The sequence below is a fragment of the Hungatella hominis genome (assembly GCF_014288005.1).
GTDB classification, from domain to species: domain Bacteria; phylum Bacillota; class Clostridia; order Lachnospirales; family Lachnospiraceae; genus Hungatella; species Hungatella effluvii.
The window spans coordinates 1-230,686 of sequence record NZ_JACOPB010000001.1; the positions used below are offsets into that span (position 1 = coordinate 1).

At 47.1% G+C, this 230,686-nt stretch carries 216 protein-coding genes, 2 tRNA genes, 5 pseudogenes, 1 riboswitch and 1 other annotated feature (1 of these 225 cut by a window edge); of the genes and pseudogenes, 190 read left to right on the forward strand and 33 right to left on the reverse strand.

Features of this window, described 5'->3' with window-relative positions; genetic code table 11:
- A pseudogene (locus H8S75_RS33530) lies at window positions 1–115 on the reverse strand (transposase zinc-binding domain-containing protein); the annotation flags it as partial.
- A 119-nt stretch (window positions 116–234) separates the two neighbouring features.
- On the opposite strand from H8S75_RS33530, the gene H8S75_RS00010 reads away from it, so the two are divergent.
- From H8S75_RS00010 to H8S75_RS00065, 12 genes are all read left to right on the forward strand, one after another.
- A complete protein-coding gene (locus H8S75_RS00010) occupies window positions 235–738 on the forward strand; it encodes a dihydrofolate reductase (protein WP_187018320.1) in 504 nt (167 codons plus the stop codon).
- 27 nt (window positions 739–765) lie between these two features.
- Window positions 766–1,398 (forward strand): hypothetical protein, encoded by a 633-nt coding sequence (locus H8S75_RS00015; protein ID WP_187018322.1) that lies wholly within the window; start codon window positions 766–768, stop codon window positions 1,396–1,398.
- A gap of 35 nt (window positions 1,399–1,433) precedes the next feature.
- Window positions 1,434–1,922, forward strand: coding sequence for a dihydrofolate reductase (locus H8S75_RS00020; protein WP_187018324.1), 489 nt, complete (start codon window positions 1,434–1,436; stop codon window positions 1,920–1,922).
- Between the two features lie 175 nt (window positions 1,923–2,097).
- On the forward strand, window positions 2,098–2,988 hold the full coding sequence (locus tag H8S75_RS00025; RefSeq protein WP_187018326.1) for a sulfide/dihydroorotate dehydrogenase-like FAD/NAD-binding protein: 891 nt from the start codon (window positions 2,098–2,100) through the stop codon (window positions 2,986–2,988).
- Window positions 2,988–4,382: an NADPH-dependent glutamate synthase gene (gltA, locus tag H8S75_RS00030; protein ID WP_187018328.1), complete on the forward strand. Its 1,395-nt coding sequence runs from the start codon at window positions 2,988–2,990 to the stop codon at window positions 4,380–4,382. The genes H8S75_RS00025 and gltA overlap by 1 nt, the downstream gene beginning before the upstream one ends.
- A 108-nt stretch (window positions 4,383–4,490) precedes the next feature.
- Window positions 4,491–5,855 carry an MATE family efflux transporter gene (locus tag H8S75_RS00035; RefSeq protein ID WP_187018330.1) on the forward strand — a complete coding sequence of 455 codons (1,365 nt, stop codon included), beginning with the start codon at window positions 4,491–4,493 and terminating at the stop codon, window positions 5,853–5,855.
- Between the two features lie 22 nt (window positions 5,856–5,877).
- Window positions 5,878–7,260, forward strand: coding sequence for an MATE family efflux transporter (locus H8S75_RS00040; RefSeq protein ID WP_187018332.1), 1,383 nt, complete (start codon window positions 5,878–5,880; stop codon window positions 7,258–7,260).
- A gap of 104 nt (window positions 7,261–7,364) precedes the next feature.
- Window positions 7,365–8,615: a C40 family peptidase gene (locus H8S75_RS00045; RefSeq protein ID WP_002602839.1), complete on the forward strand. Its 1,251-nt coding sequence runs from the start codon at window positions 7,365–7,367 to the stop codon at window positions 8,613–8,615.
- 18 nt (window positions 8,616–8,633) lie between these two features.
- Window positions 8,634–9,839, forward strand: a complete 1,206-nt coding sequence (locus H8S75_RS00050) for a helix-turn-helix transcriptional regulator (protein ID WP_187018334.1) — start codon at window positions 8,634–8,636, stop codon at window positions 9,837–9,839.
- Between the two features lie 89 nt (window positions 9,840–9,928).
- Window positions 9,929–11,860 carry a bile acid Fe-S flavoenzyme BaiCD gene (baiCD, locus tag H8S75_RS00055; protein ID WP_187018336.1) on the forward strand — a complete coding sequence of 644 codons (1,932 nt, stop codon included), beginning with the start codon at window positions 9,929–9,931 and terminating at the stop codon, window positions 11,858–11,860.
- 21 nt (window positions 11,861–11,881) lie between these two features.
- Window positions 11,882–13,822 carry an FAD-dependent oxidoreductase gene (locus H8S75_RS00060; protein WP_187018339.1) on the forward strand — a complete coding sequence of 647 codons (1,941 nt, stop codon included), beginning with the start codon at window positions 11,882–11,884 and terminating at the stop codon, window positions 13,820–13,822.
- A gap of 79 nt (window positions 13,823–13,901) precedes the next feature.
- Window positions 13,902–14,138, forward strand: coding sequence for a hypothetical protein (locus tag H8S75_RS00065; RefSeq protein WP_187018341.1), 237 nt, complete (start codon window positions 13,902–13,904; stop codon window positions 14,136–14,138).
- 161 nt (window positions 14,139–14,299) lie between these two features.
- On the opposite strand, the gene H8S75_RS00070 is transcribed toward H8S75_RS00065, so the two are convergent.
- Complete coding sequence (locus H8S75_RS00070) at window positions 14,300–14,767, reverse strand: TspO/MBR family protein (protein ID WP_187018343.1); 468 nt, start codon at window positions 14,765–14,767, stop codon at window positions 14,300–14,302.
- Between the two features lie 213 nt (window positions 14,768–14,980).
- Between H8S75_RS00070 and H8S75_RS00075 the strand changes: the two genes are divergently transcribed.
- The 13 genes from H8S75_RS00075 to H8S75_RS00135 all read left to right on the forward strand — a co-directional run bounded on the left by H8S75_RS00075 (window position 14,981) and on the right by H8S75_RS00135 (window position 27,923).
- On the forward strand, window positions 14,981–15,673 hold the full coding sequence (locus H8S75_RS00075; protein ID WP_002602846.1) for an iron-sulfur cluster assembly scaffold protein: 693 nt from the start codon (window positions 14,981–14,983) through the stop codon (window positions 15,671–15,673).
- 85 nt (window positions 15,674–15,758) lie between these two features.
- Window positions 15,759–16,769, forward strand: a complete 1,011-nt coding sequence (locus tag H8S75_RS00080) for a GGGtGRT protein (protein WP_110322364.1) — start codon at window positions 15,759–15,761, stop codon at window positions 16,767–16,769.
- Window positions 16,770–17,241: 472 nt separating this feature from the next.
- On the forward strand, window positions 17,242–18,105 hold the full coding sequence (locus H8S75_RS00085; RefSeq protein WP_187018345.1) for a MurR/RpiR family transcriptional regulator: 864 nt from the start codon (window positions 17,242–17,244) through the stop codon (window positions 18,103–18,105).
- 26 nt (window positions 18,106–18,131) lie between these two features.
- Window positions 18,132–19,994, forward strand: a complete 1,863-nt coding sequence (locus H8S75_RS00090; RefSeq protein ID WP_187018347.1) for a class I mannose-6-phosphate isomerase — start codon at window positions 18,132–18,134, stop codon at window positions 19,992–19,994.
- Window positions 19,995–19,996: 2 nt separating this feature from the next.
- Window positions 19,997–20,569: a glucose-6-phosphate isomerase family protein gene (locus tag H8S75_RS00095; protein ID WP_187018349.1), complete on the forward strand. Its 573-nt coding sequence runs from the start codon at window positions 19,997–19,999 to the stop codon at window positions 20,567–20,569.
- Window positions 20,551–21,474, forward strand: coding sequence for a class I mannose-6-phosphate isomerase (locus tag H8S75_RS00100; protein WP_187018352.1), 924 nt, complete (start codon window positions 20,551–20,553; stop codon window positions 21,472–21,474). The genes H8S75_RS00095 and H8S75_RS00100 overlap by 19 nt, the downstream gene beginning before the upstream one ends.
- 41 nt (window positions 21,475–21,515) lie before the next feature.
- Window positions 21,516–22,613 (forward strand): MupG family TIM beta-alpha barrel fold protein, encoded by a 1,098-nt coding sequence (locus H8S75_RS00105; RefSeq protein WP_187018354.1) that lies wholly within the window; start codon window positions 21,516–21,518, stop codon window positions 22,611–22,613.
- A gap of 22 nt (window positions 22,614–22,635) precedes the next feature.
- The gene (murQ, locus tag H8S75_RS00110; RefSeq protein ID WP_187018356.1) at window positions 22,636–23,535 is read left to right on the forward strand and encodes an N-acetylmuramic acid 6-phosphate etherase; all 900 of its coding nucleotides are present in this window, start codon (window positions 22,636–22,638) and stop codon (window positions 23,533–23,535) included.
- An 18-nt stretch (window positions 23,536–23,553) separates the two neighbouring features.
- Window positions 23,554–23,967, forward strand: coding sequence for a PTS sugar transporter subunit IIA (locus H8S75_RS00115; protein ID WP_187018358.1), 414 nt, complete (start codon window positions 23,554–23,556; stop codon window positions 23,965–23,967).
- Between the two features lie 14 nt (window positions 23,968–23,981).
- Entirely contained in the window at window positions 23,982–25,031 is a 1,050-nt protein-coding gene (locus H8S75_RS00120; protein WP_187018363.1) for a serine hydrolase domain-containing protein, read from the forward strand.
- Between the two features lie 29 nt (window positions 25,032–25,060).
- A complete protein-coding gene (locus tag H8S75_RS00125; RefSeq protein ID WP_187018365.1) occupies window positions 25,061–25,537 on the forward strand; it encodes a PTS sugar transporter subunit IIB in 477 nt (158 codons plus the stop codon).
- A gap of 73 nt (window positions 25,538–25,610) precedes the next feature.
- Window positions 25,611–27,191, forward strand: coding sequence for a PTS system mannose/fructose/sorbose family transporter subunit IID (locus tag H8S75_RS00130; RefSeq protein ID WP_187018367.1), 1,581 nt, complete (start codon window positions 25,611–25,613; stop codon window positions 27,189–27,191).
- 18 nt (window positions 27,192–27,209) lie between these two features.
- Window positions 27,210–27,923, forward strand: coding sequence for an N-acetylmannosamine-6-phosphate 2-epimerase (locus tag H8S75_RS00135; protein ID WP_187018369.1), 714 nt, complete (start codon window positions 27,210–27,212; stop codon window positions 27,921–27,923).
- A gap of 50 nt (window positions 27,924–27,973) precedes the next feature.
- Here the strand turns inward: H8S75_RS00135 and H8S75_RS00140 are convergent, their stop codons facing one another.
- Both H8S75_RS00140 and H8S75_RS00145 read right to left on the reverse strand, forming a co-directional pair.
- A complete protein-coding gene (locus tag H8S75_RS00140) occupies window positions 27,974–28,909 on the reverse strand; it encodes a GNAT family N-acetyltransferase (RefSeq protein WP_187018371.1) in 936 nt (311 codons plus the stop codon).
- Between the two features lie 330 nt (window positions 28,910–29,239).
- Window positions 29,240–29,311, reverse strand: a tRNA-Glu gene (locus tag H8S75_RS00145).
- A gap of 515 nt (window positions 29,312–29,826) precedes the next feature.
- On the opposite strand from H8S75_RS00145, the gene H8S75_RS00150 reads away from it, so the two are divergent.
- The 4 genes from H8S75_RS00150 to guaA all read left to right on the forward strand — a co-directional run bounded on the left by H8S75_RS00150 (window position 29,827) and on the right by guaA (window position 34,729).
- Window positions 29,827–30,693, forward strand: coding sequence for a MerR family transcriptional regulator (locus H8S75_RS00150; RefSeq protein WP_187018373.1), 867 nt, complete (start codon window positions 29,827–29,829; stop codon window positions 30,691–30,693).
- A gap of 198 nt (window positions 30,694–30,891) precedes the next feature.
- Window positions 30,892–31,602 carry a TFIIB-type zinc ribbon-containing protein gene (locus tag H8S75_RS00155; RefSeq protein ID WP_187018375.1) on the forward strand — a complete coding sequence of 237 codons (711 nt, stop codon included), beginning with the start codon at window positions 30,892–30,894 and terminating at the stop codon, window positions 31,600–31,602.
- A gap of 70 nt (window positions 31,603–31,672) precedes the next feature.
- Window positions 31,673–32,821, forward strand: a complete 1,149-nt coding sequence (locus H8S75_RS00160) for a M42 family metallopeptidase (RefSeq protein WP_187018377.1) — start codon at window positions 31,673–31,675, stop codon at window positions 32,819–32,821.
- A gap of 366 nt (window positions 32,822–33,187) precedes the next feature.
- A complete protein-coding gene (gene guaA, locus H8S75_RS00165) occupies window positions 33,188–34,729 on the forward strand; it encodes a glutamine-hydrolyzing GMP synthase (RefSeq protein ID WP_349768838.1) in 1,542 nt (513 codons plus the stop codon).
- Window positions 34,730–35,206: 477 nt separating this feature from the next.
- On the opposite strand, the gene H8S75_RS00170 is transcribed toward guaA, so the two are convergent.
- Together H8S75_RS00170 and H8S75_RS00175 are read right to left on the reverse strand one after the other, a co-directional pair.
- On the reverse strand, window positions 35,207–35,995 hold the full coding sequence (locus H8S75_RS00170) for a nucleoside phosphorylase (RefSeq protein ID WP_187018379.1): 789 nt from the start codon (window positions 35,993–35,995) through the stop codon (window positions 35,207–35,209).
- Entirely contained in the window at window positions 35,976–36,590 is a 615-nt protein-coding gene (locus H8S75_RS00175) for a TetR/AcrR family transcriptional regulator (protein ID WP_187018381.1), read from the reverse strand. The genes H8S75_RS00170 and H8S75_RS00175 overlap by 20 nt, the downstream gene beginning before the upstream one ends.
- A gap of 258 nt (window positions 36,591–36,848) precedes the next feature.
- Window positions 36,849–37,101: a binding site (T-box leader), on the forward strand.
- Window positions 37,102–37,290: 189 nt separating this feature from the next.
- Here H8S75_RS00175 and H8S75_RS00180 point away from each other — a divergent pair.
- From H8S75_RS00180 to H8S75_RS33225, 3 genes are all read left to right on the forward strand, one after another.
- A complete protein-coding gene (locus H8S75_RS00180) occupies window positions 37,291–38,997 on the forward strand; it encodes a proline--tRNA ligase (protein ID WP_187018383.1) in 1,707 nt (568 codons plus the stop codon).
- Window positions 38,998–39,111: 114 nt separating this feature from the next.
- Window positions 39,112–39,639, forward strand: coding sequence for a GNAT family N-acetyltransferase (locus H8S75_RS00185; RefSeq protein WP_002602870.1), 528 nt, complete (start codon window positions 39,112–39,114; stop codon window positions 39,637–39,639).
- Between the two features lie 203 nt (window positions 39,640–39,842).
- Entirely contained in the window at window positions 39,843–40,325 is a 483-nt protein-coding gene (locus H8S75_RS33225) for an RNA polymerase sigma factor (protein ID WP_349768839.1), read from the forward strand.
- 75 nt (window positions 40,326–40,400) lie between these two features.
- Here the strand turns inward: H8S75_RS33225 and H8S75_RS00195 are convergent, their stop codons facing one another.
- The 3 genes from H8S75_RS00195 to H8S75_RS00205 all read right to left on the reverse strand — a co-directional run bounded on the left by H8S75_RS00195 (window position 40,401) and on the right by H8S75_RS00205 (window position 45,898).
- Window positions 40,401–42,398 (reverse strand): FUSC family protein, encoded by a 1,998-nt coding sequence (locus tag H8S75_RS00195; RefSeq protein ID WP_187018387.1) that lies wholly within the window; start codon window positions 42,396–42,398, stop codon window positions 40,401–40,403.
- A gap of 166 nt (window positions 42,399–42,564) precedes the next feature.
- Entirely contained in the window at window positions 42,565–44,154 is a 1,590-nt protein-coding gene (locus H8S75_RS00200) for a helix-turn-helix domain-containing protein (RefSeq protein ID WP_187018389.1), read from the reverse strand.
- Window positions 44,129–45,898, reverse strand: coding sequence for a sensor histidine kinase (locus H8S75_RS00205; protein WP_187018391.1), 1,770 nt, complete (start codon window positions 45,896–45,898; stop codon window positions 44,129–44,131). Before H8S75_RS00205 ends, H8S75_RS00200 begins: the two co-directional genes overlap by 26 nt.
- Before the next feature lie 171 nt (window positions 45,899–46,069).
- Here H8S75_RS00205 and H8S75_RS00210 point away from each other — a divergent pair, with 171 nt between their 5' ends.
- The 9 genes from H8S75_RS00210 (at window position 46,070) to H8S75_RS00250 (ending at window position 56,513) form a co-directional block, all read left to right on the forward strand.
- Entirely contained in the window at window positions 46,070–47,005 is a 936-nt protein-coding gene (locus tag H8S75_RS00210; protein WP_243007924.1) for an ABC transporter permease, read from the forward strand.
- A 17-nt stretch (window positions 47,006–47,022) separates the two neighbouring features.
- The gene (locus H8S75_RS00215; protein ID WP_187018393.1) at window positions 47,023–47,901 is read left to right on the forward strand and encodes a carbohydrate ABC transporter permease; all 879 of its coding nucleotides are present in this window, start codon (window positions 47,023–47,025) and stop codon (window positions 47,899–47,901) included.
- A 23-nt stretch (window positions 47,902–47,924) separates the two neighbouring features.
- Window positions 47,925–49,547 carry an extracellular solute-binding protein gene (locus H8S75_RS00220; protein ID WP_187018395.1) on the forward strand — a complete coding sequence of 541 codons (1,623 nt, stop codon included), beginning with the start codon at window positions 47,925–47,927 and terminating at the stop codon, window positions 49,545–49,547.
- A 2-nt stretch (window positions 49,548–49,549) separates the two neighbouring features.
- A complete protein-coding gene (locus H8S75_RS00225; RefSeq protein ID WP_187018397.1) occupies window positions 49,550–51,079 on the forward strand; it encodes a sulfatase family protein in 1,530 nt (509 codons plus the stop codon).
- Between the two features lie 315 nt (window positions 51,080–51,394).
- Window positions 51,395–52,141, forward strand: coding sequence for a polyphosphate polymerase domain-containing protein (locus H8S75_RS00230; RefSeq protein WP_187018399.1), 747 nt, complete (start codon window positions 51,395–51,397; stop codon window positions 52,139–52,141).
- The gene (locus H8S75_RS00235; RefSeq protein WP_187018401.1) at window positions 52,134–52,811 is read left to right on the forward strand and encodes a DUF4956 domain-containing protein; all 678 of its coding nucleotides are present in this window, start codon (window positions 52,134–52,136) and stop codon (window positions 52,809–52,811) included. Before H8S75_RS00230 ends, H8S75_RS00235 begins: the two co-directional genes overlap by 8 nt.
- Window positions 52,812–52,882: 71 nt before the next feature.
- Window positions 52,883–54,676, forward strand: coding sequence for a carbohydrate-binding domain-containing protein (locus H8S75_RS00240; protein WP_243270137.1), 1,794 nt, complete (start codon window positions 52,883–52,885; stop codon window positions 54,674–54,676).
- An 86-nt stretch (window positions 54,677–54,762) separates the two neighbouring features.
- Entirely contained in the window at window positions 54,763–55,284 is a 522-nt protein-coding gene (locus H8S75_RS00245; protein ID WP_187018404.1) for a GNAT family N-acetyltransferase, read from the forward strand.
- Window positions 55,281–56,513, forward strand: a complete 1,233-nt coding sequence (locus tag H8S75_RS00250; protein WP_187018406.1) for a DUF4272 domain-containing protein — start codon at window positions 55,281–55,283, stop codon at window positions 56,511–56,513. Before H8S75_RS00245 ends, H8S75_RS00250 begins: the two co-directional genes overlap by 4 nt.
- 267 nt (window positions 56,514–56,780) lie before the next feature.
- Here the strand turns inward: H8S75_RS00250 and H8S75_RS00255 are convergent, their stop codons facing one another.
- On the reverse strand, window positions 56,781–57,584 hold the full coding sequence (locus tag H8S75_RS00255) for a helix-turn-helix transcriptional regulator (RefSeq protein ID WP_187018408.1): 804 nt from the start codon (window positions 57,582–57,584) through the stop codon (window positions 56,781–56,783).
- Window positions 57,585–57,927: 343 nt separating this feature from the next.
- Between H8S75_RS00255 and H8S75_RS00260 the strand changes: the two genes are divergently transcribed.
- From H8S75_RS00260 to H8S75_RS00320, 13 genes are all read left to right on the forward strand, one after another.
- Window positions 57,928–59,286 carry an ABC transporter substrate-binding protein gene (locus H8S75_RS00260; protein ID WP_187018411.1) on the forward strand — a complete coding sequence of 453 codons (1,359 nt, stop codon included), beginning with the start codon at window positions 57,928–57,930 and terminating at the stop codon, window positions 59,284–59,286.
- 134 nt (window positions 59,287–59,420) lie between these two features.
- A complete protein-coding gene (locus tag H8S75_RS00265) occupies window positions 59,421–60,326 on the forward strand; it encodes a carbohydrate ABC transporter permease (protein ID WP_187018413.1) in 906 nt (301 codons plus the stop codon).
- 2 nt (window positions 60,327–60,328) lie between these two features.
- Entirely contained in the window at window positions 60,329–61,186 is an 858-nt protein-coding gene (locus tag H8S75_RS00270) for a carbohydrate ABC transporter permease (protein WP_187018415.1), read from the forward strand.
- Window positions 61,187–61,251: 65 nt separating this feature from the next.
- The gene (locus H8S75_RS00275) at window positions 61,252–62,916 is read left to right on the forward strand and encodes a hypothetical protein (protein ID WP_187018417.1); all 1,665 of its coding nucleotides are present in this window, start codon (window positions 61,252–61,254) and stop codon (window positions 62,914–62,916) included.
- Between the two features lie 15 nt (window positions 62,917–62,931).
- Entirely contained in the window at window positions 62,932–64,869 is a 1,938-nt protein-coding gene (locus tag H8S75_RS00280; RefSeq protein ID WP_187018420.1) for a glycoside hydrolase family 127 protein, read from the forward strand.
- Between the two features lie 371 nt (window positions 64,870–65,240).
- A complete protein-coding gene (mobB, locus tag H8S75_RS00285; RefSeq protein WP_187018422.1) occupies window positions 65,241–66,443 on the forward strand; it encodes a molybdopterin-guanine dinucleotide biosynthesis protein B in 1,203 nt (400 codons plus the stop codon).
- Window positions 66,440–67,126 (forward strand): Crp/Fnr family transcriptional regulator, encoded by a 687-nt coding sequence (locus H8S75_RS00290; RefSeq protein WP_187018424.1) that lies wholly within the window; start codon window positions 66,440–66,442, stop codon window positions 67,124–67,126. The genes mobB and H8S75_RS00290 overlap by 4 nt, the downstream gene beginning before the upstream one ends.
- 77 nt (window positions 67,127–67,203) lie before the next feature.
- Window positions 67,204–69,309: a molybdopterin oxidoreductase family protein gene (locus H8S75_RS00295; RefSeq protein ID WP_187018426.1), complete on the forward strand. Its 2,106-nt coding sequence runs from the start codon at window positions 67,204–67,206 to the stop codon at window positions 69,307–69,309.
- A complete protein-coding gene (locus H8S75_RS00300; protein WP_002602898.1) occupies window positions 69,290–69,712 on the forward strand; it encodes a 4Fe-4S dicluster domain-containing protein in 423 nt (140 codons plus the stop codon). The genes H8S75_RS00295 and H8S75_RS00300 overlap by 20 nt, the downstream gene beginning before the upstream one ends.
- Window positions 69,709–70,941, forward strand: a complete 1,233-nt coding sequence (locus H8S75_RS00305; RefSeq protein ID WP_187018427.1) for an NAD(P)/FAD-dependent oxidoreductase — start codon at window positions 69,709–69,711, stop codon at window positions 70,939–70,941. The genes H8S75_RS00300 and H8S75_RS00305 overlap by 4 nt, the downstream gene beginning before the upstream one ends.
- A 3-nt stretch (window positions 70,942–70,944) precedes the next feature.
- On the forward strand, window positions 70,945–71,883 hold the full coding sequence (locus H8S75_RS00310; RefSeq protein ID WP_187018428.1) for a TDT family transporter: 939 nt from the start codon (window positions 70,945–70,947) through the stop codon (window positions 71,881–71,883).
- A gap of 88 nt (window positions 71,884–71,971) precedes the next feature.
- Complete coding sequence (locus H8S75_RS00315; RefSeq protein ID WP_187018430.1) at window positions 71,972–73,222, forward strand: molybdopterin molybdotransferase MoeA; 1,251 nt, start codon at window positions 71,972–71,974, stop codon at window positions 73,220–73,222.
- 150 nt (window positions 73,223–73,372) lie between these two features.
- Window positions 73,373–74,890, forward strand: coding sequence for a Na+/H+ antiporter NhaC family protein (locus H8S75_RS00320; protein WP_187018432.1), 1,518 nt, complete (start codon window positions 73,373–73,375; stop codon window positions 74,888–74,890).
- A gap of 96 nt (window positions 74,891–74,986) precedes the next feature.
- On the opposite strand, the gene H8S75_RS00325 is transcribed toward H8S75_RS00320, so the two are convergent.
- Window positions 74,987–75,496, reverse strand: a complete 510-nt coding sequence (locus H8S75_RS00325) for a P-loop NTPase family protein (RefSeq protein WP_187018433.1) — start codon at window positions 75,494–75,496, stop codon at window positions 74,987–74,989.
- Window positions 75,497–75,601: 105 nt separating this feature from the next.
- Window positions 75,602–76,126: a DUF4865 family protein gene (locus tag H8S75_RS00330; protein WP_002602904.1), complete on the reverse strand. Its 525-nt coding sequence runs from the start codon at window positions 76,124–76,126 to the stop codon at window positions 75,602–75,604.
- 138 nt (window positions 76,127–76,264) lie between these two features.
- Between H8S75_RS00330 and H8S75_RS00335 the strand changes: the two genes are divergently transcribed.
- From H8S75_RS00335 to H8S75_RS00420, 18 genes are all read left to right on the forward strand, one after another.
- Window positions 76,265–77,101, forward strand: coding sequence for a LysR family transcriptional regulator (locus H8S75_RS00335; protein ID WP_187018435.1), 837 nt, complete (start codon window positions 76,265–76,267; stop codon window positions 77,099–77,101).
- Between the two features lie 266 nt (window positions 77,102–77,367).
- Entirely contained in the window at window positions 77,368–77,766 is a 399-nt protein-coding gene (locus tag H8S75_RS00340; protein ID WP_187018437.1) for an SRPBCC family protein, read from the forward strand.
- A gap of 45 nt (window positions 77,767–77,811) precedes the next feature.
- Window positions 77,812–78,717 (forward strand): helix-turn-helix transcriptional regulator, encoded by a 906-nt coding sequence (locus H8S75_RS00345; protein WP_187018438.1) that lies wholly within the window; start codon window positions 77,812–77,814, stop codon window positions 78,715–78,717.
- An 87-nt stretch (window positions 78,718–78,804) separates the two neighbouring features.
- Window positions 78,805–79,266 (forward strand): GyrI-like domain-containing protein, encoded by a 462-nt coding sequence (locus H8S75_RS00350; protein WP_187018440.1) that lies wholly within the window; start codon window positions 78,805–78,807, stop codon window positions 79,264–79,266.
- 24 nt (window positions 79,267–79,290) lie between these two features.
- Complete coding sequence (locus tag H8S75_RS00355) at window positions 79,291–80,043, forward strand: GNAT family N-acetyltransferase (RefSeq protein ID WP_187019581.1); 753 nt, start codon at window positions 79,291–79,293, stop codon at window positions 80,041–80,043.
- 69 nt (window positions 80,044–80,112) lie between these two features.
- Entirely contained in the window at window positions 80,113–80,361 is a 249-nt protein-coding gene (locus H8S75_RS00360) for a hypothetical protein (protein WP_187018442.1), read from the forward strand.
- A 151-nt stretch (window positions 80,362–80,512) separates the two neighbouring features.
- Window positions 80,513–81,052 (forward strand): DUF6323 family protein, encoded by a 540-nt coding sequence (locus H8S75_RS00365; protein WP_187018444.1) that lies wholly within the window; start codon window positions 80,513–80,515, stop codon window positions 81,050–81,052.
- A 9-nt stretch (window positions 81,053–81,061) separates the two neighbouring features.
- The gene (locus tag H8S75_RS00370) at window positions 81,062–81,910 is read left to right on the forward strand and encodes a DUF6179 domain-containing protein (protein WP_187018446.1); all 849 of its coding nucleotides are present in this window, start codon (window positions 81,062–81,064) and stop codon (window positions 81,908–81,910) included.
- An 86-nt stretch (window positions 81,911–81,996) separates the two neighbouring features.
- Complete coding sequence (locus H8S75_RS00375; RefSeq protein ID WP_187018447.1) at window positions 81,997–82,410, forward strand: DUF3795 domain-containing protein; 414 nt, start codon at window positions 81,997–81,999, stop codon at window positions 82,408–82,410.
- A 129-nt stretch (window positions 82,411–82,539) separates the two neighbouring features.
- A riboswitch (purine riboswitch) is annotated at window positions 82,540–82,636 on the forward strand.
- A 117-nt stretch (window positions 82,637–82,753) separates the two neighbouring features.
- Window positions 82,754–84,184, forward strand: coding sequence for an NCS2 family permease (locus H8S75_RS00380; protein WP_349768840.1), 1,431 nt, complete (start codon window positions 82,754–82,756; stop codon window positions 84,182–84,184).
- A 256-nt stretch (window positions 84,185–84,440) separates the two neighbouring features.
- On the forward strand, window positions 84,441–84,956 hold the full coding sequence (locus H8S75_RS00385) for a MarR family winged helix-turn-helix transcriptional regulator (protein WP_243270138.1): 516 nt from the start codon (window positions 84,441–84,443) through the stop codon (window positions 84,954–84,956).
- A gap of 42 nt (window positions 84,957–84,998) precedes the next feature.
- Entirely contained in the window at window positions 84,999–86,288 is a 1,290-nt protein-coding gene (locus tag H8S75_RS00390) for a patatin-like phospholipase family protein (RefSeq protein ID WP_187018451.1), read from the forward strand.
- Window positions 86,289–86,693: 405 nt separating this feature from the next.
- Window positions 86,694–87,110 (forward strand): YjdF family protein, encoded by a 417-nt coding sequence (locus H8S75_RS00395; RefSeq protein WP_187018453.1) that lies wholly within the window; start codon window positions 86,694–86,696, stop codon window positions 87,108–87,110.
- A gap of 167 nt (window positions 87,111–87,277) precedes the next feature.
- Complete coding sequence (locus H8S75_RS00400) at window positions 87,278–87,760, forward strand: amidase domain-containing protein (protein ID WP_187018454.1); 483 nt, start codon at window positions 87,278–87,280, stop codon at window positions 87,758–87,760.
- Between the two features lie 101 nt (window positions 87,761–87,861).
- Window positions 87,862–88,344, forward strand: a complete 483-nt coding sequence (locus tag H8S75_RS00405; protein ID WP_187018456.1) for a GNAT family N-acetyltransferase — start codon at window positions 87,862–87,864, stop codon at window positions 88,342–88,344.
- A gap of 241 nt (window positions 88,345–88,585) precedes the next feature.
- A complete protein-coding gene (locus tag H8S75_RS00410) occupies window positions 88,586–89,008 on the forward strand; it encodes a hypothetical protein (RefSeq protein ID WP_187018457.1) in 423 nt (140 codons plus the stop codon).
- Between the two features lie 202 nt (window positions 89,009–89,210).
- Window positions 89,211–90,257 carry an acyltransferase gene (locus H8S75_RS00415; RefSeq protein WP_187018459.1) on the forward strand — a complete coding sequence of 349 codons (1,047 nt, stop codon included), beginning with the start codon at window positions 89,211–89,213 and terminating at the stop codon, window positions 90,255–90,257.
- 59 nt (window positions 90,258–90,316) lie between these two features.
- A complete protein-coding gene (locus H8S75_RS00420; protein WP_187018461.1) occupies window positions 90,317–90,496 on the forward strand; it encodes a DUF6472 family protein in 180 nt (59 codons plus the stop codon).
- 365 nt (window positions 90,497–90,861) lie between these two features.
- Here H8S75_RS00420 and H8S75_RS00425 read toward each other — a convergent pair whose 3' ends face one another.
- Window positions 90,862–91,581, reverse strand: a complete 720-nt coding sequence (locus H8S75_RS00425; RefSeq protein WP_002602927.1) for a type I phosphoribosyltransferase — start codon at window positions 91,579–91,581, stop codon at window positions 90,862–90,864.
- An 82-nt stretch (window positions 91,582–91,663) separates the two neighbouring features.
- On the reverse strand, window positions 91,664–93,124 hold the full coding sequence (locus H8S75_RS00430) for a nicotinate phosphoribosyltransferase (RefSeq protein WP_187018462.1): 1,461 nt from the start codon (window positions 93,122–93,124) through the stop codon (window positions 91,664–91,666).
- A 1,005-nt stretch (window positions 93,125–94,129) separates the two neighbouring features.
- On the opposite strand from H8S75_RS00430, the gene H8S75_RS00435 reads away from it, so the two are divergent.
- From H8S75_RS00435 to H8S75_RS00495, 13 genes are all read left to right on the forward strand, one after another.
- Window positions 94,130–94,603 (forward strand): rhodanese-like domain-containing protein, encoded by a 474-nt coding sequence (locus H8S75_RS00435; protein WP_187018464.1) that lies wholly within the window; start codon window positions 94,130–94,132, stop codon window positions 94,601–94,603.
- Between the two features lie 29 nt (window positions 94,604–94,632).
- On the forward strand, window positions 94,633–96,009 hold the full coding sequence (locus tag H8S75_RS00440; protein ID WP_187018466.1) for an FAD-dependent oxidoreductase: 1,377 nt from the start codon (window positions 94,633–94,635) through the stop codon (window positions 96,007–96,009).
- Between the two features lie 189 nt (window positions 96,010–96,198).
- Window positions 96,199–97,050, forward strand: a complete 852-nt coding sequence (gene licT / locus H8S75_RS00445; RefSeq protein WP_187018468.1) for a BglG family transcription antiterminator LicT — start codon at window positions 96,199–96,201, stop codon at window positions 97,048–97,050.
- Between the two features lie 126 nt (window positions 97,051–97,176).
- Window positions 97,177–99,129, forward strand: a complete 1,953-nt coding sequence (locus H8S75_RS00450) for a beta-glucoside-specific PTS transporter subunit IIABC (RefSeq protein ID WP_187018470.1) — start codon at window positions 97,177–97,179, stop codon at window positions 99,127–99,129.
- 19 nt (window positions 99,130–99,148) lie between these two features.
- Window positions 99,149–100,585, forward strand: coding sequence for a 6-phospho-beta-glucosidase (locus H8S75_RS00455; protein ID WP_187018471.1), 1,437 nt, complete (start codon window positions 99,149–99,151; stop codon window positions 100,583–100,585).
- Between the two features lie 138 nt (window positions 100,586–100,723).
- Window positions 100,724–100,879, forward strand: a complete 156-nt coding sequence (locus H8S75_RS00460; RefSeq protein ID WP_187018473.1) for a hypothetical protein — start codon at window positions 100,724–100,726, stop codon at window positions 100,877–100,879.
- Window positions 100,880–100,965: 86 nt separating this feature from the next.
- The gene (ileS, locus tag H8S75_RS00465; protein WP_187018474.1) at window positions 100,966–104,079 is read left to right on the forward strand and encodes an isoleucine--tRNA ligase; all 3,114 of its coding nucleotides are present in this window, start codon (window positions 100,966–100,968) and stop codon (window positions 104,077–104,079) included.
- Between the two features lie 53 nt (window positions 104,080–104,132).
- Window positions 104,133–106,598 (forward strand): glycogen/starch/alpha-glucan phosphorylase, encoded by a 2,466-nt coding sequence (locus H8S75_RS00470; RefSeq protein WP_187018476.1) that lies wholly within the window; start codon window positions 104,133–104,135, stop codon window positions 106,596–106,598.
- Between the two features lie 4 nt (window positions 106,599–106,602).
- Window positions 106,603–107,034 (forward strand): rod shape-determining protein, encoded by a 432-nt coding sequence (locus tag H8S75_RS32525; protein ID WP_187018478.1) that lies wholly within the window; start codon window positions 106,603–106,605, stop codon window positions 107,032–107,034.
- 31 nt (window positions 107,035–107,065) lie between these two features.
- Window positions 107,066–107,986 carry a SpoIID/LytB domain-containing protein gene (locus H8S75_RS00480; RefSeq protein ID WP_002602937.1) on the forward strand — a complete coding sequence of 307 codons (921 nt, stop codon included), beginning with the start codon at window positions 107,066–107,068 and terminating at the stop codon, window positions 107,984–107,986.
- 40 nt (window positions 107,987–108,026) lie between these two features.
- On the forward strand, window positions 108,027–108,794 hold the full coding sequence (locus tag H8S75_RS00485) for a peptidoglycan DD-metalloendopeptidase family protein (RefSeq protein WP_187018479.1): 768 nt from the start codon (window positions 108,027–108,029) through the stop codon (window positions 108,792–108,794).
- A 172-nt stretch (window positions 108,795–108,966) separates the two neighbouring features.
- Window positions 108,967–109,563, forward strand: coding sequence for a lactate utilization protein (locus H8S75_RS00490; protein WP_187018481.1), 597 nt, complete (start codon window positions 108,967–108,969; stop codon window positions 109,561–109,563).
- Window positions 109,564–109,707: 144 nt separating this feature from the next.
- Window positions 109,708–110,172: a CBS domain-containing protein gene (locus tag H8S75_RS00495; RefSeq protein ID WP_187018483.1), complete on the forward strand. Its 465-nt coding sequence runs from the start codon at window positions 109,708–109,710 to the stop codon at window positions 110,170–110,172.
- Window positions 110,173–110,287: 115 nt separating this feature from the next.
- Here H8S75_RS00495 and H8S75_RS00500 read toward each other — a convergent pair whose 3' ends face one another.
- The 3 genes from H8S75_RS00500 to H8S75_RS00510 all read right to left on the reverse strand — a co-directional run bounded on the left by H8S75_RS00500 (window position 110,288) and on the right by H8S75_RS00510 (window position 113,070).
- Entirely contained in the window at window positions 110,288–111,664 is a 1,377-nt protein-coding gene (locus tag H8S75_RS00500) for a bifunctional diguanylate cyclase/phosphodiesterase (RefSeq protein WP_187018484.1), read from the reverse strand.
- Window positions 111,665–111,752: 88 nt separating this feature from the next.
- Window positions 111,753–112,514 carry a sulfite exporter TauE/SafE family protein gene (locus H8S75_RS00505; protein ID WP_187018486.1) on the reverse strand — a complete coding sequence of 254 codons (762 nt, stop codon included), beginning with the start codon at window positions 112,512–112,514 and terminating at the stop codon, window positions 111,753–111,755.
- A gap of 130 nt (window positions 112,515–112,644) precedes the next feature.
- Entirely contained in the window at window positions 112,645–113,070 is a 426-nt protein-coding gene (locus tag H8S75_RS00510; protein ID WP_187018488.1) for a MarR family winged helix-turn-helix transcriptional regulator, read from the reverse strand.
- A gap of 338 nt (window positions 113,071–113,408) precedes the next feature.
- On the opposite strand from H8S75_RS00510, the gene H8S75_RS00515 reads away from it, so the two are divergent.
- The 14 genes from H8S75_RS00515 (at window position 113,409) to H8S75_RS00575 (ending at window position 127,836) form a co-directional block, all read left to right on the forward strand.
- Window positions 113,409–114,743, forward strand: a complete 1,335-nt coding sequence (locus H8S75_RS00515; RefSeq protein ID WP_187018489.1) for an FAD-dependent oxidoreductase — start codon at window positions 113,409–113,411, stop codon at window positions 114,741–114,743.
- 39 nt (window positions 114,744–114,782) lie between these two features.
- Window positions 114,783–115,802, forward strand: a complete 1,020-nt coding sequence (locus tag H8S75_RS32530) for a spore coat associated protein CotJA (RefSeq protein WP_243270139.1) — start codon at window positions 114,783–114,785, stop codon at window positions 115,800–115,802.
- Window positions 115,802–116,068: a spore coat protein CotJB gene (locus H8S75_RS00525; protein WP_187018491.1), complete on the forward strand. Its 267-nt coding sequence runs from the start codon at window positions 115,802–115,804 to the stop codon at window positions 116,066–116,068. Before H8S75_RS32530 ends, H8S75_RS00525 begins: the two co-directional genes overlap by 1 nt.
- Entirely contained in the window at window positions 116,068–116,676 is a 609-nt protein-coding gene (locus H8S75_RS00530; protein ID WP_187018493.1) for a manganese catalase family protein, read from the forward strand. Before H8S75_RS00525 ends, H8S75_RS00530 begins: the two co-directional genes overlap by 1 nt.
- Before the next feature lie 305 nt (window positions 116,677–116,981).
- Entirely contained in the window at window positions 116,982–119,048 is a 2,067-nt protein-coding gene (locus H8S75_RS00535; RefSeq protein WP_187018495.1) for a ribonucleoside triphosphate reductase, read from the forward strand.
- Between the two features lie 531 nt (window positions 119,049–119,579).
- Window positions 119,580–119,894 (forward strand): DUF6783 domain-containing protein, encoded by a 315-nt coding sequence (locus tag H8S75_RS33230; RefSeq protein ID WP_349768841.1) that lies wholly within the window; start codon window positions 119,580–119,582, stop codon window positions 119,892–119,894.
- A gap of 129 nt (window positions 119,895–120,023) precedes the next feature.
- Window positions 120,024–120,830: a gluconate 5-dehydrogenase gene (locus H8S75_RS00540; RefSeq protein ID WP_055658310.1), complete on the forward strand. Its 807-nt coding sequence runs from the start codon at window positions 120,024–120,026 to the stop codon at window positions 120,828–120,830.
- 192 nt (window positions 120,831–121,022) lie between these two features.
- Window positions 121,023–121,715 (forward strand): GntR family transcriptional regulator, encoded by a 693-nt coding sequence (locus tag H8S75_RS00545; protein ID WP_187018497.1) that lies wholly within the window; start codon window positions 121,023–121,025, stop codon window positions 121,713–121,715.
- A 3-nt stretch (window positions 121,716–121,718) separates the two neighbouring features.
- Window positions 121,719–122,504 carry a carbohydrate-binding protein gene (locus tag H8S75_RS00550; RefSeq protein WP_187018498.1) on the forward strand — a complete coding sequence of 262 codons (786 nt, stop codon included), beginning with the start codon at window positions 121,719–121,721 and terminating at the stop codon, window positions 122,502–122,504.
- A 23-nt stretch (window positions 122,505–122,527) separates the two neighbouring features.
- On the forward strand, window positions 122,528–122,725 hold the full coding sequence (locus tag H8S75_RS00555; protein ID WP_187018500.1) for a hypothetical protein: 198 nt from the start codon (window positions 122,528–122,530) through the stop codon (window positions 122,723–122,725).
- A gap of 135 nt (window positions 122,726–122,860) precedes the next feature.
- Window positions 122,861–123,805, forward strand: coding sequence for a mannose-6-phosphate isomerase, class I (gene manA, locus H8S75_RS00560; protein ID WP_002603018.1), 945 nt, complete (start codon window positions 122,861–122,863; stop codon window positions 123,803–123,805).
- Between the two features lie 59 nt (window positions 123,806–123,864).
- Entirely contained in the window at window positions 123,865–124,743 is an 879-nt protein-coding gene (locus tag H8S75_RS00565) for an ROK family protein (RefSeq protein WP_187018502.1), read from the forward strand.
- Window positions 124,744–124,850: 107 nt separating this feature from the next.
- Window positions 124,851–125,285 carry a surface protein gene (locus H8S75_RS00570; protein ID WP_187018504.1) on the forward strand — a complete coding sequence of 145 codons (435 nt, stop codon included), beginning with the start codon at window positions 124,851–124,853 and terminating at the stop codon, window positions 125,283–125,285.
- A 379-nt stretch (window positions 125,286–125,664) separates the two neighbouring features.
- On the forward strand, window positions 125,665–127,836 hold the full coding sequence (locus H8S75_RS00575) for a YhgE/Pip domain-containing protein (protein ID WP_187018505.1): 2,172 nt from the start codon (window positions 125,665–125,667) through the stop codon (window positions 127,834–127,836).
- Between the two features lie 2 nt (window positions 127,837–127,838).
- Here H8S75_RS00575 and H8S75_RS00580 read toward each other — a convergent pair whose 3' ends face one another.
- The 4 genes from H8S75_RS00580 to H8S75_RS00595 all read right to left on the reverse strand — a co-directional run bounded on the left by H8S75_RS00580 (window position 127,839) and on the right by H8S75_RS00595 (window position 130,530).
- Window positions 127,839–129,068 (reverse strand): MFS transporter, encoded by a 1,230-nt coding sequence (locus H8S75_RS00580; protein ID WP_187018507.1) that lies wholly within the window; start codon window positions 129,066–129,068, stop codon window positions 127,839–127,841.
- Window positions 129,065–129,649: a winged helix-turn-helix domain-containing protein gene (locus H8S75_RS00585; RefSeq protein WP_187018509.1), complete on the reverse strand. Its 585-nt coding sequence runs from the start codon at window positions 129,647–129,649 to the stop codon at window positions 129,065–129,067. The genes H8S75_RS00580 and H8S75_RS00585 overlap by 4 nt, the downstream gene beginning before the upstream one ends.
- 293 nt (window positions 129,650–129,942) lie before the next feature.
- The gene (locus tag H8S75_RS00590; protein WP_022031632.1) at window positions 129,943–130,089 is read right to left on the reverse strand and encodes a hypothetical protein; all 147 of its coding nucleotides are present in this window, start codon (window positions 130,087–130,089) and stop codon (window positions 129,943–129,945) included.
- A gap of 186 nt (window positions 130,090–130,275) precedes the next feature.
- The gene (locus tag H8S75_RS00595) at window positions 130,276–130,530 is read right to left on the reverse strand and encodes a hypothetical protein (RefSeq protein ID WP_002603026.1); all 255 of its coding nucleotides are present in this window, start codon (window positions 130,528–130,530) and stop codon (window positions 130,276–130,278) included.
- A 241-nt stretch (window positions 130,531–130,771) separates the two neighbouring features.
- Here H8S75_RS00595 and H8S75_RS00600 point away from each other — a divergent pair, with 241 nt between their 5' ends.
- The 4 genes from H8S75_RS00600 (at window position 130,772) to H8S75_RS00615 (ending at window position 133,860) form a co-directional block, all read left to right on the forward strand.
- Complete coding sequence (locus H8S75_RS00600) at window positions 130,772–131,548, forward strand: hypothetical protein (protein ID WP_002603027.1); 777 nt, start codon at window positions 130,772–130,774, stop codon at window positions 131,546–131,548.
- Window positions 131,549–131,816: 268 nt separating this feature from the next.
- Entirely contained in the window at window positions 131,817–132,608 is a 792-nt protein-coding gene (locus tag H8S75_RS00605) for a TatD family hydrolase (protein ID WP_187018511.1), read from the forward strand.
- A 51-nt stretch (window positions 132,609–132,659) separates the two neighbouring features.
- Window positions 132,660–133,076: a hypothetical protein gene (locus tag H8S75_RS00610; RefSeq protein ID WP_187018512.1), complete on the forward strand. Its 417-nt coding sequence runs from the start codon at window positions 132,660–132,662 to the stop codon at window positions 133,074–133,076.
- 118 nt (window positions 133,077–133,194) lie between these two features.
- Entirely contained in the window at window positions 133,195–133,860 is a 666-nt protein-coding gene (locus H8S75_RS00615) for a hypothetical protein (RefSeq protein WP_187018514.1), read from the forward strand.
- 570 nt (window positions 133,861–134,430) lie between these two features.
- Here the strand turns inward: H8S75_RS00615 and H8S75_RS00620 are convergent.
- Window positions 134,431–134,504: transfer RNA gene (locus H8S75_RS00620), tRNA-Pro, on the reverse strand.
- A 103-nt stretch (window positions 134,505–134,607) separates the two neighbouring features.
- Between H8S75_RS00620 and H8S75_RS00625 the strand changes: the two genes are divergently transcribed.
- Genes H8S75_RS00625 through H8S75_RS00635 form a run of 3 tightly spaced genes read left to right on the forward strand, consistent with a single transcriptional unit; the run spans window position 134,608 to window position 138,689 of the window.
- Window positions 134,608–135,423, forward strand: a complete 816-nt coding sequence (locus tag H8S75_RS00625; protein ID WP_187018516.1) for a Cof-type HAD-IIB family hydrolase — start codon at window positions 134,608–134,610, stop codon at window positions 135,421–135,423.
- Window positions 135,424–135,474: 51 nt separating this feature from the next.
- A complete protein-coding gene (gene lpdA, locus H8S75_RS00630) occupies window positions 135,475–136,905 on the forward strand; it encodes a dihydrolipoyl dehydrogenase (RefSeq protein WP_187018518.1) in 1,431 nt (476 codons plus the stop codon).
- On the forward strand, window positions 136,902–138,689 hold the full coding sequence (locus tag H8S75_RS00635) for an aminopeptidase P family protein (protein WP_187018520.1): 1,788 nt from the start codon (window positions 136,902–136,904) through the stop codon (window positions 138,687–138,689). The genes lpdA and H8S75_RS00635 overlap by 4 nt, the downstream gene beginning before the upstream one ends.
- Before the next feature lie 116 nt (window positions 138,690–138,805).
- Here H8S75_RS00635 and H8S75_RS00640 read toward each other — a convergent pair whose 3' ends face one another.
- Window positions 138,806–139,141, reverse strand: a complete 336-nt coding sequence (locus tag H8S75_RS00640) for a helix-turn-helix transcriptional regulator (protein ID WP_025531950.1) — start codon at window positions 139,139–139,141, stop codon at window positions 138,806–138,808.
- A gap of 178 nt (window positions 139,142–139,319) precedes the next feature.
- On the opposite strand from H8S75_RS00640, the gene H8S75_RS00645 reads away from it, so the two are divergent.
- Complete coding sequence (locus tag H8S75_RS00645) at window positions 139,320–140,387, forward strand: GGDEF domain-containing protein (RefSeq protein ID WP_187018522.1); 1,068 nt, start codon at window positions 139,320–139,322, stop codon at window positions 140,385–140,387.
- A 121-nt stretch (window positions 140,388–140,508) separates the two neighbouring features.
- Here the strand turns inward: H8S75_RS00645 and H8S75_RS00650 are convergent, their stop codons facing one another.
- Window positions 140,509–141,114: a prolyl-tRNA synthetase associated domain-containing protein gene (locus H8S75_RS00650; protein ID WP_187018523.1), complete on the reverse strand. Its 606-nt coding sequence runs from the start codon at window positions 141,112–141,114 to the stop codon at window positions 140,509–140,511.
- Between the two features lie 352 nt (window positions 141,115–141,466).
- On the opposite strand from H8S75_RS00650, the gene rlmD reads away from it, so the two are divergent.
- The 11 genes from rlmD to H8S75_RS00705 all read left to right on the forward strand — a co-directional run bounded on the left by rlmD (window position 141,467) and on the right by H8S75_RS00705 (window position 162,843).
- Window positions 141,467–143,002 (forward strand): 23S rRNA (uracil(1939)-C(5))-methyltransferase RlmD, encoded by a 1,536-nt coding sequence (gene rlmD / locus H8S75_RS00655; RefSeq protein ID WP_243270140.1) that lies wholly within the window; start codon window positions 141,467–141,469, stop codon window positions 143,000–143,002.
- A gap of 595 nt (window positions 143,003–143,597) precedes the next feature.
- A complete protein-coding gene (locus tag H8S75_RS00660) occupies window positions 143,598–146,846 on the forward strand; it encodes a DNA-directed RNA polymerase subunit alpha C-terminal domain-containing protein (protein ID WP_187018525.1) in 3,249 nt (1,082 codons plus the stop codon).
- Between the two features lie 2 nt (window positions 146,847–146,848).
- Window positions 146,849–147,556 carry a hypothetical protein gene (locus H8S75_RS00665; protein WP_187018527.1) on the forward strand — a complete coding sequence of 236 codons (708 nt, stop codon included), beginning with the start codon at window positions 146,849–146,851 and terminating at the stop codon, window positions 147,554–147,556.
- Window positions 147,557–147,562: 6 nt separating this feature from the next.
- Window positions 147,563–149,899 (forward strand): phosphoadenosine phosphosulfate reductase domain-containing protein, encoded by a 2,337-nt coding sequence (locus H8S75_RS00670; RefSeq protein ID WP_187018528.1) that lies wholly within the window; start codon window positions 147,563–147,565, stop codon window positions 149,897–149,899.
- A 12-nt stretch (window positions 149,900–149,911) separates the two neighbouring features.
- Window positions 149,912–154,120, forward strand: a complete 4,209-nt coding sequence (locus H8S75_RS00675; protein WP_187018530.1) for a hypothetical protein — start codon at window positions 149,912–149,914, stop codon at window positions 154,118–154,120.
- Between the two features lie 20 nt (window positions 154,121–154,140).
- Window positions 154,141–156,462: a BREX-4 system phosphatase PglZ gene (gene pglZ, locus H8S75_RS00680; RefSeq protein ID WP_187018531.1), complete on the forward strand. Its 2,322-nt coding sequence runs from the start codon at window positions 154,141–154,143 to the stop codon at window positions 156,460–156,462.
- A gap of 16 nt (window positions 156,463–156,478) precedes the next feature.
- Complete coding sequence (gene brxL / locus H8S75_RS00685) at window positions 156,479–158,002, forward strand: BREX system Lon protease-like protein BrxL (RefSeq protein WP_187018533.1); 1,524 nt, start codon at window positions 156,479–156,481, stop codon at window positions 158,000–158,002.
- Window positions 158,003–158,191: 189 nt separating this feature from the next.
- Window positions 158,192–159,319: a cysteine desulfurase family protein gene (locus tag H8S75_RS00690; RefSeq protein WP_207729040.1), complete on the forward strand. Its 1,128-nt coding sequence runs from the start codon at window positions 158,192–158,194 to the stop codon at window positions 159,317–159,319.
- A 9-nt stretch (window positions 159,320–159,328) separates the two neighbouring features.
- Window positions 159,329–160,306, forward strand: coding sequence for a helix-turn-helix transcriptional regulator (locus tag H8S75_RS00695; protein WP_187018535.1), 978 nt, complete (start codon window positions 159,329–159,331; stop codon window positions 160,304–160,306).
- Between the two features lie 535 nt (window positions 160,307–160,841).
- Window positions 160,842–161,402, forward strand: a complete 561-nt coding sequence (locus tag H8S75_RS00700; protein WP_187018537.1) for a hypothetical protein — start codon at window positions 160,842–160,844, stop codon at window positions 161,400–161,402.
- A 316-nt stretch (window positions 161,403–161,718) separates the two neighbouring features.
- Window positions 161,719–162,843, forward strand: a complete 1,125-nt coding sequence (locus tag H8S75_RS00705; protein ID WP_187018539.1) for a Fic family protein — start codon at window positions 161,719–161,721, stop codon at window positions 162,841–162,843.
- 301 nt (window positions 162,844–163,144) lie between these two features.
- On the opposite strand, the pseudogene H8S75_RS00710 reads toward H8S75_RS00705, so the two are convergent.
- The 6 genes and pseudogenes from H8S75_RS00710 to H8S75_RS32535 form a co-directional block, all read right to left on the reverse strand.
- Window positions 163,145–164,626, reverse strand: a pseudogene (locus H8S75_RS00710) (recombinase family protein).
- Between the two features lie 89 nt (window positions 164,627–164,715).
- Entirely contained in the window at window positions 164,716–164,895 is a 180-nt protein-coding gene (locus tag H8S75_RS00715) for a hypothetical protein (RefSeq protein ID WP_187018540.1), read from the reverse strand.
- Window positions 164,896–165,262: 367 nt separating this feature from the next.
- Entirely contained in the window at window positions 165,263–165,652 is a 390-nt protein-coding gene (locus H8S75_RS00720) for a response regulator (RefSeq protein ID WP_187018542.1), read from the reverse strand.
- A gap of 218 nt (window positions 165,653–165,870) precedes the next feature.
- On the reverse strand, window positions 165,871–166,905 hold the full coding sequence (locus H8S75_RS00725) for a GNAT family N-acetyltransferase (protein WP_207729042.1): 1,035 nt from the start codon (window positions 166,903–166,905) through the stop codon (window positions 165,871–165,873).
- On the reverse strand, window positions 166,902–167,468 hold the full coding sequence (locus tag H8S75_RS00730; RefSeq protein ID WP_187018544.1) for a PadR family transcriptional regulator: 567 nt from the start codon (window positions 167,466–167,468) through the stop codon (window positions 166,902–166,904). Before H8S75_RS00730 ends, H8S75_RS00725 begins: the two co-directional genes overlap by 4 nt.
- Before the next feature lie 1,299 nt (window positions 167,469–168,767).
- Window positions 168,768–169,568 carry a hypothetical protein gene (locus H8S75_RS32535; protein WP_349768842.1) on the reverse strand — a complete coding sequence of 267 codons (801 nt, stop codon included), beginning with the start codon at window positions 169,566–169,568 and terminating at the stop codon, window positions 168,768–168,770.
- 490 nt (window positions 169,569–170,058) lie between these two features.
- Here H8S75_RS32535 and H8S75_RS00745 point away from each other — a divergent pair, with 490 nt between their 5' ends.
- From H8S75_RS00745 to H8S75_RS00755, 3 genes are read left to right on the forward strand one after another with little or no spacing between them, the layout of a single operon-like run.
- Complete coding sequence (locus H8S75_RS00745) at window positions 170,059–170,442, forward strand: GntR family transcriptional regulator (RefSeq protein WP_187018545.1); 384 nt, start codon at window positions 170,059–170,061, stop codon at window positions 170,440–170,442.
- Window positions 170,435–171,301, forward strand: a complete 867-nt coding sequence (locus H8S75_RS00750) for an ABC transporter ATP-binding protein (protein ID WP_187018547.1) — start codon at window positions 170,435–170,437, stop codon at window positions 171,299–171,301. The genes H8S75_RS00745 and H8S75_RS00750 overlap by 8 nt, the downstream gene beginning before the upstream one ends.
- Window positions 171,298–171,948, forward strand: a complete 651-nt coding sequence (locus H8S75_RS00755; protein ID WP_187018549.1) for an ABC-2 transporter permease — start codon at window positions 171,298–171,300, stop codon at window positions 171,946–171,948. Before H8S75_RS00750 ends, H8S75_RS00755 begins: the two co-directional genes overlap by 4 nt.
- Window positions 171,949–172,102: 154 nt before the next feature.
- On the opposite strand, the gene H8S75_RS00760 is transcribed toward H8S75_RS00755, so the two are convergent.
- A complete protein-coding gene (locus H8S75_RS00760) occupies window positions 172,103–172,414 on the reverse strand; it encodes a hypothetical protein (RefSeq protein WP_243270141.1) in 312 nt (103 codons plus the stop codon).
- Between the two features lie 114 nt (window positions 172,415–172,528).
- A complete protein-coding gene (locus H8S75_RS00765; RefSeq protein ID WP_187018550.1) occupies window positions 172,529–173,005 on the reverse strand; it encodes a pyridoxamine 5'-phosphate oxidase family protein in 477 nt (158 codons plus the stop codon).
- 348 nt (window positions 173,006–173,353) lie between these two features.
- Between H8S75_RS00765 and H8S75_RS00770 the strand changes: the two genes are divergently transcribed.
- The 37 genes and pseudogenes from H8S75_RS00770 (at window position 173,354) to H8S75_RS00955 (ending at window position 201,560) form a co-directional block, all read left to right on the forward strand.
- Window positions 173,354–174,037: a response regulator transcription factor gene (locus tag H8S75_RS00770; protein WP_187018552.1), complete on the forward strand. Its 684-nt coding sequence runs from the start codon at window positions 173,354–173,356 to the stop codon at window positions 174,035–174,037.
- The gene (locus tag H8S75_RS00775) at window positions 174,034–175,065 is read left to right on the forward strand and encodes a sensor histidine kinase (protein ID WP_187018553.1); all 1,032 of its coding nucleotides are present in this window, start codon (window positions 174,034–174,036) and stop codon (window positions 175,063–175,065) included. Before H8S75_RS00770 ends, H8S75_RS00775 begins: the two co-directional genes overlap by 4 nt.
- 117 nt (window positions 175,066–175,182) lie before the next feature.
- Window positions 175,183–175,848 carry an ABC transporter ATP-binding protein gene (locus H8S75_RS00780; protein ID WP_187018555.1) on the forward strand — a complete coding sequence of 222 codons (666 nt, stop codon included), beginning with the start codon at window positions 175,183–175,185 and terminating at the stop codon, window positions 175,846–175,848.
- Between the two features lie 12 nt (window positions 175,849–175,860).
- Window positions 175,861–178,431: an FtsX-like permease family protein gene (locus H8S75_RS00785; RefSeq protein ID WP_187018556.1), complete on the forward strand. Its 2,571-nt coding sequence runs from the start codon at window positions 175,861–175,863 to the stop codon at window positions 178,429–178,431.
- A gap of 398 nt (window positions 178,432–178,829) precedes the next feature.
- On the forward strand, window positions 178,830–178,979 hold the full coding sequence (locus tag H8S75_RS00790; RefSeq protein WP_187018558.1) for a hypothetical protein: 150 nt from the start codon (window positions 178,830–178,832) through the stop codon (window positions 178,977–178,979).
- Between the two features lie 4 nt (window positions 178,980–178,983).
- Window positions 178,984–179,304, forward strand: coding sequence for a TfoX/Sxy family protein (locus H8S75_RS00795; protein WP_187018559.1), 321 nt, complete (start codon window positions 178,984–178,986; stop codon window positions 179,302–179,304).
- A gap of 74 nt (window positions 179,305–179,378) precedes the next feature.
- Complete coding sequence (locus H8S75_RS00800) at window positions 179,379–180,101, forward strand: DUF5131 family protein (RefSeq protein WP_187018561.1); 723 nt, start codon at window positions 179,379–179,381, stop codon at window positions 180,099–180,101.
- Window positions 180,102–180,122: 21 nt separating this feature from the next.
- The gene (locus tag H8S75_RS00805; RefSeq protein WP_187018563.1) at window positions 180,123–180,680 is read left to right on the forward strand and encodes a GNAT family N-acetyltransferase; all 558 of its coding nucleotides are present in this window, start codon (window positions 180,123–180,125) and stop codon (window positions 180,678–180,680) included.
- Between the two features lie 131 nt (window positions 180,681–180,811).
- On the forward strand, window positions 180,812–181,255 hold the full coding sequence (locus H8S75_RS00810; RefSeq protein ID WP_187018564.1) for a hypothetical protein: 444 nt from the start codon (window positions 180,812–180,814) through the stop codon (window positions 181,253–181,255).
- Between the two features lie 82 nt (window positions 181,256–181,337).
- Window positions 181,338–182,069 (forward strand): hypothetical protein, encoded by a 732-nt coding sequence (locus H8S75_RS00815; RefSeq protein WP_187018566.1) that lies wholly within the window; start codon window positions 181,338–181,340, stop codon window positions 182,067–182,069.
- A 12-nt stretch (window positions 182,070–182,081) separates the two neighbouring features.
- The gene (locus H8S75_RS00820) at window positions 182,082–182,699 is read left to right on the forward strand and encodes a transglutaminase-like domain-containing protein (RefSeq protein ID WP_187018568.1); all 618 of its coding nucleotides are present in this window, start codon (window positions 182,082–182,084) and stop codon (window positions 182,697–182,699) included.
- Between the two features lie 305 nt (window positions 182,700–183,004).
- Window positions 183,005–183,874 (forward strand): CPBP family intramembrane glutamic endopeptidase, encoded by an 870-nt coding sequence (locus tag H8S75_RS00825; protein ID WP_187018570.1) that lies wholly within the window; start codon window positions 183,005–183,007, stop codon window positions 183,872–183,874.
- A gap of 335 nt (window positions 183,875–184,209) precedes the next feature.
- A complete protein-coding gene (locus tag H8S75_RS00830; RefSeq protein ID WP_187018572.1) occupies window positions 184,210–185,031 on the forward strand; it encodes a hypothetical protein in 822 nt (273 codons plus the stop codon).
- Between the two features lie 35 nt (window positions 185,032–185,066).
- Window positions 185,067–185,264, forward strand: a complete 198-nt coding sequence (locus tag H8S75_RS00835; RefSeq protein WP_187018574.1) for a hypothetical protein — start codon at window positions 185,067–185,069, stop codon at window positions 185,262–185,264.
- Between the two features lie 103 nt (window positions 185,265–185,367).
- Window positions 185,368–186,192 carry a bifunctional hydroxymethylpyrimidine kinase/phosphomethylpyrimidine kinase gene (gene thiD, locus H8S75_RS00840; RefSeq protein ID WP_187018575.1) on the forward strand — a complete coding sequence of 275 codons (825 nt, stop codon included), beginning with the start codon at window positions 185,368–185,370 and terminating at the stop codon, window positions 186,190–186,192.
- A complete protein-coding gene (thiE, locus tag H8S75_RS00845) occupies window positions 186,189–186,671 on the forward strand; it encodes a thiamine phosphate synthase (protein WP_432764167.1) in 483 nt (160 codons plus the stop codon). Before thiD ends, thiE begins: the two co-directional genes overlap by 4 nt.
- Window positions 186,672–186,815: 144 nt before the next feature.
- Window positions 186,816–187,889 carry an HAD-IA family hydrolase gene (locus tag H8S75_RS32540; protein ID WP_243270142.1) on the forward strand — a complete coding sequence of 358 codons (1,074 nt, stop codon included), beginning with the start codon at window positions 186,816–186,818 and terminating at the stop codon, window positions 187,887–187,889.
- Window positions 187,890–188,068: 179 nt separating this feature from the next.
- Window positions 188,069–188,479, forward strand: a complete 411-nt coding sequence (locus tag H8S75_RS00860; RefSeq protein ID WP_187018577.1) for a GNAT family N-acetyltransferase — start codon at window positions 188,069–188,071, stop codon at window positions 188,477–188,479.
- A gap of 59 nt (window positions 188,480–188,538) precedes the next feature.
- Window positions 188,539–188,952 (forward strand): hypothetical protein, encoded by a 414-nt coding sequence (locus H8S75_RS00865; RefSeq protein WP_243270143.1) that lies wholly within the window; start codon window positions 188,539–188,541, stop codon window positions 188,950–188,952.
- 114 nt (window positions 188,953–189,066) lie between these two features.
- Window positions 189,067–189,945: a helix-turn-helix domain-containing protein gene (locus H8S75_RS00870; protein ID WP_187018579.1), complete on the forward strand. Its 879-nt coding sequence runs from the start codon at window positions 189,067–189,069 to the stop codon at window positions 189,943–189,945.
- Complete coding sequence (locus tag H8S75_RS00875) at window positions 189,942–190,409, forward strand: DUF3788 domain-containing protein (RefSeq protein ID WP_187018580.1); 468 nt, start codon at window positions 189,942–189,944, stop codon at window positions 190,407–190,409. Before H8S75_RS00870 ends, H8S75_RS00875 begins: the two co-directional genes overlap by 4 nt.
- Entirely contained in the window at window positions 190,393–190,857 is a 465-nt protein-coding gene (locus tag H8S75_RS00880) for a GyrI-like domain-containing protein (RefSeq protein WP_187018582.1), read from the forward strand. The genes H8S75_RS00875 and H8S75_RS00880 overlap by 17 nt, the downstream gene beginning before the upstream one ends.
- A gap of 44 nt (window positions 190,858–190,901) precedes the next feature.
- Entirely contained in the window at window positions 190,902–191,216 is a 315-nt protein-coding gene (locus H8S75_RS00885; protein ID WP_187018584.1) for an Imm41 family immunity protein, read from the forward strand.
- A gap of 47 nt (window positions 191,217–191,263) precedes the next feature.
- Entirely contained in the window at window positions 191,264–191,824 is a 561-nt protein-coding gene (locus H8S75_RS00890; protein WP_187018586.1) for a YdeI/OmpD-associated family protein, read from the forward strand.
- Window positions 191,825–191,896: 72 nt separating this feature from the next.
- Entirely contained in the window at window positions 191,897–192,358 is a 462-nt protein-coding gene (locus H8S75_RS00895; protein ID WP_187018588.1) for an Imm51 family immunity protein, read from the forward strand.
- 97 nt (window positions 192,359–192,455) lie between these two features.
- On the forward strand, window positions 192,456–193,217 hold the full coding sequence (locus H8S75_RS00900) for an EFR1 family ferrodoxin (protein WP_187018590.1): 762 nt from the start codon (window positions 192,456–192,458) through the stop codon (window positions 193,215–193,217).
- Window positions 193,218–193,279: 62 nt separating this feature from the next.
- Window positions 193,280–193,735 carry a hypothetical protein gene (locus H8S75_RS00905; RefSeq protein ID WP_187018591.1) on the forward strand — a complete coding sequence of 152 codons (456 nt, stop codon included), beginning with the start codon at window positions 193,280–193,282 and terminating at the stop codon, window positions 193,733–193,735.
- A gap of 145 nt (window positions 193,736–193,880) precedes the next feature.
- A complete protein-coding gene (locus tag H8S75_RS00910) occupies window positions 193,881–194,255 on the forward strand; it encodes a DUF7668 domain-containing protein (protein WP_187018593.1) in 375 nt (124 codons plus the stop codon).
- Window positions 194,256–194,343: 88 nt separating this feature from the next.
- On the forward strand, window positions 194,344–194,838 hold the full coding sequence (locus tag H8S75_RS00915) for a hypothetical protein (protein ID WP_187018595.1): 495 nt from the start codon (window positions 194,344–194,346) through the stop codon (window positions 194,836–194,838).
- A 135-nt stretch (window positions 194,839–194,973) separates the two neighbouring features.
- Entirely contained in the window at window positions 194,974–195,669 is a 696-nt protein-coding gene (locus tag H8S75_RS00920; RefSeq protein ID WP_187018597.1) for a response regulator transcription factor, read from the forward strand.
- Window positions 195,666–196,703: a sensor histidine kinase gene (locus H8S75_RS00925; RefSeq protein WP_187018599.1), complete on the forward strand. Its 1,038-nt coding sequence runs from the start codon at window positions 195,666–195,668 to the stop codon at window positions 196,701–196,703. Before H8S75_RS00920 ends, H8S75_RS00925 begins: the two co-directional genes overlap by 4 nt.
- A 63-nt stretch (window positions 196,704–196,766) precedes the next feature.
- Window positions 196,767–197,345 carry a hypothetical protein gene (locus H8S75_RS00930; RefSeq protein ID WP_187018601.1) on the forward strand — a complete coding sequence of 193 codons (579 nt, stop codon included), beginning with the start codon at window positions 196,767–196,769 and terminating at the stop codon, window positions 197,343–197,345.
- Entirely contained in the window at window positions 197,342–198,025 is a 684-nt protein-coding gene (locus H8S75_RS00935) for an ABC transporter ATP-binding protein (RefSeq protein WP_187018603.1), read from the forward strand. Before H8S75_RS00930 ends, H8S75_RS00935 begins: the two co-directional genes overlap by 4 nt.
- Entirely contained in the window at window positions 198,022–200,331 is a 2,310-nt protein-coding gene (locus H8S75_RS00940; RefSeq protein WP_187018604.1) for an ABC transporter permease, read from the forward strand. Before H8S75_RS00935 ends, H8S75_RS00940 begins: the two co-directional genes overlap by 4 nt.
- Before the next feature lie 168 nt (window positions 200,332–200,499).
- Window positions 200,500–200,712 (forward strand): annotated as a pseudogene (locus H8S75_RS32545) (GNAT family N-acetyltransferase); the annotation flags it as partial.
- A gap of 118 nt (window positions 200,713–200,830) precedes the next feature.
- Window positions 200,831–201,190, forward strand: a complete 360-nt coding sequence (locus tag H8S75_RS00950) for a hypothetical protein (RefSeq protein WP_187018606.1) — start codon at window positions 200,831–200,833, stop codon at window positions 201,188–201,190.
- Between the two features lie 31 nt (window positions 201,191–201,221).
- Window positions 201,222–201,560: a hypothetical protein gene (locus tag H8S75_RS00955; RefSeq protein WP_187018608.1), complete on the forward strand. Its 339-nt coding sequence runs from the start codon at window positions 201,222–201,224 to the stop codon at window positions 201,558–201,560.
- A 67-nt stretch (window positions 201,561–201,627) separates the two neighbouring features.
- Here the strand turns inward: H8S75_RS00955 and H8S75_RS00960 are convergent, their stop codons facing one another.
- Complete coding sequence (locus H8S75_RS00960; protein WP_187018610.1) at window positions 201,628–201,771, reverse strand: hypothetical protein; 144 nt, start codon at window positions 201,769–201,771, stop codon at window positions 201,628–201,630.
- Between the two features lie 336 nt (window positions 201,772–202,107).
- On the opposite strand from H8S75_RS00960, the gene H8S75_RS00965 reads away from it, so the two are divergent.
- The 32 genes and pseudogenes from H8S75_RS00965 to H8S75_RS01115 all read left to right on the forward strand — a co-directional run.
- Window positions 202,108–202,578 (forward strand): GNAT family N-acetyltransferase, encoded by a 471-nt coding sequence (locus H8S75_RS00965; protein WP_187018612.1) that lies wholly within the window; start codon window positions 202,108–202,110, stop codon window positions 202,576–202,578.
- Window positions 202,579–202,628: 50 nt separating this feature from the next.
- On the forward strand, window positions 202,629–203,093 hold the full coding sequence (locus H8S75_RS00970; RefSeq protein ID WP_187018613.1) for a VOC family protein: 465 nt from the start codon (window positions 202,629–202,631) through the stop codon (window positions 203,091–203,093).
- Between the two features lie 65 nt (window positions 203,094–203,158).
- Window positions 203,159–203,897, forward strand: a pseudogene (locus tag H8S75_RS00975) (EFR1 family ferrodoxin).
- 65 nt (window positions 203,898–203,962) lie between these two features.
- Window positions 203,963–204,421, forward strand: coding sequence for a hypothetical protein (locus H8S75_RS00980; RefSeq protein ID WP_187018615.1), 459 nt, complete (start codon window positions 203,963–203,965; stop codon window positions 204,419–204,421).
- 63 nt (window positions 204,422–204,484) lie between these two features.
- Window positions 204,485–205,267 (forward strand): class I SAM-dependent methyltransferase, encoded by a 783-nt coding sequence (locus H8S75_RS00985; RefSeq protein WP_187018616.1) that lies wholly within the window; start codon window positions 204,485–204,487, stop codon window positions 205,265–205,267.
- Window positions 205,268–205,324: 57 nt separating this feature from the next.
- Complete coding sequence (locus H8S75_RS00990) at window positions 205,325–205,645, forward strand: DUF3784 domain-containing protein (RefSeq protein WP_187018618.1); 321 nt, start codon at window positions 205,325–205,327, stop codon at window positions 205,643–205,645.
- Window positions 205,642–206,385, forward strand: a complete 744-nt coding sequence (locus H8S75_RS00995; protein ID WP_187018620.1) for a class I SAM-dependent methyltransferase — start codon at window positions 205,642–205,644, stop codon at window positions 206,383–206,385. The genes H8S75_RS00990 and H8S75_RS00995 overlap by 4 nt, the downstream gene beginning before the upstream one ends.
- A 58-nt stretch (window positions 206,386–206,443) precedes the next feature.
- Window positions 206,444–206,899, forward strand: a complete 456-nt coding sequence (locus H8S75_RS33535; protein ID WP_432764171.1) for a DUF3795 domain-containing protein — start codon at window positions 206,444–206,446, stop codon at window positions 206,897–206,899.
- A gap of 52 nt (window positions 206,900–206,951) precedes the next feature.
- Window positions 206,952–207,239: a hypothetical protein gene (locus H8S75_RS01005; protein WP_243270144.1), complete on the forward strand. Its 288-nt coding sequence runs from the start codon at window positions 206,952–206,954 to the stop codon at window positions 207,237–207,239.
- 105 nt (window positions 207,240–207,344) lie between these two features.
- Window positions 207,345–208,019 (forward strand): response regulator transcription factor, encoded by a 675-nt coding sequence (locus tag H8S75_RS01010; RefSeq protein WP_187018623.1) that lies wholly within the window; start codon window positions 207,345–207,347, stop codon window positions 208,017–208,019.
- Window positions 208,007–209,290: a HAMP domain-containing sensor histidine kinase gene (locus H8S75_RS32550; RefSeq protein ID WP_187018625.1), complete on the forward strand. Its 1,284-nt coding sequence runs from the start codon at window positions 208,007–208,009 to the stop codon at window positions 209,288–209,290. The genes H8S75_RS01010 and H8S75_RS32550 overlap by 13 nt, the downstream gene beginning before the upstream one ends.
- A gap of 81 nt (window positions 209,291–209,371) precedes the next feature.
- Complete coding sequence (locus H8S75_RS01020) at window positions 209,372–210,439, forward strand: hypothetical protein (protein ID WP_187018627.1); 1,068 nt, start codon at window positions 209,372–209,374, stop codon at window positions 210,437–210,439.
- On the forward strand, window positions 210,436–211,668 hold the full coding sequence (locus tag H8S75_RS01025) for an SMP-30/gluconolactonase/LRE family protein (RefSeq protein WP_187018629.1): 1,233 nt from the start codon (window positions 210,436–210,438) through the stop codon (window positions 211,666–211,668). Before H8S75_RS01020 ends, H8S75_RS01025 begins: the two co-directional genes overlap by 4 nt.
- Before the next feature lie 39 nt (window positions 211,669–211,707).
- Window positions 211,708–212,574 (forward strand): ABC transporter ATP-binding protein, encoded by an 867-nt coding sequence (locus H8S75_RS01030; protein ID WP_349768858.1) that lies wholly within the window; start codon window positions 211,708–211,710, stop codon window positions 212,572–212,574.
- Window positions 212,568–213,836 carry an ABC transporter permease gene (locus H8S75_RS01035; protein ID WP_187018632.1) on the forward strand — a complete coding sequence of 423 codons (1,269 nt, stop codon included), beginning with the start codon at window positions 212,568–212,570 and terminating at the stop codon, window positions 213,834–213,836. Before H8S75_RS01030 ends, H8S75_RS01035 begins: the two co-directional genes overlap by 7 nt.
- Window positions 213,812–215,878 (forward strand): TolB family protein, encoded by a 2,067-nt coding sequence (locus H8S75_RS01040; protein ID WP_187018634.1) that lies wholly within the window; start codon window positions 213,812–213,814, stop codon window positions 215,876–215,878. The genes H8S75_RS01035 and H8S75_RS01040 overlap by 25 nt, the downstream gene beginning before the upstream one ends.
- A 41-nt stretch (window positions 215,879–215,919) precedes the next feature.
- Window positions 215,920–216,303 carry a hypothetical protein gene (locus H8S75_RS01045; RefSeq protein ID WP_243270145.1) on the forward strand — a complete coding sequence of 128 codons (384 nt, stop codon included), beginning with the start codon at window positions 215,920–215,922 and terminating at the stop codon, window positions 216,301–216,303.
- Window positions 216,304–216,319: 16 nt separating this feature from the next.
- Window positions 216,320–216,469: a hypothetical protein gene (locus H8S75_RS01050; protein WP_243270146.1), complete on the forward strand. Its 150-nt coding sequence runs from the start codon at window positions 216,320–216,322 to the stop codon at window positions 216,467–216,469.
- A gap of 42 nt (window positions 216,470–216,511) precedes the next feature.
- Complete coding sequence (gene mtnN / locus H8S75_RS01055; protein ID WP_243270165.1) at window positions 216,512–217,246, forward strand: 5'-methylthioadenosine/S-adenosylhomocysteine nucleosidase; 735 nt, start codon at window positions 216,512–216,514, stop codon at window positions 217,244–217,246.
- 67 nt (window positions 217,247–217,313) lie between these two features.
- Entirely contained in the window at window positions 217,314–217,949 is a 636-nt protein-coding gene (locus H8S75_RS01060) for a CatA-like O-acetyltransferase (RefSeq protein ID WP_187018646.1), read from the forward strand.
- Window positions 217,950–218,031: 82 nt separating this feature from the next.
- Window positions 218,032–218,775: a DUF5131 family protein gene (locus tag H8S75_RS01065; protein ID WP_187018648.1), complete on the forward strand. Its 744-nt coding sequence runs from the start codon at window positions 218,032–218,034 to the stop codon at window positions 218,773–218,775.
- 31 nt (window positions 218,776–218,806) lie between these two features.
- Window positions 218,807–219,615: pseudogene (locus H8S75_RS33540) on the forward strand (phosphoadenosine phosphosulfate reductase domain-containing protein).
- Window positions 219,616–220,454: 839 nt separating this feature from the next.
- On the forward strand, window positions 220,455–220,883 hold the full coding sequence (gene tnpA, locus H8S75_RS01070) for an IS200/IS605 family transposase (RefSeq protein WP_187018650.1): 429 nt from the start codon (window positions 220,455–220,457) through the stop codon (window positions 220,881–220,883).
- Between the two features lie 13 nt (window positions 220,884–220,896).
- On the forward strand, window positions 220,897–222,012 hold the full coding sequence (locus H8S75_RS01075; protein WP_118090909.1) for an RNA-guided endonuclease TnpB family protein: 1,116 nt from the start codon (window positions 220,897–220,899) through the stop codon (window positions 222,010–222,012).
- A gap of 214 nt (window positions 222,013–222,226) precedes the next feature.
- Window positions 222,227–222,955 carry a hypothetical protein gene (locus tag H8S75_RS01080; protein ID WP_187018652.1) on the forward strand — a complete coding sequence of 243 codons (729 nt, stop codon included), beginning with the start codon at window positions 222,227–222,229 and terminating at the stop codon, window positions 222,953–222,955.
- A gap of 124 nt (window positions 222,956–223,079) precedes the next feature.
- A complete protein-coding gene (locus tag H8S75_RS01085) occupies window positions 223,080–223,388 on the forward strand; it encodes a DUF1905 domain-containing protein (protein ID WP_187018654.1) in 309 nt (102 codons plus the stop codon).
- 34 nt (window positions 223,389–223,422) lie between these two features.
- Complete coding sequence (locus tag H8S75_RS01090) at window positions 223,423–223,926, forward strand: GNAT family N-acetyltransferase (protein ID WP_187018656.1); 504 nt, start codon at window positions 223,423–223,425, stop codon at window positions 223,924–223,926.
- Window positions 223,927–224,653: 727 nt separating this feature from the next.
- Entirely contained in the window at window positions 224,654–225,535 is an 882-nt protein-coding gene (locus tag H8S75_RS01095; RefSeq protein ID WP_187018658.1) for a tyrosine-type recombinase/integrase, read from the forward strand.
- A 258-nt stretch (window positions 225,536–225,793) separates the two neighbouring features.
- Window positions 225,794–226,582: a transglutaminase domain-containing protein gene (locus tag H8S75_RS01100; RefSeq protein ID WP_187018659.1), complete on the forward strand. Its 789-nt coding sequence runs from the start codon at window positions 225,794–225,796 to the stop codon at window positions 226,580–226,582.
- 50 nt (window positions 226,583–226,632) lie between these two features.
- Window positions 226,633–227,190, forward strand: a complete 558-nt coding sequence (locus H8S75_RS01105) for a 3D domain-containing protein (RefSeq protein ID WP_187018661.1) — start codon at window positions 226,633–226,635, stop codon at window positions 227,188–227,190.
- A gap of 52 nt (window positions 227,191–227,242) precedes the next feature.
- Window positions 227,243–228,883 (forward strand): PspC-like choline-binding domain-containing protein, encoded by a 1,641-nt coding sequence (locus tag H8S75_RS01110; RefSeq protein ID WP_187018663.1) that lies wholly within the window; start codon window positions 227,243–227,245, stop codon window positions 228,881–228,883.
- Between the two features lie 16 nt (window positions 228,884–228,899).
- Window positions 228,900–230,686: the beginning of an InlB B-repeat-containing protein gene (locus H8S75_RS01115; RefSeq protein ID WP_187018664.1), read on the forward strand. The gene runs 4,516 nt beyond the window's last position; the window shows 1,787 of its 6,303 coding nt (coding positions 1–1,787); its start codon is at window positions 228,900–228,902; the stop codon falls past the right edge of the window.

Sequence of the window (230,686 nt, forward strand, 5' to 3'; positions counted from 1 at the left end):
ACATACGAAAAGCCCGTTTCTGATTATACATGTTACCACAAGATGGACAGAAACGGCTTTTGCAGGAAAAAGGTACAGATTTAAGTTTACCACAATGGGGACAGCCGTAGACAGCTTGTTCTGGCTTAGACGGACGCCAATTGGAAAATGAGATTTACGAACCATCGAAAATAATTTGCAAAAAAGAAATATTTGTATATAATGATGTTTAGAAACAGGACAGGAGGATACTACATGAAAGCGATTGTTGCGGTAGACGAAGCGTGGGGGATCGGGAAAGACGGAAAATTATTGACCCATCTCCCCGAAGATATGAAATTTTTCAGAACGGTTACAAAAGGGAAAGTGGTCGTTATGGGCAGAAAAACGCTGCAGAGCTTTCCGGATGCGAAGCCATTGAAAAACAGGATTAACATCGTTTTGACATCGGACGATACCATGAACGGCGAGGGACTCATTGTCTGCCGCAGTGTGGCTGACGCCTTAAATCAGCTGAAGGAGTATGACAGCGACGATGTCTATATTATTGGAGGTCAGAGCGTCTATGAGCAGTTTCTTCCATATTGTGATACCGCGTATGTGACCAGGATGAAACGGGATTTCGGTGCTGACACCTGGTTTGTGAATCTAGACAGTCAGGAAGGCTGGGAAGAGACGGAAACAGGGGAAGAGAAAGAGTACGAGGGGCTGCATTTTGCTTTCTGTACTTACAAAAACAGGAATTGCCCGAATCGATAAAATCAGACCAGGACGGAGAACAAAAGAATGTTAAACTGCGAGAGAACAAGCGTAATGAATTTTGAAAATGCCATCCGGGGCGCGAGAAATCCCATGAACAGCTGGGGGCGTATGGACAGTGGCTACGACGAAGACGGTAATTTTGTGCTGGGACCCAATGATATGAGCCTGGCCAGACGGTTAAGAAATGCAGGCAGTGACCACCGCAAATACATCCGGCAGATTTTCGTATCCGTGGATATCACTGCACCGCTGTACTGGTGGAAGGAGTACGATACCTATAAAGTTTCCACCGTGGCAAACTCTACCAGCACGATGCACAAGATTCACAGCAAACCATTTTCCATAGATGATTTCAGCCACGACCACATGACTCCGGAGACCCTGGAATTCATGAATCAGATGGTGGAGTATTTAGAGAAGGTGCGGAACCGCTATCTGGAGACGAAGAGCAAGGACGACTGGTACGATATGATCCAGCTGCTCCCGTCCAGCTACAACCAGATGAGGACGTGTACCATGAATTATGAATCCTTAATTAATATGTACTTTGCGAGAAGAAACCACAAGCTTGCCGAGTGGCACACCTTCTGCGACTGGGTCATGACGCTTCCTTATGCAAAGGAGCTGATAGCGGCGGAAGAAGACGAAGAAGCATGATCCGCTTCGCGGAAAAAACAGGAAAAGAGGTTATCATGAACATATTAGTAACCGTTGACAAAAACTGGGCGATCGGAAACCAGGACCAACTCCTGGTCTCCATCCCGGAGGGCCAGCGCCTTTTGCGGGAGGAGACTCAGGGGGGAATCATCGTGATGGGACGGAAAACCTTTGAGACCCTTCCGGGAAAGCAGCCGCTGTACGGCCGAATCAACGTGATTCTGTCAAAAGACCGGAATTACCAGGTAAAAGGCGCGGTCGTCTGCCACTCTCTGGAAGAGACTTTTGAATTTTTGAAGCAGTACCCCAAGGCCTCCGTATTCATCATCGGAGGCAGCAGTATCTATGAACAATTCCTGCCTTACTGTGACACCGTCCACGCAACCTTTATCGACTACGAATACAGTGCCGATACCCATTTTCCCGACTTAGACAAGTCCGGGGAGTGGAGCCTTACCGCTGAGAGTGATGAGCATACCTACTTTAATTTGTGTTACAGTTTCCGGATGTATCAGAAGAAATGAGCCAAACCAGGCCGCAGGAACAGCAGTAAGTTTATCCTTTATTTTTAAGAATTCATATTGTCAGGTTGGAAATTAGATGGTAAGATGATAAGAGTACCATTTCTCCTGATTGTTGGGGAAGGCTATCAGGAAAGGCGTACAGGTATAATTCACCAAAAGAATTAGGAGGATGAAGATGTATAAGATTTTAAAAGCAGAGAAATTAGCTGACAAGATCTATCTGATGGACGTAGAAGCGTCCAGGATTGCTAAAGCCTGCCAGCCGGGAGAATTTGTAATTGTCAGGATGGACGAGAGGGGAGAGCGTATTCCTCTCACAATCTGTGACTATGATAGAGAAAAGGGAACCGTTACCATCGTGTTCCAGATCGTCGGAGCCAGCACAGAGAGAATGGCTGGTTTAAAGACGGGAGATTCCTTCATCGATGTCGTGGGACCTCTGGGTAATCCGTCGGAGTTCGTTCATGACAACTTGGAAGAAGTGAAAAACAGAAAGTATTTATTCGTAGCCGGCGGCGTTGGAACTGCTCCGGTATATCCACAGGTAAAATGGTTAAAAGAACACGGCGTTTCCGTTGATGTCATTATGGGTTCCAAAACAAAGGATTTACTGATTCTGGAAGACGAGATGCGGACGGTAGCCGGCAATTTGTACGTCACCACAGACGATGGTTCCTATGAGAGAAAAGGCATGGTTACAGAAGTGATCAAGGATCTGGTTGTAAACCAGGGCAAGAAGTACGATGTCTGCGTAGCCATCGGACCGATGATCATGATGAAATTCACCTGCCTGATGACAAAGGAACTGGGTATTCCGACAATCGTAAGCTTAAATCCGGTCATGGTGGATGGAACAGGCATGTGCGGTGCCTGCCGTGTATCCGTGGGCGGAGAAGTGAAGTTCGCCTGCGTAGATGGACCTGAATTTGACGGCCATCTCGTGAATTTCGACGAGGCGATGAAGAGACAGCAGATGTATAAGACGGAAGAAGGCCGTGCGCTGTTAAGACTTCATGAGGGTGCAACCCATCATGGCGGATGCGGCCATTGTGGAGGTGACGAGTAATGGATATGATGAAGAAAGTGCCTGTCAGAGAGCAGGATCCGAAGGTCAGAGCGACAAATTTCGAAGAGGTTTGTCTTGGATATAATGAAGAAGAGGCGAGAGCGGAAGCCAGCCGCTGTTTAAAGTGCAAGAATCCGAAGTGCGTGGGCGGATGTCCCGTTTCCATCGACATTCCGGGCTTTATCAAAGAGGTTCAGGAAGGCAACTACGAGGAAGCCGCAAAGGTAATAGCAAAATCCTCCGCACTTCCGGCGGTCTGCGGCCGTGTGTGCCCGCAGGAGAGCCAGTGTGAAGGCCAGTGTATCCGCGGAATCAAGGGCGAGCCGATCTCCATCGGTAAGCTGGAGCGTTTCGTTGCAGACTGGTCCAGAGAGAATGGCTTCGTTCCGGCGGCTCCGGAAAAGACCAACGGCAGGAAGGTAGCCGTGATCGGTTCCGGCCCCTCCGGCGTGACATGTGCAGGCGATTTGGCGAAGATGGGATATGAGGTGACGATTTTTGAAGCCCTCCACGAGCCGGGCGGCGTACTGACATACGGTATTCCGGAATTCCGTCTCCCGAAGGAAGGCGTCGTACAGCCGGAGATCGATAACGTGAGAAAGTTAGGCGTTAAGATCGAGACAGACGTCATCATCGGCAAATCGGTGACCATCGACGAGCTTCTGGATGAAGAAGGCTTCGAGGCCGTATTCATCGGTTCCGGCGCCGGACTTCCGATGTTCATGGGAATCCCTGGTGAGAACGCCAACGGCGTATTCTCAGCTAATGAGTATTTAACGAGAAGCAATTTAATGAAAGCGTTCCGTGATGATTACGATACGCCGATCGTTGCAGGTAAGAAGGTAGCGGTTGTCGGCGGCGGAAACGTGGCGATGGATGCTGCGAGAACGGCTCTTCGTCTCGGCGCAGATGTACATATTGTATACAGAAGAAGCGAGGCAGAACTTCCGGCCAGAGCGGAGGAAGTACACCACGCGAAGGAAGAGGGAATCATCTTTAATCTCCTGACAAATCCGATTGAGATTCTCACCGATGACAACGGATGGGTGAATGGTATGAAGTGTATCAAGATGGAACTGGGGGAACCGGATGCTTCCGGCAGAAGAAGACCGGTTGCCATTGAAGGTTCCGAATTTGTCATCGAAGTGGACACGGTCATCATGTCTCTCGGAACTTCACCGAACCCGCTGATCTCCGCCACTACCAAGGGTCTCGAAACTAACCGCAGAAAATGTATCGTAGCGGAAGAGTCAAACGGTAAGACTACAAAGGAAGGCGTATACGCAGGCGGCGACGCCGTTACGGGCGCTGCCACAGTAATTCTCGCCATGGAGGCGGGACGCGCCGGAGCGAGAGGAATCCACGAATACTTATCCGGACAGGAAGAAGCATAAGAAGTATTATAACAGACAGTATTATTCAGATAGTATCATAACAGGATGCAGAGGGGCTGCCAGCAAGGCAGCCCTTCCTGATGATATATCGTTTTGTTTGAGGTGTATATGAGTAAGAAGATAGATTTGCTGCATGGCCATATTTTTACGTCTCTGACGGGACTGGCCCTGCCGATTATGGCGACGGCGCTGGTCCAGACGGCATACAGCCTGACGGATATGGCGTGGATCGGCCTGGTGGGGTCTCCCGCAGTGGCGGCAGTGGGCGCGGCCAGCATGTATACATGGCTTTCCCAGGGAGTTGTGGCGCTGGCCAAGATGGGAGGCCAGGTGAAGGTGGCCCATTCTCTCGGCAGCGGGAGACCGGAGGAGGCCGCCAAGTATGCGGCGGGAGCGATCCAGATGGGCGTTCTGTTTGCCCTGGTATTTGCCGCTGTTACGGTGTTTGGAGCCCGTCCGCTCATCGGATTTTTCGGCTTGAGTGACGGCGCCATTATTCACAATGCCCAGGTGTATTTGAAGATTACCTGCGGCCTGATCTTGTTTTCCTTTTTAAATGCGATAATTACCGGAATACTGACGGCGATGGGGGACAGCAAAACACCGTTTATCGCCAATGTTATCGGGCTTATCATGAATATGATACTCGATCCGGTTTTAATATTCGGTGTCGGACCGTTTCCCGTAATGGGTGTCGCCGGTGCGGCGGTGGCCACGGTCACGGCCCAGATGATTGTAACGATTGTATTTCTCGTGGTAGTGAAAAAGGACAGACTGGTGTTCGATAAGGTCCGTTTCCTGGAACGGATCCCCAGGGATTATTTCCGGGTGATGGTCCGCATCGGCCTTCCGGCTGCGGTCCAGAATCTGATCTATACCAGCATTTCCATGGTTCTGACCAGATTTGTGGCAGGCTTCGGCGACGCGGCCGTGGCGGTGCAGAGAGTGGGAAGCCAGATCGAATCCATCTCCTGGATGACGGCGGATGGGTTTGCGGCGGCCATCAATTCTTTTATCGGCCAGAACTACGGAGGACGCCAGTACCGACGGGTGAAGAAAGGCTATATGACGGCTATCGGCGTCATGTTCGTATGGGGGCTTTTCTGTTCGGGCGTGCTGATCGGATTTCCGAGGCAGATCTTCGGACTGTTTATCCATGAGGCAGATATTATTCCCCTGGGCATCAGCTATCTCGTCGTCCTCGGTTTCTCACAAATGTTCATGTGTGTGGAGCTGACGACGGTCGGCGCGCTGTCCGGTCTCGGAAAGACACTGCTCTGTTCCGTTATAAGCGTTGTGTTTACCTCGGCAAGAATACCGCTCGCCATGATTTTAAGCAGCACGCCGCTGGCGCTTGACGGTATCTGGTGGGCATATACGATATCCAGCGTGATCAAGGGAATCCTGTTCTTTATCTGTTTTCTGTATGTATCCGGGAAGCTTCCGGAGGATGGCGCGCAGGCGTCATGGTAAGTTTAGAAGGGGGAGTTTGCAAATGAAGAAACCGATGACACAGGAAGAACGTTTTGTACAGATGATCGAAACGCCGGTTTCCACACTGATTCCGCGGCTGGCGGTTCCAACGATTATCAGCATGCTGGTGACCGCTATCTATAATATGGCGGATACCTTTTTCGTCAGCCAGATCGGAACCAGCGCATCCGGCGCGGTGGGCGTCATGTTCTCCGCCATGGCCATGATACAGGCTATCGGCTTTACGCTGGGAATGGGGAGCGGGAATTACATCTCACGTTCGCTGGGAGACAGAAACGGCGGGGAAGCGGAAAAATCGGCAGCGACCGCCTTTTTTACGGCCCTGATCATCGGTGCCCTGATCTCGGTTTTCGGGCTCATCTGCCTGCGGCCGCTCGTATTTCTTTTAGGGGCTACGGAAACCATCGCTCCATACGCCATGGACTATGGCAAATATATTCTGATCGCAGCCCCCTTCATGATGTCTTCCTTTGTCATGAACAATATTCTGCGCGCCCAGGGAAATGCCATGTATTCCATGATCGGTATTACCACGGGCGGTGTCCTGAATATGATTCTCGATCCTATTCTTATCTTCGGTTTTGATATGGGGATTGCAGGAGCGGCCATTGCGACGATGATGAGTCAGATGATCAGCTTCGTAATCCTGTTTTACCAGTGTAATTTCAGAGAAGGAAGCATTCGGATGAGGCTATCCAAATTTACGCCTACCGGGAAAATGTACGGAGAGATTCTGCACGCAGGGCTTCCCTCCTTCTGCCGCCAGGGACTGGCCAGCGTGGCGACGGTGATCCTGAACTTTGCGGCCGGACCATTCGGCGATTCCGCTATTGCGGCCATGTCGATTGTCTCCAGGTTTATGATGTTTATTAACTCGGCGCTGATCGGCTTCGGCCAGGGCTTCCAGCCGGTATGCGGTTTTAATTTCGGGGCAAAGCGGTACGACCGTGTGCTGGAGGCGTTCTGGTTCTGCGTAAAGGTGGCGATTACGATGCTGACCTGTTTCGGCATCATCGCATTTGTGATCAGCCGTCCGATCATTACCGCATTCCGCCGGGAAGATTTAGAGGTGATCCGGATCGGTACGCTGGCGCTGCGGCTGCAGATCCTGACGCTGCCGCTTCAGGCGTGGGTGATCATGGTCAACATGCTGACCCAGTCCATCGGATACGGGTTCCGCGCTTCGCTGGTAGCCATGGGACGCCAGGGCCTGTTCCTCATTCCCTCGCTCCTCATTCTGCCGAACATCTGCGGCATTCTGGGCGTACAGCTGGCCCAGCCGGTGGCCGATGTCTTTACCTTTGCGCTGGCGACCTTTATTGTGGTGAGAGTGCTGGAGGAATTGAAAACCATGCGGGAGGGGCAGAAAATAAAAAAATCATAAAAAATATAAAAAAGGGTTGAATTTTACCTATGGTTTCGGTTAACATAAGAGATAGAGTATTTCTACATAAAAATTCCAGATGAAAATAGGGCGAAGGACCAGCGATGAATATAAAAATACAGTTAAGAAGCAATCATTTTCGGAAGTGGCTGAGGAGACTCGGCTGCAGCCTGTTAATCGGAAGTATGCTATGTACACAGACAGTTCCCGCGTGGGCCACATCCAAGGCGGAAAAAGAGAAGAAAGAGGCTCAGCAGAAGCTGGATGACGCCAAGAAGAAGGCGGAAGCGGCAGAAGCCAACAAGAACGCCGCCAACGCCCAGGTGTCAAAGCTGACCTCGGATTTAACGGCGCTTCTTACCGATATTCAGTTCCTCGAGACGGATATCACCAACAAGGAAGCCGACATCAAGCAGGCGGAAATCGATTACGAGGCTGCTAAAAAAGAAGAAGAAAAGCAGTATGCTGCTATGAAAAAGCGAATTCAGTATATGTATGAGAAGGGCGATACGGAGTACCTTGATATCTTTCTTCAGGTAAAGAGTATGGCGGACCTGTTAAACAAAGCGGAGTATGTGGAGAGTATCTATTCCTATGACCGGAAGATGCTGGATACGTATCAAGAGACAAAGCAGCAGGTGGCTGACAACAAGGCGCAGCTGGAGAATGACAAGGCCGAGATGGAGGTAATGGAGCTGGAGCTTCAGGGCCAGAAATCCCAGTTGGAGACGACGATTGCCAAAAAGAAGAAGGAAGTCAGCAATTTTGACTCCCAGTTAGCCCAGGCAAAGAATGACGCGGCGGCCTATGCCAAGACCGTAGAGAAGAAGAACCAGGAGATTCAGAAGGCAAAAGAGGAAGAGGCCAGAAAGAAGAGGGAGGCCGAGGAAGCAAGAAAGAAAGCGGAAGCGGAAGCAGCAAAGAAAAAGAGTTCGGCTACGACTACTTCGAAGAAGACATCGGCCAACGACAAATACACCGGCCCGGCTGCGGTAAAGAGCAGCGGCGGATCGGCACAGGGCCGCGCGGTGGCGGATTATGGTCTTCAGTTTGTGGGTAATCCCTACGTTTACGGAGGGACAAGCTTAACGAACGGAGCCGACTGTTCCGGTTTTGTGCAGCAGGTATACAAGCATTTCGGCTACTCACTGCCGAGAAGCTCTTCGGAGCAGCGTTCCGCGGGACGTGAGGTCTCTTATTCGGAGGCACAGCCCGGTGATTTAATCTGCTACGCCGGCCATGTCGCGATCTATATCGGAAACGGACAGATTGTTCACGCCAGTACGCCTACGACTGGTATCAAGGTAGGTACGGCTACATACAGGACGATTTTATCGGTCAGAAGAATCGTATAAGGTGAGATTATAAAAATTATGAAGCAGCAGAACGACTGGTACACGGGGATCAACCATTACGACAACTATGTGGAGAAGGAGATCGGGATCGAGCGCAGAATCATCGACGGGCCCACCGATCCGTATCTCCACGAGCGTGTGGAGATATTGTATGTGTTGTCCGGAAAGGGCGCCATATCGGTAAACGGATATGCCTACGACGCGGTGCCGGGCAGTCTGTTCTGCATGTATTCCCACCACTTCCACCATGTGGAAGCGGTGGAGGAAAAGCTCGATGTGGCGGTGATCCGGTTCCACATCGGGCTTTTTATGTATATGAGCTGGGAGAAGCACCCGAAGCACGCCAATGCCAGGCTGGTGTACGATACGAAGCCCATGGTGAGACTTTCCGGGGAAGAGAAGGAAGAGGTGGAGGCGCTGGTGCGCAGCCTTCTTCGTGAGGCAAAGGAAGCGCGATTTGAGCGGCTTAACATGATCGAGTACAAGACGCTCGAGCTGCACGCATATTACTGCCGGTATGCCTATGAGGAAATCGGTAAGGCGTCCCGAAAGGAACGGACGGTATGGAGCATCATCGAGAAAGTGATTCTGGCAACGGGAGAGGATATCACGCTGGAGGACATGACTGAGGAGGGGATAAGCCCTGAGACGATGAACCGGAGGATCAAGGAAGCCTGCGGATTCACATTTTTCCAGCTCAAGCAGTTTGGAAAGGTGATCAATGCCTGCGCGCTGCTGCATTTTCCGGAATTGTCCATGGAGTATATCGGCGATCAGCTGAATTTCTCTTCTGCCGCGGCATTTTACAAGGTGTTCAAACAGTACTGCGGGGTGACTCCGCGGGAGTATCAGACGGAGTATATCGGAACCATGGTTCCGGGAAGCGGCGCCGGTTCGGCAATGCAGTTTCTTCAGTATATCCATATCCATTTTTCCGAGGATATACGGCTGGAGGATTTATGTGAGAAGTTCTGTATGAAGCCGTATACGGTGAAGCAGATCTTTAAGCAGGTCTTTGGAAATCCCTTTGAAGAGCTGCTGGCCCAGGTCCGCATCTCCTATGCCTGCTCATTTCTGCGGACAGGGGACAGGACGGTTCTGGAAATTGCCTCTCTGTGCGGCTTTAACTCACAGTCTACCTTTCAGCGGCATTTTAAACGGTGGATGAACCAGACGCCGGAGGAGTACCGGGAAGTGATGAGAGAAAAGCCTGACAAAAAATGATAATAAAACTTCATAATGTGAATATAAGGAGAAGCCCTTCTTTGCTATAATGAAAGTATCATGTTCAATATGCGAAGGAGGTTTTTTCTATGTATGACAGATTATTTTCTCCGATTCAAATCAGGGGTCTGGAGCTGAAAAACAGGGTGGTCCTGCCTGCAATGGGAACCCGTATGGCGGGGGAAAAGGGGGAGATCACTCCGAGGCTTGTGGCCTATCACGCGGCCAGAGCGGCCGGCGGCTGCGGCTTAAACATCGTGGAGGTGGCCGCGGTACATACGCCCAGCGCTCCCGCACACTTTGTATCCATCAGTGACGACAGCCTGATCGGGGGGCATAAGAAGCTGACGGATGCCATCCACCAGAACGGCGGAAAGGCGGCGATTCAGCTGTGGCAGGGCTCTATCGCCACGACGTTTGACCCCAGGGTAGAAATGCTGGTGGTTAATGATATGGAGTTTGCGGGTAAGAAGCTTAAGGCTATTACAACAGACAGGATACAGGAGATTGTGGAGTGTTACGGAAAGGCCGCGGCGCGCTGTGTCGAGGCTGGATACGACTGTCTGGAATTCCACTGCGCGCACAATTATCTGCCACATTCCTTCTTAAGCGGAGGATTAAATCACAGGACGGATGAGTACGGAGGAAGCTTTGAGAACCGGTCGAGATTCCCGCTTGAATGTATCCGGGCGATTCGGAATGCCATACCGGAGGAAATGCCGCTGTTCATGCGTATTGATGCTCACGATGATTATCTGCCGGGCGGGCTTACTATCGAAGAAATCATCGAATTCTGCCGCATAGCCGGGGAAAATGGAGTAGATGTACTGGATGTATCCAGGGGAAATATCATCACGGCCGGATCCGTTTATGAGGTTCCGCCCATCGATATTCCGAGAGGCTTTAATGTGGAGAACGCCGCACGGATCAGAAGAGAGACGAAGATGGCGACGATCGCCGTGGGAAGAATCAACACCGCGGAGCAGGCGGAAGCCATCCTCGAAGAGGATAAGGCCGATATGGTCGTCATGGGAAGAGCCCAGCTGGCTGATCCGGAGTTCTGCAATAAGGCGAGGGAGGGCAGGACAGAGGACATCATCCACTGTGTCGGCTGCAACCAGGGCTGCTACGACGGATTCTGTGATTTAAGGAACAGACCGTTTATCACATGTCTGAGAAATCCGTGTCTGGGTCACGAGGAGGAGTGGAAGCTTACAAAGGCGGAGACTCCGAAACAGGTCTATATCGCAGGCGGCGGAATGGCCGGCCTGGAGGCGGCCAGGGTGCTGCTCATGAGGGGCCATCATCCGGTGATCTTTGAGGCGGGAGACCGTCTGGGCGGCCAGTTTATCACGGCGGGCCAGGCTCCGGGCAAGGAAGAGATGAAACAGGCAGCCATTTCCTTTGGACGGCTGGTGGAGCGGTCGGGTGCGGAGGTGCGCTTCCATACGCCGCTTACACCGGAGATTATCACGGAGGAGAAACCGGACGCGGTGATCGCGGCCGTAGGCTCCGCGCCGATCGAGCTGAAGCTTCCGGGAAGCGGGAAGAAAATGGTCTGTCAGGCCCACGCCGTGCTGGAGCATGAAGTGGAGCCGGAGGGCAGCGTCTGTGTGATCGGAGGCGGGCTGGTCGGTCTCGAGGCCGCGGATGCGCTGGCGGCGGCCGGGCATCCGGTGAAGGTGCTGGAAATGAAGGATACGGCGGGAGAAGATCTGGGAATGCTACGGAAAATCGCCGTGATGCAGAAGCTGGTTGGTGAGTCGGTCGGGATCATCACAAGTGCCCGATGTCTCGAAATCAATGAGACCGGTGTGGTGGTTGAGACACCGGAAGGGAAGGAGACCGTGGCCTGTGACAGCGTGGTTCTGGCTGTGGGGTCTGCTTCGAGAGACAGCAGTGCGCTGAAAGAAGCCAGTGAGAAGGCTGGGGCGGATTTCTTTGTTATCGGAGATGCGAAGCGGGCAAGGCGTGCGATTGATGCGATTGCGGAAGGATTTGATACTGCAAGGCTGGTATAGGGGAAGGAGGAGGAATTATTAATGAAATCCAGATTATTAGAAGCGTTAAAGATCGGTTCCATGACCGTAAAAAACGGCGTTTTCATGGCGCCCATGTCCCTGGGATATGAGAGCCCGGACGGAACGGTCAATGAGACCATGCAGGAATACTGGCTGGCAAGGGCGAGAGGCGGCGTGGGCTGTATCATCACCGATGCGCTCTCGGTAGATCCCGATGTGCCGTATCTGGGCAACACGCTGTGTTTCAGAAATGAAGAGAGTATTGCGTCCTACCGCCGTTTCACGGACAAAATCCACGAGTGCGGCGCCAGGGTGATCCCGCAGATCACCCACCCGGGACCGGAGAGTGTCAGCGCGTTCCGCGGCATTCCGCCCATGGCCAGCAGCGTGTACTTAAATTCTATGGCTCAGAAGACCAGGGCTGTCACTCTGGAGGAAATTCCAGGGATCATACAGAAATACGCAAAAGGCGCATACGATGCCAAGCGCGCCGGCTTTGACGGAATCGAGCTGCACTGTGCCCACGCGTATATGCTGCTGGGATCATTTTTATCACCTATGAGGAACAAACGGACGGACCGTTACGGCGGCAGTCTCGACAATCGGGCACGCCTGCTGTGTGAAGTCCTGGATGCGATTCGGGAGTCCTGCGGCCCCGATTTCCCGATTATTCTTCGCATGTCGGGAAGTGAACGGGACGAACAGGGCAATACGCTGGAAGATATGAAGTACCTCGTTCCGATCCTGGAACGTCACGGCGTGGATGCATTTGAAATCAGCGGCGGTACCCAGTATGAGCGATGCAATAAGATTATTCCGTGCCACGGGGAGGTGCAGGGCGTCAACGTTCCGGAGGCGGAAGCGCTGAAGCAGGCGGCGGCAGTGCCGGTACTTGTGGTCGGGAAAATAGGCGAGCCGCGATATGCGGAATATCTGGTCGATTCGGGCAAGGTGGATGGCGTCGTGCTGGGCCGCGTCCTGATTGCGGATCCCGACTTCGTAAAGAAGATGGAAGCCGGAGATTACGACGGAATCGCACCGTGCGCGGCCTGCGCCATTGGATGTGTGGGAGAACAGACGAAACGTCATCCGGCCTCCTGCGTGATCAATCCGGCGGCAGGCAGGGAGAAAGAGCTGGAGCTTACGAAAACGGAAAGGCCGGAACGTGTGGTGATCGTGGGCGGCGGAATCGGCGGCATGGCCTGTGCCAGGGCCTGTGCGGTGCGCGGCCACAAAGTCGTTCTCCTGGAGCGGGAAAATGAACTGGGAGGCCAGATGCGGCTTGCCTGTATTCCGCCCCATAAGCAGGAACTGAGCAAATGGATTGTCTATCTGGAGCATGAACTGGAACGGCTGTCTGTAGACGTACGGCGGAACACGGCCGCGGACAGGGACGTTATTGACCGTCTTTCTCCTGATACGCTGGTTATCGCTACCGGAGCGGGAGAGATGCTCCCGCCAGTACCGGGAATCGATCCGGAGCAGGCGATAACCGCATGGAAGGTATTGAGAGGAGAGACAGCCATCCCAGGCGGAAATGTCCTGGTAGTCGGCGGCGGTATGGTTGGCTGTGAGGTCTGTGAGTACCTGATGCATCAGAAGCGCGGATTCTGTCATATTACCATGATCGAGATGGCAGATGAGATCGGCGCGGGAATGGTGGTGAACAACAGAGTGCCGGCCATGATACGGCTGAACCGGCCGGAGATTACCATGATGACAGGCACAAAGCTGGTATCCGTAAACGGCGGAGAGGTGACAGTGGAAAGGCGCGGCACACAGGAAGTTTTAAGCGGCTTTACCCATATCATCTATGCCTGCGGGGCACGCCCGGTCAGAGGTCTTTATGAGGAACTGAAAGAGGCTTATCCGGAGGCGGTTCTGATCGGAGACGCGCAGCAGCCCGCACAGGCGCTGGAAGCGGTAAGGCAGGCGGTGGAGACTGCGGTGCGGATCGGTTAATCCAGGAAAAAACATTGGATTATGGCTGTTCCTGATGATATAATGGAAATATAAGAAATACATGAAGGAGGACACGCTGATGAAACAATGGCTGGATACTGCGGACGAATATATAAAGTCCTGGAAAATCCGTGATGTGGCGTTCTTAAAGCTCTGCGTCTGTGCTGCCGGTTTTCTGTTTGGAATGGGAATCCCAAAACGGCACCGGAACAAAGCGTCAATCGCTGCAAGTATTATTTTCTCTGTGACCTATGTGCTGGTGATGCTCCCATTTTTAAAGCTGCTGGACAGAAACTTGAAAGAGGGAGCGGCCTGAATGTGGGCCTGAATGTGAGCCTGAACATTGACCTGACTGGAGATGCGGAAGCTTCGAAGGAAATGCTGCAGGAAGAAAGGGGAGCTGTCATACCTGTGATTTACCATCACTGGCGGGGCAGTTTCCCTTTTCTCACGTTTTCGTAACCGGCAAAACACGGGTCATCGATTCAGAAGGTAAATAGACAGATTCAGATATGCGGCGAACAGACACCATAACAGGTATGGAATCTGTAAGCAGGCTGCCAGAGGGGAGATTTTATAAAACTGGTAAATCATCGCGGCTATGAGGAGGATCAGTGCAATAAGCCAGATAAATGACAGCAGATATTGGGAGAGACCAAAAAACAGGATGCTCCATCCAAAATTGAAAAGAAGCTGTAATGCATAGTATTTAAGCGCTTTTCCTGTGTTTGGATCCCCCGAGACATAGATTATGTAGGAGGAGATCCCCATTAACAGGTACAGAATTGTCCAGACAACTGGAAACAGAAAGGCCGGCGGTGATAAGGGCGGCCTGATCAATGTCTGGTAGGCCATCGTATTACCGCTGATAAGCGCGGAAATAGAGCCGACAGCCAACGGGATCATGATTGAAATGAGCAGAGCGCTGATATTTTTCGATTTCATAGATGCTCCTTTGACAGGTGGTTAGTAATTATATGCGTAAGAGGGAAGGAAAAATGATAAATCAGGAGATTTCCCAACCCCCTTGAGTTTACAGGGAAATCCAAAAAATACTTGCGAAATTCGACATTCTGTGAGAGAATATAGCTAAGTATGATGTGATATATTTAACAAAGTACTTTTCACAATTATTACTTATTCGAAAGGAGTTTTAACATGATTTATTCACAGGAAGTAGAAGAGATGTGCACAGTGGCACAGGGCGTTCATCACGGCGCTGCTCCAATCCCAGAAGAAGCAAAATGGGTAAAATCTAAAGAAGTTAAAGATATCTCCGGTTTAACACATGGCGTTGGCTGGTGTGCTCCTCAGCAGGGTGCATGTAAGCTGACTTTAAATGTCAAAGAAGGCATCATTCAGGAAGCACTGGTAGAGACCATCGGATGTTCCGGTATGACTCACTCCGCTGCCATGGCTGCAGAGATTCTGCCAGGTTTAACCGTTTTAGAAGCATTGAACACAGACCTTGTTTGTGACGCAATCAATACAGCAATGAGAGAATTATTCTTACAGATCGCATACGGGAGAACCCAGAGTGCGTTCTCAGAGGATGGACTTCCTGTCGGTGCGGGACTGGAAGACTTAGGAAAGGGACTTCGTTCTCAGGTTGGTACCATGTACGGAACCTTAAAGAAAGGTCCTCGTTACCTTGAAATGGCTGAAGGTTATGTAACCGGTATTGCACTGGATGCTGACGATCAGATCATCGGCTATCAGTTCGTAAGCCTTGGAAAGATGACAGATTTCATCAAGAAGGGCGACGATCCGAATACTGCATGGGAGAAAGCAAAAGGACAGTACGGCCGTGTTGCTGACGCTGTTAAGATCATCGACCCAAGACATGAATAATGGGACAGGACGATAAGTCTACATAGAAATATCGGATTTCCATTTGCAGAATTTGACATAGCCTAATAACAAGGAGGACAAGATAATGGCTTTATTTGAATCATATGAGAGAAGAATTGACAAAATCAATTCCGTATTAAACAGCTATGGCATCGCTTCGATCGAAGAAGCTGAGAAGATCACGAAAGATGCTGGTTTAGATGTATACAAGCAGGTAGAGGCAATTCAGCCGATCTGTTTTGAGAATGCAAAATGGGCTTACACGGTAGGCGCAGCCATTGCAATTAAAAAGGGCTGCAGGAAAGCTGCTGACGCTGCTGCAGCTATCGGCGAAGGCCTTCAGTCTTTCTGTATCCCGGGTTCCGTTGCTGATCAGCGTAAAGTTGGCTTAGGCCATGGTAACTTAGGAAAGATGTTACTGGAAGAGACCACAGACTGCTTCTGCTTCCTGGCAGGTCATGAGTCCTTCGCAGCAGCAGAAGGCGCAATCGGTATCGCAGAGAAGGCAAACAAGGTTCGTGAGAAACCATTAAGAGTTATCTTAAATGGTTTAGGAAAAGATGCCGCTCAGGTTATCTCCAGAATCAACGGCTTTACCTACGTAGAGACCGAGATGGATTACTACACAGGCGAAGTAAAAGAACTGTGGAGAAAGTCCTATTCTGAAGGCTTAAGAGCAAAAGTTAACTGCTATGGCTCCAACGATGTAACAGAAGGCGTTGCAATCATGTGGAAGGAAGGCGTTGACGTTTCCATCACTGGTAACTCCACCAACCCAACCAGATTCCAGCATCCGGTTGCAGGTACTTACAAGAAAGAATGTAATGAGAAGGGTAAAAAGTACTTCTCTGTTGCTTCCGGCGGTGGTACAGGACGTACACTTCACCCGGACAACATGGCAGCAGGTCCTGCTTCCTACGGTATGACAGATACTATGGGACGTATGCACTCTGACGCACAGTTCGCAGGTTCTTCCTCCGTTCCGGCTCACGTTGAGATGATGGGTCTGATCGGTGCAGGAAATAACCCGATGGTTGGTATGACTGTTGCTGTGGCTGTTTCGATTGAGGAAGCGGCGAAGGCAGGGAAGTTCTAAGAAAAGGCTTAATGCCAGCAAAGAAAAGCAGATGTGTCCATTGGGCACAAAGCGATCCCCCAAGGAGTTGCAACTCCTTGGGGGATCGCTTTTCCTTTTGAAGAAGAATAACTTATGCTGGCCGTTGGCTATTTTATCTCCATTCTATCATTTCTTGGAGCGTTCCTGTGATAGGGGGGGCTCGGTTTATTTTTATTATTTCCATCTCTGAGCGGAGCTATTTAAGAGCTCGTTCAGTGTATGTGTTTTCATCACTTTTTTCAAATAAACACTTATATAATAACTACTAACTATCAGTACGAAGTTGGTAGTTTTTTTATTACTATAAATTAGATAAAAGTTACAAAACTTATTCATGACTTTATAAAAACAAGTGCATAATATCCAAAATATGAAATAAAAAATCAATAAAAAGCAAAATAGTTGACAATAACATATCTCATGTTATTATGAAAATAAAGGGGGGAAGCAGATGAAAAGTGTACTGGTACGTTTGGAAGAATATCTGCCAAGAGCGAGTGGAGCGGAAAAAGGCGCCTTAAAGCTTCTGCTTGAAAGTCCGGAGACTGCAGTCAACTGCAGTATTCAGCAGCTTGCAAACAAATCCTTTACTTCGGCTTCCACAGTTATCCGGCTATGCCGTAAAATGGGATTTGACGGTTATAAGGAATTTCATAAGGCTCTTCTCTGTGAAGTAGCGGTGCGAAAGGATACGAGGGGAGAAGAAACACGTGAAATAGAGAGAGAGGATGGACTGGAGAACATAGTACAGAAGGTTACATACAGAAATATACAGTCTCTCGAAAACACATGTAAACTGATGGATTTAAATACGCTAAGCAACTGTGTGAATCTGATCAATTCCGCAGATAGCCTGCTTCTGTTTGGGATGGGAGCGTCTCTGTTGGTGGCCAGGGATGTATACTTGAAATTTACCCGTGTTAATAAAACGTGTTATTTCTGTGATGACTGGCATATGCAGCTCCTGCATGCCAAGAATTCAACACCAAAGGATGTAGCACTTGCGATCAGCTATTCTGGAGTAACGGAGGAAGTAGTTCGGTGTGCAAAAGAAGCTAAAAGCAATAAGACGCCAGTTATTGCTATCACCAGGTTTGAGGCGTCTATCCTTGCGAAGCTGGCAGACTATAACCTGTATGTTGCCACGACAGAGGTATTTTCTAGAATCGGAGCCATGTCCTCCAGAATATCGCAGTTTAATGTGGTGGATATCTTGTACAGCGCGTATGTGAACCAGAATTATGATGAGTGTGTTCCGAGAATTGTAAAAACGCGGTTTGCAAGAGAAGGGGAAGATATTACCTGGCGTATTTAATAGAAAAGATAGAAGGGAGGAAGCACATGAGCTTTATGTTTAAGCCTTTGGCTTATGATGATCCAAAAGCTGTCAATCACATCACATTGCCGGAATCACTTGTGAGTGATGTATCGTCAGAAATTGGAGAAATTGCAGGCCGCTTGGCAGCCGCCTGTATGGGGAGAGAGGGAAAGGCCCCTGTAGTTCTTGGTATTGACGGGTATGTCAGTGCAATATTTGATCCGTTGGTCTCAGCAGTCGAGGCAGAACTGGAAAGTAAGGGAAAGAAGGTACTCTGTCTGCCTATGGAAGCGCTTTATAAGACGGAGGAGGAGATTCATGCGGTAACGGCGGAGAGCCTGCCTCTCAACTATGAGGAAGATCCGGTACTGCTCTTTGGCAGGCTGTATTGCGGAACGATCGATGACTTGATCGATCAGGAGAAGGTCTGTTCCGCATTTTCAGAGAAAAATGACGATATTGTGCTTGTGTATGGACTGGGCAGCTTGAGCGCCACGCTGCGTTCTCATATTACCGTAAGTGCTTATGTAGACGTTACCCCGAAAACAGCGGCAATTCGCGCCAGAGAGAAAAAATTTGCTAATATTGGGGACAGGGAGCCTCAACCGTTTCCACTGCTGATGAGGAGAAATTACTACGTAGATTTTGAAGTGGTGGTAAAACTTAGAAAAGAGCTGCTTACAAAAAATCTGCTTGACTTTTATCTGCTTGGAAATGAAGAAGACAGTTATCTCATGATGTCAGGGAGCACCATGGATGGAATTTTAGATACGTTGGTGCTGTATCCGTTTCGGGCTAAGCCTGTATATCTGGAGGGAATCTGGGGAGGTGAATTTATAAGAAAGGTGCGGGGGATCCCTCTGGAAATTGCAGATAATGTGGCCTGGATTTTCGATATGATCCCCATGGAAGTCAGTATTGTGGTGAAAGCGGGGGAGCGTCTGCTTGATTTTCCATTTTCCACATTTGTTCAGAAGAAGGGCCTGGAAATGATGGGAGAACGCTGTGTGAAGGAGTTTGAGGGCTATTTTCCAATCCGTTTTAACTATGATGATACATGGCACAGCAATGGCAATATGTCTGTTCAGGTCCATCCGGATGAAGATTTTACGATTAGCCAGTATGATGAATTTGGCCGTCAGGATGAAGCGTACTACGTGATTGCGACCGGACATGATGCGAAGACGTACTGTGGATTTAAGGGAGATGGGAGAAAATTCCTTGAACTGGCAAGAGAGTCTGAGCAGACGCATGAAAGTTTCCCTTATCAGGATTATATCAATGCCATAGACAGTGTACCGGGCCGTCAGATTATGCTTCCGGCTGGCACAATCCATGCGTCCGGAAGAAATCAGCTGATTCTTGAGCTGGGGAGCTTGACGATCGGTTCTTATACCTACAAAGTTTATGACTATAACCGGAGGGATAAGGAGGGGAAGCCCCGTCCCATTCATGTGGATAACGCATCCAGTGTTCTGCACTTTGAGAGAAACTCAGAATGGGTTCAGAAACATGCAGCTATCCAGCCGGTGCTTCTGGAGAAGACGGAAGAGTATCAGGAACTGGTGGTGGGGAAAACTGAACTGATGTACTATGAGGCCCGACGCATTGAACTTAAGACGCACGGCAGATATGAGGGACGAAATCTCGGACAGTTTACTGTGGTCACAGTGGTAGATGGAGAACGAGCCAGGATATATTCCAGGAGTAATCCGGAATTTTCCTTTACGGCGGAGTTCCTGGATATTGTGACGATTCCCGCCACCATTGAGGATTATGTGATTGAGGCTGGCGGCTATCAGCCGGTTGTCATTCATAAGGTTATTCTGAGAAGTGGGTATACGAGATATAAGAATCCTGTATATTATGACCGTAAGAGGGAGTGATCATGGAGAATTTTGTAAGGGAACCTAAGGGAATTCAGGAATTTACAGCCGGATGCCGGCTGATGGGGCGTGAGGTGGCCGACAGACAGAAGCTGGTAAAAGAATGTACCGGCGTCTATAAGAATGAAAATGCTTTAAAGGAGCACGGGGAGGAACTGGCCTACTGGGTTTCCAACCAAAATTTTAACAGAGAAAATTTTGTTAAGGGGAATTTACAGTGGGGGATTACATATATTAACCCATTTACTGTTGATGGGGAATGTGCCATGACGAGCGGACACTTTCATGGCGATCCGGACTGCGATGAATATTACTATGGGCTTAAGGGAAGCGGTTTTCTTCTGTTCTGGGATGGGGCTGATGATTTCTATGTGGAAAAGATATATCCCGGTTCTCTTCATTATATTAATGGTCATTACGCTCACCGGATCATTAATTCAGGAGAAGAGATTCTGGCTGTAGCAGCCTGCAGCCTTCCAGCCAGTAGGCAGGACCATCAGTCGATTCGTGAACACGGTTTTCCATATCGTTGTTATAAAAGAAATGGAGAAATTATATGGGAGAAACAGGAATGAGCCTGATAAAGCTGGAACCGGTCTATAAAAAGAGTATCTGGGCTGGGGAGCGGTTAAGGAAAATCCGTGGACTCACAGCATCTGGAATTGGAATAAGCAGGGAAGTGTGCGCCTATCAGGGCTCGGAAAATGTGATTGCAGCAGGGCCGATGAAGGGGGAATCGGTCGGTCGGCTGATCGCAGATTACCACAGGGAACTGATGGGAGAGGATGACAGTAACCAGCTTGTCAGGGTGGCATTTATGGATACAGCTGAAGATTTGTCAATTCAGGTTCATCCGGATGAAGTACAGGCAGCCATAGTTGGAGATTACGAGAAGAGCGAGTCGTGGTATATTTTGGAGGCCGGAGAGGACGCGTATATAACGGCAGGTGTGAACTGCGGCGATTCGAGAGTGCTGCGTAAGGCAGCAGAAGAGAGTCATCTGGAAGAATATCTGATACGTCATCCAGTAAAAAAGGGTGACTTCGCCATGATTCCAGCGAAAATGATTCATGCGTGCGGAGGCGATATGCTGGTATTGGAAATCGGCAGCTTTGGAGGTATTACTTACCGGCTTTACGACTACGGACGGGGAAGGCCGCTTGATCTCGAGAGGAGCCTTGAAATTATGGATCCGACTCTGGCTTGCTTAATGGTTCACTGCCAGGAAAAACATGACAATGAGCTGTGGACGGTAGGAACCCATAGATTGTTCCAGGTGGATATTCTGGATGTAAGAGAGCATTATTATCTGAAAGGAAATGGAAAGTACCGTATTTTAACGTGTGTGGAAGGATTTTGCAGACTTCAGTGTGAAGGTGAAGTATTCATTCTGGGCTATACAGAGACAATTTTAGTTCCAGCGGCCAGTGAGCAGGTAGAAATTGCAGGAACATGCAGGCTTATTATAGCAGAACGTTAGCTGTTTCGTGTAGTTTACCGGAATACCGGAAGGAGCCAATTATGAAGCTGAGCATTGCCGTTTATCCGTCAAATAACCGACCCGGGGCGGGGGAGCAGGAAGACGCCTATTTGGATATGGCAGGACAGTATGGTTATACAGAAGTATTTACGTCACTTCATTTGCCGGAGATTCACGATAACCGGCAAATAGATAATCTGGAATCTCTGGCAAAGCGTGTGAAAAAGAGGGGGATGGAGCTGACTGTCGATGTGGGAGGCAGTGGAATTGCCAGACTTTTAGCCAGCGAGGAAGTCGGGAGCAGGATAAAGGAGGCGGAAATTGATTTTATCCGGCTGGATTATGGCTTTCTAGTATCTCAGGCAGCCGAAATGGTTCGTCAGTGGAATATACGCGGCCTGGTGGTGAATGCTTCTATTTACAGCGAGGAGGAGGTACACAGCCTCCTGGCTGAGTTGCGGTCCATTCGGCCGCAAATAGAGATACGGGCGTGTCATAATTTCTATCCGCGTCCGGAAACAGGAGAGGATGAGCAGTTTTTCGACAGGCAAAATTCGGCTTTTACAGGAGAAGGAGTTCCGGTATATGCCTGTCTGCCCTCCCTTACGAATCCGCGGCCGCCATTGAGGCTGGGGCTCCCCACACTGGAGAAGCATCGGTATATGGAACTCAGCCGGGCAGCCTGTGAGCTTAAGTGCAGTCTGGGTATCGGGGGTATTATGGCTGCAGACGAATTTTTTTCAGAAGTAGAACTGCAGACAATCACTTCTGTGGTAAACTTAGACCCCTGGAAAATAGAGGTGAAGAAGCGACGAGATATAACAATGCTGGAAGAGGAAATCTTAGAAGGAAGCAGCCATCATTTTCGTTATGACAGCAATTCCAGAATTCTCCGATCTGCTTCCTCCAGAGAGATGGCGGAGTATGCGAAGCGTGTACCGGCCAGAAACATGGAGCTGCGTCCGCGTGGTACCGTGACCATAGACAATGAAAACTATGTGAGATACAGCGGTGAACTGCAGGTGGTTCTGGAAGATATGCCGGCAGATGAGAGAGTGAATAGTATCGGACAAATTCAGGAAAAAGATATGTGGAAATTTGAGTATTTCAGAAAGGGATATGATTACTGTTTCCTGTAAGCGGAGAGAGGATTATTCTTATATGGTAAATTTGGAGCATCTAATAACGGAAAACAGAAATCCGGAGACGGTGGATTTAGATTCCATGACTCCTATGGAGATCGTGACAATCATGAACCGTGAGGACGAAGGCGTGATAAAGGCGGTTAAGAAGGTCTTGCCGGATGTGGCTCGTCTTATTGAGGTTTGTACGAAAAAGCTGGAGGAAGGAGGAAGGATGATCTATATCGGAGCAGGTACCAGCGGGAGAATTGGTGTCCTGGACGCGGTGGAGTGTCCCCCCACCTTTGGCGTATCCGACCAGGTTGTCATGGGACTCATCGCAGGGGGAGAAGGTGCATTTGTAAAGGCCGTCGAAGGGGCCGAGGATGATGGTTTGCTGGCGGAAAAGGAACTGAAAGAAAAGATGCTTTCACCAAGGGATATTGTAATCGGTCTTGCGGCCAGCGGCCGCACTCCGTATGTTGTTGGTGGACTGAATTATGCAAAGAAGCTGGGATGCGTTACCGCCTCGATTGCCTGTAACCACAATGCGGCTATTTCGAGGGAGGCGGATTATCCCATAGAAGTTGAAACAGGTCCCGAAATTCTTACGGGCTCAACGAGGCTGAAGGCTGGCACGGCCCAAAAGATGATTCTTAATATGGTGTCAACAGCTACGATGGTAGGAATTGGAAAGGTTTATGAGAACCTGATGGTCGATCTGGTTCGTACCAATGAAAAATTGGAAGCCAGGTTGTGCAACATTGTTATGGAGGCAGCCGGATGTGACAGGGCGCGGGCGGTGCAGGCGCTGAGTGAGGCCGAAGGCAATGGAAAAGTAGCAATTATCATGATTCTTTCTGAATGCGGCAGACTTAAGGCCGAAGAAAAACTAAAGGAAGCCAGGGGACATGTCAGAAGAGCGGTTATGCAGATGTAGAAAGGAGCAGTTGATTCCATGGTTGGGATTGTGATTACTGGGCATAACGGAATTGCCGGGGGGATGCAGGAGGCTCTGCGTCTGTTGGCGGGAGAGTATCCTTGGTTATGTGCCGTCGATTTTATGGCCGGTGAGGGAGAGGAGGAATTAAAACAGAAACTGATGAAGGCAAAAGAGGATATGAGAGATTGTAGTCAGTTTCTGATACTTTGCGATATTATGGGAGGATCACCATTTAAAAATGCATTTACCCTGTTTTACCGTGATCCTGCTGTTAAGCTTTTTTATGGGGTAAATCTCCCTATGGCGGTGGAACTGGTATTCAGGGCTATGGAGAATCAGGAGGAATGGGATCTTGAGGCAATATCGAAAGAGGTGCTTGATATGTTGAAAGAACAGCAGGGAAGCATTTTATGGCCGGAGTACGGATGAAGGAGGAAGGAGTGATGGAAGATTATTTAAAACCGGCTGTAAAGTTGTTGTCCAGGTATGCAGCCGAAGGAAAGATTCCAGGCGCAGCCCTTGCGCTGGTGACCAGGGAAGGAGTAACGTCAGCCTGCGTCGGCAATGCATCGCTTCTTCCGGAAAACGTTCCGCTTACGGCGGACCGGCTGTTTGATCTGGCAAGTGTTACGAAAGTTCTGGCTACGACAACACTGGCACTCCAGTGTCTCGAGGAGGGACTGTTTACTCTGTCAACGCCAGTGTCTGCTATACTTCCAGATTTTCCGCACCAGCAGGTTACCATTGGTCATTTACTGACCCATACCTCGGGAGTTTGTTCGGATGATAAGGCATATAAGAAACGGAAGGACAGAGCAGATCTGACTCGTTTTTTCTATGAGAAACCACTGGATTTTACACCTGGAAGCAGAGTTCTGTATTCTGATTTTGGTTATATTACTCTGGGGTATGCCATCGAAGCCGTTTATGGAAAATTAGACGAGCGTTTTCAGACGTGTATTGCCAAGCCATTGGAAATGAGGGACAGCGGATATCTTCCATCTGAACGTGGACTGGTGGGTCGCTGTGTTCCTACTGAACTGACGGAGGAGAGAGGCCTGATCTGTGGGACGGTCCATGATGGAAAGGCATTTCTGCTCGGAGGCGTCAGTGGAAATGCAGGACTCTTCAGTACGCTGGAGGATATGACACATTACGTGAGGATGATTCTGGATGACGGTGAGTATAGAGGGCGGAGCGTTTTAAAACGTGCGACAGTCAGACTGCTAAAGCACTGTTATACGGAAGGATTAAACGAACGGAGAACACTGGGCTGGTGGTCCAATGAGAGATCTATGAGTTTTGGTGACTATTACAGTGAAAGTTGTATCTATCATACGGGATTTACAGGAACATCTGTGTATATTGATTTTATGAGACAGTGCGGAATTATCCTTCTGACGAACCGTATTCATCCGGCCAGAGATAACCCTTGGATCGGCGAAATACGTAATACAGTTCATAACGTGATTTTATCACAAATTACCTGTTGAATGGGATTCTTATAAGGGGGCATAAAAATATGGGCGTTATACTGGGACGAATTGATGAGAGGCTGATTCATGGTCAGATGGCGCTGGCATGGCTGCGCCAGTATCCAGCGGAAGTAGTTATTGTGGTAGACGATCAGAGTGCGAAAGATCCGCTGCAGACTATGCTGCTGCAGATGGCGGTGTCGGGTACTGTGATATGTGAAGTAGTATCAGTCGCCGATGCAAAAGCAGCCGTAGAATTAAAGTCCAGCAAAAAAATCTTTCTCTGTGCCAGAACGCCTGATGTTTATGTAAGACTGCTTGAGATGGGGGTAAAAATTCCACAGATTAATGTCGGCGGTCTTTACAGTGCAGTGGGGAGGACTCAGTATTATAAAACTATTTTCCTCGATGAAAAGTTGAAAGAAGATATTTTAAAGCTGGGAGATTATCCAGTGAAGGTAGAGCACCGCATGGTACCCCAGGATGCAGAGACAGACATTATTGCCGAACTGAAAAAACAGTAATCTACCGTTAAAACTTAAAGTTGGCAGGCGCCGCCACACTGTAAGGTCGTATAAAAATGAAAGGGGTAACAGTATGGAAATGAATGTGATTCAGGTTTTACTACTCAGTTTGTTTATCGCATTTATGGCAGTAGAAACGTATTGGTGGGGCGGTGCAATCTACATAGCCCGTCCAGTTTTTGCAGGTCCTTTGATTGGACTTATCATGGGAGACTTACAGACAGGCCTATTAGTTGGCGGCAGCGTGGAAATGGTATTTTTAGGCGGTCTTGCTATGGGCGCCTATTCTCCGCCAAACTCATATATCGGAGGAATGGTGGGAACCGCGCTGGCAATCATGTCGGGCGGCAACATGGAGGTGGGAATCGCGCTGGCCTATCCGATCGGCGTTATGGTGCAGATGCTCAATTATGTTGTGACCAATATCAATATTGTATGGGTGGAACAGGCAGAAAAATCGTATAAAGCCGGTAATATAAAGGCAGCCGAAGGCTATCACTATGCGTCAATCATTACGCGTATGCTGATTCAGTATTTTCTGCCAACCTTCCTTGCACTGCTCATTGGTTCCAAGGCTATAGAAGGTCTGTATAATAGTATTCCTCTGTGGTTCTCCGGCGGACTAAAGATCTCCGCGGGTATCCTTCCAGCAGTTGGTATGGCTTCTATTTTAAGGACGCTTGGAATAAAGAAAGGCTGGCCTTATTTCCTGGCTGGTTTCGTTCTGGCAACATATTTAAAGATGGACATCATGTCGATCGCTCTGCTGGCTTTGGCCGGAGCTGTTATTGTCTGTACGCGCGGAGAGAACAGCATGTCTCTGGGATTTGACAAGAAAGAGATGCAAAGGGGGAAGTTGGATAATAAACTGCTCCGAAGGGTGTTCTTCCGTTCCTTTACCAGCATGGGAAGTTTTAACTATAAAGGGTACAATAATATTGGATATGTATATTCCATTACACCAGCCCTGAAGAAAATCTATGAAAATGATCCGGAAGGCTATGAAGAGGCATTGGTGCGAAATTGCGAATTCTTCAACAGCCATCCTTATTTCTCTAACCTGATCATGGGAGCCTCTCTGGCTTTGGAAGAGCAGAAGGAAAAAGACGGAAGTGTAGATGGTGCGGCGATAACAGCCACAAAGGCAGCCCTCATGGGACCACTTGCAGGTATTGGAGATTCCGTGTTCCAGGGGACATATCGAACGATCTTTTCTGCAATCGGAGCCGGTATGTGTATGAATGGAAATGTACTTGGCTGTTTCGTTTATTTGATTCCACAGATAGTGTTGTCCTGGGGAACGAGATGGGGATTCTTAAAGTATGCGTATATTTATGGAACCGAGCTGGTGGTGAAATTAAAAACCTCCAATCTTTTTGAGACGTTTGTAAAGGGTGCAAATATTGTTGGTATGATGGTAATTGCGGCTATGACCAGCAGCTTTGTGTCATTATCATTAAAACCAAGCTGGACAATTGGAGAAAGTACGATAGCGCTTCAGTCGGTCTTCGACGCAGTTATACCCAAATTCCTTCCGCTGCTCTGTGTACTCCTGTTTTATCAAATCATGGGAAAGAAGAAAAACGGAATATATATTTGTCTGGCAGGCAGTTTCATTGCCGGTTTCGCAGGTGTTTTGATTGGCCTTCTGTGAAAAGTATGGGAGGCATTCATGGGTGATAAAAAAGAAGTGCTGGAGAAAATCCATCATAAGTTGATTGTTTCCTGCCAGGCTCGAAAAGGCTGGGCTATGTATGGGTCAGAGATTATGGCGGCATTTGCAACCGCCGCTATGGAAGGGGGAGCTGGAGGTATCCGTGCAAATGGAGTTAAGGATATTATGGCAATTCGTAAAAAAGTGAAGCTTCCGATGATCGGAATACAGAAAATATGGACAGAGGGCTGCGAAGTCTATATCACGCCTACCTACGAAAGCGCTATCCCCATCCTGGAGACTGGTGTGGAGATTATTGCTCTTGACGGGACTGGCAGGAAGAGACCAAACGGAGAGACATATGATTCCATCGTGTATCAGATACGGGAGCATTTTCCCGATGTGCTGATTATGGGAGAGATATCCACGCCAAAGGAGGCGGAAGCGCTTCAAAAGAGCGGGACAGATATCATATCCACGACGCTGTCCGGTTATACCAGGGAAACTGCAGGTGTAACGGTCTTTAAACCGGAATTGGTACGGGAGATTACCTCTGCGACAGATTTACCGGTTATTGCCGAAGGTCGGATTCATACGGTAGAAGAGCTGACAGCGGCCTATGCCGCAGGCGCCCACGCGGTTGTGGTGGGAACAGCGATCACGAGGCCGGAGATTATTACGGAAAGATATGTCCGCGGCCTGGAAACTTATTTTGAAACTGTGAATCAGTAAAGCCATAGAAAAAAGACAACTGCCCAGTGGAATTAGTTGTCTTTTTTTCGTCAATATTCTTTTTCATAATGATAAAAAGTTCTTTTTACTGTCATAGCCTGGCGCTCATAAAAACGTCTGCCCGGTTCGTCGGTTGACTGAAAGAATATGTGATTGATTCCCTGCCTGTACATGGAGGACCACATCTCATAAAGAAGTACAGTTCCGACGCCGCCGTTCCGATGAGCGGCAGACACTCCAAAGGGGCCGAGGCGAGCTGGATTGCCATCCATAGCTCTCTGGATATAACCAACAAGAGTATTTTGAAAGAAGCAGAGGCAGATAAGAGATTCTGCTTGTCCATTCATCATGGCCTGTTTTAGATGGTGATACCAGCCGGGACTGAAAGAATGATGGGCAAATTCCAGAATTGCCGGTGCATCCGTCCATTGAAACGAACGGAAGCGATATCCGTCGGCCTCTTTTGCTGTCTTAAGCGCTTCTATGGATTCAGGAATGTAAAAGTCGGTCAGATACCGTTCCATAAAGAATGCAGGAGCAAGGCAATGATACTCGTGAAACTCGAAAAAGGAGATGGCCGCCTTATTTTTTTCATCGATTCCCGGAAAGAAATAATAAGGGCTGAACGAGGCTAAAATTATGTGTTTTACTCCCATTGTCCGCCAATGCGACTCTATAGTATGAAGGAGCCGGGTACCTATTTTCCTTTTCCGGAACCGGGGAGAAACTGCCATGGCAAGAATCCAGGCATTATCCTCTTCCAGACCGCGATCCAGATAGGGATAACTGCGTTTCATTCCAATGAGAAAGCCGCAGACCGTATTCCCCTCTTTGGCTACCAAAAGATTGGAAGCAGCAAAATTGTCGTTACAGAAAACAGTTTTTACCATAGTTTCTTCTGTAACAGGATCATCAGGAAAACATTCGCTCCACAGCGATAAAATCTGCGGAAGATCATGAGAATCAAAGTTCGCAATCTCGACCATACGGTACCTCCAGTCTGTGCCAGTCGCAAGGATATCTCTGTTTTCAGTATAGAGAACTTATGATAGAAAAACAAGAGAATGAATCAAAGATGGTATTTTGTTTCGGAGGATGGCAGGAATTGTGCGGAATCTTATTTTCTTACAGAATGAAGGGGCTGGCAAGCCGTATTCGTGCGTCAAACCGCAGTCCCTTCAGCTGACACATTTCCTTAGGGAGGAGTGTGCATACCCGATTAAGCGGGGGAAGCTATCTGCCGAAGTTTTTTTGTATCATATTATAAACCTTTCTGAGAAACAAAAAAACCTTCCTGCTATTCAGGAAGGTTTTCATGACCTATCCGGGAATCGAACCCGGGTTTCCGCCGTGAGAGGGCGGCGTCTTAGCCGCTTGACCAATAGGCCGTATCTGTCGTTTCCGACAACTTCCTTATAATACCATAGGAAGTTGGATTTGTCCAGATAAATTTCAAAAAAATATAAAAAAATTTTAAACTATAAAAAATACCCCATAAATTAGGTTGAGCCGGCAAGGTGACATTACGTCAACCCCGCCGACTTAGTGGAAACATATGTAGGAAGCGCTCTGACTGCTTAATTCGATTTCCTATGTTTATAGTATTATTATACTGGAAAAATGTAACAGAAATTTGGCCGCAACGTAAAAAGATTATGAAATTTATTAAGGGTTTCTAACGAATTATGAAGTTTGTATCTTTTTGGCATAAAACAGAGGGGGATATCGTCAATTTTCCCGCCGTCTGAACTGTTACAATTTAATAAGAAAATTTAAAAAAAGTATTGACTATCACGCATGGTGATAGTGTAAAGTGAGAGTCAGAGATGAGGTCCCCGGTTCCTTCCAACGCCGGCAGGAGGGGCAGGAGAACCGAACCGGGCGGTAAAGGAAGGTGAGAATTATGATGACTGTTAAACAGGTTTCCACATTGACGGGTGTCAGTGTTCGGACGCTCCAGTTTTACGACGAAATCGGCCTGTTTCAGCCGACGGAAATGACGGAAGCCGGATACAGGCTGTATGATGAACATGCATTGGAAGTACTGCAGCAGATCCTGTTTTTTAAGGAACTGGACTTTACGCTGAAGGAAATCAAAGCGATTATGGAAAACCCGCATTTTAATAAAGCAGCCGCATTCGAAAAGCAGAGGGAGCTGATTCAGCTGAAACGCGACAGATTGAATGGTATGCTGGAGTTACTCGATAAATTAATTCATGGAGAAATGTGTATGGACTTTAAAGAGTTTGATATGAGCGAATATTTTCAGGCTTTAAGTGAGTTTAAAGCAACACATACGGATGAGATTATAAAACAGCTTGGAAGTATGGAGCAGTTTGACGAAATGCTAAGCACGCTGCAGTCGCATGAAGATGAGATTGCCAGCCAGGCAGTCAGGCAGTATGGCAGCATTGAGAATTATACAAAGGCAATGAAGGAAGGTTTTCAGAAATATTTGTCTGAAGGACCGGCTGTTTCAGAGACAGAAGTGAATGGAATTATGGAGCAAACGGAGCTGTTGACGAAATGCCTTACAGCCGACTTAAGCAGAGATACTGCATCTCCGGAAGTACAGGAGGCGGTAAGCAATTTAATTGCTTTTTGCGAAGAAACCAATAAAGGAATCGATATGGGAGAGAATTACTGGTCTTTTACGGCGGAATCCTATCAATCCAATCCCATATATATCGAGGTGAACGACCGGAAATACGGGGTGGGAGCCTCAAAATTTATCGGAAATGCAATTAAAGAGTATTTGGACAGAAGATAGATCAGAGGAATGTTAAAACAGATTAAACGTTATTTCAAATGCTGCCTTTGGAGGAGTTCGTCTCTGCCTGGGGTGGCATTTGTTCTGTATTTACATATACGGAGCAGCAGCTTTACGCACAAGATAGGAAAATTATTCGTTTCATGTTATAATTTTTCCATAGATACAGACGAATTTTATGAGGAGAGAGGGAATTTAATGGAGACAATCATCTGCGGACATTGCGGTGCACCGGTGTTTTACGACGACGGGCTGGGGTACGGAGTTTGTGAATACTGCGGTTCTATCATAAAAGACAGGGAAGACGCGGGCGAAAACCGGACGAATCTGGACGGGGAAGTCAACTATATTATGGAAGTGAAGCCGTATGCATGGGAATACAAACTGCTTTTTGCAGTTCTGGACTCTGGTCTGCAGAAGGCCGGCAGCCTCAAACAGGAAATGTTCCGTCCTCTGTTCCTTACCGATGAGGCCGCAAAAGAGGAGATCCTGCGGTATGTGAAGTGGATCACTGGCAAGATGGAGAAGCTTCAGGAGTATACAGATCCGCTCCACCGCATTTTTAAGGTTGAATTACCGGAGGCAATGGGGCCGCCCGGACAGCCTGGCGATGAAACAAAGCTGGTAAATACCGCAAATCGTATCGGGAGCGTTTATACAGGCCTTATTTACTGGGGATTGGAATTCCAGACCGACGCAACACCCATTAATCTGAAGGGGTTAGCGTTGGAGGCGAGGGGCATGGCCGTATCAATTCTGGAAAATATCGAACAATTTTGCTACCAGGGCAGGAAGCATTTTGCTGGTCTTCAGCCTGGCATGAAGGTGCCGCAGGATACCAGTCTTGTCCTGCGGGAACTGAAGATGGATCAATTTATGGGTGAGCTTAAGAAACTGGGCGTTTTGTAGCAATGAGCTAATCAGATGGAAAGATAGAAAAATGGAAAGATAGAGTAATAGAGGAAAGAGGAGAAACAGCATGATTGATTTAAAGATTCTGGAAGAACTGTCCAATGCGTTCGGTCCCAGCGGTTTTGAGGAAGACGTGGTTAGAGTGATAAAAAAATATTGCAGTGGAATGGCCTTTCGAAATGATGCAATGCACAATGTATACACAGAGATGAAGCCAACGGCTCTCACGGCCGGGACTGGGGATAACAATGAGATTCATGAGAAGCCTGCATTTTCAGCCGACAGACGTCCGGTGCTGATGCTGGATGCCCATCTCGATGAATGCGGATTCATGATTCAGTCTATTATGGAAAATGGTCTTATGAGCATCGTAACACTCGGCGGTTTTCACCTTACCAGCCTTCCGGCCCACTCGGTTATTGTGAGAACGGCAGAGGGGAAAATGCACAGAGGTATTACCACGTCGAAACCGGTTCATTTTCTGACACCGGAGCAGAAGGCGGACAACAGCCTGAGGATCGAGGATATCCTGATTGATGTGGGCGCGTGCAGCCGGGAAGAGGTGCTCACTGTGTACGGAATCCGTCCGGGCGATCCCGTTGTTCCGGATGTGGCGTATGAATATCATGAGGAAAACGGCATCTGCTTTGGAAAGGCATTTGATAACCGCCTGGGATGCTTCTGTATTATAGAGACCATGAAGGCCCTGATGGCGGAGGAAGACCGCCTGACGGCCAGAGTCGTGGGTGCGTTTGCAGCCCAGGAAGAGGTGGGAACCAGGGGGGCTGTGGTGACTGCTCAGCAGGTGAGGCCTGATCTGGCGATCGTGTTTGAGGGCTCACCTGCCGATGATCCCTATTTCCAGGCGGGAATCGCGCAGGGAGCGATGAGAGGCGGTGTACAGATTCGCCATCTGGATAACAGCTACGTATCGAATCCGGCGTTTATCCGGTACGCGCATGAGATCGGAGAGAAATTTGGAATTCCCTGTCAGGAGGCTGTTCGGAGAGGCGGCAGCACAAACGCAGGGAAGATCAGTCTGACCGGTCAGGCGGTTCCGGTTCTGGTGCTGGGAATTCCTTCCCGCTACGTGCACAGCCATTATAACTTCTGTGCGAAATCAGATATTGAGGCGGCCGTATCCATGGCAGTGGAAGTGATCCGCGGCCTGAATGTGGAAAATATGAAGCGGATTTTCAGACAGGACGTGATTTGATAGTATGGTGCCATATGCGTACCTAATCGGGAAAATGTACGCCATGGGCGGAGAAAAGCGTGTCAAACGATTGGATTTTGTGTCAAAGAAACGGGATTTTGGGGAGTGAGAGTCGTTTATTTTTCACAGCTTTTTCTGAGGACACGAGAAAATACTTGTCAAGGCTTTTCCAATAGAATATAATATCATGGAAAGAGCTGTTGCAGAAATCGGTTAAGATGCATGCAACAGCCTTTCCTCTTCATTTGCAATTTTTGTTTTTTATTGCAGGAATGCGGGAATGCTAAAGATAAAGCGGCTTATGTCCGGTTTTTTTCATTTCCGGCATTCGTGATACCGTACATGATTATTATAGGAGGAATACCCGTGGAAAGAGAAATGATTATTGTTCTGGATTTCGGTGGTCAGTACAACCAGCTGATTGCCAGACGAGTCAGAGAATGCAATGTTTACTGTGAGGTTCATCCATACACACTGGGGCTGGATAAGATCAGGGAAATGAATCCGAAGGGAATCATTTTCACCGGAGGCCCTAATAGTGTATACAAGGAGGAGTCCCCGCATTGTGAAAAAGAAATCTTTGAGATGGGAATTCCGATCCTTGGAATCTGTTATGGTTCCCAGTTGATGGCTCATATGCTGGGCGGAAGCGTTGCGACGGCTCCAGTCAGCGAATATGGCAAGACGGAAGTGGATGCAGAGTCGGATAGCCGGATCCTCGATTCCGTGAGCCCGAAGACAGTCTGCTGGATGAGTCATACAGATTATATAGAAAAAGCCCCGGAAGGCTTCAAGGTTACCGCTCATACGCCGGTCTGCCCGGTGGCAGGCATGGAATGTGAGGAGCGCGGCCTCTATGCGGTTCAGTTCCATCCGGAGGTTATGCACACACAGGAAGGCATGAAGATGCTGTCCAATTTCGTATACAATGTCTGTAAATGTTCCGGGGACTGGAAAATGGATTCCTTCGTTGAATCTTCCATACAGTCTATCCGAGAAAAAGTCGGCAGCGGCAAGGTGCTCTGCGCTCTGTCCGGCGGAGTGGATTCTTCCGTAGCAGCTGTTATGCTGGCGAAAGCAGTTGGAAAACAGCTGACCTGTGTATTTGTAGACCACGGTCTTCTGCGCAAGGATGAAGGCGACGAGGTGGAGGCTGTCTTTGGTCCAAATGGTCCTTATGATTTGAATTTTATCCGCGTCAACGCCCAGGAACGTTTCTATGAGAAACTGAAAGGGGCGGAGGAGCCGGAGCAGAAGCGAAAGATCATAGGAGAAGAGTTTATCCGTGTATTTGAAGATGAAGCAAAGAAGATCGGCACGGTGGATTATTTCGTGCAGGGTACCATTTACCCGGATGTGATCGAGTCAGGACTTGGAAAGTCAGCCGTGATCAAGTCTCACCACAACGTGGGCGGACTTCCGGAGCATGTGGATTTTAAGGAGATCATCGAGCCGCTGCGCCTTCTGTTTAAGGATGAGGTGAGAAAGGCCGGTTTGGAACTTGGAATTCCGGAGTATTTGGTTTACCGCCAGCCGTTCCCGGGCCCGGGCCTGGGCGTGCGCATCATCGGCGAGATCACACCGGACAAGGTAAGAATCGTTCAGGAAGCTGATGCAATCTACCGCGAGGAGATTGCAAAAGCTGGAGTCGATAAGGGACTCGGCCAGTATTTCGCGGCGCTGACGAATATGCGGTCGGTTGGCTGCATGGGTGATGAGAGAACGTACGATTATGCCGTTGCACTGAGAGCTGTGCTTACATCTGATTTTATGACTGCGGAGTCGGCAGAACTTCCGTGGGAGGTCCTGGGAACTGTGACCAGGAGAATTGTCAATGAAGTGAAGGGCGTGAACCGGGTGCTGTATGATTGTACGGGGAAGCCGCCGGCTACGATTGAGTTTGAATAATAGACATGTTCCCGGGAACCCAGTAAAATCAAGGGCTCCCGGGATTTTTTTGCCCATCCGGTACGAAAACGGTACGCATTATTCCGGATACTAATATAGTCTTAAAGAAGTCAGGCAGAGCAGAAAAAAGACGATATAATATGCCTATCTGCGCATTACCCCCATCAGTCTCTATCTAAGTTTGAGGAGCGCTCCCGGAAACGTTAATAGAATGACTATTCTAATATATTTTTAAACGTGTATCACTATTTTGCACCGTACAACTTCATAAATCTGAGTTTATGAAAATAGCATACCGGCATTAAAGTCTCAATATGTCGACGCGATCCATATGCCAGCATAATCCAGACACCAGATCAGTAAATCATAAACTTCCCCTATATCAAAGATTAACCAGAATTGGCACAACCTTATATCCCATTTCAGATAAATAGATAATTCTAAAAATAATTTTTTTCTGTCCTAAACCTCACACCATCATTTTACCATATCGCAATCCCCATAAAGTGCCAATCCGCACTCTAGAGCCAGCATAAAATATTTCTCAGCACTATCCACTCCATAGTCGGTCAAATCTCTTTCTTCCCATTCCCCATGATCCAGGCTGTCTGCACTATAAAAAAACTGAACAAACGGAATATGCCTGTATTTCGCAGCGGCCAATAAAGCCGAGTATTCCATATCAACAGCGATACAGCCAGCTTCTTTGCGCTCCGTAATTGTGTTCAAGGTTTCTCGGTAGATACCATCTGTTGTCCATATTTTTCCTGTAGTATAAGGACAGCCACACCTTTTCAGACTTTCTATTAAATGTTTTGTTATTTCCTGGTCCGGGGCTATTTCCTCGCTCGGTGCTAAATAATGGTAACTCGTTCCTTCATCTCGTACTGCCCCGGTAGGGACGATTAAATTGTGCTGGACGGTATCGTCATCCAATACACCGCAGCAGCCGAAGAAAACAAATTTTTTTGCCCCGGAAGCAATTACTTCTTCAAAACAGCTCACACTGGCAGGGGCACCGACTAATGAAAGGTAGAATGCAAACTCCTTTCCCCCATACGTAATTTTATAGACTGGATTTTCTCCATTTGCAGTAATTAAATTGGTAATTACTTCAGCATTGCTCTGAGTAGAAACTCTGTCTATAATTCGCTTTGAAAATGTAGATATACAGACTTCCGGGAAATTTTCGATCGGCTTTACCGTATCAGTCGGATTTAAAATAGCACGATCCATTGTACGATTACTATAAAATACTGTTTTCATATGGTATCTCCTCACTTTCTGGTAATAATAAAAGCTTTATCTGCTCAATAATTCTTTTTGGAATATTTGTATCAATAGCCATCATGACACCATACATTCTCACTCCCTGGTAGGAAAATACAATCAAATCAAAGATTGCCTCCGGATTTACCGTCTTAAATTCCTTACGTTTCATACCGTACTGGATAAAGTCAACCCACATTTTTTTCGAATCGAGATATTGCTGAGTAATGGAATTATCACTTTTGGATATATTCGGATTGCTGAAGAATTCATAGATTGCAATACTTAAAGAGGAACTTTGGTCTAACATTTCTTTTTCGTATCTCGTTAAAACATCACAAAGAATTTCTGCTGCTGATGTACCTTTCTGCATTTTTTCGGAAAATTCGTTTTGCTGATTTCCCATAAGAAAATTTACAATTTCAAGAAAAATTTGTTCGGTACTTTCATAATGGCGATACAGTCCCCCGCGGCTAAGTCCTGTTTTTTCGCAAATATCTTTCATAGTCACATCTTTGTAGCCTTTTTCAGTAAAAAGTTTAAATGCCTCCATACAGATGAGCTGCTTGGTTTGATCTCCCTTAATTCCCATTTTCAGTATTCTCCTTTGCGACATACATGTCTCTTTTTGTATTATGCGACATATGTGTCGCTTTGTCAATGAGAATTTGTTATAAATTTAAGAAGCAATTAACAGTTTGCCGCTTTTAAAATAGTAATCATACGATTCTAAATAGCAATGACATATCCTGAATAACAATCCGGAATACTTTCATTTCGTACAGAACATAAAACACCATCAGGTCTTGACACCTCCCTTCATTTGTGCTATTGTGCATATAATCAAATACAAAAAGCGATGATAAGAAATAGTAGGTATTCCGGACTTTACAGAGAGAAAGCGGTTGGTGCGAGCTTTCATTGAAGGAGTAGCGAACCGATCTTTGAGCTGTGGGCTGAACGGAACGTAGATTTCCCAGTAGGTTTCGCCGGGTTCTCCCGTCACAGAGAAAGAGTATCAGGCAGTCTGCCCCGTACTCGCGAGCGCGGATTTATTCCGAATTTAGGTGGTACCACGGACTTTTGTACAGTTCGCCCTAAGCTGATGAGCGTCAGCTTGGGGCGTTTTTTATTTCATAGGAAAGTTCGTCCTATGAAATAAAAACCCTCCGGGAGGATGCGCACTCCGCGCTAAGGAAGTATGGCCGCTGAAGCGACCGCGCACCGGCGCGAGAGTCCGGCTCGCCGGACTCTTTCCTGGTTTGTGGAAAATGAAAAAGGGAGGAAATCATATGAAACTGGAAAAACTTGTAGGGGATCGTTTTAAAGAACGTCCCGCGGACTGTGCCGTGGACAGCCATGCGCTGATGGTCCGCGGCGGTTATATGAAGTATGTGGCAAATGGTATTTATTCGTCGTATACGCCTTTAAAGAGGATTACTCGTAAGATTGAACAGATTATGCGGGAGGAAATGGACGCAATCGATGGGCAGGAGGTACTGTTTCCTGTTGTGATGCCGGCCTCTTTATGGCAGGAGTCCGGCCGGTATGAGAGCATTGGAAAAGAACTGCTCCGGTTTGCCGACCGGGGCGGCAGCCCTCTGGTTCTCGGTATGACCCACGAGGAGGCGGCGGTCCAGCTTGTGAGGGAGTATGGACAGAGCTATTTGAAATATCCTTTTATGATTTATCAGATTCAGACAAAATTTCGTGATGAGGCGCGTCCGAGAGCGGGACTGATCCGGGTCCGCGAGTTTACAATGAAGGACGCCTACTCGTTCCACACAAGCCAGGAGGATTTAGAAGCGTATTATGAGAGGTGTTATAAGGCCTATGAGCGGATTTATAAGAGGGTGGGAGTTCCTGAGGTCATATCCGTGGCATCAGATTCCGGCATGATGGGCGGCAGCATTTCCCATGAATTTATGCTTTTGACACCCATCGGAGAGGACTCCATCGCTATCTGCAGGGAGTGCGGATACCGGGCTAATATGGAAGCGGCGGAAACCATTGTGCGCAGTGCCGGGGATGAAGATTCGGATGAACTGACACTGGTTCATACGCCGGATATACACACGATCGAGGATATCTGTCATTTCCTTGAAACCGGGAAGGAACGCTCCTGTAAGGCAGTGGTTTACCAGCGAAATTCTGACGACAGATATCTTGTCCTGTTTATTCGGGGCGATCTGGAAGTAAATGAAACAAAGCTGACCAATTATCTGGGTTATGAGATTCACCCGGCAGTCATCACTGAGGAAAGCGGCCTGACGGCTGGATATATTGGTCCGTACAACTTAAAGGGGGATTTTACGGTTCTGTTTGACCGTTCGCTGGAAGGGGCAAATAATTTATCCTGCGGCGCCAATATCTGCGAATACCACTATACCGGGCTGGATATGAAACGGGATGCGGGCAGCGCAGAATACCATGACTTTGCGAAGATCACCGAAGGCGGAATCTGTCCTCACTGCGGGAAGGCGGCAATTAAGATTTCACGCGGTATTGAGGTCGGAAATATTTTCCAGTTAGGTACAAAGTATACAAAAGCCATGGATATGACGTATGTGGCAAAGGACGGAAGTATGCAGTATCCGGTGATGGGATGCTACGGGATCGGTGTGGGACGGCTTGCTGCCGCTGTATGTGAGGCGCACCATGATGAATTTGGACCGATTTGGCCAAAGGAAATTGCACCGTGGCAGATTCATTTATGTGCTGTCCGGCCAGACCATGAAGAAGTCAGAGCGTATGCGGACCGCCTGTATGAGGAATTGCAGAGCAGGGGGGTGGAGGTGATCTATGACGACCGCCAGGTAAGCGCCGGCATTATGTTTTCCGATGCGGATCTGCTGGGAGTTCCGCTGCGAGTCATTGTCAGCCCGAGGAATCTGAAACAGAATATTCTGGAGGTGGCTTCCAGGGATAAGCGCTTTTCAGAGAAAATAGCGATGGAGCATGCGGTGGAAACGTTACTGCAGCTCGTAAATGATCGCTAAAAGGCCTGGTGACTAATCAATACGCTTATAGAGATAGTAAAAAGGGCCTGCGTGTGTTAAAATGAGCGAAACGGTGAAAGGGCTTTATATGGAAGCCCAGGGGAGGAAAATAGGATGAAAACACCTGTATTAGAGACGGAAAGGCTGCTTTTGCGGCCATTTTGCGAAGCAGATGCACAGCGGGTCTTCGATTGCTGGGAAAGCGATCCGGATGTGGCGCGGTATATGTTTTGGAGCAGTCATAATGATGTTGAGAAGACCAGGCAGTGGACTGCCTTCGAAGTCTCTCAGATACCATCGGATCAGTGGTACCGCTGGGCCGTGGTGCTAAAAGCGACTGGAGACCTGATCGGAACCGGACTTGTTTATTACGAAGAGGAATACCATTTATTTGAAATAGGTTATAATTTCGGTAAAGAATACTGGGGACATGGATTTGCGACAGAAACGATGGAAGCAATTGTGGATTTTGCAAAGAATGTCCTGAAGGTAAAGGAGCTGGTGGGCAGGTACGCAAAGGAGAATCCGGCGTCGGGCCGTGTGATGGATAAACTGGGATTCCGGTATTTCAGAGAGATTCCTTATGAGGCGAACGAAGGAAAACACCGTTACAATGGGGTGGAGTGCAGGCTGAAGTTCTAAAAGGATATAAAATCATGAAAAAATATTTGTCCGCTGCAACATTTTATCAGGCTCATCTGTATAGAAGACAGAACGGCTAAGAAAGCTGTTAAAATTCCAAAAACAGAAAGGATAAATATTATGAAAAAGATGATGACTCTATCTATTACACAATGATTGCCAATCCTTTCGTGGATTGCCAGACTATGGAGGCTGCCGCCGAGGTGGCTGGATTTGAGTATCGCACGCCGGAACAGGTGGAAGTCTGCTCAGAAAATAAGATACAGGCCGTGGATCAGGAGATGATCCAGGTCATCTATTCAGCGGATGAAAATCAGATTTTGATCCGCAAGGCACTGGGAACAAGGAATATAAGTGGGGATTATAACAACTATCAGAAAGAAGAAACCATCACGGTGGATGAAATGCAGGTGACTTTAAAAGGAACTTTTGTATGGGAGGCGGTGAAAGCTCTGCCTGACAAATACCGTGAGGTCATACACCTGTTTCATTATGAAGGATACTCTACGGCACAGATTGGAAAAATGCTCAAAAGAAAAGAAGCAACCGTTCGGTCGGATCTGCGGCGTGGAAGGCAGAAATTAAAGGATATTTTGAAGGAGGCATACTCTTATTTCCTGCATTTTACAGAAACAGTGACAGAAGAAGCGGTTAAACAGATCGTAGAGGAGATAGACGCAAGATGACGTTCGGGGCGGAGATATTATTTTAACCTGGTGATAGATCCACCACTGCAGGCATCATCACCGCCCCTCATCGCCTCACCCGTTATGACTGCAGACACAACGATACATCTCAGACAATTGTTTGGAATACTGTTCCATCAACACAGATAACCGGGGTTCCCCTTCCATCGTCCGTTTATAGATGATCTCCGGGGATACGGTGCGATTCCTGTCAGCTTTCATATGAAGCATCTCCTGGATTTCGCTTAAAATACAGGCGGTAAAGGCCAGATAGTCTTCCATCTGTGCAGAATTAACCGCACTGGCTTTTCTGTTGTTGATTAAGAAAAGCATTTGTTCCGCCTCGGATATCATGTGCCAGGAAATCCATAGAAGTTTTTTGATAAAGGCCGAATCCTCATTTCCCGCCTTTTTCAAATACTGGATAATCTGGTCGTGAATCAGATGGTAATGGATCTGGACATCGCAGATGACGCCATAATCCAGAGGCGCGGTCAGGCTGCTCTCCAGCAGGCGAAGGTAAACGTGGTGTGTGTGGAACAGCTGATACAGGTTGTAGCGGTACTGTCCCTTCTGGTGCGTAGGAAATACAAAACGGTTTACGAGAAGTACCAGCACCATCGCAGCGACGACATATAGGATACGGAGCTCAGCGGCCAGCATCTGTGGGAGTGCCAGCGTGGTAAGGGTCAGGGCAAAGCAGGTGGAGAACAGAGCCTGCTGCCAGGTTCCGGCCGTTTCCATATAAAGCCCTGTTGCCATAACGGTCGCCAGTACAAAATGCCAGCCGGTTCCATGGAACAGCGGGAGGAGAAACTGCAGGATAAGACAGCCCGCCAGTGTGCCGATAAAGCGGGTCTTGATGCGCGTGGCGCTTTCCTCATACATGGGGCGGAGCAGCAGGAAGGCGTTCAGCACGAGCCAGTAACCATGATTTGCCTGGCTGATCGTACTGTAAGTAAAGCCAACTGTCAAAACTACGCTGAGACGAAGCGCAAAACGCGTCTCAAATGCATCCGCTTTTATCTGGCCAAACAGTTTTCTTAAGGGGCGGCGGTAGCTGGGGAGTCTCCAACAGGGAGGACTCTGTTTTTCACCTGTCTGTCGGATGTTTTCCAGGATCAGCAGGAAGAGACGGAGAAAATTCTGAACAAAAATGCAGGGGATTTCATCGCGTTCCTCCGCTTCGGCCAGAAGGTTATTTCCTGTGTTGACCAGTTCTTTCCGTTCAAAACCGCCGTTTCCTGCGGCCTCCATATATCGGGCCAGGCGTTCCAACAAGTCATGGCAGGTCTGGTCAGAGAGCGTGGCTGCCTGGTACGGATTTGTCAGAAAATACACGGCACGCTGAAACAGCAGCGCAAACATATACTGAATTTTCCCCTGGGGGCTTACCACATAGGTGAGGCCCCTGCTTTTGTAGGCTTCTCCGTAAAGTCCCTGGAGGATTGGAAAGATGGTATCCATCTGTCCGGAAGCCAGACTGTCGGAGGGGTCTGTTTGTTCTGCGTTGGGGGACATCTGCTCAATCTGAGCGCGCAGCGCGGCTGCCAGGAGCAGGAGACCCTTTTTGGCAGCAGCAAAATGGTCATTTTTTCTATTCTGAAACGAACAGAAGAACAGTATGATGGTCAGAACCGCCAGACCGTAGGCCAGCGCCCCCATCTGCATGGCCAGTCCATCCCATCCGACAGGCCGCAGCTGAAGAAAGACAAAGCACATGGCATTCGCAAAATATCCCAGCGGATTAAACTGCGAGGTCTGGAGAAAAACCAGCAGAAAGGGAACGGTCAGATTGAGAAGAATGCAGAGCGCAACGTTGAGGGACGCGAAAAAGCTGAGAAGAGCCATCAAAAACTGCGTCCCCACCAGAACAATCAGCTGCCGGACTGTTAGATATTTCCGATAATTGACCTTGAACAGGATTGTAACCACCGATACGAGGATTGAATAGGAAATGCCGAATAATAGGATCGTAGAGTAAAATAAAAAAAGGAAAAAAAGGATAATTGGCAGGGCGGCCGCGAATTTGGAGCGGAAAGCTGCCAATACTGATTTTGTTTTGTTTTTCATGGGTGAAGTCATCTCCTTTAAGGAAATATTATAACTCTAATGGGGACGGCTGTCATCTTTTTTGTGAAGAGGGCATGAACCTGCCCTATATCAGAAGGATACTGTACTGCAGAACGGACGTTAAACAGTTTGCCTGATTAGCGTCCGTTCTGTGGCTTCATAAGTATTAGTCAGTGGAAGTATCCGGTGGTTTTTCCCGATACTGCACTGGCGTAACCCCCATATATGTCTTAAAAACGGTCAAAAAATAATTATAACTCTGAAATCCGGACTCTTCGGCTATCTTTTTAAGGGAATCATTGGACTGCCGGAGGAGGTGTGAGGCGATTCTGACCCGGTATGCGTTTAAATATTTCGTAAAAGGGAGGCCAAGCGCGTCTTTGAATGCCCTGGAAAAGTAGACCTCCGACACTCCGCAGTGGCGGCTGATATCCGACAGAGAGAGATCCAGATGATAGTTTTGATAGATGTAATTCAGCGCCTTCTGGATCAGCGGCGGGTATTGGGAGACCGAGGCGGACGCAAGCCGTTCCAGGCCCTGGCGGTAATAAAGGAGAAACTGTTTTTTCAGCGTCTCAATATCCAGGATATTGTTGACAGCCGGCGGCGGTACCGTGATGGTCTCACGATCCTGGGAGGCCGTTCGGAGAGCCAGCTGCATGATCTCCGTCAGACGCAGGACGAGGCGCTGAAGTCCAAGAAGAGAGACGTGCGTCTGTCCGACTGTATCAAAAATATGAGTGACGATTTCAGTCACTTTTTTTTCGTTCAGGTGAAGAAGAGATTCTGACAGCTCATTTTCCTCCTGCAGGGAGAGCAGCAGGACGGAATTACCTTCCTTTTCTACAGGACGTTCCGAATCGCTGTTAAAAGGCTTTACCTGAAGACGATGGTGAATTTTCAGGTAGTAGGGGCGCAAATGTTCCACGGAGTCGAAGACGGGCATGGACTCGGCAAAAGTATGGATAGAGAGATAACGCCGCAGGTTGTTCTTCAACAGGCTGATATCCTGGGAGGCCGTCTGAAGGATGGCAGCTTCGCTGGTGAGATCCGGAAAGGACAGCAGGACCAGGAATTCACCGTAGTTGATATGTGTGATAATTCCCCTCTGAAGCGAGGTGAAAAATGTATCACAAAAGTGGAGAACCGTATTGACAACCTTCTGATGGCGTTCATCCGGTATGCTCTGATAAATACTGGAGAAATTGGTGATCTGCAGGCAAGCCGCAACGTGCCGCCGGCCGCAGAGCAGCGGATCGGAGGCGAAAAAGTGACGGCTTTCATCCGGAATATCATAATTTAAGACGAGATTCCGGAGGTATTGCTGTTTTGACAGCTGGCACATCTGGTCCCACTGCTTCTGATGAAGCTGCTGTTTATCAATATAAAGCCGTATTTCGGACAATTTCGTTTCGAGAAGAGTCCGGGACAGCTCATGCTTTAGGAGGTAATCGTAAGCCCCGGCCTGGAGAATCGGTTTTACGTACTCGAAATTATCGTAATTGCTTATGACAAGGATTGTAATGGGAAGCTGATGTTTGCTGATAAACCTGGCGACCTCTAATCCGCTCGCCCCAGGCATCTCCATATCGAGGATCACGATGTCGATGGAATCGCCATGGGCGTTCAGATATTCGATGGCGCCTGTTCCGTCCAGCAACTGCCCGCAGACATGGATGAAATCGAGGTCTGCCAGAAAGGTCTGCATCTTATTTAAAGAAAGTATGTCGTCATCGACGAGAAGCGTCTGAAGCATGCGGGTCCTCCTTTACAGGATAGCTCAAAGAGATTCGGGTGAAGCTCTGTCCGTCGCTGTCGATGGAAAATGTGCAGCGGTTCCCATACTGGAGGCGAAGGCGTTCGATACAGGACCGTATTCCGATATTTGAATAGTCCTCCTCCGTTTGACAGGACAGATTAAGGATCTGTTCGATCTGATCGTTTCTGATTCCGGAACCGTTATCTTCAATGATGATATGGAGCTGTTCTTCTTCCAGATAGGCGTAGAGAAAGATGATTCCATCCTCTTCGAAATTGCGGAAACCATGCTTTATGCAGTTCTCAATAAATGGCTGCAGAAGAAGCTTTAAAACAGGCAGTTCCATGAGGGGGGCGGCAACGTCACACTGAAGCGTAAGGTTCTGGAAATTATTATATTTTTTAATGGAAATATAGTCTTTGATAAAACCGATTTCCTGGCGCAGCGTGACGAAATTCTCCGTATTTTTGGAGACGAGTTTCAGCATTCTTGTGAATGCCAGAGATACCTCCTCGATATTTTTAACGCCCTGAAGGCTGGCCAGCTGTGTAATGGTATTCAGAGCATTGTAAATCATATGGGGATTCAGCTGCTGCTGCAGCGTCTGCAGTTCAAGCCGGCGCTGTTTTTCTGCGTTTGCCTGAATTTCCTCCAGCATCTTGTCAATTTCATTTTCCAGATACACAATCCCGTCTGATATTTCCTTCAGTTCGTCGTTATTCTTATGGTGAAAGACACTCTTCTCCCTGGTAGTGATAAAACGGAGCAGCTCATTCTTAATCAGGAGGATCTTTCTGGAGAGCGATTTGGATATGATTCTGGAAAATGCGATGGTCTGCATGAAAACCAGAATCAGGATAATGACAAACAAAACTCTTATATTTCCGGAATCTTTGTAAATATACGTGTGCGGAACCAGCACATAGGTATGGTAGTTTGTTAAAAGGGAACTGGCGTGCGCCATCTCATAGCGTTCATTTTCCAGAATTACCGTTGTTCCCTGGGCGGAGAGGAGATGCTCCATAATTTCCGGTTTACTGAGGAGGTGAACCGCATTGGTGTAGATCAGTTCGTTATTGGGGTTAGCGATGAATACCTGATAGTTGTTCCCATCATAATCTCCCAGAATGGAATGAAGCAGCTCCGGGCTGATATCCACAAGAATGACAGCGAGTATTTCCCCCTCTTCCTTTAATACACGGCCGTAGGTCAGCGCCTTCTCACTATCGGTACTGTATAGATTCCGCTCCGTGTAGTAGGTGCCGGGGGAGGCCAGCTTCACACTCTCGCACAGCGGACTGTGAAAGCTTTGGAGCCGATTGATATTGGAGCCGTTGGTGTATATGCGGTTATAGCGGTCGATGATCGTGTAGGAACAGGCAAATTCGCCGTAATTAGAGATGGACTTCAGGAAATTCTCAATCAGGACATGCTTCTTATGCCCTTCGACCGTGATTTCATCGTAATCCTCCTTCAAATAACTGCGAATATCTTCATTGGAAAAAATGTGGGTAATATTCTGTTCAATATCAGTGGTCAGGGAATCCAGGGCCTGATTGATGGTGGAAATTCTGCTGTATGTAAAGGTGAGTTCCTTCGAACGCATGGTGCGGAACCAGAATGGATATGTGGTGAGGCTGATGAGTAAAACGGGAACAATCCCATTGAATAGAAAGATCAGAACAAGCCGGGCATTAAAATGGGATTTAAAGTAATGGATTAATTTCGGGTGTTTTTCCAACTTCTGTGCCTCCTGATTGAGTATACTCGAATTATACTATCAGAAAAATTCACTTACAATAAAAGATTAAAAATTTGTAGTAACTGGTAAAAAATACAAAGCTTTCCGCCGGATGTGAGTCAGTATAATAAAGTCATGAACAAGGTCACAGGACAGAAAGGAAAATGAATTGTGAAAAACAGTATAAGCAGGATTGAACAAAAACGAAGATTCATGAAAAACTTCAGGGCAACGAAAACACTGTATTTGTTTGTAATACCCGGGCTGGTGTATTACGCATTATTTAAATACTGGCCGATCTACGGGTCGCAGATTGCATTCCGGGATTACTCTCCATTCCTGGGATTTACGAAAAGCCCGTGGGTGGGACTTGAAAATTTCGAGAGATTTTTCCGGTCTCCGGATTTTTTCCTGATACTCAAAAATACATTGCTGATCAATGTGACGAACCTGATCCTGGGATTTCCTTTTCCGATTATACTCGCCATTCTGCTGAACCAGGTCAGAAACAAAGCATTTAAAAAGCTGGTTCAGACTGCGACGTATGCACCGTATTTTATCTCCGTTGTCGTTCTCGTCGGTATGATGTACACCATGCTTTCTCCGTACAGCGGTGTGGTAAATGCGGTAATCCGCTTTTTTGGCGGAGACCCTGTCCATTTCATGGGAAAACCCGGAATGTATGTCATGATCTATGTCTTATCGGGGATCTGGCAGACGTGCGGGTGGTCTGCAATTGTCTACATAGCGGCGCTGGCATCGGTTTCCCCTGATCTGCATGAGTCGGCAATCGTCGATGGGGCCGGAAGATTACAGAGAATCTGGCATATCGATCTGCCGGGAATCATGCCGACGATCATTACCATGCTGATTCTGACTGCGGGACAGCTTTTAACGATCGGCTTTGAAAAATCGTACTTAATGCAGAATTCCATGAATCTGGGGGTATCGGAGGTCATATCGACGTATACCTACAAGCGGGGACTGGTAGATGGTGATTTCAGTTACGCGTCTGCGGTCGAGATGATGCAGTCCGTGGTGAATTTCGTGATTTTGATTTCAGTCAATAAATTCAGTAAAAGGTTCAGTGATACTTCTTTATGGTAGAATGGGGGGATATGTGAATGAAAGCGGGAAAAAAAGACAGAGTCTTTGTAATTGTCACGACGGTGCTGCTGGTCATGATCTTAATCGTTGCGTTATATCCACTGTATTTCAGTCTGATTGCCTCCATCAGCAGCCCGAGAGCCGTTTATCAGGGAAGGGTTTTGTTTCTGCCGGCGGATGTCACCCTGGATGGCTACCGGAAGATATTTGCGGATGAATCGATATGGACAGGCTTTGGCAACGGTCTGCTCTATACGATAGTCGGAACCCTGTTAAATGTGGTATTTACCATTCCGCTCGCCTATGCCCTCTCCAGAAAAGAGTTTCCGTTTGGCGGCGTATTCATGAAAGTAATGGTCTTTACCATGTATTTTTACGGAGGTATCATTCCGCTGTATTTCGTGGTAAAGCAGATGGGGATGCTGGATCGTCTCTGGTCAATTGTTCTGCCGACGCTGATCAGCACTTACAATATGATAATCGCCAGGTCTTACTTTATGGGAAGTATACCGGAAGAACTGAAGGAAGCAGCATTTTTAGACGGATGCGGATACGTGGGATTCTTCTTTCGTGTGGCTCTGCCTCTGTCAAAATCGCTGATTGCAGTCATGGTACTTTTTTATGCGGCGAAGCAGTGGAATTCCTATTTCGAGCCCATGATCTATTTGAGCTCCGAAAGCCGTTTCCCGCTGCAGCTGGTGCTTCGGACCATTCTGATCGACAGCCAGAATTCACTGGCCTCGGCGGATGCATCTACTGTGGCGGATATGCAGCAGCTGGTTGATTTGCTGAAATATGGCTGCGTTGTCGTCTCAAGTATTCCAATGCTGGTATTTTATCCCTTTGTTCAGAAGCATTTCGTAAAAGGCGTGATGCTGGGGGCGGTAAAGGGATGAGGATAAATGAAAGGAGAAGCAGAATGAAAAAAAGAAGATTTGCAGCACTGTGTACAGCAGCAGCCGTAGTGGCAGGCTGTGTGGCATGCGGAGGGACAGCACAGTCCAAGGGGCAGGACAGCAGTCAGGCCGGCGCGGGGGAAAAAGGGAAAGAGAAAATCAAGGTGACCTTTATCAAGAATGAGTGGCACGGTGACCCGAATGACATGGAAATCTATAAGATTCTGGAGGAAAAGACCGGAGTCGAGGTGGAATGGCAGGTTTACTCAGCGGCGACATGGGAGGATAAGAAGAATCTGATCTTATCCAGCGGGGATATTCCGGATGTCTTTTACATGAATGCCGTCAATGTCAACGATGTAACGAAATACGCTCCTCAGGGAATGTTTCTGGATCTGACGGATTACATCGAGGAATACTGCCCGAATCTCAAGAAAGCATTTGAGGAAATGCCGGGATATAAGAATATCTGTATCAATCCGGATGACGGGAAAATCTACAGCATCGGGCGTGCGGTGGAGAGAGAGGTAATGTATACGTCAGGCCTGCTCTACATCAACAAGAAGTGGCTGGATCAGCTGGGACTCCCTGTCCCAAAGACCGTTGATGAGTATTATGATGCACTGAAGGCATTTAAAGAAAATGATATGAACGGCAATGGCGATAAGGGGGATGAGATTCCATTCATTTTCCATTATAATTCGTCCGTGCCGGATACTGCATACAGCTACCATCAGCTGTTCGGCTCTTTTGGATATGTGGATCCGGTTTTGACCGTGGGCGCCCATTTCATAGAAGATGAGAACGGTGAGATCGTCTATACGGCAGAACAGGAGGAGTACAAGGATGCAATCCAGTATTACCATAAGTTTGTGAAAGAGGGGTTATGGGATTCTGAAGGCTTCACCACACCGGACACCTCAGTCATGAATGCCAAGGGAAATAACGATCCGGAAATTGTAGGCTCTTTTATGGCATATGATTCCACATTTGTCGTTCCTGAAAAATACAAAGAAGATTATGTGATTGTTGAGCCGCTGGAAGGTCCGACAGGCAAGCGAATCTGGCAGAACAGCGCCAACAGCAACGGTAATGTCAATGGAACCCAGTTTGTCATGACTGCATCGGCAAAGGGTAAGGAAGAGGCAATTATGAAATGGCTGGACGCCCATTTTGAACCGGAAATTTCGGCACAGCTGTTTTTAGGGCCGATTGGGACCACCCTGGAGAAGACAGACAGCGGAATGCTGGATTATGTACCTACTCCTGACGGGATGTCCTACAGTGAATTCCGGTATAAGAATGCCCCTGTACACGTACCCTGTAAGATTGCTTCCGAGGATTGGGGAAAGCTGGTCCAGGTCATGGATGAAGATATCAATAAGCTGCAGATCGCCAAAGAGCACTACGCTCCGTATGCCACGCAGTCCTCTCTGTTCCTGCTGCCGAATAAGGAGGAGAGTAAGTACTTTACCACGACAGCAAAGGATATCGACGACTATGTCAACAAGATGCAGGTAAAATGGCTGACGGAAGGCGGGATTGAAGCAGAATGGGATACCTATTTAGAGCAGCTGAATAAGCTGGGGATCGATAAATACAAAGAAACGGTAAAGGGGATACGGGAAAGGATGGCGAAGCAGTAGACGTGGACAGCGGAAAGAGAAAAAGTAATTTCCTGATATTTATGACAGACCAGCAGCTGGGGACGACCCAACAGAGTAAGGGACCGGCGTACATGCCGAATCTGGAGCGGCTAAAGCGCCATGGTGTGACTTTTCAGGAGGCGTATTGTCCATCTCCCCACTGCTGCCCCAGCCGTGCCAGCTTTTTTTCCGGGTTGTATCCCTCAGAGCACGGCATATGGAACAATATTGATCTGGCGGATGCATTTTCCCACGGTTTAAATGACGGGATCAAGCTGTTTTCAGAAGATTTGAAGGAAGCGGGATATCAGATGTATTTCAGTGGGAAATGGCATGTCAGCGCGGAAGAAGGGCCGGGCGATCGAGGATTTGGTCCCTGGATCTATCCGCCGCAGGAGGGCCGGTATAAGCCATGGAAGAGGACTCCCTTTATGGGAGACTGGGATTGGCTTTTAGAGGAAGACGACATTGCTCTAGAAGAGGGGCGCAGAGAAGGGGAAATCTCCAGAATTGGATTTCCTCAGTACAGCCAGTACGGTGTGACGGAAAATCCCTTCGGTGACGGTGATGTTGTATCCTGTGCAGAAGGCTGGCTGGAGAATGTGAGCAACGATGAGCCATTCTGTATGTATGTCGGAACACTGGGGCCTCACGATCCGTACTTTGTCCCACAGCAGTATCTGGATCTCTATCCGGATGAATCGATAGTGCTCCCGGAGTCCTGGAAGGACCAGATGCTCGATAAACCAAATCTCTACAGAAGGACGAGAGAAAGGTTTGACCAACTCGGCGAGGCGGAACAGAAACGTTCCCTGAAGCATTACCTGGCCTTCTGCTCCTATGAGGATGTGCTGTTTGGAAGACTTCTCGACGTGCTGGAGCGGAGAGAGCTTCTTGAAGATACTGTGATCCTATACGTATCGGATCACGGAGATTATGCCGGCGCCCATGGATTATGGACGAAAGGCCTTCCGTGTTTTAAGGAGGCGTACCACATCTGTTCTGTCATGGGGTATGGCGGTATTAAGGCGGAGGGGACCGTGATCAGCCAGAGGGTATCGCTTCTGGATTATGCGCCGACATTTTTAGAACTGGCCGGTATCCTGGAAGCGGATAATATGGAAACGGATAATGGGGAAGTGAAATGGCGGTTTTCAGGCCGCTCCTTAAAGCCGTTTCTGGAGGGGAGCATTCCGGAACGATGGCGCTCGGAGACTTATACACAGAGCAATGGAAACGAGTGCTATGGAATCCAGAGGAGTATTTTTACAGACGAATACCATCTCGTTTTTAATGGATTTGATTTCGATGAACTGTATGATTTGAAAAAAGACCCGGACTGCATGATAAATGTGATGGAGGAACCTGGATACGAGGCAGTTATCTATGACCTGTATAAGAAATTGTGGAAATTTGCATATCTGCATCGGGACGCATTGGGGGACCCCTATATTACGACCGCGCTGGCGCGGTATGGCCCTGGGATCATCAGGACGGCGAAACGGGAAATGAAAGGATTTCCTTCTGCTTAAAATCACACCGCCGGCACTGAGCCAGAGTATTTTCACTGTCACAGCCCTCCCGGTGACAGGCGCCCGACCAACGGCAGATGCTTGGCAGGATTAAGATTTACAGTGCTGCCTGATAGAAAAAAAGGAATCCGTACAGCTGGGAGTTGTGCGGGTTTCTTTTTTGATGCGCAAAATGTCCTGTATGACTATTTCACAGAAAAATCATCAAATCCTGTCTGTCCTTTCAGCTTTCTTTCAGCTTTACATGCTAGGATAAAAACACCTTAAGAAAACAAAGAACAGGTAATCACACAGAGAAAAGGAGGCAGGACCGATATGGCACAGGAAATTTTTGAACGTTATGAAAAGAAATATCTGCTGACAGAAGTACAGTACCTCGGTCTGAAACGGTTGTTTGAGGACAGGATGGCAGCCGATGCATATGGAGTACATACCATTTCCAATATTTATTTTGACACAAAGGATTTTGAACTGATCAGAACGTCCCTGGATGGGCCTGTATACAAAGAAAAACTTCGTCTGCGGGCTTATGGGGCGGTGAACGAAAAGAGTACGGTATTTCTGGAAATGAAGAAGAAATACAGCGGTGTGGTATATAAAAGACGTGTACCAATGGAACTTGTGTCTGCCATTTTGTATTTAAATAACGGGATTCTTCCAGAGTCGGAAAATCAGATTTTCCGGGAAATACAGTACATGAAACAGAGGTATCATCTGGAACCGGCGGCATATGTGGCTTATGACCGCGTGGCGTGTTACTGTAAAACCGATGAAGAACTGCGGGTAACCTTTGACTGGAATATACGATGCAGAAACGAAGCGTTAGATCTGCGGGCCGGGGCATATGGTACTTCCCTGCTTGATGCAGGCTGTGTCCTGATGGAAGTAAAGATACCGGGAGCAATGCCGGTCTGGATGAGCCGGGCATTTTCGGAGCTTTCCATCTATCCCGTGTCATTCTCGAAGTATGGGCGTTACTACAGGGAGTATCTGCTGAGAGAGGAAGGGGCGGAACCCGAATACAAACAAAACACTATAAAAGGAGGGCGTGTCTGTGCTTAACAGTATTTTGACGGAAACAGTCAGCTCTGGGATTACATTGCCGCAGCTGGTTATATGTACCTTGACTTCACTGGGACTTGGGCTTGCTCTGGCATTCCTTCATACATATAGAAATACAAGCTCAAGAAATTTTGTGATGACGTTAGCGATTCTCCCGGCTGTGGTACAGGCGGTGATTATGCTGGTCAACGGAAATCTGGGAACAGGTGTCGCGGTAATGGGCGCGTTCGGGCTGGTGCGTTTCCGGTCTGCGCCGGGAAATGCCAGAGAAATTGGAAGCGTGTTTCTTGCCATGGCCATCGGCCTGGCGACAGGAATGGGGTATCTGGGAATCGCTGTTCTCCTGCTTATCATAATCGGGGCGGCAATTCTAGTTTTGGCGGCGGTTACTTTTGGCAGCCAGTCATATGCGCAGAAAGAACTGAAAGTCACCATACCGGAAAATCTGGATTATGCCGGAATTTTCGATGACTTATTCGAAACGTATACGAAGCGTGCGGTGCTCATGAAGGTACGCACAACAAATATGGGAAGTCTTTATGAGCTTTGCTACCGGATCGAACTGAAAAAGGAAGAGGAGGAGAAGGCGATGCTCGACGATATTCGGTGCAGAAATGGAAATCTGACGATTGTGTGCGGCCGGATAGCAGAGAACAGAGAGGAATTGTAAATGAGAAATATACATTTGAGGCTCCATTTTTTTACAGGGACTGATGTTACAAGCGTGAAAGGAGAGATGGGATGAATCAATTATTGAGACGCGGTCTGTTTCTCGTTATGACTGGAGCGATTCTGATGACCGGATGCCAGAGCAAAAACGGAGATCAGGCCTTCGAAGATACTGAGGCAGAAGGCAATGGAAGCGCCGTAGGAGCGGAAACCGTGATAACCGGAAAGGGAGATTCTGTCTCAGTGACCGGAACGGGAGCCGCGGTGGATCAGCGAGTCGTGACAATTACGGCGGCGGGAACGTACCGGCTCAGCGGAGAGATTACAGACGGCCAGATTGCAGTAAATGCAGGCAAGGAGGACGATATCCGCCTGATTCTGGATGGCTTTACAATATCCAATACCAGCTCGTCCGCTGTCTATGGAATAAAAAGCGGCAGTATCACAATTACCACGGAAGAGGGAACAGATAATTATATTTCCGATGGAACCCAGTACCAGTATGAGGAAGAAGACGCCGATGAACCGGATGCAGCCGTATTCAGCAAGGACAATATCATTCTGGAGGGCAGCGGGACGCTGACGGTCACAGGAAATTACGGTTGTGGGATCCGAAGCAAGGACGATCTGACAGTGAAGTCGGGAACGTACGTGATTGACGCGGTTCAGGACGCTATGAAGGGAAAAGATTCAGTAGAAATAGAAGGAGGCACGTTTACCTTAAATGCTGGGGAAGACGGCATTCAGGCCAGCAATGACGAGGAAGAGGGATATGTGAAGATTTCCGATGGAACATTTTCCATCACGGCGGCCGCCAAGGGAATTAAGGCGGAAACGCTCCTGGAGGTAACAGGAGGTACCATTGACATTGATTCGGAGGATGACGCAGTCCACTGCAACGGTGACGTGAACATTACCGGAGGAACTTTTACGATTGCCACCGGAGACGATGGAATCCATGCGGATAATCAGGTGGTGATCGACGATGGAACAATTACGATTATAGAGAGTTATGAGGGGATCGAAGGGCTGACGATTGATATCAATGGCGGCGTGATCGACGTTACCTCGGAAGATGACGGGTTAAACGCGGCCGGCGGAAATGACGGTTCCGGAAATGACGGCTCCGGTAATCTGGAGTCCGGCATGGAAGGAAGGCCGGGAGGCCCAGGCGGCACTTTTGGTTCAACGGAAGGCGCCTATATCAAAATTACCGGAGGTGAGATAAAGGTCAGCGCCTCTGGAGACGGCATTGACTCGAACGGTGATTTCTATATGGAAGGCGGCACCGTGATCGTAGAGGGCCCGACAGACAATGGAAATGGGACGCTGGATTACGATGGAACCGGAACGATCAGCGGAGGAACATTTATGGGAACCGGCAGTTCCGGGATGCTACAGTCATTTTCCAGTGACTCCACTCAAAATGTGATTGTCGTGTATTTTGCTGATACGAAAACAGCCGACACGGAGTGGACGCTTACGAGCGGTGATGAAACGGTAATACTGTCAGGGAATCCGGATAAGGAGTATTCTTCTCTGAATATAAGTTCTCCGGAATTAAAGGACGGGGAGACGTATCAGCTGGCTGCGGGAGAAGAATCTATGGAAATCACTGTCTCGGGAATCATTACCCAGTCCGGCACACGGTCCGGAATGGAGAGCGGACCGGGATCCGGAATGGAGGGCGGACCGGGATCCGGAATGGACGACTTTAAGAACAACGGCCCTCGGAATCGTGGATCCGGTGATAATGCTCCAGAGAAAGGCGGAGAAAGTGGCATAACAGATAATCCTCAGCAGGGAGGCGGCATGCGTGGGAAACACGGCGCAGACGGCAGCGGAGGAGGGGAAGCGGAGAACTGAAGTAATAATTAAATGATATTGGATTCCAATTCTCACTTTTTATGGTAAAATAGCCATAGAGAGTGGAAATTGGAGGTTGAAAGACTTTGGAAAAGAAAATTTGTCTGGACAAATTAAGGGCAGAAGACAGGGATACGGTATTTTCCATGACTTCCGACCCGGAGATCGTAAAATATATGCGTTTTGATACCCATGAGAAGCCGGAGGAGGCACAAGAACTCATCCGGCATTATACGGAAGGAGGAAATTACGGCTTTCTCATACGAATTGCAGACAGCAAAGAACCGGTAGGAGTCGCCGCCCTGAAACAGGATGAGGAGAACTGCGGAGAGTATTCGGTGTCTCTGTTCAGTTTTCAGAGATTCTGGAACAAGGGATACAATACCGCCGCGGTGGAACTGCTGAAGACATTTGCACAGGAACAGGGAATCAGAGCTCTGAAAGCTTATGTGGTGGAAGAAAATTACGGTTCACGAAAGGTGATGGAGAAATGCGGATTTCAGATACAGGAGATCCTTCATTTTGATGATTTTCCCTCTGGATTATACGTTTACGCTCTGCCAATGGAATCAAGCGTTGTACCGGATATAGAAAGGATAATACCATGAAACTGTTTGGAAAGAAGGCTCAGCCTAAAAAGGAAGAACCAAAGACGCAGGAAGCAGTCCTGACACTGTATGCCTGCAGAAAAGATGGGAAGGCCGTGCCGGATATTGCATGCCGTCTGTTTGCTGATGTGATGGACAAGATCTTTTATACGGACGAAGATGAATTTCAGATTCGTTTTAAGGATGGCACAACATCGGTTTTCCATCTGGTAACGGACGCCGGGGAGACAAAGGTGCAGTCCAATGGAATGGCCAATTTCTTTTCCCAGGCCCCTCTTGAGAATGAGGAGGTGAAGGAAGCGGCCCTCTGCCAGATGCGTCTGTTTAATTGTATCATAGGAATCCAGTTCGAAATCGACGGGGACAGCGACAGGACAAACGGTATCATACACTCCATTTATGGCATGGCAAAAGAACTCAGCGCCTTTGTGCTGTATCCCAATATGTATCTGTATCACTGGGATGGCCGCCTGCTGCTGTCGATTGACGGAAAGAGTGATTTTGAAGAGTTTTATCCGCAGGCCAGCACTACGATTCTGGATCGTGAGGTGAATGAGGAAGAGGCAGACAGAGAACGGAAAATGCGTTCCATCGCCATTTTAAAGGAGAAGGGGATTCCCTTTTTTGAGCATTTAAAGGCGTCGGTGTTCGAATCGGAATGTAAAATTCCGGACAAGGAAGTGATCATTCATCGCCTTGCCTGTATTTTTACCGCTTGTGTCCAGTCTGAGATTTATACCAGCGGGCAGTTTAAAAACTGCAGGGAAATGGCGGCGGAAGAGATCGCACAGATGGAGAAACGCTATCAGATCTCGGAGTGGCTCTCACCGGAAGAACGGGACTATCTCGAAAATCCGGACAAGGATCCGGCGCTCCATAACCGGTTTGGATGGCGGTACGAGTGCTGCTCTGTACTTTTGTGGGCACTGTCCATGATGGAGTTGAAGGAACCGACAGAAATATGCGATGCCTCTGAGCTTGGAGCAGTCATGTGGAACCATACTTTTGACAGTATGATGGAAACTGCGGTTCTTCGCAGCAGGGATGAGATTCTCGACATGCAGGATCTGGTGCTGCGGTATGACTGGGCCTGCGTTGATGCGAGAGTCCACCACAAGGAGGTTCCGATACTGAACAGTGATATTGTTTTCGAGTGGCATTATGCGCTCAACTGGCTAGTGCAGGCTGATGGAATCGCAGACTGGGACCGGGTGACAACGACAACGTAGGCGCAGAGAGACGGAGGTATTTATGGATTACTGTCTGAAACACAAGCCGGAGTATGAGTGCGAAGAAAGCATATTATCGGCAGCTGGTGGATTTTCCAGGAGATATGTAAAGAAAGAGGACAGGACACAGTATGTATAGAAGAAAATTGATGATAAATGGTAAGAGTGGGAGGCCAGCCGGAGCGGTTGGCCTTCCTTTTCTTTCTTTCAGGTTCTGTCACCTAGACGTAACAGTGTCTTGGTATGTCTAAGGGTTATGAAGCCATTCTATTGGGACACCTCTTTCTTCTTAAAAAACGCTCCCTTAAACTCTGAAGGGGTCATATCTTCATATTGCCTGAACACTTTAAAAAAGTACTTTTCATCCGAAAATCCACAGTAAAACGCTATTTCTTTCAGATTAAAGTCTGTTGTAGTCAGCAAATTTTTTGCAGATTCTATCCTTACAGAATTAATATACTGTGTCAGCGTTTTCCCAGTCAGTTTTCTGTAATTGCTGGAAAGATAATCCGGATTATAATGAAAGATTTCTGCAATTTGTCCAACCGTAAGAGACTGCTGAAAATTTCTGCGTATCCAATCCTGGATTTTGTAAATATGAAGCGGATCTTCTTTAGAATCCAGAAGCCTGGAAGAGAATTCTCCGGCAAGTTCTAAAAGGAGGGCTGTTAGTGAATAGTGGAGCAGATATTCGGAAGCCGGATAACGACGCATGGAAATATCAAGCAGCTGTGAAAAAAGTACAGGGACCCGTTTCCCATGAGTTAGTGTTCCTGTTTCAGGAACAATGTATTTTTCCGGAAGCGCTTGACTGATATCTGTCGGATACTGTTCCTGGCTGATATAGACTGGGGAAACAGGAATGTGAAAGTGCACCCAGTAGTAGTGCACGTATTCAGAGGATTCCCGCCAGCCATAATGTTCAGTATCCGCGTGAAGCAGAATAAAATGAGTCGGATTCAATTCATACTGAATACCATACTGTGCAATATTCAGAGTGCCTTTTAAGACATAAATTAATACAAAAGAATCCAGACAACGTTTTGGATGTAGAAAATTCTTATTTTTCACCAGTTGTCCACTGGATAAAAACGTAAGTGGCTGGCTGCAAGGAAGCATGAGATGGCGCATAACAATCCTCCTGTTCGTGAAGTATTACTTATTTAGTATAACAGATTTTAGCTGAAATTTAAATGTAATGAAAGCATGATATAAGATATTTACACCTTATATAGAGTAAAAACGGTTGTGCATAAAGTATATAAAATATATAATTAAATCATAAAACTTGTGCATTAATTTAGTATAAACTGGAAAATATGCACGGGGGGAAAGGCTTCCAAATACGCGCGATTGGAAATTTATACCAGAACAACAGCCTGTGAGTGTTAAAAACAAAAAAGGAGAGAACGCTATGAAGAAAATGAAATGGATGTTTACGGCTGCATGTGTGTTTTTTGCATTAGCTGGATGCAGTGCAAAAACCACAGAAACAGAAGCTCCGAAAGAAGAGACAGCTGCGAAGAATTCTGTCGATCAAGCGACAGAAACCACAAAGTCGTCTCGGGGAGATCAGATCACTTTGCGATTCGCATGGTGGGGTGGGGATGACCGCCATACGGCCACATTAGAAGCGATTGAAGCGTATGAAAAACTAAATCCAAATGTAAAAATTGAAGCAGAATATCAGGGATATGATGGATACAATGATAAGTTATTAACTCAGCTGGCAGGAGGAACCCAGCCGGATATTATGCAGACCATAGCAACCGCGGCAGCAGAATATCAGGCGTCATTCCCGGAATCATTTGTACGATTGGATCAGCAGGATATTTTCCAGTTAAGTGTATTCGATCAGAATTTCCTGGACAGCTTCTGTAAATCCAATGATGGAAGTACTGTTGCAGTGCCTTCCGGTGTCAGCTCCTATAACTTTGTGGTGAATAAAACAGTTACTGATGCTGCGGGAGTGGAACTAAAGGACAATATGACATGGGACGAGTTCGTAGAGTATGGAAAAAAGGTACATGCAGCAAATCCGGATTACTACTTAGTTACATTGTCAGATGACGACTGTAATCATCTCATGCGCTCCTATGTTCGCCAGTTATGCGGAAAATGGACAATTTCTGATAAGTATGAAGTTATAACAGATAAAGATGCTCTGGTAAAGGCATTTACACTTCTTCAGAGCCTTTATAAAGAAGGAATTGCTGAGCCAATGGATACAGCATTTGCTTATAATGGAGACAAAGATGCCAATAAAAAACTTTTAAATAATGAAATTGCCTGTTCTTACAGAGCATCATCGTCAATTATTAATCTTGATACAAGCGGAGGTATGGCTCTTGATGTAGTCAATATACCGGTTGATCCGGAGGCAAAAGAAAGTGGTATCATTACTCAGCCGTCTCAGCTGTTTATGGTATCGGAAAGTCCGAACAAAGAAGAAGCTTTGAAATTTATGCAGTGGATGTATACTGATGAAGAAGCAATCCGCATCTTAAGCGATTGCCGTGGTGTTCCTCCGACAGAGATGGGACGTAACCAGCTGGAAAAAGAGAATTTGTTGAACCCGGTTGTCAATAAGGCTGTTTCACTGGCTCTGGAAAAGACTGATGGTGCGGTTCCACCGGTCAATGAAAATTCGGAGGTCTATGGTTATCTGTTTCCTCTCATGCAGGAACTTTGTTACGATACAATTACTCCAGAAAAGGCTGCAGACGAGCTGATTACTAATCTTGCAGAGATCGTAGAAACATTAAAGCCATAAATAAAGCAGGTAGAATTACTTCGTGATTCTCAGCAGTAAATTGGGCCGCCTGTTATGGCGGCCTGATTTGAAACGGACTGCTTGCGGAAACGGATTTTTCAGGATCCGGATTTATTAGGGGGAGAGGACAACGGATGAATAAAAAGAGACATACAACGATGTTGGAGAAAAGAAATAATCTTGGGTATTTATATCTGCTGCCCTGGATCATTGGATTCCTTATTTTTCAATTGTATCCGATAGCCATGTCACTGTACTATTCGTTTACGGATTACAGCTTTGGCAGCCAGTATGACTTTGTCGGATTGGCCAATTATTTACAGATATTTACGAAAGACCGGGAAGTGAAAAATTCCCTTGCTGTCACTTTTAAATTTGTCTTCATGTCAGTGCCGATGAAACTGCTCAGCGCTCTCTTGATAGCAATGATCCTGAACCAGACTTTAAAGGGGATCGGGCTGTTTCGAACCATTTACTATCTTCCGTCTATTCTGGGAGGAAGCGTGGCAATAGCCATTCTTTGGAGACACCTGTTTGATTTAAATGGAGTAGTCAATGTCTTTTTAAACAAATTTGGGATCAAGAGCATTGGTTTTCTGACCGATCCCCAAATAGCCTTGACCACCATCAGTATGCTGTCAGTCTGGCAGTTTGGTTCTTCCATGCTGTTTTTCCTGGCTGCATTAAAACAGGTTCCTCAATCACTTTATGAAGCTGCAAAGATCGACGGGGCGGGCCCGGTTCGGTCCTTCTTTAAGATTACCATACCCATGATCAGTCCCATGACGCTGTTTAATATTATCATGCAGATGATCAACGCGTTTCAGGAGTATACAGCGCCGGCGGTAATCACAGGAGGCGGTCCTGTGAAAAAGACACAGGTACTGGCAATGACTCTTTATCAGAATGCCTTTACGTATAGGAAAATGGGATATGCGTCGGCTATTTCCTGGATCATGTTTATTATCATTATTATATTTACCATATTTATTTTTTCAACCAGTGCAAAATGGACGTTTTATGGGGACGAGGAGGGGTGATTATGAATAAAAAGAAAGAAAAGATTCGAAAAATAGTCTTGAAGTCTATGTCGTATCTAATATTGATCACGCTGGGAATTGTTTTTCTATATCCGCTTTTGTTTATGGTATCTGCATCATTTAAAACGAATCAGGAACTGATGACTTCTATGAGTCTTATTCCTAAGCGTATTTCTTTTGACAGTTATGTGTCAGGCTGGAATGGAGTTGGATCCTATACTTTTGGACATTTTATGAAAAACTCAGGACTTTTGGTGGTTCCGGTGGTGCTCTTTACCGTGATGTCCTCCTCTTTGGTGGCCTATGGGTTTGCGCGGTTTAAATTTAAAGGACACAGTCTTCTATTTGGTGCGATGCTGTCCACTATGATGCTTCCGAACGCGGTTGTTATTGTTCCACGCTATATTATGTTTCGACAAATGGGCTGGCTAAATACATACGTGCCGTTTTACGCACTGTCGCTGTTTGCCTGCTATCCCTTCTTTATCTTTTCAATGGTACAGTTTATCAGAGGGATACCAAAGGATATCGACGAGTCAGCATTTATGGATGGCTGTTCTACCTTTGGAATATTTGTTTATATGATACTTCCTTTGGCAAAGCCGTGTCTGTTTTCTATGGCAATATTCCAGTTTATCTGGACCTGGAATGATTACTTTAATCCTTTGATTTTTATAAATAGTGTAAATAAATATACGGTTATGCAGGGACTTCGGATGTGTATGGACAGTTCCAGCGGCATTTCATGGGGACCAATTATGGCACTGTCCCTGATTGCAATCCTGCCGTGTGTCATAATTTTCTTTGCTGCCCAGAAATATTTTGTGGAAGGTGTTGCGACCACAGGACTGAAAGGATGAGAACGATGAACGATACCATAACAAATAATATCTATCCTAAATGGAATTCCTTTGGAGACAGGTCAATGGAAAAAATGCTCCTGCTGTTTGCAGATACCAGAAAAGCGCATGCAGCAGCAGGCGATACAGAGGAACTGGAAAAATATTTTTCTTTCGCAGAAGCGGCGGGAAGCAGCTTTGATTGGGTGCAGCTTCACAGCGGTTACTTTTTTAACCATGCGCCATTTGAGAATTATCCGGACTCCGGGATTGAAATAGATGAGAAAACGAATGTGTTTCTTGATAAGGCAATTAAAATTTGTAAGCGGAATGGTAAGAAAGTTTCCTATATGATGGGAGATTATTCCCCGTTGGATTGCTTGCTGGAAAGATATCCTCAGGTCCGTAATTTAAATAATGGTCTTTTCTGGGACCTTATGTACGATGCAGCATGTGGTATATTGAAACGTTTTCCCGATTTAGATGAACTGGCTATGTACTTTTTTGAATCTAAGAATCTGCTGCATTATAATAATTTTTTTGGCTGTATGAATTACGGACTGAATTTTAATGAAGATACACTAACCGGGCATCCAGAACTGGTTATGGAGCAGGAAGGAAAATCTTTCCCATATTTAAGCTTTGGAGACCATCTGCGAATGATGCTTCAGGCGGTGGCAAGAGCGTGCAGAGATTGCGGGAAGAGTTTTACACTGCTTACCCATGTCTGGTTTCCATATCAGGAAGAGGTACTCTATGAAGCACTGAGGGATTTTCCCGCTGATCTGCCTCTACTGCTGGAACATAATTACACGACAGGAGATTTTAATCCGGCACTGCCGGCACCAGGGCTGATTAAACGACTGCCACATTTGAAACATGGTATTTGTTTCTGTTGCGGAATGGAGTACCATGGACTGTCCCTGGTTCCGTGTTGTTTCCCGGAAGCAATGGAGGCCACGATTCATGATGCTATGGAATCAACTTTAAATCTGGAACGTATTACAGTAAGGCCCATTTGGGACGGCCAAAGCCTTCTTGGGTCACCCAACGAAATCAACCTGTATTATCTGCTTAAAATGGCGGATCAGCCGGATATTGATCCTGAAGAAATCTGGAAGGAATGGATTCAGGGCAAATACGATCTTTGTGATGAGGAGTCGGCGGAACTGTTGGCCTCTGCATTCCGAAAATCGTATAAGGTAGTACAGAATGTGTTTTTTGAATTTGGAGTGAGAACCAATGATCATTCTCATATACCTGATTTTGCACATTTGGAGTCCAGGTTCTTTAATTATGGAAAAGCATTGATCAAATGGTCCCCTACGCCGGAAAACAAACAGAATATTTATGACCTTTTGATTCATCCGGGAGATAAGATACTCAGGCTGCACAGGGAATTACATGAAGAATCGCTGGAACTAATTGAACATGCACTGGAACAGATAAAATCATTGGAAGGCTGTATGCGATGGAAAGACTACGAGGATGTAGTTCACCGTTACGAAGATATGAGAATTTGGGTTCTGCTGCATCAGGATGAATATGAGTCTTATATCCGGCTTCTGATTCAAAGAAGAAATCCCACAGAGCGCAACCGGAAACTGGCGGAATGTGCACTGAGCAGTCTGGAAGAAAAGACGAAAAAAATCAGGAATGGAGAAATTCGAGACTGTTATCTGTTTTCGATAGATCATATTGAATCTTTTATAGAGGAATGCAGATCCAATTTCAGTATAAACAGACGATAAAGGATGGACAAAATTATGAATCAAAAACAATTTTCAGAAGCCGTATCATCGGTTACAGTAAAGGATAACTTTTGGGATCCGGTAATGGAGGTGACCAGAACTCAGATGATCCCATACCAGTGGAAGGCACTGAATGATGAACTTCCTGATATAGAGCCCAGCCACTGTATTCGGAATTTTAAGGTTGCAGCCGGACTTATGGAGGCAGAATTTGATGGGAGAGTCTTTCAGGACAGTGATGTGGCAAAATGGATTGAAGCTGCATCTTATTCGTTGAAATGGCATCCGGATGAAACTTTAGAAAAAGAAATCGATGATACGGTAGAATTAATTATACAGTCACAGCAGCCAGATGGTTATATTGGAACATATTATTCGATCAACGGACTGGAAAAACGGTGGACCAATATTATGAGGCATCATGAACTTTACTGTGCAGGACATATGCTGGAAGCGGCAGTAGCTTATTACAATGTTACTGGAAAAGACAAATTTTTACAGGCTATGATCCGCTTTATAGATTATATTGACAGTGTTTTTGGTCCGGAAGAAGGGAAAATTCATGCTTATCCTGGCCATGAAGTGATTGAAATGGCTTTGATGCGGTTATACGAAATTACAAAGGAGGAGAAGCATTTACGGCTGGCCAGGTATTTTATCGATGAGCGGGGGAAGCAGCCCTGTTATTTTGAAAATGAGATAGAGACTTATCATAATGAATATCCCTGGAAGGACAGTTTTTTTCAATTTCACTATTATCAGGCGGGAGCTCCTGTAAGAGAGATGAAAGAGGCCGTTGGCCATGCAGTGCGCGCTGTTTATTTATACTCGGGAATGGCGGATGTCGCAAGGGAAACGCTGGACGATTCACTTTATGAAGCTTGTCAGGCTATGTGGGACAGTATCGTGGAAAGGCGCATGTACATTACGGGCTCCATCGGGGCTTCGGCCTATGGAGAAGCGTTTACCATTGATTACGACCTGCCGGGGGATCTGGTATATGGAGAAACGTGTGCCGCTGTAGGGATGGTGTTCTTCGCCCATCGAATGCTGAAATTAAGCCAGCGCGGCGAGTACGCGGATATTATGGAACGTCTGCTGTATAATGGTACAATCAGTGGTATGGCATTGGATGGAAAGAGCTTTTTTTATGTAAATCCACTGGAAGTTTATCCAAAAAAGAATGAAGAGATTCAGGCTTTCCGTCATGTAAAGGTAGAACGGCAAAAATGGTTTGCCTGTGCCTGTTGTCCACCGAATTTAGCGAGACTGGTGGAATCTGTAGGTTCCTATATTTACACACAGCGTGAGGACCAGCTTTTTATTAATCTGTTTATAGGGAGTGAGGCTCTAGTGTTTTCTGGAGAGAATTCTGTGTATATCACTCTGGAAACCGGATATCCATGGAATGGAAATGTAAAGCTGGTTATGGAATGTGAAAGCAGCAGAGAATGGGAGGTGGCTCTTCATTTGCCGGACTGGTGTCGGGAATTTGAACTGCATGTTGATGGAAAATCAGCCTGGTATATGCAGAGAGAAGGTTATCTTTATTTGAGGCAGTGCTGGAGAGGAAGGCACGAAATATCTTTCAACATGAAAATGGAAGTACGGGAAGTTCGTTCTAATCCTAAGGTACGGGATAACATCGGAAAGGTTGCAGTGATGAGGGGACCAGTGGTTTATTGCCTGGAGGAGGAAGACAATGGGGCTGATTTACACTGTATAGAAATTCCATCCCATGCGCAGTTTGAAGAAACGTACCGCCCCGATCTTTTGGGCGGTGTGGTTACAATTGAGTCTATTGGACGGAAGATGATGCCGGAGGAAGGGAGTGCACTTTATTTGGAAGACGGCTGGGAGCGTTACGAGGAGAAGAAACTTTTATGGATCCCTTATTATAGTTGGGCCAATCGTGAAGCAGGAGAGATGATAGTCTGGGTAAGGAAACGCTGACAGGTATCAAAAGCTAAATTTATTAACATTTTACAGGAATGAATTTCAGAGAGAGAACTTAGTGGTAATTTACCCCTGCGTTTTCTCTCTGATTCTTGCCATATTATGGATTGAGAGATTCTACCGCCCCTACAGGGGAGGTCTCCTGACATAACCCGCACCGGAGACAATGGTCTCCCGCAATCTGACAAGGCTCCCATGGCATGATGCATTGTTGCGGACATGCCTCCGCGCAAAGCTTGTATCTGATACAACCGTCAGTGATGGAAAATCCGCTCATTTCCTCATCCATCCACCTATTTCTCATTTGCAACCCGTTTTATTCTGTGATATGATAAAAAGATACGATTAAGCAAACGAGGTGGCAGCGGATGAAAGAGAACTGTGGTATCGTCATCCTCTCCGGCGGTTCCGGCCGCCGCATGGGGTACGTCAATAAGGCCGACCTGGACTATCACGGAAGGAGCTTTGCCGGGCAGATTATGGAGGAGCTGTCAGGCCTGGGGCTGCCATTCTTTCTGTCCACGGGAGTTTACGGGAATCCAACCGAAATTCCTGATAACTGCACTGCAATTTTGGATATTCCGGTCGATGGACAACAGGGACACATCGGTCCCATGGGCGGCATCCGCTCCTGCTTTTTAGAGACGGACGCGGACGGCCTTCTGTTTGTGCCATGCGACATGCCTCTGATCCGGGCTGAGATGGGACGCCGCCTGATGGAACGGTGGACGCCGGAATACGATGCGGTGATCTGGAAGACGCGCGATGGCCGGATCCAGCCGCTTTGTGGTTTTTACTCCAGAACGTGTCTGACTGCGCTTGACGGATGCATCGGAGAAGGAAACTACCGCATGATGGAATTCCTGTCCCGAATCTCGTGCCTCGTTATGGAAACCGGCCGGGAGCACCTCCCGGACCGCTGGTTTTTAAACGTCAACGACCGTGATGCCTACGGAAGACTGGAACGGACAGCCTGTCCCGTGCTGGCGGTGAGCGGAAGCAAGAATACAGGAAAGACAACGCTTCTCGAGCGGCTGGTTTCGGCACTGGCTTCCAGGGGAATCCGTGCTGCGGTAATCAAACACGATGGTCACGAGTTTGAGGCGGATGTGCCGGGAACGGACAGCTTTCGCATGAAGCAGGCCGGCGCGTATGGCACGGTGGTGTACTCCGGCAGTAAGTTTTCCATGGTAAAGGAACAGCCGGGTTTACAGGCAGACGCCTTCTTTTCCTTCTTTCCGGAGGCGGATTTAATTTTACTGGAGGGGCAGAAGCATTCGGATTATCCAAAGATCGAAGTGCTGCGGCAGGAGGTCTCGAGAAAGCCCGTCTGTGACTGTTCGACCGTGCTGGCCTATGTGACAGACGGCGGCTGGGAACCGGATATGGGTGAATCTGCGTCCAGGACAGAAACGCCAGAACATAGCAAAGTACCAGAAACGATCGCTTCAAACAATCTGGATGCTATATTAGAAGTAATCATTCTTCTTCTCGATTCCGCAGACCCGGATAACAGCGGCAGCCCCAAAGCCGCAAAAGCCCATCACAACAGCGGAGGACATGCCGTATGACCATGGAAGAAGCATTTGAAATATCCAATATTTTGAGATGTGCCAGCCCGGTCAGCCGGACGGAGATCGCTTCCTTCGCTTATATGAAGCGGTATGAGAAAGGGCAGCACGTATTCTACGACCGTGAGGATCTGACCTGCTTCTATATCCTTCTGGAGGGAATGGTTTCGCTCTATAAGCTGAACACTCTGGGAGAGAAGAAAGTGATATTCGTCTACGGCCCGGGAAACCTTTTGAATGAAGTCCTGTTCGAGGATATTCCGGCTTCCATCAACTGCGAGGTCCGGGAGGACTCCAGTGTTCTCGTCCTTCCGAAGGACAGGCTGTGGCATGTGATGGCGCGGGATGGCGAGCTGACAAAGGCCGCCTTCAATTCCATGGCCATAAGAATCCGCCGCCTGTACCGCCAGATGAAGAACACCACCAACGCGCTGAAGGGAGAAAAACGCCTCGCCGCCAAGCTCTACATGCTGGCCAGGGATTATGGAAAGGAGACGGAGAGAGGGATATCCATCGAAATGCAGTTAAGCATCACCTATCTTTCCGAAATGCTGGGCTCCAAGCGGGAAACGGTATCGAGGCAGGTGAAGAAACTCTGCGACTCGGGCCTGATCCTTATGGAAAAGAATCATTTCTGGATTCCCAACCTGGAGAATTTGAGCAATTATTTTAAACAGCCGTGATGAAAATCACGGCGTTTTTTGTACATTTCTGCTATAGTTAAAATATTAACGAAAAGAGTACGGGAAGGAAGGAACGCATGAAAAAAGTACAATCAACCTGCAACTACTGTGCCCTGGACTGCAACCTGGATTTTTACGTGGAGGACGAGAAGATCGTCAGGGTGCTTCCGACAAAGGGATACCCGGTCAACGACGGCTTCTGCTGCATCAAGGGACTGTCCCTGGATAAACAGCAGACTGTGGTGAAGACCTCGCCGCTTCCGAAGATCCGGCAGGCGGACGGTTCCATGAAGGAAGTTTCCTGGGACGAGGGATTTCAGTATGTGGCGGATCAGTTACAGGAGCTTCAGGCAAAATACGGCCGGGAAAGCGTGGCGGGCATCAGTACCGGACAGCTGACCATGGAGGAATTTGCCATTTTCGGCCACGTCATGAGAAATTACTTAAAGACCAATGTGGACGGCAATACCCGTCTCTGCATGGCGACCGCGGTCGTGGCCCACAAGCAGAGCTACGGCTTCGATGCCCCGGGATACACACTTAAGGATCTGGAGCTTTCCGATACGATTATCTTCATCGGAGCCAATCCGGTCGTTGCCCATCCCATCCTCTGGAAACGGGTGCGCCAGAATCCCGATAAAAAGGTGATTGTCATCGACCCGAGAAAATCGGAGACAGCCATGAACGCGGATTACTGGTACCCGGTAAAATGCAGGGGAGACTTATATCTTCTCTATACGCTGGCCAACGTTCTCATCGAAAAAGGCTGGATCGATCAGAACTACATCGAGGCACACACGGAAGGCTACGGGGAATTCAAAGAATTTGTGAAACCATTTACCCTGGACCAGGCTCAGGAGACCGCGGGACTTTCCCCAGAGCAGATTCTTAAGCTGGCGCAGCTGATTCACGAAGGAAAGCGGGTCTCCTTCTGGTGGACCATGGGCGTGAACCAGGGCTATGAGGCGGTCCGCACCGCGCAGGCCATCATCAATCTGGCGCTGATGACAGGCAATATCGGCCGTCCGGGAACCGGGGCCAATTCCATCACGGGCCAGTGCAACGCCATGGGCTCCAGGTCCTACAGCAATACGGCGGTTCTCTACGCCGGCGGTGATTTCACGAATCCGGCCAGACGGGCTAAGGTGGCGGAAGCGCTTGGCGTGGACGAGAGTGTGCTGGCTGAGAAGCCGACGGCGACCTATAACCAGATCATCGAGGGCATCAATGAAGGACGGATCAAGGGGCTGTGGATTCTCTGCACCAATCCGCGCCACAGCTGGACCAACAACGAGACATTTGCAAGCGCGGTGAAGAAGCTGGAGCTGTTTGTGGTTCAGGATATCTACGACACCATCGAGAGTGCCGAGGAGTGCACGGTCTTCTTCCCCGTAGTTCCGGGAATCAAGAAGGAAGGCACCTATATCAATCTGGAGCGCCGCCTTTCCGCCATGCGCCCCTGCCTTGCGAAGAAGGAGAATGAGATCACGGACTACGAAGCCATATTAGGCGTGGGTAAGGCGCTGGGAATGGGCGGTCTGCTGAAGGGCTGGGAGACGCCGAAGGACTGTTTTGAACTGATGAAGAAGTGTTCCAAAGGAATGCCGGGCGACATTACCGGCGTCACATGGGAGATGCTGGAGAATTCCAACGGAGTCCAGTGGCCGTTTCGGGAGGGAGAGGCGCTGGAGGACGATGAACGACGCCTGTATGAGGACGGCAATTTCTTCACTCCCAGCAGGAAAGCCCAGTTCAAATTTGAGGCGCCCATGGAAAATCCTCTGCCGCTCACGGAGGAGTATCCGTACCTGTTCAACACCGGAAGAGGCTCGGTCGGCCAGTGGCATACCCAGTCGAGAACCAGTGAGGTTCAGTTCATCGGCGACGTATCGGCCAGGGAAGCGTATCTCTTTATGAATCCCGGGACGGCCGCCGCGTATGATCTGGAGGAAAATGACCGCATCCTGGTCCACTCCGTCAACGGAGAAAAGGCCGGTTTTCAGGTGCGGATCTCAGATCAGGTGCGGGAAAAAGAGCTGTACGCCCCGATCCACTATATTGAGTGCAATAAGCTGACGCCTTCCGTCTACGACCCGTATTCGAAGGAGCCATCCTACAAGGCGACGCCAGTCTGGTTTGAGAAAATGGAAAGAGGTAACGCGGATGTACCGGATAAAAATTGACAGAAGCCGCTGCATCGGCTGTCTGACGTGTGTGACAGCCTGTGTCGTCAGCCATGAGAGCTGCGACGCCAGAAACCGGGTGGTGATCGACAGCGAGTCAAAATGCGCACCCATTTTCTGCCGCCACTGCGAAAAGCCGGAATGTGTATACACCTGTATGACGGGAGCCATGCACAAGAACCCCGATACCGGGTTTGTGGAATACGATAAGGAAAAATGCGCCAGCTGTTACATGTGCATCATGGCCTGTCCCTACGGCGTGCTGAAGAGCGACCGGGTCGAGCATAAGGAAATTATGAAATGCAACATGTGTGTCCACCGTACCCAGGATGGTTCCCCCGCGCCGATGTGTGTGGAAATCTGTCCCATGGGAGCGATTACTCTGGAGGAGGTGAAGGGATGAGATACGTGGTATTAGGCGCTTCCGCAGCCGGAGTCAACGGCGTGCGGCAGCTTAGAAAACACTGTCCGGAGGCGGAGATCGTGCTGGTGTCAAAGGATGACGCCGTTTATTCCAGATGTATTCTTCACCATTATCTGGGGGGAATCAGGACGAAGGAGGAGCTTTGCTTCGCAGAGTCCGATTTTGAGACAAAGTACCGGGTGGACTGGAGAAAGGGCGTTGTCTGTTCTGCGCTTCGGGAAGCAGAAAAAAAGGTGGTTCTGTCCGACGGAACGGAGCTTTCCTACGACCGTCTTTTAATTGCGACCGGTTCCCATACCTTCTTTCCGCCTGTAGAAGGCTTGAGAGAGGCAAAGGGCGTCTTTGGATTTCATAATTTAGACGAGGTGGAGCAGATTCGGGACGAGGCGGCGAAGGCGGAGCACATCGTTGTCATGGGCGGCGGCCTGGCAGGCATCGACGCAGCGGTGGGATTTCTCCATAGCGGCAGACGGGTGACGCTGGTAGAGATGGAGGACCATATACTGGCGAAGCAGCTGGACCGCCGCAGTGCGAAAACGTACGAGGAGGCCATGGAGAAAGAAGGCATCCAGTTTTATCTGGGCCGGGGCGTAAAGGAAGTGCGCATGGGAGACGGCGGAGAAGTCATTTCCCTGCTGCTGACCGATGGGACGGAAATCCCCTGTGACATGGTTGTGGTCACCGCCGGCGTGCGTCCCAACGTCGAATTTCTAAAGGATTCCGGAGTGGAAATGGACCGGTTCGGACTGGTGATCGACCATCACGGTCAGACCAGCGTACCGGACATTTACGGCGCGGGCGACGTGACGGGGCGTTCCCCCATCTGGCCGGCTGCAGTGAAGCAGGGCATGACCGCAGCGGATAACATGGCAGGCGTTCAGACCTCTATGGATGATTTCTTTGCAAGCAAAGCCACGATGAATTTCCTGGGAATTCCCACCATGTCCCTGGGAGTTCCGGAGATACCGGATGAGACGTATACCGTGGTCATGGAGGACAACGGAGAGCAGTACCGGAAAATCATTCATAAAAATGGGAAAATATATGGCGCAATTCTTCAGGGAGACTTGTCCTACGGCGGCGTACTGACCCAGCTGATTGCCAAAAGAATTGATGTGTCACGGGTAAAGAAACCGCTGTTTGAGATTGACTATTCCGATTTCTTCCATACAAAGGAAAACTTTGAATTCTATTATGAGGAGACGTAATCTATGAAAGAACGTTTGAAAAATATGCCGATTCCGGTTGTAGCCACCATGCTCGGCGCCGCCACCTTAAGCAACATCTATCAGGGACTCGGATACGACTGGATCCGCCACGTGACCATGTGGGCCTCCACCGTTGTGCTTCTGTTTTACATTGCAAAGATTGTCCTCTATCCTTCCATAGTAAAAGGAGAGTATAAAAATACGGTCCCGGCCAGTCTCTATGCAGGTATCACTATGGTTACCATGATTCTGTGCAGCTACTATAAGGACTGGTTTCCCGGTGCGGCCAGAGTGGTTTTAATCGCCGCTGTCTGTATCCACGCGGTTCACATCGCCGTGTTCCTGTTTAACAATGTCTTCCATGGCGTGAAGCTGGATACCTTCGTTCCAAGCTGGTTTGTCACCTTTAACGGAATCATGGTTTCCACGGTGGTCGGAGCCGCCATGCTTCCGCCGGTTATGGCGAAAGCGGTATTAATCTGGGGACTCTGTATCTATACGGTTACTATTCCGTTTATGATCTGGAGACTGGCGGCGAAGGAAGTGAAACCGGCCGTCCGGCATACCCAGGCCATCGTGCTGGCCCCCTGCAGCCTCTGTCTTGCCAGCTATTTGAATCTGGCTGCGGAGCCGAGTATGATCCTGGTGAGCGTCCTTTTCCTCTGCGTATTTTTATCCCTGGCGTTCATTATCGTGAAGCTTCCGTCCTTCTTTGCCGTGCCGTTTGCACCGGGATTTGCGGGACTTACGTTCCCCATGGCAATCGGTATCGTAGCCTCCAATAAGGCAGCCGCGTTCTTCACGGGAGCGGGTCAGGAGACTCTGGGCTATGTGGTAAAACAGATTGCCGGAGTGCAGATTTACTTAACGACGGCCATCATCGGGATGGTGCTGTTCGGATTCATGAAATTGCTCTGCTCCCCTGCGAAGAAGCAGGCGTAACATGATTTGAGGCGCGCTTCCCGGCGCGCCTCTTTCGTCAGATCTAAGGGAAAACAAAAAGAAATCGAATGACAGGATGGGAAGAGAGATGGATACCAGGAAAACGGGAAGTGAAGGAGAAGAGCGGGTGACATTGGAACGGGCAGTCCGGCTGCTTTTGGATCACTGCAGTATCATAGCGGAGACCGAACGGTGTTCGGTGCTCGACTGTACAGGGAGAATTCTGGCGGATGACGTGTATGCAAAGGGGGACCAGCCGCCCTTTGACCGTTCGCCGGTAGATGGCTATGCCTGCCGAAGCTGCGATATCACGGATGCATCAAGCGAAAATCCGGTTTATTTAGAGGTAGTGGAGGAGATCGACGCCGGCAGCTGGCCCACGCGCGCCGTAGGCTCCGGCCAGGCCGCCCGTATTATGACGGGCGCTCCGATTCCTGCGGGTGCGGACTGCTGTATTTATCAGGAAAAGACCGATTACGGGGAGACGTGCGTGGCGGTCTTTCAGGGCTGTCAGCAGCATGGCAATTACTGCTTTCGCGGTGAAGATATTCAGGCGGGCACTGCGGTCCTTAAGAGGGGCACACGCCTGACCTATGTGGAAGCGGGAATTCTGGCCGGGCTGGGGCTTTGCGAGGTAACGGTTTACCGGAAGATCCGGGCGGCTGTGCTGGCCTCCGGCGATGAACTGACGGAGCCGGGCCAGCCCTTGCAGCCGGGGAAAATATACGACAGCAACTTATATTTCCTGGCTGTCCGTTTAAGAGAGCTGGGGATCGAGGTCCCTGTTTGCCGCCGTGTCCCGGACAGCGAGGCTGAGATGGCAGAAGCGCTTGGCGATGCGTGCCAAAAAGCGGATCTGGTCATAACGACAGGCGGTGTGTCTGTCGGAAAACGGGATATCATGCACCAGGCCCTCGCCATGGCCGGGGCCAGAAGGCTGTTCTGGAAAATTCTCATAAAGCCGGGAATGCCCACCATCGGCTCCGTATTAAACGGAACTCCGGTCATCAGCCTTTCCGGAAATCCCTTTGGAGCACTGGCAGACTTTGAACTCCTGTGCCGGCCTGCGTTTGAATCCATGACGGGGGATTCCTTCTATGCCCCCCGGATGAGGAATGCCATCCTATCCCGTGGATTCTTAAAATCCAGCCCATCCCGCCGCTTTTTAAGGGGCCGTTTCGAGAACGGGGAGGTCTGGATTCCCGAGGTCAAAAAACACGCTTCCGGGATCCTCAGTTCCATGGCGGGCTGTAACTGTCTGGTGGACATTTCAGCCGGAACGGAGCGGATAGAGGCCGGAGAGAGCGTGACGATCTGCGATCTTTCCCTTGACAGATAAAAAATATACCTGTTCAGCAAGATAATGCTTGTAAAATTCCTCCGTATCGGATAATATTATCTGGTATTTATACATGGGAATGCATAATAATAAATCGAAGGCTCATCAGAAATCGGGTTAGGCCTTCGTAAGATACTCAGGAGGAAAGTAATGAATTACGGTATTTTAAGCCTGCTTCCGCCCATTATCGCGGTCATACTGGCAATTAAGAGCAAGAATGTAATCCTGTCCCTTTTTTGCGGCGGTTTTGCAGGCGTGATGATTTTCAGCCACGGGAATCCGTTTCTGGCTGTGAAATCGATGATTGGAGATTATTTATTCGTACAGCTGACGGACAGCTATAACGCGGGAGTGATTGTCCTGATCGTCTTTATCGGCGGTTTCATCAAGCTGATGGAGAAATCGGGAGGTGCCCAGGCATTCAGCCAGAGTGTCTACCGCTGCGTGAATACGAAGCTGAAGGCCCAGCTCTGCGCCTGGGCAGGCGGCATCGTAATCTTTTTCTCAGATCTGGGCACACCGCTTCTGGTAGGGCCGGTGTTTCGCCCCCTGTTTGACAAACTGAAGATTTCCAGAGAAAAGCTTGCCTGGATTCTGGATTCGACCTCCTCGCCGGTAGCCATTCTGATTCCGTTTATCGGATGGGGCGTCTATATTATGGGTCTGATCCAGTCCGAATTTGACAATCTGGGAGTAATGGATTCCGACTATACGACGTTTGTTCAGGCGATTCCATTTCAGATTTACGCAATTCTGGCAATTATCATGATTCCGCTGGTTGCCTTTACGAAGCTGGATTTTTCCCAGATGAAGAAGGCGGAACTCCGTGCCGGGAAGTCCAACGAGACGTTTTCCTTCATGCAGGAGGACGAGGAGAAGGGCAGCGCGGAAACGGGATATTCCCGGAAGAACGCAAAGCCGGTTATGGTGGTTCTGCCGATACTTGTGGTGTTTGTGACGCTGTTCGGCACGCTGGCCCCGGCCGGTTTCCCATTTAAGAAGGTGGACGGCAATGAGTTCCGGGTTGCCCTGACTATGGGATACTTCTTCGGTGCAATTGTGCTGATGGCATTTATCTGTATTTTTAAGGTTATGCGGTTTAAGGATACCTTCAAGGTGTATGTGGAAGGCATGAAGGGCATGACGGATGTAGCGGTCACCCTGGTTCTGGCCTGGTCTCTGGGGAAAATGATCAGCGGTCTTGGCACCGCGGAATTTATCGTGGAATTCCTCCAGGCCATGCGCTTTTCCGCGGCTCTGGTACCAGCCTGCATCTTCCTGTTTGGCGCGTTTGTGTCATTCTCCACAGGAAGCTCCTGGGGAACCTTTGCGATTATGATGCCGCTGGCGATTCCCATGGCGCAGGCGTTCGGCATACCGTTTGCCATCGCGGTGGGCGCGGTCTTATCCGGCGGACTGTTCGGCGACCACTGTTCCCCTATTTCAGACACTACGATTCTCTCCTCAACCGGCGCGGAGTGTGATCTGGTGGAACACATCAGGACGCAGCTGCCGTATGCGGTGGTGAACGGAATCATAGCATTTGCCGCCTATATTATCGCGGGAGTGACGAAGAGTCCTGCTGCGCTGCTCTTTGCGGTTGCCGCGCTGGTGGCGGTTATGATCGTCTTTAACCGCCTGCCTGATAAGATGGGAAAAAGGGCATAAAAAGAAGCTGTCAGTTATGCCGCGCAAGCCGCAAAACCCCCGTATTTCCATGTATAACCGGAAATACGGGGGTTTTAATTTATCATAACTAAACGTTTATAATTCCGACAGAAACTGATCTGTTTCCCGCCGGTTTTTTAATATGACGGTTTTCACATCATCCGCTTCGCTCATCATATCATAGAAACGCCTGCGGGTTTCTTTGTGATGAGTCCAAACACTCTTGATAAAACGTATCTTTTCCGCATTCAGTTTTTCCGGGCAGTTTCCTCCCATATCCGTGCGGCTTTTACCATAGTTTTTCACGAATCGTCCAACCACTCCGCTCAGACATCTGATCCGGGAAAAATCCATGAAAATGACGGCGTCACAGTACTGCAGCCGGAGCGGGATTGTGCGCGAAATATTGCCGTCGATAATCCATCTGGGCTGAACCAGTTCCGACAACAAAAGCCGGTCAAATTCTTCATCGGACACAGGCTTCCAGTTATCGTTCCAATACAGTGCGTCCAGATGGATCAAAGGCAGGCTTAACTTATTCGCCAGCTTATTTGAAAGGGTGGTTTTTCCGCAGCCATTGCCGCCGATAATCAGTATTCTTTCCAATCGTAAATCCCCCGTGATCAATCAATGATTATCTAACAGTATAAGGCAGCGGACTTCCAGTTGTCAATGGCCGCGGCAGACTGTAAAAAAATAATAGCATTGCTGTCACACCGACAGATGGAGCACTTCATAAACCGTTCCTTCTACAGACGAGTCCGGTTTTTTGCCGAAAAAAGAATACTCCTTCTGCACCCATTGTTCCGGATCACAGAGCAGCACCTTCCCGGTACAGCCATTTCCAACTGCGGAAAAATGCGGCCGCACCATTTTCCGGGATGCTGGAAGAACCTGTTCTGTTTCCAGCATAAACCGCGAAGTTAAAAATTCTTTTTCAAGTTCCACAAAAACGGGAATTCCCAGTTTTATGCGCTGTCTCCCAAACGAGGACACAATATTATCGTAGTACCCATCCCATATAAAATGGATCATTCCGGGACTGTCCTTCCAGAGATACAGCGGGGAATATTCGTTGCCGCCTTCTGATCCGCCTTGATTTTCCCGTATCAGATAAGCCTTAAACAGCAAATCTTCAAAACCATCTGTCTTCGTCCCGTTATGTCTTACGCGCTGGCGTATGAGATTCATGTCGTAATGATCCGGCAGCGCTATTTGATACTGCATTGCAATCATAGGAAGCTCCTTCTTTCTGTATCATCCAGTGCCGGGCCCGGCGGTGATGTTTTTACTATTTAATTATACAGAACTGCCGCCGTCGTGTATAATAGTTGGTAATGATGTCTGGTATCATTTTAAATGATGGAGGGAGCTATGGAAAGTCAGGAACTCAGAATATTCCGGGAGGTTGCCCGCGCAGGCTCCATCTCGAAGGCGGCCGGTCAGCTGGGATACGTACAGTCGAATGTGACGGCAAGAATCAAGAAACTGGAGGAAGAGTTAAACGCCGTTCTGCTAATCCGGCACAGCAAAGGGGTCACTCTGACCGCGGAAGGGGAGCGCCTGCTAATCGCCTCGGAAGATATCCTTGACCGGATCGACAGAGCAGCAGCCCAAATCAGGGACCGCAAAACATTTCGGATCGGAGCGGCTCATACGCTGTCGATATCCAGACTGCCGCTGTGGCTGACCGCATTTCAGGAACAGCTTCCAGAAATGAATCTTTCTGTGGTCACGGACAGTCAGGATCATCTGGCCCAATATCTGGCCGAAGGAAAGGCTGACTGTGCCTTTCTGGAGGCGCAGTACGTGACAGAGGAGATGGAGACACTGGCTTCCTTTCAGGAAACACTCTATATCATCGCCCCATTCGGCTGCGCGGAACGGGAGATGATTCAGATGCCGGCCATAGTAAATAAAATAGCTGCGTGCCCTTACCGTGCCCGTCTGCTTGCATGGTTTCAATCCCATGGTGTGCCTGCTCCACGGATCATCGAGATGGACACGGTCGAGGCCATACTCCGCTCCGTCGAACTGGGAATGGGGATTTCCCTTCTTCCCGCCAGCGTCCTGTCAGAACGGCAAAATATTGCGGTATCAGGTGAACTAAAAATGGACCCTGTCCGGATTTTTCTGTCCGTCTGCAAAGGCAGCTCCGGCAGGGCCGCCGAAATTCTCCGGGAAATTATCATAAATGGGGCGAAATCATAAAATAAAAAATATTTTCTTATCATTAATCACGACATACAGATGTCCTGTTTATTTGCTATAATAGAGAAAAAAGCATCGAAAAGAAGGCTAGTACAGCATTGCATAAGTTCCAGTGAATTCTGTACTCGCTATTCACGCCAGAACCACGCCCACGAAGCTAGACGTAGGGTCCACTACGCCGTCGCTTCGTGGACGCGCCCCTGACGCAAATATCAAGCACATAATTCACCGAAACTTACGCAACGATGTACTAGAAGGAGAAGGATATGACAGAATCAAAGAAAAAGGCAGTACTAAAGAGCAGGATCGAGCAGGTATGGGAGGTTGTGACAGATCTAAGCGACTGCAGCTGGCGCAGCGATCTTCAGAGAATCGATGTACTGGAGCCTGGGAAAACGTTTGTGGAATACACGAAGGAGGGCTTTCCGACCACGTTTGTGATCACCCGGTTCGAGCCGCCGTACCGGTATGAATTTACCATGGACAACGCCAATATGACAGGTACGTGGACCGGTCTGTTCCGCCGGACGGACGAAGGCTGTGAAGCGGATTTTACAGAGCGGGTGGACGTGAAGAAGTGGATTATGAAGCCGTTTGTCCCGGGTTACCTAAAGAAGCAGCAGGAGCAGTATTTTCATGATCTGAAGGCGGCGCTGGGCGAGTGAGCGCAATTGGGAAGATTGACCTATCATGAGTAACAGGAGGCGTTTATGAAAATTGACCGACTAATCGGAATCCTGTCCATTCTTTTGCAGCAGGAAAAGGTGACGGCGCCATACCTTGCCGGGAAGTTTGAAGTATCACGGAGAACGATCAACCGGGATATCGAAGATATCTGTAAAGCAGGCATTCCGCTCGTAACCACACAGGGACCCAATGGAGGGATTTCCATCATGGAGGGATACCGGATCGACCGGACTGTACTGACTTCATCGGAGATGCAGTCGATTCTGACCGGACTTCGCAGCCTGGACAGCGTATCCGGCACCAACAAATACCAGCAGCTTATGGACAAGCTGGCCATGGGGAATTCTTCGATTCTGACCTCAAACAGTCATATCCTGATTGATTTATCGTCCTGGTACAAATCCTGCCTTGCGCCGAAGATCGAACTGATACAGGCTGCGATCGGCGCCAGAGAATACATCACCTTTGCGTACTTTGGTCCTTCCGGCGAGAGCAGAAGGAAGCTGGAGCCGTATCTTCTGGTCTTTCAGTGGTCCTCCTGGTATGTGTGGGGATACTGTACCGATCGTGAGGATTACCGGCTGTTCAAGTTAAACCGGATGCTGGAGCTGAGGGCGCTGGATGAACGCTTTGAGGAGCGGAAGGTTCCTGCGTATGATATGTCACCGGACAAGGCATTTCCGCCGCGGATTTCCGTCACAGCGGTCTGCGAGGCAGATATGAAGTGGCGGCTGATTGAGGAGAGCGGGCGGGAGAGCTTTCAGGAGAGGGAAGACGGAAAACTGGTATTTAGCTCCTGCTTTTCCGATCCCGGAAGCGTATTTAGCTGGCTGCTCAGCATGGGAGACCGTGTGGAACTGGTGGAACCGGAAGAACTCCGGGTGGAATTTGCCGCCATGGCAGAGAAAATTTGTCGTATTTACCGTTAATGATGACATACAGTTGTCGTGATTAAAGTGTTATCCTGTAAGCGTACATGAGAAAACCACAGAAGTGGTGGAAAAGAGGACAACTGGATGAATTACGAAATCGTGACACTGCCTGAAAAGAAGGCGGCAGGAATAACAGCAAGGACGAATAACCATGCGTCTGATATGGGAAGCGTCATAGGCGGGCTATGGGAAAGCTTTTACGCGAAAGGGGTTTACGACAGTATCCCCGAAGACAGAAGAGGCTGCGTCCTCGGAATTTATTCAGACTACGAGAGTGATGAGAACGGCGATTATGATATGACGGCAGCCTGTGAGGTGGCGGATGATGCCGGGCTTTTAGAGAACTTAAGGATCCGCACGATCCCGGCAGGCAGATATGCGAAGTTTGTCGTCAGGGGAGATGTGCAGCAGGCCCTGGTTCAGTTCTGGATGGAACTGTGGAGTATGAACTTGAATCGTGCGTTTCAGGCTGATTTTGAAGAGTATCACGGGATGACCGGTGAAGAGGCGGAGATCCATGTCTATATAGGATTGAAAGAGGAGTGAACAACAGGAGAGGGAATGATGAGTATGGAATTCAAACGGGTAACTTTGGAGAATATCGAAGAAGAGCACATCTGCTGTGCCATATCGGATAAAAAGGGAGAGACCTGCGTGGCCTCCAAGAAGGCATGGATGAAGGAACGGCTGAAAGAGGGACTTGTGTTCGAAAAACTGGATGTGCGCGGAAAGGTATTTATCGAGTACCTGCCGGCGGAGTACGCCTGGGTGCCTGTCGATGCAGATGGATACTACTATATCGATTGTCTGTGGGTTTCCGGCCAGTATAAAGGACAGGGCTATAGCAGCCAGCTGCTGGAGCACTGTATCGCTGTGGCCAGGGCGAACGGGAAGAAGGGGCTTGTTATACTTTCCTCTAAGAAGAAGATGCCGTTTCTGTCGGATGGCTCCTACTTAAAGCATAAAGGATTTGTGACAGCCGATACTGCTGCGCCGTACTTTGAGCTTATGGCACTCCCATTTGAAGAAGGGACAGCCCTGCCGCGCTTTTTAGAGTGTGCAAAGACCGGTGAGACCGATGAAAAGGGATGGGTTCTGTACTACACAGCGCAATGTCCCCACACGTCGAAATACGTTCCGATTCTGGCGGAATACGCCAGGACTCAGGGCATTGAGATCAAGACAGTAAAGCTGGAATCCCGGGAAGCTGCAAGGCGCGCGCCAAGCCCATTTACAACATACTCGTTATTCTATGACGGGAAATTTGTGACGAACGAGATTTTATCAGAGAAAAGCTTTGAGAAATACAGGAAGAAAGTGTAACGTGCTGCGCAAAACGCAGATCAATTCACACTTTCCCTGGTCTGAGAAAAGAAAAAGGAGACCGATGATATGTCTGATATTGCAGCAGATTATGAGCTTCAGGCAGACAGGCTGCGCAGATTACTAAAGGCGAAAAAGACCTTTGAACCGGCTATGGAATTGGCACTTGTCCTTCCTGCGGTCACACATACGGGGGTGGTTTCAGGAAGCAGCAGCCCCGCGTTTTGCGATTATGTGCTGGAGGGGCTGGCAGAAGGGGATTACAGTGTGATGCCGACTGAGAAAGATGAAACCATAGCTTGGCATTTTTTTCCATAAAAAGCAAAAAAATGTGGACTCCGGCGATCCTGAACTGAAATCGCTTTTTCCACACCTATATCATACCATAAAAATCTCTTTTTTTCAAGACTTGTAATGAAAGTCTGAAAGGCGTAGAATCAGTACTTACCAAATACGGGGAGGAAAAGAGATGCAGGAGAACTGGTATGAACTGATGGAAACAGTACAGCGGAAGCAGGAACTGGAAAGAGTGATGGCTTGCAACGAGAAGACAAAGTCCTTCGGACTTACACTCACTGAGGAAGATGCTGGGAGACTGATGGCAGGCCGGCGTGATTCCTTAAGGACGCAGATGCGGGTCGAATTCGGAAAGGGGGTATTGCCGGAGATTATAGAGACTTTCTGTGATTCTCCCTATTTGCAGCAGGAAAACTATGCTGATGTGATTGCGGAGCTGCAGGAAATCTTCTATCTCTATAAGAACGAATCAGAGGACAACTTAACGGATGAGGAACTGCTGACATTTATGAAAGAACAGTTTGACGGCGTCTGTTACGGTTCCGTCGCCTATTTGGAGGAAACGTGCCTGGAACGTTTTGCGAGGGCGATTCGCGCCGGATACCGGGATTACGTGGAGGACGGTGGAAAAGGAGAGTACGAGAAATTTTCACAGGAAGCACGTTGGGACAGGGATCTCTTTTTGGAGACACTCTTTGACCTGCTCAGTTAGGAGGAGGACATGGACTATACGATGGAAGAACTGCTGCCTGTTGTCGGAAAACTTACGGAAAAGTATACCAGTCTTTCCAGCACCTCCGTCACCTATGAGACGGCACAGCAGCTGATGGGAGCGGTGCTTTACTGCCTGCGGGAAGCAGAATATGAAGCGGTGAAGACAGGAAAGAACAGCGTAGCCACCGCCTCAGACACGGATTTATGGAGGTTTTACCAGCAGGGGTATGAGGTGGTTCTGGAGAAGACCGCCAGGGCCAAGAAGGTCTACGATCAGGTCATTGCGAATTTTCGTTCCTTCGGAAACCGCTGTTATGAGGATACGGTTATCAAAGGGATGCCGGAATTCTTTGTCCATTACGATGCCAGATTCCGGCCCCAGGATCATCTGCTCACTCTGGATTACCCGATTTTACGGCCTGTCGGGAAGCGAAAGGGAATAGACGCCATCTACTTTTATTTATCCTGTGTTCTCCTGGAACAGAGATTCCTGGGCAAGATTCCGGAAGCGTACGGAAAGGCGGTCCTGGAACACTACCATGGGGATTATGAGGAGCTGGTTCTGAATGTGGCTTCTGTCATTATGAGGAATCTGGTGATTCATATGATGATGGGGAAAAAGCTGTCCGGGGATACGGTGACAGCAGACGATACGAAGCGGTTTTGCAGCCGTGTGAAGATCTGTGAACCACTGAAACTCGAGGAAGCCATAAATCAGCTGATGGAGCAGATGACAGGCGGCCCGGAGGGGGACAGAGCCATGCTTTCCTATCTGTCCTGCGACAGGAAGGATTTTGCAGCAGAACTTAGGAATGCCGCGGAGTATGGATGCATGGACCGTATGATTGTTTATTAGAATTACGCAGAGAACACATTTTAAGCATAGTTACGGCACTATAATAACACAGGAGTCTGCAGTTCAGGAAAAGGAGGCGGTTTTTATTGAAGATGCCTGAAGCAATTGGCAGTCAGATGTTTGCACCATGCGGAATGAACTGTATGGTGTGTTTTACACACTGCAGTACCAAGAAGGCCTGCGGAGGCTGCCTGGGAAACGATGAGAGCAAGCCCGGACACTGCCGGACTTGTCTGCGAAAAAACTGTGCAGCTGAAAGAGAGCTATCCTACTGCTATGAATGCAGCGATTTCCCATGCAGAAGGATACGGGATCTGGACAGAAGCTATCGCAAACGGTATGGCGTCAGCCTCATAGAACAGTCCCTGTTTGTGAAGGAAAACGGCATGGAATTATTTCTGAGAAATGAGCGGAAACGCTATACCTGTACGGCCTGCGGGGGTGTAATCTCTCTCCATGACCATCAGTGCAGTGAATGCGGGAGGGTAACTTCCGGATAATTATTTATACTGAGGAAAACGGTTTAAGAGAATAACAAAATATACATAATGCACAAAAAAATAAAGATTTATTGATAAAAAGGCGAATAGACTAAAAAACTTTTAGTGTATATAATAAATTTTGTGATTAAATATTGGTGCTATTCATTATGTATATCCTGAGAATTGGCTCAGAGTCTCTACCAACTACCGTAAAGAGTTGACTACATAGTTTATGTAGTTGACTCTTTTTTTGGTAAATTCATGTTTGTTGGTGGAAGGGAGCGACAATCGTAAACCTTTAAAGTATAGACTACAGGATAGCAAAGCAGGCAGTCTTAACAGGCAGTTTATTTAAAGGAAGATGGAGGACATATTATTGGAACGAAAAACAGGATTCGCAGACAGGTTTTTTGGGATATCCCAGAGTCATTCAAGCGTTAAAACGGAAGTACTTGCAGGAATCACAACATTTATCACAATAGCCTATATCCTTATTCTGAACCCACAGATTTTATCCGACCCATATTTGATTATGGGAGACGCAGCGATGGCGCAGAAGATTGCCAACGGCGTCTTTATCGGTACCTGTATCGGAGCGTTTATCGGTACAATCCTTTGTGCATTGTATGCAAGGGTTCCGTTTGCGCAGGCGCCAGGCATGGGGTTAAATGCATTTTTTGCATATACCGTGGTGTTGGGAATGGGATATACATATGGACAGGCACTGGTCATCGTATTTATATCCGGTATTTTTTTCATCGTTATCACCGCAATCGGTCTGCGAGAGGCGATAATCAGATCAATTCCGGACGCGGTTAAAACAGCGATTACCCCTGGTATCGGTCTGTTTATTACAATTATCGGACTGAAGAATGCAGGAATCGTCATTTCCAATCCTGCCACACTCGTAAGCCTGGTTGACTTTTCCAAATGGAGAAGCGGCGCGGATATGGTTTTGATCAATGGCGCGCTGGTGGCACTGGTTGGCCTGGTCATTATGGGAATTCTGCATGCGAGAAAGGTAAAAGGCTCGATTCTTCTGGGAATTATAGCGGCAACCCTGATCGGAATCCCGCTTGGTATAACGCATCTTTCAAATTTAGATATGAATCTTGGAGTGAAATTCCAGGATTTCGCGGAAGTATCATTTTTAAAGATGGATTTTGCCGGCCTGTTTGCCGGAACAAACTTTGTGGAAACTCTGTTTACGGTAACGATGCTGGTCATCAGCTTTTCCCTGGTTAATATGTTTGACTCCATTGGGACACTTCTCGGAGCAGCTAGGCAGTCTGGAATGATTGATGAAAACGGCGAAGTAATCCGGATGAAACAGGCGTTAATGTCAGATGCGGTTTCGACATTGGCAGGCGCAATGGTAGGAACCTCAACCGTTACCACTGTGGTGGAATCCAGCGCTGGAATCGCGGAAGGCGGAAGAACGGGTATGACGAGTCTTGTAACCGCTCTGATGTTCCTGGGAGCCATTCTGTTTGCACCGATTGTCAGCATTGTTCCGGCGGCGGCTACTGCCCCGGCACTGATTTTCGTGGGGATTCTGATGCTCGGTAACATCAGAGATGTGGATTTCAGCGATATGAGCAACGCACTGCCGGCCTTCTGTACAATCGTATTTATGCCATTTACATATTCGATCGCCAATGGTGTCGCATTCGGACTGATTACCTATTGTCTGATGAATATCATGACAGGGAAAAGACGGCAAGTTAGAGCTTTAACATTAATGATCTCCGTTGTATTTGTTGTGAGATATGCTTTTATGACGTTGGGATAAGACTGGTTTGCGGTTTAAAACGCATTTTACCAGGATCAGCAGTCAATACGCAGCAGGCTGGACTCTTTTTGAGGTCCAGCCTTTTGTCTTATACAGTAAAGATGGAATTTATCTATTGACAAGAGTCCGAAATCGGACTATACTTTATGTATCCGAAATCGGACACATAAAGCGCCTTAATTAATTTTCATGCCTGGAAAAATGGATTTTTCAGTCAGCATTTGGGCTCACTTAGCAGACAGGGGAAAAATTGTGTATGAATGAACAGATAAGACAAGAGACAGAGAAACAGATAGAACAGCAGACAGGATGGCAGCCGGAGCAGCAGATTAAGCAGCAGTTGGAATCTTTGAACCAGCAGATAAAAGAACTGACCGGAGTTTACCATCAGGCTGCCGCCAGGCTGGGAATTTCTGATAATGAATTTTGGGTGTGGTATACCCTGTTTGTGATGGGGGAGGAATATTCGCAGCAGGATATCTGTGAGATGTGGTCATTACCGAAGCAGACGGTTAATTCAGCTGTTGCAAATATGGTGAAAAAAAAGTTTGTCAAACTGGAAGCAGTTCCCGGGACACGGAACCGGAAGCTGTTACGATTAACGGACAGCGGTAAAAGTTATGTTGAAGGCATCGTACAGCCTGTATTTGCAGCGGAGTACCGGACCTTTGTCAGGCTGTCGGAGCAGGAACGTCAGATATGCATTTCTTTATTAGGCAAGTATATCGGATGCTTTAGGGAAGAACTTCGTGAGCTGGCGGCATTGGAATGAAACTGGAAGTATCGGCAGGAAATATCAGATGGAGGTGAGCGCTTGAGTGATAAAACGGCTTTCGTACTGGGGGGAGGAGGTTCCCGTGGTTCCTATGAAATGGGGGTATGGAAGGCCCTGCGGGAACTGGGGATTGATATACATGTGGTGACAGGTACATCTATCGGCGCAGTCAACGGCGCAATGATCGCACAGGGGGATTATGAGAAAGCAATTTTTCTGTGGAATCAGATTGAGACCGCTCAGGTCATGGATGTACCGGTCAACGATGAACATCCATTGAAGAAAAAAGTTTGGCAGACATATCAGACCTTTGTCTTAAACTTTGTAAAGAACGGCGGCACGGATACAAATCCTCTGAGGCAGACGCTTGGCTCGTTTATTGATGAAGAACGAATACGTAAGTCTGAGATCGAGTACGGACTTGTTACCATAGATATGGATAGAAATATTCCCTGCGAACTATTCAGAGAGGATATTCCCTGTGGGAAACTGATTGACTATATTATTGCCAGCGCCTCCATCTATCCTGCGTTTAAACCGCATCGAATTGATGACGTAAGGTATCTGGATGGCGCGTATCACGATAATCTTCCTGTGAAGATGGCATTGGAAAAGGGGGCATGTCACATCATAGCCGTAGATCTGGAAGCCTTTGGAGTGGTTAAGAAAGAGGCGCTGGCGCTTGCAAAACGCCTGACATATATCCGGTGTTATTGGAATCTCGGCCCTACACTGGTATTTGACCATACTGTAATGCAGCGAAATATCCGTCTTGGTTATCTGGATGCGTTAAAGAGTTTTCAGGTTTATGAAGGCTGTGCTTTCACTTTTATGCGCGGCTTTGGAAAATCTGCGGCAGAACAGATGGGCGGTTATCTTCCGCTTAGATCATTACTCGAAAAGGGCAGCGCAGGATTCGTTCTGGATCAATTGTACTTAAGACAGCTGGAAAAGATTTTCGAGGAGCATGGAGTTCTGGAACCGGATGAAGGAACAACCGCGCTGGTATGTGCCGAGGTGGCGGGGGAAGTATTCGGCCTTAGCAGTGAGACAATTTATTCATACGGAATCTGGCAGGAGCAGCTTCAAAGACAAGTGCAGGAGTTCCTGATTCCGGAACAGGAAGAGAAGGGAGAATTATGTTTCGCGGATACTCTGTATGAAAGCGCCAGGTCATTGGCTGACAGACGTTCCAGGGCAATTCTGGCAGGCCGTGTGATTGCGGATATGGTTCGGACACAGAAAGAACAGCCTTCCCCTGCAGGCTTCAGCATCCTTCCGGAGGCGTTTCTGGCAGGTGTTTATTTGGCGGCAGGCAGTTTTTTATAAAAAATTAAATAAAATACCTGATGTAAGGTCAAACAGGAGGATATTTATGCAGAGTAACAGGATTGGTACTTCCGGGCCAGGATGTGTTTAATTATCTTTAAGGGAGCCAGACTGCGCAGGTGGATGATGCCATATGGAATTATGATGCCAAACATCTGCTCCCAAACGTTTTGAAGCTCTTTATAAACATTATATGCAGTTGGCCGATCGTATTCTTTTAAACGGTCTGGAAATATCCGTACCAATATGGTAAAATGGTAATGTAAAGTAAATACAAAGATAAAAACACAGCCCGGTAGGTAGTCCGGGCGCAGCGGACAATATTCGTGAAACCGCTGTCAGTAACCTTCCTCCTTAGGTCGTCCGTTCTTTGTCTATTTTGAATCATATAAGGAGGATATCATTATGGACAAAGTATCGCTGACCTTTCGGGTATTTTTTGAGGACCCGTTCTGGATCGGAGTCGTGGAACGGATTTCGGGCGGAACGATGGAAGTATGCAAGATAACCTTCGGTATGGAGCCGAAGGATTACGAGGTATATGACTGGCTCCTTAAGAATTATTATCGGCTGCGATTCAGTCCGGCCGTGAAAGCTGAGGCTAAAAAAGAACATACCAACCCGAAGCGCAGGCAGCGGGAGGCCAGGATGCAGACGGCGGTCTCCGGCATCGGAACGAAGTCGCAGCAGGCCCTAAGCCTGCAGCATGAGCAGCTGAAGGAGGAACGGAAGATCCGGACCCGCGAGCAGAAAGAAGCGGAAAAGGAAGCCAGATTCGAATTAAAACAGCAGAAACGGAAGGAGAAGCACAGGGGCAGATGATTCTGCTTCCTGTGTTTCCTTTTTATATTTCATAATAACAGGCAATACCGTTATGGAAACACCCAGGTCCTCCGTATAATCGAATCCCCTGTTTGAGGACTTTTCGTTACTCGTTTCATATGATGTTTCATATTATATTGTAAAGATCAAAATCGGGTAAAAAGAATATGAAAGAAATAGGCTATCGGCGGGACGCGGCATTGGAATATGCAAAGAAATGGGCCATGGGCAGAAATCCACGGTATTTGGACTTTGAGCATTTTGGAGGAGACTGCACGAATTTCGCCTCACAGTGCATTTACGCGGGGAGCGGGGTCATGAACTATACGCCGGTGATGGGATGGTATTATAACAGCAGTACTGACAGGACGCCGAGCTGGACGGGAGTGCAGTATCTCTACAATTTTCTGGTTAATAACAAGTCGGTTGGTCCGTACGCGGCAGAAACCGGTCAGGACGGAGTACAGCCGGGAGATATTGTACAGTTGGGCAATGCCAACGGTTTTTATCACAGTCCGGTAATCGTCGCGGTCACGGGCGGCCGCATTTACGTGGCGGCGCACAGCTTTGACGCTTATATGCGCCCTCTTGATTCCTATTTATACGTGAAATCCCGCTTTCTGCATATACAGGGTGTACGCAGCTGGTAGATACCGAAGGCAGAAAAACAGGCAAAAGCTATTGACTATTGGGTTACCAGATAGTTTATGATAGGAAAAGGCAAAGCCAAAATAAAGAAAGAAGGGGAATCATGTATATCCATGTTGAGCCGGTAAATGACAAGAACCGTGAGGCAGTACTGGCTCTCAAAATTCACGAAACACAGAAGGGATTTGTGGAAAGTCCCGAACAATGCTTAAAGGAGGCAGCGGAAGAGAAATGCTGGCGTCCGGTAGGCATCTATGACGGAGAACAGCTGGTAGGCTTCTCCATGTACGGTTATTTCTGGCAGTATCTGCCATTTGGCCGTGTCTGGCTGGACCGGCTGCTGATCGACCGGGATTATCAGGGCCACGGCTATGGGCACATCGTACTCCCGATGATGATCGAGAAGCTGAGAAGCGAATACCACAGAAAGAAGATTTACTTAAGCGTAGTCGAAGAAAATCAGGGGGCAATCCATCTCTATGAGAAATTCGGATTCCGATTTAACGGAGAGACCGATGTTCATGGAGAGAAAGTGATGGTGCTGAAAGAAACGCTGAATAGAAGCGTTGAAAGAAACCTGAATTAGTTGACAAAATTGTAAAAATATGATATATTATCTTTCAATAAAAGGGAGTAGCGAACCATCATCCGATGGATTTTAAATCGTCTTCTTGGTGTTTTTATAAACACCCGTATAAAATGAAATGTGCAAGACTTTTATTGTGGCAGGAACTACCACGGTAAGAGTCTTTTTCTTTTCTTCATAAAGGAAGTTCCAGCCACGCACGAAAACTTTTAGTTGTCGTCAGACAGGAAGGAGAATCAGTATGGAAGAAGAGAGAAGAAAACAGGAAGTAGAAGAGGCGATCGCCGCCGCAAACCGGGTGCTCATGAATCTGAGGCAGGCCGAAACCGCGTTATCGAGCGCAGGCAGCTGGGGAATCTGGGATATGCTGGGAGGCGGAATGTTTACTACCTGGATCAAGCACTCCAGGATCGATGATGCGAGAACGTCTCTGGAGGAAGCCAGACGCAGCTTAAGAAGCCTGCGCAGGGAACTGATGGATATTGATATACCGGCAGATTTCAAAATCGATATTGGGGAATTCCTTAATTTTGCCGACTATTTCTTTGATGGATTGATCATAGACTGGATGGTCCAGGCAAAAATCAGGGAGGCATCGGACAACGTGAGTGAAGCCATACGCCGTGTGGAGATGCTGCGGACCAGACTTCACGAAATGCTGTGAGCAGAGGCAATTCCCTAAACAGGCAATACATTTACAGGAGAGGAGGGCTGAGCCGGTTCACGGCCTGGCCCTCGCCGGATGCAGGAAACAATCTGATGAAGTCTTTCACGAAATTACTGTTTATGGTATACTAATACTGCATTGCGCAACGCAGCACTGGGAGCACTTGATGTTGACTTGATATTGAAATGGAGGAATCAGTTTGAAAGAACGCGAGATAAAATACGATTTTCTAAGGGCGGTGGCGGTGCTGGCGATCATTATGGTCCACGCCATACCGGCTGTCTCTGTCAATGATAAACAGTGGTGGTTTGCAGCAGTCATGCAGCCGCTTCTGCTCAGCTTTGTCGGAATATATTTTATGCTCAGTGGTCTGTTCCTTCTGGATTCGGCGACCGGAGACATCACGCAATTTTATAAGAAACGGGTAAAAGTCATCGTTATCCCGTTTTTCTTTTTCTCGGTCCTTTACTATCTGTTCTATGTCAGCCGCAGCCAGGAGGTTTTATCCTGGTGGGAGTATCCGGTGGAATTCCTGCGGGATTTTTTCAGTGGTACAGTGCCTATGGCGGACCATATGTGGTTTATGTATGTGATCATAGCGCTTTACCTCTGTACGCCGTTTTTGGCCCGTATGATGAAGGCAATGAATGATAAGGAACTGAAATATTTTATTCTGCTCATCCTTGGAGTCCAGACACTGACCAACTATGACGGTGGATTTGGCATAGGACTGGATCAGATTCTTGATTATATGGTGTTTAAAGGCTGGCTGATCTACTATGTCCTGGGATATGCGCTGAAGAGGCTGTTCAAACGGGAAGAATTTAAGTGGTTTGCCCTTGCAGGAATCGTAGGGCTGGCTCTGACACTGCTGCAAAAAAGGTTTACGCCTGGCTTTGTACCGGGAATTCACGATCTGGCGCCTACCATGATCGCCATGTCGGCGGCAGTGTTCTTACTGTTTGAGTGCTGTGGTAATTTAAAATGCAAGGCTGCCAGAACAGCCGCTGTCTGGATGAGCCGCCACAGCTATTCGGCCTACCTGGCCCACTATCTGATTCTGAAGGCCGCAGCTGAAATGCTGGTCGATCAAACCATAGTGAGACATTTTTACGTTCCGCGCATTGTCTGTGCAACGCTGCTGACCGCGGTTCTGTCCTTTGCAGCCGCATGGATCTTGGACAGTACGGTGATTCGATGGCTGCAAAATTTAATTAAGACGGATCAAATGGACCAACGAAAATGAATCAATAAAGACGACTCAATAAAAATAATTGGAATCAATATAAAGGGGAGATGCACGAGATGTCAGGAAAGAACTGTGAAAGCTGTATGTATTATACATACGACGAGGACTACGAATGCTACGTATGTGATATGGAATTGGACGAAGATGAGATGATCCGCTTTTTAAGGGGAGACAGCGGCGGCTGTTCTCATTATCAGTTCGCCGACGAATACAAAATCGTACGAAAGCAGATGTAAGACATAAAAAAGCCCCATAAAAGGGAGGAGCCGGTATCCTTCTGTAAGAATACCGGCGATTATGAAAAAAAATTTATCTGATGTAAGGCATAAGCATCTTTCTCTTATGTTATAAGTATATCCGGTAAATATGAAGATAGTTTGACCGGTATGTAAAAAGATTATGACCAGAATATGAACAGAACGCGCTGCACATTAATTCGATCCTAAGGGACAGGCAGTTCGATCAGGAGGCTGTGTTGCCATCAAATCCATCAAATGTAACACTCTCCAAATGATAATTAAGACTCCACTCCATAAACACTCCGGGCCACGGCAGGTATTCCTGCCGTGGCCCGGGGCTATTTTAACTCATTTCACTTCTATTAATCCAGTTTTGTATAACCGTAGCTGTTTACAATCGCATCCAGCTTGATTCCGTTCTTACAATCCGGACAGTTCTCCGGCTCGGAGAGACGGAAGTCGGGAAGATCGGAAGAATCGAATACCGCATTAACCGGATATCCGTCGATCTCATTGACTGCGGCGAAGATAACGGAGATGCCTTCCAGAATGCCGCCGTAGGATTCGATGCAGCGAATGCTCTTTAAAATAGTACGGCCGGACATCGCGGTAGCGAGAACGACTAATACGTGTTTATCCTTCAGCATATGCTTGATGTTGTCACGAACGACCATCTGTCCGGCGGAATCGAATTCCGGAGTCACGATGTAAGTAGTCTTGTGGATATTCGTGGTGGTAACGCCGAGCTCGGATAATTCCTTTGCTACATAGGCGCCGATTACCTCACAGCCATCCATACAGATGATGGTATCGATTGGAGTCTTGGAAGCAAACGCTTTGGAATAATGCTTGAGCTCTTCCGCTCCTACGCCGATCAGCCCTGATAAATCAACACGGTTTACGTATCTTTTCACCATGGATTTGGCAACCTGCTCAGCTTCCTCCTGACGCATCTTCAATGTGGTCATGTCAATGTAGTAGTTAATGTGAAAACGGTCGGATGAAAAATGTCCTTTTGTTACTTTTAAAGCCAGCTTATCATTGTCTCTGGCGCGAATTTTGGTTTCCTGCCCCATACTCATAAAAAACAACCTCCTTTGTCATATTACTTCTATTATAACCGATGTCAACCACAGAAACTATAACAAAGGTTAACTTTTTTCGTTATTCTGAAAAATGATAGCTGTCCAGAAGCTGATTTTTCATGTGCCAAAGCTCATTGGAGAGGTCCACATGCACCTCGTGAGGGTTCACAAGACGGCGGGATTCATCCCAGAGCGTATCCAGTTCTTTCTTGCAGTACGCCTGAATGTCCATGACCGCGGGGGATTCGTAAACGCATTCTCCATCTTTAAATACCGGAACCATCAGATCACGGAGATGATAGGTGTTGGGAGCCAGGTGCGTCTTTTTCCAGGTCTCGATGGGATCGAAGAGCAGCAGTGAATTATTTTCATCGTATTTCTCGCCCTCCAGGCAGATCAAATCGGCAATGATTTTTCCGGTTTCCCTGCTGTAAATACGCTTGATACATTTATTGCCCGGGTTGGTAATCTTCTCGGCATTTTCGGATAACTTGATCTTTGGCACAAATTTTCCGCTCTTCCTATCTAAGATGGCAGCCAGCTTATATACGCCGCCGAAGGACGGGCAGTCCTTGGAGGTGATCAGATTCGTGCCGACTCCCCAGGAGTTGATGGCTGCGCCCTGAATCTTTAAGCTGTTGATCAGAGACTCGTCCAGATCGTTGGAGGCGGAAATAACTGCGTCTGGGAATCCGGCATCATCCAGCATCTTTTTCGCTTTCTTCGATAAATAGGCAAGATCGCCGCTGTCGAGACGAATTCCGTAGAAGGTCAGCGGGATTTTCGCTTCCTTCATTTCCTGAAATACCTTAATGGCGTTAGGAACACCGGATTTCAGCGTGTCATAGGTGTCCACCAGCAGGATACAGGCAGAAGGATACAGCCTGGCATAGGTGCGGAACGCGGTCAGCTCATCCGGAAAGCTCATGATCCAGCTGTGGGCGTGAGTTCCCTTGACAGGAACGTTGAACATCTTACCGCACAGAACGTTGGAGGTCCCGATACAGCCTGCAATCATGGCCGCCCTTGCGCCGTAGATACCGGCATCCGGTCCCTGAGCCCGGCGAAGTCCGAATTCCATGACACCGTCGCCGCCGGCTGCATATACGACGCGCGCTGCCTTTGTGGCGATCAGGCTCTGATGATTGATGATATTTAACAGCGCCGTCTCAATGAGCTGCGCCTCCATAATAGGAGCAATCACTTTTACCAGCGGTTCACGCGGAAAGACGACAGTGCCTTCCGGAATAGCATAAATGTCGCCTGAGAATTTAAAGTGGCGTAAATACTCCAGAAAGTCTTCGCCGAACAGTCCCGTGGAACGCAGATAGTCCACATCGTCCTCTTCGAAATGAAGATCCTTGATATATTCAATTACCTGCTCCAGACCGGCACAGATTGCATAACCGTTGCCGCCCGGATTTGTGCGGTAAAATGCGTCGAAGATTACGGTCTCATTGGCATCCTTTTCTTTAAAATAGCCCTGCATCATGGTTAACTCGTATAGATCCGTTAATAAGGTTAAATTGCGCTGGCTCATATGTGTTCTCCTTCTGAACGTTTAATGTGGGGGCGGAGCAATTGGGACCGTAAGGCCCGGGGACTCTGTCCTTTTTGGACATTATACCATAACTTTACAAAAACGCAACGTGATTGATAAAAAAATAACAATCTATAATATCAGAATAATAGAGAAGAATAACTATAACAAATGGAGTAAGACAAAAAAAATAATGAATATTTCAAATAATTATATACAATTTGACAATTAAGAAATAATTTATTAATTTTTTCTAAAGAGTCTTGCAAAATAGAGAGAGATACTATATAATAAAGCTATCAAAGGAAAGAGATACAAGATATAGAGAAACCTCCCGGGAACAGGAAGCGGGAAGGATAAAAAATAGAAAGAAAAGGAGGTAGATTCCGCCGAAAACATAAGTCTCGTCTGATTTCCAATTAGGAAGCGGACAATAGGAAAAACCTTTCGGCCACAGTGAAAAGCCATTCCTTCTATGATGAATAAATGCGAAAGCATGGATGAAGTAGCAGGAAAAAATCTATATATCTTTTACATATGCCTATATTTCGTTATAAACTGCAAAGGAAAATTCATCGTATGAGTCGTATGACGAGAAAGTATGATTCGTCCGAACAAAGGTTTCCACATATGTAGCTTACTAACATATAGAAGAATGAAAATGACGATGCAGAGATAAACCAGATGATAGATGAGGCCCGGTAATGGAGTGGCGAAGGTAAAAAAATTTAATATAGAGCATCCAGGTACACAAGTATCAGTGACAAAACAAAAAGTGAGGGTAAAGTCCAATGGATGAAGTAGTCTAGGAACGGGTATCGAAGTTCATGTAAATGAGTCGGTACCCGTTTCTATTTGCGTGCAGACGGCTTCCGCAGTGGGACTGCGCAGTTATGGAAAAAGATTGAAGAAAAATGTAAAAAACGCTTGACAGAACTAACTGTAACTGATATTATTACAGTATAAAAACTGAAACAAAAAAAGTTACAGAATGGAGCGGATGAGATGATAAAAGGGAAATATTGGATAACGGCGGGAATCGCCGCAGCGGTTTTAGTACTGACGGCGTGTTCGGGCGGCCAGGGGAGTGCTTCCGGCAAGGAGACACAGAAGACGGCGGCGCAGAAAGCGGAGGCCGGTGCGGAGGTCCAGGCTTCACAGTATGTTAAGTTTAAGCCGGAAGAGGCAAAGGAAGTTATGGATTCGGACGATGCGCTCATCGTGGTGGATGTAAGAACTCCGGAAGAGTATGCGGACAGCCGGATTGGCGATGCGATTAACATTCCGGTGGAAGACATCGGAGAGGAGATGCCGGAGGAGCTTCCGGATCTGGATGCGAAAATTATGGTCTACTGCCGAAGCGGCGTGAGAAGTAAAAACGCGGCGGAGAAGCTGTTGGGCCTTGGTTATAAGAATATTATTGATATAGGCGGTATTAAGGACTGGCCCTATGAGACCGTGTCTGGTGATGAAAAATAAAAAATGGTGATAAGAAAGGAAGTTTTGAGATGAAAAAGTATGATGCGGTTATTATAGGATTTGGCAAAGGCGGTAAGACTCTGGCGGGAAAGCTGGCCGGTGAGGGAAAAGCGGTAGCGCTGATTGAGAAATCAGATAAAATGTATGGCGGTACCTGCATCAATGTTGGATGTATTCCATCCAAGTCTCTGGTGAGAAGTTCCCAGATGACGGAAGCAAAGGGAAAGCTCTCTTTTGAGGAAAAGGCGGAATTATACAGGACAGCTATTGAGGAAAAGAGACGCGTTACTTCCCTGCTTCGAAAAAAGAATTTTGACAAGCTGAATCATCTGGAAGCGGTGACCATTTATAACGGAACTGCCAGCTTCCTTTCCAATACACAGGTAAATGTAGTGCCGGCAGACGGTTCGGAGGCGTTTACTTTAGAGGGAGATCAGATCTTTATCAATACGGGGAGCGCTCCGTTTGTGCCGCCGATTGAGGGAATAGAAGGCAATCCCCAGGTTTATTTAAGTGAGACATTTATGGATTTGGAGAAGCTTCCAAAGAAGCTGGTCATCATTGGCGGCGGCTATATCGGGCTGGAGTTTTCGTCCATGTATTCCGGATTTGGCTCTGAGGTGACGGTCATTCAGAACGAGGCACGCCTGATTCCGAGAGAGGACGAAGATATCGCGGCCGAGATTCAGAAGGTTTTGGAAGAAAAGGGCGTTAAATTTGTGGTTGGCGCGGCTATTTCCGGGATCCGGAAAGAAGGGGACTGGTCTTACGTCCATTACTCTGTCGATGGAAAAGAGGAAGATCTGGAGGCGGATGCGATTCTGGTCGCTACAGGAAGAAGGCCTAACACGGCGGGATTAAATCTGGAAGCGGCAGGCGTGGAATTGACGGCCCGCGGCGGCGTCAAGGTAGATGACGGCTATAAGACGACGGCTCCGAATATCTGGGCCATGGGAGATGTGGCCGGAGGACTTCAGTTCACCTACGTTTCCCTGGATGATTTCAGGATCGTGTGGTCCAGCCTTCACGGCGGGGCATATGATGCGAATGCGGGCAAGAGAAGCCATATTCCGTACAGCGTGTTCATTGAACCATCCTTCTCAAGAGTCGGTATGAATGAGCAGGAAGCGCGGGGGGCCGGTCTGGATGTGAAGATCGCCAAACTGCCGGCGGCCGCGATTCCGAAAGCTGCTGTCTTAAACAGAACCAAAGGTCTCTTAAAGGCAGTGATTGATGCGAAGACGAATAAGATATTAGGCACGATGCTGTTCTGTGAGGAATCTTATGAGATGATCAATATCGTGAAGCTGGCCATGGATCTCGATGCGGACTACACGGTATTGAGGGATCAGATTTATACGCATCCGACGATGAGCGAGGCGCTGGGTGACTTGTTTGCGGTCTGAAAAAAACGGTCTGATGAAACTGAAAAAAACGCTTGACAAATTATGCTTTTTCATATATCTTTGACTTAAGGATAGTTATTGCTTCGGGCAAGCTTGACCTTGTATGATCGGATTTGAGTGGCAGCAGCCATTCTTATTGATGATGCAAGGTCTTTTTTATTTCTAAAATGAATCGGAAGGGGGATTTCGATGATCTTTAAGAAGAGACTGAACAACAATGCAGTCATTGCGGAGGACGAAAAAGGGCGCGAGAAGATACTGGTGGGATGCGGGCTTGGGTTTCAGAAAAAGGAAGGCTCCGAGGTGGAGGAGCAGAAGATCGAAAAGATTTTTTCTCTGGAGGACGCCGGGCAGAGGGAGCAGCTGAAGGAGCTGCTTCAGGAGATTCCTGTGGAACACGTGAAGCTGGCGGACGATGTGCTCTCCTATGCCAGAGTTCATGTGAACAGTAAGATCAGCACGAATGTCATCATTCCGCTGTGCGACCATATATACATGGCGGTGGAGCGGAAGAAGCAGGGAATTGATGTGAAAAATGTGCTGCTGTGGGATATCAGGCGGTATTATCCCGCGGAGTATGATACGGGACTCTATGCGCTGCGCTGTGTGAAGGAGCGGTTTCATGTAAAGCTGGAGGAAGATGAAGCGGGCTTTATTGCCCTTCATATTGTGAACGCGCAGATGAATTTAAAGCAGAAGACGGTCCATGAGATCACCACCGTCATGCAGGAAATCGAGACAATTGTCCGCATGACCTGTAAAATCAGGCTGGACGCGGAATCTGTCTATTACCACCGCTTCATTACGCATTTGAAATTTTTCGCGGAGAGGATGTTTTCCGGAAAAACGTATGAAGATCAGGAGGTGGCGGCGCTGGCGGAGGTGATCCGGGCGCAGTATCAGGAAGCTTACCAGTGCGGCAGGAAGATTGCCGCTTTTATCGGGGATAAATACCAATATACGCTGAGTGAAGAAGAGATTCTTTATCTGAGTATTCACATTGCAAGGATCGTTTCTGTCTCGCGGAAACCACGGGCATGATTCAGAAAAGGAAGGAAAGGAGGAAAGCCCATAAGACATAGCGTGATATTTCATTAAGGACAGTTACATTCAGTTGGCTCGACCTTCAGATTTCAAACAAAAAAATAGAAAGATGGAGGAAATGAAATGGGAAAATATGAGGAACTGGCAAGAGAGATTGTCAAATACGTGGGAGGCAGGGACAATGTTACCGGACTTACCCACTGCATCACGAGACTGCGTTTTAAGCTGGCGGACGAAGCCGCGGCCAATGATGAAGCGTTAAAGAACATGGAAGGCGTGGTCACAGTCATGAAGAGCGGAGGCCAGTATCAGGTGGTGATCGGAAATCACGTGGGAGAGGTCTATGAGGATGTCTGCCCGCTTCTCGATCTGGAGAAAGGGGAGGAGACGGCAAAGCCGGAGAAGAAAGAGAAGCTGTTTGACCGGTTTGTGGATACGATCTCCGGTATTTTCCAGCCGATTCTGGGAATTATGGCGGCCTGTGGTATGGTGAAGGGGCTGAACACGCTGTTTGCGGTGCTGGGATTATATCCCGACACATGCGGCGGATACTTAATCATCAATGCGGTGGGGGACGCGCTGTTTACCTTTCTTCCGCTGTTCCTGGGCTATACCTCCGCGAAGAAGTTTGGTTTAAAGCCCATGCTGGGGCTGGCGATCGGCGCGATCATGTGCTATCCGGCGATTCAGGCGGAAAGTATTTCCGCTTCTATGGCTCCGCTCTACACGCTGTTTGAGGGGACGCTGTTTGAATCGCCTGTGTATATCACATTCTTCGGGCTTCCGGTAATCTCCATGGATTATACCTCCACGGTGATTCCTGTTATTTTTATCGTATACTTTGCGTCGAAATGCGAGAAGCTGTTCAATAAGTTTGTACCCGATCTGGTCAAGTTTTTCTTTGTGCCGATGCTGACGCTTTTAGCGGCGCTTCCGGCGGGATTTCTGGTTATCGGTCCGGTTGTCACCTTTGCATCCACGATTATCGCGGAGACAGTACTTACAATCAGAAGCTTTTCACCTATGCTGGCAGGAGCCATCGTTGGATTTACCTGGCAGATCCTGGTTATCTTCGGCCTGCACTGGGGATTTATTCCGGTTTATATCAACAATATCATGACCATGGGCTACGACAACGTGATGATGCCGTTCTTTGCCTGTACCTTTGCGACATCGGCTGTGGTTCTGGCTATCTTTATCAAGACAAAGGACAGAAAACTGAAGGAAATGGCACTGCCCAACTTTATTTCCGGTATTTTCGGGGTGACGGAGCCTGCGATCTACGGAATTACACTGCCGCTTAAGAAGCCCTTTATCATCAGCTGTATTGCAGGCGGAATCGGCGGAGGCTTCTACGGTTTCTTCAATTTTAGAAAATTTATGATGGGCGGAATGGGAATCTTCGAGTTTCCGGCGATGGTGGAGCCGGACGGTTCCATGGGCAACTTAATCGTGGCTGTGACCGGGGCCCTTCTGACCATGGTGATCGCGTTTGTTATGACGATGATTGTCTATAAAGATAAGAAGAAAGAGGATTCTGCTGAGGACGGCAGAATGGACAGTGGCAGTGCAGACCAGGGAACGGCTGACAACAACCCGGAATTCGCATCTCATGAGTTCCTGACCATCATGAGTCCCATGAAGGGCGCTGTTATTGATTTAAAAGACGTAAAAGACAGCGCATTCGCCTCCGGAATCCTTGGAAAGGGGATTGCTGTTCTTCCAGAGGAAGGTCTGGTGGTGTCACCGGTGGATGGAACGGTTGTGACCATTTTCCCGACCCTCCATGCGATTGGAATTCTGTCGGACGAAGGGACGGAGATTCTGATCCACATTGGACTGGATACGGTGCAGCTGGATGGAAAGGGCTTTGAGGCTGCAGCGAAGCAGGGCGATCATGTGAAGGCGGGGCAGCCGCTGATGCGGTTCGATATGGAGCTGATCCGGGAGGCAGGGTTCCTGCTGGAGACGCCGGTTCTGATCAGTAATTATGGGAATTACCAGTCGGTGGAAGCCGTTGTGAAGGCCGATGACGCGGTGGAGTATCAGGAACCGCTTTTGCGGATCGTTAAATAACCGGAAAGGAGATCAGAAAATGGGACTGAGTAAAGATTTCCTCTGGGGAGGCGCCACTGCTGCAAACCAGTGCGAGGGCGGCTGGCAGGAGGACGGAAGAGGACTCTCCAATGTGGACGTGTGCCCGGCAGGACCGGACCGTGAAGCAGTGATACGGGGAGAGCAAGTATCGCTTGTCTGCGACGGGGAGCACCGATATCCCTCTCACGAGGCCATTGACATGTTTCACCATTTCCGGGAGGACATACGCCTCTTCGGCGAGATGGGCTTTAAAGTCTACCGCATGAGCATTGCATGGACGAGGATATTTCCCGGAGGGGAGGAAGAGGAGCCAAACGAGGCGGGACTGCGGTTCTATGAGGAGGTGTTCCGGACGTGTCACGAATACGGCATTGAGCCGCTGGTGACCATCTGTCACTTCGACTGTCCGGTGTATTTAATCGAAAAGTACGGCGGATGGCGGAGCAGGGAAATGATCGGCTTCTATTTAAAACTCTGCCGCACGCTGTTTGTCCGCTACCGGGAGCTGGTGCGGTACTGGCTGACCTTTAACGAGATCAATATGATTCTGCACGCTCCATTCCTGGGCGCGGGACTTCTGTTTCAGGACGGGGACGAGAGGGAAAAACTGAAATACCAGGCCGCTCATCATGAACTGATTGCCAGCGCCCTGGCGGTGCAGATGGCACACGAAATCAATCCGGAGAACAGAGTCGGCTGTATGTTTGCGGCGGGGAGCGTCTATCCGTACAGCTGCAGGCCGGAGGACGTGTGGGAAGCACTGAAAAAGGACCGCGAGAACTATTTTTTCGTCGATGTGCAGGCCAGAGGGGAGTATCCGGCCTATGCAGGGAAAGCGCTTGAGCGGGAGGGCCTTATGCCTGTGATGGAAGACGAGGACGAGAGGATATTGAAGAAGGGAACGGTGGACTTTATCTCCTTTTCCTATTATAACAGCCGCTGTGTCTCTACGGCAGACAGCGTGGAATCGGCGGAGGGCAATCTGTTTGCCTCTGCGAAAAATCCGTATCTGACGTACAGCGAATGGGGCTGGCCCATCGATCCCCTGGGACTTCGGATTACCTTAAACCAGATCTATGACAGGTATGAGAAACCGCTGTTTATCGTGGAAAATGGGCTGGGAGCACAGGATTTTCCCGACGAAAACGGAAACGTTGCAGACGACTGCCGGATCGATTATTTAAAGCGGCATATATGCGCCATGATGGATGCCGCAGAACTGGACGGCGTGGATTTACTCGGCTACACGGCGTGGGCGCCCATCGATTTGGTGAGCGCAGGCAGCGGACATATGAAGAAGCGATACGGCTTCATCCATGTGGATCTGGACGACGAAGGCAATGGAACGGGAAAGAGGATGAGGAAGAAGTCGTTCGGATGGTATCAAAAAGTAATAGGGACCAATGGGGAGTGGGCCCGTTACGGGGCAGAATGACGAAAATACGCGACAGATGCCCGAAATTTCGTCTTTTACTTGACATTTCCTCCCATAATATCTATAATGAGAGGACATATAAGGCATAACCTGCCATTATATTATAGGAAGAAAGACGATGAAAGAGACAGTAGGACCGTGGGAAATCCAAAGCGAGCCGGGGAGGGTGAAAGCCTGGTGAGAGTAGTCATGGGAACGAACATCACTCTGGAGTCTCCGGCTGAAAGCTGTATAAGCGGTAAGCCAGGACGTGGTTCCTACGTTACAGGGAACGCATATGTCAGTATGCTGTAATAGGTGGTTTAGCGAAGCACGGCCTTCGTCCTGATTACGGGACGAAGGCCTTCTTTTTTTACTATTTATAAAGGAGGTCAAAAGAGATGTATAACAAAGTTCCTACAGATTTAAATTTTGTAGCGAGAGAAAAAGAAGTTGAAAAATTCTGGGAAGATCACGAGATTTTCCAGAAGAGCATCGATAACAGAAAAAAGGCTGAAACCTATACCTTCTATGACGGCCCTCCAACCGCCAACGGAAAACCTCATATCGGCCATGTCCTTACCCGTGTTATCAAGGATATGATCCCGAGATACCGTACCATGAAGGGATGCGACGTGCCGAGAAAGGCCGGATGGGATACCCACGGACTTCCAGTCGAACTGGAAGTGGAGAAGATGCTGGGGCTGGACGGCAAGGAGCAGATCGAGGAATATGGTCTCGAGCCATTTATCAAGCACTGCAAGGAAAGCGTATGGAAGTACAAGGGCATGTGGGAGGATTTCTCCAAGACCGTCGGCTTCTGGGCTGATATGGATGATCCGTATGTTACCTATGAGAACTACTATATCGAGTCCGAGTGGTGGGCTCTTAAGCAGATCTGGGAAAAGGGCCTGTTATACAAAGGCTTTAAGATCGTTCCCTACTGTCCGCGCTGCGGAACGCCGCTGTCCAGCCACGAGGTGGCACAGGGCTACAAGGATGTGAAAGAACGCTCCGCTATCGCCAGATTCAAGGTGAAGGGCGAGGATGCTTATATACTGGCGTGGACGACCACACCGTGGACGCTTCCTTCCAACGTGGCGCTCTGTGTGAACCCTGACGAGTCCTATGTGAAGGTGAAAAACGGAGAATATACGTATTATCTTGCGGAAGCTTTGTGTGATACGGTTCTGAATAGTGAATACACTGTACTGGAGCGCTGCACCGGAAAGGATCTGGAGTTCAAGGAGTACGAACCGCTGTTTGATTTCGTGCATCCGGCGAAGAAGGCCTTCTATGTGACCTGCGATACGTACGTAACGCTGACAGACGGTACCGGAGTCGTTCATATCGCTCCGGCATTCGGTGAAGATGACTCCAAGGTTGGTAAGAAATACGATCTTCCTTTCGTTCAGCTGGTGGATTCCAAGGGCGAGATGACGAAGGAGACGAAATGGGCGGGCACCTTCTGTAAGAAGGCCGATCCGCTGGTTTTAAAGGATCTGGAAGAGCGGGGCTTACTGTTCTCCGCACCGGTATTTGAGCACAGCTATCCGCATTGCTGGAGATGTGACACGCCTCTCATCTATTATGCGAGAGAATCCTGGTTCATCAAGATGACCGAGGTGAAGGAAGACTTAATCCGCAACAACAACACCATCAACTGGATCCCGGAGAGCATCGGTAAGGGACGCTTCGGCGACTGGCTGGAGAATGTTCAGGACTGGGGCATCAGCCGGAACCGTTACTGGGGCACTCCTTTAAACGTATGGGAGTGTGAGTGCGGCCATCAGCATTCTATCGGAAGCATCGAGGAATTAAAGTCCATGTCTCCTGACTGCCCCGAGACAATCGAACTTCACCGCCCATACATCGACGCGGTGACCATCACCTGCCCGAAGTGCGGGAAGCAGATGAAGAGAGTTCCGGAGGTAATCGACTGCTGGTTTGATTCCGGTTCCATGCCATTTGCGCAGCACCACTATCCATTTGAGAATAAAGAGCTGTTTGAGCAGCAGTTCCCGGCGGATTTCATCTCCGAGGCTGTGGATCAGACGAGAGGCTGGTTCTATTCTCTGCTGGCTATCTCGACCCTGATCTTTAACAAGGCGCCATATAAGAACGTTATCGTTCTGGGCCACGTGCAGGATGAGAATGGACAGAAGATGTCGAAGTCCAAGGGCAACGCGGTTGATCCGTTCCAGGCTCTGGATGAATTCGGCGCAGACGCCATCCGCTGGTATTTCTATATCAACAGCGCGCCGTGGCTGCCGAACCGTTTCCATGGCAAGGCCGTCATGGAAGGCCAGCGCAAGTTCATGGGTACTTTATGGAATACGTACGCTTTCTTTGTTCTCTATGCAAATATTGACGAATTTGATGCAACAAAATACAAACTGGAATACGATAAGCTTCCGGTTATGGATAAATGGCTTCTGTCGAAGTTAAATACTTTAATCAAGACCGTGGACACCAATCTGGGCAATTACCAGATCCCGGAGGCGGCCAGAGCACTTCAGGAGTTTGTGGATGACATGAGCAACTGGTATGTGAGAAGAAGCCGTGAGCGTTTCTGGGCAAAGGGCATGGAACAGGATAAGATCAATGCCTATATGACCCTTTACACCGCGCTTGTGACCGTCAGCAAGGTGGCTGCGCCGCTGATTCCGTTTATGACGGAGCAGATCTACCAGAACCTGGTGTGCAATATCGATAAGACGGCGCCTGAGAGCATCCATTTATGCGATTATCCAGAAGCGGATGAATCCTGCATCGATGAGAAGCTGGAAGACAACATGGACGAGGTCTTAAAGATCGTAGTCATGGGCCGTGCGGCCAGAAATACGGCGAATATCAAGAACCGCCAGCCGATCGGCCGGATGTTCGTGAAGGCGCCTCATGAGCTCTCCGTATTCTATCAGGAGATCATCGAGGAAGAGCTGAATGTAAAGACAGTTGTCTTTACAGACGATGTCCGCGATTTTACCAGCTACAGCTTTAAGCCGCAGTTAAAGACTGTCGGACCGAAATATGGAAAACAGTTAAACAACATCAGAAAGGCCCTTTCCGAGGTGGACGGCAACACCGCCATGGATACTTTGAATGAAAAGGGCGCCCTCACGTTCGACTTTGACGGCAGTGAGGTGGTTCTGACGAAGGAAGATTTACTGATTGATACGGCTCAGATGGAGGGCTACGTATCGGAAGGTGATAATACCGTTACGGTTGTGCTTGACACGAACCTGACACCAAAACTGATCGAGGAAGGCTTTGTCCGCGAGTTGATCAGCAAGATTCAGACGATGCGTAAGGAAGCCGGTTTTGAGGTTATGGACCATATCCTCATCACCAGCGAAGGCAATGAGAAGATTGCCGGAATCTTTGGCGCACACGGCGAAGAAATAAAGAGCGAGGTCCTCGCAGAGGGCATCACACCGGGTAAGGCAGCGGGATATACGAAGGAATGGAACATCAATGGTGAGAATGTCACTCTGGGCGTTGAAAAAGTTCAGTAATATGAAGCGAGGATTCTCTTCAGATGGAAATAACCAATAGGAGGTCATTCACAATGAGTATGGGATTTGATAAAGAAACCTTTAAGAAAAGCGTTATTTATAACGTAAAAAACGTATTCCGCAAGACGATCGATGAGGCTACTCCGGAGCAGGCGTTTCAGGCAGTTGCCTACGCGGTAAAGGATGTCATCATCGATGAGTGGATTGCAACCCACAAGGAGTATGAGAAGCAGGATGCGAAAACCCTGTACTATCTCTCCATGGAGTTTTTAATGGGCCGTGCCCTTGGAAACAATATCATCAATATCATGGCGCTGCCGGAAGTGAAGGAAGTTTTGGACGAACTCGGCTTCGATTTAAACGCCATCGAGGATCAGGAGCCGGATCCGGCTCTCGGAAACGGCGGCCTTGGCCGTCTTGCCGCCTGCTTCTTAGATTCCCTGGCGACGCTGGGCTATCCGGCATACGGCTGCGGCATCCGTTACCGTTACGGTATGTTCAAGCAGAAGATTGAAAACGGATATCAGATGGAAGTTCCGGATGACTGGTTAAAGAACGGCTATCCGTTCGAGGTACGCCGCGCCGAGTATGCGACGGAGGTAAAATTCGGCGGTTACGTGAGAACTGTCTGGGAGGACGGCAGAGAGCATTTCGTTCAGGAGGGATATCAGTCCGTCCGCGCCGTTCCCTACGACATGCCGATCGTCGGCTATGGCAACAATGTGGTGAATACGCTGCGAATCTGGGATGCGGAGGCAATCAATACCTTCAGTCTGGATTCCTTCGACAAGGGAGACTACCAGAAGGCAGTGGAGCAGGAAAACTTGGCGAAAACCATTGTCGAGGTTCTGTATCCCAACGACAACCACTACGCTGGAAAGGAACTGCGTTTAAAACAGCAGTACTTCTTCATATCCGCCAGCGTTCAGAGAGCGGTTAAGAAGTATATGGAAAAGCATGAGGATATCCATAAATTCTTCGAGAAGACAGTGTTCCAGTTAAATGATACCCATCCGACCGTGGCTGTGCCGGAATTAATGCGTATCCTGTTGGATGAGTTTAACCTGACCTGGGATGAGGCATGGGCTGTGACGACGAAGACGTGTGCCTACACGAATCACACCATCATGTCCGAGGCTCTGGAAAAATGGCCGATCGAACTGTTTTCCAGACTGCTGCCGAGAATCTACCAGATCGTGGAGGAGATCAACCGCCGCTTTGTGGAGCAGATCCAGCAGATGTATCCGGGCAACCAGGATAAGATCCGCAAGATGGCCATCATTTACGACGGCCAGGTGCGCATGGCCAACTTAGCCATCGTCGGCGGATTCTCTGTCAACGGCGTTGCAAGGCTGCACACCGAGATATTAAAGAAGGAAGAGCTGCGTGACTTCTATGAGATGATGCCGCAGAAATTCAATAATAAGACCAACGGCATCACACAGAGGCGCTTCCTGCTTCACGGCAACCCGCTGTTAGCCGAATGGGTGACTGGAAAGATCGGAAGCGAATGGATCACAAACCTGCCTCATATCCACCGTCTGGCGGTATACGCGGATGATCCGAAGTGCCAGCAGGAGTTCATGGACATCAAGTACCAGAACAAGGTCCGTCTGGCCAAATACATCAAGGAACACAACGGAATCGACGTGGACCCGCGTTCGATCTTCGATGTTCAGGTAAAGCGTCTTCACGAGTATAAGCGCCAGCTGATGAATATTCTTCACGTGATCTATTTATACAACCAGCTGAAGGATAATCCCAACCTGGATATGATTCCGAGAACCTTTATCTTCGGCGCCAAGGCGGCGGCCGGATATAAGAGGGCGAAGCTGACCATTAAGCTGATCAATTCCGTGGCAGATGTAATCAATAACGACAAATCCATCGACGGAAAGATCAAGGTGGTGTTCATCGAGGACTATAAGGTATCCAACGCGGAGATTATTTTCGCGGCGGCCGATGTCAGCGAGCAGATTTCCACGGCCAGCAAGGAAGCATCCGGTACCGGAAATATGAAGTTTATGTTAAACGGTGCGCTGACGCTGGGAACTATGGACGGCGCCAATGTGGAGATCGTGGAAGAGGTTGGAGCCGAGAATGCCTTTATCTTCGGTATGACCTCCGACGAGGTGATCGGCTACGAGAACAAGGGCGGATATAATCCGATGGAGATTTTTAACAATAATTACCAGATCCGCCGCGTCCTGATGCAGCTGATCAACGGCTACTTCGCTCCGCAGGATCCGGAGCTGTTCCGTGACATTTATAATTCTCTGCTGAATACGCAGAGCAGCGACCGTGCAGATACGTACTTCATCTTAAAGGACTTCCCGTCCTACGCGGAAGCACAGCAGAGGATCGATCAGGCTTACCGCAATGAGACCTGGTGGGCAAAAGCGGCTATTCTGAATGTGGCCTGCAGCGGTAAATTCACCTCAGACCGTACGATCGAGGAGTATGTAAATGACATTTGGCATCTGGAAAAGGTGAAGGTAGAAATAGAAGCAAATCAGTAAAGCAGTGCAGAATAAGCGTTTAAGAGAATTACGGTGGGAAAATGCAGCGAGAAGCGCCGTCGGCAGGACGGAACAGCGGGCGGCATTTTCCCACCGTTCTGTTTTTGAGTGCTGCCTGCGGCGGGGATTTGAACCGTCGAAAATAACGATTTACGTGAAAAACAGCGGTATTGTGCTGGAGGAATCGTCCATGGCTCTTGTAAACAGGGACACCGGCCTGATTATAGCCATGGGAAATGAGGCGGAGGAGGCTATGGATGCTCCGCCGACTCCTGCTGTCCTTTTACCAGGCCGGGGCGAAAACGGTGTATCTCAGCAGTCTGCCTTTGGAAACTGCCGTAATCTCTCTGGGGGAACAGTGCTCCGTGTTCGTGGGAATTACGTGGAGTGGGAAGGAAAAGGAACGTTTCTGCATAAACGAGAATTGTCCGCATAGAATTTTTTAAAGGAACTTGCGGAGGTTTTTGGTGGCAAAAAAAGTTGTAATGATATGCGTCATGGCATTGCTGCTTCCATATATAATAACCCTGGCATGGACAGGCAGAATCGAGGAAAAGAAGCAGGTACCGCTCATTACCAGCGGAAAAAAGGTGATTCTGGACCGGAAAAACGGGGAATCCTATATGGACGTGGAAGAGTATCTGCCCGGAGTCGTGGCGAAGCAGATTCCGGCGGAGTATGGGAAGGAAGCGCTGCGGGCGCAGGCTGTGATCGCCAGGACGTTTATTTACCAGAAGATGAACGGTCAGGACGAGGTGAAGGAATCGGAGCTTCATATGGAATATCTGGAGGAGAAGCAGATGGAGGCCATGTGGGGAAGCGAGTCATTTGTGACGTATTTTCAGGCGGTGGAAGAGGCCGTGCGCTCGACGGCGGGCGAGGTGATCACCTATGACGGCAAGCTCATTGAGCCGCTGTTTCACCGCGCCAGCACCGGGATGACGAGAACCGGAGATGAGAGCCATCCGTATTTGCAGGCGGTGGCCAGCAAACGCGATGTGGAGGCAGAAGGCTACCTGACCATGATGACCTGGAGCAAGGAAGATTTTGCCGGCAGGATTAATCAGATCGCCGACAGCGTGCCTGTTGATGCAGGCCAGCTTCCTCAGTCCATTCAGATCATCGTCCGCGACGACGGCGGTTACGTGGGACAGATTCAAATCGGTACAAAGGTGTATACAGGAGAGGAGGTCCAGTATGCGCTGGGGCTGCCGTCTCCGTCTTATACGCTGGAGGAGTACGACGGCGGAATCCGGGCGGTCTGTCAGGGCGTGGGCCACGGTTACGGTCTCAGCCAGTACGGGGCGAAGTGCATGGCGGAGGAGGGAAAGACCGCGGAAGAGATTCTTGGATTTTTTTATAAAAATATTGTTCTGATTTCTGAATAACTCTTTCTCCTTTGGTAAGAATATTACCGAGGTGATAAACGTGAAAGAGAAAATGAGTCAATTGTTCAAGGATAAAGTATTCCTTGTCCTGTTGGTTTTAGGCCTGCTGACTATAGTTGCTGCGGCAGGAGTCATTACCATTCAAAGAGGAAACAATGACGGCCAGAGTCCATATCTTGAAGTTCCGGACCAGAAGGGTGTCATTGCAGAAGAGACGATACCACAGGAAAACCAGGTAGCAGTTGCCGGTGATTCCAACGCTGAGCAGAATCTGGATGCGGATACACAGGTTGCTGATTCCGCCAAGGCTACAGCGAAAGCAGAGACAGAAGCTAAAAACCCGGCGGTTAAGGCCGGAGCGGAAAAGGAGGCAGCCGCAGCGCTTGTCCTCAATTTTAACGATGCAACAAAGATGGCATGGCCGGTATCAGGAAATGTCATTCTGGATTACAGCATGGAGTCCACCATCTATTTCCCGACTCTTGATCAGTATAAATGTAATCCGGGCATCGTCATTCAGGGCGCCGTGAGCACACCGGTCGTAGCACCTGCAAACGCAAAAATCCAGGAGATCGGTTCTAATGAAGAACTGGGTAATTACGTCATTCTTAATATGGGAAATGACTATACGGCTGTCTGCGGCCAGTTAAAGGAACTGCAGGTAGTGGAAAATGAATATGTCGCTCAGGGCGACGTTCTGGGCTATGTGGCCGAACCTACGAAATATTATTCAATTGAAGGCGCGAACTTATACTTCGAGCTGGAGCACGAGAATCAGCCGGTAGATCCGCTGGATTACATGCAGTGAGAGCGTGCGGACCGGACTGTACCATACGGTGAAGAAAAGAAGGCAGGGCAGAAGGCTTATTGAAGTTTTCTGTTCTGTTTTTTTGTGTAAATGGAGATGGGGATGTGGTATAATATAAATGAGGTTTGTGAGCGGTATTTTTATGTGTGGCCGTCAGGAAAGGAGAAAAATAATGAATTACGATATACTGAAGAAGAATTTTGAAAAGCATGGATTTCATACGTCATATTTCGAGACAGGGGAGGAAGCGGCTTCCTACATAAAAGAGATGGTGAAGGGGAAGGCGGTGGCGCTGGGAGGCAGTGTGACGCTGCAGGAGATAAAACTGAATGAGATTCTGGAGGGGGAGTGTGCGCTGACCTGGCACTGGCTGGAACCAGGGGCAGAGACGCTTAAGAAGGCGAAGCAGGCAGAGGTCTATATCTGCAGTGCCAACGGGGTATCCGAGACCGGAGAGATAGTCAATATCGACGGGACCGGCAACCGTGTTTCCATGACGATCTACGGGCCTCAGAAGGTGTACTATCTGGTAGGCAGAAATAAGATTTCGCCCGATATGCACAGTGCACTCTTGCGTGCAAAGAACGTGGCGGCGCCGAAAAATGCGCTGCGTCTGAACCGGAAGACGCCCTGTGCGGCGAATGGAGGGGACCGCTGCTACGACTGCGACAGTCCGGAACGCATCTGCAGAGCAACCGTCATCCAGGATCGCCCCTGTAACGGTATGGAGGCAGAAGTCGTGTTTATCAACGAGGATCTGGGCTACTAAAAGTAACAGTTCAGCCCTCGCTTCTGGCTGTCGCGGTCTGAACTGTTACTACTAAAATGTTATAAAAAAATAATAATTTGTTCATATGTGAACTAAGGTAATATGCTATAATAAAGACGAAAATAATGTGACGGGAGTGCGGCTATGAACATATTGTTTTTTTTAACACCAAAGTGTGAAGTAGCATATATTTATGAGGACGAGACTCTGCGGCAGGCCCTTGAGAAGATGGAGTATCACAAGTACTCCGCGGTACCGATTATCAGCAGAACGGGAAGATACATTGGAACCATCACAGAGGGCGATATGCTCTGGGGAATCAAGAATAAGTTTAATTTAAGCTTAAAGGAGGCCGAGCGCGTAACCGTGGCGGCGATCGACCGGAGACTGGACAACCGTCCGGTATATGCAAACTCCAACATGGAAGATTTAATCGACAAGGCGCTGAACCAGAACTTTGTTCCGGTGGTAGATGACCAGAAGAACTTCATCGGAATCATCACCAGAAAGGATATTATTCGCTATTACTACGATAAGTCCCAGGAATGCAGTCAGGCGGCACAGGCCTGTCGGAACGCGGGAGATAAGGCACGGCTGGTGCTGGGATAGGAATTGTGAAAAGAAATCACGGATAGGAAGCAAGGATTTGTTTAAAACGCCTGTCGGCGGGAACGGTTACTTCTGTAACTGGTGTTTCCCGGCGGCAGGCGTTTTTTTGTTGTGTTTATGCTCTTGTCATTTTTTCTTTCTCTTCGTTTAGCAGAGAGATGGAGTCGGCAAAGGTATTGTCGATCACTTTAAGCAGCGTGTCCTGCTCCAGAGTCGGGGAGTAGTAAAAACCCTGCTGGTAGTCGCATCCTGCGTTCGTCAGGATATTTACCTGATTCTCGGTTTCCACACCTTCTGCGATGATATTTAAATCCAGGTCCTTGGCGATGTGGATCAGTCCCTCGATCACGCAGCGTGACTTCGGGTTCGTCTCCAGCTGCCATACGAATAAACGCTCCAGCTTCAGCGTGTTGACCGGAAGCTCCAGGATTGTGGCTACGCCGGAATATCCGGAACCGAATTCGTTTAACACCAGCTCTACGCCCATGTCGGACAGTTCCTGCAGCATGATGTTAATGTTTAAGTATGCTGTGGTCAGGGCGCTTTCCTGGATCTCGATGGCAAGCTTGCCTTTGGGGATCTGGTAAGTATCGATGACGCGTCTGACCTCATCCAGAAAATCTTCCTGCAAAAAGAGGATAGAAGATATCGGGAGAGCGATGGAATCGAATTCCCTGCCGGCCTCGGTGAGCTTTGCGATACATTGGCCCACTTTATCCAGGGCGAAATATTCGAGGGAGCGGATCTGGCCGGAGTCTTCAGCGATCGGAAGAACCTCGCTGGCTCCAATGAGTCCCAGCCCCTTGATGAAGATGCGCATATAAAACTCTGCGCGGCTGAACTTTCCGGTTTCCATATTAAGTGTAGGGCGGTAACGGACCTCAATCTCTTCTTTTTCAATGGCGGTCTTTAAGTATAACGCGATGGTATGGCGGCGAAGCAGCTGCTTCTGAAGCGTACTGTCGAACATAATGGCCTGGTTCGGTCCGCCTTCTTCTGCTCTTAAGACTGCCAGGTCGAGACATTTTAACAGCTCGTCCGGTATCGCAGCGTGTCCCGGATAGGAACACATACCCATCTGAACGGAACAGAGGCAGTCCGTTCCGTTCACTTTCCAGGCGTGATCAAACTGTTCGGCGATCTCTTCTGCAAGATCGGATGCCTGTCCCTGTGAATACTGGTCGAGGATTATGATGTATTCCACGCCGATGTAGTGATAAACAGGTTTTCCTGTCTTTTCTTTTAAATAGGCCAGAATCTGGCTTAAAAGGTTCTCACAGTAATCGTAACCGAATACCTGATTTAATCGCTTGAAATTCTCTATGTATACTTTTAATACAACTCCACGGTCTGAGGGTGTATCCATGACTTCCGACAGGTGCCGGTAGCATGCGTCACGTTCCAACTTGCTTTCTTCCGCCCTTTCAGTGATCACGGGCTCGGATTCTACCGGTGACGGAGTGGGGATTGTCTTCTTTTGAAACCAACTCATGTGGTCTGCCTCCTGTTTTTGCAATTATTAACTTTATTGTAGTATAAAACAGGCGTGAAATCAAGGAAGATTTCGGTAAATATTGAACCTACTTTACGAGAAGCATGACAGCTCCCAGCAGAAACAGAATCACGCCGGTCAACCGGTTTAAAAGTTTCGGATCTGCTTTGTTTGCGAAAACGGCGGCGATTCGGGCAAACAGGAAGGTAAACACGATACAGAGTACAAGCAGGAACAGATCCGGCATGCCGCCGATGGCAAAATGGGAGAGGGAGCCGGTCAAAGCCGTGAACGTCATGATAAATACGCTGGTTCCGACAGCGGTCTTTAATTCATATCCCAGTACGCTTGTCAGTAGCAGAAGCATCATCATACCGCCGCCTGCGCCGATAAATCCACAGATGAAACCGACCACAATGCCGCTCAGTATGGACTGGATCAGCTTTTGCCTTATGGTCTTGGATTCCTGTGCGTCTTTGGTTGTGAGGACCGGTCTCACTATGAATTTAATGCCCAGAAGCATGGTGAGGAAGACGGATGCGTTCCCCATGGCGTGATTGGGAACCAGGGATGAGATGTAGCTTCCAATCAGGGTGAAGATTAAGACAGCGGCCATCATCACGATACCGTTTCGAATATCGAGGTTTTTGTGTTTTCCGTAGGTGTAGGCCGATACGGCGCTGGCGAGAACATCGCTGGCCAGAGCGATGCCGATCGCCTGATAAGCAGGGACTCCTAAAAATGTGATGAGCATGGGGCTGATGACGGCCGCCGCGCTCATTCCGGCAAAGCCTGTGCCGAAGCCGGCTCCGAGGCCTGCAAACAGACATACAATGATTTTTACTAACATGGTAAGACCTTCTTTTCTCTTGTTTTCTTGTTTATTCCCGCGGGCAACGAGCTATGTGCGATGGAGGCATGAGCTTTTGGCGACTGCTGTGAGGGGGTAAATACTCTGTTGCTTGCTGCGGGGGAGTTGATTACGTTTGTTTTAGATTATCCATCATCCGTTTTAATAGATCCGAGAACATATGCCGTTCTTCCTCTGAAATCCCGCGGTTCAGCCGTTCGAAGAAATCTTCCTGTGTCCGTTTTAAATCCCGGGCGACAGGGGCGGCGGCATCTGTCAGCTTTAAATGAATTTTTCTGCGGTCGGCGGTGTCCTCGTGACTCTCTAAGTATCCCAGACCCGTCAGCGACTCCACGGAAGCGGATACCCCTGATTTCGCCAGCATGCGGAAATAAGAGATGTCCTTTGCTGTGTCGTAATCCGGATTATTGTAGAGAAACAGAATGATGTCGGCATCCATCAGCGATAAATGGTGCCGTGCGGCCGCGGTCTGAATGACCTGATTGTAAATCTTGTGAAAGGTCTTTGCTCCGGATAAAATATCGCGTGTCTCCATATGATTCACCTCTTTTTCTGTGGATTTCCGCGAGCAGCCAGCCGGGGGCCGGGCTTGTAAGAACGAGCATATGGCTGTTAGCATAGGTATATGGCTATTAGCATGGACATATGGCTGTTAGCTCGAGTATTTGGCGACTGCCGCGTGGGTCAAATACCCTGCCGCTTGGAACGGAGTATTTGACTGATAGAGTAACAGTTACAAATAGTTTTAAAATGAACTGTTCTTTTTAGAACTATATCAAAACGTTCTGGTTTTGTCAATAGAAATACCGGTGAAGAAGAAAAGGAAGAAGTAAATTTCAGGATATCGGGGAATGATAACCGTGAGGTGAAAATATGAAATCAATCTGGACACAGACAACGAAAATACCTGGAAGAAATCCGCTTCCCGGTAATAAGAAAACAGAGGTTGCAGTAATCGGAGCAGGACTCTTTGGTATTCTGGCGGCCCATTATCTGAAGGAACAGGGAAAAGAAGTGATTGTGCTGGAGGCCAACCGGATCGGAAGCGGCCAGTCGGGATATACGACCGCGAAGATTACATCCCAGCATAACCTCATTTACCAAAAGCTTGTAAACACCATGGGGGAGAAGCATGCCGCCGCTTACGCCATGGCGAACCAGCAGGCTATTCGGGATTATGAGAAGTTAATTGACAGATACCGCATTGCATGTCATTTTGAGAAGAAGGATGCCTATTTATTTTCGGTTAATGAGTCGGAAATTCTGAGGCAGGAGGCGGACTGTGCTGCACGATGCGGCATACCGGCTTCCTTTGTCCGGGAGACGGAGCTTCCGTTTCCGGTTCACGGGGCGGTGCGTTTTGCAGATCAGGCACAGTTTCACCCACTGGAGTTCATCGAAGCGCTCTCCGGGGATTTAACAGTCTATGAGCGGACGAATGTCCGTGAGGTGAAGGGGCATGAGATCATTACGAACAGAGGTGTGGTGAAGGCGGGTCACATTGTATTTGCGTGTCATTTTCCATTTGTAAATATACCGGGCTTTTACTTTCTGCGGATGTATCAGGAAAAGAGTTACGTGATGGCGCTGGGGCCTGTAAAGGAGCTGGAGGGAATGTATCTGGGGATTGATAAAAACTCCTATTCCTTCCGGAGCGCGGGGGATACGCTTCTTTTGGGCCATGGAAGCCATCGGACTGGAAAGTGTCCCAAAAAGAATCCTTACGAAGAGATGCGGCGGTTGAGAGAACATTTTTATCCGGACACGGAGGAATACGGAAGATGGTCGGCGGAAGACTGTATGAGTGTGGACAGTGTGCCTTACATCGGCCATTTCTCCGGCGTGCTTGCGGACTGGTACGTGGCAACGGGATTTGGAAAATGGGGCATGACAACGGCAATGGCCGCGGCCAGGATCGTGACAGCGCAGATTATGGGAAGAAGGACGCCGTACGACGAGGTATTTACTCCGCAGCGGTTCAGGCCAAAAGCGGCGGCGTCCACATTTCTTTCCCATGCCGGTTATTCTGCGGCCGGGCTTATGAGTGGCGCTATGCCAAAGGTTCCCCGGTGTCCTCATCTGGGCTGCAGGCTTGTATACAATCGGATGGACGGGCGCTACGAGTGCCCCTGCCACGGATCGCAATTTGAACAAAATGGAAAAATATGCGTTGGCCCTGCACAAGAAAGCCTTCCTTTCATAAATTGATATTAGAAACTTATCATATTGAAAGGAGTATTTCATCCTATGGATTGTTATACGAAACAAAGATGTCCTGGCTGCCAGGCGCCGCAGGGCGCTAAAGGACGTCAGGATGTTCCAATGGGCCCAGGCCCGGTGATACGCCCGGATCTTCCTCTGGGATCTGGCCCGGCCGTTCACCACGATTCGGCGACACAGCCGAATATGCCGATGGGGCCAGGACCGGCGATGCCGCCGGAGATGCCGATGGGGCGTGGAGGCGCAACTCAGCCCAATATGCCGATGGGGCGCGGGGGAGCGACGCAGCCGAATATGCCGATGGGCCCGGGGCCAGCAATGCCGCCGGAGATGCCAATGGGGCGTGGGCCGGTAATGCCGCCAGAAATGTCAATGGGGCGTGGAGGAGCGACACAGCCGAATATGCCGATGGGACCAGGACCGGCGATGCCGCCGAATATCCCGGCAGGATGTGGACCTAACATGCGTTCGGAGATGCCGATGGGACCAGGGCCGGCGATGCCGTCGAATATGCCAATGGGGCGTGGATCTGCAACGCAGCCGAATATGCCCATGGGACCAGGGCCGGCGATACAGCCGGAAATGCCAATGAGCCGCGGATCGATGATGCAGCCGGAGATATCAATGGGCCGTGGATCGATGGTGCAGCCGGAAATGCCGATGGGTCGTGGATCAATGATGCAGCCGGAAATGCCGATGGGTCGTGGATCAATGATGCAGCCGGAAATGCCGATGGGACGCGGATCGATGATGCAGCCGGAAATGCCGATGAGCCGTGGCGCAATGCCGCAGTCGAATGCACTGATGGACTCAGGTACGGTCGCTCGCCGGGAGGTAATGTCAGGCCGTGAATCAGCCGTTAGCCCAGAAATGCCGACGAATTCCGGTTCTATGAATTCATCCTGTGATATCGATCAGTTTCCAGTGGCTATGGCATACGTTCCGTGGCAGCGCTGGCAGCAGGTCTATCCGGTTGAAAAAGCAATGAGCAGAGGGACAATTTTCCCGGATCTGGATAAACCGTTTTCCATGGGGAGGTGCAGATAATGGCAAATACCGATATGAACTGCAGTGCTTTGCTTCAGGCAGTCTATGAGGCGAGCTTCGCTATGGACGATGTGATTCTCTATTTGGATACTCATCCCAGTGATCAGGATGCGCTGAATTACTACCAATATGTATCAGATTTACGGAAACAGGCAATGGATGCCTATGAGGCTCAGTGCGGCCCGCTGATGTTTGACGAAGTCCGGTCCGATAGTTACTGGACCTGGGTCAATAATCCGTGGCCTTGGGAAGGAGAGTGCGGCTGATGTGGAGATATGAAAAGAGATTACAGTATCCGGTAAATATTACTACACCGAATCCTAAGATGGCGACGTTTATTATGAGTCAGTATGGTGGACCAGATGGTGAAATGGGCGCTTCCATGCGCTACTTATCCCAGCGCTACGCCATGCCATATAAGGAGTGCAAGGGACTCCTCACGGATATCGGAACGGAGGAACTCGCTCACCTTGAGATTGTAGCGACGATTGTTCATCAGCTCACCAGGAACTTAACGCCGGAGCAGATTGTGGAATCTGGTTTTGGCCCTTATTACATTGATCACACCACGGGTATATGGCCGCAGGCCGCGGGCGGAATTCCGTTTAATGCCTGCGAGTTTCAGTCGAAAGGCGATCCGATCACCGATCTGGTAGAGGATATGGCGGCAGAACAAAAGGCCCGGAGCACCTATGATAACATTCTGCGTGTAGTGACGGATCCGGAGGTCTGTGACCCGATCCGTTACTTAAGGGAAAGAGAAGTGGTGCATTTCCAGAGATTCGGTGAGGCGCTGCGGATTACCCAGGATAATTTAGACAGTAAGAATTTTTATGCTTTTAATCCCAGCTTTGATGTAAAGAATAATTGCTGATAAAAAGGGAGGGGCCGGCAAGAGGGGGATTCTTGCCGGCCAGAGTATGAAAAAAAGTTTTGTTTGGTTTTTCTCTGTTACATGTATTACTATACATGAGATATGTGAAGAATTTTTGATGAAAATATGAAAAAAATGTGTACATTTGAATTGGGACAAGTAACACCATAGCAGTTGAAACATTTACTCAAGATATTGTGTATACAGTATTTCAGCTTATTGTATGTTGTGACTTTACAGGAAATCTGGTATATTTGTAAGAGTATTGTAAGAGCAAATGAGACATAAGGAAAGAGGGGACAGGCATGATTTTAGTAGTAAAACGTGATGGGGCAATCGTAGAATTTCATCTGGAAAAGATCTCCGAAGCTATAAGGAAGGCGTTTAAGGCGACGGGGAAATTTTATACGGAAGATATTGTGGAACTGCTGTCGATCAGAGTGACGTCTGATTTTCAGGAAAAGATGAAGGGCGACCAGATTGCGGTCGAGGATATTCAGGACAGCGTGGAGAAGGTGCTGGAGGAAGCCGGCTATACGGACGTGGCGAAGGCATACATATTATACAGGAAGCAGCGGGAGAAGATCAGGAATCTCGGTAAGACAACGCTGGATTATAAAGATGTGGTGGACAACTATGTGAAGGTGGAAGACTGGCGGGTGAAGGAGAATTCTACGGTCACATACTCCGTGGGCGGTCTGATTTTAAATAACTCAGGCGCGGTTACGACTAATTACTGGCTGACGGAAATCTATGATAAGGAAATTTCCGAGGCTTATATGGGTGGTGATCTTCATATTCATGACCTGTCCATGCTGACCGGTTACAGCTGTGGCTGGTCTTTAAAGAGGCTTCTGATGGACGGGCTCGGCGGAATTACAGGAAAGATTACGGCGGCTCCGGCGAAGCATCTGGCCACGCTCTGCAATCAGATGGTCAATTTTCTGGGAATAATGCAGAATGAATGGGCGGCCTCCCAGTCATTCTCTTCTTTTGATACGTATCTGGCGCCCTTTGTTAAGGCGGACAACCTCTCGTATGACCGGGTGAAAAAGTGTATGGAGGCATTTGTCTTTGGCGTAAATACGCCCAGCAGATGGGGGACTCAGGCACCATTTTCCCATATTTCCCTGGATTTGATGGTTCCGGAGGATATGGCATCGCAGAAGGCCATCGTGGGTGGACAGGAGATGGATTTCACCTATGGGGAGTGCCAGGCGGAACTGGATATGGTGGACCGGGCATTTCTGGAGACTATGCTGGAGGGTGATGCCAGCGGACTCGGTTTTCAGTATCCAATCCCGTCCTATGGGCTGACTCCGGACTTCGACTGGTCTGATAATGAGAGAAACCGGCTATTGTTTTCGCTGGCTTCCCATTACGGTACGCCGTATTTTACGAATTACGTCCGCAGCGGACTGAAACCGGGAGATGTGAGAATTTCCTATGATGGGGTAACTCCTGATTTACACGAGCTGCGCAGCAAAGCAGGCGGTTTCTTCGGATATGGGGAACATACAGGATCGATCGGCGTGGTTACGATCAATTTGCCGAGGATTGCGTATCAGTCGAAGAACGAGGCGGAGTTCTATGAGAAACTGGATAAGATGATGGATCTGGCGGCGCGTTCCCTGCGGACGAAGCGTGAGGTGATCTCCAATTTACTGAAGAACGGCCTGTACCCATATACGGCCTGCTATCTGTCTGATTTCAGCAACCATCTTTCGTCCATCGGCATTATCGGGATGAATGAGGCCGGCCTGAATGCACCGTGGCTGGGAGAGGGCATGGAATCGGAGAAGACGAGACAGTTTGCCGCTGCCATATTAAATCATATGAAGGAAAAGATCGTGGGATACCAGCTGGAATACGGGGATCTCTACGGTCTTGAGGCGACGCCGGCTGAGTCGGCTACCTACCGTTTCGCCATGCTGGATAAGGAAAAATTTCCTGGTATCAAGACGGCGGGGCACGAAGGAGATGCACCGTATTATACGAACAGTACGAAGCTGCCTGCGGACTACGATGGTTCCCTGGAAGATGCTCTGGCGAATCAGGATCAGCTCCAGCCGCTTTATACGGCAGGAACCGTGTTCCATGTTTATATGGAACGCGAGTTTGACGACTGGAAGAAGGCGCGGGATCTGCTGCACGACATAACGACCGGTCATGATATTCCTTATTATACGCTGTCGCCGATTTACTCTATCTGCCAGTCCTGCGGATATCTGCCGGGAAGGCAGAATGTGTGTCCCAAATGCGGAGGGCGCGCCGCTGTCTACAGCAGAATTGCCGGTTATTACAGACCGGTTCACGACTGGAACGAGGGGAAGGCACAGGAGTTCAAAAACAGAATCATGTTCCGTGTCTGAGTTTTGGCTATCCTGTAAGCAGCAGTGAATTTTCCGATTATGCACATCTAAGGTATATTCGCATATGATATAGTACAAACCTGATAAATTAAAGGAGATCAATCATATGTGTTGTTGTAATAATAGATGTAATGTAAATTGTGGATGTAATTGTGGATGCGGTTCCTGGAGCTGTGGATGCGGAAATAACAATAATAACAATAATAATTCCTGCTCATGCAGACCGAATGACTGGGCTAACTGCCAGTTCCGCCGCGGCTATGCTGCAGGCTTTAACGCAGGTTATGAGACCGGCTTCAGAGATGGCTTCTGGGCAGGCAATAATAACAACGTAATGCCGATTACGGCTCCTGGCACCGCTGCTGAAGGCGGATGCGGATGTGGCTGCCGCTAATCACCTCGTAAAAATGGATATTCGTTGACACGATAAGATCCGCCGGCACATTGAGTGCCGGTGGAAACATTAAACAGTAAACAGTAAACAGTAAAAAGAAAAAAGAAAAGCCAAAAGCCAAAAACAGAAAAGCTTTTATGAAACGCAGAAATGAGCCGTTTCATAGAAGCTTTTTTCCTGCGTTTCCCCTGCGCATATCTGAAAACCCATTCCACCCGCTGCCCACTCCGCTTCGCAGCATATTAAGCCCCTATACAGTCAGCGCAGCCCGCTGCACCTCCTCCATTGGGACTCAATTTCCCACAACGTGTGACTTACAGCTGACGAAAAGCAATTTTCAAACACACGCAGGTTTTCAAGAGCCGATCATCCGAATAAGAAAAAATAATGACAAAAAAAGGGAATATAGTTTGGTGATATTGCACATTGTAAAACTGAATACATTATGCTAGTCTATATACAAGTCATTGAGGTTGTATACAAATTAAAAGATTTGAATACATTTAGAAAAACAGACCGGGATGACGGAATAACTGACCAGACCAAAAAAGAAATAAGTAAAGGAGAAACAAATCATGAACATGGATTACTTAACAGACAAGTTTTCGCTGGACGGAAAAGTTGCACTGATTACAGGTGCTTCCTACGGAATTGGTTTTGCAATGGCAAAGGGAATGGCTGCAGCCGGCGCAACGATCGTGTTTAACGATATCAAGCAGGAATTAGTAGATAAGGGAATTGCTTCCTATAAAGAAGAGGGAATCGATGCTCACGGCTACGTATGTGACGTAACCAATGAGGCTGCTGTGAATGAGATGGTAGCCCGTATCGAGAGCGAAGTCGGCGTGATTGATATTCTTGTGAACAATGCCGGTATTATCAAGCGTATCCCGATGTGCGATATGACCGCTGAGCAGTTCAGACAGGTGATTGACGTTGATTTAAATGCTCCATTTATCGTTTCCAAGGCAGTTATTCCGTCTATGATCAAGAAGGGACACGGCAAGATCATCAACATCTGCTCCATGATGTCTGAACTTGGACGTGAGACTGTATCCGCTTATGCGGCGGCAAAGGGCGGCTTAAAGATGCTGACCAGGAATATTGCGTCTGAATACGGTGAATTCAACATTCAGTGTAACGGCATTGGACCTGGCTACATAGCGACTCCTCAGACTGCTCCGTTACGTGAGACACAGCCGGATGGCTCCAGACATCCATTTGACCAGTTTATCATTTCCAAGACACCGGCAGGACGCTGGGGAGAAGCGGAAGACCTTGCTGCACCGGCAGTATTCTTAGCTTCCGATGCATCTGATTTCATCAATGGACACGTTCTCTACGTAGACGGCGGTATCCTGGCTTATATCGGCAAGCAGCCGCAGTAAATGACTGGAAACAGGGACCGGCGGGAACGGTAATGCTGCATAGACGGCAATTGACCGTAAAGAAAGGTTATGCTATACTATGAGCACCCGGTGTACTTAAGCCTGGTTATAAAAGAACGAATATTCATGCCATGATTCTGTTTCCGGCAGAGCTCATGGCATGTTTTTTAGAAATGATGACGGAGAGGTGCCATGGAAGAGAAGACGAAAGCCTATAAAAACCGCGGGGAGCTCGTTTTTGAGACGTTAAAGCGGGAGATACTGGACCTGGAGCTGAAACCGGGGCAGATGATCAGTGAGAATGAGATCTGCGAGCGTTTCGGCGTTTCGAGGACGCCTGTGAGAGAAGCGGTCAGAAGACTGCAGGAGCAGGGGTTTGTCATTTCCGTGCCCTATTCCGGCACTCAGGTAACGCTTTTAAATTTGAACAATATCAAACAGATGATCTATATGCGCGTGGCGGTGGAGACCATGGTCATGCGGGATTTTGTGGACATTGCGACTCCGCTGTGGATGGAGGAGGTCCGCTACATGATCAGAAAGCAGCAGGCCCTCATTCAGGAGAAGGGATTCGAGCCGGAACAGTTCTACCGCATGGATGCGGAGATGCACGCTATCTGGTTCCGGGCCACGGACAAGATGAAGCTCTGGGATATGATTCAGGCGCAGCAGCTTCACTATACCCGGTTCCGTATGCTGGATTTCGTTACAGAGACGGATTTTACCAGGATCATACGGGAGCATACGGAGCTCTTTGAACTGTTGGAGAAAAAGGATATTGCCGGGCTGGAGCGTTCCCTGAAGGAACATCTCTATTACAGCATGAAACGCATGAAACACCAGATTGATGTGGAATATAAAGATTATTTTGAACAGGAGGAATAGACGATGGCGAAAGTATCGATTACCGTAAAAGATGAAAATGGCGCGGTAAAAAGCTCTGTCTGCGGTGAGGAACGGGCCGTTCTCGTTTACGAGGGCGCGTACGGCGAAGGAGATACCATCACATTTACGACAGACGCAGTGAACCAGCACTACGTGGTTCGTGTGGATGACACCATGGATGAGGCGCTTGTTTATATCACGAAGCCGGAAGTGGTTTATGGGATCCCATTTGATGAGAAGAAGGTTTCCTATAATCCAAAATCATTTGCCGGGGAGAAACACTATCTGACCATGAGAACAGCGGAGGCGTATGAGACCGCGGCTTACCGCAATCTTGCAAAGAACGTGATGGACCAGCACGGCGATCCGGGATGTTATCCCCATGTGTATGCGAATGTGGAGACACGCGGCGAAGCGGTGTTTGCAGCGCGCAATGCCATTGACGGCGTGGTTTCCAACGAATCTCACGGTGAATGGCCGTATGAGTCCTGGGGAATTAACCGTCAGGATGATGCGGAGATGACCCTGGAATTCGGTCGTCCCGTGGATTTTGACAGGATTGTTCTCGTTACGAGAGCCGATTTCCCTCATGATAACTGGTGGGTAAAGGCGACGTTTACCTTTTCCGACGGCACCACGGAAGTGGTGGATATGGAAAAGAGCGTGAAGCCTCATGAGTTCAGAATTGAGAAAAAGGGAATCACCTGGTTGAAACTCAGCGATTTGATCAAGGCAGATGATCCGTCTCCGTTCCCGGCGCTGACGCAGATTGAAGTTTACGGGAAGTAAGAGACTGCAGGAAGCAGGAGAAAATGAAGTGCAAATATAAGGTACGCAGCCCCGCCGAGGTCTGCGTACCTTATTTGTCAATTTCTTGTAACAGTTCAGACGGCGGAAAAATCAGTGCAAAGGCGGGCGTTAAGCTTGCTTATAAGACCGTTTTTGCACTGATTTTTACATCGGATGGAAATCCGATGCTTCTTGACCGGATTTTTCGGTCAAGAAGATGAGCCGTCTGAACTGTTGCAATTCCTTCACGATATTTGAAATTTCCTCTTTCCCTTTTTCCTTTATTCGAGTAAAATGGTACTATGACAGACACCATTGAGGGGTGGTATAATGAGTCATAATAAGGAGGAAAACATATGGAACTGCTGTTTATGGAGCCTGTGTTCAAGGAAGCAATATGGGGAGGCACGAAGCTTCGCGACGTGTTCGGCTATGAGATTCCAAGTGATACGACAGGCGAATGCTGGGCTGTGAGCGCCCATAAGAATGGAGACTGCCGGATCGCCGGCGGTATGTATGACGGACGGCTGCTGAGCAGCCTGTGGGAAGAGAAACCGGAGCTTTTCGGGAATTATCCGGGAGATCAGTTCCCTCTTCTCGTCAAGATTATTGATGCAAAGGCGGATTTAAGCATTCAGGTTCATCCGGATGACGAGTATGCGAAGGTTCATGAGGACGGATCGCTGGGAAAGACAGAGTGCTGGTATATTCTGGACTGTGACCCGGGGACGGAGATTGTCATCGGCCACCATGCAGGGAGCCATGAGGAGATGGAAGCCATGATCCGCGGCCATCAGTGGGACGAATTTATCCGCAAGGTCCCGGTGAAGAAGGGCGACTTCTTCCAGATCAATCCGGGATGCGTCCATGCCATCAAGGGCGGGACTCTGATTCTGGAGACCCAGCAGAGCAGTGATATTACATACCGTGTCTACGACTATGACAGACTGTCCGATGGAAAACCGAGGCAGCTGCACGTGGAACAGAGCATTGCGACCATTGAGGCGCCGTTTAAAGAGGCCTCCTGTGACACCTTTACGGAAAAAATACCGGGGGCTGTGCACACGCACCTCATTACGTGTCCGTTCTATTCTGTGGACAAGTATGAGATTGACGGCGTGTTTACCAGGGAATTCAGCCGGTTTTTTGCCAATGTCAGCGTGATCAGCGGCAAAGGCTATGTAAACGGAATTCCGCTGGAAACGGGACAGCATTTTATCGTTCCGGCAGGAGCTGGAGAATTGAGATTTGAAGGAAAGATGTCGGTGATCTGTTCCAATCCGGAGTCAGGGACTCTGTAGGAAGCTGCGGCACATCGGGATTCAGATAAAGGAAGAATACAGACAGGAGGAGTAATGAGATGAGACTTGGAGCATTAGAGGCAGGCGGGACTAAGATGGTTTGCGCCATCGGCAACGAACAGGGTGATATTTTTGAGCGGGTTTCGATTCCGACGGAGACACCGGAGATTACGATGCCGAAGCTGATTGCATATTTTAAGGACAAGGAGATCGAAGCGCTGGGAATCGGCTGTTTCGGTCCCATCGATTTAAACAGAAAGTCGGAGACCTACGGATACATTACCACGACACCAAAGCTGAAATGGGCCAATTATAATATAGTAGGCGCGTTCCAGGAGGCGCTGGGTGTACCGGTTGGCTTCGACACGGATGTGAATGGTTCTGCGCTGGGTGAGGCGACCTGGGGCATCACAAAGGGGCTGGAAAACAGCGTGTACTTTACCATCGGAACCGGAGTGGGCGCCGGAATCATTTCCAACGGAAAGCTGCTCCACGGCATGCTTCATCCGGAAGGCGGCCATGTGCTTTTAGCGAAGCATCCGGACGACACGTATGCGGGAAAATGCCCGTATCACAGAAACTGTCTGGAAGGACTGGCTGCGGGACCAGCCATTGAAGAGCGCTGGGGCAAGAAAGGAATCGAGCTTGCAGACAGGAAGGAAGTATGGGAGATGGAGGCCTTCTACATCGGCCAGGCCATCGTGGATTATATCGTGATCCTGTCTCCTCAGAGAATCATTCTGGGCGGAGGCGTTATGCATCAGGAGCACATGATGCCGTTGGTGAGAGAAGAAGTGAAGCGCCAGCTAAACGGCTATATCCAGACAAAGGAACTGGAGGATTTGGACAGCTACATCGTTCTTCCAAGCCTGAATGACAATCAGGGAATCATGGGAGCCTTAAAGCTCGCCATGGATGAACTGGAGCTGGCAGAGTAAGCGGGTAATTGCCATTTTTCTCCTAGTGATAAAGCAATACTGGTATGTTATGATACGCTTTGTAACAGAAATGTAACAATTTTGTAATATACAAGGAGGACTTTATCATGAGAAAGTTACCATTATATGTTCTGGCAGCAGCAACCGCACTGAGTATCGCCAGTGTACCGATGACGGCTCACGCAGCGACCTTTCAGGTAGTTGGAGGCGGCAATGGTATGAATAGTTATATGACTAACTGCAGCGGACAGACCGGCAATTTGGCAAATATGTTAAGTCAGCTGGGCGCGGGTACGGGCAGCAGAACCAGCTTGGGCTGCGGTCTCGGTCAGAACTTAGCGGGTAACGGATCCTGCGGTTACGGCCAGGGCTGTGCGGACAACGGATCCTGCGGCTACGGTCAGGGTTGTGCAGACAACGGATCCTGCGGCTTCGGTCAGAGCTGCTCCGGCAACCAGAACTGCATCAACAGTCAGAGCTGCGGCGGAAATCAGAACAGCGGTATGAACGGACAGAATTTTCCTTTCATGATGATGCGTTAGAGCACTTTTCAAACACGCTCTGATTCACGGTGTGACTACGGAAGAAAAACAGCGTTAGAACGAATAGAATAAAAAGAAAAATGATACATAAACAGAAATAAAAAGCAGAGAAAAAAGCAGAGAAAAGAATCTCCGCTGCACAGATCGGAATGTGCGGCGGGGATTCTTTTTTTCTCCTGCGATTTTCTTCTGAAACAGGAATACGGTTACCATTCATGGCCCCGTCTGCCCTGTCTGGTCCGTGAATGGTAACGGAATACGACACATCCCCCAATCTGCCTATTGACTTTTAATTTCCACACCGCTATAATCCATTACGTTTAAAAAGATAAACACACTTCTAAACACACTTCAGGGCAAAACAAGGAGGCTTGGAAAGATGAAGCAGATATGGGCCATATTTCTCAGAGATATAAAGAACATAGGAAAAAATCCGGTGGCGGTTATCGTAGCGCTGGGAATTATGATACTGCCGTCGCTGTATGCCTGGTTCAACATCGCGGCGAACTGGGATCCTTACGGTAATACGAAGGGGCTCCGGGTGGCTGTGGCCAGTCTGGATCAGGGGACACGGATCGAACAGCTGGACACCACCGTAAATATCGGTGACATGATTATTTCCAATCTCCATGAAAATGATCAGATTGGATGGCAGTTTGTGGATGAGGAACAGGCGGTGGAGGGCGTGAAGGCGGGCCGTTATTACGCCTGTGTCATCATTCCGGAGGACTTCAGCGAGAAGACGGCCAGCATCTTTACATCGAACGTTCAGAAGCCGACGCTTCAGTACTATGTGAATGAAAAGAAAAATGCAATTGCCACGAAAATAACGGATAAGGGCGTCAGCACCATCCAGCAGCAGGTGAATGAATCCCTGATCAGCGCTTCCTCTGAAGCTCTGGGAAAGGCATTTCACGTCACCTACGGTACGGTGGAAGGGAAGAAGGAGGATCTGGCGGATGAGATGGTGTCCTCCATGAAGGATGCCAGAAATGACCTGGTTTTGATGGGCAGCTCGGTCGGCGCATTAAAGTCGTCTCTGACTGCAGGAAAAGGTCTTTTAAGCAGTGTTCAGGCAATGCTTCCGGATTCCAAAGAGCTGCTTAAGTCGGGGCAGGACACGGGAGCGGAGGCCAGCCGTCTCATCCGCACCTCAGAGGATTTGTCCGACACCATGACAGACAGCGTGGGAAATGTGCTGGACATCGAAGATGGCCTGATGGACTCTGTGGACCGCTCGGTCCGCGATGCCATTGACCGCTGGGACCGCGATACGAACGCGGCAGCAGGGGAATTAAACAAGGCCTCTGACGTATTAAATACACTGCTGAATGTGAACCAGAAGCTTTATGATCTGGTGAACAATTTAAAGGAGAAGATTCCCGGACCGGGAAAGGTTCTGGGCGTGCTGTCCGATATGATTACCAGCCAGATCGACAGGCAGAAAAATATGATACATATGATAGAGACGGCGGAGGACACGGCCTTAAGGACGGGGAAGCTTCCGGAGGACGCCAGACAGGAGATCAGGAAATCACTGGAGGAGATGATGGATCAGGGGGCGCGGATTACGGATCAGTATCACAGCCAGGTGAAACCGGCCCTGACGGCAGGACTGGACAGTCTTTATGACAGCATTTCCGCCGCGTCCGATTACGCCGTCGGTATTAACGGGCTTCTGCCGCAGATTGACGGCACCTTGACTCAGACCACGGGTTCCTTTGACAGTCTGATCGAGACGCTGGACCAGACTGCGTCCATGATCGCGGCCGGTGAGGAAAAACTGGACCGCATCATCGATGAGGTGGAATCCGTGGAGGAGAGCGAGCGGCTGGCCAAGATTGTGGAGATCATGAAAAATGATCCGGAGACCATGGGGGATTTCCTGTCATCCCCGGTGAATCTGGAGGAGAATCAGATATATCCCATTGAAAATTACGGTTCGGCCATGACTCCGTTTTACACGATTCTCGCCATATGGGTGGGCGGCCTGGTCCTGGTGGCTGTTTTGAAATGCCGCGTCGTGGAGGACGAGAAAATTCATGGCGGAAAGGCGTATGAAAAATACTTTGGAAGGTACTTCATCTTTATGGTGTTCGGTGTGGCGCAGGCGCTAATCGTGTCGCTGGGAGACCTCTACCTGCTGAAGATCCAGTGCCTGGAGCCGGCGAAATTCGTGCTGGCGGCGGTTCTGGCGAGCGTGGTGTTTGTCAATATCATCTACACGCTCACCATCTCCTTCGGCGATGTGGGGAAGGCCCTGGCGGTCGTCCTGCTCGTTATTCAGGTGGCCGGGGCAGGGGGTACCTTCCCGATCGAGGTGACGCCGCATTTCTTCCGTATGGTCAATCCGATGCTGCCGTTTACACACGCCATTAATGCCATGAGGGAGTGCGTCGGCGGTATCTACGGAAATGCCTACCGTGAGGATATGGCAAAGGTCCTCTTATATCTGCCCATCTCCCTGTTTGTGGGCGTGGTTCTGCGAAAACAGGTGATCAGGATGAACGATTTCTTCGAGCGCAAGCTGGAGGAAACCGGGGTGATGTAGGTTTAACAGCCAGCTTCGGCGGCGTGGCAGCGCGTTACGGCCCGGTAGTGGAAAATCATGATTCCGCCAATGGTGAGGGCTGAAAACAGAGGGAACAGAAGCCAGACATACGACAGGGAAAGGCCGCTTACGATCAGACTTCCCAGTACGGAGGCGGCCAGCCCTCCAGCCCGCAGGGACAGGGAGAGAACCGACATCATGCTTGCGCGCTGGTCATTGCCGACGGCCTCATGAAAGATTGTATTTTCAATCAGATTCCCGGCGCCCAACACAATGTAGACCAGGACGAAGAGGGCCAGAAACAGCCAGACCCGGTGGGTAAATCCCAGGGCGGCGACGCTTAACACGAGAAGAAAACGCAGGAACCAGTATGTACGCCAACTCTTTTGTGGTGTGAGCACTGCTTTTTTGGACTGCATGGCTGCCTCGGCCGCTTTACTGCCGATGGTGACGCCTAAGTAGCCCAGGCAGGTGACCACACCGAAGATCCATCCCAGTTGTTCAGGGAGAAATGTCTTGAGCGTCGGCTGCCAGTAGACTTCTACGGTACAGAGAAGCAGCCCGTAGGCGGCAGACATCAGAACAATGGTGATGACCGAAAGGCTGTTTCGGAGGGAGTGATACAGGCCCCGGAGCTGCTCCTTAAACTGGAGTGCTGGGGAAAGGGGACTCCTTTCACGGGCAGGCTCCTTCACAAAGCAGGCGGCCAGAAACAGGATGAGCGTCTGTATGGCCAGAGCCAGGATCAAGAGAAGATTATAGGAGCCGTCCAGAAATCCCAGGATACCGCCGGTAATGGATCCGAGAGCCAGGCCGACACTGTCGATGACAGCCATGGTGCTGTTGATCTTTTCCAGATTCCGGCCCTCCTGCTCCCGGAGATACGCCTCGATCTCCAGTGCCTCGATGGAGCCGGAGCTGAAAGCACGGCCGATACCCTGCATGGCACACGCGGCGGCCAGCATGAAGAAATGGCTGCTGAACATAAGCAGGACGTAGTTTGCCATCATGAAACAGGCAGACAGTAAGAAAATTTGTTTCCTTCCGATCAAATCCGCCATAATTCCGCTGGGGAGTTCCAGCACGACGACCATGACGGCAAAGATTCCGATGCACAGCGACAGGTTTTCCAGGGTGGCGCCGTGACTTAACAGCACGAGGGAGAGTACCGGCGCGAGAAGTCCGGTACCGAAGGCATTGGCCCCAAATAACAGGATGTGGCTTCGTTTCATGATGGCTGCTCCTCCTTTTCTTCCGGAATTGGACTGTGGGGATATGCTACCAGGCCAAATTCCCAGGGAATCGTGTCTTCGCCCGGAACCGAGTGTGCATCGGTGAAATCCAGGATTAAGTGGTACAGCTCCTCCGCATCTTTTTTCGATAAATGGACGACTCCGCTGGAAAAATCTCCGGTCGTCATCACATCAGACTTATCTTTCGCCCGCTTTAGACGGTCTTTAAAACCATTCCAGAGTTCCGTCATGATATAATCCGACAGATAGAAGCGCTCTTCCCTTAAATCATCATCCAGATTCCCGCCTATGGAGACGGAGACCGGAAGCTTTTTGTAGTATTTCGCCTGGATTCCATGGATGGATTCCGTGTGGTCCAGCTCCAGCAGGCCCAGTTCCTCCAGCTTCCTGATATGGAGCGAGACGGAAGAGGCCGATATCTTTAAGACATTCGACAGCTGCTTGGGGGTCATGGGCTTACCGTTTACCTCCAGGGCCTTTAGAAGGCGCTGACGCTGCGGGTTCATATAGATATCCATTTGTTTCCGGGTAGCCAGTGTTATCATTTTCCGTTCTGACATAAGATCCTCCTTTACGGCAGACCGCTTTTTGCAGACCGAAAGAACAGAATCTTCCGATGGGGCGGGGCGGTGTCGTTTTTCCATCTGTATAGATGTTTTTTTGCAGTATATATTACTATTATTATAACGTTACATATTGTGTAATGTCAAGATGGATTTATAAAGCTTTTTGGCCTCCTGTTTTGTGCTGTTTTTGAGATGGATTTGACAGAACAGATGTATAAAAAAATCCGAACCGGAGCCGATGAATGCTTATCGGGTTCCGGTCCGGATTCTGGGTGCGGATCACATGATTACTGACCTTCGTTCACGATTTCCTGCAGAACGTTGATAAGATCGTAGATCGTGTTAATCTGCACGTTCCGTTCCAGGATTTCATTTTTCAAATCGATGGAAAGCGTCTCGAATTTGGCCTGGACGGCGGGAGCAATATAGGACATGTTCATCACCTCCTGGTTAGGATGTGTAGTGAGAGGATAAGATATACGGATTGTGAAAGAGAATTTGACTGAAATTGCAATGTGAAAAAATACCGGAAATCCTTTTTTAGAGGACTCCGGCATTTTTTATTCTGGTGGTTCTGAGTATACCATTCAGGATAAGAGGAATGCTCCAGTTATGAAAAACTAGAGCATGGTTATACTGGTCACATACGGTTCACCGTTTAGTGGCTGATAAATATCTACGACAGCAAACTGTGGGTTTAAATCTTCTGTCTGCGGTTCTGCGATTGTCATGAATTTGTAATTGGTTCCATTTACTACCTGCGTTGCTACGGCTATGGGAGTATAGAAGAAATCGTTATGTCTTCCGATTGCATTAAAAAATATGAAGGAGTCATATGGCGTAAGATATGACTGATAAGACCATCCGCCTGGCATGTGTCACCTCATGAACGTTAGTTAGTACAGTATATGCATTTTTTTTGAATTGTCGATTCCTATTTTACATAATTTGACGCTATATTTTCGTACAGGCGGCAGATAATATAGGGTGAGGGAACAGTTTCAGGGCGTAAAAATAACATTTGTGCACGCTTTTATACATTACCGCACATTTTTGTAACCATAAAATGGATATTTATGGTATAATTAACCATATGGTCCACAACAGGAGGATTCCATGCACGTTTTTAATCCGGTATTTTATGATGAATATAACCTGATGAACTATCTGGATTTTGCAGTTATGAAGACGGCGAAGCTGTATCCGGATGTGCTGAGGGAGGAAATTTATCTGCTGTTTTATTTAATAAAAGATAATTTCCAGGCAAATATGAAATATCTGAGAGAGAACAATGTAGACGTGGATTGCTTCGGCTTCCTGCCTGTCAGGAGAAATACCAGGAACTCCGTGGAAGCGTTTTTTGACATGTTTAATTTGATTAACGCTGAGAATTATATATCCGTTCTGCTGTACATGAATGATAAAAAGAATAACCGATACGACGATCTTTATAAGAAATATGCGTTTAAAGGTGATTTTACGATTATCAGCAAGAGGGATATCGCAAAAGATCATGGCTTAGGCCGGATTACTGATGATGAGAAGATGGCTAAAATCGACCAGGTGGAGAGCGGATCCAACAGTTATATTCATCCGAGTATCTTTATACCCCTTTATACGCCTGCGGATATTGAGGCAAAGGAGGAGATCCTGCGTGATTTGCTCCGGGTCAATACCTGGCTGTTAGGCGGCGCATACCATCAGCTGTGCTGCTTTATATTGAACAAATATGGCTCACTGAAATCCTTTGAATGCCTTCACTGCACGAAGAATGCGGCGTGTTTTGAATGCTTTGAAAATTATTATGTTTCATTTAAAGAGATGATTGAACAGGAACTGTTTCCGCTGAGCCAGGAATGCGGCAGTGATGAACCATTTAAAAATATGAGGTAAAAACTATATGAAATACAATTTCGCTCACTTGATTTGTGTGTGAATGAGATGGAACGGGCTTGTTGAAGTTTTACGAGAATTCCGGCTGGGATTATTTGCGTATAAAAAGATGGGGGCGGAACATACATATGGAAGTAACCGCCTGCCGAGTAGCGAAGTGGAAAGTATGGAGCTGCTGAATCAGAAGCTGGAGAGCCTGGAGCTTTGCTTTCCTCTGACGAAAAGATAAGGATTGGAATGATGCCGCATCATTCCCGAAAGGAACGATATGGAGTTAAAATATATTGATATAGGATTAAATTTGATGGGAAAGCAGTTCGATTCAGACCGGGAAACGGTTGCAGCCGATTCGTTTGCAGCCGGTGTCGGCTTTATCGTGACGGGAACGGATCTAAAATCAGACCGCGCGGCGGTCGATTATCTGAAAAAAAGCAGATTTGAGCATGCATGGTGCACCTGCGGAATTCACCCGCACAATGCTGACCGATGGGACGAGAATTATAAGAAACAGCTGTTGGAGCTGATTCAGCGCAACCGCGGAATCGTGGCCGCTGTGGGGGAGGCTGGCCTGGATTACGACAGAATGTTCTCCACTAAGGAAAATCAGAAACGGTGTTTTTCGGATATTCTCGACATTGCCGAGAGCCTGGAACTGCCGCTTTTTCTTCACGAGCGGAGCGCGGAACAGGACTTTATAAAATTGATGAAACAGCATCAGGAGCTGTGCCGGAGAAGCGTTGTGCATTGTTTTACCGGTTCAAGGGGAACGGCATACCGGTATTTACAGCTGGGATGTTATATCGGAATCACAGGCTGGATCTGTGATGACAGGAGGAACAGGGAGGTAGTGGAGGCCGTCAAAAGCATCCCCCTCGACCGGCTGATGATCGAAACGGACGCGCCCTATTTGACACCGCTGAATATCAAGGGGCTGCCGCGGCGAAATGTTCCGGTAAATATAAAATATGTGGCAGAAAAAATTGCCGCAGTCAAAAATACAGACGTTGAAGCCGTGGAGCAGGCAGCGCTTAGAAATACCAGGCAGTTTTTCAATCTATAAACGGGTTAATGGATTGTCATATGCAGTGAAATAAAATGTGGGAGGAAACCAATGTCAACTACATATTATATAGCAAACAGAAAGAGAAAAAAAGAGTGCGGGGAATTTAAGAAATTCTGGGAAGAAGAATGGTTTCCGGAGATTACAGATAAGCTTTACCAATTCTGTACTGGGACAAACGGTGAGATCGTAAATAAAGATCTGGCAGAGAGCATCACAGAAGATAAAATGTGCGGGTTTTCCTGCACGCCGCTCAGCAATACCTTATACGAGGAGGCGTTTCTTACGGTGAATAAGTCCGGCGTATTCTGGCATAAGTGTGAGGTGGAAGGCGTTCTGCTGAACAGCCTCGAGGAGCTGATTAAATTTTTCTCGAAGAAGGCCAACCAGGAGACGTATTCGCTGGAGGATCAAAATGGACGGGTATGCACCCTGAATGATTTGATCAGGGAGCTTAGCGGGAAATAAAATGGTACAATTCATCATATGGATTAGAACCATTGGGCACTTTTACCGGGGGTCATATAAATCTTTTTAATATACAATGGATAAGCAGCAGGATTACCGCTGTAATTGGAGAGTTACTATGGAAATATTCGGAAATATTATAGTATCAATAATAACTGCATCATTAACATTCATAATAACGCATTATGAGATATATAAAAAACGTTCAACGAATAAACTCGAGATATCCTATAATAAATTCTATTATCCAGCTCTTGTATGGGGGGAAAAACTTAATTTTACGTGTACGGCCTATGATAATTATGTGAGCCAGGTAAAGACTAGAATAAAAGCTTATGATAAGTATGTTACAGGAGAAACCAAAAAACTATTTAGTAAGCTCGAAGAATCACTGATAGATCATAAAGGTACTGTAGCTGCCTATGAAAAGTTTTACAAAGATATTAAGCACAATAATCAAAAATTGAGAAGTGAAATTGGGTATATAGAACCGAATTATATTGAAAAATTTATAGCTAAGAGTACAACAGAGAAGTTCTCGACAGTACTTCCTATTATTTATATAGCATACGCTCTATTTACATATGCCAGTGTAGTATATTTTGGCATGAATAATAGGCTTACTCTATATTTTGTTGGAATAGGCGCTGTTATTTTGTTTATCTTGGCGATTATTTTTATAGTAGTAGCAATTATTGAACTAATTAACGATATAAAAATTTTTATAAGAAGAAAAAAGGTAGTTCGTAGGGTTAGAAAAAAAGATTTATATAAGTATAAGTGATACTTCATTTTCAAATAAACAGAAGAGGCTAAGGGAAGTAGCTTAAAAAAGAAACAGCATACTTTTGTTGGGATAAGGGGAAATATACGCTCTTTATGGCTGTTCTCCTGCATGTTTATAAAAATGGAAGGGCTGTGGAAAAATGGAATTAGATCAATTCCATTTTTTACAGCCCCTTTTTGAACGGATTATCTGTATTATCAAGAAGGAAAGAGATAATTTCTGCTATGATTTTTGGCCTGGTCAGAATGCCCAGATTTGTTTTGCCAAGCTCATAATCAGCATAGGTTCTCTGGCTTATATGCAGGAGATTAGCAATGAGTCAGAATGAGTGGAACTTCTGAGATTCCCCAATTGCCTAGAGATGCAGGCTTGCCAGGTCTGCTGTTTATAAAAGGAAATTGGATGAGATCAGAAGGTGGTTAGGCCATACGACCAAAGAAATGACGCTTAAATATCTATAGAAGTAATAATTGTCTTCAACTGTCTTCAAAAAATAAGGCGTTTTTGGATAATAAAAAAAGTGTCAGAAGCCTTATAAATAAAGACAATCCAACACTTCTGTGTGAATCGGAGTAACAGGATTTGAACCTGCGACCTCTCGGCCCCCAGCCGAGCGCGCTACCAAGCTACGCCATACTCCGTTTCTGGTCACTATGGTATTATAGCAGAAAGTTTGCGATTTGAAAAGTATATTTGTTGAAATATTTTATATTTTAAGATATGATGGTAAGGACGATATGATTCATGGAGAAAAGACAGGTGAGAAAGAATATGAAACCGATCGTGAGTTTTGATGTAGATATGACACTTTTGGACCATAAGGACTGGACGATACCGGACAGCGCCATGGAGACCCTGGAACGGCTCCGGGAGAATTACACCATTGTGCTGGCCACCGGCCGTGATATGGATTCCAGCTTCAGCATTGTGTTAAAGGAACAGATCAGGCCGGATGCCATCATTCATTTGAATGGAACGAAGATTACGGTGGGGGACACGATTATTTACGAGCATCTGTTTGATAAGGAACTGATGAGGCAGATCATTGCCTATGCACAGAATGATGCAGCCTGCAGCGTGGGAGCCAGTGTGGGCGGGTATGATTACTACGTGCATCCGGAAGTGGTGAACCGTCACGATACGGATCTGTGGGGAGAATGCGGACGCCGGTTTGCGGACCCGTGGAAGCTTCCTGATTTGGATGTCAGGACAATGGCATACATTGGAGATGAAAAGGGCGCAAAAGCCATGGGGGCCCGGTTTCCCGAGGTAAATGTGCACATGTTCGCGGAAAAACGGGGCGCGGATGTGGTGGAGAAGACAGCCAGCAAGGCTATGGGGCTGATCCGCCTCTGCGACTATTTTAATATCCCTCTTTCCAGTACGGTGGCCTTTGGGGACAGCATGAACGATTACGATATCGTGAAGACGGCAGGCATCGGAATCGCCATGGGAAACGCCATGGAAGAGCTTAAGGAAGCCGCGGATTATGTGACTGATGCCGTGAATTCGGATGGAATCCGCAATGCCTGTGTGCATTTTGGGCTGATCCGGTTATAAGGGTGTGTGGCATTACTTTTATGATACTATACAGGGAAGGAAATAAGTAGCATGGCAAAACATTATGATATCTTTATCATAGGCGGCGGGCCCGGCGGTTATACGGCTGCGTTTAAGGCAGCAGGGCTGGGGCTTAAGACTGCAATTGCAGAGAAGGAAAAACTGGGCGGGACCTGTGTCAATAAGGGGTGTATTCCGACGAAGGCTCTGCTTCATGCCTCCAGTATGTTTGCGGCGTTTCAGAGCTGTGATGTATTTGGAGTATCGGCTGATTTCATTTCTTTTGACTTTAAGAAAATGCAGGACTATAAGAAACGTTCTGTAAAAGAGTACCGGAAGGAAGTTCGGGAATCGATTGAAAATGCGGGGGTCGACTATATCGAGGGAACGGCGACGATCCGCCGGGGACGGACCGTAGAGGTCAACAGTCCTTCAGGTAAAGATTATTACGAGGCAGATCACATCATCATCGCAACGGGGGCAAAACCGGTGATACCGGATATTCCGGGAGCGATGCTGCTGGGCGTTCTGACGAGTGACCGGCTGCTGGCTTCTGATACCTGGAATTACGATCGTCTCACGATTATTGGCGGCGGCGTGATCGGAGTGGAATTCGCAACGATATTCCAGGCGCTGTGCTCCCATGTGACGATTATCGAAAGCCGGGAGCATTTACTGGGACCTATGGACAATGAGGTTTCCGAGGTCCTGGAAAATGAACTGAGACGGAAAGGAATCGCTGTCCAGTGTGAGGCAAAGGTCCTGGAAATCCGCGAGGAGGAACAGGGACTCATCTGCGTTTATGAGGCGGATGGAGAGGTGCGGACGATCCGTTCCGGCCAGATTCTCCTGGCAGCAGGCCGAAAGCCGAATCTGGACGGACTTTTTGGACGGGATGTCAGCCTTGCCATGGAAGACGGATGTCTTAAGACGGATTCGGAGTTCAGGACCAGTGAACCCGGCATTTACGCCATCGGCGATGTGACGGCCGGCAAGATGCTGGCTCATGTGGCGGCGGCCGAGGGTACTTATGTGGTTGAAAAGATCGCGGGCGTGCATCACACCATACGGCTTTCCGTGGTTCCGAATGGCATGTTTGTGGAACTTCCGGTCGTGCCGGGATGTATTTATACCGAGCCGGAGATTGCTTCCGTCGGAATTACGGTGGAAGAAGCGAAGGCCCATAACATGAAGGTGCGCTGCGGGCGCTACTCCATGAGCGGTAATGGCAAATCCATCATTACCAGAGAACAGAGCGGATTTATTCATCTGATTTTTGAGGAATATTCCGGAACCATTGTCGGCGCTCAGATCGTCTGTCCGCGGGCCACTGATATGATCAGTGAGATGGCGACTGCTATCGCAAATGGCCTGACAGCGGATCAGCTCATGCTTGCCATGAGGGCCCATCCGACTTACAGCGAGGGCATAACGGCGGCAATCGAGAATTATTATGAAGCAAAAGGAGACGAAAGGTTATGATTCAAGAGAGAATTGCAGCATTACGAAGCCTGATGGCGGAGCGCCAGATTGACGCTTACATGATTCCAACCTCCGATTTTCATGAGTCGGAATACGTGGGCGATTATTTTAAATGCAGGAAATTTATAACTGGTTTTACAGGGTCCGCCGGTACGGCGATTATCACGCAGACAGAGGCGAGACTCTGGACCGACGGCCGGTATTTCGTACAGGCGGCGAAGCAGCTGGAGGGAACCGGCGTGCTCCTCATGAAATCGGGTCAGGAGGGCGTTCCGACCGAGGAAGAGTATCTGGCAGAGGTTATGCCTCAGAACGGAACCCTGGGTTTCGACGGCCGTGTCGTCAACAGCCAGCTGGGAGAGAAGCTGGAAGAACTTCTGGAAGACAAGCACGTGAAATTTTCCTGGAAGGAAGACCTGGTGGATCTCATCTGGGAAGACCGTCCGGCGTTATCTGCTGAACCGGTCTGGATTTTAAAAGAAAACTACGCGGGCAAATCAGCAGCGGATAAGATTGCTGATTTAAGGGAAGCGATGAAGAAGGAGAAGACCACGGTCCACGTCCTCACCACGCTTGATGATATCGTGTGGCTGTTAAATATCCGTGGAAATGACGTCGTCTGCAATCCGGTAGTCCTTTCCTATGCATTGGTGACGATGGAACGGTTCTATTTATTTATCAATGAGGCGGTTCTGGACAGCGAAGTGAAATCCTATTTAAAAGAGCTGGGCGTTACCGTGCGGCCGTACAATGATATTTACGATGCGGTGAGCCAGTTAAAGGGCCAAAAGGTGCTTCTGGAGACAGCGAAGACCAACTATGCGATCATCAGCAATCTGGATGAATCCAATGCAGTTGTTGACCGTATGAATCCGACCGCTCCGGCCAAAGCAGTCAAAAATCCGGTTGAGATCGAAAATATGAAGAAGGCCCATATCAAAGATGGTGTGGCTATGGTAAAGTTTATCTGCTGGCTGAAAAAGAATATTGGAAAGCAGACGATCACCGAGCTTGACGCGGAGCATTACCTGGATAATCTGCGCGCAGAGCAGGAGGGGAATCTGGGGCTTTCGTTCCATACCATATCCGCTTATGGGGCAAATGCGGCGATGTGCCACTATTCCGCGACGCCGGAGAGCAATGCGACTCTGGAGCCAAAAGGACTCTATCTGGTAGATTCCGGCGGACAGTATTATGAGGGAACAACCGATGTGACGAGAACGATCTCCCTGGGGGAGACGACGGAAGCAGAACGGGAACATTTTACCCTGAGCGTCATCAGTATGCTGCGTCTGGCCGCTGTAAAGTTCTTATATGGGTGCAGAGGACTTACCCTGGATTATGTGGCGAGAGAGCCGCTCTGGAGCAGAGGGCTGAACTTTGACCACGGAACCGGCCATGGGGTAGGTTACCTGTTAAATGTTCACGAACGCCCCAACGGTATTCGCTGGCGTATGGTGCCGGAGCGCCAGGACAACTGTGTACTGGAAGAAGGCATGGTGACTTCAGACGAGCCGGGCATATATATTGAAGGCAGCCACGGCGTACGTACGGAAAATCTTATTGTCTGTAAGAAGGCAGAGAAGAACGAATACGGCCAGTTTATGGAATTTGAGTTTCTGACTTTTGTGCCGATTGATTTGGAAGCACTCGATAAATCCCTGATGAACGAGCGGGATGTGGAACTCTTAAACAGCTACCACAGCGCAGTATATGAGAAGATATCCCCGTATTTGACAGCGGAAGAGGCTGAATGGCTGAAGGAAAATACGAGGGCGGTATAAGCAGGCGTAAATAAAAAAGCATATAAACGATATAAGGCGGAGCCATGCGGTGTGGATCCTGTCAGGGGCGGTGAAAAATAGATTTTCATCGTCTTCCTGACGGGAATTCACGATCGCTATGGTTCCGCCTGTTTTTGGGTTATTTCTTTACGAAGCCGCATCAGAAGCGGAATAATCGCTTCCCAATCCTCTTGATCCAGTTCTTTCAGCAACTCCACGGCCCTGCGGAACTGTGGCGGTTCCGCCATTTCGGTATCAAAGAATTCCAGCGGCGTAATTTCCAGGTAATCGCATATTTCGAAGAATTGTTTCATGGAAGGCATGGAGCGGCCAGAGGAAATACCCTGAATGTAACTCTTATTTTTACCAAGATCCAGACTCATCTGGTATTCCGAGACATCCTTTTTCAAACGGAGCTCTGTAATTCTGTTTCTGACAAACTGTTCATTCATTCTTATCACCTCTATGGTTAATCATAAAGGATAATCTTTCCCAACATTCCGTTTTATATGCGTAATAATGGCAGAAAAATCGGTTGCATATACGGATAAAAAGCGTTATTATATAAGTTAGAAAAACGAAAGAGAATGATAAAAGAAAGTGCGTGCCTATAGGGCGAGAGGATGTCCGATGACAGAATATTTAAAAAAGAGGAAGGATAAATGGTCCTGGAAAAACTGGGCTTTTTTATGCGGCCTGATCTATATCCTGATTATGGCGGGAATGTTTGGCTTCTGCCGAATGCAGTCCGGAGGGGCGGCAGGCGGCTTGATTGCGGCTGTGTTTGTAGTATCTTTGGCGGCAATGGCCGTAATGATTGTGATTTCTTATCCGGTGAGAAGGGAAAAGGAGATAATGCAGGAGTGTGGCCAGGAGCAGGACGGGCAGGAGGTGCGGGATGCATTGTACCGGAGACTGGGGGAGTTTGCCGATACGATCCTGTTTGAGTATCGATACCGGGATGGAGCGATTCTATTTACACCGAACGCTTCCGGTCAGATAGAGATTCCACTCTTAAAGAGCGTGCTGGAGAAATACGTGAAGCGTCCGCCGGCGCAGGGCGAAAACAGATGCTTTGAGTTTCGTATGAAAGCGAATATGGAAGAATACCGCTGGTGTATCTGTCACGTCAGGGCAGAGTACGATGGGGCGGACACGCCTGTTTGTCTGATCGGAAAACTGGATGATATCACCAAACAGAAGGAGCGGGAGGAACAGCTTCTCTTCCAGTCCACCAGAGACGGTTTAACCGGCGTGTATAATAAGACGGCATTTGAATATATGATGGAAGAAACCTTAAAAAGAGGCAGCCGCGGCTGTTTATACATGATTGATATCGATAATTTCAAGGATGTGAATGACCAGTACGGCCATCCGGCCGGGGATAAGATTCTCGTTAAAATCGGAGAACTGCTGCGTGAAATTTTCCGGGATTCCGATTTGATTGGCCGGGTGGGAGGCGATGAATTCGTGGTCTATTCCGAGTGCGGCGAGACGAAAACGAGGGCGATGAAGCTTTTAAACGGCACAGCGGATTTTACGAAGGAAGGTGAACACCGGATTTCTGTGAGTATCGGAATCGCCGCAAGCACCGGGGAGCCGGACGAAGAGTATCAGGAACTGTTTTCCAAAGCCGATCAGGCCATGTACCGGGCGAAACAGGAGGGGAAAAATCGGATTGCCTGGTATGAGGAGTAGGCGAGAAGAAGAGAAATGAAAAGGGGATTGGAATAAGGATAAGAAAAAATGGCTGCGTTGAAAACGCGGCCATTTTTGATGCAGCAGGCAGTATGATGGGGGAAATTATAAGGAGGGATTTCTAATTCTGATCGTCGGGCAGATCTACCAGAGTGTAGGCATGATTGATGCAGGGTAAGAAAATTTCGATAATGTCCGAGGTGCGGATTTTTAAACTGGACGTATTGATACAAGGATGACAGCCGAGAAATTCCTGTTCAAGAATAGCCTTGTCAATCAGCAGGCGGACACGGTTTCCTTTATCATTCATCAGGCCCAGAACGGAGACGGAGCCAGGCGTTATGTTCAGATACTCTTCCATAAATTCCGGTTCTGCAAATGAGAGTCTGGCTGATCCAATTTGTTTTGACAGGACTGCCGTCCGAAATTTTTTATGTCCCGGGATCATGAGAAGATAAAAACTGTTTTTCTGTGCATTGCGCAGAAATAAATTTTTACAGATATTTGTGTTTAAAAGCGCATCGATATCATGGCATGCTTCTATCGTAGCGGTCGGATCATGATCCAGACGCTGATAGGTGATTCCCAGCTTGTCCAGGAGATCGTAAGTGTGTATCTCTTTATTAAGACGCCCGGCAGGATTTGCGGGCCGTCCGGTATATAGGGTGCGGTCTAAGTTAAAGTCTGGTATGGGGGTAACACATTCTACAGGAGTAATATTTGTCATATGGAGTGCCTCTTTCTGTTTGAAATCTGTCAAAGGAGTAATAAGAATCCTGGTGTTATTATACTAGAGTGTGGGAAAAATGCAAGTGTAAGCAGAGAGGTAAGCAGAACGGTAAGCAGAACGGACGGAGGAGACGGACAAATGGGCCGTGAACTGTAACTGATACAGGATTGACGGGGCAATGTTTTTTTCGATGGTTTTATACAGCGTCTTGTATTATAATAAGTTCTATAGAGGGAATGGTTATCGATTGATTGTAACGATAGAAAGGCTTTTGCTGAATATTATATTTAGGAAGTTATCATATTTGGCAGTTTAGCAGCGGAAAGTGTTGGAGGGAGCCAAATACGCCATGAACATAAAAGAAGAAAAAGGAAGGCAAAATCAAATGATTGAAAACCGGCTGAAAGCGGAAAGACCAAGAGTAGTGACAGAAAAGGCGACAAAAGGAAAGCGTGATGATAAAGCTGCAAAAGACAGCAGTTCAAGGCAGGAGAAGAATAAAGTGCCCAATACAGGCAGGAAGATGGGACGAAAGCCGGATTCGGGGGAGAAATCGTCGGATCAGAAAAAAGGGCCTAAAAAGGAGCAAAGAGCAGGCGGAAAAGGAAAATGGGGCAATGACAGCCAGAAACCGAAGTACGATACAGGCCGGAACAGTGCTTCTGGCGGGAACTCCAATTTACAGAGCAGGGAAGGAATAAAAGCGGACAGGCAGCCAGTCAGAAAGAATACTTCTGCATGTCCTGTGTTTTTGCGCTGCGGCGGATGTCAGCTTCTGGATATGCCTTATGAAAAACAGCTGAAGATCAAGCAGACAAAGCTGGAGGAACTGTTGAAGCCCTATTGTAAGGTGCAGCCAATTATTGGAATGAAGGATCCTTTCCATTACAGAAACAAGGTACACGCTGTTTTTGACCATGATAAAAAGGGAAATCCCGTCTCAGGGGTGTACGAGGCGAATACTCATCGTGTCGTTCCCGTGGAGTCCTGTCTGATTGAGGATCAAAAAGCGGATGAGATAATTGGAACCATCAGAGGCATGTTAAAATCATTTAAGATTAAAACGTATGATGAGGACACGGGATATGGTCTCCTTCGTCATGTTTTGATACGGCGGGGATTCACAACGGGTGAAATTATGGTCGTTCTGGTCACCGCTTCTCCTGTATTTCCTTCAAAGAATAATTTTGTACGGGCATTGAGAGAAAAGCATCCGGAAATTACGACGATTGTTCAGAATGTAAACGGCAGGGACACCAGTATGGTACTCGGTGACCGGGAGAATGTGCTGTACGGCAAAGGCTATATTGAGGACATCCTGTGCGGCTTCCGTTTCCGGATCTCTTCTAAATCATTTTATCAGGTAAATCCGGTACAGACAGAGGTGCTCTATCGGAAAGCGATGGAGCTGGCCGCACTTAAGGGGAAAGAAACGGTGATTGACGCGTACTGCGGTATTGGTACGATTGGGATCGTGGCAAGTCAGGAGGCAGGCCAGGTGATCGGCGTGGAATTAAACCGCGATGCAGTTCGGGACGCAGCTCAGAATGCTAAGATTAATGGGATTAAGAATGTGCAGTTCTATTGTAACGATGCCGGTGCGTTCATGAGCAGGATGGCGGACAATGGAGAACATGCTGATGTCGTTTTTATGGATCCGCCAAGGAGTGGAAGCACGGAAGAATTTATTCAGGCGGTAGTTAAGATGAAACCGGAAAAAGTGGTCTATGTGTCATGCGGCCCGGATACGCTGGCCAGGGATTTGGCGGTGTTTAGGAAGATGGGGTATGAGGCGAAAGTGGCGTGGGGGGTGGATATGTTTCCGGGGACGGAGCATGTTGAGTCGGTAATAATGATGCGGAATTGTGGTTTGAAAGGGAAATAGAGGGGGTTAGACCACAAGATATAGTGGTTTTTGGCGAAAAATCGAGGAAAAGAGATTGTCGCACAATTAAAATCAATACGTTTAGGTACCATATAAAAATATGTCGATAGCAGCCAACAATAATATTCAGAATACAGGTTGCTTTTTTGTACACTTTGTTATTTGATGTTTACCAAACAAAAACAATGCTTGTTTCGAAACGTCACTGTGCATTACTGCTCAAATTTTTGAGCATAAGAGGTTCGAAATTTGTTGTATTTTTAAGCATTTTGAGTATAATAGAAAGGTAGGCGCTTATACTCGGATTAAGTGTATCCTTATTAAAGTTCAATTCTTGCCTTATATGGTAACTATAGTAGACCTTATGTCTGAAATGATTGAAACGTTAAGCAACTTATTAAAACCCGATGAAAAGGGGAAAAAGAGTTGAATATTATTTGATGAAACGAGAATATTCCTTGTTATGATTTTTTGGGAGTGAAATGCGTCTCATGAAAAAATGAGTAAGGATAGTACATTATTATATGAGCTAAGAAAACTGGGGTAGAGCCTTAATTCTATCGAACTCTAATAGTCAAGCAAAAAGGAAAAGGAAATGATACCTTCACCAGAAATACAGCAACATCTCAAAATTGTAGATATAGTGCCAATTGAATATAAGGACTTTCTAACCTATTGTAATATTACTGGAAAGATATTTTCTTATGAAATTACATCGGTCGACTATGTTGCTTATCGTTCACAATTCGGTCGTGATAAGAGTGAGGTTAAGAGGCTTCGATCCATTATTGAAGCTGGAATATTGTTGGATAAGTCAGAAACTGAGACTAAGGAAAGATTGGCTTTTTTTACCCCAAACGAAGAACTTGTAATCGAGGGGGTAGAGAAGATAGGTGAGAAATCGAGTTTAGATGCGCAAACTATAGTTAGGATTTATGATGCAGAGGTCAATCAGGTAATTTACGTTACTGATGATACTTCTGAGCTTAAGAATACTGCAGAGGAATCTGAACCTACATATGCCGATATTTTTGGCCTAAATGCTGATGACTATGCCGATATTATGGTAGAGACAGATCTATACACCGTATACTCTGTTTCGCTATCGTTGCGGTCCTTGAATGCCCTTAGAAAAAATGGCTATCAGACTCTTAAAAAGTTGCTCTTGTCGACCCCATTGAGATTAAGTCAAATAAAAAGCCTTGGCGCAAAATCTATTAGGGAAATTGAAAACGGGCTGAGGTATATTTCCCATAAGGGAATAGGACAAAAGATGGCCTCATCATTCAACCCCGTTCCTTCTGTTAGGTTAAAAGTTGTCCGGCCTATAATTGAATCAATGCTTTGTGGGAATCAATACATACTGGATGAACTGACTGAAAGTGAGAAAAGCTTCTTTGCTAAAACATTAGCGGCTGCAGATGTGTTGGAGAACGAGTTATGCATTGAATTATTGCGTGGAGATCGGTGGGAATATGTTGAAAGTATTATCAAAATGTTTGCAGACTTCAATTATAAGATTACATTCAACCAAAATATTGTGGACCTTGCGAAGTGTGCTATGGCTAATTGGGACTGCGCAATCTACTCTAACGAGTTACTTCCTTTTATGCGCCTCTACTGCGTTTTTCAAAATAGGCTCGTTTCGCAGGAGTTTAAACCACTCATGAAGCAAGGTGTAACGGTGGAACATTATGCTGATTTAGTTGAAAACCAGCTGGAAATATTAGAGGGAAATGTCAATGTACTTGCAAATGAACTAACAGCATTCCAGACCTGGATGGGGGAAGCTGAACTTACCGGGCTTTGTAAGAGGGCATTTGACCAGAACGATTGTAAGAATACTCGTGTTTTCGATGTGTTATCTGAGCGTGCTTCTGGTCGCACACTTGAGGAAATTGCTCAACAATGTGGCTTGACCAGAGAAAGAGTGCGTCAGCTTGAGAAGAAGGCTTTCGAAATTATTAACAGCCGACTTTCAGAAATTAGATATAATCTTTTGGGTTTGATTTCAGCTTATCGTAATGGAGAGCACGTTCTCCTAAAAGATGAGATTATAGAGACCATCGGTGTAAAATATGGAAATATTCTTTGGCACTGCGCAACACGAACTGCGGATAAAGGAAAAACATACTTGCTGGACACCAATATAGCACATTATGACAGTAATTATAATGCAATTATCGTATTCAGCAAAGAAGGTACAGAGAATGCGCTTCCTGACACTGACAATAGGATCACAGAGGAAGTTGTCAACAGTCTTCCGGATTTGATTGAAACAGCTGATCTGAAAAGAGAACTTGAATCCCGAGCACGTGAATACAGCCTCTCTCCGGAACTGTTTATGCTTGTGGCTGCAAAACAGTACAGAGAAACGGGACTTTACTCCTATAAAGAGCGGCTTACTGTCGTTCAAATGTGCGACTGTGTTCTGAAAAAACGTTTCCAGAACGGATATAAAATTGCAGACCAAACGGACGGTGGGCAGTTTGTAAAATACCTAGTTGAATTCTTTGGAGAAAAGGGGTATATGACTCCCCGCGCTATTGACGCTAAAGTTATGGACTATGGCGTTTTAATCGACAGAGGCAAATATATCCACAGAGATTACATCACCGTAGATAGAAGCATTGTTGATGAGATCTTCGCATATATTGAGTCTAGCCCCAAATCGGCACTTGCATACTATGAAATTTTTGCAGCACTTGAGGATGTGTTAAAAGGCACCGCAATAACGAACCGCTATGCTTTGCAGGGGATTATGAAGCTGTATAATTGTCCATATGCTTCTCACCGGGATTACATTTCCAAGGAGCGCAACGTAAATGTAGCGGATGAACTTAATGCCTTTGTGGAGGCTGCCGGCATTTTACACAAGTCTGAAATCTTTGCGGAGTTTCCCGGCTGGAAGGACTATAACCTGGCTTTCGTTTTGCCCCGCTGTCCTGACGTCATTGGCTTAGACAACGGTTACTTCATGCATGCAAGCAAATTGACTATTACTGAAGATGATCGGGATAGAATTAAAAAATATCTTGATACGAATATTCACGACATTCCTGTTTCCGCAAGATATTTGCAGGATGAGTTTATGAATCTTTTTCCGAAGTTCATGATTAGGAATGATATACAGAGCCATGGAAAACTGTTCGGTATTCTTCAGCATATGTTTGTCCAAGATTACCATTTCTCCCGTCCTTATATTGCAAAGGAAAATATTGGAGAAATAACAAATAAATTTGTTCTGCTTAAGCACCTTGAAGGCATGGATACTATCGAGCTTAATGACTTTGTTGATCTTTGCAAGCAGAATGCCGTTCATTATGTGAGCCTTTCGTATCTTCTTGATATAATGCAGCCTGAATTCGTTAGAGTGGATGAAAACACCTTAAGGAGATTTGAAAGCATAGGAATCAATGAGGGGATGTATCAGACTATTTCCGATAACATCACTGAGGCAACCGCAGCACATAATGGATACCTTGCAGTCGTAAACATCAAGGACTTTAGCTGGTATCCAACGCTCAACATTCCTTGGACCCCATTTTTGTTGGAAAGTATTGCTAGTATAATTTCCGTGGGAATCAATACGATAAAGATGATGTCGTCATCCTTTGAGGTGCCGCACTCGATTTTCGTTTGTGATGATTATGCTGATGACGACTGGAATAGTCTTCTGGTTAAGTTGCTCAAGGCGGAACACGCAATAGAACCTTTCGTCTCCAAGACTGCCGTGTTAGAGTGGCTGCAAGCAGAGGGGCTATGCAATGTAAAGTATCCCGCGTTCTTAGATACAGAAAACCATATATACTTTGATGAGAATGGAAAGTTGAGGATTGAATAAGAATGGCCGAAGTTAAGCGTATGCCGTCACTTACGATGGACGAAGTGATTCTTCTTGTAGATACATATTTTCAGGTTAAGGACATCACTGCGTCAACTATAAAAAAGGAGCTTATTCAGGAATTAAGTGATAGTATGCGCGCACTTCCTTTTTTTCCGGAGTTTAAAGAATCCCCGGCGTTTCGATCTTATTCAGGGATGAATATGTGCTTGTCAAGAGTGGCATCTGTTGATCCATTCAAAATATCATTGTTTGGACGAGGTTCCGCACGTCAAAGAAGGGTTTTCGAATATTATTCCAGCCGAAAGGCTACATTGCATTCTGTTGCAAATACTATCAAGGTAATAGGCTGTTTAGATTTTCCTATTCTTCCCACCTATGAAGATAACATCATGGGGATGCTTCTACCTTCTTATTATGAACATTTGGAGCAAAGTGATAAGATAGTTAAAAATGCCAGAAAGGTAGTTCTTGCGCAGGGAAAAACCAAGTGCTTTCTCTGTGGCTGCGATCTTGAGGAAATTTATCTCGGGCGAGCCAATGAACTACTGGAGGCACACATTACGTTGCCTATAGCACAGATAAGTAGGCGAGAAAAAATAACATTGTCCGATATCTTGTTCCTATGTCCGACATGCCATAAGCTTGCGCATACGACGCCGGAGCTTATAGAGGAGCAAAACCTACGAGAATTGGTTAAAGGAAGATAAATTTATATGTACAACTACGAATGGGATCTCGAAACGGGCGGATACATCCTTACAACAAGGATAACAGGAGTAACTAAGGAAGTTCGCCCCGTTTTTGCAGAGGAACTAAAATTTCTTGAGATGGATAAGAAATATGAATGGGATATTCCCGATTGTGAGGAACCTATTATGTGGGCAGAAGGTCGGCGCTACATGTACCGTGGAGAACTGGTAGCGGAAGCGGTTGGGGGTGGCTTATATTCCATGCCTGTAATGAAAAGTGTTATTCGCAACCTTTCTCTGAAACCCGTCGATCTCCAAACAATGGTTCTTAAAAACGAAAACCTTATGAATGGTCTTGTGCAAAGGACACTACGCTTTGTTTACGATACATATAAGCAATATGAAGATAAAGTGAGCATTTTCTATGTTGCGTTTAGTGCTGGTAAAGACTCTATGGTAATGCTTGATATTGTCCAGAGAGCTTTACCACATGATGCTTTCGTTGTTATCCATGGCGATACCACAATGGAATTTAAAGCAACTTACAGAGCTGTGGATGATGCAAAAAAAAGATGGCCTCAGTTAGAGTGGTATACCGCGCGAGCTCCTTTTGATGCAACAGAATCATGGCAAAAAGTTGGTTATCCAGCACGTCGATTAAGATGGTGTTGTAGTGTTCACAAAACTGCGCCGTCTATTCAGAAACTGCGTGATATATACAGAGAGAAATATCCAGATAGCAATAAGCCTTTCAAGGTTATGGTGTTTGACGGTATTCGTGCTGAAGAAAGTGATGCTCGTGCTGGATATGCGATGGTATCTGAGGGTAAAAAACACGCTGTCCAGGCGAACTGTAGCCCAATACATGAATGGAATACCACAGAGCTGTTTATTTACATGTTTGCGAACAACCTTCCTATTAATGAACTGTATCGGTATGGCTCACACAGAGTTGGTTGTATTCTTTGCCCAATGGCTTCCGAGTGGTATGAGTGTGTACTAAACCATGTCTATCCTGAGGAGGTAAAGCCTCTACTCAACATTGTCGATAACTCAACAAAAAAGAGTTTTGGCAGTCGGCAAGATAAAGAACGCTATCTCGAGAGTGGCGGGTGGAAATCTCGTGTCGGTGGCAAGGATATTGTTATTGGTGAAAATAAGATTACCGAGATAAAGAAATCTAACAGAATTCTTTATGTCATAAAAAATGGCAATTACCGATGGGACAAGTGGATGGCGACTGTCGGTGACTTGGTTAAAACAAGTGAGACAACATACTCGATAAGCTATCATGAACTTTCAATGGAGTTTGATGTAAGAGTGGATGAGTCGTCCACTTTACTCACGATTCCCGTATTGATTAAGTCAAAAATAAGCATACGATTCATGTACTTATTCAAAAATGCTCTTTATAAGGCTGCGTACTGTGAGAATTGCCGTGAATGTATGGCCGAATGTGCATTTGGAGCTCTGACAATTACTGACAATGACATACAGATTAAAGGATGTAGGCATTGCGAATCATGCTTGGATTCATCGAAAGGGTGCATCGTTGCAAAATCACTAAGTATAACAGGAGATGGAAATAACATGAGCGCATCAAATATTAGCAGATATCAGAATTTTGGATTTAGGCAGGAGTGGCTTGAACTTTATTTTGAACTGGGCGACGCATTCTGGAAAAATGATCGCATGGGAAAATACATGATTATCGGTTTCAAGACCTGGTTAAAAGAGGCGGGTATCACGGAAAATAATGCAATCACCGTTTTGGGTACGAAGTTAAATGAATTAGGAGTTGATATGCCAGCAACCTGGGGGATTATCTTTACTAACCTCGCCTATAATTCTCCGATTATCAACTGGTATGTACGAAAGGTTGATTTAAATCGTGAGATTACCAATGATGAAATGAAAATTCTTCTTGGAGATTTTTATTCGCCAACTGTCAAGAAGAATGCTCTTAGTTCCCTGAAAGAAACTATCCGCCTATCCCCGATAGGCTGGCTTATCGGTCAAGGTAAATGTGAGATGAAAGGCAAAGTAGTTACATCTATTACTCGATATGGATGGCAGGAACCTGATTCGCTGGTAATGTTGTACACACTTTATCTATATGCAGAACACAGCGATAGCCTCTACAGCTTTACGCTCAGTGAATTGATGGATGACAGCGATGAAAGAGAGGCCATGAGCCCAAGATTAATCTTTGGCCTGGACGCCGAAATACTGCGACCTATTCTTCAGGGCTTGGCCCACGATTACCCAGATTATATTCAGGTGGATTTTAACAATAATCTGATGGAAAATATCTTCCTGAACCGAGATAAGAAATCAGCAGATATAGAAGCTCTGCTATAAGGAGGAGAACAAATGCCTACGAGGTTATACCAGGATTACATAAAGGTTGATCCTAACTTTATTCCGGTATTCAGTAGTAACAGCGACCGTGTTTATCCGGATAAATGGCAGTCTTTTTATCCGCATGATAGCTTTAAGACGATTCTTACAGGCGTTGTGCAAATGCTCGAAAAGAGCTCTGCGACAAAGGACATGCCGCAGTGGATGAGTGGTGCATACGGCACAGGTAAGACCTATGCGTCTTTTACAATCAAACACATCCTAGAAGATCAGCTTGAAAGTGTGGAGCCTTACTTTACGCAGAATCATATGGAGGCTCTTTGGGCTCGAGTAAAAGGTATTCGCGCAAAGGGCAATATTCTTGTCGTACATAAAAGCTCATCTGCTGGCATAGACAGCCAAAATAAACTCTTTAACGCGATCACAGCCTCGGTGCGTGAAGCACTGATTTCCAGGGGCTACATTTACCCTGGCTCCGTCAGTCGTTACGACAAGGTTCTTTCTATCCTGAAGGACCCCAATTCATCCTTCAATTTTGCTGGTGCTTTTAATAAGTATAAGGCGAGATTTACAGAATATCCAGCCCCGGAAGATGTGATTGCTGACCTGGAGGAGCTCCCGCAGGAGGACACTATAGACCTTCTGGATACCGTTATCCAGATTGCAGAAGAAGAGAACTATAACTGGTCTTCCACACCAGAGGAGGTAATTAATTGGTTGGAAGATGTCCGCATTGGCAATGATCTCTATGCCATAGTTATGATGTGGGATGAGTTTACCGAGTTCTTTAAGAACAACCAGAATAATATAACCGGATTACAGGAGATTGCACACGCTGCCCCTCGCATTCGTTTCTATTTCTTCCTGATTACTCACAGCGATGTGAACCAGCTGATCGCCGACCAAAATGCCCGCAAAATTATGCAGGCCCGTTTTGTATCCAATCAGCTTCGCCTCGGCGAAAATACTGCTTTTACACTATTGGGACAAGCGCTCAGGCATGTAACTGATCTTCAACAGGAGTGGGATGGGGTTGTCGATACGCTTTGGGCATCTGTAAAGCGTGATAGCGTTGACCACATCAAAACTAAGGATTCCTCATTGCTGGATACAGATTTTAAAAACCTGTTCCCGATGCACCCTTATACCAGTTATCTTCTCAAATTTATCGCCCAGGATATCAGTTCTAACCAGAGAACGATGTTCCAGTTTCTCAGTGGCGACTATACTGGCAATGAAGCAGACAGAACAAACTTTAAGTGGTTTATTGAACATTTTGGGTTTGATTATGGTGCGTGGAACCTGCTTACTCCTGACTATCTTTGGGATTACTTTTTCTTTGCTGATAATGTTGACTTGGATGGCTCCTTTATGGAAGCTATCAGCCATTACAATAATTTCGAGAGCGTTTGTGGTATCGGAGAAAGCGGCGATAACTGTCGAAGAGTGCTGAAAGTTGCTTTGCTGTTGTCTGCGCTTCACACAAAAAATGGCAGCGTAAGCCGTTCCGGTGTCACATCCTTGTTGCGTCCAACTGCCCAAAATATAAAAGCTTGCTTTGTTGGAACACCTTTGGAAAACAGAGTGACCGAGTTCCTTGAAGTTTTTGTTAAAAAGGGCGTTTTAGGTTCTGTCGAGGACTTTAATGATACCCTCTATGTTATTACATCCGTCGCAATTGACAAGGATCGGATGGATAAGATGAAGGAAGATGTCCGCACGGAATTTCCGTTTGAAAAAATAATTCAGGATTCTACATATGGCGTAACAAAGCAGTTTGCCCCCAACGGATTTATGGCTGAACGTTGCGATGTAACGGTGATTACACCCAGTACCGCGAGAAACGCCGCCATCAAATATACGGTTGAAACCAATAAAATCGCTGTGTTCTATCTCTTTGCAAAGAACGAGGCGGAGCAAGGGAAAACTGCAGACGCCATTAGGTGTGTCTTTACTGAGATTTCTGAGCGATGCATAGTTGTTGACTTCACATCACTGCCATTTACCGAGGAGCGCTATGAGCGTTTTGTGGAGAGCAAGGCTAAGGAAAAATATTTTAAAAGCAGTCCGAACCAGCGAGATCAGATGAATTATGCAAAGAAGAGCTGCGAAGCCACTGTTAATGAGTGGACTCGTGCTCTTGTTACGGTTGCTCTGCGCGTTTACAGTAGACCTATGGAGTCTGCTGTTATTTCAGGTGGAACAAATCTTCGCAAGAAATTGACAGAGATGAATACGAATTTCTATGGTTGCGGACTTGAGGAAATCTCTCTGAATGATAAGCTCTTTGCCTCAAGTGGGTTTAAGGATGTTGTAGGTAAGATTGCAATGGGGAAAGAATCCATTCCAAACAACTATTCTTACCTGAAAAACATCTCAACCGTACTGGAACATGATGGTATTTGGTCAAACCCTGAATATTGGAAGGCTCAGCCTGAGCATGTTGTATCCAAGATGAAGCTCGCTGTCGAAGATATCATCCGCAAGGGCTTTGATAATAACAGTATGGTTTGCGTATCTGATATATGGAAAGCACTTACTTTGCCGCCGTTCGGCCTTCTTCCCTGCACGGGGGCTGTATTCCTTATGGCGTTTTTACTTAAGGACTATGCGGATACGAACTATTATAAACAGGATGTTAATAACAACACGGTCAGTCTTAATTATTCGGACCTGAGCGAACTTATTTACGGTGTCATCAAGGGGCTTCCTAAAGCAAAAGACCAGTACATTGTGCGTCAAAAGCCTGCCCACACCTCGTTCTGCAGAATTACAGGCGAGATTTTCAAGATTGCAAAGGATAAGAGAAACTCCATCAGTGATATCTCGAAAAATTTGAATATCAATCTGACCAACAATGTTTACCCTCTTTGGTCGCTTGCGTCCTATGTCGATGAGGAGATGGATGAGCATCCTATGCATGATGAGCTGATTCAGACTATTCAGCTGCTTTGTGAATTCGTTAATCCCGAACAACTTATTACGCGCGATAAAACAAAGGTTGCAGAGGAAATTAATGACCTATACATGAAAACTCCGGGTATAGATGTTGTTCTATCTTCTATTGTTCCGAGTGAGTGTCGGAAAGCCGGTATGATTTACTATATAGCCTTGCAGAAGCCAGAGCTTGCAATGCTCACCGCCAAGCTGAAGGTTGATAGCAATGAATATTTGGCTATGTTGACTCAAAAACTGTCTTCTGACTCCTCTTATCTGTGGCAGAAAGGTGATATCGACCATCAGATAGACAATCTCTATGTTGATTTCCGTCTGATAGACGCAATCAACGGCGTGCTTGCCACACCACAGAGACGGTACCAAGAAGCTCAAGAGGGACTTGTTGAGAAGCTCAATTATATCAAGGTTCCTGACGCAATGATTGAAGAGTATCATAGCAGTCTCAAACCGATCCTGCAACAGTTCTATGCAATCAGGAATAATGCAGTGACCGATAAGAGTGCGGCTGCGAACCTTATTGTCGGTATGACAGGGGACTTCCTGTCCTTCTTTAACAATCAGTTTGAGACCTTTGCTGAGGCTATCAAGCTGAAAGTAGACAGCAGAGTTACTAGTGAAGAACTTGAACACTTGTTTAGCAATGTTCCTTCCGGCATTCTGTTTAAGAAAGTCGATGAGTTTACCCTCACCATGAAACAAGAGCTTGAAAAGTTTCGAAAGAATCAGAAAATTGGTAAGCTTTTTACGTCATGGAAAACAAAAATGTCTACGAACTCTCCGGCTGAATGGTCGAAGGTTAATGGCATTCCAATTCTTTGTATGTTTCCGGATGACATTACGACAGCACAGCAGGTATTTGGGGCATTAAATAGGACGCTCAATTTGCCGTCAGAGGAAGCTATTGATCATGCAATCCAGTTTATCAATAGTTCTAAATTGGATATCCTCAGTGATTCAGCCAAATGTACAAGTGATTTTATTCAGTATTTCTGCGATGAGTACGCATATGTCGTGGAAGATGCTGACATATTGCGCGATACTCTACGTGAAGTTGCCGGAAATGATGTTTATGAGTGGTACTCTAAAAAAGCACAGTGTAGGTCTGCATTGTGTGAAATGGCTACCAATCGTTATAAGATTAAATACCGGGCCAAGGCGAAAGAAAGGGTTCATACCCTTACTGCCGAACAAGCACAGCGCTATCTTGAAAGCTTGATAGAGAACGATCCTTTGTTGGGGATTCGTATTCTTCAAGAAAAGTAATCTCTGGGGGGAGAGAAACGATGATTCGGTTTGAAGATATTGACGCACTGAGAAATTTTCTTCGTAAAGATAAAGATGAGGTTAGTCTCTGCCCTTTGCGATTTATCAATGTAGATTCCATGGAAATGTGGGTAAATGTTAAGAAAATGCTCCTTTCTATGTCCAAGAAGCATGTTTGCCTGTCTTCCTTCTGTCTGCAAGATGATACTACGCCCAATATGCGTAGATTTACCTCAAGTATAAAGGCTATTACAGAGAACGTCTGTGTTTCGCCTCTTTCTGAGTATCTGCGCGTTAATCCGGATATTGCAAAAAGCACAGTTATGGAATTGATTGCGAGAGAGTATCCAGGAAATAGTGACGGCAAGCTGCGCATTTATGTTCCAATGTATCGAATGAAGGATATTCTTCAAACCATTTCCAGCACGGATCCTAGAAAGAAGGATTGTATTCTTCTTCTTTCTACAGGGGAAGACTCAGACTACTCACTGACGGTTATACAGAAGGAATTGAAGATAAATGTTATCGGAAATGAAATTTTTGGATTTAAGCAGTATCTTCAATATTGGGAACAAAATCCAGATAAACCTTTAATCTTGCACACTGAGAATGCAATTTACTTCGTGGATAAAGTATTCTTAGATAATGTACAGGTTCTTGTTACTGCATTTGATTTGTTGTCAACATATTATCACCTGCCATCTGTTTATAATGAGTCTGATGGAACAGATGAATACTGGAAACGACTGGTAATATCAGTAGCTTCAGAGCAGTCATTTGAAACTGCGTGTTGTCATGAGCTCCTTATCAATAGATATACGTCCAAGTTATTCGATAAGTGGACTTCTTTTGACGATTTCCAAAGATGGTTACTTTGGCTATGGACGCGGATAAAGCATCCGGGCGGTTATCTTGAGCAGTGTGTGGTAAAGAGCAAAAGTATCGAGGATTTTAAGACGTTAATTTTCGATAATATCGTTAGCCTAATCGGCAATACGCAGTATAGTTCCTATTATTCTGAGCGCAAGGCATTGATTCAGAAAATGCAGCTTCCTGTTCCAATGTTTTTTGTGCAGTTAATTGCCCGGCTGTCTGTTCTTGATAAGCTGCGTGTTTTGACTGATCTAAGCTCCAAAGAGAGGGAAGTCATTTTTAATTCTCTTAAAGATGTTTCTGGGAGTGATCAAGCAGCTGCTATAGAAATACTAAAATTAACATACCCGGCACTCAGTGACTATTTGTATGAGACAGCCGATAGTGTTGTGGAGGACATGCCGGCAGATATAGCAGATTATTTTGCGCATTATCGGTGGTATAAAGCGGCAAATATTCTGCCAAAAGTATTTATGGAGCGTGTACAGGCTATTGCCGCCCTAAAGGGTGTCCCTGTATATGAACTCAAGGCACGTAATTTGATTGTTTCTGAAGAGTATGATGATAATACTGCCATTATTTTTGCTGACGGTATGGGGGTTGAGTATATTAATTATCTTTACTCAGTTCTGAGTCAATTAAAGGACGAAGGCTATCAAATCCGTACAAGAGTAGGATATTGTAACCTCCCATCCACGACTGAAATGAATAAGGATTTTCTTATAGGAAAGCGCGTTGTAGAAGAGTTATCTGATCCCGATGAAATGAAACACGGAAAAACTGCCTATCCTCGGACAATTGAGAACGAGCTGTTTTTCCTTAACTGTCTGAAAGAGAAAGTTAGGGCTGCATTCAGCTCTGATATTAGTCGTATAATCCTTACGACAGACCACGGAACCAGCCGCATGGCCGTTCTCGTTCGCTCCACCGAGTTTGACAAAAAAATACCGCCCAAGGGCCATACAATTTACAAATATGGACGCTATTGTGAAGGAACAGATATGGCAGCAGAAATAGATACAGCGATAGAATACGGCAGCAAGTTAATCTTTGCTGACTACCGAAGATTTGAACAAAAGGGCGCGCCGATAGACGAAATTCATGGAGGTGCGTCACTTGAAGAGTGGCTTGTTCCTGTTTTCATCATTGATAATTCTACAATTAGAAAAGCAAAGGTTGTTATCACGATTGTTCCGCCTGTTGGTCAGCTTCGGCCTGATTCAATGACCAAGATGGTTACCGTAAAATTTTTGCTTGAAAAGCATAGTGGAAATGATGTTTCCGTTCGTATCCATGGACAGAAAATACCTTGCCGGGTTACTGATTGTCAATACGAATTCAATTATAAGCCAGAGAAGAATGAAACTGTTGTTGATACGAAAGTTTATGTAGGTCCAGAGAATATCGGTGAATTTAAGTTTTTCGTAAAACAGGGAATCGCCCAGAACAAGAAGTTTGATTTAATTTAGTTGGAAGGAGGCTAAAATGGATAACAGTTATTTGAGTGCTCTTAATGTTCTCGAGACAAATCATACTCAAGCAGATATCGAGGAGCAGCTCAAGCGATATTTTGGAGATATGCTTGTATATAAGTCTCCTTCAAACTCTAAGTTTTTTTCCGCACTCAGTCTTCCCTCATTTATGCGTGACTGGTTAGTAATGCGTTTTTCAGATAGTGAGGGACATATTGACAAAGAGGAAGTCTCTTCATACGTTAAGCGGACAATCCCCAAAAAGGAACAATGGAATGATTTCCAGGTGGAACTATTGCATAATAATCAATCTGTCAGGTTTCTTACTAAAGTCAAAATTGATTTTGATACCGCTAATAGGCAAGCGCTATTTTCTCTCCCCGAATTTGGCGTTCCTCAGAAAAAAGGTGAGGCAGTTGTAGAATGGCACGTTATTGAGAAAAATAGAGATTATCTTCTAACTCCGACGGAAGTCTGGGGAATAGTTGAGCTCCTTTGTGACCTTGATGATAGCGGAAAAAAAACAATTATTAAGCTGGTTGATTTCACTCCTTTCTGTCCTTATACGATTGATTTAGAGTTTTATAAAGAGATGCGTCGATACTTCAGTGTAGGAGAATGGCTTGATGTGCTTTTAAGTGCAATCGATTATAATCCCGCTGGATATGTGACTAAGAAGCAAAAGTTATCAATGCTTAGCAGATTGCTTCCCTTCGTCGAAAAACGTATTAACTTGATTGAACTTGCTCCAAAGGAGACGGGTAAATCGTACCTCTTCTCTCAAATAAGCAAATATGGATGGTTGGTCAGTGGCGGAAGCATATCAAGAGCGAAGATGTTTTATGATATTAGCAAAAAGACCCCCGGTCTTGCTTCTAGATATGACTACGTTGCATTTGATGAGATACAAAGTATTAAATTTACAGACGCAATGGAGATGCAGGGAGCACTAAAAGGATATCTTGAAAGTGGAGAATATCGTGTGGGCGATTATCGCGGCGTAGGTGACGCGGGACTTATATTACTTGGTAATATCGACACCGAAAAAATGAATGTGGATCAGAACATGTTCTCTGACTTGCCGGAAATATTCCATGAGTCGGCACTATTAGACCGCTTTCATGGGTTTATTCGCGGTTGGGACATTCCGAAGATGAAAGAAAGTCTCAAAGCAAACGGATGGGCGCTTAACACAGAGTATTTCGGTGAAATCATTCATATGCTTCGAGATGAACTTGTGTATCGTGCTGTTGTTGATGAGCTACTTGAGCTGCCTAAAAATGCTGCAACACGTGATACTGAGGCAATCAAACGCATTTGTACAGGTTTCCTGAAATTGATATTTCCAAATGTGACGGACGTATCCAAACTGACGGATATTAATGAGTTTATCACATATTGCTTGGAGCCCGCCTTGGAGATGCGCCGTGTAATAAAGCGGCAGCTGGGAATTATCGATTATGGCGAATTTGGTCACTCAATGATTCCAAACATTAAAGTTAAGGAGGAATACCTCAATGCCTGCAAAGACTTGTAAGTATTGTAATGCACCTCTAAAGAGAGATTGGATCGCGCTCAATAAAAAACTGATCAGTCCTGAATTGAACGAGTTCATTTGCATAAGCTGTCTGGCTGATGACCTTGATTGCGAAGTTGAAGACTTAGAAATCAAAATAGAAGAATTTAAGGAACAGGGGTGCACTCTTTTCAAGTAGAGGAGATATATATGATTTATGCAGATAATGCGGCAACGACAAAATTGGATATTGAGGTCTTTGAGGCAATGAAGCCATATTTGCTGGATCAGTATGCCAACGCTTCGCAGCCATATTCTTACGCACGGACTGCAAAAAAAGCGCTCAAAGAGGCGCGGGAAATAATCGCGCTGTCAATAGGCGCCAAGCCGGAAGAGATTTATTTTACTTCTGGCGGCACTGAAAGCGACAATTGGGCGATAAAAGGAACGATGCTTTCACCTGGCGAGAGGAAAGAGGTAATAACCTCGGAGATAGAGCATCATGCCGTACTAAACTCTGTTGAGTCAATTAAAAATCTTGGCTTTTCAGTTAGATATCTCTCCGTAGATTCCTTTGGAATCGTTCAGCCTGAAACACTTCGACAGACAATATCAAGTCAATCAAAACTCGTTTCGGTAATGTTGTCAAATAATGAGGTTGGAACAATTGAACCGATAGCAGAATTGACTGAGATTGCTCATTCACAGGGAGCTTTTTTTCATACAGATGCGGTGCAAAGCATTGGTCATATTCCCGTTGATGTGAAAGCGCTTGGTATTGATATGTTATCTGCTTCTGCACATAAATTTAACGGTCCTAAAGGCGTAGGTTTCCTTTATGTCAGAGAAGGAGTGCGAATTCTTCCGTTCATTGATGGTGGAGCTCAGGAATACGGCAAGCGCGCTGGAACAGAAAATGTTGCTTCCATTGTTGGAATGGCAGCAGCTCTTGAGCGAAGTTGTTCTAACATTGAGTATAATGCTTCATACTTAAATCGACTGGAGACACTGTTGCTGTCCATTTTGACTGAAGCAAAAATCGATTATTTGAGAAATGGAGCCGCGCTTTGTGTTCCCGGGAATATAAGTCTATCTTTTAAGGGCGCACGAGATGAGATGCTGTTACATAGACTCGATTTAATGGGAATATGTATTTCTACCGGTTCAGCTTGCGACAGCAAAAACACACAGATTTCCCATGTGCTGCGCGCGATGAACATTCCTGAAGGATATGCACCAGGAACTATCCGCGTTTCTCTTGGAAAGGATAACACTGAGGAAGATGTTAGGAAAATAGGTAATGCCCTGATAAAAACTTTGAGGTCCATCCAGCAATAGGGGGCTTATATGGTTAATAGGAATAAACTTCGATTATTGTATTTATATCAATATCTTGTTCAAAACACAGATGCAGCTCATCCGTTATCTACGGTTGAACTTATTAATATACTTAAAACGCAATATGGACTTTCAGTGAGTAGAAATACAATTAGTGATGATTTGAATGTGTTACATGATTGTGGCCTCCGAATTGAGCACTACGAATCTACTCAAAATAAGTATTATTATGATGGACAAGCGTATAGTATTGCGGAACTAAAATTGTTGGCAGATGCCATTGCATCATCAAGATTTATCACGCAACGCAAAAGCGAATCGCTTATAGTAAAACTATCAACACTGGCCAATGTAAAAAATGCTTCAATGTTACAGCGACATGTATATGTTGCAAACAGGGTTAAATCTGATAATGAATGCGGCTATTCTAGCGTCGATGCGATAAATGAAGCTATCCACTATAAGAAGAAGATTTTATTCAAATATACAGAGTTCGATGAAGATAGACATAGGGTTGTATCAAACAATGGAAGTGAATATATTGTAAGCCCATATACCCTCATATGGGATGGCGCTTACTATTATGTTTGTGGCTACTGTGATGAATGCCAAACTATGAGAAGTTTTCGACTTGATCGCATTGAATCGAGTCTATTAATCCTTGATGAGTTTGCGGTTATGGCTCCTAGAGATTACAATCCTGCTAATTATCGCAAAGCGGTCTTTCGTATGTTTGAAACGGATGAACCTATCGAGGTGGAAATGGTCTGTGATATCAACGTAATGCAATATCTAATTGACAATTTTGGTGTTGATTTTATTACAGAGCCGATTGACGAAAAGACATTTAAGGCCAAGGTCTTTGTATGTACAAGTGCAATATTTTTTCGATGGGTATTTGGATTTGATGGTCTGATTAAAATATTAAGTCCAAACAGTGTTGTTCTTGAATATAGGCAAATGCTAACTCGTGCGCTGGAAGTCTAATAAAACTATTCATTCTAAAAACTGTTGAAAATATAGTATTCGTCAATATACTCTAGAAAATTGTATGTAATATGTTTGTCTTGGTTACGGCGATCTTTTGTCTGTTGATAAAACAATGAGTGAATACAGAAAATATAAAACCAGAACCCTTAGTAATGGGGAAGGATTATTTGGATTAAATAAAAAGCTGGAACAGAAAACGGATGAGAGTTGAACGGTTGCTTTGATTCGTGGTGTAAATAAAGTAAGAAAAGAAACTTGAAACTCCGCCAAGGGCGCGCCACGTCTTTTATACATCATTATTATCCGCTCAACACACTGCGAGGTTTGTGTCGAATTGTGTCGGAAATAGGGATATAAATACTTTAATAAGTATCAAATAAATATTTGGTATGAGAAGAACTATCAAGAGAAACTTATAAAGACTTCAGATACATTAAGTGATTTATCAGCTGCATATTCAATAAGTTTTCCTAAAGATTATTTCTTCGATGGTATACTCAGTAAATATCCGATTATTGTGAACAATTTTGATTTGACAGATAGTGATAAACTTATGCATCTCTTGTATCTATGCACCCCTTTTGCAGAATTAGAATATGATTATTTGCTTCTCTTATTTTGCAACAAACCTAATGTGTTAATTCCTAGTGGGCTTAAGATTCCAAAGAATTTTTTGGGGACACTAAAACAATGTGTCGAAAATGATGATGAGTCTTTGGTAGATGAATTGGGTCTGCCTTTTCCTATAGAGGTTACATCGCAGATTGTGGATTGTTTTGCCAATGTATATGATGTTGAAAAACCTGCTGTTACAGGATACGAAAATGTTGACCGTGTAGGCGAACTGTTATGGGCTTTCTCAAAATCTAGACAAGTGCTAACTAACTATCAGGATGAAGCGTATTTTATTAGTATTGAAAAGAAGTATAAAGACGAAATTTTAAAACTTCTTAGTGATATTAGCGACAAAATTGTAGATGAGCATTTTACTGAAATCTCAAATATTTGCAAGGCTGTATTTGAAGGAGATGAATTTTTGGATGTAGAACTAAATGCATTTTACAATAATCTCAACAGCCTTTGCTTGAATTAACTCCAATTAGCATATTTTTAGGGGAATTTTAGAAATGAGAACGCAGTGGCTGGAGAACGGAGAAAAATCTGAAAAATCAAATTAGGAGGCTCTAATTCACCTAAATGACAGGACAAATAATGAGTACTAAAATAATACGGTGTCCAGTAGGGCGCGAATTACAATGGCTTCTCAAAGGGCAACCTGCGCCTTTCGGGAATCTTTTTACAGCCTCAACACACTGCGAAGTCTGCGTGGAATTGCGCCGGAAAAATGAAAAAACGATTAAATAAACGAATATAAAATTCTAAAAAATAAATTGGCGGGAGGTATTATTGTGGATCAGGATCCTTTCAAAGAGTACCTTATACAAACAGAACCAAATAAAAGAGATAAGGGATATGCCTGGCACACTGCAATCGGATTGCAGGCGGTGGATGGTTTAAAAACTTCTAAATATTTGTTGGATACTGCGATTCAAAATATTGAAGGGCAGATAACGCTTGATGAAGCTCAGAAATTATTGGATGCCTATTATGAAGAAAACCCAAGAACTGATGAGAATGTAAGAACAGAAGAGGCCGATAAAGTTTCTGTGAGAATTGCAAAGCTGCTTTCTGAAAAAGCATTTTCTTTCACACCGAATGAGTATCTATCTATTCACAGGAAATTGTTTGCTGGAATCTATGGACATGCAGGAAAAATCCGTGATTATAATATTACGAAAAAGGAATGGGTATTAGACGGAGAAACAGTTCTTTATGGAAGCGCATCGGAGCTTAGAGCAACATTAGAGTATGATTTTTCGCAGGAGAAGAATTACAGCTATAAAGGATTATCGATGGATGAGATTATTCATCACCTGGCTATTTTTGTTTCAAGATTATGGCAGAATCATATTTTTGGAGAGGGTAATACGAGAACAACAGCGGTATTCTTTATCAAATATCTGTGTACTTTAGGATTTGATGCAACGAATGACATTTTTGCGGAGAATGCATGGTATTTCAGAAATGCTCTTGTTCGAGCTAATTATAATAATCTGACAAAAGGAATTCATGAGACTACTGAGTATTTGGAATTGTTTTTAGAAAATTTGTTATGTGGTGAACATCATGAACTGCACAATCGGACTTTACATGTAAGTGGACGATATAAACATGATCAAAAATCGGACATTAAAACTAAAAAATCGGACATTGAAACTAAAAAACCGGATATTCATATATGGGAAATATATGGAGAATCGCTGGAGGCGTTTACATCAAAAACATTGGTCCATATTCAAAGTATGTATAATTTCTTTGGAGTAAACGTTGTATTTGGCAGATCAGATATGCAGAAGATAACAAAGCTTGGTGCTAGCAGAGCCTCTGATTTGCTGAAAGATTTGGTTCATGCACAGATTATAGAAGCAGTTGCTGGATATGGTAAGGGGAAATACAGGTTTTGTAAGAAATAAAGAAGAAAGCGTGCATCGGATATCTATACAACCAGTACTGATTATGAATTGTATTAAGCAGTAATATGTCATGATTTTACGCCAAGGACAGACTATGCTTTTTGCATATCTGAATCACCGCTTCCATCAATACGGAAAGTATTGTACTGTTGTCCAAACTATTGTCGATTGATAAATTAAAGGAAAGCTAAAACGGAATACACTGGAGAGTTGAACGTAATAATAGGATATTCGAGGCAGGAAGAGTTTTGTGGATTAGATAAGTATTTTTGACAATGGTATAATGCGAAGTGACAAAGACTTAGAGTTTCCAATGTATCACGACCTGCTCACTTGTGGCCTGCACCTGTGAAACAAGCGTGTCAAGCACCCGGCACTTATCGTCAAAGTCAACGGACTCCCAATCTTTGAGATAGCCCGTTATGCTATCGACCTGCGAGGACGAAACGGAATTAGCAATCAGATCAGCCACCAGCTTCACCTGTGTCTGCCGCTTCGCGTCCAATTCCTCGATGCGGCTGTTGGCGTATTGTAGCAAGGTGGGATTTGCGCTCGACAGCGTATCCAGCAGTTTTTCAATCTCGCCCTCGGTTTTGGCAAGCGCGGCGCGGGCGGCGGTCAGCTTCGGATTGTAGCTTGCGGCTTTGCCGCCCTTCAGCGTTTGGAACACCCGCATTTTCTTAACCATTTCATCGTAAATGGATTGTTCCAATTCATGCTTTGTCAGAGTGCCCGCGCCTTGGCAGCCCTTGTTTTCCGTCCGTTGCTTGCACCGGAGATATGTAGTGCCATTGGGCGCGTTGAGACTTGCGAGGGCATATCCGCAACAGCCGCACTTGATTTTTCCGGCCAGCCATGTATTATGGCATTTGCGGCCATTTTGGAACGTGGTGTTCTGTGACAGCTTGTGCTGGACGGCCAGCCAGAGCCCCGAGGGAATCCGGCCCTTGTAGGGCGCGATGACGAGGATCGGCTCCTCACCCTCCCGGCCCTGGTACAGATAGCATCCAAACTCGCCAGTGAACAGCTCCGGCGGGCTTTCAATTTTTACGCCCTGGGCCTTGAAGTATTCGTAAATATCCATATCAGCCTGGACGTAAACCGGGTTCCGTAAAAGCTGGGCCAAAAAACCGCGCTTGAGCGTTTTCCCATATACCAGAATGTTCTGCGTGGTGAAGTACCGGGTAATGTCGCCGTGTGAGTGCTCCGGCTCCGCGTACATTTAATACATCATCTTGGCGTAATCCATTTCCGCGTTTTCCACCATCTTTTTTGTTTTAATCCCGTCCATGACGATGGGCTCCAGGTCAAAACCGTAAGCCGCCCGGCCACGCATATAGTAGCCTTTGGCACACCGGGAGTAAAAAGCGTCCGTGACTCGCATTTGGATGCTTTCCCGCTCCAGTTGGGCAAACACGATGCAGATATTGAGCATGGCCCGGCCCATGGGGGTTGAGGTGTCAAACTTCACCGTGCAGGAGACAAACTCCACATGGTACTGCTTGAATAGTTCCATGAGCTTTGCAAAGTCCACGATGGAGCGGCTGATCCTGTCCAGCTTGTAGACAATCACCCGCCTAATCAGTCCGGCCTTGATGTCCCGCAAAAGCCGCTGGAAGTCGGGGCGGTCAATGTTCTTGCTCGAAAATCCCTTGTCCTTGTATTCCTTGCCCTCACCGCCTTTTAATTCAAATCGGCAAAACTCAAACTGACTTTCAATGCTGATGCTTTCCTTTTTGTCGATGGATTGTCTGCCATAAATTGCGTCTATTCTGTTATCCATAATGAGCTCCCTTCCTGTTGGAACAGGAGCCTACCTACAATTATATTATAACTCTGCTGGTCCCCTAGCATAAGGATGTCACGGAACGGCTAACCCCGCCGCCCGCTGGCGTACTTGCTGAACACATCAAAAAGACGATGCTCAATTTCCTGTTTTCGCTTTTCCCGCTCCTTCGGGGGAAGAACAGGGGTCATGTTTTTGATGATGATTGTCCGCTCTCCGTAAGCGGCGGTTTTGACCTCGCTATCATATTTCACTGCCTGCAACATAAAATCCCTCCCATAGTCTCAGGATCATTACACATGCGCCGAAGGGCCAGCACCGTAAACGTGCTGGCCCTTCGGCTTGGTTCCACCTCTGGACAAAATGTCTCGAAGCTGATAAAGAACAGGAGCACCGCGCCGGTGTTTTTGGCCCGTCATAAGACAACAAGTAGCGGCACGACGCTCCCCGCACAATCGGAACGGTTCAGCCCGGAGGGACAGGCGGTCAGCCTGTCCAGGCTCGGATCGTGGCCGTGGGACGGCCCGTCCCACTTGCGGCGTTGGTGTTATCCGCTCGTCCCCCCGTGGAGAGGAAGTAAATACTTCTCTCTACTTATCAACTGGACTTAGGGCCTGTTTTTTACCCCTGGGGTTAAAAGTTTTTTAAATATTTTTTCATGGTCTCCAGCCCCCGACTGATAGAGACAGAAACGCACTTTACACTCACGCCCTCGTCAGCGGCAATCTCCCGGAGCGTCTTTCCGAGAATGATGTGCGCGTCAATCCTCCGGCCCTGAGTATCGGGCAGGGAGTTGAGGGCATGGCACAGGCGCATAAACCGGAGCAGTTGGAGCCCGTCAGTTTCCGACAAGGAGATGTCCAGGATTACAAGCTCGTAATTATGCCGATTAAGGCGCTCGATGCCGTCTATCACCGACAGGGTATAATAAGCGCCGGTGCCGTACTCAGTCAAGGCGTACTTGATGGCTTTACAGTTTTTCAAATCGCTATCAATAATCAAAACTCTCTGCTCCGCGTTCATAGCGTAGTCCGCCTTCCCTGTTTATGGCTCTTTGCACTTCTGGACAAAATGTCCAAAAGTGACGGACAGCCTTGTTTATAAAATCTTTCTGTGTAACTCGTTACGCCTTATACCAATAAGGCGGCCTACGCCAAATGCTTATGGTAGATATTTATTGAATGCATTTTATGAAGTATGTAATATTTATTCGTTGAAAAGTCAAATAGTTTTGTGATTTGCTAAAGAAATAGCAGCACTGCTGATATAATGATGGTTATTGCGGATAGTCCCTTGCTGTACTCCCAAACCCGTTTCCCCCCAAAACTTGAAAACGGGTACACTGGCAGAGCATGAATTAGCAAAAAGTTTTTTCCAAAAGATAATACATAATGCCAAAATGCAAATTGTTCTTTTTGTAGGGCTGCCACACCAATCAGAAGCAATATCGCCAGCCATTCAAACAGGCCCTCTATCCCCATATCACGCCGAAAGTCGATGGCACGCCGATAGGAAACCGGATAAAACCGTCCCACAACGGGCCAGATTCCTCCCAGGACTGTCACCAAAATGGAAATGAGCAAGCCACCTCTGGTAGTGGAAAAATACCATTTTTCCCTTGAAAATAGAGTGCCTAGCAAGCCGCCAATTAGGGCGGTCGTCAAAAGCAGAAGGGTTGCTCCGGCGCGCAGACCAAAGTCCAGCGGAGAACCATCCAACGCCAAAGTGGGAAGAATGACGAGCAAATTCAGCAGCGCAAAAATACCGACTTCTTCAATCTGCGAATGGCTTTTATATGGTATGGTACTCCACAGGTGAAATCCTGTAGCAATGGCAAGCGTGCTTTTTAACCATAGGCGTATGGCGCTGGGTAAACCATAGTATTGTAAGAGCTTTATAAAACCAGTGACGTGGTAACCGTTATTTTCAAAAAGCTTCCAGGATGCTACATTATCGTCCCTAACCGTAGCAGTTACAGTTTCACAGCCCTGCTCTCTGAGATAAGCTGTGGCCCGTTTATAAAGCGCTCCTCCATTTCCCTCTCCTTCAAAGCCTTTTTTCACATATCCGGTTTCCACATACCCGATCTTTAGATTGTTTTTCGCCGGGAAGATCCGGAAGGAGGCCATTCCAACAATCTGATCATCTACAATGGCCAAAAATGCCTGTTTGGGTTTTTGAAAAGCCAAACGCTCAATTCGCCCAAAACTTGGTTTGCCTGTTTTCCACGCGAGAGATGCCTCGTCCTCACGCATCTCTCTCAATTCTATATTCATAAAGTTGTGTTCTCCTCCATCTTTTTCAAAAATTGACCAAACCACTCTATTTCAAAGTTAAAAGAGGCGATCCCGTAGTCCAATGTTGCCATCTGATACCGGAATCTGTCCATTGACTCTTTGTTGTACGCAATACTCTCGAGGTACGCCGCCTCGGATTTCAAAATATACTCCCGTAATGTTATCAGCTCTTTTTGCTCCGCCACTAGCTGTGAAAGATATGCTTGAACAAGAGGTCCCCTTTTTTCGGAACTCAACGTGCCTAAGAAAAATAGTTTGACCAACTCGATATTCTTCGCCTTTTTGTGGTTCATAGGCTGTTCCTCCCACTGAAAAAAAGCGTCCCGTCCCTCATCTGTAATGGTGTATGTCTTTTTGTTTTTCCCTTTTTCCACATGTTCTGTACAGGATATCATGTTTTTGGCAAGCAGCTTTTGCAGAGCAGTCTGAAAGCTGCCCGCGCTGTCTGAGCACATAAGAGCAAGATGATTTTTAATAAAGCTCCGCATCTCATATCCTGACATCGCTTTTATCATAAGAAGTCCTAAAATTATTTTTTCCAATCACAACACACCCTCTCTTTTAGACATATCTCCTATAGATGGTATCATCTATTTTAACGATTGTCAAGCATAGGATAGAAAAAGAGAGGGAAAAGCAAGCTTAGACCGCCTGATTGGAATAAGGTTTAGGATTTTTTAGAGAGGAAAAAGCGTTTGCGTATTTCTCCATAGAAAAACCTCCGTGAATTGTTATTTACGGTTTTAGTATCGCCGTTATCACACTTCTAACGGAGTCCCACGAAAGAGGATATACGAGGGGGAGCAAACGCCGCCGAAATGCACACGTTTTCCGGGGGATGCGCTACCGGCAAGCAGGGCAAGCGTATAACGCTTGCTATTTTTGCCGCCCCGCCGGGGCCGTAAAAATGCTTGTTGGGGTTGCTCCCCAAACCCGTCGCTTCTGGACAAAATGTCCAGAAGTGATGGCTGCGTCCCCGGCGCTATCGCGCCTGTTCCTTATCCCTGCCGGGGGCCGTGATCCCCAGCAGATGGTCGATGTTCGTCTTGACGGCCAGGGCCTCCCACATATCCCGCTGGGCCGCGTGGTACTCGGCATAGAGGGGGGCCGGGCCAAATATTCATAAGTGTGGACAGTATCAGGGCAGAACCGGGGCGGGGCATAGAAACATACCGCTTCCCTCGAAACAGGCCCCGCAAAGGCTTAAAACAAGCGGGTTTTCAGGGGCCTAATTTTCCACGCTCCGGCTCTAAATGTTACGCCTTGAAGTCCAAAACAGGGGTAGTCCATAGAAAGATACCAGCCCCGCGAAGCCTTGATACAAGCGGCTTTTTTAGGGCTAAAAGCTAACAGGACAGCCCTCGCGTTTTGTGTACTTTCCGTTTTCAACACTCTGCCTTTAATATGTGAGTTCAACCTTATCCCCCCGCCCTTTTCCAATCATGGAAAAGGGGGCGGCTCTGGAGGATATATACCCACAGGAGCCATGTTGACGTATCTCGTCAACCTCTGGACAAAATGTCCAGAAGTAAGCGGGGTTAAGCTATTGACAGGACAATCCCGCCCTGCCTATATTGTGTCCGCCACAATTTACCTATGTACGCAAAAATACCGCCCATTGTCTCCAATGGCGGCGTTTTGTTGTAGGTTGGCCCCTGTGTTTACAGTTGTTTTATTATGCCTTTGTCAAGAACCTTTAGTTAAATATAAGAATGAAGGAGGCAGAGCTATATGTTGTGTAAAGTGAGGTTTAATTATAAAGTACACGCCTTTACAACTTTATAAATGGTACCCTTGTTGCTGAATAAAGTGTTTTAAGGCCGTTACAATGACATTTGATTTTATGCTGGTTTCGATGTTTTTACGAAAGTGGCATAAAATACCTGTTTGCAGATCTGCTCGCTGAGGGCAAACCGTAATTCCTGTACACTTTCATTGCAATGGTTTGAAAATGATTCTTCCTTATATGGAAGCAGCTTCATGACACAGTAACTGATGTTGATTAAGTTTACCAGCATTTCTATCCCTTTGCGGTTTCGTACCATATAACTGCAAAATGACCAGAACGTTTTCTGCTCATAGTAACTTACCTCGATATTCCAGCAGAATGAGTACAAAAATAGCGGGATGTATTTCATCCAGATGCTTCCGGTCTGGTTCAGAGGGGCTTTTTCCTGCCATGCACAAAATATTTGCAACTGTTCTGAGAACACCGTGCTGAAAAACAAACGACGGGAACCGCTACTTTTTTCTGAAGCGGTTACATAGGCCAGTACCTCCCTTGAACCAAAAATATTTGTGAGAACACGGCGGACTCCTGTGTAATAATCTCCGATTTTTTCTTCGGACACGGCAAAATCCGTTTTGATTGAAAGACGGCGCCCATGTTTGGCAGACCTCTCTTTTCGGCCGGTAGGCGCAGGAGCCAGGTCATAGATTACGGAATCCAGCCTGGCATTGCCGATCAGCAGCGGCTCAACACCCTCCCTGTACAGGAAAGCCGACAGCGAGAGGATGACGGAACGGTGGCTTTTCATAAAACCGCAGCCTAATAGCAGCAATGCATGTTCGATGGTGTCCCGCACTGTGATTTCCGACCCATCGAAGGTATGATAGCAGATGGAGTGCGGGACTGTTTTCATTGGGTCTACATAAGTGATTTGAGAGAGGGGGATTCTGACTTTTTCGTCCAGTCCCATGGACAGTTCGATACACTCAGTTTGCTCTGTGTTTACAGGCGCTGACGCCGCTTTTTAAAATGTCAATCCCCCTGTCAGCATGGCTGGTCACGAAGATGATTTTTGCCTGAGACCAAAGGGTGGCAGAAGCAGTTTGTTGTATACTGTTTTGAAATAATAAAGTGACGCCAGGGGGAAACTCTGTCCTTCTGGTGTCCTAAGGTATGTGACACGATGGCACTTGGAGAGAACATCCCATTACGAAAATATTATAAATACAGAGAAAAAATAGAGTTTTTCTTGCTTCACCAACTCCAGTTTGCCCTGCAGTCTAAAAAGCTATATGGTGACGTCATTCCAGTAATTCCCCCCTTGACATTGAGAAGACACAGTGTTATACTGATGTATATAACAGTATAACACTGCATTATGTTACATAGAAGAAGGAGCAACCGTGAAGATTACCGTATCGAATAACTACGAAGGCCCTATCTATGAACAAATCAAGCGGCAGATCATTCACTCCATTTTAAATAGCGAGATTGTGCCGGGTGATACGTTGCCTTCCCTCCGGTCATTAGCAAAGGAACTTAAGGTTGGTGTTTTGACGATCAACCGTGCGTATACGGAACTTGAGAACGAGGGGTATTTGGAAACGGTTCAGGGAAAAGGCTGTTTTGTTGCCGAAAAAAGTTCGGAGATTATCAAGATGCACCTGCTGGATGAAGCAAAATCGCTTATGGGGCAGGCGGTTCAAAAGGCCCGGAAAGCAGGAGTTGATGATGAGGAGATGTCTTCTTTGTTTCAAGAAGAATTAAGGAGGAGTCAAAATGAATAAAATGCTGGAAGTGACAGCACTCTCAAAGTCCTATAGGGATTTTAAACTTGACAATCTTACCTTTTGTCTGCCGGAAGGGTTTATCATGGGGCTGATTGGCCCCAATGGGTCAGGTAAGACCACCACGATTAAGTCCATCCTCAATATGATTGAACCTGACAACGGCAGCATAACCGTGTTTGGAAAAGATCATATTGCCCAAGAGCAGGAGATTAAACGGGATATCGGCGTAGTATTTGACAACAGCTACTTTGTAGACGAGTGGAACATGACCGATGTGGAAACGGCATACTCTCTTTTTTATGATCAATGGAACAGCGAAACATATTGGTCCATGCTTTCGAAATCTCGTATTTCAAAAGAGAAGAGGGTAAAAGAACTGTCCAAAGGAATGCAGATGAAGCTTATGCTGGCCTGCGCCTTTTCTTATGACGCGAAGCTGTTAATTCTGGATGAACCGACCAGCGGCCTGGATCCGGTTTCCCGTGATGAGCTGCTGGAGATTCTATCAGGATATATTGAAGATGGACGGCACAGCGTTCTTTTTTCCACCCATATCACAAGCGACCTCGAAAAGATCGCGGATTATATCACCTGTATCAACCTTGGAAAGCTGATTTTCACAGGCAGCAAAGAGGATTTTGTCGAGGGATACCGCATTGTAAGCGGTGACAAAAAGACATTGACAGAGGATCTGGAGAACCGGCTGATTGGGGTCAGAACCTTTGCCACAGGCTACGAGGCGCTCATTCGGACGCAGGACTTACCGGAATACCTGCAGCCCGAGGCCATTCACGCAACGATTGATGACATAGTAGTATTTGTAAGCCGACAGGCGGAGAAGGAGGCGGGGCGATGAATCTTACCGTGAAATGTATGAAGCTGGATTATCTGCTTCTGAAACCCTATTTGAAATCCATTCTGCTGGTGCTGCTGGTGCCGCTGCTCATCACTTTTTTTACAGGCACCCTTTTTGAAGGGCTGTCTTTTGCAGCAACGGTAATGGCCATGACCACCGGCTACACCTTTTCCGTAGTGGAAAAGAACAACATGGAACGGTTTTATGGCTTCCTTCCAGCGAAAAAAAGCGCTTTGGTCATTGGAAGATACCTGGTTATATTTTTGATGGGGCTCCTGGTGCTGCTGGTTACGCTGGGAGTACAGGCGGTTATTCTGTATTTTAAGAATTGCGCCGTCACCCTGCCGGATATGGTCGGAACCTTCCTTCTTTGTACCATACTATTCTGCATCTATGCAGGTATCCAGATTCCGGGCTATTATTGCTACGGTTCCATCAAAGGCAAGATGTTCATGTTTATTCCGACAGTAGGTTTTTTACTGTTTTACTATATTGTACGTCTGTTTATGGGAGATATAGATAGCTTTAACCTGAGTTTTAACACAAACAACGCCATGCTTTTGTTGGGCGGCGCAGGCGTTATTATGCTCATTATGATTCTGTCGGCAGCTGCCTCCATTCATATTGTTCAAAAAAGAAGAGCGTGAGGTGAGATTTACAATGTGGGAAATGATTGGAATAATCGCCTTAGCGATTGGCGCTATTGTAGTACGAAACATACTGATTAAAAAATTCCGTACGCGGAATAAGAAATAAGTTTCAAGAAAACCATTATAAAACTTCATCAGTAAAAGCGTCGGTTTAAGATCCGGCGCTTTCAATTTTTAGTCGTGCTGTAATAGGTTTGACATCTGTTATGTGCTTCAAGTATTTATCAATGACTTCATCAATCTTATAATCTTTATCCCATTTTGCATTATAGGCAAATAATATAAGCCCTCTTGTGCGAATATAAGAATTATCACTGTCAAGCATATCGCTTAACCTATCCATATATGGATAAACACAATCCGTTTCTTCACTCTCTTTTTGCAAATCCTGTAAGGCTTTGTATGCAACATTATTATTTTTATCGAACAACAATTCGAATATTTCTGCTATATCTGCTGACACAATAATCCCCCTTTTAACTTCTGATTTCACGGCTTTGCAAACAGGAATTGTAAGTGCGCCTTATCACAATAGAGTGCTCAATAGATAACGCTTAATGCCTCATTTAATTGACAGTTATTCAACCTCCGTCTTATTTACAAAGTCCAAATTATAACGCAAAGCACCGTGGTCTCTAAATATCGTTGCACTTGTAATACGGATTGCCAAAATAACGCAGTTTTCATCCTGCTCATTATTTGCATCGTCGTACCAGTCGGCAAATACTTCACGAAGTTTCGTTCTTAGCGTAGCGTTTTGGGGATCTAAAACCCATCCGAGGTTTTCTCCAATACCGTGTCCGTATATCCCCTCAAAGCAAACTGAAAACGCAACCTCTTTGTTTTGAGCAATCTGCTGCATTTTATTTGATTTTGCTGATGTTGTAACATAAAACACGCCATCTTCATAATAAGCGCTCACATCACGGACACTGGGGCGGGGGAAACCATCAGCACTCAGTTCTGTCGCAATAGTTGAGAGCGCAAGGGCATTATCTTTCTTGTTTCCACAACTCTCTTCGATTAATTTCATTCCTTCTTCATACCTGTTCATTGTCACGTCCTCCATCAATTTCAATTTGTTGCTCTGATTATACCAAATTGGCCGTCGCGCTACAAGATTAAATGGCGAGATTGACGAAGTGCTTGCCACAGGCACTTAGGGTATTGGGATTTCGTACCTCATTCGCTTGCCGCCTGGCAACTCCATCGGCAAAATGGTGGTTTTAATTTGAACCATTGTTTTCCAGCTCCCCAAATGGCAGTTGACAACGCCGTGGGGGGGATATAGGAATTGTAAGAAACGGCCTTTCGCGGTAAAATAAAATGGAATTACGCATCCGCCGTGAGGTTTCTGTGACATTTTGCAGGTATTATATTATAGAGTCGGGAGGAATTATATATGAGGATATTAGTGGTGGAGGATGACCGCCTTTTGAATCACACGCTTTGCTACAATCTTTCAGTTGTAGGATATAAAGTAGACGCCGCCATGACGAAAGCGGAGGCCGAGGCGCTTTACGAAAAGCAGGACTATGATCTGGCCGTGTTGGACGTGAACCTGCCGGACGGAAACGGGTTCGACTTTTGCCGGGAACTGAAGGAGCGCCGCCCCGACACCGCCGTAATCTTCCTGACGGCCCGCGACATGGAGAGCGACATGCTCCGGGGATTCGAGCTGGGAGCGGACGACTACGTGACAAAACCCTTTCCCATCAGCGTGTTCCGCAAAAAGGTGGCCGCCCTGCTGGCCCGGATGCAGAAGCATTCGGCCCGCGATTGTTTCGACGATGGAAACCTGCTGATCAACTTCACGGAGATGAGCGCCACCCTGGCGGGAGAGGCCATTTCCTTCACGCCGCTGGAATACCGGCTGCTGAAGGTGCTGACGAAAAATCCACAGATTGTACTCACGCGGCAGGTGTTATTGGAGAAGTTATGGGACGCGGACGAGAATTATGTGGACGAGCACGCTCTGACCTCCGCCGTCAGCCGCATCCGGGGAAAAATCGAGGGCAGTGGGTTTCAATATATCAAAACGGTATATGGCATGGGCTATCTGTGGATTGGAGGAATGAACAAATGACAGTTCAAAAAACCTCCGTCAATCAAATCTGCGCCTGGACAGGCGCCGTTCTTTTGCTGCTGTCCGGGATCTTTATCACAGTGCTGTACCGGATTACGGAAAATAGGGAGGCGGTCTGGTGTACCCTCGTGTACCTTCTTCTGGTTTTGTTGTGCGCGGCCATCTTTATCGCCGCCCTGCGCAGGAAGCTGACCGGATTCTCAAACAGGCTGTGCGGGCTGCTGGACGGGATGGCGGCAGGGAGCAGCGAACTGCCGGAGATAGAAGAGGAAGAGAGCCTGTTCTATAAAATCAATCACCGCCTGACCCGCCTCTATGAAATCATGGGAGAAAACCGGCGCGGCATCGCAAAGGAACGGGCCGAGCTGCAGGAACTGATTTCCGATATAGCCCATCAGGTGAAAACGCCCATTGCCAATTTGAAAATGGTGAACGCCACGCTTTTGGAAGAACCCGTCCCGGAGGAAAAGCAAAAGGAGTTTTTGCAGGCGGTGGGGGGCCAGCTGGACAAGCTGGATTTTCTCATGCAGGCTATGATCAAAACCTCCCGGCTGGAAACCGGCGTTATCTCCCTGGAGAAAAAGGAGCAGCCCATCTATGACACACTGGCGGCGGCACTGGGCGGAATCCTGCTGAGTGCGGAGAAAAAACAGATTGAGGTTCATGTGGATTGTGAAGAAGAGCTGTGCGTATCCCACGACCGGAAGTGGACGGTTGAGGCGCTGTTCAACCTTTTGGACAACGCCGTAAAATATACGCCCGCCGGGGGCAGAATCTGCGTCTCGGCCGAATACCGGGAAATGTATTTGAAGATTGATATTGCTGATACAGGAATAGGTATCGCAGAACAAAACCAGGGAGCCATTTTCAAGCGGTTTTACCGGGAGGAAGCGGTGCGCGATGTGGAGGGCATCGGAATCGGCCTGTACCTGGCCCGGGAGATTATCACCATGCAGGGCGGGTACATCCTTGTATCGTCCGGTCCTGACCATGGTTCCATTTTTTCCGTGTTCCTGCCCAGGCGGTGAAAGCTTAAATATTACGGGATTGTGACATTTGAGTGGACCGTAAAGGGTACTTCGTGACATTTCTGCGAGAATTACTCTTTATAATTACACCATCACCAGGAAAGGAGGGTAGTTTCCATGAGTATTTTACAGGTAACTGATTTGAAAAAATATTACGGCGCCGAACCGGGCGTCACAAGGGCGCTGGACGGCGTAACCCTCTCCATCGAACAGGGGGAGTTTGCTGCTATTGTGGGCACCTCCGGCAGCGGCAAATCCACGCTGCTGCATATGATGGGCGGGTTGGATGTCCCCACCTCGGGCAGCGTCGTGGTGCGGGGGAAAGAGCTGTCCAAAATGAAGGACGAGCAGCTGACTATCTTCCGCAGGCGCAACATCGGCTTTGTCTTTCAAAACTACAACCTGGTTCCCGTGCTGAATGTCTATGAAAATATCGTTCTGCCCGTGGAGCTGGACGGCGACCAGGCGGACAGGAAGTATATGGAGGAAATTGTGCAAATGCTGGCTCTGGAGGATAAGCTTCAGAGTATGCCGAACCACCTTTCCGGAGGCCAGCAGCAGCGGGTGGCCATTGCCCGGGCGCTCATTGCAAAACCGGCCATTATCCTGGCTGATGAGCCCACTGGAAACCTGGACAGCCGGACAAGCAGCGACGTTTTGGGCCTGCTGAAAACCACCAGCCATAAATTCCATCAAACCCTTGTGATGATTACCCATAACAATGAGATTGCCCAGCTTGCCGACCGTATTATCCGGATAGAAGATGGGAAAATTGCAGGATAAGGGGGCGTACACATGAAAGATATTTTATTCGGCAACAATAACGCCTCTGTCATCAAGCGGTTATCCAACCGCTGCTTTAAGGCCGGAAAGAGCCGGAATGTGATTGCAGGCGTTGCCATTGCACTGACAACCCTCCTGTTTACTGCGATTTTCACTCTGGGTTCCGGGCTGATGGACACCGTGCAGGACCAAAATATCCGCAGGCAGGGCGGCGACGGGCAGGCGGTTTTAAATTACATCAGCGACCAGATATATGAGGACGTTAAGGACCATCCGCTGATTGATAAAATCGCCTATACCAAGGCGGTTTCTTACCGGCTGCAGTATCCCGGTATGGAAAAATGGCCCTCTGATCTGTGGTATATGGACGATATGGCGCTGGAGTTTGCCCGCTATACCCCTACGACAGGACGCCGGCCCCAGGCGGAAAATGAAATCATAGCTGATACCAGAACGCTGGAGACCCTGGGCGTACCGGCAGAGGTCGGCCAGACGGTCACTCTTCAATATGATATCAAAGGCATGCAGTATACCACCGATTTTACCCTGTGCGGGTTCTGGGAGACAGACATGTTAAGCAGCATCGGCCGTTTGATCGTGTCCAAAGCCTTTGTGGACGCCCAATCGGGGCTTTTGACCTATACCTACCCGGAGGACAACGACTATTCCGGTATTGTAGCTGCCTATGTGATGTTCCGTGGCGGCGGGGCGGTGGAGCCAAAGCTGCAGAAGCTTCTTTCGGAAACCGGATATACCTGCGATATCATGGGCGGCAGCCCGTCCGACAGTAATTATGTCATTGCAAGGGTAAGCCCTGCCTATCAGGGCGGCGAATTACTGGGAAATCCCGCCCTGCTCCTGTCCGGACTTGCCGGAATCTTGCTGATTATGGTGACGGGATATCTGATTATTTATAACATTTTTCAGATATCCGTGATTCAGGATATCCAGTCCTACGGCCAGCTGAAAACCCTGGGAACCACCAGCCGGCAGATCAGGCGGCTCATTGGCAGGCAGTCCCTGCGGCTTTCGGCCATCGGCATCCCCGCCGGCCTGCTGGCCGGGTTCCTGATTGGAAAGGCTCTGATGCCTTTTTTGATAAATGGTACGGTTTACAGCGCTGAAGCCGGCGTGAAAGTGTCCGCCAATCCCTCTATCTTCCTCGGGGCGGCCGCCTTTGCCTTCTTGACGGTGTGGATTAGTGTGCGCAAGCCGGCAAAAATCGCTGGCTCCGTCTCCCCCATCGAGGCGGTCCGCTTCACGGAAAGCGACGCCGGGGCATTTCGGAGAAAGGGGACGGCAAGCAAAAAGTCCACCGGCGGCGTAAAAATCTACCGCATGGCCCTGTCTAATTTGGGGCGAAACCGGAAGCGCACCCTGCTGGTGATTCTCTCCATGACCCTGAGCCTGGTATTGTTTCATACCGTGTTCACTCTGTCAAGAGGCTTTGATATTGAAAAATATGTGGCGAAGTTCGTAAACAAGGATTTTGTTATCTCTACCGCCGACTACTTCAATTATAAGTTTGAGACCAGCGAAATGGAACTGACAACCTCCTTTGTGGAGGCAGTCAGGCAGCACGAGGCCTTTTTAGACGGCGGCGGCCTGTACAGTACAAGAACGTTGGAGGAGGCCTTCTCCGCGGAGAGTGGGGCCGTGTCCAGTTATAACAAGGACGAAAAGGGAAATCCCTATGTCCAGTTTTTCGGTGCGGACGACTTCCTGCTGGAATCTATGGAGGTAGTGGAGGGAACCATTGACTGGGAGGCTCTGAATAGGGGAGGCTATGTACTCTACGGACTGGCCTGCGACGATAAGGGAAACGTCATCGACAATCCAGCCATCCATCCGGGCGACACCCTCCGGTTCCATCATGTGGCGAAGGATGGGCTGAACAACACCATAGACGTCACCTTTGATTTAACGGTGATGGCCAAGGTGCGGATCAACGAAAACACCGATACGACCCGCAATACCGGCGAGGCGCGTTTCTATCTGCCTACCGAACAATTTCTTCCCCTTTGCAGGACCCCCCACATGGTCAGCTATCCCTTTAACGTCAAAGACGGAGCTGAGGCGGACATGGAGGCATTCCTAAGGAGCTATGTGGAGGATGTGGAGCCCAGGATGAATTATGACTCGAAGGAGACCTATATCCGCTCCTTTCACGACCTGACCTCTCTGATTGTCACCATCGGAGGCGCGTTGAGCATGATCATCGGATTGATCGGGATTGCAAACTTTGTCAACTCGGTTCTGACCAGCATCATCACCCGCCGCAAGGAGTTTGCCATGCTGCAGAGCATCGGCATGACTGGAAAACAGCTTAAGCGGATGCTCGCCTGGGAGGGCGTATATTATGCCATTGGTACTATCATCGCCTCGGCTGTGATCGGCACTCTCTTTTCCGCCGTCGCCGTCCGGGCCATCGCTGGTGGGATTTGGTTTTTCACCTATCGGTTCATTTTCTGGCCGATGTTGGTTGTATACCCGTTTTTGATTCTGCTGACAATGATAATTCCCACGCTTCTGTACCGGGGGATCGCAAGGGACAGTATCATAGAACGGCTGCGGCAGGGTTAATACTCAACTGTCTCTTGCAACTTCCAGATTGTTGGGCTGATAAATTGGAAATGAACGGGGTAGACCGTCTGAGGCGTTGGTCTCCCAACTATTTAAAAACAATGTCGGATTTTTACTATATCAAAACAGAAATTTATTATATAATTCCCTCGGAAGAGGAATGGGCCTAAGGCGGTGTGCGTTGCAATGGATAAGACTTGACAAATTTTTGATTTTTATGAAGTATACTCAAAGAAAAACAGGCCCGACAGATAACGTCTCCAGTGCAGGGCTGTTGGCCGGATAACATTGTGCCAAGCCGCAATCGTCGTATCCGCTCATATGAATATAACAGAAAACATGACACTCAGATGACTTGTTTGATATGTTATTCTAAAGAGAAAATGGAGGTTTGTGTTATGATTGAATCGAAATGTGGGATCCTGTGCAGAGAGTGCGGATACAAGGAAGAAATGGGAGGCAAAGGCTGTATACATATTGAGAAGCCATTTTGGGGCGACGGCGGCAAACGGATTAAACAATGTGAATGTTGGGCGAAGGGCAGGTGATTTTATGGCTTCAAATCTGGAATTTGTAGAATATGTCTGTGATCAGATCGGCGGTGCCGGGAGCATAACCTATAAGAAAATGTTTGGGGAATACGGCGTTTACTGTGACGGCAAAGTGATTGGAGTAATTTGTGACAACCAGTTTTTCGTGAAGAAGACTGCGGCAGGCGCGGCCCTCTGTTCAGACTGCGAGGAGGCTGCGCCCTACACCGGCGCTAAGCCGCATTTTATCATCGATAACGTAGACAATCAGGAACGAATGGCGCGATTCATCCGAGCCACCTGTGACGAGCTGCCTGCGCCAAAGCCGAAAAAGAAGAAGTAACATCAGGGGGAGATTCAGCGTCGAACTGGATCGCCCCTGCTTCTTACCAATACAAAACATTTAGGAGGCTGCCTATGAATTGGGAACCGTGGACAGGCTGTTACCAGATAAGTGACGGCTGTGCAAACTGCTATTTTTATGGACCGTATGCCAAACGCTATGGTCAGAATACGATTCTGAAGACGGATAAATTCGACTGGCCTATCAGGAGAAATAAAAAGGGCGAATACAACATCAAAGGGGATAAGATCCTCGCCACCTGCTTTGCCACTGACTTTTTCCTGCCCGAAGCGGACGAATGGCGGGGAGAAGTCTGGGCCATGATCCGGGAACGGACGGACATTGATTTCTTGATTCTAACCAAGCGGATTGACCGGTTTCCGGTATCCCTTCCCTCTGACTGGGGCGAGGGCTATGACAATGTGAACATCGGCTGCACAGTGGAAAACCAGGCGCTGGCTGATTACCGGCTCCCCCTGTTTTTATCTTATCCGATGAAGCGGCGGTTCATTGCCTGCGCTCCGCTTCTGGAAGCAATCGACCTGGCCCCCTATCTTCATGGAGTGGATCATGTTACTGTTGGCGGCGAAACGGGGCGGGCAGCGAGAGAGTGCGATTACAAGTGGGTGTTGAACATCCGGGAGCAATGCGTGCAGGCGGGCGTGACTTTCTGGTTTAAGAACACAGGCTCACTTTTCCGGCATGACGGCATTGTAGAAAAAATCAATCCATATAAGCAGACCGGAATGGCAAAAGAACTTGGTATAGATATTTCAGACGGAAAAAGACTGTTTTAATGCCTTTGGCAGGAGGTGCTGATGTTAGAGCTAAGATTGTTAAACGATGAGGATATATCGCTGGTAGAAGTTTGGCTGAATAAGGAACATGTAAAAAAGTGGTATGAAATACCGCATCTTGGGGTTTCCATCAATGACTGGCTCTATGAACTGAAAGAGCGCAATGGGGAATTCAAATGGTTGACCCACCTCATCGTACTGTGGGATGGGTGCCCGATTGGACTATGCCAATACTATAGATGTGAGGACAGCAGGGAGGAGGATTTTGGAACACTGCCAATAAAAGGTTCTTACGGCATTGACTACCTCATAGGAGAAGAAGCCTGTCTCGGAAAAGGTTTGGGTAAGGAAATGATTACATCACTTGTGAATGTGGTGTTTTCTTTTCCGGATGCCCAGCGGGTAACCGCGGACATAGATAAGACGAATAAGGCGTCTGAAAGGACACTGTTATCATGTGGCTTTGAGTTATTAGATACCGGAGGCAGCCGTTATGTTTTGAATCAAAGATTGGATAAAACTTTTCGTCAGTATTGTAACGAAATCGCAAATCCAGATAATGGAGAAATAGGAGTTTAGGAGATTATTCAACTGTACAAAGGTACCCTGATTGCGGTAAAGGATATGAAAGAAAGCAAAAAAGTCCGCTTTTATGACCCGGATTACCATATGATTGGGGCTGCCGGGAATTTGAAAGGAAGGCCGTGGCTATGATAGAGATAAATAAATTTAAAAAAACATTAGAAGATAATGAGGAACGCTTTCCTCTGTTAACTCTTGATGAATTTTTTAAAGGAAATACGGAGGAGGATTCCATAGCTCCAAATCAATGGGAAGAGGGGCGCCCTCCGCTTGCTGAAATATGGGTTATGCTGCAAAAAATTGAGTTAATGCCTAATATAGCATGGGTTCGTGTCGCTTTGCATGATGACACTCAAATTGAAGAAAACGATGAGGAAGAAGTATTAACTCTTGCGGGAGACTCAATCATATTATGTACGAACATGCAGCCGTCTGAATTGGAAAAAATGGTTAATTGCAAATGGTTATGTTCTGACGGCGTAATTGAAATAGAGCCTTCAGAATTGGACATTTATTCATGCATACCATCAATTCCAGAAGATTTTAAATGTTTAGAAATTGTATGGGACTAACTCAAATGTTTCCGTTCAGCGAATAGATGGCTTGAGGGGGACACTTGAAATAAAGTCATATAACACTATGAAGAGAGAGGGTATGAATATGATTACGCCAATGACAAAAGCATGGGAAACGGAACTGTTGTGGTCTGAGGAGGAGCTGACCAAAAAGAGTAAAATGAAAAACGAGGGGGGCGGTCTTTTAATTCTGGGGATTGGGGTGCTGGCTCTGGGAGTGCTTAACCATTTGCTGCTACATATTATCTATGAAAGCGATATGATATGGATAGCGGTTACCATCGGCTGTGTACTTCTGGGCATCGTCCTAACCGGATTCGGCATAAAACTAATAACCAAAACCGGCGCCTCCGTTGCAGAGATGACCGCCAAAGACAGCGGCTACAGTACAGAAGAAATTATGGAATTCTACAGAGAATGCCGCAGGTCAGATTCGCTTCTGTTGTCTTTGACTCCCCAGCCCACGAAAGAGAAGGACTTTATAAAGGTTGGTTTTTTGACTAAAAACTGGCTGCGGCTGCCAGACAGGCTTTATCATGGAGTCATGCGGATATCGGATATGGCTGTTATCTGGTATGAAGAGTCTGCGCTTCCCGGTTATGACCCTGGTGTTTTCGTCATAAAGAGTGATGGAAATATGCTGTATGTGAAATGCAAACCTGATATAGGAACAGAGTTCGTGGAGGCACTTACCAGCAGAAATCCCGAAAGTATTACTGCGCGGTGTTTTACGTTTGAGGGGAATAACTATGATGCATTTCAGAACCCGCAGAATACAGCAGACCTTTATCGGAGGATACATCAGGCTTAAGGTTAAGGGAATATGAATATAATACAATACTCAAATAAAATGGATGAATATTTAAAGAATGATGATGTAATTGATTATGAAAACGAAGCGATTGCTGGACTGGCTGTTACATTATTTCAAAAGGCAGATAATGAGTTGGCGTTTATTAAAGCAGCATATGAATTTGTCCGGGATAACATTTCGCATTCGGCAGATATAAATGAGAATACCATTACATGCACTGCGTCGGAAGTGCTAAAAGCTGGTCATGGCATTTGTTTTGCCAAATCCCACTTGTTGGCAGCTTTATTGCGATGCAAATCTGTTCCAACCGGCTTTTGTTATCAGAAGTTAATTTTAGACGATGAAACAGCCCCTTTTTTGATATATCATGGACTCAATGGTGTATATATAAAAGAATACAAAAAATGGATACGGCTTGATGCAAGAGGAAATAAAAGTGATGTGAGCGCACAGTTTTCTATCAAAACGGAACAGCTTGCATATCAAATTCATCCCCAAATGGGAGAGGCAGACAGTTTTACTGTATATCCTGATCCTGATGTAAAAGTATTGGAAAATTTAAGGAGGAGCAGGACAAGAGCAGAGCTTTGGGATAATCTCCCTGCTGAACTTGAATATAATATATAGGCAGGAGAGTTGATTTAAATGGGAGTCAGATCTTTTCCACAGATAAGGAACGGCTTAGTGGGAATTGTGGGAGGAAAATTAAATGTATGATAATTGGAAGAAAAGCAATAAAAACTGGAAATCCCGCCCGATTCCCGCCCAGATTTCATAAAGACTTGGAGCACAATATAAGAATAGATAAAGCAACGTGACATATTCGGCATTAGAATTTAGAGTATAAGAAACAAGAATATTCGCTTTAGGAGAAAAATTCGTACTCAATAATTTTAAATTATGCAAGCAACACGACGGAAAGGAAACCCAAAATGAACAAACCTAAAAATCCACTTTTATCAGTATTCACCGTTTATGCGATATGCTTTTTCTTCCGCTTTATCGAATATTTTTTCATACAGACTGATCGTTCTTTTTGGGGTGAAGCATTTATCCATAAGCTCGCAGGAATCGTAGTCTTGTGCGTAACCGTCAAAGTATTTTCTTTGCGGGCGCAGGAAATCGGCTTTATAAAGCGGGACATTATCAAGCGAATCCTGCAAGGATTGGTATTCGGATTCGCCGTGTTCACTGTCGCCTATGGTGTGGAGTTTGCGTTGGTGGCCTCGCGGGGCGGTCAACCAGCCTTGCAGCTCTATGTCAGCAGCTATGACGTGGACGGAAATATCGGTAATCAAACAGGGCTGTTGTTCTTTGCCATCTGCATATTTGGCAACATCATCAATGTAGTGATGGAGGAAGGCGTGTTCCGTGGCCTGTTCCAGAAGCTGTTGGAGCAGAAATATAAGTTTATCACTTCGGCTATCATTGGTTCCGTTCTGTTTGGTGTGTGGCATGTTATTGCCCCCATCCGGCAGTTTACTGAAGGCGGCAGCCTGGGGGGAATGCTTGCAAATATTGCAATGCTGATTTCCACCAGTGCCATTGTGGGCTTTCAGTTTGCAATCATGACTAAGATGACCGGCTCACTCTACATGGCGATGGACGCGCACTTTGTCAATAACGCCATTGTTAACATGCTGCATATGGTTTCTGATACCGGAGTGGACGAGCTAATGTTTGTACGAATCAGCATCGCACAGATGTTCTCGGTTGTGGTTGTACTGATTGTGTATACCATGAAAAATCCGACAAGTGCTCATCAGGCGGATAATGTGCACTTCCCCTTTAGTCATTCTTAATAGTGGCAAGCAGGGTGCAACGGTACACACCGTTGCGCGTTTGTCCATTTTCTGCTATGCGAAAACTGTTCAAACCGCTTGTTGAGGGCCGCCCCCAATCACCGGCAAGGGCCGCTGTCGCTGCCTTGCGAACACTTCATAAGTGAAGTGGCTACACGCCCTTGCGGGCGCTGAAAACGAGAGACTTGACCGGCTAAAAGAAAGTATGCTTATAGCGTCCGGCAGGACACGCAGTCGCCGCGTTAGGGGTGATAAAAAAGGCCGCCGCTGACGGCTCATGCACACCGGACTAATGAAAAAATCGGAATCTATTTAACAGAAAAAGGAGCGATTAGATGGAAGAGGGCTTTTATCGGTATAGAAGAAGCATATATTATGGTTCTTACGACGAGAAACAGGTTTCGGGGCGGCTGTGGATTTCAAAGTTGAAATCATACAATATTCAAACAAATCGTCCGATCTGTGAAGATGATTGGGCGGTTATATTGTGTGACAATCACAGGATATTGGAACCAGAGTATGCGGATTTGCAAGCAATGCTTTTGAAAATGGGATTGTTCATGAATCTCAACACAAAGCAGGCAGTTGATTTTTCTATGGTGGAGGAAAGGCTTTCTATTTCTTTGCCTAAGGAGCTAAAGCAAATTTATATGGCGATCCACAATCATGAGGAGTATTTTACGAGCGTAGAGCACTTTCTTCCGCTGAATGAGATTTACATCGAACAAGGAATCATTGTTTTCTTCAAGAAAAAGCGAGCGCCGCTGGCCGGATATGATTTGGATAGCGGACGTCTAGCATTTTATTACAAAAAAGAGTGGAAGATAGAGGGACATTATATTTGCTGTGTTCAGTTTTGTGTGGGCAGAATGCTTGTAATCGCACTGGAAAACAAACCCGTTGTGAAAAAGGCAAGATGTAAAGGTAAATTTGTGACAACACTTGATATCAAAAAAGAATTAGAGTGTTTTTGTAATGAAAAATATCATCTTTTATCAGAGTTCAATATGGATGGAATTGCAATTATGTATTCGGACGAAAAACTACTTGCATGGATTCGAAGCAATGGGTTTTATGCAGATATTCATGTAGGATCCGTTGATGAAACACATTTGGAAGCATTTGGGGAACACTTGGGACAAACAGTATGGAAGTAGAAACAAATCAATTTCAATTTGAAAGGAGTATCATTATGGAAGAATTAAAATCTATTATGGAAAAGTTTGCCGTGTCTGGTTGGGATTTAATATCTATTCCTGCACAACAATGGTTAGACGGAAAAGCTGATAAAGACACTTTAGTATCAGCAATCAAACAGGCAGACGAAGAATGTGGAAGCTGTGGTTGCGAGTTAGACTCATTGTATAAAAGAGCTTTGGAATTGATTTAACAGCACCATCAATTCCGGTCAATAGAGAAGTTGAAAAAATAAATTGTTAGATAGCAGGAATATTGATGGTGATATCCCAGGAAGCGAAGGAGATGATGATAGGATGAAAAAGGTGTTAAGTATTGCCGGGTCAGATTGCAGCGGTGGCGCGGGTATCCAGGCTGACTTAAAAACATTTTCGGCCCACGGAGTATTTGGAATGAGCGTAATCGTATCCGTTGTTGCAGAAAATACAAGCCGGGTTATTGCAATTCAGGATATCACGCCGGATATGATCTCGAAACAGATTGACGCGGTGTTCGAGGATATCGAGGTGGATGCCGTTAAGGTCGGTATGCTTTCCTCGCCCGCGTGCATGGATGCGGTTGCCGCAAAGCTGCTCCAATACAGACCGGACAACGTTGTAATTGATCCGGTGATGGTTGCCAAAAACGGGTGTCCACTTATGGACCCTTCCGCGGTAGAGCATTTGATTAAAACCGTCCTCCCCCTTGCGGATGTTTTGACGCCCAATATACCAGAGGCTGAAAGAATAGCGGGGATGCAAATTCATTGCATTGCAGACATGGAAACCGCTGCGAAAACGATCCACAGGATGGGCTGCAAGGCCGTCGTGGTAAAAGGCGGCCATGCCATCGGAAATGCCCTTGATGTTCTGTTCGATGGACGGAAGTTCTATCGGTTTGAAACAGCGCGGATCGACACGAAAAATACCCATGGGACAGGCTGCACCTTTTCCTCGGCCATTGCTTCCCAGCTAGCAAAGGGCCTGGTCCTCCAGGAAGCGGTTCGTCAGGCAAAAGAATATGTGACCACCGCTATTGAGCACTCCCTTGCAATTGGGAAGGGCTGTGGCCCGACCAATCATTTTTACAGCCTTTACCAATATGGCCTGCCTGGATTCGACAATGGGAGTGGGGCAGTATGAAATATGATTTTACACTCTACCTTGTAACAGATCGAACTCTCATAAGTACGCAAACACTCCCAGAGGCAGTTGAACAGGCTATTTTAGGCGGCTGTACCATGGTGCAGCTTCGGGAAAAATCGTGCGGCTCTCTGGACTTTTACCAGCAGGCAGTGGAGGTCAAGGTGGTCACGGACCGATACCATATCCCACTCATCATAAACGACCGGATTGACATTGCGCTGGCGGTGAAGGCCGCCGGCGTGCATCTCGGACAAAACGATTTGCCGGCTGCCAGGGCACGGGAAATTATGCCGCAAGAGATGCTGCTGGGTGTTTCCGTTACAACTGTCCAGGAGGCGCGGCAGGCACAGGCTGACGGGGCAGATTACATTGGCGTCGGGGCCATGTTTCCCACGGGCACGAAAACGGACGCAGGCCTTGTTCCGATGGATGAATTAAATGAATCCGTCAAAACATGGAACTGCCCATCGTCGTGATTGGCGGCATTACCTAGGAGAACGCACCGCATTTTCGCAGCTGCGGAATAGATGGATTGGCAGTCGTTTCCGCGATTCTAGCCCAGCCCGACATCAAGCGGGCTGCGGCCGAGCTGAAGACAATTTTTTGTGGAGGGGGAGCAGATGAATTTCCGCGGGGCAGTATTTGATTTGGATGGCACACTCCTTGATTCTATGGATATATGGGAAAACATTGATATCGCCTTTCTGAAAAAGCGTGGGTTACCCGTGCCCAGCGGCTATGTCACAGAAATTTGCGCCCGTAGCTTTATAGAGGCCGCAGAATATACAATCGACCTGTTTCACCTGTCTGAAAGTGTGGATGCAATCATCCATGAATGGAATGAAATGGCCGCCTATGAATATGCGCACAATGTAACACTATCCCCGTTTGCTGCGGATTATCTCCGGCAGTTGAAACATGCGGGCGTAAAATTGGCTGTCGCAACCGGGCTTCCCCAAACGTTATATGAGCCATGTCTGAAAAAGAATGGAATCTATGAACTGTTTGACGTTCTCTGCTCAACAGATGATATGGCACGCGGAAAGGAATATCCTGACATATTTGTACATTGCGCGGATCGGTTGGGTGTGGCGCCGGAGCAGTGCCTTGTCTTTGACGATGTTCTGCCTGCGGTCAGAAGCGCAAAGCAGGCCGGTATGATGGTCTACGGGGTCTTTGACAAATATTCAGAACACAATATGGAGGAAATCAAAAAAATCGCAGACGGCTATCTGTTTGACTTTCACTCCGCCCCGTTTCCTGCTCCGAGGTATGGACAGATGGCAGAATTGTGGGATCTCTATGATATTACCAGAAAGAAAACCGGGGCCACAGTGGAGCGCGGACAAACAATCCCGGACGGATCATATCACCTTGTGGTTAGTGTGTGGATACGAAACCGCCATGGAGAGTTTTTGCTATCACAACGGCATCCTGATAAGCCTTATCCACTGTATTGGGAATGCACGGGCGGATCCGTCCTCGCCGGCGAAAGCAGCCTGGAAGGGGCAGTCCGTGAGGTGCGGGAAGAATTGGGACTGGTGCTCGAACCGGGACATGGCCGCTTGCTGTTACAAACACGGCGAGAGAGGTTCCAAGACTTATATGATGTTTGGCTGTTTCATGCGGACACGCCGGTATCCTGCTTGCGGCTGCAGGATACAGAATTCGAAAGGAGCTCGAACATGAAATAATCCTATACGGTTATATCAGCAGCCGACTTAACACCGCAAGAAAGTTTTATGAAGATATATTCGGATTAGAGGTATTCTAGGATTGGCAAAAATATAGCATTTACTTGCGGGGGCGTTTTGTGTTGGAAAGCTGCCTCTGACAGAATAGGAACAGATAAAACTGAATAGAGGAAAATAGAATGTCAAAAAATCAAGTTATGATTAGACGTTTTAATACAAAGGATGAAAATCAGCTTTTTGCTCTGCTTGAGCGGGAGGGAGAAGGATGGAGTTGCTACTGGTACGGTGAGAACAGGGGGGAATACGCAAAAGCCTTAGATAATTCTATTAACTACCTCCTATTTTCAGAAAATGAGCTTTGCGGCTATATCCGTTGCCATGACGATGATGGGTTTGGAGTTTACGTTTATGATCTCTTAGTGGATAAATCCCATCGTGGCAAAGAATTTGGCAGACTGCTTATGGAGCAGGTATGCAATGATTTTTCTGGCAAAGAAGTATATGTTCTGGGCGGTAACTCCCCTTATTACGAAAAGCTGGGTTACGCTATTGAGGGAACAATTTATATTGTAAAACCGAAGAAACAATAGTTCTTATATGCTTTTGGGTAAATGCTGTACCCGATAAATTTAGAAGTTGGAGGTAAAATATGCAAACAATCATTGTGCTATTAAATCCGGGAAAACTGGAAAATGCTGATATGGATTTGAGCTATTTTGTACCAGACCGCATTGAGGAAGTATCAGGTTCCTTGATAAAAAGCAATGGATATGATTTTATAGACACAGAAGACGGAGAGCCTGGGCCGTTAATGGGTATTTGGTTAGAAACAGAAAATGCAAGTGCAAATTGGCATATCGTGAGTGAGTTGCTTCAGAGTGAAAAGTTCAAAGAAAATGATTTGTCACTGTCGGCTCAGATATATATTTCTGAAAGCGACACTGCTGATTTAGAGGACTGTATGCTCGTTTTCCCTAGTAATAACTTCCAGTTTGAAAGGAGCTTTAATTTCGTGTATGGCCAAATTCGAATTGCTTGCTGTTTAGTAGAACCATCGAAATAAAGGAGAAAGAAGCATCGCTATCATTGCCTTTTGCGTAAGAAAAGGCATACTATGACAAGCGGCAGGTTTTTCACTATGATATGATTTTAACTGGGAGGTGATAAGTATGCTCGCATGGAAATCATACAACGCGCTATTGATTACATTGAGGAAAATCTAACGCAGGAGTTAATCATCGAAGAATTGGCCGGGGTCGCCGCTCTGTCGCCCTTCTATTTTCAACGGCTGTTTCGGCGGCTGGTCAAAACGCCGGTGCGCGAGTACACAAGGCTGCGTCGCTTGGCAAAGATCTGTGAGTTGCTCCGCGATACGGACAGAACTGTGCTGGACATCGCGGAGGAATACCATTTTTCCGGCCATGCCAACTTTACGCGGGCCTTCAAAAAGGCATTTAACATCACACCGGACGAAATGCGCCATGTGCACACGATGATGAATCAATATGTCAAGCCCAATCTATTACTCAAATATGTAATGGTAGACGAAGGTGTTCCCCTAATTGCAGATGGCATCGTTTTAGAGATTGTTCGGAAAAGGCTGGAGCATCCAAAGCACATGATCGGTATTGCGGAAGAAATCCCAATTTCCGACATTATGGGAGGGCAAGACAGCGGCATTTCGGTGACCGGCGCTATGTGGGACAAGTTTCACAGAATGAAACCGACCATCAGCGGTTTGCTGCCGGGCGGTAAAGAGTGTGGCGTTGTCTATATGGGTGAGGCAAAGGAAGGACACTGCATGTATCTGGCGGGCGCGGAGGCGGCAGCAAATCCAGCACGGGATTACGTTATTTACGAGTTTGAGGCGGAAACCTTTGACGAACTTGTTACATCCACCGTATATATCGCGCAAACCTTTGTAGAGCGGTGGATGGAAAAACACAGCTTGCTGGCAGGCGAGTTTGCCGTTGAAATGTATGCCGCTGCCGGGGAAGGTGCTGCCTGCATGGAAACCTGGCTGGATTACAAATCTCTTGCATCGGAGGAAATATGAAGGAATGGAACAAGGCTTTTCCAGACGACAGGCAGCCGGACGACAATCAAATTGCCGACTTCATTCGCACCCCCCTTTGGAGCAGCATAAATGATTATCTCTGCCGGGCCTATATGACCGGGCCGAAATACAGTTATAGTGGCTGCTCCATGCAGCAGGGATGGAATGTAAAATACAGTAAAAGCGGCAAATCCCTTTGCACCCTGTATCCAATGGACGGATACTTTACCATGCTCGTTGTGATCGGCCCGAAGGAAATGACCGAAGCGGAGCTGATGATGCCCTTTCTTTCGGAACCTGTGCGAAGTGTATTTGCCAAGACAAAAAACGGTCGAGGTGCCAAGTGGTTGATGCTGGATATTTGTGACTGGGAGACACTCTTGGATGCCTTGAAACTGATCGCGCTAAGACGGAAACCAATAAACCACATTGAAATGGAGGATGAAGATGGCAAGAATATCTGAAATCATGGTGAAGCAGCAACCAGAAAAGCACATGCTCACGGTTCGCAAAACCATAGACTTTTTCACGCAGTACGCCGGTTTTATGGAAAGCGCGGTGAACAGCATTCTCTCGCTGATTGAGGAAAACGCCGCTTTGCCCAGCAGCGGCCCCATCGTGTGCTTTCATAACATGGAGCTGGAAACGCTGGATGTGGAAATCGGGTTTGAGGTAGCGCGGCCCATCCCGGTAAAAGACCCGGTGCAGGCGTCAATCATTCCTGTACGCACCGTTGCCACCACCATTGACCGGGGGCCGTATGAAAAGCAAGACCCTACGCTCGAAGCTCTGATGCAATGGATTCCCGAAAACGGCTACAAGGCGTTGGATGGTATCTATTACCACTATCTCAATGACGAGCAACAGCCGGAGAGTGAGTATTTGACGCAGATGTTCATTCCAGTGAAATAAGTTAGTAAGGTTTCGGCGGAGAAGGCGCATGAAAGAGGTTTATCATGGATGGTTTAAATGTATTGAACGACAACTTTGAAGTGGCGAACAATAGCTTTCTATACTATTTGCATGAAGAAAACTTTTTTCATGAAACAGCGTTTTCCGAATTGTGCAGCAGTTTATCCGCTCTATGCCATACCCATCCGCACGATAAAGTGGTTTCTGCTCAAATTTGCCTTATATATGGGCAGGTACTTAGACATATCATTTATCATTTTGATCCTGGCGATTTGAGCCAGATTTCTAACTTACCTTGTAACTACAACGAAGAACTGGAGACGCTGGAACGCATCATTACAAAATATTTTTCTGACTGATTTAGTTTCATCTTCTTGGTTTACGGCGAAATAAAGGAGCACACAAAATGAGCGATATCATGGAATTTGCAAACAGAGAAGAATTCCGGCAATGGCTTTCTGACCATTGCCTGTCCAAAGATGGCGTTTGGCTTCTGTTTGGAAAAGCAGGCGGGCCAAAAACAATCAAGGCAGGCGAAGCGCTGGAAGAGGCCCTCTGCTTTGGCTGGATCGATGGACAGATGCAAAGCATCGACGACAAAACCTACAGGAAATATTTTTCTCCGCGCAGGGAGAACAGCAAGTGGTCGGAGAAGAACAAGGCGTTGGTGAAAAGCCTGGAAGAGCAAGGGCTGATGACCGATTGGGGCAGGGAGAAAATAGAGGAGGCCCGAAAAAACGGCCAATGGGACGCCCCCAAAACCCCAACGGTGACAGAGGAACAGATCGCCTTTTTATCAGCGCTGCTAAAAGATTACGAACCAGCTTATGCAAATTTTCAGGCGATGTCTTTATCTGTAAAGAAAACCTACACGCGGGCATATTTTGACGCAAAGACAGACGCCGGCCGGGAAAAGAGGATCGCATGGATGGTCGGTCGGTTGAACAAAAATCTAAAACCTATGTAAGCGTTGCATTCGCCTGATAGGTGAATGTTGTAAACAGAGCGTTGACAAATCGGAATTGAATGGGAGGTAAAAATGAAAAAGTTCAAACAATATGGCCAGCGAAAAGAGGAGGAATGGGAGTGGTTCCCTTGGCTCCCTTGGTGGCCACCTGAAACCCGCCCGCCATTCAAAATACGAACCAGGCCAGAAGATATTGCACCATTCTTTTTTGTAGAACATCACCCTTATGCCTTATCGCTTTTACTAAAAATCAGTGACGGATTAAAAGCCGATACATTCCGCAAGATAGGACTTAAAGGCAGTAGCAAAGACTGGGAAACTCTTGTAACGGGATTTATTGAAGAGTGGGAGGAAAACAATAGCGGCGTAGATATGTTTCATTTCGATTCGGATGAAGACGTTTTTTGTGTATATTCCCAATATATAGATGACATCAGTTTGTTTTCCAAGCTACTCAGGGCGGCTTGTAACGATGAAAAGCGGCTGTATCATTATCTTGACCGTGGTTTCCAAAAATTAAATGAGCAGAATTGACTGTTGTATTTGTGAAGCGGAACACCATGAGCAATTCCAGCTTGTCGGGCAGAAAAACTGAAAATTGTTGATAAAGAAATTTTAGGAGCATTTTGAGATGGTAGGAGTTTATTTCAGCGGCACAGGAAACACCAGATATTGTATCGAGAAATTTATTTTTGACCTGGATCCGGATGCGGCCTGTATCGGTATCGAACACCCATCAGCGGCACAGGCTATGGCACAATCGGATTTCATTGTTCTGGCATACCCCATATATTTTAGCAATCTTCCTAAAATAATAAGGGATTTTTTAGAAAGCAACCGGATCGTCTTTTCAGGAAAAAAAGTCTTTATTCTTGCAACCATGGGCTTGTTCAGCGGCGACGGCACGGGCTGCGCCGCAAGACTGCTGAAAAAATACGGCGCTGAAATCGTTGGGGGCTTACATCTTAAAATGCCCGATTGCATTGGCGATGAAAAACTGCTAAAAAAAACGAAGGAAGAAAATCGCATCCTTGTGAAGCAGGCGGAAGAAAAGATAAAAAAAGCGGCGCAGGCATTCAAAAGCGGCCAGGCTCCACGGGAGGGGCTTTCATTTCTATACCACATGGCGGGACTATTTGGGCAGAGGCTGTGGTTTTCTCACAAAACAAAGCAGTATTCCGATAAATTGAAAATCAGCTCTGAAAAATGCGTGGGCTGCGGCGTATGCACGAAGCTGTGTCCAATGGGCAATTTGTCGATTGAAAATCAAATGGCGGTACACCATAACCGATGCACCATGTGTTATCGCTGCATCAGTCATTGTCCCCATCAGGCGATTACGCTGTTAGGCGATACTCTGCATGAGCAATGCAGAATTGAAAATTACCTGTAACGGGTAAATCAGAAGCACCGGTTCGTTCGGAAAACAATTGATAAAAGTAGGAGGATCTACACATGGAGCGTTTTTATAAAGTGCTGACAAGTGGGACAAAAAATGAAGCGTTGCCCGAGGAATTTGATTATTTCGGGAAGCTGATCGGCAGTTGGGACATCGACTATGTTGACAACAGTACTTCCCAGGTACTCAAAGGCGAATGGCATTTCTCATGGGTGCTTGAGGGAATGGCGGTACAGGATGTGATCGTCCTGCCCGGCTTTGAATACGGAACAACCCTTCGGGTCTATAACCCGGACACACACGCCTGGGATGTGGCCTATTGCTACACAGGAAGGATCATGCGGCTGGAGGCGAGAAAGCAGGACGGAATCATCGTCCTTACAAACCTGGAGGACGAACGGAGAAAATGGGTCTTTGCCAAAATCGAGGACGATTGGTTCCATTGGCAGGATGTTACGGTGGAGGACGGCGAATGGCAGGTCAAATTTGATTTATATGCCCGGCGCATGTGATAAGAGTTTTGTTTATAGCGCAATCGTAGCGTTAGATACCCCGAGAAATCGGAATTGACCAAGCTGGAAGCGAGGGATGCTTCTTGAACGCAAGTTCAAGAAGACGGCTTTAGCAATAAATCATTAATTGTGGGGGCTTTACCTTATGATATACGTAGAATGCGGAAAAGAACAGGATTATTTTATTGCTTTTGTAGAAAATGCTTTAGGAATATTGGCTAAAGAGGATTATGCCTCTTTTATATCTCTATTTGATAGTAGTCGGTTGTCAGAACACGACCTGGTTTTGGCTCTTAGATATTTAGACATATCCTGTCCTATATTGAAAATTGATGACCCGAAATTAATAAAAAACAAGAAACAAAATACCTGTTTATTTGCTTTTAATGATAGCAGTGGGTATCACATGGACTATGACTTAACAACAGATGGTGCAATAAATGATTTGACGATTCAAATCGAATTTTTGAGAAAGGCAGACGGGTATATAGCGGTTCTTGACGATTTGCATACCCTATAATATTTTAAGAGTATAACTTCCAGTTTATAGAGGAATTGAACGGAGCGACAAAACGGGATTGATAAATACAAGTATAAGGAGAACAAAAATGGATATAGCAGATTTTAAAGAATTTAGTCAGAAATGTTCTGAAGAATTACCGAATGAAATCGGCAAAATACTCCAAAATGCAAAAGGGGAAAAATCTTGTTCGATTGGTTTTATCACTACCGATGACTTTTATGGTTTCTATTTGTCATGGGACTACAATACTGACATAGATGAGTATTATGATTGGGAAAATGGAGCTAATCCAGATTTCTTATATCAGCCACTTGTTGATACTGTTGACGCTTGTAAAGAAATTGATTTTTGCAGTCCGTCAGATGAAAAGTGGAATTTTGCTGAAACCCTACTTTCTGTATTGGAAAAGAATATCAAGGAAATACCAGACGAAATATTTAAAAAGAATGGTTTTAAAAGAGAAGATGTCCTGTTTTTTGCTACAATGGGAGATGGAGATTATATTGAAGAAATGATTGAAACATCTGTAAAAATGTTCAATGCCAAAGAAACTCTTGAGGCATATGGATTGACACAGTAATCTGACAATTCCAGTTTGTCAATAGTATCGTATATGGTTTAATTGAGGAATAACAATTCCGGTTTGCCGGACGGATTCAAATTTGTCAGAAGAGGTAAAGATCACGGAGGACGCAGGACGGAAGGAGGCGGAGACATGAGCCGGTTACTATTGCTTGAAGATGATTTGAGTTTAATTGACGGTCTAACCTATTCGCTGAAAAAGTACGGCTTTGAGATAGCCGTTGCCCGGACGGTAAGTGAAGCGGATTCCCTTTGGAGCAGCGGGAGCTATGATCTTTTGATTTTAGATGTGTCTCTGCCTGACGGTTCAGGCTTTGACGTTTGCAAAAAAGTGCGTCAAACATCTAAGGTGCCCATTATGTTCCTGACAGCATCGGATGAAGAAGTAAGCATGATCATGGGGCTGGATATAGGGGGTGACGATTACATGACTAAGCCCTTCAAACTAGGCGTACTCGTTTCCAGGATCCATGCGCTGCTGCGGCGCGCCCAAAATTTCAGCGCGGCGGAGACGGAAATCACATCCAATGGGATCACCGTATTTCCATTGCAGGGCCAGGCGCGGAAGGGAAAAACCACGCTTGAATTAACGGCTGCCGAATACCGCCTGCTCTGTCTGTTCATGCAGAATCCGGGGCGGATTCTCACGAAAGAACAAATCCTGGACAGGCTGTGGGACGGCAGCTATGTGGATGATAATACGCTGGCAGTCTATATCCGCAGATTACGGACAAAGATCGAAACCGCCCCCGGAAATCCCCGGCTCCTTGTAACGGTAAGAGGGATGGGCTATAAATGGAATGTCACGGACGGAGACCATGGGATATGACTATTTTTACGAACAAGGACATAAAAAGGCTGTTTCTTATACTTTCCTGTGTGCTAGCTTCTTTTATCATCCTGTCGCAGTTATATTTCTGGTTTGCCGAGGGCACGCCTAATCGGATATTGCTTTTGCTGTCTCTGCTTTTGTCAGCGGGCATTTTGATTTGCTGTCTCCTATATTTTCGCCGGCAGCAGCAGTTGATTGAAAACGCCATAACCCAAATCAACCGGTTTGCTTCAGGCGACGGAGATGCACGGATCGACAGCGGAAGCGAAGGCAGCTTGTTTAAGCTGTTCCACGAGGTCAACACACTGGCGACCACACTGGCTGCTCACGCGGCACGGGAACAAAGCACAAAGGATTTTTTAAGAAATACCATTTCGGATATTTCTCACCAGTTGAAAACACCCCTGGCCGCGCTTGATATTTACAATTCCCTTTTACAGGAGGAGTCCGGGGATAAAGAGGCGGTCATGGAGTTCGCCTTAAAATCCGAAAAGGAGCTAGAGCGGATCGAAACACTGGTCCGGAACCTCTTGAAAATCACAAGGCTCGATGCGGGCGCTATCGTGATGGATTGGCAGATGCAAAGCATTTCGGAAATGATGAACGCACTGAAAGCCTCTTTTGAAACACGCGCCAGACAGGAACATAAGGAGCTCCTGTTATCCGGCCCATCCGATGCCGCACTTTTTTGCGACAGGGACTGGCTGATGGAAGCGGTAAGCAACCTTGTGAAAAACGCCCTGGACCATACAGATGAGACTGGCCATATCTGGATCGAGTGGAGCAGCCTGCCGACCATTACACAGATTATTGTAAAGGACAATGGAAGGGGGATCCATCCCCAGGATATCCACCATATTTTCAAGCGGTTTTACCGCAGCAAGTTTTCAAAGGATACTCAGGGGGCCGGATTGGGGCTTCCGCTTTCAAAAGCCATTGCGGAAGCCCATGGCGGCAGCATCGCGGTTGACAGTGCTCCCGGCAGCGGGAGCACCTTTGTATTAAATTTTTTGAACCTTACGAAACTGTAAGCCGGTTTTCATCGGAGCGTAAGGGCGTCATGTTATACTACCTGTTAGAAAGGTGGGATAAACATGAAATCATTACTGCGAAATCGGTTTTTAAGGCATTCTATGCCACGCATTTTCTTCTTTGGTATGATGGGAGCCACCCTGTTTGTGCACCCCTCATTTATAGTGAATGGTGCGTTTTATGCCGTTGCCGGCTATCTGCTTTTTGTAAGCGTGTTCGGTATCGTAGACCGTATCCGCATAAAAGGCAGAAAGAGCCGCCGGGATTATGCGGGAATTATCGTTTCTGCCGTACTGCTTTTGTTTGTGGCAAATTCGCTGGTATTTGCCCGGTACCTCGCCCATTTGGCGCCGCTCTGTCTAGGAGCGTTCCTCATGTTAGAGGGCCTGTATTATTTCAGCGTTTCACTTTGCGGGCCGGAAGGATGGCAGCGCGGCATTCTGGCCGTATTGTCTATCCTTGTGTTTTTAAGCGGCATGAGTGTTGTACTATTTACGCTTGGATTCGGTGTTCACGGTCTGTTTGGGCTGTCGGCTGTCTCTGGCATTGCTTCGGGTCTGTCATGCGCTTATGCGCTTACAGCCTGTCTGCTTTATAGAGGAAAAACAAAGCGGCATATAGAAAGTGAGGAAACGATATGAATTTGTTAGAAGTCAAAGGGGTTTGTAAGACCTATGGGGACGGCGAAACGGCAGTCAAGGCGTTAAAGGATGTGAGCTTTTCCGTTCCCAAAGGCGAATTTGTCGCGGTTGTCGGTGAGTCCGGATCAGGGAAAAGCACACTTCTCAACATGATAGGCGCTCTCGACACACCCACATCGGGGAGCGTTCTGATCGACGGCAATGAGATCTTTTGCATGAAGGATGAAAAACTGACGATCTTCCGCCGCCGCAATATTGGGTTTATCTTTCAGGCCTATAACCTGATTCCGGAACTGAACGTGGAGCAGAATATCACCTTTCCTGTGCTGCTGGATTATAAAAAGCCGGACCAGGCTTATGTGGAGGAATTACTGACGGTTCTTTCCCTGCAGGACAGGCGCGGCCATTTGCCACGGCAGTTATCCGGAGGACAGCAGCAGCGTGTGGCCATTGGCCGTGCCCTCATGACCCGCCCCATGCTGATCCTGGCCGATGAGCCCACCGGAAACCTGGACAGCCAAAACAGCGCAGAGGTCATATCCCTTTTGAAAACGGCGTCCAAACGCTATCAGCAGACCATTATCATGATTACACACAACCGGAGCATCGCCTCCACGGCCGACCGGGTATTACAGGTTTCGGACGGTGTTCTGACGGACTTGGGAGGGTATGCGGAATGAAAAGTTATCTCTCACTTGTTTCAGAATACGCAAAGGTACACAAAAAGAAAGGGCGGCTGACCATCATTTGTATTGCCATATCGGTTATGCTGATCGTGGCGGTGTTTGGCATGGCGGAGATGAGCGTCACGGCGCAAATTGACGATTACATTCGCAAAAGCGGAAACTGGCATGCGATTGTAACCGATTTATCGGACGACGTTGCGGCAGATATTGGCGGGCATAGCAGCGTCAGGGTATCCGGCTGGATCGGAGTGGCCGAGGATACGGAATATGCCGGAAGTCCTCTGCTCGTTCAAGGCGGAGAGCAGGCAATCGCCGAAGAGATGAATCTGGTTTTATCCGAGGGAAAATACCCGGTATCCGCCCAGGAAGCGCTGCTGGACGAAGGTGCTTTGACGCAGCTTGATATTTCTATAGGGGATACCATTGAGATTCCCTTATCAGGCGGACAGACCCGGCCGTATACGATTACCGGGTCATACAAAGATTTTTCAAGCCTAAAGGGAGGCGGCGCTCACGGGCTGTATCTTTCGGTTGCGGGGGTTCGGGCGCTGCCGCCGGAAAGCTGGATGGAATATTACTATATACAATTTGCCCACGGAAGCAATATCAACCGGGCCGCTTCAGAAATCATTGCGGAGTACGGTCTTTCGGAGGAACAGGTCTCCATAAACAAGATGCTCCTGGGTCTCATGGGGCAGAGCGACGACAGTTCCATGGTGTATTTATATATTACAGCAATCATCCTTGCCCTTCTTATCATGGCGGCCGGAACATTTATGATCGCCAGTAGCTTCAACATGAGTATGTTGGAAAGGACACAGTTTTTTGGGCTCCTGCGCTGCATGGGCGCAACCAAAAGGCAGGTTAAGCGGTATGTTCGTGCGGAGGGGCTGCGTTACAGCTTGATCGGCATCCCAATCGGCCTTTTGGCAGGCTGCGGCATCGTTTGTCTGGCGGTCATTTTCTTAAATACGCTGAACTCTCAGTATCTTCCGGAAATGCCTCTCAGGATCAGCTGGATTGGGGTACTGAGCGGGGCGGCGACAGGCTTTGTGACAGTCATGCTCGCATCTCGTTCCCCCGCCAAAAAAGCGGCGGCGGTATCGCCTCAAGCAGCTGTGACCGGAAATATCGATTACAAAAACAACCTGAAGATTCAAAAAGCATCCAGTACCAGGCTGTTCCATGTAGATACCGCCATGGGACTCAAGCATGCCTTTTCCAATAAAAAGAGCATGGTGTTCATAACGGGCTCTTTTGCCATCAGCATTGTACTGTTCCTGTGCTTTTCTGTTCTGATTACATTTATGAATCATGCGTTAAAGCCGTTACAGCCCTATGCCGCGGATATCTCGATTACAGGCGCCGACAACTCTGTACGGCTCGGTCGTTCGCTCATGGAAGAACTCAAAGCGCTTTCGGGCGCCAGCAAGGTATATGGGCGAATGTTCCTCTATGACGTGCCTGCGACAACTGGCCAGAGAGGTGGCGCCGTTATCCTGGTTTCCTATGACGACCCGCAGTTTGAATGGGCCGAGGGCATGTTGACCGCAGGAAACGCAAACAGCGTGAGGGATGGCAACGGTGTTTTTGTGTGCTTTTCGGATGATTCGGCCTGGAACGTCGGCGACCGTATTGCCCTCGATATTTCAGGGGAGATTACAGAGGTGGAAATAGCAGGCGTCCTGTCGGACTCACCATTCCAGGGGGCAAACAATGAGTGGGTTGTGATTTGCTCGGAAGACACCTTCACCTCACTGACCGGCATAACCGACTATACCATTATTGATATGCAGGTTGAATCGGATATCTCCGGGCAGGTCCGAAGCTTGTTGACCTCCGACCTGCATATGCGGGATAAGATACAAAGCAATGCCGAGATTAAATCGACCTTTGACGCGATGGCTGTATTCGTCTATGGATTTCTCATTGTCATTGCACTGATTGCGCTGATCAACATTCTCAATACAGTGCGTGCAAGTGTTTCCAGCCGCATGAACCATTATGGCGTTATGCGTGCGGTGGGGATGTCCGGAAGGCAGCTAAAAAAGACGATCATAGCGGAAACCGCCGCCTACGCCATCACAGGCTGCATTGTGGGAAGCGTTTTAGGACTTTTACCGCACCGTCTGTTTTACGGACTTCTGATCACGTCAAACTGGGGCGGCGTCTGGCAACCGCCCATCGCTGTTTTAGCTGTCACGGTACTTGCCGCGTTTTTGACAACATTCGTTTCCGTCCACTCTGTCGCGGGGAAGATAAAGGAAATGAGCATCGTGAACGTAGTAAATGCCGGGTGAGAAAGGAAGAGAATAACAATATGATTAGGCTTAGAAAAATGGAACAGACGGATCTGCCCGTTTTCAAGAAATGGCTGGATCCACCACTTCATTGTGGAGCAGGAATGACAGCCCGTCGGCTTTTGCCAGTATTACGCCTGCCGGGACAGCAACGAGCTCTGGGGAGGCTACACGGCGCTGGGCGGGTCTTACAGCATCGATTACATGATCGGGGAACCCGGCTTCCTCTGCAAAGGCCTTGGCAAACGGATCGTGGTGGACTTGACGGACCGGATTGCCCTCCACCCTGACGCCAAAAGAATTGTGGTGCAGCCGGAGCCGGAAAACAAGGTGTCCTGCGGTCTGCTGCTGTCCTGCGGCTTTGGGCTAAATACGGATTAAAAAATCTATGTAAAACGCTTACCTTGAGCCGCAGGTAAGGAAAAATTGTTCGATAAATAGGGATTTGTGCATCTTCAGCGGATAAGGCGCGCAGTTGAATACAAGGAGGCGGTATTGTTTGAAAGAGATTTCTTTAAATGATAAAATTCTTTATGACCTTCATGGTATAAAAATTCATCCCAAAATGTTTATTCGAGGCGAAATAACATATACGTCTGTAGAAACCTATTTAAACGGTTATTTTCGGGGATTAGAACATTACTCGGGTGTAAAATTGGAAGATAAAATAAAGCATTGGTATGAGAAAAAGGTAAATCAAAACTCCTCTTGCTTTTTTACAGCCTATGTTGAGTGCTTCTGCAAAGAAAAACCAGAAGAAGAACGCATTCATATTTTGATTGATTTAACTGAAATGTTCTTTCAAGAAAATCCAGTATGGCATATAGCAGGTCTTATAGGTGACAAATCGAAATTTTAAATAGAGAATGAATAAACCTAAGGAGGTTAAAATGCGTGATGAAGTATATCTCTCAAAGAAAGAATACCTTGAAATATTAAAGGTCCTGGACATTATGGTTTGTATTTTGGATAGAAGCGAAAATCGAGATAATGCAGACAATAGGGCATATTCTTTAGCCATTGCATGTGCTGAAACTGATATGGCAAAAAGATTAACAAGTGTACGGAAGTTAGTAGTGGAGTTAATAACGCCTAAAGAACTTTCTGAACTTGATGATTCAGGAGTATTTAATTATGAAATACCACAAATACCTTATGATGCTGGTTTACATAAGTTGAGAGAGCAGTTAAAACCATATTTAGTGAAATATGAAAAATATTCCGAATAAAGTATGTTGTCTATCTGGCGAATTCCCGTTTGCCGGACGGATTCAGATTCGACCGAAGAGGTAAAGATCACGGAGGACGCAGGAAGAAAACAAAATTGATAGGGTGGTTGATTGGTTCAGCCGCGGTGATGCTTTTGTTGCCATGGGCCGCAGTTACTTTTGCCCCAAGCGATGCCGGCATGGCAATTGCCCTGCTATTGTTTTTCGCCATCGCCCCGATCTACTCCATTATTTTAGGGATTTTACGGGAAAACACATCAAAGAACTGTGGAGCCTGCCTGTCATGGCCGCCGCTCTGTTTTTGCTTGGTACATGGATTTCCTTTGATCCGGGTGAAGGTGCATTTGTCTTATACGCGTGGGTCTATTTGGTCATTGGCATGGTCTCAATGTTGTTCTCTTCACGGCTCAGTGCGAGAAAACAGCAGTAATTTTATAGAATACGCTACCTGCGTTACGGTACAATCTCTGAGGGCCTTCAGGCCATCTTTGAGATAGCAAAAGGGTTATAAAGGATCTGAAAAATAAGAAAGGTTGGGAATAACAATATGATTAGGCTTAGAAAAATGGAACAGACGGATCTGCCCGTTTTTAAGAAATGGCTGTATACGCCCCACGTCGCCAGGTGGTACCACGATCCGCTGGATTGGATCAAAGAAGCCACGGCGCAGGACGGAGAGTTTTGCTGGATTCACCACTTCATTGTGGAGCATGAAGGACAGCCCGTCGGCTTTTGCCAGTATTACGCCTGCCAGGACAGCGACGAGCCTTGGGAAGGCTACACGGCGCTGGGCGGGTCTTACAGCATCGACTACATGATTGGGGTACCCGACTTCCTCCGCAAAGGCCTTGGCAAACTGATTGTGGCGGAATTGACAGACAGAATCGCCCTCCACCCTGACGCCAAAAGGATTGTGGTGCAGCCGGAGCCGGAAAATAAGGCGTCCTGCGGCCTGCTGCTGTCTTGCGGCTTTGTGCTTGATACGGAAAAAGAAATCTATGTAAAACGCTTGACTTGAACAGCAGTCGGAAAAGTTGCTCGACAAATTATCAATTTGAGGAGACGAATATGAAATATACAAGCACATTGATAGCAGTAAAGGATATGGAAAAGAGCAAACAATTTTATCACGATGTTTTAGGGCTTAATGTAGTTGCCGACTTTGGCGCAAATGTTACATTGGATGGCGGAGTTGTCTTGCAAACGCTTGATACATGGAAGTCCTTTATCAGAACGAATAAAGTTGTTTTACCCAACAACGCAGGCGAACTTTATTTTGAGGAAGATGATATGGACGCTTTTTGCAATCATCTGAAATCTTTTACAATAAGTTATGTTCACGAATTGTTTGAACATCGCTGGGGGCAGCGAGTGGTTCGATTTTATGACCCTGACAAGCACATTGTTGAAATAGGAGAAAAGTTAGATGCGGTTGTTCTTCGCTTTGTTGAACAAGGTTTGTCAGCAGAGGAAACAGCGAACAGAATGGACATACCGATTGATTTTGTTGTATCTTGTCTTGATAATAAATAAAATTTCAGCTTGACGGGCAGAAAAACAGAAAATTATTGATAAAGAAAATGTAGGAGCATTTTGAGATGGTAGGAATTTACTTCAGCGGCACAGGAAACACCAGATATTGTATTGAAAAATTTGTTCATGGCCTGGATCTGGATGCGGCCTGTATCGGTATCAAACACCCATCAGCGGCACAGGCTATGGCACAATCGAATTTTATTGTTCTGGCATCCCCCATATATGAGGGATTTTTTAGAAAACAAACGGAGCGTTTTTTCTGGGAAAAAAGTCTTTATTCTTGCAACCATGGGCTTGTTCAGCGGCGACGGCACGGGCTGCGCCGCAAGACTGCTGAAAAAATACGGCGCTGAAATCGTTGGGGGCTTACATCTTAAAATGCCCGATTGCATTGGCGATGAAAAGCTGCTGAAAAAAACGAAGGAAGAAAATCGCGTCCTTGTGAAGCAGGCGGAAGAAAAGATAAAAAAAGCGGCCCTGGCATTCAAAAGCGGCCGGGCTCCGCAGGAGGGGCTTTCCTTCCTATACCATATGGCGGGATTATTTGGGCAGAGGCTGTGGTTTTCTCACAAAACAAAGCAGTATTCCGATAAACTGAAAATCAGCGCTGAAAAATGCGTGGGCTGCGGCGTATGCGCGAAGCTGTGTCCAATGGGCAATTTATCGGTTGAAGATCAAATAGCGGTACACCACAACCGATGCACCATGTGTTATCGCTGTATCAGTCATTGTCCCCATCAGGCCATTACGCTGTTAGGCGACACCCTGCATGAGCAATGCAGAATTGAAAATTACCTGTAACAGGCAAATCAGGAGAAGCACCGATTAGATTGGAAAACAGTTGATAGAAGCAGGAGGATTTACATATGGAGTGTTTTTATCAGGCACTCACTAGCGGAACAAAAAATGAGGCGTTACCCGAGGAATTTGATTTCTTCGGAAAACTGATCGGCAGCTGGAGCATCGACTATGTAGACAACAGCACTTCCCAGGCACTCAAAGGCGAATGGCATTTTTCATGGGTTCTTGAGGGAATGGCGGTGCAGGATGTGATCGTCCTGCCCGGCTTTGAATACGGAACAACCCTTCGGGTCTATAACCCGGACACACACGCCTGGGATGTGGCCTATTGCTACACAGGAAGGATCATGCGGCTGGAGGCGAGAAAGCAGGACGGAATCATCGTCCTTACAAACCTGGAGGACGAACGGAGAAAATGGGTCTTTGCCAAAATCGAGGACGATCAATTCCATTGGCAGGATGTTACGGTGACAGAGGACGGCGAATGGCAGGTCAAATTTGACTTATATGCCCGGCGCATGTGATAAGGGGTTTTGTTTATTGCGCAATCGTAGCGTAAGACACCCCGAGAAAATAGGAGTAGTAGCATGGATAAAAAGGAGATTTCAACAAAAAGCGAACTGAACAGAAGTATTGAAAATACAAAAAAGGGGTTTGAGGAAAGTTTTGAATCAGGAACCCTTTATAATAGACAGACACAGGATAAAGCACACCTTGAGCAAATATTGCGTTGCCTAAAAATAAGCGACGGTATGAGAATCCTTGATTTGGGAACAGGAACGGGATATTTTGCATTTCCTATCGCGGAACGATTTTCTAAAACAGAAGTAATCGGTTTGGATATTGTCGAGCGGGCATTGGATAAGAATCGTAAAAAGGCTTTAAATGACGGGTTGAAAAATATTTCATTTGTAAGCTATAACGGTCTGACATTTCCATTTGCAGATAAAGCATTTGATATGGTTATTACACGGTACGCCCTACACCATTTCCCGGCTATCAAAGATACCTTTCGGGAAATTAGCAGAGTATTGAAACCCAACGGGATGTTTTTCCTATCCGATCCGGCACCTAATGAAGATGATACGGAACGATTTGTAGATGCGTATATGCAAATGAAAAAAGACGGACATATCAAATTTTACAGCAAAAAAGAATGGCAGGATATTGGAAAAATAGCAGGTTTTAACTTAGTGGACAGCTTTGAAACGGGGATTCGTTTTCCCAAGAAAAAGCAGACATCTTTAGAGTTAGACGATATTTTGAATAGATATGATAAACAAGTGATAAAGGGGTATGGATTAGAGATTATCAATGATGAAATTTGGATAACCGAAAGAGTAAACAATCTCTTATTTAAGAAGTTATAACAGCACTTAACTTCCAGTTGAACGAGGTGAACAGATAATGATGAACAGGTGGTATCAATGAACACATCAATATGGGTGCCTTGGAGCATCGTTTTTATACTTTGCATTATTTCAATTGTTTTATTGTTGGGGAAAGGCAGTTTTTTGATTGCCGGCTACAATTTGCTACCAAAAGAGAGAAAGCAAAAATACAATGAGAAAAGACTTTGCCGTGTTGTAGGGTGCGGTACAAGCGTTATAGCTGTTATTTTGGGGATAGCGGCATTCTACCGGTTTGAAATGCCTGCAGTTATATTCTGGATTATTCCGTGGGGATTGTTTGGAACAATAGCGGTCGTGGCCATTTTAGCTGATACCATTTGCCGGAGGAAGTCATGAAAGATATTTATGAAAAATTCGCATTTGATTATGACGAATTTGGACCCATTGAAAGCTATTTAGGAGATGAGAAAAACTTTTTCCATAAGCTGTTCACTGAGCATAACATCAAGACCGTTTTAGACTGCGCCTGCGGAACGGGGCAGCATTTGTATATGCTATCGCAGCTGGGATATCAGACCTGGGGCTCCGATTATTCTCACTCCATGCTGAAAATTGCCGAAAAGAATTTGCATGAGCGTGGGTGCGATATCCCGTTAACACAATGCGACTTTCGTTACTTGGAAAGAAAGTTTGATGTCTGCTTTGACGCGGTAGTATGCCTCACTACGTCTTTGCCTCATTTACATACGGATGAAGATCTGCTGTTTGCAATAAAGTCCATGAAAAACAGGCTCAATAAGAACGGTCTGCTCGTCTTCACATCGGGAACCACGGATTACACGCTGACATTACCTTCTATTGAGGTAGTCGTAAACCGTGAGGACTTTTCAAGAATATTTGTGAAGGAGCATGACGGCCGTTTTCAGACAATTCATGTATTGGACTTATATCATAGTTTACAGCGCACGGAAGAAAATCAATATGACATTGTATATCGCATTTTACTGGATAAGGACTATCGGATGCTGTTGTCTAAGGCTGGGTTCACCAATATTAAAATATATGGTGATTATGATAGGAGTCCCTATGATGCAGGCAGTCGGAGATTGATTGTCGTAGCGGAACTGACAACATAAACGAGTAAGATAGAAGGCTGTGAAACGGATGAATGACGATCAAATAAATACAAATAAAATGTTAATCGGCGCTTGTGGTATTTTTTGCAGAGCGTGTGATCATTATTTTGCCAATACAGAGGAAGGGGCGCATCTTCTTAATAAAGGCAATATAAAAAGGCGAGTAGAAGCACATCCGTGCATGGGATGCAAGGCAGAGGATGAAACTAAAATCTGTATCTATTGCGTTGGCTGTGAAGTAAGGCTATGCAGTATAAAGCAAAAGGCAGGGTTATGTACGGAATGCGTCCGATATCCCTGTGATAAGTTAAAAAGGTTTCACTCAGGATTAGCGCATCATAGGGAAGCGGAGAAAGCTCTTGAGGAAAACAAAGGAAGCACACTGGAGCAGTGGTATGCACTGTCCGAAAAAAGGTGGACATGCCCTTCCTGCGGACACCAATATAGTTATTATGAACAGAGATGCGTTCAGTGTAACGCCTTGCTGAATGGCCTGGAACCTGATTTGAGATAGTGCCCTCATATGACAATTCAAAGAAATTACTTATACGGTAAGAGGTAACCATATGAAAAATCTGTTGATTGAGTACATTGGATATGAAAGATTCCAGAACGTTATCAAACATGTAAACCCGAAGTACGTTTCCTGTATCATTCAACTGAACCTGGAAGGCAGCTGGGTGTCGGATTCACCATATCTGCATACGTTCGACGGGTTGGAACAAGTACATCAGCAGATAGAAGAGCACGCATTGGAAAAGGCAATGCTTGAAATTGAGTACCGCTCAATCAAGACCTTGGAGCGTATTCTGCCCAATGGGAAAAAATTAGTACAGATTGATTTTGAGAGATAACGTATATTCCTGTTCGTTTTGTGAAGTTCCGGCAGCCATAGGAAAATGAAACCTTGACTGATTTTTGATATTTATCATTTATGCTCAGAGAAAGGAGGCGGTTTTATGGCGTATAAAATAATGGTGGTCGATGATGAGAAAATGCTCACCGGCCTTCTCTCTGATCATCTGAGGGACAATGGATATCTGCCCTATGTGGCAAACAGCGCGCAGGAGGCATTAGAGCAGTTGGGGACAGAACCTGACCTGATTCTGCTGGATATCAAAATGCCCGGTATGAACGGCCTGGAACTGTGTAAAACGATCCGGGAGCATGTGGCGTGCCCCATCGTCTTTCTGACTGCCTTAGCCACAGAGCAGGACACCATCAACGGGCTTATGACGGGCGGGGACGACTATATCACAAAGCCGTTCAGCCTGCCTGCCCTGACAGCCCGGATTGCGGCCCATTTAAGGAGGGACGTCCGCAGAGCGAACCCGGCCAGGCTTCTTTCTTCTCATGAGCTGCTGATAAACCTTTCAGCACGGACCGTGCATTATCAAAAAAATGAAATCCCTTTTTCCAGACGGGAGTTTGACATCATCGAATGTCTTGCCACCAATGCCGGCCAGGTCTTTGACCGGGAGCGTTTATACGAAGCGGTCTGGGGGCTGGAGGCAGAAGGCGACAGCGGCGTGATCCGGGAGCATATCCGCAAAATCAGGCAGAAATTAAAGGAACTGACGGGCAAAGAATATATCGAGACGATCTGGGGGGTGGGATACCGGTGGAACCGTTAGAAAGGCTGAAGAAATCCATGCCTCTGCGCAAAGCATTCTGCACCTACGTGTGTGTGACCTTCCTCTGTGTCCTGTTACTGTCTGTTCTTACCATATGGCTGTGTATCTCGGTTCAAAACTATCTTCTGCCGGTATCGGATGAAGTGGTTTTAACCATATGGGAATCCTTTGATGATGACAGAACCAACAAATACGCTTTTAATATCAAGATGGGGGAATCCCCCAAAGAGCTACCCTTTCTGATTGGCGTTGGAGGCGTCAAAAAGGCAGTACAGGACGCAGAATACGCGGTTACTGCAATAGAAAGAAACTGCAGCTCCTTATCCCCTAAGCGGCGGCTTCTGTATCAGACATGCGGGATCGTCATGATTGCAGGGCCGGCCGGTCTTTCCTTTGGGGGGATCCTTCTGTGCGGAATCCTGTTTTACAAAAGGAAGCTGAAACGTCCCATCGAAATACTGACGGACGCCGCTGAGCGGATTTCCATGCAGGATCTTGATTTTAAAATACTCCCTGAGAGCGGAGATGAGCTGGGAAAGCTCTGCGGCTCCTTTGAGCAGATGCGCAGGGCGCTGCGGGAAAATTATCAGAAGCTGTGGGCCACAGTGGAGGAGCGCAAGAGGCTGCAGGCTTCCGTGGCCCACGACCTGCGCAATCCCATCGCCATCATAGAAGGCCATGCCGAGTATTTACAGATTAACCTGGCGAAAGGAACGCTTGGGGTGGAAAAGATGTCTGCGATTATTGGAAATATTCTGCAGGCGGCAAAGCGGCTGGAAAGCTACACGGAATCCATGCGTACCCTGGGCCGCTCGGAGGAGCATGAAGTACGGCGGAAAGAGGTATCCTTTGAGGAACTTTACAAAGACTTAACTGCGGATTTGTCTATCATCACTGCAGGGCGGGGCATTTCCCTTGTCTGCCAAAATGACATTGGGGAAGAGCAGGTAAATCTGGACGCAGATGTACTATACCGTATTTTGGAAAATCTCATTGGCAATGCGGTCCGTTTTGCCAAACGTGAGATCCGCCTTTCCTTTTCCAGTTCCGCAAAGGGCCTGGAGGTCAGGGTAGAGGATGACGGAAACGGTTTTCCGAAAGAGGTGCTGAACTCTCAAAACGGTTATTTTGTACCGAAGGGCGGAGACAGGGAGCATTCCGGACTGGGCCTTGCCATCTGCCGTATCTTGTGTGAAAAACACGGCGGCTCCCTGCGGCTTTCTAATGGAAGAGAGGACGGGGCAATAGTACGATTTTCTCTGGAATATTGACTGATTTTTGATATTTGCCGTTTATAATCTCCTTACAAACCGTTTCCCCAACCATGAGGATAGCGGGTAAGGAGGTTTTTTATGAGAAAATTTTTCTGTTTTGTACTTTGTGCCGCACTGCTGGGCTCCCTTGCTGCTTGCCGCGCGGGCAGTACTGGCGGTACGGGTGGTAAACCGGGCGGCGATGAGCAGCGAGGGGGAGCGCTCTCCCTGGACGATTCTTTCGTAATTGATAATCCATTTGCCGAGGAACAGCCTCAGAGCAGCAGCTTAAGCCATGGGATGCCGGTCACCGATCCTGAAAAAAAGCCGGAAATAGTGTATACCGGCGGTGAATGTACGGTGAATTACGCGGTCAGCGCCTCCGGGATTGGCCGGGACTTCGGCTTTCTCTTATATTTGGACGGCGTTCCCCAGCCATATAAACTGGAGCCGGACGGTGAATATGCTTACCTTCACTCCGTCAGTCTGCCGGAGGACACGGAAGATCTGCCATTTACATTCCTTTTTACCCCTGTGACCGGGACAGAAGGGGAATCATCTACACTGGCGGTGACGAGCCTGACCAATCCGCGGTTTCAGCCGGATATGGAACAGACCTCCTCCTATGGAGGGTATCATAGTCCGTTGACTGCCGAATACCCCGTCAACTTTACAGCCAGTCCTCCGCCTTTTCACCAACAGGTGGCTGTGAATCCTTGTATTTCCAATATGGTCCGTCAGACTCAGCTGGTCACAAGCGATTACCTGGAAACAAGAGGCTGGAGCCTCGCGCAGCTGAATGAAGGGATTTTTCAGTTCATCACCTATGACGGGGAGGTACGGTATGACAGCCTGGCAGTTTCCGGTGATGCTCCCGCAGCCATTCACTATGAACTGGCAGGGATACCCGGTATGCGCTCACAGACCACGTTCTATATTGACCATATGCCCATTGCGGATGACAGCGGAACACTGGTGTTTGAAAATACATTTACGTCCGGTGAAGTGCTTGCCTATGACTTCGGGATTGACGTCCGAAAGCTGGACGGCTTCCGTACTTTTTACGCGGTGACTGTGCCTCTTGACACAGATGACTACCCGGATTTTCCCATTAGTACCCTAAAGACAGATTCCATTTTATTCTATCAGGAGGCGCAAAACAAATGAAAAAACGGATTTCGATTCTTTCTCTTATTCTTTCTTTGATGCTTGTATTTACAGCCTGCACCGGACCCACAGCACTGCCGGATTCCTCAACGGACAGCAGCCCGGTGCCTGAATTCCAAACAGCGGCCGCTGAGCCTGAAGTCAGCATGAGTACCCTTACGCCGATGGTTTCCAAAACCACTGCAGGAAGCTTATCTTTTAAAGGCTTTACCACCGGCAATATCCCCGGAGACATCAAAAACGTGTACAATGGCGGTGGAAGCAATGTACTGGTGACCACCTCCAATACCCTTTACTTATATGATCTCTCCCAGGACGCCGTCACTGCGAAAACAGAAACCGGTACAAGCAGCCGCACCTACAGGGAAGAGCACTATAAGCCTGTCCGAAACGGCTTTGTGGGACTGCTTCTGGATTTGAACAGGCCAGGGAGCGAAAGCGGGCTTTTGGAAGGAAGCAGCGTCCCCGACGTTACCTGCATTTTCTATGACTTACAACTGAACAAGATACGGGAAATCAAGGTACTGGAAGTGCTGGCTGGTGTGATGAGCGAAGCTGACAAAAGCTTTGGTGTGCAGGAACTGCGGATGATTGATGTATCGGACGATGGTTCCAGGATTGCGGCGGGCAGCCTATCTGCGCTCTACTTGTATGACATAGAAACTGGAACCGCACGCCAGATTGTACCGGAAAGCAAAAATATGATACCAAACGACGTGCGTTTCGCCGGAAATTCCCGCGTTGCCTTCGGCGGCGCCTATCTGCCCGCCGGCGCTTCCGAATCAACCTACTCCTATGGAACCGTGAACATCGATGGCAGCAACCTCCAAATCCATACCCCGGAAAACTTTCGGGCAGGAGAACTTCCCGGAGCCAGGGATTCCTTTGTGCTGGTCGGTCAGGACATGCGGGCAGTATCAGGACAGCTGCTCATTCATCCCGCCGACGGAGCGGCCAGAACCATAAAGCTTGCCACCGCCAGGGAAGGCGATATGGCGTATCTTTCCGACGGCGGCAAGTATTTTGCCACATCGGTCAATGGGGATAAACTTGCAGTCCGTATTTATGAGATGGAAAGCGGCAGCCTGGTTACTGAAACTTTCATTGCCGAGGATGATGTTACCTTGATTTCCCGCGTGCCGGACGTGCGCATTATAGACAGCCTGCGTACCGCCATTATTATTTATGGTCAGTATGTGAACACACGGATAAAGGTTGTACAGTTTTAAGTTTTATAAAAAGACAGGGGAGGCGGCTGTGTTTTGATTGTGACAATGCGAGGACTGACCAAGCGGTATAAAGACAAATATGCCCTGCGGGATTTTTCAGCGGAACTTGAAAACGGCGTATATGGTTTGATGGGGGTCAACGGGGCGGGGAAAACCACGCTGCTCAGTATCTTTGCCGGTATCCTGCGGGCGGATGGCGGCCAGGTGCTGATCGACGGCAAAGAAGCGGGAAGCCTGGGCGCGTCATTTTATTCCCATATTGGCTTTTTACCCCAGACCACCCAGTTTTATAAGGATTTCACCGTGATGGAGTTCCTGCGCTATATGGCGGCGCTCAAGGGCATTGATTCCAGGGCAGGTGAAAAAAGGGCGGAGGAGCTGCTGAAAATTGTCAATCTCACTGATCAGGCTGAAAAAAAGATAGGGGCGCTCTCCGGCGGAATGCGCCAGCGCGTCGGCATCGTCCAGGCCATGCTGGGCGATCCCTCCATTCTGGTGCTTGACGAACCCACTGCCGGTTTAGATCCCCAGGAGCGCATCCGTTTTCGCAATCTCATCGGTAAGTTTGCCGCCGGGCGAATTGTGATCCTGGCTACCCATATCGTATCCGATGTGGAGTCTATTGCCAACCAGGTGATGATGATGAAGGACGGCCGCCTGCTTCGGCAGGATTCGCCTGCCCATTTAATCCGGGATATGGAGGGCAAAGTATGGCAGGTAAAAGCAGATGACGGGAATGCCGAAGCCTTTTTAAAGCAGTACAGGGTGAGCAACATCCTGCGGGAGGAGACGACAGTCAGGCTGCGGATCATCAGCGACAGGCAGCCCTCAGTTGACGCGGTGCAGCTGCAGCCCAATCTGGAGGACGTATTCCTCTATTATGCGGGAGGAAGCGAGACATGGTAAAGCTAATCGGCTATGAAATAAAAAAATGCTTCTTAAAAAAGTCAATTCTGCTTCTCCTGATGGCCTTTACCCTCGTGAACCTGGTTTCAATTTATGGAACCTATCGGGACGATTCCAACTTTGACGAGTTTCCCCGGTGGAAAGAGCTCTATCCTGCATTTTACAGGCAGTTTAAAGGGGAGATGACGGAAGAGAAGATCAGCAGCCTTCTCTCGCTTTACCGGCCTGTTGAAGCAAGGATCGATGACCGGACGGCAAGCACTGCGATGGACGATCCGGATACCTATACAGGGAATATTTACAGTGACTACTATTTTTTGAACTGGAACTTTGTAAAGCCCATGGAGTATCTCTATACCTATCAGATGCAGGCGAGTGAGATCACCCGGTCTGCCCGGTCCAATCTTTTGTTCTACTCTGATGTTGGAAACGACTATGAGTACAGGAAAAACCAGATCATCGCCGGGCTGTATGAAAACCGGAACGTCAGGGAGTTCGAGTTCACCGGCCTTTATCATTCATTCGTCCATTATGATTTCTCCATCCTGCTGGTACTGCTCCTGAGTCTATACGCACTTGCCGGCGTTTTTGTATCAGAAAAGGAGAGCGGGATGGAATATCTGCTGCTGACAACAAGACAGGGAGGCAGGAGAACAACGATGGCAAAGCTGATTGCCTCCACTTTGTTTGTATCAGTTGTGAGTCTCTGGTTTATACTCACAGATTTTTTTGGATTTGCGGCTATTTATGGTACCTTCGACGGCGGCTCTTTGCCGGTCTATGCTCTTGAAAATTTTGAACAGTCTGCTGTGGGGATGCCGCTTGCAGAATATGCCGTGGTTTCAACGGCGGTTAAAATACTGGGAGCGGTCATTGCAGGACTAATTTTCCTGTTTCTCTCCCGGTTTTTCCGAAGTGCGCTGTTTCCCCATGTATTGGGGCTGCTGGCAATCTTTGCACTGGCATGGTTCTTCGGACGGTATTCCGCCTCCAGCCATTTAATTTTGAAAATATGCAACCCGTTTACACTCCTTCAGTGCCGGACGGTCTTCCGGGTAACAGAGTTTGTAAACTTCTTTGGCATTCCGGTACTGACTTATCAGGTGACGCTTCTCATCGGCGCTGTGTGGTGCGCGCTGCTTATGCTGGCCATAAGCGTATTTGCAGGAAAGAATGCGGCCGGGAAAAGTGGTTGGCTGGGTAACGGTGGGAGACTGGGGAAAGGTAGTGGAGTGCCATGGAACTTTTTACATTTGAATTAAAGAAAATGCTTATGAAACGCCGGGGCCTGCTGCTGATTACGCTGTTTTTCCTGTTCCGGCTTGGTTCCCTGGTTTTGCTGGATTCACCGGCCAATCGCGATCTGGAGCTTTACAGGGAGGACTATCGTTTTTACTTATCGAAAGTCGAAGGTCCGGTAACCAGGGATACTGCCGCCTTTTTAGATGAAATTTCTCAGAAGATTGCAGAAGCTGGAGTGGAGCTTCCAAAACTTTATAACAGCTTCTATGACGGAAATCTTACCCGGGAGGAATTGCTGGTGCAGGCGGCCCCCTATGAGGAGAGGCTGGAACACAAACATGGCTTCCAGCTGCTGTATGATCAGTTTATCTATGCCAGGGAAGACCCGGAGCGCCGGTATCTGCTCTATGACAACGGCTGGAACGGTCTGCTGGCGAAGGGCAGGCTGGACGTCATGTTTGTGAGTCTGCTCCTGCTCATCATTACCCCCATGCTCTGTTATGAATACCAGTGCAGTATGGATGTACTGAACCTGACAACACAGAAGGGGGGAAGACGGCTGACGATGATCAAGCTGCTGCTTGCGGCAGGTGTGGTGACAATCCTTAGTCTGCTGAACAGTACGCTGGAGTACGCTTTCTACGGGGTGCGGTATGGACTGCCGCATGGAGACTATCCGCTGCAAAGCCTCCCATGCTATTCCGGCACGTACAAAGCGCTGACGCTTACCAAAGCCTTCCTGTGGATGGCCGCAAGCCGGTGGTTTGGGAGCCTGCTTTTTACAGCGCTGATCCTGTTTCTGTCCGTTCTGATTCAAAAGTATGCACTGACCCTGATTATGTCCTCTGCCTTGCTGTTACTTCCGTATTATGCCATTCAAAATGAAACAGCCCGGTGCTTCCTGCCAGGCCCGCTGGCCTTTCTGCTGGGGACCGGATTTCTGCGTGGCGCCGGGAGGGCGGCAGATCCTTTGCCCCGGCAGGAAAGCGTGTTATTCTGCGAAATCACAGGAGAGGTGATTATACTTCTCACTGGCGCTGCACTGTTTCTTCTGGCAGTCATGCTCTATGTGATATTCCGAAGGAACTCTGCCGCATGGAATCATGGCGGGAAGGGGGGTAAAGGACGGGGAGCCGTGGCTGTGCTGTCCCTGTTGCTGCTTATAAACATGACAGGGTGTGCAGACGGGCACCGTAGCGACGCGGGGTATGATATTTACAATGCGGCGCACCGCAGCAGATTTGAAAATGAACGTTACATTGTCTGGTTTGATGAAACCGCAGAAACCCTTCTCTTCGAGGATAAGGGGACCGGGCGGCGGGACCGGCTTGTGCGTGATCCGCTGCTGCTGTCGTCAACCATAGGGCGGTGCATCTATGGCAATGGGAGATATGTCTACTATTTCCGCAATGACTACAACAAATCCGGCCGGTATGAATGGATTGAACGGATCCTGCTCATACAAGTGGACTTGGAGACGTTTCAGGAACGTATTGTATACGAGGACGTCCAAAGCTCGTTTGAGCAGGTCTTTTTGGGCAGCGGAATCAACACCCTGTTTGATGCTGCGGCCCGGCAGGGTACACAGGCTTTTCTGGAAGACGTTTGGGCGTTCTTCCTCAGCGGCAATATGCTTTATCTCCTGGGAAACGATATCCGAACCATGGATTTGCTTACCGGGCGTATGGACACGATTGAAGGCCCCTGCCCCGTGAAGGGGAGTCTGGCTTTCGACGGGCAGAAGATTTATTACACCACGGACCGGCTTGAGGTGGCAGCCTATGATGTTCAGACCGGAGAAACCGGCGTCATTCCCGGCCTGATTACAGAATTTTTCTTTTTGACAGATCACCGATTCCTCTACATCAACCGTGCGGATGAATACCGGCTTTATGTGATGGACAGAGCGGATGGGACGGCTTACCCGCTTACCGACCAGCCTGTTTTGCAGTTTGAGGTGGAAGGAAAATCAATTGTTTACACAGGCCGGCTTGACAGAAAGGCGTATTGCATCAATGAAGAGGAAGCAGATGAGATGTCGGCGGCTGAGTCTGGTTTTTAGAAAGGACCTACAAGCTTGAAAAGATCTGTTTTTATTTCCCGATGATGGAGAAACAGCTGGAAGCCCTTGAGGAGAAGTGCAGAACATATGACGTTGATGAGGTAACAGATTATCACATCAATATCTGGGAATTGGATCAGTTTCTGCCACCGCGGCTCACATTTAGGGCGTTGAACCAGATTGTGATGGAAGAGTGGAAGGCGATGGCAGACAGCGGCTGGGGAGAAGAACTGTTTTACCGGCCTATTCAGACGGAAAAGGGTGAGATCTATATTGGATTCTGGGATACAGATAATAATGACAATCTGTTCATAAAAACGGAGTTAAATACGAAAAAGAACAAATGTTCTGAAAATGTATTGCGATCTCATATCAGCTCCTGTATAATAGCAGTAGAAAGAGGAGTATTGGAGACAGCATTATGAGACAGTCTGCTCTGTTTTGCCAAATGCAGAGGTGTATGTGAATGCAGGCGCCGTGGCATTCTATAAGGCGGAAGGATTCTACGTTGAAAACAGCATGACAGAGAAAGTAACTGGGGAACAGGAATACCTGATGGTGTTTCATGAGAGTGATGAAACAAAAGAATAATGCAGTAAATGATAATGAAGCCAGAAAGAGAGAGGTTTGAAAATGCTGATTCATTTTAAAGATATGGAAAAACGGGAAGTGCCAGGAATTAGGGTTGGAATTGTATGCGCAGGTGATGAAGAGTTAGCTCCTTTTTTACCTGTAATTAATAATTGCAAAATAACCGAAAGAGCCATGCTGAAGTTCTATGAAGGAGAGATTCAGGGCATAGAAATTGTCGCTCTGTACTCTGGAGTATGCAAGGTAAATGCTGCAATAGCGTCACAAATTCTGATCGATGTATTTGGAACCAATTTAATTATTAATTCAGGAACGGCAGGTGGAATGAATCCCAACCTCGAACTGTTTGACACGGTAATTTCTACAGAAGTCTGCTATCATGATGTTGCACCGGATATTTTAACCGAATTTCACCCATGGATGAAAACAGTGTTTTTTGAAGCAGACCGTGAATTGATAGAACGATCAAAAGCCGCTGTCAAAAAGATAGAGCCAGCAGGAAACGTATTTTGGGGACGAATGGTAACAGGAGAGTCATTTATAACTGATGAGGGACGGCAGAAGATTAATGACGAATATGCGCCTTTTACAGTAGATATGGAAACTGCAAGTATTGCCCATGTATGCTATGTAAACGGGATACCATTCATTTCAATTCGATGCGTTACTGACACCGATGTGTGTAGAGGAATATGTAATTTTGAAGAAAACTGCGCCAAAGCCTCGATGATTGCAAAGAATATTACAGTGGCTTTATTAAACGAACTTAGAGGTTAAAATGAGAAATTGTCTTGTTGGTGAGGAAACTTAATTAGGTGGATAACGGGATCTTAAGAGGAGCGATATGGAAAAGTATGAATTAATAGATATGCAAAAATTTGACAGAGCAGATTACTTTTATTATTTTATGGGCGTAGGAACTACGATTGAGTTTACCGCAAAAATAGATGTCACGAAAATGATTGAAAGGTGTATAAATGATAGCCTTAATTTTCAGGCAGTTATGTTGTACCAGCTCTATAAAGCGATAAACACTATTGAAAATTTTAAATATGACGTATTAGAGGGTAACTTGATTAAATGGGATAAGATAGTGCCCACATTCTCTTCGATGAATAAAAACAGCAAATTATTTTTTATACTTTATGCAGATATGCAGGAAACTTGTGTTGAGTATAATGAACAATATCGAAAGACCGTAGAGGAATATGCAAATTCTACCACGATAGTTCCGCAAGGAACTTTACCTGAAAATATATTTAATGTTTCGTGTATACCATGGCTGCATTTTGAGCATTTTTCTTCAAATTCAAAAACAATGGAAAACAAGGTTGCAAAGATGATTACCTTTGGTAAGTACGAAAAAATAGATGGATGTTTCGTATTGCCATTGACGATACAAATATCTCATGCGATTGCAGACGGATATCATGTAGCTTTGTTCTTTGAAAAATTGCAGGAAGAATTGAATTTAATGTAAGCGTTTTATAAAACAGAAAAATGTTCTTAGGACAGCAGATTTTGAACTATATCATAAAGTCTTTAGAAAAGGATGTGATATTATGGCAACCTGGAACCCATGGCATGGATGCAGGAGAATTAGCCCGGGCTGTCTGAACTGCTATGTATACCGCAGAGACGCTGAATTTGGAAAAGACAGCAGCATCATAGCCAGAACATCCAGTTTCGATCTGCCGGTCAAGCGGAATCGAAAAGGAATATATAAATTACAGCCGGATGAGGGAGCCGTGTATACTTGTATGACCTCGGATTTCTTTGTAGAAGAAGCGGATGAATGGCGGCCCGATACATGGAAGATGATCCAGGAGAGAGGTGATCTGCACTTTGTGATCATTACAAAACGAATCCAGCGCTTCCAGGGGGGGCTTCCAAAAGACTGGGGAATAGGATATGACAATGTAACAATCTGCTGTACGTGCGAGAATCAGAATAGGGCTGACTATCGACTCCCTGTCTTTCTGGATTTGCCAATCAAACACCGGACGCTCATTCATGAACCGATGCTGGAACGGATAGAAATTCGCAGGTATCTGGCAACCGGATTGATTGAACAGGTTACCTGTGGTGGGGAGTCCGGCCCAGAGGCCAGGATTTGTGATTACGCATGGATCCTAGATACCATGCAGCAATGTGTGGAGTATGATGTTCCTTTCTGGTTCAAACAGACAGGCGCTAAATTCAAAAAAGGAAACCGTGTCTATCAGATTGAGCGGAAAGACCAGATGAACCAAGCGGAAAAAGCTGGGGTGAATTACAGATACGAAAGAAATAATATAATTAAATAAGAGATACAGGCTTGCAACTCAGGGGCCGTAAATGATAACAGACAGTGGAGGGAAAGACAGCGCAGTATGTAGGGAAATTGTAAAACGTGCTGGAATACCATTTTAGATTCATCATAACCTGATAACAGCAGATGCACCTCAGACCATTTACTATGTGAGAGATATTTTCCGGAAGTTGGAACTGGAGGGGATCACCTGTTGTGTGAATTATCCAATCTACAAAGGTCAGAGAGTCACCATGTGGTTTCTGATCCCTATGAAAAAATTCCGACCGACAAGGCTTTAGAGATATTGCTGCCAAATTTGTAAAGAGAACTCCTGCCAGGATCGCTTTATTACTACCGGTGTGCGATGGGCGGAGAGTGTAAAGCGAAAAATATTCGAGGTGTTTTTGAAAATTTTGTATCGGATCCCAGTAAGAAGATCATCCTGAATAATGACAATGATGAGCAGCGCATGTTGTTTGAGAGTTGCACATTAAAAGGGAAAAGAATCTGCAATCCGATTGTGGACTGGCGGGACTCAGATGTGTGAGAATATATACGCAGCGAGAGCTTGGCGCTTAATCCGCTTTATGATATGGGATTCTACTGAGTCGGCTGTTTGGGATGTCCCATGACAGGGCAGAACCGTTGGACAGAGTTTCGCCTATACCCAACCTACCAGAGGGCGTATATAAGATCCTTTGGGAAGATGTTGGACGCTATCCATGCTGGCGGAGGAAAGATGAAGTAGAAGACGGAGGAGGAGGTTTTTTCGTGGTGGATGGAGGAAGAGACCATCGAGGGGCAGATGAGTTTGTTTGATATGCCGGAGTGGAAAATTGAAAATGAAACATAGAAAAAGATAATAGGAGCTGCAGTGTCAGCCCATCGGAGTAACAGTAGTTTAGAATAGCAAGTCAAGCTCCGGTGGATACATAGAAAGTTTTGACTGGGTTTAGTAATTACTGCTAAGAATAAAGTCTTTAGAGAAGGTTCTGAGGGTTTTATTATTGGCACTAATTTTGCCAGCAATGCATTTCTTAGTCTGAGATACGAAAGGTATCTTCAAATCTATAAATCTATGATATAATTCTAATGCAGGGGAAGAGTGGGATGAAAGAATCAGTCATACACTCGGATCTGGCAGGGAGGACAGCGTGTCCGCCCGGGGCCAATTCTGTCCTGTGGACATCATTTTTATACACTCGAGACATGTAGATGTGGAGATAATACCCCAAAATATAGTAATATCTTTTTCTAAAGTGTGCACTCAAGGATAATGTTTTGCTTAAAATAAAATCAATGAGGGATATTATCAGGCTGTAGAAGTTATAAGAAAAAAATTTATTGACATAAAAATCAATAGAGATTTTTAAAACTCTGAATTTTAATGATTTGGGCTAGAACAATCGGTTTTTCAGCCCTGCTATGCTATTTTGAAAATTTTACCGGTGCATTCTCGTGATTTAAATCGTGAGTTAACCGGCTGGGTTTGTTCCGGATTCACTTTTGCAGCATGTAAATATATGTGTCTGTCGGCACGGCTCTAAAAAAATCCATTGTCAGTTTCCTGACTGTAACATAGTAAATCATCTTAAATAGTACTTGAAATAGTCAGACATTTTTCTATACAAAAACAGAACATACATTCGAAACTTTATTGCACAATTCATGCACATATGGTATAATTGATTTATGGAAAAAGTATATGAAATATCAGAGAAAACAAAATTAACATATGGTCGCGGATATGTATATTCTTTACAGTACCATCTTATCTGGTGTACCAAATATCGGAAGAAGGTATTAACAGATGGAATCGATATTCAATGTAAGGATATGCTGACAGAACTGGCGGACCAGTATTCTTTTCAGATCCTGGCGATGGAGGTTATGCCGGATCACATTCATCTGCTCCTGGACTGCCGCCCACAGTTCATGATATCAGACATGGTCAAAATCATGAAGGGAAACCTGGCCAGAAGGCTGTTCTTAGACCATCCGGAATTAAAGAAACAGTTGTGGGGAGGCCATCTCTGGAATCCATCTTACTGCGCAGTGACTGTCAGTGACAGAAGCCATGAACAGGTGAAACACTATATTGATTCCCAAAAAGAACGGTAACAGGGGAAAGAGGATGAACAGGGCTTATAAGTATCGTGTCTATCCGACTGCAGAGCAGGAACAGCTTTTGACGGATACATTTGGAAGCTGCCGGTTTGTTTATAATCATTATCTTGCCCTGCAGTCGGAGAACTATCAGCAGGGCAAGGCATACAGGAATAAGACTGCCTGCAATAACGACTGCAACCGAATTCTCAAACAGGAGCAGCCATGGCTAAAACAAGTGGATAAATTTGCCCTGACGAATGCCATCTATGCGCTGGATTCGGCGTACCAGAGATTTTTCAGGAGACAGGGTGGTTATCCCAGATTCAAGAGCAGGCATCACAGCCGTATGTCCTACACTACGAACTATACGAATGGAAATATTGCCGTACTGGCTGGTGAGATCAAGCTGCCAAAGCTTGGGAAGGTGGGGGCAGTTGTGCACAGAAGGGCACCGGAAGACTGGCGTCTGAAACAGGCCACGGTATCAAGGGAAAGTGACGGCAGTTATTATGTGTCAGTCCTTTACGAGTATGAGGCTGCGATTATGCCGCAGGCAGTTAATCCAGAGCAGGTGATTGGACTGGACTATAAATCGGACGGATTGTATATGGACTCAGATGGCAGGTGCTGTGGCATGCCTCATTATTATAGAAAGAACCAGAAGAAGCTGACAAAGGCGCAGAGGAAGCTGAAAGCGAAGCAGCTGCAGTCAGTAAATTACCGGAAACAGCAGAAGAAAATTGCCCGTATTGCAAAAAAGGCAGCCAATCAGAGAAAAGATTATCTGCACAAAAAATCAACTGAGATAGCCAATCGGTACGATTTAGTGTGTGTGGAAGACTTAAGCTTGAGGGCGCTGGCAAACAGAGGGTTCGGGAACGGAAAAGCGACCATGGATAACGGGTATGGATCATTTCTTACGATGCTAAAGTACAAACTGGAGGAGAGAGGAAAGCGTCTGATCCGCATCGAAAAGTGGTATGCATCCTCGAAGACCTGTAGCCGTTGCGGTGCGGTCAAGATGATGCCGTTATCGGTCCGCCGTTATGAGTGTAACTGTGGAATGAGCATGGACAGAGATTTAAATGCTGCGATTAATATCAGAAACAGAGGGTATGAGATATATCTAAAGGCAGCATAGAAGTAATCATAGACTGTAGGGCCGGGACGGTCCGAACAGAATAATCAACGCCTGTGGAGCTGGCATAAGACCTGTTAATAGAAGGGCAATTGGCGCTGAAACAGGAAGCTCGTGTATTTATACATGAGTATGTTCACTTATTTAAAACAGACTCATTAATGAAAGTTGAAACTGAATTTCACCATAAAAATGTAAAGAACAGGAGATAAACAGTATGAAACAAGGTTTTTTAGAACAAGAATCAAAACGAGTAAATGAGGCTGCAAGGAAAACACTTTTTAGATTGTTCTTTGCATACGTCTGTATCATTGCTGTCCTTTATTTTCTTTTAAAGGATTCCTTTGATTTGAGTGATCCTTCCAGCAGAGAAGTGCTTTTTTATCTGGTTATTGGTTCAGGGATCATGCTGCTTGCGGTAATCGTGGGATTTTTTAAAACAAGACGAGCAGTCACGAATGGTAAAAATCTAATTATTCCTTATGGTGAAAATACAAAGGAGGCAGTGGCGGAGCTTATTGATCAGGAGGCCTCAGAGGGAAAGATACAGGTAGAGGAATACATTTATGAATTCGCGGAGGGGAAAAAGCCACATGGAGAGAAAATCGTACTGACGCCTTCTTATCTGCTGCTTTGCGGGAATAAAAATAAGATAACGGTAATTCCTCGTGATAAAATCTACTGGATCGTTGCCCAGGTTGGTCAAAAGGGAGGTTCTTTCCGTGTACAGCTGTTAATTTTTACAGAAAAGAAAATTTTCAATATGGTAGGAGTTGATATCGAGCACGTTGTGGGGATTGCGGATAAGATATATCAATACATACCAAATGTTTTTAGCGATTACGACCCCTTTATATTGTCATATGAACTGGAAGAAGTATTTGCGAAAGACCGGGCGGAGTTTTTAAAGTTCTATGAAAGTGAAAAGATGAAAATGAATAAATGAATAAATGAATAAATGAATAAATGAATAAAAGCATAAACGAATATAAGTAAAAACAAATAAATACACAAACAATCACGAATCCATCCATAAAGATAGCCTGTTCATAATTTAAACGGAGGTAAGAATGAAACATACATTTACCGCACTAGTCGAACGTTTTGAAATGCAGGGAGGCTGGTACTATGTTTCTGTTCCAACGAAAATCAGCAAACCGCTTGAATTGCTTGGTGGTCACCGGTTTGGTTTTATTGCGGTTACTGCTAAAGCTGGTAATACAAGTTGGCCGACATCGTTAATGCCGAAAGGGGATGAAACGCATATTATCGCGCTGCCCGCGAAAGTGCGTTCAAAAGAGAAGATTACTCTGGGTATGGAGATTGAAATATCTTTTGAAACGAGGGTAAGAGAAAGTAAACGGGAGGAATTCACATAACTTATCAATGCTCAAAGTATGTGGGAATATTGCTATGAAAATCAGACTCATGAAACCATCCGATAATCGGTTTGCACTCAGCCAAATTTATGAGGAAAGTTGGAGATATGCATATAAAGGTATAATACCACAGGCATATTTGGATAGTATTCCAACAGGCCGGTGGGCCGCCAATTTTGATCAGGCAGAAATGAATACGATTGTCATGATTCAAAATGATATTTTTATCGGCACAACCAGTTTTTGTAAGTCCAGATTTCCGGAATTTAAGGAATTCGGAGAGATTGTATCACTATATTTGTTACCTGAGTACATGGGGAACGGGTATGGAAAGCATTTGCTTAATGCTGCGGTAGAGGGATTAATACGTCTTGGTTACCGTGACATATTTTTATGGGTACTGGAAGAAAATTATAGAGCAAGAAGCTTTTACGAAAAAGCTGGTTTTACACCAACCAATCGCTACTTAAATGACAGCATTGGAGGAAGAGATCTGCGGGAAGTTCAATACCGTTTTTGCACCGATTCGTGTGTGTAAAGTTTCAGACTGTAAAATGCATAATCTCAGTCCGAAGCAAAGGAACCGTCCACTCCTGGAACACATGCGCGAAGTGTGCAGGGAGATCGATCCGATAAGAAAAGATTAGTAGTTTACGTTACCGTTCACTCCCCACCGGACTGCGGTGCCCCTGGTGGGGAGTGAACGGTAACTAGTTTACAGGCCTCCGCTATCTAGCCGAAATCCCAGCCTTGCATCCCCCATCAGAATATGCTATGCTGAGTATGCTCTAGCCAGACATACAATACCATGCCGCGCTGCGCCGTCAAGGCGCCGGGCATGCTTATAGGGGGTGTATAATACTGCAGCTGGTAATACCATATTCAGGAAACAGGAATGTATCCTGTTTTTTTTGTTCACATAGGAAGGAAACCATTTCCTCTGGCAGATTAGAGCGATGAAAGAATTTCACAGAACAGCAGCCATCTTGAAATATGATGATGAGACTGGAAAACTTAATAATATTCCTGTTCATAAACAAGATCACGAGAGCGGGAAGATTCCATTTACCCTTTTAGCGGAAGAATTGAATTGTGCCAAAACCCGGAATTGCGAGGACGAAGTATAATATCCAATAAAAGCGGATGGAAGGAAATCAGGTGTTTAAATATCCGGGCGCAATGGATATTTGAATGCCTTTTTTTTATTCGGGTAAAATAACGAAGACATCAATAATCATTATCGGAGACCATAATCGGAGGACATCATGAGGAAAATAGGAAAACAGCTTATTACGATACAACTGATTGACAATTATTGCGCGTGGCTTGTGGGCTGTGAAAAAAGTGAGAAGACCATTCAAAAATACCGGTATCACCTGATCCAGTTTATGAAATATCTGGATTGGAGGCCAGTGACAAAAGAACGGGTATTAATATGGAAGAAATATTTGAGGGGACATTACGCGCCAATCTCTGTAAACGGCGCGCTGACGGCGTTAAATGGCCTCTTTCAGTTTTGCAACTGGAAGGACTGTATGGTGCGCTTTTTAAAAATCGGAAAGGCTTCTTTCTGCCAGGAGAGCCGGGAGCTGTCTAAGGAAGAGTATGTGAGACTGGTCGAGGCGGCGGCCCAAAAGGGCAACGAGAGACTGGCGCTTGTGATTCAGACCATCTGTGCCAGCGGAATCAGAATATCGGAGCTTGCCTATATCTCAGTGGAGGCGGTTCAGAGAGGCAGAGCGGAGGTGGAGTGTAAGGGGAGAGTGAGAACCGTCCTTTTGACCAAAAATTTGTGCATCATTCTGCAGCAGTATGCGATGAGAAAAGGAATCACAGAGGGGGCAATATTCAGAACCAGAAACGGAAAGGCGCTGGACCGCAGCAATATATGGAGGGAGATGAAGGCACTGGGCGCAGCGGCATGCGTAGAACGCGACAAGATATTCCCGCATAACTTAAGGCACTTATTTGCAAGGACGTACTATGAGGCAGAGAAGGATCTGTCAAAATTAGCGGATATTCTGGGACATCAGGATATTAACACGACGCGGATCTATACGATGGAGAGCGGAAACAGACACAGACAGCAGTTGGAGAAATTAGGGCTGTTGGTTACATCATACAACCGACTATCTCTTTTGTTGTAAAATATAGAAATAAAAATAAGAATTCAACCTGATTATACTACATATTAATTTTAAAATCTATATTTTCCTACATTAATTTTTGTTTTTCGACACAAAAAGCAGACCGAACAAATTAAAAATTTCGATCTGTCTTATAATCATGCAATTTTTTGATCGTTTCTGCGGTTTTATCCGCAGAAACGATTTTTTTTTCCTTCTTCTTCCAATATTTTACAACAAAAGAGATATTCGGTTGTAAACCGGGACGGAGAACGAAGGATGAGGAAAATCAGAGAACCGTGCGCCCTTTTGATTTTATTGCTGTTGATTTGTTTTCGCCCCTGTATGCCGGTGTATGGAATGGAGCTGCCGGCGCGGGTGGAGACTTCCGGGGTGAATCCTGAAACGGAAGGAAAAGATAACCGGGTGATGGGAAGCAGGATTCCAGTCTATGAAACTCTTGGAGAAGCATTGATCCGTAAGCTGAGTGAAGATCAGGGGGCAGCCGAGGGGAAAAATACAGGAATTACTTTTGATACGGTGGAAGAGGCCGTTTCATTTGGCCGTTATTTTTACCGGTACGTATATTGGGGGAAACAGGAAATACGGCTTGCGGCAGGAAGGGACGCGGAGGGCGTCACCATTTATGCGTGGTGTGATGATATCCAGGAGGCCGTCAGTCAGCACAGGCAGGTAGCTGCAAAGCTGGAAGAGACCGCAGCCGGCGGTTTTGGACTATCAGATGGAGAGAAGGCGGCATTTTTTTACGATTGGGTATACGAAAATGTGGACTATGATGCGGCCATGCAAAATAAAACGATTTATGATGCTGTGATGAAGGGACAGTCTGTATGCTGGGGCTACGTTTCCACATACCTGGCGCTGTGCAGAATGGCGGGCTTGACCTGCGAACCGGTTTATCAGGGGAATCACGCGTGGAATCGGGTATGGATTGATGGGGGGTGGAAATATTGCGATATTACATGGGACAAGAGCCTGGGCGAACACAGGTGGAAGCTGATCCCGGAAGAAGAGATGGAGAGAGATTCCATGCACGAAACGCTGTGACCGGACACGGGACATGCCGTGGAACAACCTCGAACCGAAAGTGCCGCAGGATGACCGAATTCAGAAAAGCGGAGAGACGGCGGCGGGTTCAAAGACGGATGATGAAGCTTGTGACTGTGATGAGCACGGTGGCGGCTGTCCTGACAGCGGGATATTCCTTCGTTTCCGAAGGGGCGCTGGAACCGAAGGAAATTCTGGTACCGCCCCTCGTCATCACCGTGTCCGAGGAGGAGACTCCCGTAGGTTCGGGACCTCCGCCTGCAGCCATGAAGGAGCCCGCCCAGAGCACCTCTGAGGCCGCCGCCATTCCTGCACCTCCCACATACCTCGGAGAATTCGAGATCACCGGCTACTGCAGCTGTGATATCTGCTGCGGGAAAAAGGACATAAAGCTGACAAAGATGGAGACCGTCCCGAAGTCAGGCTATACCATAGCGGTGGATCCGCAGGTGATCCCGCTGGGGAGTTACCTCGAGATCGAAGGGGTAACCTACAGGGCGGAGGACATTGGACAGGCGATAAAAGACAGGAGCCTTGATATCTTTTTCTCCTCCCACGAGGAGGCAGTCGAGTTCGGGCGGCAGAAAAAGGATGTGTATTTAAAATAATCCCTTTCGAGGGTTTACATAGATAAACAAATGAAATTGGAAGGATAACAGGATGAAAAAAAGGAAGATTGCATTGACGGCGGTTGTACTTGTCACGGCTGCCATACTCCTTTCGGAAACTCAGACCGGAATTGCATATGCGGTGGAGGGCTGGGAGAGTGCCGGCGGAGAATGGAGGTATTTAGATGACCAGGACCAGCCGGTGACTGATGTATGGAAGCAGTCAAAGGAAGCCTGGTTTTACCTGGATTCGGCCGGACAGATGGTAAAGGACAGTTTTATTGACCGGGACAACGGCCTGTATTACGTGGACGCAGATGGAAGACGCGTTCAGGGCAGCTGGGTCTGGTCAGATGGAAAACGGCAGGAAGGTTATGAGGAAGGCTGGTACTATTTTGGCAGCAATGGAAAGGCATACCGGAGAGACGGCGGTTTTAAACGTGAGATAGGCGGAAAAACATACGTGTTTGATGAGAGCGGAAAAATGCTCACCGGATGGCTGAATGAGGAAGGCCGCCCTCTGACAGAGGATGAGAGTCCATTAACAGAGGGCGTATACTACGCCGGTGAAGATGGAGCGCTGTGGAGCAGCACCTGGCTCGATTACGGTTCCATGGAGGTGGGGGCCGCCGATGAATTGGAAAGCAGCGTAACGGGACGGGATTACACCGAGTATAAAGAGCTGTGGCTGTATTTTGACAACAACTTTAAACGGATAAAAAGCAGCGGAGACAGGGTGAAGCAGAAGGTGATTAACGGCGCAACCTATGGTTTCGATGAATACGGAATTATGCTGCCGTGGTGGAGCCGGGTAGCCAGCGTCAGCGATGCGGACAGAAGCAATCCCACCAGCTCGGAATCTGCAAAATACTTTGCAGGCTATGACGGCGGGCGCCTGCTGCGAAACACCTGGTTCTGGATGTGCCCCTCCGAAAATCTTGACGAACAGGATTACAGCAACGGGGAATACAGCTGGTGGTATACCGATCAGGACGGAGAGGTTTACCGGAACCGGATCAGGAAGGTCAACGGCAGAAATTACGCGTTTGACGGACTCGGAAGAATGCGTACGGGATTCGTTCTGTTTGATGGAAAAGATACTTTTGTAGCCCAGTATGACACGGATGACTGGACTTCTGAAGATTTTAAAAACGGAGACCTTTACGGATTGGAAAAGGCGGATTTGTACCTGTTCGCGCCGGATGAACTGAATGACGGTTCCATGCAGACTGGCGGGGATATAAAGGTGGAGCTGTCCGATGGAGTCTTTACCTTTGGATTTGGAAGCAGCGGCATCGCTTACGGCAACCGGAATAAGATTCGCAAATGGAAAAATGCCTTCTATATTAATGGCCTGAAACTGGAAGCGGATAAAGAGTACGGGTATGGTGTCGTTCAGGAGGACGAGGACATTTACCGGGTAGTCGATACCAGGGGAAATGTGGTATCCGGACAGAAGAAGATTGTAAGAGACAGGGATGGAGGCTGGCTGATCATCCTGAACGGGCGTTTCGCCGCCAGGACAGACGACAGCTCAAAGCCGAAGTGGCATAACGGCGAGGAAGGCGAGGGATTTTACCACTACGACGGGAACGATAAGGACGATAAGTATTCCGGAGGTCTCATTGCCGGATACGATTCGGAGCCGGTTCTGGATCAGCTGCCCGCCGAGGAACGATTGAATTTTGAGTAGAAAGAGGTTGGAGACAATGAATGGATTTCGAAAAGGCAGATTGCCGGCAGTTATGGGAAGGCTGCTTCGGAACGTAAAGAGGGGCACCGCACTGCTGCTGGCAGTCACCCTGACCCTTTTGCCGTCGGTACCGGGCACGGCCATGACAGCCTGGGCCGCGGGCACAGAGCTTCAGCCTGCACAGGGGATGAAGACCAATGGCGGCGGATTGACGACCGCTTATAAGTGGAATCAGGGATCGGCCGGAAAATTTGACATAGAAGGCATCGAAAATGCTGCTTTAATCGGTTCTGATAATCCCTACACGGGAGACCGGTTGAAATCCGTTATCACCACGTATGCCCACCAGGGATATGAAACAGTGATACAGAAACAGGGCGGCACAGGAGGAAGAAAGAATGTAGCCATATCAACCAACGGCGGAGTGCAGACGTTTGACGACCTGGGGGTTGAAGTACAGATGAAGGTCTACCCCAGTCTGGATCAGAAATGGATTTTGGTGGACTACATTGTATATAACAAAACCAATGCGGATAACCCGATTCAGCTGGCCAGCGGTACGGACGTACAGGTGGGTGGAAGAAGCGGCGCGGGCGCGGGAGACCCGGCGGACGCCTCCACTCTGGAAGCCAATAGCCGTGGGTTTCACATGGTCAATGAACAGACGCAGCAGACCTTTGACTGTATCTACAATGACAGCAGTCTGGGGGTGACAGAGCCTACGACGAAATGGGTAGGACAGTACAGCGCCAGGTATAATTATTACTTTACGGATGGACCGCACAGCGTTTCGAATCAGGATTCGGGGCTTACCTATTCCTGGACTATCCCGCTCCGTCCGTATGAGACGGCAGTCCGCCGGGTGGCGTTTGGAGCAAAAGGGCCGTCCTACTATGTATCGGCCGCCCACGGAAACAACAGCAATGTAGGCGCTTACGATACACCGTTGCAGACGATTGAAGCCGCAATTAATAAGATTGGCAGCAATGTAGGCTATATCTATATACAGGATTACGGCGAACTGACGTCAACGGTCAACATTCCGTCAGGCGCCAATATCACGTTTATGAGCTCAGATTACAACCGCTCAGGAACGCCGATCGACGATATCATCACACTGCACAGAAGTTCCAGCCTGGTGTCGGGAGCGATGTTTGCTACCAACGGAGGCACCATGCGTTTCAGCAATCTTGTGCTGGACGGCAGCAAGGCCGGGGCAGCAGGCAATACCGCTCCGATCCTAACCGGAAACACCGGAACGATCGGTGTGATGAGCGGGGCGGTGCTGCAGAACAACAAGGTATCCGCACCCGGTGTGGGAAGCGCCATTCAGGCAGGCGGAAGCGTAAACCTGGAGATGAATTTCGGAACGATTACCGGTAATGTCACAAAGGACCGGGGAGCCGTGAATTTTGAAAGCACGGGAAAATTTACAGTACAGAACCGGATCGTGATTGAGGACAATACGAATGAGGGCGGCGCAAAGGCCAATGTCTATCTGGCCGCCGGCAAATACATGACGGTAGAGAGCGACTTGGATACCACGAGCATCGGCGTGACGACCGCCCAGCTGCCGGAAGCATCGGCCGGTGGCCTTTCTACACAGGCCAATCAGGAAGTAAAGATAGCTGTGCCGCTGACGGGAAGCGCGGTGAATATATCGCCCAGTCCGTTTGTGGATAACTTTTTCGCAGATGGAGCAGGCAGTGACGGAACCGGACTCTACATAACCACCGGCACGGCCAATTTACAGGGAGCGGGAGCAAACCATGACAGAAACACGGTATTGAAGAAAAATGGCTA

Bases quoted from the DNA above. Each gene is read 5' to 3' on its own strand.
- H8S75_RS00010 (WP_187018320.1), top strand. From the start codon at position 235: ATGAAAGCGATTGTTGCGGTAGACGAAGCGTGGGGGATCGGGAAAGAC.
- H8S75_RS00015 (WP_187018322.1), top strand. From the start codon at position 766: ATGTTAAACTGCGAGAGAACAAGCGTAATGAATTTTGAAAATGCCATC.
- H8S75_RS00020 (WP_187018324.1), top strand. From the start codon at position 1,434: ATGAACATATTAGTAACCGTTGACAAAAACTGGGCGATCGGAAACCAG.
- H8S75_RS00025 (WP_187018326.1), top strand. From the start codon at position 2,098: ATGTATAAGATTTTAAAAGCAGAGAAATTAGCTGACAAGATCTATCTG.
- gltA (WP_187018328.1), top strand. From the start codon at position 2,988: ATGGATATGATGAAGAAAGTGCCTGTCAGAGAGCAGGATCCGAAGGTC.
- H8S75_RS00035 (WP_187018330.1), top strand. From the start codon at position 4,491: ATGAGTAAGAAGATAGATTTGCTGCATGGCCATATTTTTACGTCTCTG.
- H8S75_RS00040 (WP_187018332.1), top strand. From the start codon at position 5,878: ATGAAGAAACCGATGACACAGGAAGAACGTTTTGTACAGATGATCGAA.
- H8S75_RS00045 (WP_002602839.1), top strand. From the start codon at position 7,365: ATGAATATAAAAATACAGTTAAGAAGCAATCATTTTCGGAAGTGGCTG.
- H8S75_RS00050 (WP_187018334.1), top strand. From the start codon at position 8,634: ATGAAGCAGCAGAACGACTGGTACACGGGGATCAACCATTACGACAAC.
- baiCD (WP_187018336.1), top strand. From the start codon at position 9,929: ATGTATGACAGATTATTTTCTCCGATTCAAATCAGGGGTCTGGAGCTG.
- H8S75_RS00060 (WP_187018339.1), top strand. From the start codon at position 11,882: ATGAAATCCAGATTATTAGAAGCGTTAAAGATCGGTTCCATGACCGTA.
- H8S75_RS00065 (WP_187018341.1), top strand. From the start codon at position 13,902: ATGAAACAATGGCTGGATACTGCGGACGAATATATAAAGTCCTGGAAA.
- H8S75_RS00070 (WP_187018343.1), bottom strand. From the start codon at position 14,767: ATGAAATCGAAAAATATCAGCGCTCTGCTCATTTCAATCATGATCCCG.
- H8S75_RS00075 (WP_002602846.1), top strand. From the start codon at position 14,981: ATGATTTATTCACAGGAAGTAGAAGAGATGTGCACAGTGGCACAGGGC.
- H8S75_RS00080 (WP_110322364.1), top strand. From the start codon at position 15,759: ATGGCTTTATTTGAATCATATGAGAGAAGAATTGACAAAATCAATTCC.
- H8S75_RS00085 (WP_187018345.1), top strand. From the start codon at position 17,242: ATGAAAAGTGTACTGGTACGTTTGGAAGAATATCTGCCAAGAGCGAGT.
- H8S75_RS00090 (WP_187018347.1), top strand. From the start codon at position 18,132: ATGAGCTTTATGTTTAAGCCTTTGGCTTATGATGATCCAAAAGCTGTC.
- H8S75_RS00095 (WP_187018349.1), top strand. From the start codon at position 19,997: ATGGAGAATTTTGTAAGGGAACCTAAGGGAATTCAGGAATTTACAGCC.
- H8S75_RS00100 (WP_187018352.1), top strand. From the start codon at position 20,551: ATGGGAGAAACAGGAATGAGCCTGATAAAGCTGGAACCGGTCTATAAA.
- H8S75_RS00105 (WP_187018354.1), top strand. From the start codon at position 21,516: ATGAAGCTGAGCATTGCCGTTTATCCGTCAAATAACCGACCCGGGGCG.
- murQ (WP_187018356.1), top strand. From the start codon at position 22,636: ATGGTAAATTTGGAGCATCTAATAACGGAAAACAGAAATCCGGAGACG.
- H8S75_RS00115 (WP_187018358.1), top strand. From the start codon at position 23,554: ATGGTTGGGATTGTGATTACTGGGCATAACGGAATTGCCGGGGGGATG.
- H8S75_RS00120 (WP_187018363.1), top strand. From the start codon at position 23,982: ATGGAAGATTATTTAAAACCGGCTGTAAAGTTGTTGTCCAGGTATGCA.
- H8S75_RS00125 (WP_187018365.1), top strand. From the start codon at position 25,061: ATGGGCGTTATACTGGGACGAATTGATGAGAGGCTGATTCATGGTCAG.
- H8S75_RS00130 (WP_187018367.1), top strand. From the start codon at position 25,611: ATGGAAATGAATGTGATTCAGGTTTTACTACTCAGTTTGTTTATCGCA.
- H8S75_RS00135 (WP_187018369.1), top strand. From the start codon at position 27,210: ATGGGTGATAAAAAAGAAGTGCTGGAGAAAATCCATCATAAGTTGATT.
- H8S75_RS00140 (WP_187018371.1), bottom strand. From the start codon at position 28,909: ATGGTCGAGATTGCGAACTTTGATTCTCATGATCTTCCGCAGATTTTA.
- H8S75_RS00150 (WP_187018373.1), top strand. From the start codon at position 29,827: ATGATGACTGTTAAACAGGTTTCCACATTGACGGGTGTCAGTGTTCGG.
- H8S75_RS00155 (WP_187018375.1), top strand. From the start codon at position 30,892: ATGGAGACAATCATCTGCGGACATTGCGGTGCACCGGTGTTTTACGAC.
- H8S75_RS00160 (WP_187018377.1), top strand. From the start codon at position 31,673: ATGATTGATTTAAAGATTCTGGAAGAACTGTCCAATGCGTTCGGTCCC.
- H8S75_RS00170 (WP_187018379.1), bottom strand. From the start codon at position 35,995: ATGAAAACAGTATTTTATAGTAATCGTACAATGGATCGTGCTATTTTA.
- H8S75_RS00175 (WP_187018381.1), bottom strand. From the start codon at position 36,590: ATGGGAATTAAGGGAGATCAAACCAAGCAGCTCATCTGTATGGAGGCA.
- H8S75_RS00180 (WP_187018383.1), top strand. From the start codon at position 37,291: ATGAAACTGGAAAAACTTGTAGGGGATCGTTTTAAAGAACGTCCCGCG.
- H8S75_RS00185 (WP_002602870.1), top strand. From the start codon at position 39,112: ATGAAAACACCTGTATTAGAGACGGAAAGGCTGCTTTTGCGGCCATTT.
- H8S75_RS00195 (WP_187018387.1), bottom strand. From the start codon at position 42,398: ATGAAAAACAAAACAAAATCAGTATTGGCAGCTTTCCGCTCCAAATTC.
- H8S75_RS00200 (WP_187018389.1), bottom strand. From the start codon at position 44,154: ATGCTTCAGACGCTTCTCGTCGATGACGACATACTTTCTTTAAATAAG.
- H8S75_RS00215 (WP_187018393.1), top strand. From the start codon at position 47,023: ATGAAAGCGGGAAAAAAAGACAGAGTCTTTGTAATTGTCACGACGGTG.
- H8S75_RS00220 (WP_187018395.1), top strand. From the start codon at position 47,925: ATGAAAAAAAGAAGATTTGCAGCACTGTGTACAGCAGCAGCCGTAGTG.
- H8S75_RS00230 (WP_187018399.1), top strand. From the start codon at position 51,395: ATGGCACAGGAAATTTTTGAACGTTATGAAAAGAAATATCTGCTGACA.
- H8S75_RS00240 (WP_243270137.1), top strand. From the start codon at position 52,883: ATGAATCAATTATTGAGACGCGGTCTGTTTCTCGTTATGACTGGAGCG.
- H8S75_RS00250 (WP_187018406.1), top strand. From the start codon at position 55,281: ATGAAACTGTTTGGAAAGAAGGCTCAGCCTAAAAAGGAAGAACCAAAG.
- H8S75_RS00260 (WP_187018411.1), top strand. From the start codon at position 57,928: ATGAAGAAAATGAAATGGATGTTTACGGCTGCATGTGTGTTTTTTGCA.
- H8S75_RS00265 (WP_187018413.1), top strand. From the start codon at position 59,421: ATGAATAAAAAGAGACATACAACGATGTTGGAGAAAAGAAATAATCTT.
- H8S75_RS00270 (WP_187018415.1), top strand. From the start codon at position 60,329: ATGAATAAAAAGAAAGAAAAGATTCGAAAAATAGTCTTGAAGTCTATG.
- H8S75_RS00275 (WP_187018417.1), top strand. From the start codon at position 61,252: ATGGAAAAAATGCTCCTGCTGTTTGCAGATACCAGAAAAGCGCATGCA.
- H8S75_RS00280 (WP_187018420.1), top strand. From the start codon at position 62,932: ATGAATCAAAAACAATTTTCAGAAGCCGTATCATCGGTTACAGTAAAG.
- mobB (WP_187018422.1), top strand. From the start codon at position 65,241: ATGAAAGAGAACTGTGGTATCGTCATCCTCTCCGGCGGTTCCGGCCGC.
- H8S75_RS00290 (WP_187018424.1), top strand. From the start codon at position 66,440: ATGACCATGGAAGAAGCATTTGAAATATCCAATATTTTGAGATGTGCC.
- H8S75_RS00295 (WP_187018426.1), top strand. From the start codon at position 67,204: ATGAAAAAAGTACAATCAACCTGCAACTACTGTGCCCTGGACTGCAAC.
- H8S75_RS00300 (WP_002602898.1), top strand. From the start codon at position 69,290: ATGTACCGGATAAAAATTGACAGAAGCCGCTGCATCGGCTGTCTGACG.
- H8S75_RS00305 (WP_187018427.1), top strand. From the start codon at position 69,709: ATGAGATACGTGGTATTAGGCGCTTCCGCAGCCGGAGTCAACGGCGTG.
- H8S75_RS00310 (WP_187018428.1), top strand. From the start codon at position 70,945: ATGAAAGAACGTTTGAAAAATATGCCGATTCCGGTTGTAGCCACCATG.
- H8S75_RS00315 (WP_187018430.1), top strand. From the start codon at position 71,972: ATGGATACCAGGAAAACGGGAAGTGAAGGAGAAGAGCGGGTGACATTG.
- H8S75_RS00320 (WP_187018432.1), top strand. From the start codon at position 73,373: ATGAATTACGGTATTTTAAGCCTGCTTCCGCCCATTATCGCGGTCATA.
- H8S75_RS00330 (WP_002602904.1), bottom strand. From the start codon at position 76,126: ATGATTGCAATGCAGTATCAAATAGCGCTGCCGGATCATTACGACATG.
- H8S75_RS00335 (WP_187018435.1), top strand. From the start codon at position 76,265: ATGGAAAGTCAGGAACTCAGAATATTCCGGGAGGTTGCCCGCGCAGGC.
- H8S75_RS00340 (WP_187018437.1), top strand. From the start codon at position 77,368: ATGACAGAATCAAAGAAAAAGGCAGTACTAAAGAGCAGGATCGAGCAG.
- H8S75_RS00345 (WP_187018438.1), top strand. From the start codon at position 77,812: ATGAAAATTGACCGACTAATCGGAATCCTGTCCATTCTTTTGCAGCAG.
- H8S75_RS00350 (WP_187018440.1), top strand. From the start codon at position 78,805: ATGAATTACGAAATCGTGACACTGCCTGAAAAGAAGGCGGCAGGAATA.
- H8S75_RS00355 (WP_187019581.1), top strand. From the start codon at position 79,291: ATGGAATTCAAACGGGTAACTTTGGAGAATATCGAAGAAGAGCACATC.
- H8S75_RS00360 (WP_187018442.1), top strand. From the start codon at position 80,113: ATGTCTGATATTGCAGCAGATTATGAGCTTCAGGCAGACAGGCTGCGC.
- H8S75_RS00365 (WP_187018444.1), top strand. From the start codon at position 80,513: ATGCAGGAGAACTGGTATGAACTGATGGAAACAGTACAGCGGAAGCAG.
- H8S75_RS00370 (WP_187018446.1), top strand. From the start codon at position 81,062: ATGGACTATACGATGGAAGAACTGCTGCCTGTTGTCGGAAAACTTACG.
- H8S75_RS00380 (WP_349768840.1), top strand. From the start codon at position 82,754: ATGGAGGACATATTATTGGAACGAAAAACAGGATTCGCAGACAGGTTT.
- H8S75_RS00385 (WP_243270138.1), top strand. From the start codon at position 84,441: ATGAATGAACAGATAAGACAAGAGACAGAGAAACAGATAGAACAGCAG.
- H8S75_RS00395 (WP_187018453.1), top strand. From the start codon at position 86,694: ATGGACAAAGTATCGCTGACCTTTCGGGTATTTTTTGAGGACCCGTTC.
- H8S75_RS00400 (WP_187018454.1), top strand. From the start codon at position 87,278: ATGAAAGAAATAGGCTATCGGCGGGACGCGGCATTGGAATATGCAAAG.
- H8S75_RS00405 (WP_187018456.1), top strand. From the start codon at position 87,862: ATGTATATCCATGTTGAGCCGGTAAATGACAAGAACCGTGAGGCAGTA.
- H8S75_RS00410 (WP_187018457.1), top strand. From the start codon at position 88,586: ATGGAAGAAGAGAGAAGAAAACAGGAAGTAGAAGAGGCGATCGCCGCC.
- H8S75_RS00420 (WP_187018461.1), top strand. From the start codon at position 90,317: ATGTCAGGAAAGAACTGTGAAAGCTGTATGTATTATACATACGACGAG.
- H8S75_RS00425 (WP_002602927.1), bottom strand. From the start codon at position 91,581: ATGAGTATGGGGCAGGAAACCAAAATTCGCGCCAGAGACAATGATAAG.
- H8S75_RS00430 (WP_187018462.1), bottom strand. From the start codon at position 93,124: ATGAGCCAGCGCAATTTAACCTTATTAACGGATCTATACGAGTTAACC.
- H8S75_RS00435 (WP_187018464.1), top strand. From the start codon at position 94,130: ATGATAAAAGGGAAATATTGGATAACGGCGGGAATCGCCGCAGCGGTT.
- H8S75_RS00440 (WP_187018466.1), top strand. From the start codon at position 94,633: ATGAAAAAGTATGATGCGGTTATTATAGGATTTGGCAAAGGCGGTAAG.
- licT (WP_187018468.1), top strand. From the start codon at position 96,199: ATGATCTTTAAGAAGAGACTGAACAACAATGCAGTCATTGCGGAGGAC.
- H8S75_RS00450 (WP_187018470.1), top strand. From the start codon at position 97,177: ATGGGAAAATATGAGGAACTGGCAAGAGAGATTGTCAAATACGTGGGA.
- H8S75_RS00455 (WP_187018471.1), top strand. From the start codon at position 99,149: ATGGGACTGAGTAAAGATTTCCTCTGGGGAGGCGCCACTGCTGCAAAC.
- ileS (WP_187018474.1), top strand. From the start codon at position 100,966: ATGTATAACAAAGTTCCTACAGATTTAAATTTTGTAGCGAGAGAAAAA.
- H8S75_RS00470 (WP_187018476.1), top strand. From the start codon at position 104,133: ATGAGTATGGGATTTGATAAAGAAACCTTTAAGAAAAGCGTTATTTAT.
- H8S75_RS00490 (WP_187018481.1), top strand. From the start codon at position 108,967: ATGAATTACGATATACTGAAGAAGAATTTTGAAAAGCATGGATTTCAT.
- H8S75_RS00495 (WP_187018483.1), top strand. From the start codon at position 109,708: ATGAACATATTGTTTTTTTTAACACCAAAGTGTGAAGTAGCATATATT.
- H8S75_RS00500 (WP_187018484.1), bottom strand. From the start codon at position 111,664: ATGAGTTGGTTTCAAAAGAAGACAATCCCCACTCCGTCACCGGTAGAA.
- H8S75_RS00505 (WP_187018486.1), bottom strand. From the start codon at position 112,514: ATGTTAGTAAAAATCATTGTATGTCTGTTTGCAGGCCTCGGAGCCGGC.
- H8S75_RS00510 (WP_187018488.1), bottom strand. From the start codon at position 113,070: ATGGAGACACGCGATATTTTATCCGGAGCAAAGACCTTTCACAAGATT.
- H8S75_RS00515 (WP_187018489.1), top strand. From the start codon at position 113,409: ATGAAATCAATCTGGACACAGACAACGAAAATACCTGGAAGAAATCCG.
- H8S75_RS32530 (WP_243270139.1), top strand. From the start codon at position 114,783: ATGGATTGTTATACGAAACAAAGATGTCCTGGCTGCCAGGCGCCGCAG.
- H8S75_RS00525 (WP_187018491.1), top strand. From the start codon at position 115,802: ATGGCAAATACCGATATGAACTGCAGTGCTTTGCTTCAGGCAGTCTAT.
- H8S75_RS00530 (WP_187018493.1), top strand. From the start codon at position 116,068: ATGTGGAGATATGAAAAGAGATTACAGTATCCGGTAAATATTACTACA.
- H8S75_RS00535 (WP_187018495.1), top strand. From the start codon at position 116,982: ATGATTTTAGTAGTAAAACGTGATGGGGCAATCGTAGAATTTCATCTG.
- H8S75_RS33230 (WP_349768841.1), top strand. From the start codon at position 119,580: ATGAAACGCAGAAATGAGCCGTTTCATAGAAGCTTTTTTCCTGCGTTT.
- H8S75_RS00540 (WP_055658310.1), top strand. From the start codon at position 120,024: ATGGATTACTTAACAGACAAGTTTTCGCTGGACGGAAAAGTTGCACTG.
- H8S75_RS00545 (WP_187018497.1), top strand. From the start codon at position 121,023: ATGGAAGAGAAGACGAAAGCCTATAAAAACCGCGGGGAGCTCGTTTTT.
- H8S75_RS00550 (WP_187018498.1), top strand. From the start codon at position 121,719: ATGGCGAAAGTATCGATTACCGTAAAAGATGAAAATGGCGCGGTAAAA.
- H8S75_RS00555 (WP_187018500.1), top strand. From the start codon at position 122,528: ATGAAGTGCAAATATAAGGTACGCAGCCCCGCCGAGGTCTGCGTACCT.
- manA (WP_002603018.1), top strand. From the start codon at position 122,861: ATGGAACTGCTGTTTATGGAGCCTGTGTTCAAGGAAGCAATATGGGGA.
- H8S75_RS00565 (WP_187018502.1), top strand. From the start codon at position 123,865: ATGAGACTTGGAGCATTAGAGGCAGGCGGGACTAAGATGGTTTGCGCC.
- H8S75_RS00570 (WP_187018504.1), top strand. From the start codon at position 124,851: ATGAGAAAGTTACCATTATATGTTCTGGCAGCAGCAACCGCACTGAGT.
- H8S75_RS00575 (WP_187018505.1), top strand. From the start codon at position 125,665: ATGAAGCAGATATGGGCCATATTTCTCAGAGATATAAAGAACATAGGA.
- H8S75_RS00580 (WP_187018507.1), bottom strand. From the start codon at position 129,068: ATGAAACGAAGCCACATCCTGTTATTTGGGGCCAATGCCTTCGGTACC.
- H8S75_RS00585 (WP_187018509.1), bottom strand. From the start codon at position 129,649: ATGTCAGAACGGAAAATGATAACACTGGCTACCCGGAAACAAATGGAT.
- H8S75_RS00590 (WP_022031632.1), bottom strand. From the start codon at position 130,089: ATGTCCTATATTGCTCCCGCCGTCCAGGCCAAATTCGAGACGCTTTCC.
- H8S75_RS00595 (WP_002603026.1), bottom strand. From the start codon at position 130,530: ATGCCAGGCGGATGGTCTTATCAGTCATATCTTACGCCATATGACTCC.
- H8S75_RS00600 (WP_002603027.1), top strand. From the start codon at position 130,772: ATGCACGTTTTTAATCCGGTATTTTATGATGAATATAACCTGATGAAC.
- H8S75_RS00605 (WP_187018511.1), top strand. From the start codon at position 131,817: ATGGAGTTAAAATATATTGATATAGGATTAAATTTGATGGGAAAGCAG.
- H8S75_RS00610 (WP_187018512.1), top strand. From the start codon at position 132,660: ATGTCAACTACATATTATATAGCAAACAGAAAGAGAAAAAAAGAGTGC.
- H8S75_RS00615 (WP_187018514.1), top strand. From the start codon at position 133,195: ATGGAAATATTCGGAAATATTATAGTATCAATAATAACTGCATCATTA.
- H8S75_RS00625 (WP_187018516.1), top strand. From the start codon at position 134,608: ATGGAGAAAAGACAGGTGAGAAAGAATATGAAACCGATCGTGAGTTTT.
- lpdA (WP_187018518.1), top strand. From the start codon at position 135,475: ATGGCAAAACATTATGATATCTTTATCATAGGCGGCGGGCCCGGCGGT.
- H8S75_RS00635 (WP_187018520.1), top strand. From the start codon at position 136,902: ATGATTCAAGAGAGAATTGCAGCATTACGAAGCCTGATGGCGGAGCGC.
- H8S75_RS00640 (WP_025531950.1), bottom strand. From the start codon at position 139,141: ATGAATGAACAGTTTGTCAGAAACAGAATTACAGAGCTCCGTTTGAAA.
- H8S75_RS00645 (WP_187018522.1), top strand. From the start codon at position 139,320: ATGACAGAATATTTAAAAAAGAGGAAGGATAAATGGTCCTGGAAAAAC.
- H8S75_RS00650 (WP_187018523.1), bottom strand. From the start codon at position 141,114: ATGACAAATATTACTCCTGTAGAATGTGTTACCCCCATACCAGACTTT.
- rlmD (WP_243270140.1), top strand. From the start codon at position 141,467: ATGAACATAAAAGAAGAAAAAGGAAGGCAAAATCAAATGATTGAAAAC.
- H8S75_RS00660 (WP_187018525.1), top strand. From the start codon at position 143,598: ATGATACCTTCACCAGAAATACAGCAACATCTCAAAATTGTAGATATA.
- H8S75_RS00665 (WP_187018527.1), top strand. From the start codon at position 146,849: ATGGCCGAAGTTAAGCGTATGCCGTCACTTACGATGGACGAAGTGATT.
- H8S75_RS00670 (WP_187018528.1), top strand. From the start codon at position 147,563: ATGTACAACTACGAATGGGATCTCGAAACGGGCGGATACATCCTTACA.
- H8S75_RS00675 (WP_187018530.1), top strand. From the start codon at position 149,912: ATGCCTACGAGGTTATACCAGGATTACATAAAGGTTGATCCTAACTTT.
- pglZ (WP_187018531.1), top strand. From the start codon at position 154,141: ATGATTCGGTTTGAAGATATTGACGCACTGAGAAATTTTCTTCGTAAA.
- brxL (WP_187018533.1), top strand. From the start codon at position 156,479: ATGGATAACAGTTATTTGAGTGCTCTTAATGTTCTCGAGACAAATCAT.
- H8S75_RS00690 (WP_207729040.1), top strand. From the start codon at position 158,192: ATGATTTATGCAGATAATGCGGCAACGACAAAATTGGATATTGAGGTC.
- H8S75_RS00695 (WP_187018535.1), top strand. From the start codon at position 159,329: ATGGTTAATAGGAATAAACTTCGATTATTGTATTTATATCAATATCTT.
- H8S75_RS00715 (WP_187018540.1), bottom strand. From the start codon at position 164,895: ATGTTGCAGGCAGTGAAATATGATAGCGAGGTCAAAACCGCCGCTTAC.
- H8S75_RS00720 (WP_187018542.1), bottom strand. From the start codon at position 165,652: ATGAACGCGGAGCAGAGAGTTTTGATTATTGATAGCGATTTGAAAAAC.
- H8S75_RS00725 (WP_207729042.1), bottom strand. From the start codon at position 166,905: ATGAATATAGAATTGAGAGAGATGCGTGAGGACGAGGCATCTCTCGCG.
- H8S75_RS32535 (WP_349768842.1), bottom strand. From the start codon at position 169,568: ATGAAAACAGTCCCGCACTCCATCTGCTATCATACCTTCGATGGGTCG.
- H8S75_RS00750 (WP_187018547.1), top strand. From the start codon at position 170,435: ATGAATAAAATGCTGGAAGTGACAGCACTCTCAAAGTCCTATAGGGAT.
- H8S75_RS00755 (WP_187018549.1), top strand. From the start codon at position 171,298: ATGAATCTTACCGTGAAATGTATGAAGCTGGATTATCTGCTTCTGAAA.
- H8S75_RS00765 (WP_187018550.1), bottom strand. From the start codon at position 173,005: ATGAACAGGTATGAAGAAGGAATGAAATTAATCGAAGAGAGTTGTGGA.
- H8S75_RS00770 (WP_187018552.1), top strand. From the start codon at position 173,354: ATGAGGATATTAGTGGTGGAGGATGACCGCCTTTTGAATCACACGCTT.
- H8S75_RS00775 (WP_187018553.1), top strand. From the start codon at position 174,034: ATGACAGTTCAAAAAACCTCCGTCAATCAAATCTGCGCCTGGACAGGC.
- H8S75_RS00780 (WP_187018555.1), top strand. From the start codon at position 175,183: ATGAGTATTTTACAGGTAACTGATTTGAAAAAATATTACGGCGCCGAA.
- H8S75_RS00785 (WP_187018556.1), top strand. From the start codon at position 175,861: ATGAAAGATATTTTATTCGGCAACAATAACGCCTCTGTCATCAAGCGG.
- H8S75_RS00790 (WP_187018558.1), top strand. From the start codon at position 178,830: ATGATTGAATCGAAATGTGGGATCCTGTGCAGAGAGTGCGGATACAAG.
- H8S75_RS00795 (WP_187018559.1), top strand. From the start codon at position 178,984: ATGGCTTCAAATCTGGAATTTGTAGAATATGTCTGTGATCAGATCGGC.
- H8S75_RS00800 (WP_187018561.1), top strand. From the start codon at position 179,379: ATGAATTGGGAACCGTGGACAGGCTGTTACCAGATAAGTGACGGCTGT.
- H8S75_RS00805 (WP_187018563.1), top strand. From the start codon at position 180,123: ATGTTAGAGCTAAGATTGTTAAACGATGAGGATATATCGCTGGTAGAA.
- H8S75_RS00810 (WP_187018564.1), top strand. From the start codon at position 180,812: ATGATAGAGATAAATAAATTTAAAAAAACATTAGAAGATAATGAGGAA.
- H8S75_RS00815 (WP_187018566.1), top strand. From the start codon at position 181,338: ATGAATATGATTACGCCAATGACAAAAGCATGGGAAACGGAACTGTTG.
- H8S75_RS00820 (WP_187018568.1), top strand. From the start codon at position 182,082: ATGAATATAATACAATACTCAAATAAAATGGATGAATATTTAAAGAAT.
- H8S75_RS00825 (WP_187018570.1), top strand. From the start codon at position 183,005: ATGAACAAACCTAAAAATCCACTTTTATCAGTATTCACCGTTTATGCG.
- H8S75_RS00830 (WP_187018572.1), top strand. From the start codon at position 184,210: ATGGAAGAGGGCTTTTATCGGTATAGAAGAAGCATATATTATGGTTCT.
- H8S75_RS00835 (WP_187018574.1), top strand. From the start codon at position 185,067: ATGGAAGAATTAAAATCTATTATGGAAAAGTTTGCCGTGTCTGGTTGG.
- thiD (WP_187018575.1), top strand. From the start codon at position 185,368: ATGAAAAAGGTGTTAAGTATTGCCGGGTCAGATTGCAGCGGTGGCGCG.
- thiE (WP_432764167.1), top strand. From the start codon at position 186,189: ATGAAATATGATTTTACACTCTACCTTGTAACAGATCGAACTCTCATA.
- H8S75_RS32540 (WP_243270142.1), top strand. From the start codon at position 186,816: ATGAATTTCCGCGGGGCAGTATTTGATTTGGATGGCACACTCCTTGAT.
- H8S75_RS00860 (WP_187018577.1), top strand. From the start codon at position 188,069: ATGTCAAAAAATCAAGTTATGATTAGACGTTTTAATACAAAGGATGAA.
- H8S75_RS00865 (WP_243270143.1), top strand. From the start codon at position 188,539: ATGCAAACAATCATTGTGCTATTAAATCCGGGAAAACTGGAAAATGCT.
- H8S75_RS00870 (WP_187018579.1), top strand. From the start codon at position 189,067: ATGGAAATCATACAACGCGCTATTGATTACATTGAGGAAAATCTAACG.
- H8S75_RS00875 (WP_187018580.1), top strand. From the start codon at position 189,942: ATGAAGGAATGGAACAAGGCTTTTCCAGACGACAGGCAGCCGGACGAC.
- H8S75_RS00880 (WP_187018582.1), top strand. From the start codon at position 190,393: ATGGCAAGAATATCTGAAATCATGGTGAAGCAGCAACCAGAAAAGCAC.
- H8S75_RS00885 (WP_187018584.1), top strand. From the start codon at position 190,902: ATGGATGGTTTAAATGTATTGAACGACAACTTTGAAGTGGCGAACAAT.
- H8S75_RS00890 (WP_187018586.1), top strand. From the start codon at position 191,264: ATGAGCGATATCATGGAATTTGCAAACAGAGAAGAATTCCGGCAATGG.
- H8S75_RS00895 (WP_187018588.1), top strand. From the start codon at position 191,897: ATGAAAAAGTTCAAACAATATGGCCAGCGAAAAGAGGAGGAATGGGAG.
- H8S75_RS00900 (WP_187018590.1), top strand. From the start codon at position 192,456: ATGGTAGGAGTTTATTTCAGCGGCACAGGAAACACCAGATATTGTATC.
- H8S75_RS00905 (WP_187018591.1), top strand. From the start codon at position 193,280: ATGGAGCGTTTTTATAAAGTGCTGACAAGTGGGACAAAAAATGAAGCG.
- H8S75_RS00910 (WP_187018593.1), top strand. From the start codon at position 193,881: ATGATATACGTAGAATGCGGAAAAGAACAGGATTATTTTATTGCTTTT.
- H8S75_RS00915 (WP_187018595.1), top strand. From the start codon at position 194,344: ATGGATATAGCAGATTTTAAAGAATTTAGTCAGAAATGTTCTGAAGAA.
- H8S75_RS00920 (WP_187018597.1), top strand. From the start codon at position 194,974: ATGAGCCGGTTACTATTGCTTGAAGATGATTTGAGTTTAATTGACGGT.
- H8S75_RS00925 (WP_187018599.1), top strand. From the start codon at position 195,666: ATGACTATTTTTACGAACAAGGACATAAAAAGGCTGTTTCTTATACTT.
- H8S75_RS00930 (WP_187018601.1), top strand. From the start codon at position 196,767: ATGAAATCATTACTGCGAAATCGGTTTTTAAGGCATTCTATGCCACGC.
- H8S75_RS00935 (WP_187018603.1), top strand. From the start codon at position 197,342: ATGAATTTGTTAGAAGTCAAAGGGGTTTGTAAGACCTATGGGGACGGC.
- H8S75_RS00940 (WP_187018604.1), top strand. From the start codon at position 198,022: ATGAAAAGTTATCTCTCACTTGTTTCAGAATACGCAAAGGTACACAAA.
- H8S75_RS00955 (WP_187018608.1), top strand. From the start codon at position 201,222: ATGCGTGATGAAGTATATCTCTCAAAGAAAGAATACCTTGAAATATTA.
- H8S75_RS00960 (WP_187018610.1), bottom strand. From the start codon at position 201,771: ATGGCGAAAAACAATAGCAGGGCAATTGCCATGCCGGCATCGCTTGGG.
- H8S75_RS00965 (WP_187018612.1), top strand. From the start codon at position 202,108: ATGATTAGGCTTAGAAAAATGGAACAGACGGATCTGCCCGTTTTTAAG.
- H8S75_RS00970 (WP_187018613.1), top strand. From the start codon at position 202,629: ATGAAATATACAAGCACATTGATAGCAGTAAAGGATATGGAAAAGAGC.
- H8S75_RS00980 (WP_187018615.1), top strand. From the start codon at position 203,963: ATGGAGTGTTTTTATCAGGCACTCACTAGCGGAACAAAAAATGAGGCG.
- H8S75_RS00985 (WP_187018616.1), top strand. From the start codon at position 204,485: ATGGATAAAAAGGAGATTTCAACAAAAAGCGAACTGAACAGAAGTATT.
- H8S75_RS00990 (WP_187018618.1), top strand. From the start codon at position 205,325: ATGAACACATCAATATGGGTGCCTTGGAGCATCGTTTTTATACTTTGC.
- H8S75_RS00995 (WP_187018620.1), top strand. From the start codon at position 205,642: ATGAAAGATATTTATGAAAAATTCGCATTTGATTATGACGAATTTGGA.
- H8S75_RS33535 (WP_432764171.1), top strand. From the start codon at position 206,444: ATGTTAATCGGCGCTTGTGGTATTTTTTGCAGAGCGTGTGATCATTAT.
- H8S75_RS01005 (WP_243270144.1), top strand. From the start codon at position 206,952: ATGAAAAATCTGTTGATTGAGTACATTGGATATGAAAGATTCCAGAAC.
- H8S75_RS01010 (WP_187018623.1), top strand. From the start codon at position 207,345: ATGGCGTATAAAATAATGGTGGTCGATGATGAGAAAATGCTCACCGGC.
- H8S75_RS01020 (WP_187018627.1), top strand. From the start codon at position 209,372: ATGAGAAAATTTTTCTGTTTTGTACTTTGTGCCGCACTGCTGGGCTCC.
- H8S75_RS01025 (WP_187018629.1), top strand. From the start codon at position 210,436: ATGAAAAAACGGATTTCGATTCTTTCTCTTATTCTTTCTTTGATGCTT.
- H8S75_RS01035 (WP_187018632.1), top strand. From the start codon at position 212,568: ATGGTAAAGCTAATCGGCTATGAAATAAAAAAATGCTTCTTAAAAAAG.
- H8S75_RS01040 (WP_187018634.1), top strand. From the start codon at position 213,812: ATGGAACTTTTTACATTTGAATTAAAGAAAATGCTTATGAAACGCCGG.
- H8S75_RS01045 (WP_243270145.1), top strand. From the start codon at position 215,920: ATGATGGAGAAACAGCTGGAAGCCCTTGAGGAGAAGTGCAGAACATAT.
- mtnN (WP_243270165.1), top strand. From the start codon at position 216,512: ATGCTGATTCATTTTAAAGATATGGAAAAACGGGAAGTGCCAGGAATT.
- H8S75_RS01060 (WP_187018646.1), top strand. From the start codon at position 217,314: ATGGAAAAGTATGAATTAATAGATATGCAAAAATTTGACAGAGCAGAT.
- H8S75_RS01065 (WP_187018648.1), top strand. From the start codon at position 218,032: ATGGCAACCTGGAACCCATGGCATGGATGCAGGAGAATTAGCCCGGGC.
- tnpA (WP_187018650.1), top strand. From the start codon at position 220,455: ATGGAAAAAGTATATGAAATATCAGAGAAAACAAAATTAACATATGGT.
- H8S75_RS01075 (WP_118090909.1), top strand. From the start codon at position 220,897: ATGAACAGGGCTTATAAGTATCGTGTCTATCCGACTGCAGAGCAGGAA.
- H8S75_RS01080 (WP_187018652.1), top strand. From the start codon at position 222,227: ATGAAACAAGGTTTTTTAGAACAAGAATCAAAACGAGTAAATGAGGCT.
- H8S75_RS01085 (WP_187018654.1), top strand. From the start codon at position 223,080: ATGAAACATACATTTACCGCACTAGTCGAACGTTTTGAAATGCAGGGA.
- H8S75_RS01090 (WP_187018656.1), top strand. From the start codon at position 223,423: ATGAAAATCAGACTCATGAAACCATCCGATAATCGGTTTGCACTCAGC.
- H8S75_RS01095 (WP_187018658.1), top strand. From the start codon at position 224,654: ATGAGGAAAATAGGAAAACAGCTTATTACGATACAACTGATTGACAAT.
- H8S75_RS01100 (WP_187018659.1), top strand. From the start codon at position 225,794: ATGAGGAAAATCAGAGAACCGTGCGCCCTTTTGATTTTATTGCTGTTG.
- H8S75_RS01105 (WP_187018661.1), top strand. From the start codon at position 226,633: ATGACCGAATTCAGAAAAGCGGAGAGACGGCGGCGGGTTCAAAGACGG.
- H8S75_RS01110 (WP_187018663.1), top strand. From the start codon at position 227,243: ATGAAAAAAAGGAAGATTGCATTGACGGCGGTTGTACTTGTCACGGCT.